The organism is Streptomyces sp. NPDC048338, from assembly GCF_043201055.1.
Lineage (GTDB): Bacteria > Actinomycetota > Actinomycetes > Streptomycetales > Streptomycetaceae > Streptomyces.
The window spans coordinates 57,672-283,492 of the sequence record NZ_JBICYQ010000013.1; the positions used below are offsets into that span (position 1 = coordinate 57,672).

Sequence of the window (225,821 nt, forward strand, 5' to 3'; positions counted from 1 at the left end):
GGGGGCATGGCAGGCGGACCTCGCGAAGGGTAGGGGGGAGCGCGGCACGGCGCTCCGGGGGTGGGCGCCGTGCCGTGAAGCGGCGGTCGGGGTGGTGACAGCGTGATCAGTCCGGCAGGTCAGTCGAGGACCGCGAGCGCGTCGATCTCGATGAGGAGGCCCTGGGGCAGGCCGACGTAGACGGTGGTGCGGGCCGAGGCGGGGGCCTTGAGGCTCTGCTCCTCGAAGTAGGCGTTGTAGATCTCGTTCATCTCGGCGAAGTGGTCGACGTCGGTGAGGTAGACGCGCATCATCATCACGTCGTCCCAGCTCGCGCCGCCTTCCTCGAGGATCGCCTTGACGTTGGCGAAGGTCTGGAGGGTCTGCTCGCGCAGGGTGGGTCCGGCCGGGGTGGGGGCCTGGCCCTCGACGGCGGGCAGGAAGCCGACCTGGCCGGCGACCTGGAGGATGTTGCCCTTCCTGACGCCGTGCGAGAACTTCGCGGGCGGGGCGGTGTGGGTGGCGGGGGTGATCGCGGTCTTCTCGCTCATGAGGTGCTTCCTTGTGAGGGGTGCGGCTGGCCGGAGTACTCCCGGCTGATGGCTTCGGCGGTGCGGCGCACCAGGGGGAGCAGGGTGAGGAGTTCCTCGGCCGTCACGACCACGTTGGGCGCCGAGACCGACATGGCGGCGACGACACGGCCGTCCGCGCCCCGGACGGGGGCGCCGATGCAGTTGATGGACTCCTCGTGGCCACCGAGGTCGGTGGCCCAGCCCTGTTCGCGTACGGTCGCCAGTTCCTTGAGGAAGGCGGCGGCGTTGGGGATCGAACGGGGCGTGTACATGGGGTAGTCGAGCTTGGCGGCGAGGGCGCGGCGCTCGGGCTCGGGGAGGTCGGCGAGGAGGAGTTTGGCGACGGCGGCGACGGTGATGGCGACGGGCTTGCCGATGCGTGAGTACATCCGGACCGGGTAGCGGCTCTCGACCTTGTCGATGTAGAGGACCTCGCCGTCCTCGTGGACCGCGAGGTGGATGGTGTGCCCGATCTGCTCGCCGAGGGCGATGAGGTGGGGGTGGGCGATCTCGCGGATGTCGAGGTTCTCGACGGCCTCCTGGGCGAGGGCGAAGAGGCGGGCGCCGAGGCGGTAGCGCTGGTCCTGCTGGCGGTAGACGAGTCCGTGCTCGTGCAGGGTGCGCAGCAGGCGCAGGGCCGTGGACTTGTGGACGCCGAGCCGGTCGGCGACCTGTCCGAGGTCGGCGGGGCCCTGTGCGAGCAGCGGCAGGATGCTCAGCGCGCGGTCGACGGTCTGGCTCATGGCGTACGTACCTCCTGGTCCTCCCCCGTCCAGCCGGGGCCGAGGTGCAGTCTCCCCCAGGCGTCGTCGTCGAGGGCGACGAGGCGGTCGGCGTGTGCGCGGCGGGGCGGGGCGGCGAGGTCGCCGGGGGCGGTGAGGGCGGCGGCGGCCATGAGGTGGCCGTGCCGGACGCGTTCCCGGGCGCCGAGTCCGCGGAGGGTCGCCGACAGGAATCCGGCCGCGAAGGCGTCGCCGGCGCCGACGGGGGCGACGATGTCGACGGCGGGGGCGGGGACGTCGGTGACGGTGTCGGGGACGACCGGGGCGGGGGCGGCGACGCGTGGGGAGGGGGCGGTCCGCGCCGGGCCGCCGCGTTCGAGGACGACCGCGCCCGCGCCGCCGCGCTTGACCACCAGCACGGCCGGCTCCGGCAGGGCCGCCCGGACGGCGGCCGGGCCGCTCAGGCCCCAGGCGTCCTCCGCCTCGTCCTCGCCGACGAAGACGAGGTCCGCGCGGCGCGCGAGTTCCATGAGGACTCCGGCGCCCGGCCCGTCGCGCCAGAGTCCGGGACGGTGGTTGACGTCGAACGACACGAGCGGCCGGTTGGCGCGGGGCGCGGTGAGGGTGCGCATCAGGGCGAGGCAGTCCGCGGAGAGGGCGGCGGTGATGCCGGAGAGGTGCAGGATCCGGCCGTCGGCGACGGAGTCGTAGGGCACGTTCGCCGGTGACATCGCCGAGGCCGCGGAGCCCGCCCGGTAGTAGACGACCTCGTGGGCGTCGGTGGCGCGGTCCGTCGCGGTGCGGAAGTAGACGCCGGTCGGCCGCGCCGGGTCCCGGCCGACCGCGGAGACGTCGACGCCGTAGCCGGCGATGGCGTCGACGAGGTGGTCGCCGAAGCCGTCGCGGCCGACCCGGCCGACCCATTTCGTACGGTGTCCGGCGGCCGCGAGGGCGCAGGCCACGTTGGACTCGGCGCCGCCGATGGTGCGGGCGAAGGACGGGACGTCGGCGAGGCTGCCCGGCCGGGAGGGCAGGAAGGTGACCATGGACTCGCCGAGGCAGACGACGTCAACGGGAGCGTCCTCGGGCGGGGTTCCGGTCACGCTCGCGCTCCTCGTGGGTCGTGCGGGTCCATTGACCCGCCGTCGGCCCGGATGTTAGACAGCATCAAGCGATATGCGCAATGACTGTTGCGCATGATGCAACACGCAAGGCAAACGCCACTGATGGAGGAGGCCCCGTGCCCGCCGACCAGACCGCCGACCCGGCCGCCGACGACGCAGGCGGGGAGGCCGCGGCAGACACCGCCGGAGCGCCGGCCGCTGATCCGTCCCTCGCCCGGGCCGTCGCCCGGGCCGTCCGCGCCGCCGAGACGCTCGCCGACGAGCGCGTCGACCACCGCTTCAAGGCCCTGCCGCCGGACGCCGAGGGTCTGACCGTCCGCGAGCTGGCCGCCCAGCGCCGCAACCTCTTCAGCGGCGGCTTCACCACGCCCGTCCTCGCGCTGTCGGCCGAGTCCCTGGAGCACAACCTCCGCCTCCTGGAGACCTACGCCGAGCGCCACGGACTCGCGTTCGCCCCGCACGGCAAGACCTCGATGGCCCCTCAGCTCTTCGCCCGCCAGCTGGTCCACGGCGCCTGGGGCATCACCGCCGCCGTCCCCCACCAGGCCCGCGTCTACCGGGCGCACGGCATCGCCCGGATCTTCCTCGCCAACGAACTCGTCGACGCCGCCGCGCTGCGCTGGCTCGCCGCCGAACTCGACGCCGACCCGGACTTCCGCTTCCTCTGCTACGTCGACTCCGTGCGCGGGGTCGAGCTCATGGACGCGGCACTCACCGAGGCCGGGGCCCGCCGCCCCGTCGACGTCGTCGTCGAGCTCGGCGCCGGGGACGGAGCCCGGACCGGGGCCCGTACGGAGGCCGACTGCACCGCCGTCGCCGACGCGGTCGCCGCCACCCGCACCCTGCGCCTGGCGGGCGTCGCCGGCTACGAGGGCGAGGTCCCCGACGCCACCGCCGCCCGCGTCCGCGCGTGGCTGGACCGGCTCGTCGCACTCGCCGCCTCCTTCGACAAGGCCGGCCGCTTCGCCCCCGAGCTCGGCGAGATCGTGATCAGCGCGGGCGGCAGCGCCTGGTTCGACACCGTCGCCGACGTCTTCGCCGGGATCCCCGCCCTCTCGCTCCCCGTCCTCAAGCTGCTGCGCTCCGGCGCGTACGTCTCCCACGACGACGGCCACTACCGCCACCTCACCCCCTTCAACCGCATCCCCGAGGAGGGGGCGCTCCAGCCCGCCTTCCGGCTCTGGGCCCAGGTCGTGTCCCGGCCCACGCCCGAGCAGGCCTTCACCAACGCGGGCAAGCGGGACGCGGCCTACGACCTGGACCTGCCCGAGGCCCAGGTGGTCCGCTCCGGACGCGACGGATCCCGGCGCCCCGCCACCGGCATCACCGTCACCGGACTGTCGGACCAGCACGGCTGGGTACGGACCGGACCGGAGGCCGAGCTGGAGGTCGGCGACTGGCTCGGCATGGGCCTGTCCCACCCGTGCACGTCGTTCGACAAATGGCAGCTGATCCCGCTGGTCGAGGCGGACGGCACCGTCGTCGACTACATCCGCACCTTCTTCTAGGACACAGGAGCCCGTCATGGATCTCGTCTTCCGCGACGCGGAGGTCGTCGACGGCGGCGGAGGCCCGTCCTACCGCGCCGACGTCGCCGTCGAGGGCGGCCGGATCGCCGCGATCGTCAAGGAGGGCGCGGCGGCCGGCTGCCAGCGCCCCACCGCCCGGCGGGTGGTGGACGCCGAGGGCCTCGCCCTGTCCCCCGGCTTCATCGACATGCACGCCCACAGCGACCTCGCGCTGCTGCGCGACCCCGACCACAGCGCCAAGGCCGCGCAGGGCGTGACCCTCGAAGTGCTGGGCCAGGACGGCCTGTCGTACGCGCCGGTGGACGACCGGACGCTCGACGAGGTCCGCCGGACGATCGCGGGCTGGAACGGCGACGGCTCCGACATCGACTTCGACTGGCGCACGGTCGGCGAGTACCTGGACCGGCTCGACCGCTCCCACGGCGGACAGGGCATCGCGGTGAACGCCGCCTACCTCGTCCCGCAGGGCACGGTCCGGATGCACGTGGTCGGCTGGGAGGACCGCCCGGCCACCGACGCCGAGCTGGACCGGATGCGGCGGCTCGTCGCGGAGGGCCTGGAGCAGGGCGCCGTCGGCATGTCGTCCGGCCTCACCTACACCCCGGGCATGTACGCGGCGGACTCCGAACTGACCGAACTGTGCCGGGTGGTGGCCCGGTACGACGGCTACTACTGCCCGCACCACCGGTCGTACGGGGCCGGGGCGCTCCGGGCGTACGAGGAGATGGTCGCCCTCACCCGCGACGCCGGCTGCGCGCTCCACCTGGCCCACGCCACGATGAACTTCGGCGTGAACGAGGGGAGGGCGCCCGACCTGCTGGCGCTCCTCGACGGGGCGCTGGACGGCGGCGCGGACATCAGCCTCGACACCTACCCGTACACCCCCGGCTGCACCACGCTCGCCGCGATGCTGCCGAGCTGGGCGAACGAGGGCGGCCCGGAGGCGGTGCTGGCGCGGCTGCGGGACGACGGGACGGCGGAGCGGATCCGCCACCACCTGGAGGAGACGGGCTCCGACGGCTGCCACGGCGTGCCGATCGAGTGGGACACGATCGAGATCTCCGGCGTGGGCGATCCCGGGTTCGCGTCGTACGTGGGCAGGACGGTCCGGGAGTCCGCGGACGCCCTGGGCGAGGCCCCGTGGACGACGGCACGCCGGCTGCTGCTCGGCGACCGGCTGGCCACGTCGATCCTCCAGCACGTCGGCCACGAGGAGAACGTCCGCGCGATCATGCGGCACCGGGTGCACACGGGCGGCTCGGACGGCATCCTCCAGGGTTCCAAGCCGCACCCGCGGGCGTACGGCACCTTCCCGCAGTACCTGGGCAGGTACGTGCGCGAGCTGGGTGTGCTGTCGCTGGAGGAGTGCGTGGCCCATCTGACCTCGCGCCCGGCGGCCCGGCTGCGGTTGCCGGACCGGGGTCTGGTCCGCGAGGGGCACCGCGCGGACCTGGTGCTCTTCGACCCGTCGACCGTCGCGGCGGGCTCTACCTACGCGGACCCGCGGACCCTCCCGGTGGGGATTCCGCACGTGCTCGTCGACGGCAGGTTCGTCGTCGAGGACGGCCGGCGCACCGACGTGCTCGCCGGGCGCGCGATACGGCGCACGCCGACGGCCTGATCCGTCGGAAGACGGGCACGGGTCCCCGGTCCGCCCGCGGCGGCGGGTCCTCCCCGGACGCGGCGCGCGGCCGGGTCCCGTCCCGGGCGGACACCCCCTACGCGGTCCGCCGCTCCGGGACCCCGGTCGGGACGGGCGTCGCGGGTTCCGGCCCGGGGGCCGCGGGCCAGGGCTCGCGCCGCGTCCACAGCAGGCCGAGGACCAGCACGGCACCCGCGAGGACGAAGCCGTAGGCGGGCGTGTGCCCCGAGGGCTGGGTCTCGTACGTCAGGGCCGCCGACAGCACGGCGAGGAACTGTCCCAGGCGGGTGTGCCAGGCGACGGCGGCCACGACGGCCGTGCCCCACAGCAGGTACCAGGGCTGCACCATCGGGGAGAGCGCGACCAGGGCGAGCAGCGAGATCCCGAGCCCGAGGACCGGGTCGGTCCGCCCCTGCCAGGCCCGGCGGGCCAGGACGGCGATGACGGCCAGGGCGGCGGCCAGACCCAGCTTCTGCACCGCGCCCTTGACCGGTTCCGGGTCGTCCGCGACGAGCAGGCCGAGACCGAGACCCAGGTCGCTGGTCACCGAGAGCGCGGTGTGGATGGTCCCGGCGACGCTCTGGGTGCGCAGCCAGCCGAACCCGGTGCCGGCCGCGAGCGTCGCCGCGGCGGCCACCCCGGCCGCCGTCAGGCCCGGCAGGACGAGGCCCTTGACGAGCCCGCGCGCGCCGTGGCCGCGCGCCATCGTCGCGCCGACGAAGAGCAGGGCCACCGCGGCCGGCGATTTGATCATCATGGCGAGTCCGACGAGCACGCTGCCGAGCACCCAGCGGCCGCGCGTCGCGAGGACGACGCCGCCGAGCATCAGGCCGATCATGAGGCCGTCGTTGTGGAGGCCGCCCACGACATGGATCAGGAGCAGCGGGTTGAGCACGGCCAGCCACAGGGCCCCGGAACCGTGGTCGCCGGCGCTCCCTTCGGCGCGTTCCGCGGGGCGGCCGTCGGCGGCGGCGCGCCCGGCCGCCGTCACGGCCCACGCGATCAGTGCCACCGCGCCGAGCGCGAGCAGTCGCATGCCGAGGACCGCGGGGACGACGGCTCCGTCCGTCAGCCGCACCACGGCCTGGGCGAGGACCAGGAAGACCGGGCCGTACGGGGCGGGCGTGTCGGTCCAGTGGCCGCCGACGCTCGCCGCCGCGTCGGCGCCGAGGTCGCCGGGTCCCAGGACGGAGGGGCCGGCGCCGTAGACGTCGTGGCCTTCGAGGACCATCGCACCCTGGGCGATGTAGCTGTACACGTCGGCGCTGTGGAGCGGTGGTGCGAGGAGGAGCGGCGCGGTCCAGGCGGCCAGGGTGCCCAGGGTCCGCCGGGTGCCGGGCGCCTCGCCCGCGGCGAGGAGGCGGCCGTACCGCCACCAGGCGGCGAGCAGCAGGGTCAGGCCGAGGTACGCGAGGACGGCGCCGGCCACGGTGGGCAGGGACCCGCGCGGTTCCCACAGCCCCGCGCCACCGCGTGCGGGCAGGGTCCCGGCCGTCCATCCTCCGACGGCGACGGCGAGCGACCCGACGGCGCCGAGCCATCGGGTTCCGGTCGCGCTGAAAGCCCACATGACGGGTCAACCTATCCTGGCTCCGGCCCGCGGGCCGGAGCCGAGGGGCCGCGGGACGGCTCCCGGTCCGGCGGGGTGCGTGTCCCGGTCCGGCGGGGTGCGGGGCGCGGGAGCCGCTACTTCGGCCGCTTCGTGGCGCCCGGCGCCACGCCCGACTTGCCGGGCCGCCCGTCGGAGTCGGCCGTCGCCGTGGCCGTCGCGGACCCGCCGGTGGTGCCGGACCCGGCCGGGGCGGAGGCGGTGGCGCTCGGCGTCGTGGAGGCCGGCGCCGAGGAACTCGCCGTGGCCCGCGTCCCGGGGGTGCCCGTGCCCGCCTCGTCCGCGGAGCCGGAGTCCGAGCCGTCGTCGCCGGTACCCGAGACGTCCGGCTGGATCAGTGCCGGCGCTCCGCCGCGGTCCCCGTCCGGGATCGCCGCGCCGTCGGCGGGCGCGGAGCGGAAGGCGCCGGAGACGAAGGCGCCGAGAAGGCCGAGGCCCACGACGGCCCCGCCGCCGAGCACCCACGGCAGGCCCGGCCCCCGTCGCGTGGAGGCGTGACGGCCCCGGGGTCTTCGCGCGCCGTCGACGCCGTTGTCCTGACTCATGAGGGCGGATTCTAGGGAGAGGGGAGCCCGCCGTGCGAGCCGCGTCACATTCCGGACAAAGGGCCGACGCCCGCCCGCACCGCCCGACGTGTCCCAAAACACGAGGCGCCCCGCCCCACCCGGCCGTAAGCTCTCGACATGCAGGTGATCCAGTCCACGAAGCTCGCCAACGTCTGTTACGAGATCCGGGGCCCGGTGCTCGAAGAGGCGATGCGGCTGGAGGCTGCCGGTCATCGCATCCTCAAGCTGAACACGGGCAATCCCGCCGCCTTCGGTTTCGAGTGCCCGCCCGCGATCCTCGAGGACGTCCTGCGCAACCTCGCCGAAGCCCACGGCTACGGGGACGCGAAGGGCCTGCTCTCGGCCCGGCGCGCGGTGATGAGCCACTACGAGACCAAGGGCATCCCGCTCTCCGTCGAGGACATCTACCTCGGCAACGGCGTCTCCGAGCTGATCCAGATGTCGATGCAGGCGCTGCTCGACGACGGCGACGAGGTACTCGTCCCGGCGCCGGACTACCCGCTGTGGACCGCCTCCGTCTCGCTCGCCGGCGGCACGGCCGTGCACTACCGCTGCGACGAGCAGGCGGACTGGATGCCGGACCTGGCCGACATCGAGCGGAAGATCACCGACCGCACCAAGGCGATCGTGATCATCAACCCGAACAACCCCACGGGTGCCGTCTACGACGACGAGATGCTGCGGTCGCTGACCGAGATCGCCAGGCGCCACAACCTGGTGGTCTGCTCCGACGAGATCTACGACAAGATCCTCTACGACGGCACGACGCACACCCCGACCGCCGCCATCGCCCCTGACCTGCTCGTCCTCACCTTCAACGGCATGAGCAAGAACTACCGGGTGGCCGGCTTCCGGTCCGGCTGGCTCGCGGTCTGCGGCCCCAAGGCCCACGCGTCCTCGTACATCGAGGGGCTGACGATCCTCGCCAACATGCGGCTGTGCGCCAACATGCCGGCGCAGCACGCGGTGGCGGCGGCCCTCCAGGGCCGGCAGTCCATCGAGGACCTGGTCCTGCCCGGCGGGCGCCTGCTGGAGCAGCGGGACACGGCGTACGAGCTGCTGACGCAGATTCCGGGCGTGACCTGCGTGAAGCCGAAGGGCGCGCTGTACCTCTTCCCGCGCCTGGACCCGAGCGTCTACAAGATCAAGGACGACCGGCAGATGGTGCTCGACCTGCTGCGGGCCGAGAAGATCATGGTGGTCCACGGCACCGGCTTCAACTGGCCCGAGCCGGACCACTTCCGGATCGTCACACTGCCCAGCGCTCCGGACCTGGCGGACGCGGTGACCCGGATCGGGAGCTTCCTCGACGGGTACGGGCAGCCCTGACCGCCCACCATTCGGACCCGACTCAACTTTAGACAGATTCCAAGCTAGGATGGCTCCAGAGCTACTCAGGAGGCCGTCCCATGTACGAACCGATCCGCACCAAGTCGGTCCACCGGATGGCCGACGACGCCCCCGACGCGTACCCGCACCGCTCCCGCGAGGAGGAGCTGGACATCCAGCTCGCCGGACACCTGGCCGCCCTGCTCGCCGTCACGGACGAGCTGGGGGACGCCGAGGCCGGTGACCTCATCGCCGCGCAGGTGGCCCGGCTGCGCGGGGCACCGCCGGCCCGCCACGCGGGTCTGACCGGCTCCTCCACCGCGGCCCTGCACCGCCGCGCGCACGCGCTGGCGGGCCGCGCCCTGGTCGTCGCCGCCTCCCGGGCGGACACGGCCGCCGCGATCCTCGCCGCCGAGCGCATGGACGCGCACGCCGCGGCGCTGGCCTCCACCCCGCTGGTCGCCGCCCCCTGACGGCCCCGGTCCGCGCGCCCCGGAGGCCCGCGGACCGGGCGCCACCCACCGCTCCGGCGGGCCCGTTCCGGGCCGCGGGGCCGGCCCCGCGCACGCCCGGACCGTCTCGCGGAACCACCCCCGGACACGTCACCGGCCCCCGAAGCCGTGAGGGGGCTTCGGGGGCCGGTATTCGTGACGAGCCGTTCGTGACCCCACTGGTCAGGGCGGTGTTCGGGGCGACCCGCCACGAGTCTGTGCGGGGATCTAGCCCAGGCGCTCGACCAGCGCGCGGTACTCGTCCCACAGTTCCTTCGGCGTGTGGTCACCGAAGGTGTTCAGGTGCTCGGGGACCAGGGCGGCCTCCTCGCGCCAGACGTCGCGGTCGACCTTGAGCAGGAACTCCAGGTCCTCGTCCGCCAGGTCCAGGCCCTCGGTGTCGAGGGACTCCTTGGTCGGCAGGATGCCGATCGGGGTCTCGACGCCCTCGGCCTTGCCCTCCAGGCGCTCCACGATCCACTTCAGGACGCGGCTGTTCTCGCCGAAGCCCGGCCACACGAACTTGCCCGCGTCGTTCTTGCGGAACCAGTTCACGTAGTAGATCTTCGGGAGCTTGGCCGCGTCGGCTTCGGCGCCGACCTTGACCCAGTGGGCCATGTAGTCGCCCATGTTGTAGCCGCAGAACGGCAGCATGGCGAAGGGGTCGCGGCGCAGCTCGCCGACCTTGCCCTCGGCCGCGGCGGTCTTCTCGGAGGCGACGTTCGCACCGAGGAAGACGCCGTGGTTCCAGTCGAAGGACTCGGTCACGAGCGGGACGGCGGAGGCGCGGCGGCCACCGAAGAGGATCGCCGAGATCGGCACGCCCTTCGGGTCCTCCCACTCCGGCGCGGCGATCGGGCACTGCGCGGCGGGGACGGTGAAGCGGGCGTTCGGGTGGGCGGCCGGGGTGTCGGACTCCGGCGTCCAGTCGTTGCCCTTCCAGTCCGTGAGGTGCTTGGGCGCCTCTTCGGTCATGCCCTCCCACCACACGTCGCCGTCGTCGGTGAGCGCGACGTTCGTGAAGACGGCGTTGCCCCAGAGGGTCTTCATGGCGTTGGCGTTGGTGTGCTCGCCGGTGCCGGGCGCGACGCCGAAGAAGCCGGCCTCGGGGTTGATCGCGTAGAGGCGGCCGTCCTCGCCGAAGCGCATCCAGGCGATGTCGTCGCCGATGGTCTCGACGGTCCAGCCGGAGATCGTGGGCTCCAGCATGGCGAGGTTGGTCTTGCCGCAGGCGGACGGGAAGGCGGCCGCGACGTACTTCGCCTCGCCCTGCGGCGGGGTGAGCTTGAGGATCAGCATGTGCTCGGCCAGCCAGCCCTCGTCACGCGCCATGACGGAGGCGATGCGCAGGGCGTAGCACTTCTTGCCGAGCAGGGCGTTGCCGCCGTAGCCGGAGCCGTAGGACCAGATCTCGCGGGTCTCGGGGAAGTGCGAGATGTACTTGGTGCTGTTGCAGGGCCACGGCACGTCGGCCTCGCCCTCGGCGAGCGGCGCGCCGAGGGTGTGGACGGCCTTGACGAAGAAGCCGTCGGTGCCGAGCTCGTCGAGGACGGCCTGTCCCATGCGGGTCATGGTGCGCATGGAGACGGCGACGTAGGCGGAGTCGGTGATCTCGACGCCGATCGCGGAGAGCGGCGAGCCGACCGGGCCCATGCAGAAGGGCACGACGTACATCGTGCGGCCCTTCATGGAGCCGCGGAAGATGCCCTTCTCACCGGCGAAGATGTCCTTCATCTCGGCCGGGGCCTTCCAGTGGTTGGTCGGCCCGGCGTCCTCCTCCTTCTCGGAGCAGATGAAGGTCCGGTCCTCGACGCGCGCGACGTCGGTGGGGTCGGATGCGGCGTAGTACGAGTTCGGGCGCTTGACCGGGTCGAGCTTCTTGAAGGTCCCCTTGGCGACGAGTTCCTCGGACAGACGCTCGTACTCGGCCTCGGATCCGTCGCACCAGACGATGTCGTCCGGCTGCGTGATCGCCGCGATCTCGTTGACCCAGGAGACGAGCTCCTGGTGCTGGGTGGGGACGGTGGTGGGAGCCGCGTTGTCGCGCGCCACGATTGCTCCTTGATGAGGGGTTTTTAGATATATGCCCCTTGGGGGCTGCGACCCGGATGCTTCAGGGGATGACCCTTTTGCCACGCGTCCGCTCATCCGGTGCCGACCGCACTCATTTGATCATCCGATGGAAGTGCCCATATGTCCAGAGGGCCGCACACGTGAGCATCGCCACTCTCATCCGGGACCTACGGGGCCGTAGGTAGCATTCGGTCTCATGACTGCAGCCGCGCCGGAAGCGAACCGGACAGAGCAAGCCGAGCTGACCGCGTCCTTCCCGCTGAAGCCCCGGCTCAGAGGCTGGCTGCACGCGGGGATGTTCCCCGCCGTGGTCGTCTCCGGGCTCGCCCTGGTCGCCCTGTCGGACTCCCCCCGCGCCCGGCTCGCCTGCGGCGTCTACGTCCTCACGGCCTGCCTGCTCTTCGGCATCAGCGCGCTCTACCACCGCGGCACCTGGGGCCCGCGCGGCGAGGCGATCCTCCGCCGGCTCGACCACGCGAACATCTTCCTGATCATCGCGGGCACCTACACCCCGCTCACGCTGCTGCTCCTGCCGGACTCCACCGGGCGGCCCCTGATGTGGGCGGTCTGGGTCGCGGCGACGGCGGGCATCGCCTTCCGGGTCTTCTGGGTGGGCGCGCCCCGCTGGCTGTACACGCCCTGCTACATCGCGATGGGCTGGGCGGCCGTCTTCTTCCTGCCGGACTTCATGCGGGCCGGCGGCATCGCGGTCCTGGTCCTCGTCGTCGTCGGCGGACTGCTCTACAGCGCGGGCGGCGTGATCTACGGGATCAAGCGGCCCAACCCGTCCCCGCGGTGGTTCGGCTTCCACGAGGTCTTCCACTCGCTGACCCTGGCGGCCTTCATCGTGCACTACGTCGGCATCTCGCTGGTGGCCTACCAGCACGCGTAGCGACGTCCGGCGGATCATGGCCCAGAATGACGGCCATGGTCGCCGAACCCGCCCCCGCACCCCGGCTCAACCTGCGCGAACGCAAGAAGCTGCGCACCCGCGCGGAGATCCGGAAGGTCACCTATCGGCTCGCCGCCGAGCAGGGCTGGGACGCCGTGACGATCGAGCGGATCGCCACGGCCGCCGAGGTCTCGCCCTCGACGGTCGTGCGGTACTTCCCGGTCCGGGAGGACATCGTCCTCACCGACGAGAAGGACGCCGTCCTCGCCGCCCGGCTGCTGGCCCGCCCCGCCGCCGAGCCTCCCCTGGAGTCGCTGCGCGCCGTCCTCCTCGACGCGGTCCGCACGGCACTGGCCGAGGAACCGGCGGAGACCCGGCTGCGGGCCCGGCTCATGGTGGAGATCCCGGCCGTACGCGCCCGCCTCACCGAGACCACCGCCGAGACCGCTCAGATGCTCGCCCGCGCCCTCGCCGAGCGCACCGGCCGCGACGCCGACGACCTGGAGGTACGGGTCTTCACGGCGGCGGTCCTGGGCGCGCTGCGCGAGGCGACCGTCTTCTGGGCCGAGCGCGGCCAGGCGGACGACCTGGTCCCGCTCCTCGACCGCACCGTCGACACCCTCCGGGACGGCCTGTCCCTCTGACCGCCCGCCGGACCCCGCGGCCCCGCGCCGGGAACGTCGTCCTCAGAGTCCGGCCCGGACCACCTCGGCCGACGCCGGATTGTCCGGACAGCCCCACACGCCGTGCGGGCAGTAGTCCGTGAACGTCTGGTAGACGGGCCGGTGCCGGGCGAACCAGTCGAGCATGCCCCGGACGTACGCCGGGTTGTCGCCGTTGCGGAAGAGCCCCCACTCCGGATACGACACGGGCTTGCCGTGGGCCGCCGCGAACCGCACGTGGTCCGCGAGCCCGAGGTCCTCCGACACCTGCCCGGCGAAGCTCAGCCCCTCCGGCTGGTCGTAGGCGTCCATCCCGATGATGTCGACGTGGGAGTCGCCCGGGTAGCACCGCGTCCAGTCCACCGCGTCCCGCCCGCGGCTCACCGTGAAGTCGAAACGGAACCGCTGCCCCGGCACGGCCCGCAGCACGTCCACGACCCGCCGCCAGTACGTCCGCCAGGTCTCCGGGTCCGGTCCGCAGCGATGGCTGTACGTGGTGCCGTTCATCTCCCAGCCGAGGACCAGGATCGCGTCGCCCAGCCGGTGCGCGACGAGCCGCTCCCCCAGGGCGCGGAAGTGCCCGTCGTACTCCCCGGCCGCCCCGCGGCCCAGCCCCGCCCGCACCTCCTCGTCCGGCAGGCCCTCCTCGCTGCGGTCGAGCAGCGGGACGTTCAGCACGAACAAGCGCCCCGGCCGCTCCTCCTTCCAGCGCGCCCACGGCTCGAACAGGGCCGGGTGGCCCTCGATGTTGGACCAGCGGTCGCCCGGCAGGTAGGTGTGCCCCACGGTCAGGGATGTACCGCCGAGCCAGGTCTGCAGCTCGTCGAGGCGACGTATCCCGGCCTCGTCGGAGCCGGTGAAGAAGCCGGACGGAACGTTCACCGGCCCCTGAACGGCGGGTCCGTCCGGTGTGTCCGAGCCCCGCCTGTCGTGGACCAGCACCAGGAGCGCCGCCACGAGCGCGAGAACGACCGCGAGCAGCACCATGGCCGGTGCCGCCCGCGGCCGCGTGAAGGGGGTCACGTCAGCTGGTCCAGAAGTCCCACCAGCGGGTCAGGATGAGCATCCCGATCACCCCGGCGTGCAGGACGGGCAGCGCGAAGGTGAAGTCCTCGAAGAACCCCTTCAACGCGGCCGGGGCGGGCAGCACACCGGAGCGGACGTTGTGCGAGGTCACGTACCAGAACATGACGAGAGTGGCCGTCCAGGCCAGGCAGCACCACAGGCACAGCGAGTTGATCTCGTACAGCGACTGGTACATCAGCCAGGTGCAGAACCCGACGCCGAAGAGCATCCCGGCGTTCAGCCCCAGCCAGAACCAGCCCCGGTAGCGGGCACCGGCCAGCAGCCCGGCGCCCACGGCGACGACCACCGCGTACGTGACGAGGCCGAGCATCGGGTTCGGGAAGCCGAACACCGCCGCCTGCTCGCTCTTCATGATGTTGCCGCAGGAGACGACCGGGTTCAGGCTGCAGCCCGGCGTGAAGTTCGGGTCCTCCAGCAGCTTGAACTTGTCGATCGTGATGACCCACCCGGCCAGCACGCCCGCCGCGCCGGTGACCATCAGCAGCCAGGCCATGCCCCGGCCGGCGCCGACGCCTCCGTCGCTCTCCCGGGCCCGTTCCCGCCGCCGGGGCGGTGCCTCCCGTACGTTCGCCGTCGCCATGACGCCGCCCCCTGTCCGCTCAGCCCTGCAGTCGTCGCACCGGGAGCTGGATGTGCGCCGCGGAGGCCACGACCTCGTCGTCCGTGACGAAGGCCCGCAGCCGCTCCGGCGAGACGGGCTCGCCGGGCGTGGCGTCCGGCCAGGGGCGCACGGGAAGGATCAGGTAGACGTACCCGTGGTCGTGGGCGGCCGCCTCCCACTCCGCCGGAACGGGGCACTGCGCCTTCATGAAGGGCAGCGTGAGCACGGCCCGCCGGGCCTCGACGAGCAGGTGCGCGCCGGTCCCCCGCTCCTCCGAGGCGTCGACCACCCGGTCCCCGAGCGGCAGGCCCATGCCCGCCAGGGCCGTCCGCAGCGCCTCCTCGCCGGCCGCGGGTCCGTCACTGCCGTCCCCGAGCGAATACACCATCAGGAAAGGGGTGACGGGCGCGTCGTCGGTGGGCCCGGTGGTCCACGGAACGACGGTGAGCGTTCCGAACGGAGAGGCACTGCGCGCCGGGGAAACGACATTGGGTGTGGTCATGAATCCGGATGCTAATGGCCCACGACCCCTTGTCCGCAGCGGCGTTCACTCGATCGGCCGACACCAGAGCAGGAGAATTTCGGTGCGCCCCCTCCAGAACACGTGTGCACGGAAACGAATCGCCGGCGGAGTCGTTGGGCCCAGGGGGCATTCGCTGCCCTTCGTCGATTCCGTCGATTCTCCGATTCCGCAGACACCAGGGAGTTCACCCGTGATCGCCGACGAGCCGGTCAGGCGCCTCTCGCGCCGTACCGCACTGCGCGCCCTGTTCACCGTGGCCGTCGCCGCCTTCACCGGCGGGGCGCTCGCGCGGATCGCCGGCACGCCCGCGTCACCGCGCGGCGGGCGCGCCCCGGCCGGTGCGGGGGGATCCGGCACCGGGGACGCCGGCACGAGGGGCGGCACCGTCGGGGCCCTCGCCTTCGACGAGATGTACCGGGGCCGCCGCATCCAGGCGCGCCGGATCCCCCGGAGCGGCCCCGTCGAGGTCCTGGTCGACGGCCGGCCGCTCCACCTGATGCGGCGCGCCGACGGCAGCTACCTCAGCGCCGTCGACCACTACGAGTCCTGTCCGACGCCCCTGGCGGCCACCCGGGCGGCCGTGGACCAGCTGGGTTCCGCCCCGCTGTCCCGGTACGCCGCCGGCCACGGCGTCCACCAGGGAGGGAGCCCGCGTGACCTACACGCGTAAGAACCAGCGCGATCTGACCGGCGCCGAGCGGCGGAAGTTCGTCGCCGCCGTCCTGGAACTCAAGCGCCGGGGAACGTACGACGACTTCGTCCGCACGCACATCGACTACTACTCCACCGACGGCGACAACCGGCTCCGCCTGGCGCACATGGCCCCGAGCTTCCTGCCCTGGCACCGCCGGTTCCTGCTGGAGTTCGAGCGGGCGCTGCGCCGGATCGACCCGACGGTGACCGTGCCGTACTGGGACTGGACCCGGGACAACACCCCGGCGGCGTCGCTCTGGGGCGAGGACTTCCTGGGCGGCAACGGCCGCCGCGGCGACCTCCAGGTGACGACCGGACCGTTCGCCTACTCCGGCGGGCGCTGGACCGTGACGCACGGGATGACCGAAGGCAGGTTCCTGACCCGGGACTTCGGGCGTCCGCAGAGCCCGATCGCCCTGCCCACCCGCACCGAACTGGACGCGGTCATGCGGGAGACGGTGTACGACGTGGCGCCGTGGAACTCCACGAGCCGCTCGGGATTCCGCAACGCCCTGGAGGGCTGGGGCCAGGGGCGCGGCAACGACCGCTTCCGCATCCACAACCGGGTGCACCGCTGGGTCGGCGGTCTGATGCTGGGCGGCGCCTCGGTCAACGACCCGGTCTTCTGGCTGCACCACTCGTTCGTCGACCTGCTCTGGTCCCGCTGGCAGGCGCGCAACCCGCGGGCCGGCTACCTGCCGGCGGACCCGCCGCAGCTGGGCGATCCGCAGTACCGGCGCGTCGCCGCCCGCGACGAGGCGATGGGGCCGTGGAACATCACCCCGGCCTCGATGCTCGACCACGGCACGCTGTACCGCTACGCATGACGAGAGCGTCCCCCCGGCCGGTGGCCGGGGGGACGCTCCGAGGGTGCGGGGTGACTCAGCCGCCGTAGCCACCGTCGTGGTGGTCGATGTTCGCGCAGCTGTTGCCGAACGTCGGGTTGAGCAGCCCGATCACGTTCACGGTGTTGCCGCAGAGGTTGATCGGCACGTGGACCGGAACCTGCACGACGTTGCCGGACGCGACACCGGGCGAGTGGGCGGCAGCGGCCTGGGCACCCGAGTCGGCGACGGCCATGCCGGCTCCGCTGAGGGCAACGGCACCCGTGCCGGCGAGGACAGCGGCAGCCTTCGCGATGCGAGACATCAAGAACTCCTTGGACGTGGAAAGCCGACCGCGAGTACCACGGCCGTCATTCCCCTTCAACGCCTCAGTCGCGCCCGAGTCACGGCCGTTACGCCGGATGATGAAGAGGCGCAAGGGAAAGCCCGCAGAATCGTGGTCCGCCCACCGTCGGATACGGCGGAGCGAGCATTCGATTCTGCGGGCCGCGGCCATGCGACAAGCCTTCCGGTGTAACGAGCAACGACCCCTCAAGTGGCGGGGAAGAATCGTGCCTTCACCCGCCGGGTCATTGGTCGTACAAAAGACCACACCGCCGGGGGGCGTTCCGGACGGCTCTCAGGACTGCGCCAGACCCAGCCGGGAGTCCAGCGCTCCGGTCGCCGCGGGGGCCAGAACGCCGATCTCCGGGACCGCGAGGTCCGGCAGCCCGAGGCGGTCGCCGCGGGGCGCGACGACGGGGTTGCCCACGGTGGCACCCGGGGTGGCCGCGGCCATCTCGGAGCGCGGCGTGGTGAACAGCGCCTTCCCCGGCTCACTGCCTTCGAGGACCTCGGGCAGCGGGGCGGCCACGACGGTCTCCGGCAGCGTGCTGCCGACCGGCAGGCGCGGCAGGGTGACGTCCGGCAGACCGGCGCCCTGCTGGAAGCCGGTGGGTGCGCCCGGCACCGGCAGCGGGACACCGGTCGCCACCGTGGGGGCGTCCATCGGGATCACCGGCTCCAGGCCCTGGAGCGGGACGACCACGGGTGCGTCCGCGGCCACGGCCGGGGCGGCCATGGCGGCGGAGGCGAGAGCGGTCATGAGGATTCCCAAGCCGGCATGAGATCGCAGGTTCATTACTGCGTACGCCCTTCAGAGCAGGTGGAGACGGAGCGGTGGAGCTGTGGATCGGTCAACGAGGCCCATGGAGGCGACGTCGCGGGGATTCGCCTGAGTGCAGCAACGTCAAGGGCCCCCGAAGGTGAGAACCGGGGGGCCCTGGTTGACACCGCGTCAGCACGGCTTGCCGTGGCAGGTGTCAGCCGCCGAGGGGGAGGCCGCCGAGGAGCGGCGCGGCCTGGCCGGTCTCGTTCAGCTGGTTCGCGGTGTCCTGCACGGTCTTGACCACGGAGCCGTCGGTGGTGCTGCTCAGCGAGTCGGTCTTCAGCCCGTGGCTGGTGAGCGCCCCGAGACCGCCGTCGAGGCTGGTGGGGGTCGCCATCGTCTCGGCGGCCATGGCGGGGGCGGCGACGCCCAGGGCCATGACCGAACCGGCGACGACCGCGGCAACCTTCGTGGGCTTCATGGGGAGTCCTTCCTGATCTTGCGTCACAGAGCGAACAAGTCACGTGCTGTACAAGCCTCTTGGCCGATTCCTACACGTCGTTCCGCTTTCTGTAACGAGAGGTGTGCTCCCCGGAAACTCCGGGAGGAGGGATTTCTCGACACTGCACCCGAATGACGGGAGCCGGTGTGATGTCCCGATCGGACGTACGGCCGCGCCGCGCCGGCCCGGCGGGACCGGGACCGGCGCGGCGCGGGACCGCGGGCGGGACGACTACCCGACGGGCAGCGGCAGCGGCGGCGTGGCGGGCAGCAGCGGAGGCGTCACCGGGGGCGCGGCCGGCGGCTCAGGAGCCGTGACCGGAGGTCTCGCGGGCAGCTCCGGGGTGGCCACCGGGAGCGTGGGGAGCGCCGGCAGGCCGGGCAGGGCCGGCGCGGGCAGCCCGCCGAGCACCGTGGCCACGACCGAGTCGACCAGCGATGTCAGGGTCGCCGCGACCTGCGGTACGAGGCCGCCGGAGCCGATCGCGGCCAGCAGTGCGGCGTCCGCCGGCGCCACGGCGGCGGGGGTGACCGGCGCGGCGCGACCGGTGACGACGGCCGAGGGGGACGTGTGGTGTGTGTCGGCGAAGGCGGGTCCCGCCGTACCGAGGGTGATCGCGGCGGATATCGCCAGGGCAATGATGTGGCGTGATGCCAGGGGACGCATATGTGTTCCTTTTCCGCATGCGTCGGACAACTTCCCCCTCACCGTGCCTGCGGCGATAGCGCTCCGCAACGGGAGAACTACGGAACGACATCCCTCCGTTCGAGTGAATCCGCCTCCCCGGCCTGCTCCTCCGAGGGGCGTACGCCGTTGCACCGAACGGCGCACGAGGGTGCGTCCGAACGAGCAGAAGGCCGGCGCGCCACACCCGGGGACGGGGTGGCGCGCCGGCCTCGGAAGGACCGCGATCCGGCGTGCGAGATCAGGCGTTGACGCAGGTGTTGCCGAAGGTCGGGTTCAGGGCGCCGATGACGCTGACGGTGTTGCCGCAGAGGTTGACCGGCACGTGGACCGGAACCTGCACGACGTTGCCGGACAGGACGCCCGGGGACTTCACGGCCGCGCCCTCGGCGAGGGAGTCGGCGGAGGCGACACCGGTCGCACCGGCGACGGACGCGGCGACACCGACGGTCAGGACGACAGCCTTCGTGATACGGGACATGGAGAAACACTCCTCGATTGTTTTCAGACCACTTGGAACGGTTGACCCGGACGGTCGGTGCGGACGGATTCGCCCGACTCCCTCAACAACGCGCCCCCAATTCATTGGTTGCTCTCCCGAACGGGTGACGTTCAACCGATCTTTGGGTCGGCACTGGGCCATCGGAGCGAGTGGGCACGGAAAGGCGCAACACGCCCAACGAGGAACCTGCCTCATGGATACGGAAGTTAGCGTTCGCGAGCATCTAATGCTTAGTATCGCCCGGCGTTGGGGTTATAACGTTCCCGAACGTCGCTTCCGGTACGACCGCGCGGACATCGTTTTCGCGAGGCCGAATCCTCACTCTGCCCCGAACTTCACGGGTGTCTTGCTTCTCTCATCAAAGCGGAGAACCTGTATGCGGAATTCAGCGGTTCTTGCTGTACGCCGCGGCCTGATGTGCGCCCTGACGTGCGCGGCCCTGTCCGCCGCGCTGCCGGCCGCATCCGCCGTGGCACCCCGGCCTCGGGAAGCCTCCGAACTCCCCTTCGCCCCGCGGTACCGGGCGGTCCAGCACGGCGGGATCGTCCGCGCCGCGAACTCCTCGGCCGCGGCGGGCAAGGACGCCAAGGGCCCCGCGACCGCCAACGACGGCTTCGACATCGGGTACGTGGACGTCGACGACAACCCGGACACGTACAACTCCAGCCGCGCCGCGGTGCCGCTGCCCGCCGGGGCCGAGGTCACCTACGCGCGCCTCTACTGGGGCGGCAACCTGCGGGTCGGCGAGCAGAAGCCGCCCGCGGACAACGGCCGGGTGCTGGTCGCCGAGCCGGGCGGCTCGTACAAGGCCGTGCTCGCGGACACCACGGTCGGCCATCGCACGGCGGACGGCGCGGACGCCTTCCAGGCGTCCGCGGACGTCACCGACCTGGTCCGCTCGGCCGGGCCGGGACTGTGGACGGTCGCCCAGGTCAACGTGGCCATGGGCCGTTCCCCGGTGGGCGGATGGGGTGGCTGGACGCTGGTCGTCGCGTACGAGAACACCGTCGAGCCGCTGCGCCGGCTGACGATCTGGGACGGCTTCGAAACGCTCGGACCCGGCGACACGGCTCTCCGGGTGCCTCTCGACGACTCGTCATTCGCGAAGGGCTCGGGCGGAAAACTCGGCATGATCGCCTATGACGGTGACCGGGGAACTCCGGGCGATTACCTGGCGGTGGAAACAGGCACGTCGAAGGGTGTTCCGCTCTCCGATCACGCCAATTCCGCGAACGACGTGATGAACTCCAGCATCACCGATTTCGGAACCAGTCGGATCGAACGACTTCCCGCTCATCAGAACACCCTGGGGTACGACTCCGACGTCTTCGATCTGGGGGGTCCGCTGCGCCATGGAGCCGACCGAATCCACGTCCGTTTCGGCACCCGGCGGGACACCGTCTGGCTCGGGGCTCTCTTCCTCCAGGCGGACGCCCGGGGCTGACGTGCGGACTTCACGGGGGCACGGCCCGCTCCCCTCCACCGTGCTGCACGTGGTCCAGCCCGGCGACGGCGGCGTGGCCCGGGTCGTCACCGACCTGGTGCGGGCCCAGCTCGGCGCGGGACTCCGGGTCGCCGTCGCCTGCCCTCCCGGGACGCCGCTCGACGCGGCCGTCCGGGCCGAGGGCGCGCCGGTGCACGCCTGGCGGGCGGGGCGCGACCCCGGCCCGGGGCTGGTCCGGGAGTCCCGCGACCTGGCCCGGCTGATCCGCGCCGCCCGCCCCGCGCTCGTGCACGCGCACAGCGCCAAGGCCGGGCTGTGCGCCCGGCTGGTCCTGCGGGGGCGCGTCCCGACGGTGTACCAGCCGCACGCCTGGTCCTTCGAGGCGGCCGACGGCGCGGTGGGCGCGCTGGCCCGCCGCTGGGAGCGGTGGGCCTCCCGCTGGACGGCGCGGATCGTCTGCGTCAGCGAGGCCGAACGGGATACCGGGGAGCGCGCCGGTGTCCGGGCGCCGTGGTCGATCGTTCACAACGGTGTGGACGTCGCCCGGTTCGCGTCCGGAGATCCCGGCAGGACCGAGGTACCCGCGCCCCGGGAGACCCCCGGGCCGACCGTCGTCTGCGTCGGCCGGCTCTGCCGCCAGAAGGGACAGGACACGCTGCTCGCCGCCTGGCCCGCCGTACTGGCCCAGGCGCCGACGGCACGGCTGGTGCTGGTCGGTGACGGTCCGGACGCCGCACGGCTGCGGGCCGCCGCGCCCCCGTCGGTGCGCTTCACCGGAGCCGTCGAGGACACCGCGCCCTGGTACCGGGCCGCCGACCTGGTCGTCCTGCCCTCCCGCTGGGAGGGCATGGCCCTGGCGCCGCTGGAGGCCATGGCGAGCGGGCGGCCGGTCGTGGTCAGCGACGTGGACGGGGCACGCGAGAGCCTGCCGCCCGGCCACGCCCCCGTGTGCCTGGTCCCGCCCGAGGACCCGGCCGCGCTCGCCGCCGCCGTCGGCCGCCTTCTGGGCCGGCCGGGGCTGCGGGAGTCCCTGGGCCGGGAGGCCCAGGAGCACGTACTCAGCAGATTCGATGTGCGGCGCACCGGCGCGGCCGTCGCGGACGTGTACCGCGAGCTGGCCGGAGTGCGGTGCACCGAGCACAGAGAGCCGATGTCGCAGTGACCACGGAAAGCACCAGCATCCCCTCCTCGCCGGGCCCCTGGCCCTCGGCGGGCCAGGGCTCCGCCCCCTCTCTCGCCTCCCTCGCCCCGCAGCGCGGCGCCCCGGGCCGCACGGCGACGCGCCCGCGCCGCCGGGTCCCCCGGCGGCGGTTCACCGCGCTGCCGCTGGTCGCGGCCGACGTGATGGCCGTCCTGGTCGCCGCCGGGCTGCTGCCCGACCCGCGGAACGGGACCAGGCTGCTCCTGCTGGTCACCGGCTGCGTCGTCGTCCTCCACGGCCACGCGGGGATGTACCGGCCCGGCACCCTGGCCGTCGCGCTCGACGAGCTGCCCGCGCTGGCCGCCCGCGCCGGGTTCGCCTGGTGCCTGGCCGCGGCCGCCGTCGCCGCGTACTCCCCCGCCACGGCGATCGGCCCGGTGCCGCTCGCCGCCGCGTTCGCCGCGCATCTGACCGTCGTGTGCCTGCTCCGCGGCCTGGTGCACGCCCGCAGGCGGCGGACGCACCGGGCGCGTCCACGGTCGGCGCTGGTGATCGGCGGGGCGGCCGCCGCGCGCCGGTTCGCGGCGGCGGTCGGCCAGCATCCGGAGTACGGCATGCGGCCGGTCGGGATCGTCGGCACCCGGCCGGACATCGGGGCGCCGCAGTCGGGCGCGGAGCCCGGGCTGCCGGTCCTGAGCACCACGGAGGAGGTCCACCGGGCCGTCATCCAGAACGCGGTCCGCGACGCGGTGTTCCTCACCGACGACCCCGGTCTCGTCGCGCTCTTCCAGCAGTACGGGTGCACGACCTGGCGGGTGGGCGGGGACCGGCACGGCGGCCCGATGAGCGACCATCTGTGGGGCTACGGCTGCCGGCGGCTGGTCCCGCCCTCCGAGCGGCGCGGACGGGCCGCGAAGCGCGCGCTCGACCTGGCCGTGGCGGTCCCGGCGTCGACGCTGGTGCTGCCCGTGCTGCTGGTGTGCGCGCTGGCCGTGCGGCTCTCCGACGGTCCGGGGGTGCTCTTCCGGCAGGAGCGGGTGGGGCAGAACGGACGGCTGTTCACGCTGCTGAAGTTCCGCACCCTGCGCCCGTCCGACGAGACGGAGTCGGCCACCCGGTGGAGCGTCGCCAACGACCGGCGGATGAGCGCGGTGGGCAACTTCCTGCGGCGTTCCTCGTTGGACGAGCTGCCCCAGCTGTGGAACGTGCTGCGGGGTGACATGAGTCTGGTCGGGCCGAGGCCCGAACGGCCCTACTTCGTCGCCCAGTTCAGTCGTATCCACGCCGGCTACGCGGCCCGGCACCGGATGCCCGTCGGGCTCACCGGTCTGGCGCAGGTGCACGGGCTGCGCGGCGACACCTCGATCGAGGACCGCTGCCGCTTCGACAACCACTACATCGATCACTGGTCGCTCTGGCAGGACGTCCGCATCCTCCTGCGGACCGCGGCCGGGCTCGTCCGACCGGCGGGGAGCTGACATGGCGACGGTGACGACCACCGCGACCGGGCCCACGGGCCCGGTGACGCGGCAGGCGGCGGCCCGGCACGCGGCACCCGCGCCGACGGTGCGCGACTGGGCGCGCCGGACCGGCCGGCTGTCCCCGGTCCTCGCGGTGCTGGCCCTGCTGCTGGTGCCGGGCGGGGGCGGTGCGGAGGGCGGCACGGGCGGTACGGGCACGCTCGCGGACGCGGCCTCGGGGCTGCTCGTCCTGATCTGCCTGGTCCGGGTCATACGCGAGGGCGCGCGGCCGCTGACCCGCGCGGCCGCGGTGGTGCTCGGGCTGCCGGTCCTCGGGATCTGCCTGGCCGCGATCACCTCGAACGACCCGGCCGCCAGCCTGCCCGGCGTCCCCCGCTACGTACAGATCTTCGTCCTCGTCCCGGCGGCCGTGCTCCTGATGATCCGCGACCGGCGGGACTTCGCCGTGGTGGCCTGGTCGCTGGTCGGCCTGGCGCTGCTGCAGGGCGCGGTCGGGGTCGTGCAGTTCCTGACGGGCACGGGCGCCTCCTACATGGGCGAGGACATCCGCGCGGTGGGCACCTTCGGGCCGACCGACGTGATGGGAATGGCGACCGTCGTGTCGTACGGGCTCGTGATCGCCACCGGGATCGCGCTCGGCAGCGCGGGCGGACGGGTACGGACGGCCGCGCTGGTCTGCGCGGGGCTGCTCTTCGTCCCGCTCGTGGTGTCGTTCAGCCGGGGCGCGTGGATCGCGACGGTCCTCACCTGCGCGGTCCAGCTGCTGCTCTCCGGGCTGCGGCGGGCCGGCCGGGTGGCACTGGTGGTGGGCGCCCTGGCCGTGGTCCTGGTGGGCGGCCTCGGGATCGGCTCGGCGATGGTGCAGGAGCGGCTCTCCAGCATCACGCAGGTGACGGCCGCGCCGGACCAGTCGGTGACGGACCGGTACACGATGTGGGCGGCGGCCGGGCAGATGTGGCGGGCGGATCCGGTGACGGGCGTGGGCCTGAAGGGCTTCCCGCAGTACCGCGACGCGAACGCCTCGCTCGCGCTGTCCTCGGGCAGCGACACGGCGGGGGCGGGGGCCGGGTTCCAGCGCCAGCCGCTGCTCTCCCCGCACAACATGTATCTGCTGGTGCTGAGCGAGCAGGGGCTGGTGGGGCTGCTGGCCCTGGCGGGCAGCTGGGTGGCGCTCCTCGTCGGCGCCCTGCGCCGGCGCGGGCGGGGCACGGACTGCGCGCTGGTGGCGGTCGGTCTGCTGGGCTGGCAGCTCGTCGACTTCTTCTACGCGGACATCGGCGGCCCGTCCACGGTCCTGATGTCGGTCGTCCTCGGCCTCGCGGCCTGGTGGTCGCTGGCGGAGGTGAAGCGTGCGTGATCCCTGGGGCGGGGAGCCGGAGTCCACGGACGGCGGGCCGGGCCGGGAGGCCGCCGGCGCGGGGCGCGGCGCGGCGGAGGACCTCGTACGGGTCGACGCGCGCGACCCGTGGACGGCGCAGGAGCAGTCGGGCGGGGCGCCCGGTCCGGTCCGGGACCCGGCGGGGGACGCCGGCCGCGCCGCATGGCGGTGGGCCGGCACGGCGTCGGCCGCGCCGGGCGACGCGCCGCCGCCTCCGGAGACACGCCCGGCGGAGCCGGAACCGTACGGGGGCTGGCGGCCGTCGGGGGGCCCTCCGTCCCCGGCGGGTGCGCGCCCCTCGGCGGCTCCGGTGCCGCCGGCCGCCCCCCTGCCCGGGGCGGGGTCGCGCCGCGCGGACGGACCGCCGTCGTTCGCGACGGGCCGTCGGCAGCCGGGCGCGGCGCCGTACGGGGCCGACGCGCCGTACGGCACGGGCACCCGGTCCGTGCCGCCGTACCCCGGCGCAGCGCCGTACGTCTCCGGGCCGCAGCCGTCCCCCGGACCGCCCTACGCGCCCGGCGCGCCGTCCGGAGCGGGTTCGCCGGACGAGCGGTCGTACGGGGTACCGGCGCACCAGCCCGTCGCCGAGCACCGGTCGGCGGCCGCCTCGACGGGTGGCGGCCGGGCCGTCGCCGTGCCGCCGCACGCGCCGTGCGGGGGCACGGGGGCGGCCGGGGCCGAACCCGCGGGTCCCTGCGGGGACCGGTGCGCCGCCCATGGGGTCCGGCACCGGGCGGTCCCCCTCGACACCGTCGCCGCGCCGGACGCGCCGCGTCCCGGGCCGGTGGCCCCCGGGTCCGAGCGGCGGCACCGGGCCGCCACCCGCACGTGCGGGCTCGGTCGCGGGCGGCCGCACCGGAGGGTGTCCTCCGGGGCGCCCCGGCACCGGGCGGCCCGCCCCGCGCACTCCCGGCAGGCCGGCCCGCGGACGGCCTCGGGACGGTTCCTGGCGCGGGCCGCCGCCGTCACCGCCGCGCTGACCGCCGCCGGTGCCCTGCTCGGTCTGGTGCGCGACCAGATCCTGGCCCGCTTCTTCGGTGCCGGGGCGGAGACCGACGCGTTCCTGGTCGCCTGGACCGTGCCGGAGTTCGCGTCGACGCTGCTCATCGAGGACGCGATGGCGCTGATCCTGGTGCCGGCGTTCAGCCGGGCCCTCGCGCGGCGCGGCGGACTGCTGTCCGAGGACCCGGTCCGCGCCCTCGTCCGCTCCACCCTGCCCCGGCTCGCGCTCACCGTCAGCGCCGTCTCCGTCCTGCTGATCGTCGCCGCGCCGCTGCTCGTCGGCGCGCTGGCACCGGGTCTGCCCGACCCCGGGACGGCGATCGACTGCACCCGGCTGACCGCGACGTGCGTGCTCACCTTCGCGCTCGCGGGCTACTGCTCCGCCGCGCTGCGCGCCCACGGCTCCTTCCTGCCGCCGGCCGCCATCTACGTCGCGTACAACGTGGGGATCATCGGCACGATCCTCGTGCTGCGCGAGCCCTTCGGCGTGCGTTCCGCCGCCGCCGGGGTCGCCGTCGGCGGGGTCCTGATGGTGCTGGTCCAGGCGCCCTCCCTGCTCCGCGAGCTGCGCGCCAGGCCGGTGCCCAAGGAGGTTCCCGCGTCGACGGCCGGCGTCGACGGCCGGCTGCTCGTCCTCGGCCTCATCGCCCCCGTGGTGGCCTTCGCGCTCACCCGCCAGTCGCAGATCCTGATCGAGCGGTTCCTCGCCTCGCCGCTGCCCGCCGGCGCCATCTCGCATCTGAACTACGCGCAGAAGGTGGCGCAGATGCCGATGATCCTCTCCCTGATGCTGTGCACGGTCAGCTTCCCCGTCATCGCGCGGGCGATGGCCGCGGGCGACGTCGAGGAGGCCAGGCGCCGGGTCGAGCGCGATCTGCTGCTCGCCGCCGTCGTCGTCCTCGTCGGCGCGTCGGTGGTCGTCGCCGCGGCACCGCAGATCGTCGAGATCCTCTTCCAGCGCGGCGCCTTCGACGGCGCGGACACCGCCGCGACCGCCGCCGTCATGCGGGTCTACGCCCTCGGGCTGCTCGGCCAGACCATGGTCGGCACGCTGGTCCGCTGCTACTTCTCCGCCGCGCGGCCGCTCTGGTATCCGGCCGCCGCGATGGCCACCGGCCTCCTCGCCACCGCCGTCGCCGGTGTTCCCGGCGCCCGTCTGTGGGGGGCCGTCGGCATCGCCGCCGCCAACGCCCTGGGGATCACGCTGACCGCCGTCCTGCTGCTGTGCGGCGCGCGCCGCCAGTCCATCCCGGTCGGCATCCGCCGGCTCGGCGAGGGGCTGCTGCGACTGGCGGTCGCGGCCACCGTCGCGACCGGGGCGGGCTGGCTCGCCGCGCTCCCCGTCGAACCGGCCGTCGGCTCCCTGGCCGTCACGGGCCTCGTCGCCACCACCGTCTTCCTGCTCCTCCTGGCCTGCGCGCCCCAAGCGCCGGACATCCCACCCCTCACCCGCACCGCTTCCCGAAGGCTCGCCCATGACCGTTGCCACGGCGCCCCGCAACGCCGCGATCCGTCGTCTGCTGCCGAAGCCGCCCCCGTGGGTGGCGATGTACCACTCGATCGCGGACACCCCGGATGATCCGTACCAGGTGACCGTCTCCCCCGTGCGCTTCGCCCGGCAGCTGCACTGGCTGAACGACCGCGGGCTGCGCGGCGTCTCGGTGCGCGAACTGCTCGCCGCGACCGCCGCCGGGCGGGCGAAGGGCCTGGTGGGGCTGACCTTCGACGACGGATACGCCGACTTCGTCGAGTCGGCCGTGCCGCTGCTGCGCCGGCACGGTTTCACCGCGACCGTCTACGTGCTGCCCGGTCGCCTCGGCGGCGAGAACGCCTGGGACGCGGACGGCCCCCGCAAGCCGCTGCTGACCGAGGACGGCGTCCTGCGCGCGGCCGAGGCCGGGATGGAGATCGGCTCGCACGGTCTGCACCACGTCACGCTGACGACCGCCGACGACCGCACCCTCGCCGACGAGACCCGGCGCAGCCGCGCCGTCCTGGAGGAGATCACCGGTACTCCGGTGGAGGGCTTCTGCTATCCGTACGGCCAGATCGACGCCCGCACCGTCCGAGCCGTACGGGAGGCGGGCTACCAGCACGCCTGCGCGATCGACCCGGGCCCGCTCACCAGCAGGTACGCGCTGCCGCGCATCCACATCGGCGAGCAGGACACCTCCTGGCGGCTGACCGCGAAACGCGCCCTGCACCCGCTGCGCCGACGCGGGCCCGTCGATCTCCCGGGGGCGCGGGCGGAGGCGGGTGTCTCGTGAAGGTCCTGCACGTCATCACCGGGCTCGGGATCGGCGGGGCCGAGCAGCAGCTCCGGCTGCTGCTGCGCCACCTGCCGGTGCGCGGCGAGGTCGTCACGCTCACCAACCCGGGCGCGGTGGCGCGCGGCATCGTGTCCGACGGCACTCCGGTCACCCCGCTGGACATGGCCGGCAACCGGGACCTGGGCGCGCTGCCGCGGCTGGCCGGCCTCGTCCGCCGGGGCGGCTACGACCTCGTCCACACCCACCTGTACCGGGCCTGCCTGTACGGCAGGATCGCCGCACGGCTCGCCGGGGTCCGGGCGGTCGTCGCCACCGAGCACTCGCTCGGCGACCACCAGATCGAGGGCCGCCGGCTGTCGGCCGGCACCCGCGCCCTCTATCTCGCGGGCGAGCGCCTGGGCACCACGACCGTCGCCGTGTCGCCCAGCGTCGCGCACCGCCTGGAGCGGTGGGGCGTCGCCCCGTCCCGGATCCGGGTGATCCCGAACGGCATCGAGACGGGACGGTTCACGTTCACCGAGGACGCGCGGCGCATGACGCGGAAGGTGCTCGGCCTGCCCGACGACGCGTTCGTCGTCGGCGGGGTGGGACGGCTCACGCCGGGGAAACGCTTCGACCGGCTCGTCCGGGCGGTGGCGTCCGTGCCCGGCGCCCGGCTGCTGCTCGTCGGCGAGGGCACGGAACGCGCGGCGTTGCTGCGGGCGGCCGAGGAGTGCGGGGCATCCGGCCGCGTCCTGCTCCACGGCGCCTGCGGGGACCCGCCGGCCGCCGAGGACACGGGGCCGGATCTGCCGTCGCTGCTGGCCGCCATGGACGTCTTCGTCTCCACCTCCCCCGACGAGACCTTCGGGCTCGCGGTCGTCGAGGCGCTCGCCGCCGGTCTGCCGGTGCTGTACGTGGCCTGCCCCGCGATCGACGACCTGCCGCCGGAGTCGGCCCCCGGTGCCCGGCGGATCGGCGGGTCGGTGTCCGCACTGGCCGCGGCGCTGCGGGACGTCGAGGCGGCCCGGCCCGGGCGGCTGCCGCAGCCCGACGCCGCCCGGCACTACGACATCTCCCACAGCGCGCGGCAGCTGATGTCCCTCTACGAACAGACCGTCCACGGCACCCCTCTTCGCACGAAGTGAGACCCCATGAGTCAGAAGAGTCAGATGAGTCAGACGAGCCCACGCGCCCTGCCCCCGCAACGCTCCCGCGCGCTGACGGCGCTGCACACACGCCGCCGCTGGTGGGCGCTGCCCGCCTCGGTCCTGCTCGGCGCGGCCCTCGGCGGCGGCTACGGGGCGTTGAAGACCCCGCAGTACGCGGCCACCAGCTACGTCATCGTGGTCCCCGCCGCGAAGTCCGACCCGGCCGCCGCGCTCGGCTTCGCCCAGGCGTACGGCAGGGTCGCCACGGACATCGCGGTGACCGGCGACGCCCAGGTGTGGGCCGGCGTCTCCGCCGCCACCCTGCGCGCCGGGGTGGAGACCGCGACCTCCCCCGACGCGCCGATGATCTCGATCACGGCCCGCTCGGCGAAGCCGGCCAAGGCCGTCTCGATGGCCGACGGGGTCGCCCGGGCGCTGGTCCTCAACAGCTCGCAGGTCTCGGGCAGCACGGGCGTGAAGGTCGTCCAGTTCTCCCGGGCGACCAAGCCCTCCGCCCCCGTCTCGCCCTCCGCCCCGCTCTCCGCGCTGGTCGGCGGCTGCGCGGGCGGTCTGCTCGGTGGGCTGGGACTGCTCGTCCGACCGCGGCGGGCCACCGCCCCGGCGGAGTCGCGTGGCACGCGTCAGCCGTCCGGCGCCGTGCCCGGGCCGTCGGCCGGGGTCGCGCACCAGCCGGAACCGGAGTCGGTGTGACGGCGGGCCGCCCCGAGGTGCTGCGGACCGAGATCTGCCGCGACGGCGCGGAGTTCGGACGTCTCGGCGCCCACTGGGCCTCGCTGTACGCGCGCTGTTCGACGGCGACGCCCTTCCAGTCCCATTCCTGGCTGCACTCCTGGTGGGTGTCGTACGGCAGGCCGGGCGCGCTGCGCGTGGTCCTGGTGCGCCGGGAGGACGGCGAACTGGTGGCGGCGGCGCCGCTGATGCGCGCCCGCGGTCCGCTTCCGGTGCTCACCCCGCTGGGCGGCTCGATCACCGACTTCTCGGACGTCCTGCTCGACGACGCGTGCCCGCAGGCGGCGCCCGCGCTGGCCCGGGCGCTGGCCCGGGCGGCCCGCGGCGCGGTGGTCGACCTGCGCGAGGTACGCCCCGGCGCGGCGGCCGAACGGGTCCACGCCTGCTGGCGCGGGCCGCGGCGGCGGCTCACCGACTCCCTGTGCCTGGAGCTGCCGGCCGTCCCGATGGACGCCCTCCTGGAGCGGATCCCCTCGGGGAAGGCCCAGCGGGTGCGGGCCAAACTGCGCAAGCTGGACGCGCTGGGCATCGACGAACGCGTCGTGTCCGGCGAGGAGGTGCCGGCCGCCCTCGACCGGCTGCTGAAGCTCCATCAGCTCCAGTGGCAGGGGCGGGGGGTGACCGTCGAGCACACCAGCGCGCGGTTCGCCCAGCACCTCGCCCGGGCCGTGCGGCCGATGGTGGAGTGCGGGGACGCTCGGGTCACGGAGTTCCGGCTCGGCGGGGACGTCGTGGCGGCCGACCTGACCCTGATGTCGCCCCGGCTCGCGGGCGGGTACCTGTACGGCGCCGATCCCGTCCTGCGGGCCCGGAAGGTCGACGTGGCGACGATGCTGCTGCGGAACGGGGCGCGCGAGACGAGCGCGAGCGGACGGGCCACGCTGAGCATGCTGCGGGGCACCGAGCCGTACAAGCAGCACTGGCGGCCCGAGACCGTACCCAACCAGCGGCTGATGCTGGCGGGTCCGGCGGCGGCGCCGCTGCTGTGGCTGCGGGCGGGGGCGGCGGACGGACGGCGCTGGGCGGCGCGCCAGGCGCGGGAGCGGGCCTGGGCGGGGCGGTTGATCGAACGGCTGCGGGGACGGACGAACGGCGGCGGAGGCTGATCGCCTCCGCCGCCGTGGTGGGCCGTCGCTCCGGTCAGAACGGCCAGGCGCCGTCCAGGACGTCCTTCCAGTCGTCGTCGCGGTCTTCCTTCCCGATGTCCTTCGGGACGCAGACCGGACCGCCGATCCAGCTCTCCACCCACGAACCGAGGTTCACGGTCCAGCACGCGGGCTTGGGCTCGGGCTTGGGCACGGGAACCGTCGGGACCTCGGGCTTGGGCTCGGGCTTCGGCACCGGAACGGTCGGGACCTCGGGCTTGGGCTCGGGCTTCGGCACCGGAACGGTCGGGACCTCGGGCTTCGGCTCCGGCTTCGGCACCGGAACCGTCGGGTCCTCAGGCTTCGGCTCCGGCTTCGGCACCGGGACCGTCGGGTCCTCAGGCTTCGGCACCGGGACCGTCGGGTCCTCAGGCTTCGGCACCGGGACGGTCGGGTCCTCCGGCTTCGGCACCGGAACCGTCGGGTCCTCCGGCTTCGGCACCGGGACGGTCGGGTCCTCCGGCTTGGGCTCAGGCTTGGGCACCGGAACCGTCGGGTCCTCCGGCTTCGGCACCGGGACCGTCGGGTCCTCCGGCTTGGGCTCAGGCTTGGGCACCGGAACCGTCGGGTCCTCCGGCTTGGGCTCAGGCTTGGGCACCGGAACCGTCGGGTCCTCCGGCTTCGGCTCAGGCTTGGGCACCGGGACGGTCGGGTCCTCGGGCTTGGGCACCGGGACCGTCGGGTCCTCGGGCAGGCCCGGTACCTCCGGCTCCGTCGGCTCCTCCGGCAGCTCCGGCTCCTCCGGCAGCTCCGGTTCGGTCGGGACCTCGGGCAGCTCGGGTGCCGTGCCGTACAGCGTCTGCCGGAACACCAACGACGCGTTCGGGTTGTCGTCGCACTGCCAGACGCCGTGCGGGCAGTAGTCGGTGATCGTGTGGTACAGCGGCTTGTGCCGTTCGATCCATTCGAGCATCCGCCGCATGTACTCGGCATTGTCCCCGTTCCGGAAGAGACCCCATTCCGGGTAGGAGATCTGCTTGCCGTGCTGGGCCGCGAAATCCACCTGCTTCTGCAGCCCGTACGGCTCACTGACATGGCGGTCGAAGGACGCCCCCGACGGCTGGTCGTAGGAATCCATTCCGATGATGTCGACGACGTCGTCACCCGGATAGCATTCCGTCCACGGAATGGCGTCCGTGCCGCGGCTCGGGTTGAAGTCGAAGCGGAAGTTCTGGCCGGGTACCGACCGCATGGCGGCGACGATCCGCTTCCAGTACAGCTTCCACGAGGCCGGATCCGGCGCGCACCGGTGCGTGTAGGTGGTCCCGTTCATCTCCCAGCCGAGGACGACGACGGTGTCGGTCGCCTCCAGATCGACCAGTCGCTCGGCCAGCCGCCGGAAGTGGTGGTCGTAGTTCCCCGCGGCGCCGAGCCGGAGCTGCCGGCGGACCTCGGCGTCGGAGACCCCGGCCTCGTTGCGTTCCAGCATCGGTACGTTCAGGACGAACAGCCTGTCCTCACGCTCGTTGCGCCAGTCCGCCCAGGCGTCCAGGAAGCCCGGAGGGCTCTCGATGTTCGACCAGCGGTCCCCCGGAAGGTACGTGTGGCCGACGCGGAGTTCACGGCCGCCCAGCCACTGCTGCAGCTGGGCGATCCGGCCCACACCGATGGGGCCGGACTCGAGGAAGGCGCCCAGGGCGGCGGCCGCGGCGGGCTTCGTGGTGGGAGTCGGTGCCGCGGCGGGCTGCGTCACCGGAAGCGGCGACGCGGCGGGCTTCGTGGTCGGAGTGGGTGCCCCGGCGGGCTTGGTGGTCGGAGTCGGTGCCGGGTCCCGTGTCGTCACGGAATCGGCGGCGTGAGCAGGAGAGGACAGCACGACGGAACCTGAGGCAAGGAGCCCTGCGGTGAACACCCCCAGCCACGCCCTCGACACCTTTCGCTTTCGATCGGCCATGGCCACTCCTTCTCTGCTCGCGCCACGTGATGGATCGTCAGTCTGATACTCCGAAAGTATTCCTAATGACCCGACCGTGAACTCTCCGCCATCTGATCAGTAGTCCGTTCGTGTAATTCATCGCCCAGTTGGGGCATTCGAGATGAAGGATTTGTCGTGCCGAGCTTTGACACCCGCGTTCCCGCGCTTCTCGTGCGGCTCGACCGAAATCCCTTTCATCACGGCACACTCGGCGCCGCCCGCTCCCTGGGACGGGCCGGAATCCCGGTCCACGCGCTGATCGAGTCGCCGGACAGCCCGGTCGCCCGCTCCCGCTACGTCCGCGACGTACGCGTGAGGCCCGCGGATCCCTCCCCCGGGGCACTGGTCCGGGAGCTCGGCGAGTTCGCCGCGACGTTGTCCGCGCGTGCCGTGCTCGTGCCCCTCGACGACGTCAGCGCCCTCGCCCTCGCCCGGCACCGCACCGAACTGACGGACCGCTACCTCCTGCCCGAGCAGCCCGTCCGGGAACTGGACCGGGTCACCGACAAGGCCGCCCTCGCGGAGACCTGCCGGGCACTGGCGCTTCCCCATCCGCGGACCGCGATCCCCGGCAGCGCCGACGAGGCGGCCACCATGGCCTGGTCGCTGGGGCTGCCGGTGGTCGCCAAGTGGAGCCGCCCCTGGCTCCTGCCGCCCGGCGCCGGTCTGCGCAGCACGTCGATCGTCCGCTCGCTCGCCGAGGTGCGCGCCCTCTTCGCCCGCTCCCCCGAGGCCGGCAGCCTGCTGCTGCTCCAGGAACTCCTGCCCCCGGGGCGGGATCTGGACTGGTTCTTCCACGCCTACGTGGACACCGCCGGCCGTTGCCGTGCCGCGGCGACAGGGCGCAAGGAGCGGTCCTGGCCGGACGGAGCCGGGCTCACGGCGGTCGGCCGCTGGGCGCGGAACGCGGAGGTCGAGCGGACGGCGCACGCGCTCCTCGACGCGCTCGGCTACCGGGGCGTGTGCGATCTCGACTTCCGGCTCGACCGGTCGACCGGGGCGTACCACCTGCTCGACTTCAACCCGCGGCCCGGGGCGCAGTTCCGGCTCTTCGCGGACTCCGACGGTCTCGACGTGGTCCGGGCGCTGCACCTCGACCTGACCGGGCGTCCGGTCCCGGACCACTCCCCCGCGTACGGCCGCCGGTTCGTGGTCGAGAACTACGCGGCGCTCTCCGTGCTCGCCTCCCCGCGCCCGCGGGGCCCGGGTTCCGCCCGCTCCGGGCGGCAGGTGACCGAGACGGCCTGGTTCGCCGCCGACGACCCCGTGCCCGCGCTCGCGATGGGGCGCGCCTGGTTCTCCCACGCCCTGCGCAAGGGGTCGGTGACGCTCCGTCGGATCCTCGGGTCCGGCCGCCCCCGCCGGGTGCCCCCCGCGGCCCCGCCCGCGCCCCGGACCCCCGCGCAGCACATGTCCCGACGATGAAGGCGGAAATGGCGATGTACGACCTGGTGATCGTGGGAGCGGGGCCCTACGGGCTGTCCGTGGCCGCCCACGCGGCGGCGCACGGGCTGCGCGCCCGGACCTTCGGCCGCTCCATGGCGTCCTGGCACGCGATGCCCTCGGGCATGTTCCTGAAGTCGGAGCCCTGGGCCTCCCATCTCTCCGATCCCGCGGGGACGTACGGGCTGGACGCCTACGCCGCCGGCCGGGGCGTCCGCGCCCAGCACGGCGTCCCGCTCCCGGTCGGCCTCTTCGCCTCGTACGGCGACTGGTTCGCCCGCCGGGCGGTCCCCTCGCTCGACGAGCGCCTGGTCGCCTCGGTCGCCCCGGCCGCCGGAGGGTTCGCCGTGGTCACGGAGGACGGCGAGACCCTGCGCGCCCGCACCGTGGCGCTCGCGGTCGGCGTCCTGCCGTTCATGGAGGTCCCCGCCCCGCTGCGGGGTCTCCCCCGCCGGTTCGTCACCCACAGCAGCCACCACGGCGAGCTCGACGGCTTCGCCGGCCGGGACGTCACGGTGGTCGGCGCCGGCCAGGCGGCCCTGGAGACGGCCGCGCTGCTCACCGAGCAGGGGGCGAAGGCCCGGATCGTCGCCCGCGCGGACCGGCTGAACTGGAACACCCTGCCGCCGGCCCTGGACCGCGGCCCGTGGCAGTCCTTCCGCGCCCCGCACACGGGCCTGGGCTGCGGCTGGCAGAACCGCCTGTACGCGGACACCCCCGGGGTCTTCCGGCGGCTGCCCGCGCCCACCCGTGAGCGGCTCTTCGGCTCGGCCCTCGGTCCGGCTGGCGCCTGGTGGCTGCGCGACCGGTTCGCGGCCGTCACCGACGTACGGCTCGGCTCGCGCGTCGTCGCGGCGGCGCCGACCCCGGACGACCGGCTGCGGATCGACGTGGCGGGGCCGGGCGGGACGGAGACGTGGGAGACCGACCACGTGATCGCGGCGACCGGGTTCACGCCGAGCCTGCACCGGACGGAGGTCCTCGCGCCCGGGCTCCGGGAGTCACTGCGCCGGGCCGGGGCCTCGGACGCGCCGGAGGTGGGGGCGCTGTTCGAGTCGTCCCACCCGGGCCTGTTTCTCGCGGGGCTGCTGACGGCGCCCTCGTACGGCCCGTCGATGCGGTTCGTCTTCGGCGCCGGCTACACGGCCGGGCGGCTGGTGCGGGGCGTGCGGCAGCGGCTGCGGGCCTCGGCGCGCGGCAGGATCGGCCCGCCGCGTACGGGGGGCGGGCGGCCGGGCGCGGTCCGGGCGTGACGAAGGCCGGTCCCTGCGGCGTGGGGGCGCCGCAGGGACCGGCCCTGTCAGGGGCGCGCCCGTGCGGGGCGCGCGGCTGCGTCAGTAGTTGGCGCAGTAGTTGCCGATCGCCGGGTTCAGCACACCGATCACGTTGACGCTGTTGCCGCAGACGTTGATCGGGGCGTGGATCGGGATCTGGACCACGTTGCCGGACAGGACGCCCGGGGAGCCGATGGCCGCACCGTAGGCGTCGGCGTCCGCCATCGCGGGAGATGCGGCGCCCAGGGCCATGACCAGTCCGGCGAAGACGACCGCAGCCTTCTTGCACTTCATTTCGTCTGGATCCTTTCTGCGGCGGAAGACTTTTCACGTATTTCGTGATGCGCGGGCGCACTTCATGCCCCGGCCTCCGCTGCACACATCACAACGACCATGCCGCGAAAAGGAAACCGACTGATCGTCCGACCGACGGTAATCACTCCATTGCGCCAGTCGAATTGCGCCGGACGGCCTGCATTCCGACACGAAAGAGGGGCCGTCCGCCCGGACGGCCCCTCTTTCGCGCTCGATGCCGCGGATGGCGGCCGGTCCGCTCAACGCGGCCAGATCGGCGTCTTGGTCAGGCGTTCCCACTCCAGGTCCGGGACGCCCGGCACGGTGCGCCCGGCGCTGGCCCAGCGCTGGGCGAGTGAGGAATAGACGGGGAATGCCCCTCGGTCGGCAGGTGGCGGCGGCGGGTCCGCCACATAACGGCTCTTCGGAATGAAGGCCATCCGCTCCCATTTACCGGGATCGGGCGCCATCGCTTCCCTCCCATCCGCTGCGGTTCCCGCATCATTCCACAGTCGGCGCGGCGGCGGGATTCACTCCGCCCACGTCGCACCCCGTACTGGTGTGCGACGTGGGGGGTTTTCGCGCGGGTCAGCGGGAGAGTTTCCGGGCGAGTTCCGCCGGGTCCGTCGTCGGCGCGTCGCAGGTGAACCGGCGGCACACGTAGGCGGCCGCGCCGCCCTCGACGAGCGGCCGGTCGCGCAGCAGGGGAAACTCCTCGCCGCCCGGCGCGCCGAAGGCGAGGACCGCGCCGGGAGCGGTGCCGAGCAGCGCCGCGCGGCGCAGTCCGCTCGTCGCGGCGTCGTCCGGCTCTCCGACGACGGCGACCTCGCGCGGTCCGTCGAGCAGCGCCTCCGCGGTGGCCAGGCCCCAGCCGATGAAGCGGGGCGCGCGCGGTCCGAGTGCCTTGACCACGCCGAGCGCACCCTCGGCGGCCTCGCGGTGGGCGGTGGAGCCGGTGTGGGCGGCGTACGAGAGCAGGGCTCCCGCCGCGGCCGACCAGCCGGACGGGGTGGCGTTGTCGGTGGGGTCCTGCGGGCGGCGGATCAGTGCCTCGGCGTCGTGGGCGGTGTCGTACAACGCCCTGCCCTCGGCGACGAACTGGTCGAGGACGATGTCGAGCAGGAATCCGGCGAACTCCAGCCAGACGCCCTCGCCCGTGACCCCGGCGAGCGCGAGGAAGCCCTCGGCGACGTCGGCGTAGTCCTCCAGGACGCCGGCGTTGGCTCCGGCCCGGCCGTCCCGCGAGGTGCGGGTGAGCCGGGCACCGGTGTCCATGTGGAGCCGTACGAGCAGGTCGGCGGCCTCCGTCGCGCGCTCGACCAGGTCGGGGCGGTCGAAGTACGCGCCGGTCTCGGCCAGCGCGGCGATCGCGAGCCCGTTCCAGGCGGCGACGACCTTGTCGTCGCGGCCGGGGCGCTCCCGCAGGTCACGGGCGGCGAGCAGACGCGCCTCGATGGAGGCGATCCGCTCCGCGTCCGCCACTCCGGCGTCCTGCGGCAGCTGGAGCACGGAGGCGCCCTCCTCGAAGGTTCCCTCCTCCGTCACCCCGTAGTGGCGCGCCGCGTACCGGGCGTCCTCCTCACCGAGGACCTCCGCGAGCCGGGCCGGGGTCCAGACGTAGTACGCGCCCTCGACGTGGCGGCCGGTGCCGTCGTCGGAGTCGGCGTCCAGCGCGGAGGCGAACCCGCCCTCGGAGGTGCGCAGTTCGCGGACCATGAAGTCCGCGGTCTCCAGCGCGACCCGGCGGGCCAGGTCACTGCCGGTGGTCCGCCACAGATGGGCGTACACCCGGCACAGCAGGGCGTTGTCGTACAGCATCTTCTCGAAGTGCGGCACGACCCAGTCGCGGTCCACCGCGTAGCGGGCGAAGCCGCCGCCGAGCTGGTCGTAGATGCCGCCGCGGGCCATCGCCTCGCAGGTGTCGGCGGCCATCTGGAGGGCGCCCTCGGCACCGGTGCGCGCGTGGTGCCGCAGCAGGAACTCCAGCGCCATCGACGGCGGGAACTTCGGCGCGCCGCCGAAGCCGCCGCGGGCCGCGTCGTACTCGCGGGTCAGACCGAGGAGCGCCTGGGCCAGCTCCTCCTCGCCGGGGACGCCGTCGCCTCCGTACGCCAGGGAGCGGGCCGCCAGGTCCGTCACGATCTTTCCGGCGACCTCGCCGACCTCGTCGCGGCGCTCGGTCCAGGCCCGGGCGACGCCGTCGAGGACGTCACCGAAGGAGGGCATGCCGTGCTTGGCCTCGGGCGGGAAGTACGTGCCGAAGTAGAACGGCTCGGCGTCCGGGGTGAGGAAGACCGTCATGGGCCAGCCGCCCTGGCCGGTCGCCGCCTGGACGGCCTCCATGTAGACGGCGTCGACGTCGGGGCGCTCCTCGCGGTCGACCTTCACGGCGACGAAGTGCTCGTTGACGTACGCGGCGGTGGTGTCGTCCTCGAAGGACTCGTGGGCCATCACATGGCACCAGTGACAGCTGCTGTAGCCGACGCTGAGCAGCACGGGAACGTCGCGCCGGCGCGCCTCGGCGAAGGCCTCGGCCGACCACGGCCACCAGTCGACCGGGTTGTCCGCGTGCTGGAGGAGATAGGGGGACGTCTCATGGGCCAGTCTGTTCGGCATGCTTCCCATCCTCGCCCACTCGGCGGAGCCCCGGCCATGCGCCACGGGTGAGCGGCCGGCGAACGGGGCAGTGATGCGGAAAGCGGCCCCGTTCCTCGCACTGGCTCTGCGAGGAACGGGGCCGCTTCAGTGGAGCGGGTGGCTTCAGCCGCCGACGTTCCCGTTCTGGGAGAGGACCTCGCCCAGGATGTGCGACAGGGCGTCGTCGCCCTTCTGCTGCACGGAGTTCTGGGTGCAGGTCTGGTTCGAGATCGGGTTGCCGAGCACGTCCTGGACGGCGACCGGGACGGCGATGACGCCGATCGGCACCTGGGCCTGGACCTTCTGGATGTCGAAGCAGTGCAGGACGCCACCGTTGATGAGACCGAAGTTCGGGCTCATGTAGCCACCGGTGTGGTTGCTACCGATCGACTGGTGCGACGTGTTGCCGATGATGTTGGCGCTGCCACCGTCGTTGCCGGCCGCCATCGCGGTCGTCGCAGACATACCGGCGACCGAGGCCGCGACTGCCGCCGTAGCAAGAACCTTCTTGATCACGAGTCTTCCTTCTTGAGCTCGAGGGCCCTGTAACGCTCCGTTACCCGAAGCACGCTGATCAACTGCGGCCGGGAGGATTGGTTCCGGGGGGTCACTCGGACGCGGTATTCGGCAGATGAACGCCATCGGACGGGAGGTCTACGGCCGCCCGTTCGGCCCCGTCCGGAGTGCCGTACGGGGCCCGGCAGCTCCCGGCCGATCGCGTCGCTCCCTCGCGCCGACGCGCGTCACGCAGGACACTTGTTCCCGGAAAGCGGAAGCTCTCGGAGGGGGACGCACATGCGGGACAGCCACCGGGCCGATGCCGAACGGCTGCTGGCACGCGCCGTGGAGGAGGAGGTGCGCCGCTCCGGGGGCCGCACCGACTCGGCGGCACTGCTGGCGCGCGGCCGGGCCGCGCTGGACACCATGGCGACGGGTGCGGGCGAGGAGTACGGGGCCTATCTGCGGGCCCTCGAGGAGACGGAGGCGGAGATCCGGCCGCCGGCCGCGCGGCCGGCGGCGGGAACTCCCGCGCTGGTCGCGGCCGTCGCGGCGGTCGCGGCCGTCGGCGCGGACCTGGCCCTGGGCACACCGGCCGGTACGGCGCTGGGCGCCGGGGCGGTGGTGGCGGTGGCGGGCGCGGCGGCGACCGTCCTGAAGGTGACGGCCGCTCAGTGGCCGGCCGCGCGCCGCCGCGCCGGGGCTCTCGGCCGGCCCGGCGGGCCCGAGCAGCTCCGGCTGCAGTGGCTGACCGCCCTGGAGGTGCGGGGCGTCCGGCCGTTCCTGGAGCAGCAGCGGGTGCTGCTCGCGACCGCCGCGCAGCCGCCGCAGAAGGTGGTCGCGCAGCTGCGCGGCGCGGACCGGAGCGCGGCGGCCCGCCGGCGCACGGTGCTGGAGCAGTCGTTCGGCCATCTGCCGGACCCGGGCGGGCCGTTCGCGGGCCGGCGGGCGGAGCTGGCGCAGATCACCCAGTGGGTGCAGGCCGGCCGGGTGGCCACGACGACCCGGCCGACGGTCGTGGTGCTGCACGGCGAGCCGGGTTCGGGCCGCACCACGCTGGCGGTGCGGGCGGCGCACGCGCTGCGGGACCAGTTCCGCGGTGCGTGCGTGGTGGACCTGCGGGGCGGCGGGACGCGCGGCGAGAAGCCGTTGTCGACGCGGGAGGCGCTGCTGCACCTGCTGAACCGGCTGGGCGCCCCGCGCGAGCAGCTGCTGTTCCGCGAGCGGACCTCGGCCGAGCAACAGGTGCGCAGGCTGGCGGAGTTGTACCACCAGCATCTGACGGGTCTGCCCGTGACGGTGATCCTGGACGACGCGGTGGACGCCGAGCAGGTCCGCACGCTGCTGCCGGAGCGTTCGGACAGCCTGGTCCTGGTCACCTGCCGGGAGCCGCTGGACCTCGGCGAGGGGGTGCCCGCCGCCCTGCACCAGCTGCCGGTGGCGGCGCTCGACGCGGCGGGGGCGGAGGAACTTCTGCGGGAGGCGGCCGAGACGCCCGACCCGGGGCCGTACGACTCCGAGGCCTTCGAGCGGATCCGGGACCTCTGCGGCGGGCTGCCGCTGGCGCTGCGGGTGGCGGGCTCCTCGCTGGGACGCCGCTCGATGAGCGACCTGGCGCATCTGCTGGAGCGCCCCGGCTGGGGCGGGCATCCGCTCGACCGGTCGCTGTCGGTGCGGTACTTCACCGACCTCGACGACGACGGGCGGCGGCTGCTGCGCCGGCTCGCGCTGGCCGGGCGGGCCTCGCTGGGCGCGGCCGCGGCGGCCGCGCTGCTCGGGGGGAACGGGCCGGACGGGGCCCGGCTGCTGCGGGAGCTGGCCCGGACCGGGCTCCTCGACCACGTGCGCGGCGAGCGGTACCGGCTGCACGACGCGGTGCGCGGCTTCGCCGCGGCCCGGCTCCTCGACGAGGAGGACGCGACGGAGATCGCGGCGGCCCAGGAGAGGCTGATCCAGAACTACGCGGAGCTGGCCGACGCGGTGATCCGGATGGTCGACGGCAAGATGTCGACCCGCGCCGACCGGTTCGGCGGCCACGGCTTCGGTTCACTGGACGCGGCGCTGCGCTGGCTGGACGACGAGTCCAGCTTCATCACGGCGGCGCTGCGGCACGCCGAGGGCGTCGACCAGCAGACGGTGCTGAACCTGCTGGGCGCCCTCTGCGACTACTGCCTGCTGCGCGGCGACCTCTACCGTCTCGGCGAGATCAACGAGCTGACCGACGCGGTCGGGCAGGGGCTGCTGTCCCGTTCGGTGCAGTGGCGAACCGGCATCGCGGCCCGCCAGCTCGGCGAACTCGACAAGGCCCGCACCACCCTCACGTCGGTGGTCTCCCTCTACCAGGAGGCGCACCAGGACGCGGGGGCGGCGCTCGCCCTCTGCTCGCTCGGCATCACGCTGCACCACCAGGGCAATCTGATCGAGGCCGCGGCGAAGCTGCGCGAGGCGCTCGCGCTGCAGGAGCCGGCCTCGCTCGCGGCGGACCGGGGCTGGACGCTGCACGCGCTGGCCGCCGTCGAACGGGACCGGGCGAACCTGGCGGAGGCGCTCGTGCTGCTCGGCGCCGCGCTGGAGCTGCACCGGGAGAACGAGTCGCTGCACGGCGAGGCCTGGGCCCACTTCCAGCTGGGCCAGGTCTGCCTGCGCATGGGCGACGTGGAGCGTGCCGACTCCGAACTGCGCCAGGCGCTCGAACAGTACGGCCGCACCCACGACGGGCGCGGCGAGGCGTGGGCGCTCACCCAGCTGGCCCGGGCCCGGCTCGTCGAGGGGGACGCCTCGCCCGCGGTCGACGGGCTGCGGCAGGCGCTGTCCCGCCACCGGGAGCAGGAGGACGCCCGGGGCGAGGCATGGACGCTGTACTACCTGGGGCAGGCGCTGGAGGAGCGGGGCGACCGGAACCAGGCGGTCCGGGAGCTGGAGCGGGCGCGCACGATGTTCTCCCGGATGCGGGACGTGTACGGGCTGGCCTGCGCCCGCCACCACTCGGGCCGGGTGACCCGGGACCAGCGGGCGGCCCAGACCGGGAACCTGCGCAACTCCGGGTTCGCCCGCCAGCTCCTGGTGGACGCCCGGGCGGACTTCCACCGCATCGGGGTCGCGCACGGCGAGGCGTGGACGTGCCTGGAGCTGGCGATCGTGGACGCCGGCAACGGCAAGGCCGTGCAGGCCCTGGAACTGTGCGAGGAGGCGAGCCGGCTCTTCCTGTCGTACGAGGACCGGCGGGGCTCCGACTGGGCGCGGTTCCTGCGCTGCACGCTGCTCCCGTACGCGTCGCCGGGGGACGTGGACGCGGCGACGGCGCTGGCCCGGGAGGAACTGGCCCGGCTCGTCGAGGAGCGCCATCCGAGCCGTGACGGGAAGCTGGAGGACTGCGCGGAGGCGTACGCCCTGGTGCTGGAGCGCGGGGTCCACGCGTCGGCCGGCTGGCAGGCGTGGACGCTGGGGATGGTCCCGAACCGTCACGCCCGCGAGGTGATGGGCGTGCCGGTGCCCGGGCGGGAGCCGGAGCCGGACCAGGCGGGCTGACCGGGTGCGCCCGGGCGCGGGCTCCGCCGTCTCCGAGGAGGCGGGAGCCCGCGCCGGGCGGCCGCGGTCACTTCTCCGGGGTGCCCTTGCCCTGCTGCGGGGACGCCGCCGGGCCGCCCGAGGGGCCGGGGGCCTCCTCGAAGGAGACCTTGCCCATGTGGCGGTTCATCGACTTCATCAGCAGCCAGACGGCGACGGCCATCACGGCGAAGACGACGAACCCGAGGACGCCGGGGGTCACCTTGTTCTTGTCCAGCTCTTCGGCGGCGAAGGGGACAAGCTGGGTCAGTGCCAGGTGTGCGCTCATGTCAGGCATTGTCGCGGATGCCCGCGAAGAGGTCGCTCTCGGGGAGGGAGGTGTCGACGAGCGCCTTGCTGAGCTCGTACTCCTCCGTCGGCCAGACCTCCTTCTGGATCTCCATCGGGACGCGGAACCAGCCGCCGTCCGGATCGATCTGGGTGCGGTGGGCGATCAGCGCCTTGTCGCGGGTCTCGAAGAAGTCCGCGCAGGGCACGAAGGTGGTCAGCGTGCGCTCGGCGCGCTGGAACTCCTTCCAGCGCTCCAGCCACTCGCCGTACGGGGACTCCATGCCGCGTTCGAGCAGCGCCTCGTGCAGGGCGAGCGTGCGGGGACGGTTGAAGCCCTGGTTGTAGTAGAGCTTCTTCGGCTGGAAGGCCGGGCCGAACTCGGCCTCCGGGTACTTCTCGGTGTCCGCCGCGGCGTCGAACGCCACCATCGTGATCTTGTGGGTCATGATGTGGTCGGGGTGCGGGTAGCCGCCGTTCTCGTCGTAGGTCGTGACGACCTGCGGACGGAACGCCCGGATCTTGCGGACGAGCTCGCCCGCCGCGACGTCGACGTCCTCCAGGGCGAAACAGCCCTCGGGCAGCGGCGGCAGCGGGTCGCCCTCCGGCAGGCCGGAGTCGACGAAGCCCAGCCACTCCTGCGAGACGCCCAGGATCTCGCGGGCCTCGTCCATCTCCTTGCGGCGCACCTCGTGGATGTTCGCCTCGATGTAGGCGTCGCCCTGGAGCTGGGGATTGAGGACGGAGCCGCGCTCGCCGCCCGTGCAGGTCACCACAAGGACCTCCACCCCCTCGGACACGTACTTGGCCATCGTGGCCGCGCCCTTGCTCGACTCGTCGTCGGGGTGGGCGTGAACGGCCATCAGTCGCAGCTGCTCAGTCAAGACTCGATCCTCAGTGATTGGTCGCGGAGGGAGGTCTCTATAGTGACGGAACCGGGGGGCCGAATATTCCGGGCACCCCCGGCGTCGAGAGGAACGATCATGAGCGCGGTCCAGGGCCGGCTGCCCGACGGGCGCTACGGCCGCTCCGCGGACGAGCGCGCCGACCGCAAGCTCAGGATCGCCGGCGCCGTGCTCGGCGTGGTGTTCCTCGGCCTGATGAGCTGGTTCGGCTGGTACTACGTCGTCGACAGCAGGATCAGCGCCGAGATGATCAAGTTCGACGTCGTCAGCGACACCGAGGTCCAGGTGCACCTCGAGGTGCGCAAGGACACCGACGCCCGCGGAGTCTGCACCCTGCGCACGCGCTCCGAGGACGGGGCCGAGGTCGGCCGCAAGGACGTCCGCGTCGACGACGCCGCCGACCGGGTCGACCGCGTCTGGACGGTCCGCACGACGGCCCGGGCGACCAGCGCCGAGCTCGTGGGGTGTACCGCACGGTAGCGGCGGGTAGTGACCGGGCGGCGCGTCGATCTCCGATTCACGGGCTCACCTGGGACGACGACATCCTGATGGTTTTTGTCCTCCCCCTTTTCGCCACAAATTGTTAGGCTCGTGGTTTCGCCCACCCAGGAAGGACGATCCTTCAGGGTAGGGCGATGCTTTGTATTCCCAGTACCTACGAGGAGCACCTGTGACCCAGACCAGCGACAACGTCACCTGGCTCACCCAGGAGGCGTACAACCAGCTCAAGGCCGAGCTGGAGTACCTGTCTGGTCCCGCGCGAACCGAGATCGCCGCCAAGATCGCCGCGGCGCGCGAGGAGGGCGACCTGCGCGAGAACGGCGGGTACCACGCGGCCAAGGAGGAGCAGGGCAAGCAGGAACTCCGCGTGCGCCAGCTCACCCAGCTCCTGGAGCACGCCAAGGTCGGCGAGTCCCCGGCGGACGACGGTGTCGTCGAGCCCGGCATGGTCGTCACGATCGCCTTCGACGGCGACGAGGACGACACGATGACCTTCCTCCTGGCCTCCCGCGAGTACGCCAGCGGCGACATCGAGACCTACTCGCCGCAGTCCCCGCTCGGCGTCGGCGTCAACGGCAAGAAGGCCGGGGACGACGCCGAGTACGAGCTGCCGAACGGCAAGAAGGCCGCGGTGAAGATCCTCAGCGCCAAGCCGTACACCGGCTGAGCCGCCGTCCGCACGTCCGGGCCGGACCCCTCGGGGTCCGGCCCTTCGTCTTGCATGCACATGCAATGATGCGATGCTGACGACGTGTCACAGGGGGGACGACAGCGTGCTGGGACCGCTGCGCGGGAGCGCGCCACGGCAGATCGGACCGTACGAGGTCCTGGCGCGGCTCGGCGCCGGAGGCATGGGCGAGGTCTTCCTGGCCCGTGACACCCGGGAGGGCGCCGCGGACGGCGTCCACGTCGCCCTGAAGACGGTACGGCGGGACTTCGCCGGCGACCCGGGCTTCCGGGACCGCTTCCGGCGCGAGATCAAGGTCGCGGGCGTGGTGCGGAGCGCGTACGCCGCCGCACCCGTCGGCGGGGACGCCGACGCCGAGGTGCCCTGGCTCGCCACCGCGTACGTGCCCGGCCCCAGCCTCTCCCAGGCCGTGCGGCGGGAGGGCCCGCTGCCGGTGGCGACGGTGCGGGAGCTGGGCGCGGGAGTGGCCCGCGCGCTGGCCGACCTGCACGCGGCCGGGGTCCTGCACCGCGACCTCAAGCCCGGCAACGTGATGCTCGACGTCACCGGGCCGCGCCTGATCGACTTCGGGATCGCCCGCAGCAGCGGGGCCACCACCATGACCGCGACCGGGATGATGGTCGGCACCCCGGCCTTCATGTCGCCCGAGCACGTGGCGGGCGCCCGGAAGGTGACCGCCGCCTCGGACGTCTTCTGCCTCGGCTCCCTGCTCTGCTACGCGGCGACCGGCGAGGATCCCTTCGGCGACGGCCCCCTGGCCGCCGTCCTCTACCGGGTCTCGCAGGCCGAGGCGGACCTGGAGCGGGTCCCGGAGGAGCTGCGCGAGGTGATCGGCGCGTGCCTGGCCCTCGACCCCGCCGCCCGGCCCGCCCCCGAGCGGCTGGTGGAGCTGCTCGGCGGGGAACGGGCGCCGTCCTGGCCGCAGGGCGTACGGGAGCACATCGGGGAGTACGGGGCGGAGCTGGCACGGCTGGTGGCCTCGGGAGGACCGCTGCTGCCGCTGCCGGGCGGGCCCGTGGTGACGTCCGGGCCGCCCGGACTGCACTCCGTACCGACGCGGGCACCGGTGGCTCCGGCACCTGTCGCCGCCCCGCGCCGGGGACGCCGGGCGCTCGTCGCGGCCGTGGGGGCGCTCGCGGTGGCCGCCGGCGGGATCGGTGCCTACCTGCTGTGGCCCGAGGGCGCCGGGCCGAAGCGGACGCCGCCGCCGAAGGCGGCGCCGCCGGCGCCCGGCGGACCGCGGATCCCAGGCGTGGACGACCGCGGTCTGGCGGACGCCTCGGGGGTGGTGCCGCAGAACGCGGCGCAGCGGCCGGCGGGCTGGAAGCCCTGGCGGACGAAGCTGGGCGCCCCGGCGTTCGGATGCTCGGCCGGGGAGCGGGTGCTCGTGTGCCGGAGGACGGACGGACACTTCGAGGCGCTGGATCCGGCGACGGGCAGGAAGCTGTGGGAGGCAGCCGGCACCGAGGGCAACCGGAACGGCTTCAGTTACATCACCGCCCACGGCGAGACGTGGATCGCCGGCGGGGCGACCCGGCCGACGGTTCACGACACGTCCGTCGTCCTCGCCTCCTCGGACGGGCTGGAGGTCCGGGACGCCGTCACCGGCGCCGTCCGCTGGAAGAAGGACGCGTGGGACGCGCAGGGGACCGGCACGCGCCCGATCGTCGCGGACGGCGTGGTCTTCGCGACGACGGCCGAGGGCGAGGACGCCGGGTCGAGCCGGGTGGGCATGACCGCCTTCTCCCTGGCCGACGGCCGGGTGCTGTGGAGGAAGGCGTTGACGAACAACACGCTCGCCGACTCCGAGAAGCGGCCGTACGAGCCGGTGGCCTACGCGAAGGGCCTGGTGTACGCGCTTACCGACGGCGGCCTCACCGCCTTCGACGCGAGGACCGGCGCCGTGCACGGCCAGGTCGACCCGAGCGCCCAGCAGTGCTGGGAGCTGATGGTCCTCGGCCCTTCGGCCTACTGCGCGGACGTCACGCGACCGAAGGGGCGGCTGCACGCCCTCGACTCCGCCACCCTGGCCGAGAAGGGCAGCGTCCCCGCCGCCGTGGCGGAGCCGGCCCCCTCCGTGATCGGCCCGAACGCCGTCGTCGTCCTGGACGGCAGGCTCACGATCCGCGATCCGCGCGACGGCGGCGTCCTCGGGTCGTACGCGACCGGGGCCGCCCCCGCGGGGCTGAAGCAGGGCCTGTCCCGTCCGCTCCTCGCCGGCGACCAGGTGGTGTGGGCCGACTACTCCGCTCTCCACACCGTGCGCCTCGGCGCGGACGGCAGACCCGCGGGCCTGCGGACGACGCCCGTGCCCGGCGCTCCCGGCCCGCGGGCCGAGGAGGACGCCTACGACCCGGACTGGGGACTCCTCTTCCACCGGCAGATCCGGCAGCCCGAGGTGCTCCCGGTCGGCGGGATCGCCTACGTCGTGTTCGACCGGGGCGTCGTGTCCGCGGTGGAACTTCCCCGCTAGATCCTGTCCGTCCCGTCCATCCTGTCCGTCCTGTCCGTCCTGTCCGCCCGGACAGGGCCCAGCCCACGAAAGGACGTGTTCGGTGCTGGAAGCACTGCCCGCCGGCCCTCCCCGGCTGGTCGGCCCCTACCGGCTGCTCGCCCGCCTCGGCGCGGGAGGCATGGGCGAGGTCCACCTGGCCTGCCGGGCGGACGAGCCGACGGCCGATCCGCACCGGATGGTCGCGGTGAAGACGGTCCGCGGGGACCTGGAGGTCGACGGGGACTTCCGGACCCGGTTCCGCCGCGAGATCACGGCGGCTCGGGCGGTGAGCAGCCCGTACGCGGCGCGCCTGGTCGACGCCGACGCGGACGCGCCGGCGCCCTGGCTCGCGACCGAGTACGTGCCCGGGCCGTCGCTCGCCGAGGCCGTCGTGCGATCCGGTGCGCTGCCGGCCGGGGCGGTACGGGCGCTCGGCGCGGCGCTCGCGCGGGCACTGCGGGCGGTCCACGAGGCGAAGGTGCTGCACCGGGACCTGAAGCCGGCGAACGTGCTCCTCGGGCCGGGCGGGCCGAAGCTGATCGACTTCGGCATCGCGCAGGCCTTCGAGGCGACCGCGCTGACCTCGACCGGTCTGGTGGTGGGCTCGCCGGGGTTCATGTCGCCGGAGCACCTGACGGGCAGTCGGGCGGTCGTCCCGGCGTCGGACGTGTTCTGTCTCGGCGCGGTGCTGGCCTTCGCCGCGAGCGGGCGCGGACCGTTCCACGACGACGAGATGGCCGCCGTGATCTTCCGGATCAGCCGGGCGGAGGCCGACCTGTCCGGTGTGCCGGAGGAGCTGCGGCCGGTCGTGGAGCGCTGCCTGCGGCCGGATCCGGCGGACCGGCCGACCGCGGCGGAGCTGGTCGGCCTGCTCGGTGCCGAGGCGCCGGAGGTGTTCCCGTGGCCGGGCGGGGTGCTGTCCCTGCTCGCCGAGCACGGGGAGGCGGCCGGTGGCATCGGGGAGGCGGCCGCCTCGGGCGCGGGCGTGGCGGACCTGCCCACGCTCGCGCCGGTGGTGCCGTACTCCCCCACGGCTCTCGGGCAGCGGCCCGCTGCCGCCGCCGTGCCGGAGCCGCGGCCGCGGCCCTGGGGGCGGTGGGTGGCCGCCGCCGTCGCGGTGGCGGTCGTGGCCACGGTCGGTGCGGTGCTGGTCGACCGGCAGGGCGGGCAGGGGAAGACGGCGGGCGGGACGTCCGCGGGGGCGGGCGGCGCCACGGCCGGGCCGGCCGACGGATCCTCGCCGAGCGCCGGCTCCTCCGCGCCGGGCACGCCGAGAGCACTGAGCCAGGTCGTGCAGCCGTACGGCGGCGAGGGCCGCTCCGGTGACTTCGGCACGGTGGGTACCGACCGCGCGTACCGGCCGGCGGGCTGGTCCCCCTGGACGACGAAGGTCGACACCGACGTCACGGGCTGCGCGCTCTCCCCCGAGGTGCTCCTCTGCCCGGGCACGGCCGGCTCGGCCGTCGCGCTGAGGGCGGCGGACGGCGAGAAGCTGTGGTCGGTGCCCGGGCGGGAGCTGACCGACGCCGAGGGCACCCGGTCGCCGGCCGGCTATCCGGCCGTCGTCGGCGACACGGCGTACGTCACCGGCCCGGACGGTGTGGTCGCCTACGGCCTGAAGGACGGCAGGCAGCGGGGCAGGATCCCGGCACCGGGCGGGCACTGGGCCCTGAAGAGCACCGATCTCGTCGACGGGGTCCTCTACTCCGGCTACCTCGACCTGGGCGACGAGGGGAAGGGCCTGGTCACGGCCGTGAAGCTCGCCGCCGGGGGCAAGGAGCTGTGGAGGGCGCGGCTGGACGGCATTCCGGAGCAGCTGGTCGCGGGCGGGGGCCGGGTGATCGTCCCGCTCGGGGTCAGGCCGGTGGCCCTCGACGCCGCGACGGGCCGGGAGACGGCCCGCGGCGCCGCCGACCTCGTCTGCGGAGAGGTCGTCGTGCACGGGGAGAGCGTGCTGTGCGGTGCGGGACCGGGCGACGGCGTCACGGTCCTCGACGCGGGGACCCTGCGCCCCCGGCGCACCCTGGGAGCGGACCTGACGATCACGGCGGGGCCGGCGGTCAACGCGGACGGCGTGGTGGCGCTGGTCGACGGCGGGAGCCGGGTGGTCACCTACGACCTGGACAGCGGGCGGGAGCGCTGGCGCGTGCGGAAATGGGTGACCCAGGCCGATGCCCCTCTCGGGCGGGTCTGGTTCGCCGGGGACCAGGTGCTGGCGGGAGGGAGGCAGGAGGTCCTGGCCGTCCCGGTGTCCGGGCCGCCCGCGAGGGCGCAGGACATCCCGGTCCTCAGTCCGCCCGTGCCGGACGGTGTCTCCCTGACCGGCGACGCCGAGGCCGTGGCCGCCGGAGGGGCGGTCTTCCTCTCCCTCTCCGACGGCCTGGTCGTCTCGGGTTACCTCCCTCGCGCGGGCGGCGTCACGCCGTCGCCGACCGGTACTTCCTGACCGCCAGCGTCCGGAACACCACGATGATCAGCACCGACCAGAGGATCGAGGCCCACACCGGGTGCTGCATCGGCCAGGCGTCGGACGTCGAGACGCCCGGGTTGCCGAACAGGACGCGGCACGCCTGGACCGTGGCGCTGAAGGGGTTCCACTCGGCGATGGGCTGGAGCCAGGACGCCATCTGGCTGGGGTCGACGAAGGCGATCGAGATGAACGTGACCGGGAAGAGCCAGATCAGTCCGCCCGAGGTGGCCGCCTCCGGGGTGCGCACGGACAGGCCGATGAGGGCGCCGATCCAGGAGAAGGCGTAGCCGAGGAGCAACAGGAGGGCGAAGGCGCCGAGCGCCTTCGGGATGCCCTCGTGGATCCGCCAGCCGACCAGCAGGGCGACGATCGCGAGGACGACGACCGTGAGGGCGGTCTGCACGAGGTCGGCCAGGGTCCTGCCGGTGAGGACCGCGCCACGGGCCATCGGCAGCGAGCGGAAGCGGTCGATCAGGCCCTTGTGCATGTCGTCGGCGATGCCGGCGCCCGCGCCGGCCGTGGCGAAGGTGACGGTCTGGGCGAAGATGCCGGCCATCAGGAACTCGCGGTAGACGGCCGGGGAGTTCGTGCCGCCGATGGTCATCGAGCCGCCGAAGACGTAGCTGAACAGCACCACGAACATGATCGGCTGGATGAGGCCGAAGATGACCATCTCCGGGATGCGGGTCATCCGGATCAGGTTGCGTTTGGCGACGACGAGCGAGTCGCTGACGGACTGCGTGAGGGCGCCGCGCTGCTTCGGGGCGGCGGCCGCGTCGGTCACGATGGTCACCTGACCGTCTCCTTCCGGTGCTGCTTGCGGCCCTCGGCCGCGACGCCGTTCTCCTCTTCCTCCGCGAGCTCGGCCGCGTGGCCGGTCAGCGAGATGAAGACGTCGTCCAGGGTGGGCCGGCGCAGACCGATGTCGTCGATCTCGACGCCGCGGGTGTCCAGTTCGCGGATGACCTCGGCGAGCAGCTTGGCGCCGCCGCTGACCGGCACGGTCAGCCGCCGGATGTGGTGCTCGACGGAGACCTCGGCCTGGCCGCGGCCGGACACGCCGTAGTGGGCGAGGACCTCCCGGGCGTCCGGGATCATCTCCGGCTCGTGCACGACGACCTCGACGCGTTCGCCGCCGGTCTGGGCCTTGAGCTGGTCGGAGGTGCCGCGGGCGATCACCTTGCCGTGGTCGACGACGCAGATGTCGTGGGCCAGGTGGTCGGCCTCCTCCAGGTACTGGGTCGTCAGGAGCAGGGTCGTACCGCCCGCGACGAGTTCCTGGATGACCTCCCAGAGCGACTGGCGGTTGCGCGGGTCGAGGCCGGTCGTGGGCTCGTCCATGAACATCACGGGCGGCGAGACGACCAGGGCCGCGGCGAGGTCGAGCCGGCGGCGCATACCGCCGGAGTACGTCTTGGCGGTGCGGTCCGCGGCGTCGGCGAGGTGGAAGCGTTCGAGCAGCTCGTCGGCGCGGGCCTTCGCCCGCTTGCCGTCCATCTGGTAGAGCCGGCCGACCATCTGGAGGTTCTCCCGGCCGGTCAGGTACTCGTCGACGGCCGCGAACTGACCGGAGAGGCCGATCGCGCGCCGGACCCGGTCGGGATGCTCGACGACGTCGATCCCGGCGACCAGGGCCCTGCCGCTGTCCGGCTTCAGGAGGGTCGTCAGCACGCGCACGGCGGTCGTCTTGCCCGCGCCGTTCGGGCCGAGCAGGCCCAGGACCGTGCCCTCGGGTACGTCGAGATCGACGCCGTCCAGAGCTCGTACGTCGCCGAAGGTCCTCACCAGACCTTCGGCGTAGATCGCGCCTGGCATGTGGGTTCTCCCAGGGGATTCGGGCGTTTTCCACCCAAGTTTAGGTTTGAAGGGCCGGCCGCGCCCAGTGAATGTGTGACTCGGGCCACACCGTAACGCGATACATCGCGACACACAAGACACCGCTCCGGGAAAGCGCGAACGGCGGGCGCCGAAGACCCTCCAGGTCTTCGGCGCCCGCCGTTCGGAGCGGACCGTCGCCCGCCGCTCGGAGCGGGCCGACGTCAGTCCAGCACCACGTACCCCGCGTCCCGCAGCGCGTCCCGCACCTCCACGCAGTGCTCCGGCCCCTTCGTCTCCAGGTGCAGCTCGACCTCCGCCTCCGTCAGACCCAGCCGGGGGTCGGTCCGCACGTGGCCCACGTCCAGCACGTTCGCGTCGACCACCGTCAGCACCGCGAGCAGCGTCGCCAGCGCCCCCGGCCGGTCCGTGACCCGCAGCCGCAGACTCAGGTAGCGGCCCCCGGCCGCCATGCCGTGCCGGAGGATCCGCTGCATCAGCAGCGGGTCCACGTTCCCGCCGGACAGCACCGCCACCACCGGCCCCTGGAACGCCTTCGGATCACTCAGCAGCGCCGCCACCGGACTCGCGCCGGCCGGCTCCACCACCAGCTTCGCCCGCTCCAGGCAGAGCAGCAGCGCCGAGGAGAGGTCGTCCTCGGAGACGGTCCGCACCTCGTCCACGTACTCACGGACGAGCGAGAACGGCACGTCGCCGGGACGCCCCACCCGGATCCCGTCCGCCATCGTCGACGGCGCCTCGATCGCCACCGGATGCCCGGCGGCCAGCGACGGCGGATACGCGGCCGCGCCCTCCGCCTGGACGCCGACCACCCGCACGTCCGGGCGCACCGACTTCACCGCCAGCCCCACACCCGCCGCGAGCCCGCCACCGCCCACGCCGACCAGGATCGTGCGCACCTCCGGGCACTGCTCCAGGATCTCCAGGCCCACCGTGCCCTGCCCGGCGATGATGTCGGGGTGGTCGAAGGGGTGGATGAAGACCGCGCCGGTCTCCGCCGCGTACCGCTCCGCCGCCGCCAGCGTCTCGTCCACGACATGCCCGTGCAGCCGGACGTCCGCCCCGTACTCCCGGGTCGCGGCGACCTTCGGCAGCGGAGCGCCGACCGGCATGAAGACGGTGGAGCGCACCCCGAGCAGCGAGGAGGCCAGCGCGACGCCCTGCGCGTGGTTGCCGGCGGAAGCCGCCACCACCCCGGCCGCGCGCTCCTCGGGCCGCAGCCCGGAGATCCGCACGTACGCGCCGCGCAGCTTGAACGATCCGGTCCGCTGGAGGTTCTCGCACTTGAGGTGCACCGGCGCCCCCACCAGGGAGGACAGGTGACGGCTGCCCTCCATCGCGGTGACCCGGGCCACCCCGGAGAGCATCTTCTGCGCCCCGCGCACGTCGTCGAGCATCAGGGTGTGCAAGGGGCGAGTGACACGGAAGCTCATGACACCAAGTCTCGCAGCTCACCGGCACCGTGGCCGCCCGGAGCCCGGGCCGTCCATCGGGTTTGCGCAGCGCCGGTACGGACCAGCGCCCGTCCGCGTACTCTGTCCCCCACCAACCGACCACCGGACGAGAGAGCCCCACAGCCATGCCCACATCTCAGGACATGACGACTGAGCTTGACCCCGGTCTCCTCGATGCCCTCCAGCACCAGGTGGCCGTCTTCGCCCGCCGGGCCGAACAGACCCGGCTGGGCGGCACCGGCCAGCTCCGCAACTCCATGGACCGCGCCGCCTACCTGCTGCTGAACCGCCTGGACCAGGAGGGTCCGATGGGCGTCAAGGCACTCGCCGCGGGCATGGGCATCGACTCGTCCACCGTCACCCGCCAGGTCGCCCCGCTCGTGGACACCGGCCTGGTCAAGCGCACCTCCCACCCGGAGGACGGACGCGCGGTCGTGCTCCAGCTCTCCCCCCGGGGCCTGACCCGCCTGGAAGAGGTCCGCTCCTCCCGCCGCCAGCTGATGGCCGAGGTCACGGACGGCTGGACCGAGGACGAGCGCGACTCCTTCTGCACGCTGCTCACCCGCTTCAACTCGGCACTGTCCGCGCGCCAGTCGGGTCTCCCGCCCGCCTCCGACACGGAGTCCGCCACCACCTCTTGACCTCGGGCGCGCCCTGTCCTCATATGAGGACGTGGCAGATCGGCAGGAGGGTCACGGGGGCGAACAGCACCGTCGCACCCGGCAGTTCGAGGCATTCGTCGCGGGAGCCGCGGGGCGGCTGCTGCATGCCGCGACCCTGCTCACCGCCGAGACCCGCACCCGCAACCCGCACGCCCAGGCCCTGCTGACCGCGTCCCTGGCGCACACCTACGCCCAGTGGGACCGGATGCGCGGCGAGGACCCCTACGACCGCACCCGCGCCGACCTGGCCGCCCGCTTCGCCCGGGCCGCCTGGCGCCATCACCGGGGCCGGGGCGGTGTCCTGGCCGCGCTCACCCCTCAGGAACGCCTCGTCGTGGTGCTCCGCCTCTACGAGGGCGTGGCCGAGGAACAGGCGGCGGCGCTGCTCGGACTGCCGGAGGAACGGGTCCGGGCCGTCTGCGCCCGCTCCGTCTCCGCGCTGCGCGCCGGGACCGGGAGGATCGCGTCATGACCCGGCACGAACAGAAGGAGGACGAGGTCCGGCGGATGCTGGAGACCCCGCACCCGCAGGTCCCCGGCGACCTGGCGGCGCAGGCCGTCGAGCGCGGGACCCGGCTGCTGCGCCGGGACCGGGCGGTACGCCGGATCCTGTGGGCGCTGCTGGCCGCGGCCGTCGTCGTGTTCGTGGTGTGGGCCTCGGTCGTACGGCCCTGGGAGGTCCCGCCCGCGGGGACGACACCGCCCCTCGAAGGCTGGTGACGCCCACTCCCCGGGCGCGGGCGGTCGCGTCCGAGGACGGACGCGTCCGCGCACGGGCCGTCCGGGGACGGGCGCCCGCGCCGGAAGCGCGCGATGCGCGGCCCGGAACCCCTCGCGGGGGTCCCGCACCGCGCACCGGGCGTCCTGGGGAGCGTCTAGCCGAGCGCCTGGCGCAGGTCGGCCAGCAGGTCGTCGACGTTCTCGATGCCCACGGAGATCCGGACCAGGTCCGCCGGGACCTCCAGGGCGGAGCCCGCCACGCTCGCGTGGGTCATCCGGCCCGGGTGCTCGATCAGCGACTCGACGCCGCCCAGGGACTCGCCCAGGGTGAAGAGCTTGGCGCGGTTGCAGACCTCGACGGCCGCCTCCTCGCCGCCCTCGACGCGGAACGACACCATGCCGCCGAACGCCTTCATCTGCTTGGCGGCGATCTCGTGCCCCGGGTGCTCCGGCAGACCCGGGTAGAGGACCTGGGTGACCTTCGGGTGCTGGACCAGCATCTCGACGATCTTGCCCGCGTTCTCGCTGTGCCGGTCCATGCGGACGGCGAGCGTCTTGATGCCGCGGAGCACGATCCACGAGTCGAAGGGACCGGCGACCGCGCCCATCGCGTTCTGGTGGTAGGCCAGTTCCTCGCCGAGCGCCTCGTCCGCCGTCACCAGCGCGCCGCCGACGACGTCCGAGTGTCCGCCCATGTACTTGGTCAGCGAGTGGACGACCACGTCGGCGCCGAGCGAGAGCGGCTGCTGGAGATACGGGCTCGCGAAGGTGTTGTCGACGACCAGCTTCGCGCCGGCCGTGCGGGCCACGTCCGCGACCGCGGCGATGTCGGTGATGCCGAGCAGCGGGTTGGACGGGGTCTCGACCCAGATCACCTTCGTGCGGTCGTTGACCGCCGACCGCACCGACTCCAGGTCGGAGGTGTCCGCCACGGAGAAGTCCACGCCCCAGCGCTGCACGACCTTGGCGAACAGCCGGAAGGTGCCGCCGTAGGCGTCGTTCGGGATGACCACGTGGTCGCCGGGGGCCAGCAGCGTGCGCAGCAGGCAGTCCTCGGCGGCGAGACCGGAGGCGAAGGCGAGACCACGCCGGCCGCCCTCCAGGGCCGCCAGGTTCTCCTCCAGGGCGGTACGGGTCGGATTGGCGCTGCGGCTGTACTCGTAGCCGCCGCGGAGCCCACCGACGCCGTCCTGCTTGTAGGTGGACACCTGGTAGATGGGCGGCACGACCGCGCCGGTCAGCGGGTCGGCGGTGTTGCCCGCATGGATGGCGCGGGTCTCGAAGCTCTGATGGGAGTGCTGGTCGCTCATGAGGCAGGAGCGTAGTCCTGCGGGCGCCCCCGCGCCGCACGCGTCTCACCCGGTGTCTCACCCTCCGTACCGCGGGGCGCGTCCCGGACGGCGGCGACCTCCCGGGGCACGGGCTCCCGCGGGACGTACGGGACAATGGAACGCATGGAGATTCTCTGGTTCCTGCTCGCGATGGGCCTGCTGTTCGCGGTCGTCGCCCCGTACGTGAGGCGCCGGCGCGGCGCCGGCATCCGGCAGGTGGCCCCCGGCTCACCGGACGCCGCGGACCCGGCGGCGTACGGCTTCGTCCTCCAGGAGGAGCAGGACGTACGGATGCCCGGCCCGGACCACGACCTCCTCGACGTCCTCGACGTGGTGCAGGCGACCCGGGACTGGCGGGCGGCCTCGCAGCTCCTCGCCGGCACGGAGAAGGAGGGCGAGGTCCGCTGGCAGCGGATCCAGGCCTTCGCCGGCGCGGCGTCGCTGGAACTCCAGCAGCAGCCCGGTGTCGGCGGCGCCTGGCTGCGGGCCTGGCGCGCCGAGGCGCCCAAGGACGCGGGCGGCGCGGCCGTGCACGCCGAGTTCCTGGTGCAGCAGGCGTGGCGCTCGTCCTCGGCGGGCAGCGACGAGTTCCGGATCATCCTCGAAGAGGCCCGCAAGGTCTGCGAGGAGGCGGCACTGCTCGCCCCCGGCGACCCGGTGCCGTACATCGTCGAGCTCGCGGTCGCGCGCGGTCTGGGCGACAGCCACGAACAGTTCGACCGGATCTGGGCCAAGATCATCGACCGGGCGCCCCAGCACATGGGCGCGCACCTGGCGGCACTGCACTACTGGTGCGAGAAGTGGCACGGTTCGCGCGCCGACGCCGACCGTTTCGCCACCACCGCCGCCGCACGCGCGCCGCAGGGTTCGCTGCTCGCCGCGCTGCCGCTGTTCGCGGTGTACGAGCACCTGCCCGAGATCGCGCTCGTCCAGGACTTCTACCGGACCGCGGTGGTCTCCAAGGCGATGGACGGCGCCCTGTACGCGGTCCACTCGGCCCGCCCGGACGACCCGATGCTCGCCCACGTCCGCCACCTGCTGGTCCTCTTCCTGATCCGCGCGGAGCGGTGGACGGAGGCGATGCGCCAGCTGGTGCACGTGGACGGCCACGTGGGCGCGCTGCCGTGGACGATGAGCGGGGACCCGGCGGCGGAGTACACGGTGTACCGGAACCTCGCGGTGGCGGCCTTCGAGGCGAACGGCGGCAGCCCGGCGACGCTCGCGCACTGACCGCGCGCCGACCGCCCGCGCCCGGGGGCCGGGAGGGGAATCCCTCCCGGCCCCCGCGCGTTGTGGAGAGGGCCGACCGTCGAGGAGATGCTTCATGTTCCTGTCACGCACCCCCGTCCTTCCCACGCCCGAGCAGGCGCTGAAGGGCCGCCCGACGCCCGAGTTCGCCGTTCCGGAACGCCACACCGTCCTCGGCAACCCGCTGCTCGGCCCGTACCCCGAGGGGTTCGAGGTCGCGGACTTCGGCCTGGGCTGTTTCTGGGGCGCCGAGCGCAAGTTCTGGCAGACCGCGGGCGTCTGGACGACCCTGGTGGGCTACCAGGGCGGCCTGACGCCGAACCCGGTCTACGAGGAGGTCTGCTCGGGCCTCACCGGCCACACCGAGGCCGTCCGCGTCGTCTTCGACCCGGCCGAGGTGTCGTACGAGCGGCTGCTGAAGCTGTTCTGGGAGTCGCACGACCCGACCCAGGGCTTCCGCCAGGGCAACGACGTGGGCACCCAGTACCGCTCGGCGGTCTACACCCACTCCCCCGCGCAGGCGGAGGCGGCCGAGGCCTCCCGGGCCACGTACCAGAAGGTTCTGACCGGCTCGGGCCACGGCACGATCACCACCGAGATCCTCCCGGCGGAAGGGCGCACCTTCTTCCCCGCGGAGGGGTACCACCAGCAGTATTTGGACCGCAATCCCGCCGGCTACTGCGGCATCGGCGGCACGGGCGTCTCCTGCCCGATCGGCGTCGCCGAGGCGCCCGGGGTCGCGTAGCTCCGGGCGAGCGGGGCGGGCATCGCCCCGGGAGGCCGGACCCCCGGCAGCACGTCATCGCGCGAGGACCCGTCCGGCTCGGAAGCCGGGCGGGTCCTCGCCGTCGTCCGTCCCCCAACCGCTCAGCGGTCCCGGGCCTCGCGCAGTACGCGCGCGGTCGCGGCGGCCTCGTAGCCGGGGGCGACCCCGTCGATCAGGAGCACGTCGCCCGGGATGTGCCGGGTGCGCAGCGGGATCAGCTCCCGGTAGGCCGGGGAGTCGTACCAGGCGCGCGCCCGGTCCATGGACGGGAAGCCGATGACGACGACGGCTCCGGGCCACTGCCCCTCGCGCACCTCGCGCTCGGGCGCGCCGTGGACCAGGAAGCGCCCGTCGTAGGGGTCCAGGGTCTCCTGGATCCGCTCCATGTAGGTGAGGACCTCGTCGTCGAGGTCGGGACCGGGGTGCAGGTTGCCTATCGCGTATGCGGTCATGACCCCAGCGTGCCGGGGCACGGCCCGCGGGTCGATTACCCCGCGGGTCATGCCCCGGCGTCCGGCGTCCCGGTTCGGGCGCCCGGTCGGATCGTCCGGGCGTCCGGACGCCGGTTCAGATGGTCGACGCGTCGATGACGAAGCGGTAGCGGACGTCGCTGGCGAGCACCCGCTCGTACGCCTCGTTCACCTGGTCCGCGCGGATCAGCTCGATCTCGGCGCCCAGTCCGTGCTCGGCGCAGAAGTCGAGCATCTCCTGGGTCTCGGCGATACCGCCGATCATCGAGCCGGCCAGCGTCTTGCGGCCGCCGATGAGGGAGAAGAGGTTGAGCGAGACGGGCTCCTCGGGGGCGCCGACGTTGACCAGCGCGCCGTCGGTCTTCACCAGGCTCAGGTAGGCGCCGAAGTCGAGCGGCGCCGAGACCGTCGAGACGATCAGGTCGAAGGAGCCGGCGAGCTCGGTGAAGGTCTCCGGGTCGCTGGTGGCGTGGTAGTGGTCGGCGCCGAGCTTGAGGCCGTCCTCCTGCTTCTTCAGGGACTGGCTGAGCACGGTCACCTCCGCGCCCAGGGCGTGGGCGATCTTGACGCCCATGTGTCCCAGGCCGCCGAGGCCGACGATCGCGACCTTCTTGCCGGGGCCCGCGTTCCAGTGCTTGAGCGGGGAGTACAGCGTGATGCCGGCGCAGAGCAGCGGGGCGGCCTCGTCGAGGGCGAGCCCCTCCGGGATCCGCAGGGTGAAGTGCTCGTCGACGACGATGTGGGTGGAGTAGCCGCCGTAGGTCGGCTCGCCGTTCTTGTCGAGGGCGTTGTACGTGCCGGTGCCGCCCTTGAGGCAGAACTGCTCCTGGCCCCGCAGGCAGGACTCGCACTCCCGGCAGGAGTCGACGAAGCAGCCGACGCCGACGCGGTCGCCGACCTGGTGCCGGGTGACCCCCGGGCCGACCTCGGTGACGATTCCGGCGATCTCGTGACCGGGCACCATCGGGAAGATGCCCTCGCCCCAGCCGTCACGGGCCTGGTGGATGTCGGAGTGGCAGATGCCGACGTACTTGATCTCGATGAGGACGTCGTGCTCGCCGACCGCGCGGCGCGGCACGGTGGTGCGCTCCAGCGGTGCGTGGGCGGCGGGTGCGGCGTAGGCGGAAACGTTCGTGGTCATGGCGTCCAGCCTGCCCGAAGGCCGCCGGGTCACCCAGGTCCCTGTCCTGCCTATGTCCACCGTGCCTACCACTGGCAGGGACAGGAACATCCGTCCGTCCGGTCGTACGACCTGGGATAATCGGTCCGCATGGACCTCAGTGCCGAACTCAGCGAATTCCTGCGCTCGCGCCGGGCCCGGCTGAAGCCCGAGGACGTGGGCCTGCCCTCGTTCGGGCGCCATCGGCGGGTCCCCGGGCTGCGCCGCGAGGAGCTGGCGCAGCTGGCGGGGGTGTCCGTGGCCTACTACACCCGGCTCGAACAGGGCAACGGCCGCAACGTGTCCCTGGAGGTGCTGGACTCGATCGCGCGGGCGCTGCGGCTGAGCGACACGGAGCGGGCGCATCTGACGCACCTGGCGAAGCCGACCACGAAGAAGAAGCAGCGGGCGTCGATCACGCGACCGCAGCAGGTGCGGCCGGGGCTGCTGCACCTGATCGACGCGATGGAGACGGTGCCCGCGTTCGTGCTGGGGCGGCGGGGCGACATCCTGGCGTGGAACCGGATGGCGCGGGCGCTGCTCGGGGACCTCGCGGCGATGGATCCGCAGGAGCGGAACATGGCGCGGATGGTGTTCCTCGACCCCAACGCGCGCGATCTCTATCTCGACTGGGAGTGCAAGGCGACCGAGGTGGTGAGCGTGCTCCGGCTGTACGCGGGCTGCTATCCGGACGACCAGCAGCTGCTCGCCCTGGTCGGCGAACTGTCGGTCAGGAGCGAGGAGTTCCGCTCGCTGTGGGCGGCGCACACGGTGACCGACAAGGGGCACGGGACGAAGCGGCTGCGGCATCCGCTGGTGGGCGAGATGACGCTGGGCTACGAGACGATGAAGGTGTCCGGCGGGGACCCGGACCTGGTCCTCGTGACGTACCAGGCGGAGCCGGGCACGGCTTCGGCGGACGCGCTGCGGCTGCTCGCCAACTGGGGCGTGGAGGAAGTCGTACGGTGACGCACGGCGGCGGCCCCCCTCGGACATCGAGGGGGGCCGCCGTCGTGTGCGGGTGGCGCGCCGTCGGGGCGGGGCCGTGGTCCGGTCAGGCGGCCGAGCCGGCCTTCCAGGCCGACCAGCTCAGGTTCCAGCCGTTGAGTCCGTTGTCGGGCGCGATCGTCTTGTCCTTGGAGTTCTTGACGATGACGACGTCGCCGACGAGGGAGTGGTCGTAGAGCCAGGCGGCCATCTGGTTCGGGTCGCCGGCGCCCTTGACGTCGTTCAGGCCCACGCAGCCGTGGCTGGTGTTGACGTTGCCGAAGACGGAGTCGGAGCCCCAGTAGTTGCCGTGGATGAACGTGCCCGAGGTGGACAGCCGCATGGCGTGCGGGACGTCCTTGATGTCGTACTCGCCCTTGCCGTCGTCGTCGGTGAAGCCGACGGTGGCGCCGTTCATCCGGGTCTCCTTGAACTTCTCGGAGATCACCATCTGACCGTTGTAGGTCGGGTTCTCCGGGGAGCCGGCGGAGATCGGGATCGTCTTGATCGTCTTGCCGTCCTGCTTCACCGTCATGGTCTTGGTGGCGACGTCGACGGTGGAGACCTGGTTGCGGCCGATCTTGAAGGTGACGGTCTTCTGCTGGACGCCGAAGACGCCGTCGGCGCCCTCGACGCCGTCGAGCTCCAGCTTCAGCGTGACGGTCGAGCCCTCGGTCCAGTACGCCTCGGGCCGGAAGTCCAGGCGCTGGGAGTTGAACCAGTGGCCGACGACCTCCTGGCCACTGGTGGAGGTCACCTTGATGCCGCCCTGGACGGCCTGCTTCTTGGTGATCGCCTTGTTGAAGTTGATCGAGACCGGCATGCCCACGCCGACGGTCGAACCGTCCTCGGGGGTGAAGTTGCCGATGAAGCTGTTGGCCGCGGAGACGGTGGTGAAGGAGGAGTTCTCGTGCGCCTCCAGGCCGTCCGCGTCCTTGGCGGTCGCGGCGATCTTGTAGACCGTGGCGCGGTCGAGGCGCTCGGTGGGCGCCCAGCTGAGCTTGTCGGCCGAGATCTCGCCCTGGACGCTCTTGCCGTCCTGGGTGGTCATGGTCACCTCGGTCAGGGTGCCGTCGGTGACGGTGACCTTGGTGTCCTTGTTGATCGACGCGTTGGTGGCGCCGTTCTTGGGCGAGATGGCTATCTGGGCCTTCGACGTCTTCTGCGCCGCGGCCTCGTCGACCTGAGCCTGTGACTGTGGCGTCTTGGCGCCGGCGCCGTCCTTGTCGCCCCCACCGCACGCCGAGAGCACCAACACGCCACCGAGCACCGCGGCCGCGGCCGCCAGGCTCTTGCGGCGGCGCCTGCTGTCCGTCATCACACGCTTCTCCATCGTCGCCGGTTCCCTGCCAACTTCTCAACTCAACAAGAACAACTCTGCCGGGTCCGCGGTTCCGGAACCGACCCCTATGTGGGCAACGCCACTGATCGACACGCACACGCGGAGCGTCCGGTTCCCGCTCCTGCCCCGCTCTGCGGCCGTCATTCCCCCCGTACGCCGCCGGGGCACGGAAGAGCCCCGGGACGCGTCACCTGTGACGACGCGGGCCCGGGGCTCGGGGAGCGGCGTGCCGCCCCCTCCTACTCCGGTTCCTCGTCGTCGGTGTCTGCCTCATCTTCCTCGTCGAGGTCCCACTCCTGTGCATCGGGGTCGAAGTCGACCTCCTCACTGCTCCAGGACGCCTGGACGAGTTCGATCCCCGGGACCTCCTTGACCAGGTCGAAGGGCTCGACGAGGTAGGCCAGGGCCTCGGCGCTGTCGTCGTGGACCGCGGACCGGGCGTGGACGCGCTCGTCCTCGGGCAGGAACTCGTCGGCGTCGATCCGGCCGACCGCTGCGCGGGTCAGCTCCTCGGGGTCGTCGATCTCCAGGACGACTTCCACCCGGAGCCGCACAAAGCGTGATGTCTCGGAAGTGCTCATACGACGGAGCGTAGGCTCCGCGGGGGTCTCGGCTTTCCTGCGACCCGCTGTGTTCATTAGCATCGGCGCACACACCAATTCGCGGTTGCCGCAAGGGGGATCGAAATCTGTGTCCGTCGCACGCCGCCCGCTGCTGACCGCCACTGCTGCCGGAACGCTGTTGTGTGCCCTGTGGTTCGTGCCGTCCGCGAACGCCACCGATGAACAGCGGCCGAACGGCCCGCAGACGTCCCTGACCCAGGAGGGCGGGACGGACGCCGGGACCGGCGGGGACCGCCTGGCGGACACCGGCGCCGGCCTGGACACCACGCCGTACCTGATCGGCGCCACGGGCTTTCTCGGGGTCGGTACGGGGTTCGTGACGCTGGCGATGAGACGCGGCGGCCGGGCCTCCTGACGCGAGGGGGAGCGGCCCGCGGCCACCCCGCAGGACGGCTCCCCCACGACGCGGCGAAGGGCCGCCCCCGTGAGGGGGCGGCCCTTCGTGCCGTCCCGGGCGCGGAGGGCCCGGGACGCGCGGTCAGGCGAGCGGTCCGGTGACCGGCTCGACGGCGGCGACGAGCGCGCCCTCGCGGACGAAGGCGTCGGCGGCCTCCAGGTCGGGGGCCAGGAAGCGGTCCGGGCCCGGGCCCTGGACGCCGGCTTCGCGCAGCGCGGTGATGGCGGCCTGCGAGGCGGGGGCCGGGGTCAGGCCGCGGCGGAGCTCGATGCCGCGGGTGGCGGCGTACAGCTCGACGGCGATGATCCGGTTGAGGTTGCCGATCGCGGTGCGCAGCTTGCGGGCGGCGGACCAGCCCATCGAGACGTGGTCCTCCTGCATGGCGGAGGACGGGATCGAGTCGGCGGAGGCCGGGACGGCGAGCCGCTTCATCTCGCTGACCAGGGCGGCCTGGGTGTACTGGGCGATCATCAGGCCCGAGTCCACGCCGGCGTCGTCGGCGAGGAACGGGGGCAGTCCGTGGGAGCGGTTCTTGTCGAGGAGCCGGTCGGTGCGGCGCTCGGCGATGGAGCCGAGGTCGGCGGCGGCGATCGCCAGGAAGTCCAGGACGTAGGCGACGGGCGCGCCGTGGAAGTTGCCGTTGGAGGCGACCCGGCCGTCGGGGAGCACCACCGGGTTGTCGACGGCGGCGGCCAGCTCGCGCTCGGCGACCAGGCGGGCGTGGGCCATGGTGTCGCGGCCGGCGCCGGCGACCTGGGGGGCGCAGCGGACGGAGTAGGCGTCCTGGACGCGGGGGGCCTCCTCCTCCTGGAAGTGGCCGGTGAGCCCGGAGTCCTTGAGGACGGCGAGCATGTTGGCGGCGGAGGCGCCCTGGCCCGGGTGGGGGCGGATGGCGTGGAGCTCGGGTTCGAGGACCTTCTCGGTGCCGAGGAGGGCTTCGAGGGAGAGTGCCGCGGTGATGTCGGCGGACTTGTACAGGTTGTCGAGGTCGGCGAGGGCCATGACCAGCATGCCGAGCATGCCGTCGGTGCCGTTGAGGAGGGCGAGGCCCTCCTTCTCGCGCAGCTCGACGGGCTCGATGCCGGCGGCGGCCAGCAGCTCGCCGGCGGGCCGGACGGTGCCGTCCGGGCCTTCCGCGTCGCCCTCACCCATCAGCGCGAGCGCGCAGTGGGAGAGCGGGGCGAGGTCGCCGGAGCAGCCGAGGGAGCCGTACTCGTGCACCACCGGGGTGATGCCGGCGTTGAGGAGGTCGGCCATGGTCTGGGCGACCTCGGGGCGGACGCCGGTGTGCCCGGAGGCGAGGGTCTTGAGCCGCAGGAACATCAGCGCGCGGACGACCTCGCGCTCGACGCGCGGGCCCATGCCCGCCGCGTGCGAGCGGACGATGTTGCGCTGGAGCTGGGCGCGCAGCTCGGGGCTGATGTGCCGGGTGGCGAGCGCGCCGAATCCGGTCGAGACCCCGTAGACGGGCTCGGGCTTGGCGGCGAGGGCGTCCACGACGGCCCGCGCGGCGGCCAGGGCCTGCACGGCCTCGGGCGACAGCTCGATGCGGGCGCCGTGCCGGGCGACGTCGATGACGTCCTGCGCGGTGGTGCCGGACGTCCCCAGAACGACGGTGTGCATATTCATATTCAGCAGACTACGGACTGAATCTCAACGTGTCACTAGGGGACGGCCGGACGGGCCGGCAGGGCCACGCAGCGTCACGGCGGCGGGCGCCCGCCGCCGGGGGTCCGCCGGCCCTCAGCGGGGCGGCGCGTCGCGGAAGCGGCGGCGGTCCCGGGCGCCGGGGGGCGCGTCCGCGAGCTGGATGACCGTGCCGTCCCGGCCCGCCACCACCGGTTTCGCCGACCTCGCCGCCTTGGCCTGGTACTGCGCCGCGTCCGCCAGGCGGAAGAGCCGGCGCGCCGACTTCAGCGGCCCGATCGGGTCACCCGTGGACGCGACCCCGCAGGCCACGCCCTCGCCGAGCTCCAGCTCCCCGGCCCGTACGCAGAGCTCGTCGGCGACCGCCACCACCTCGTCGGCCGTCGGCCCGACCGAGAGCAGGCAGAACTCGTCCCCGCCGAGCCGCGCCGAGAGGGCTCCGGGGAGCATCGCGCCGCAGCGCGAGAGCACCGAGCCGAACCGTTCCAGCAGCCGGTCGCCGACGGCGTGACCGTGGGTGTCGTTCACCCGCTTCAGGCCGTTGAGGTCACAGACCACCAGGCTCACCACGGACCCGTCCACGCGGTAGCGCTCGATGGCCTCGTCGAGCCGGGTGTCGACCGCCCGCCGGTTGGCGAGGCCGGTCAGGGGATCCGTGAAGGCCAGCTTGCGCACCTCCTCCAGGCGCTCCGCCTGGGCGATGCCCGCCGCCACCACGGCCGCGAGGACGGCCGCGAAGTCCGCGTCGTCGCGGCCGAAGACAGGTGCCCCGGTCGGCCGGGCCACGTAGAGCTCGCCCCAGGCGCGCCCGTGGAGCACGATCGGCGCGACCACGCAGCAGCCGCGCCCGCGCCGGCGGAGGCCGGCGACGCGGCCGGTGGAGACGGGGTCGGCCGCGGTCTCCACCCAGGCGTCCGGTTCGCCGCCGCCGGCCCAGCGCTCGTGCAGGAACTCCGTGATCTCGGGGAACTGGTGCACGGGGTAGGTCTCGGCGTCGGGGAACTCCTCCTCCCCGGGGGCCCGCTCCCCCGCGTTCACCAGCACCCTGAGGCGTCCGCGGTCGCGCTCCCAGACCGACAGGGCGGCGAAGGCTCCGTCGAGAGCCCGGCAGGCGCCGAGCGCCGCCGCCCGCCAGAACTCGCGTGGTGTGTGGGCCGCCGCCATCGCCTGCGCCAGCGCCACCACGGCCCGAAGCCGCGCATCCTCTCCCATTCCTCCAGCTTAGGGAGGTTTGGTCCATTTTCACTGGTGAGGCATCACGGAAAGTGACATGACCGGACACAGGGACGAATTCCCGAGGCGGCCTCGGTGGCGCGCCCGGGCACCCCGGACGGCGCCCGGCCCTCACGGGATCCCGGGCGCCGTCCGCTCACTCACCGGGCCACGCGGGCTTCCGCTTCTCGTTGAAGGCCGCCACGCCCTCCGCCCGGTCCCCGGAGAAGGCCACCGCACGCCAGGCCGCGTCCTCGACCTCCAGGCCCGCCCGCAGGTCCAGGCCGTGGCCGAGGCGCATGGCCCGCTTGGCGGCGCGCAGGCCGACGGGCGAGTTCGCCGCGATGCGCCCTGCGAGCTCCAGCGCGGCCGTCCGGGCGTCCTCCTCCAGGAGGTCGACCAGCCCGAGGGCGTGCGCCTCGGCGGCTTCGACCCGGCGGGCCGTGAAGACCAGCTCGGCCGCGCGGGCGGCGCCCACCCGGCGCGGCAGCAGCTGCGTGCCGCCGCCGCCCGGGATCACGCCCACGGAGACCTCGGGCAGACCGACCACGGCCGTGGCGTCGGCCACGATCACGTCGCAGGCGAGCGCCAGCTCGAAACCGCCGCCCAGCGCGAAGCCGTGCACCGCGGCGATCGTCGGCATCGGCAGCTCCAGGACGCCGGTGTAGCCGGCGCGCGAGGTGGGGCGCTGGCGGAGCATGTCGGCGTCGGTGAAGGAGTTGCGCTCCTTGAGGTCGGCGCCGACGCAGAACGCCCGGTCGTTGGACGAGGTCAGCACGGTCACCCGGACCGACGCGTCCTCCGCCAGGGCCGCGCAGGCGGCGGTGATGGAGCGGGCCATCTCCAGGGAGACCGCGTTCATCGCCTTGGGCCGGTCGAGGACGAACTCCGCGACGTGCCCCTGCCTGCGTACCGCCACGAACTCGCCAAAGCGCTGCTCGGCCTGCTCGGTCATGATCGCTCCCTCCCGGTTAACGAGTGTTCACCGGGGATCCTAGGCGGTGTCCCGCCGATCGCGCCGGGGTCCGGTCCGGCCCGGCCGGATACCGCGCAAGGCGGCCCGGACGAAGGGCTCAGGACGGCGGGCGGCCCGGACGGGAAGCGCTCATGACGGCCGGCGGCCCGGACGGGGCGTCGGCGCGCCGGCTCAAGGGAGGGGTCGGTGCCGGCGACCGAGTACCGCCGTCGGCGCCGGCTCAGGACGGCCGGCGGCTCAGCTGCCAGGGCTCCACGACCCCGAGGCCACGCACCGGCCGCTGCCACATCGGCTGCAGCGCGAAGCGGTAGGCGGGCGGCTCCTCGCCCTCCTTCTCGGCCCGGGCGGCCTCCTCGGCGGCCCCGGTCTCGGAGACCGGGGCGTCCCCGGTCCGGGTGAGCTCCTCGGCGAGCGCTCCGTCGACCAGCACGGCGTCCTTGGGCGCTATCGACGTGAGCCGGCTGGCCAGGTTCACGGTCGTGCCGAAGACGTCGCCCATCCGCGTCGTCACGGTGCCGAAGGCGATGCCGACGCGCAGCGAGGGCATGGTGTCGTCGTGGCCGAGCGTCTCGATCAGCCGCAGGGCGATCTCGGCGGCCGTGCCCGCGTCGTCGGCGCAGTACAGCACCTCGTCACCGAGCGTCTTGATCAGGCGTCCGCCGTGCGCGGCGACCAGGTCGGCGCAGGTGGTCTCGAAGGCCTCGACCAGCTCGCCGAGCTCCTCCTCCTCCAGGCGGCGGGTCAGCCGGGTGAAGCCGACGAGGTCGGCGAAGCCCACGGCGAGCCGGCGGTCGACCATCTCCTCGTCGTCCGCGGCCTGCACGACCCGGCCGGTGGCGGCGGCGAGCTGCCGGCGCCAGACGTAGATGAGGAACTCCTCCAGCTCCGGCAGGAGCAGCTCGACCAGCGGGTACGTGACCTCGGTCCGGGTCATGCCGGGCTCGGGCGGCTCGGTCAGGCCCTCCAGGAACGAGTCGATCTGCCATTCGGCCAGCCGGGCGGTGGTCTGCCCGGTGGACCGGGCGACCTGCACGGCCATCGGCTCGCTCAGCAGCCCGGCCTCGACGAGACCGGCCAGCCGCCGCAGGGCGAGCACGTCCGCCTCGGTGAGGGCCTTGGCCTGTCCGATGTCGGCGAAGCCCATGGCCCGCCAGAAACGGGAGGCCAGCTCCATGGAGACACCGGCCGTGCGGGCGGCCTGGAAGGGGGTGTAGCGCCGGTCGGCGCCGAGGATGAGCTGTTCGAGGCGGATCGCCAGGGGGTCGTCGCTCGGCTCGGCGGTGTGGTCGACGACATGGTGAGGAGTGGGGTACGTGGGTGGCTCGACCGTGCCGCCGTCGCCCGCGTCGTCGACGGTCACCGGCCGCCTCCTGCCCGTTCCCTGCCCACTGCCCTGCCGATCTGTCGCCTGGATCGCGCTCCACGATACGACAGGTGTGTGCTGGCTCACGCCCGAACCGTCACCGGACGTCGCATCCTGGCGTCGGGGACACGTGTTCCACGGAAGCGGACACCCGTCCCCGACGTCCTGCCGGGAAGGCTACGACTCCGCGCGGACGTGCACGATGTCGCCCGCGGAGACGGCTTCCGTGCCGCCGCCCTCCGTGGCCACCACCAGACGGCCGTCGCCGTCCAGCGTCACCGCCTCCCCTTCCAGCATCCGCTCTCCGGGCAGCTCCGCGCGAACGCGGCGGCCCAGGGTCGCGCAGCCCTCGGTGTACGCGGCCTGGAGTCCGGAGGCCACCGGGTCGCCGCCGGCCCGCACCCACTGGCCGTACCACTGCTCCAGGGACCTGAGGACGGCCCTCAGCAGCGGGTCACGGTCCGTGGAGACCGCGTCCGCCAGCAGCAGCGAGCCGGCGGTGGGGACCGGGAGTTCGGCCTCACCCAGGGTGACGTTGATGCCGAGGCCGACGACGATCCCGTCCTCGCCGGCCCGCTCGGCGAGGATCCCGCCGGCCTTGCGTTCCTCGCCGCCGACGGAAATCAGCAGGTCGTTCGGCCATTTGAGGGAGATGTCCACGCCGGCCGCCTTCGCGAGCCCGGTCGCCGCCGCCACGCCGGTGAGCAGCGGCAGCCAGCCCCAGCGGTGCACCGGCACCGCGGGCTTGAGCAGGACGGAGACGAAGATCCCGGACCGCGCGGGGGCGACCCAGCTGCGGTCGAGCCGGCCGCGCCCGGAGGACTGCTCCTCGGCGACGAGCACCGCGCCTTCGGGGAGGTCACCGGCGCGGGCCGCGAGGTCGGAGTTGGTGGAGCCGGTCGTGGGGACCACGTCGAGCGAGGTCCACAGACCGTCGGGGGTCACGAGCGCGCGGCGCAGGGCTGCGGCGTTGAGCGGGGGCCTGTCCAGGTCGGACCAGGGCCCTCCTGAGCCATGAGAGGACGTCATGCAAGTCAGCCTAGGTGTGGCAAACACCGCAGTGCCGAACCGTATCGGCGTCGATACGCTACGGGTCAGTAGGCAGGCAGTAGCCCATTGGTAGTCAACGAACCCCCCGTGACCAGGCAGGGAGCCGCATCCCGATGTCCGAGTCGGTACAGCCACAAGAAATCGACATTCACACGACCGCGGGCAAGATCGCGGATCTGCAGCGCCGTATTGACGAGGCGACCCATGCCGGTTCCGAGCGCGCCGTGGAGAAGCAGCACGCGAAGGGCAAGCTGACTGCGCGTGAGCGGATCGCCCTGCTGCTCGACGAGGGCTCCTTCGTCGAGCTCGACGAGCTGGCCCGGCACCGCTCGACCAACTTCGGCCTGGAGAAGAACCGTCCGTACGGCGACGGTGTCGTCACCGGCTACGGCACGGTCGACGGCCGCCCCGTCGCCGTCTTCTCGCAGGACTTCACGGTCTTCGGCGGCGCCCTCGGCGAGACCTTCGGCCAGAAGATCATCAAGGTGATGGACTTCGCGCTGAAGACCGGTTGCCCGGTCATCGGCATCAACGACTCCGGCGGCGCGCGCATCCAGGAGGGTGTCAACGCGCTGGGCATGTACGGCGAGATCTTCCGCCGCAACACCCACGCCTCGGGCGTCATCCCGCAGATCTCGCTGGTCGTCGGCCCGTGCGCGGGCGGCGCGGTCTACTCCCCCGCGATCACCGACTTCACGGTGATGGTGGACCAGACCTCGCACATGTTCATCACCGGTCCGGACGTGATCAAGACGGTGACCGGCGAGGACGTCGGCTTCGAGGAGCTGGGCGGCGCGCGGACGCACAACACCACGTCCGGGGTCGCCCACCACATGGCGGGCGACGAGAAGGACGCGATCGAGTACGTCAAGTCCCTGTTGTCGTACCTGCCTTCGAACAACCTGTCCGAGCCGCCCGCGTTCCCCGAGGTCGCCGACACCGAGGTGACGGACGAGGACCGCGAGCTGGACGTCCTGATCCCGGACTCCGCGAACCAGCCGTACGACATGCACACGGTCATCGAGCACGTCGTCGACGACGGCGAGTTCCTGGAGACCCAGGCGCTCTTCGCCCCGAACATCCTCACCGGCTTCGGCCGGGTCGAGGGCTTCCCGGTCGGCGTCGTCGCCAACCAGCCGATGCAGTTCGCCGGCTGCCTGGACATCGACGCGAGCGAGAAGGCCGCGCGTTTCGTCCGCACCTGCGACGCCTTCAACATCCCGGTGCTGACCTTCGTGGACGTGCCCGGCTTCCTGCCGGGTGTCGACCAGGAGTACGGCGGCATCATCCGCCGCGGCGCCAAGCTGATCTACGCCTACGCCGAGGCGACCGTCCCGCTCATCACGGTCATCACGCGCAAGGCCTTCGGCGGCGCCTACGACGTCATGGGCTCCAAGCACCTGGGCGCCGACCTCAACCTGGCGTGGCCCACCGCGCAGATCGCGGTCATGGGCGCGCAGGGCGCGGTCAACATCCTGCACCGCAGGACCATCGCCGCCGCGGACGACCAGGACGCCGAGCGCGCCCGGCTCATCCAGGAGTACGAGGACACCCTGCTCAACCCGTACACGGCGGCCGAGCGCGGCTACATCGACGGCGTGGTCATGCCGTCGGACACCCGCCCGCAGATCGTGAAGGGCCTGCGTCAGCTGCGCTCGAAGCGGGAAAGCCTGCCTCCGAAGAAGCACGGCAACATCCCTCTCTAGGCCTGCAGGAGGGTCGCCATGATCAAGGTCGTACGAGGAAACCCGACCCCGGAGGAGCTGGCCGCCGCCCTGGCGGTGGTCCAGGCCCGGGCCGCGGCGACGGCGGCGGCGTCCGCCGCCGGCAGCGGCCCGGAGGTCCCCGAGGGCTGGTCCGACCCGTCGCGGATCGCCCGCGGGGTGCGCCACCGGCCCGGGCCGCGCTCCTGGGCGCGGTCCTACTGGCCCGCGTAGCCGGACGAGAAGACGAACGAGCGAGAGAAGGCCGGACCCCATGTGCGGGGGGTCCGGCCTTCTCGTCGTCCCGGGTCACGCGCGGCGCAGGAAGAACCCGGCCAGGACCGCGCCGGTGAGCACGATCGCCGCGTTGACCAGGACCGCGAGGCCGATGCCGTCGAGGACCGTGGTCGAGGTGACGACGACGGCGCTCATGATCGGCGTGCCCATGGTGATGCCGATCTGCTGGGTCATGGTGGCCAGGCCGGTCGCCATGCCCTGCTCGGAGTCCGGCAGCCCGGAGGTGGCCGTGACCATGAAGCCGACGATGGCGAGCATGTTGCCGACCCCGCCGAGGAAGGTGGCGGTGAGCAGCAGCCAGAGCCCGCTCCGGTCGTCGCCGAGGGCGTGGAGGGCGACGGTCGCCGCGGCCTGGAGAAGTCCGCCGGCGACGAGGGCCGTACGGGCGCCGTGGCGGCCGATGAAGCGGGGAGCGAGGACCCCGCCGACGACGGTTCCCGCGCCCAGGACGCCGAAGGAGAGCCCGGCGGCGAGCGGCGAGAAGCCGAGGACGTCCTGGAGGTAGAGCGTCATCAGGAAGACCAGCGAGGTCTCGGTGACGAAGGCGACGAGCCCGGCGAGGTTGCCCCAGACGACCGTGCGGCGCCCCAGGATGCGCAGGGGCACGAGCGGGGAGGCGGCGCGCTTCTCGACGGCCCGGAAGGCGGTCAGCAGCACGGCGCCGACGCCGAGGGCGGTCAGGGCGACGGAGTCGGTCCAGCCGCGCTCGCCGGCCGCGGTGAGGCCGTAGACGAGGGCGAGGAGGCCGCCGGTGACGGTGATCGCGCCGGGGATGTCGAGCCGCGGACGGACCTGGGGACGGCTCTCCCGGAGGACGGCGGGGGCGACGAGGAGGACGGCGAGCGCGACCGGCACGTTGATGAAGAAGGCCCAGCGCCAGGAGAGCAGGTCGGTCAGGACGCCGCCGAGGACGGCGCCGGTGGTGAACCCGGCCGACATCAGAGCGCCGTTGAGGCCCAGCGCCTTGTCGCGCAGTGGTCCCTCGGGGAAGGACGAGGTGAGCAGGGACAGGCCGGCCGGGGTGACCGCGGCGGTGGCCAGGCCCTGGGCGACCCGGGCGGCCATGAGCATCTCGGGGCCGGTGGCCAGGCCGCCCACCAGGGAGGAGAGGCCGAGGACGGCCATGCCGCCGAGGAAGATCCGGCGGCGGCCGACGATGTCGGCGACGCGCCCGAACAGCAGGGTGAATCCGGCGGCCGCGAGGGCGAAGGCGGTGGCGATCCACTGCAGGTGGGCGAGGGAGAAGCCGAGTCCTTCGCCGATGACGGGCAAGGCGACGTTCAGGATCGAGAAGTCGACGGCCAGCATGAACTGGGCGACGAGCAGGACGAGGAGGACGAGCCGCATCCGCCCGTCCATGCGGGTGGACGCGGGTGCGGCGGTGACATCGAGGGCAACCATCAGCGGGACCCCTTAATGGGATGCTGGTTCCGTTAGGATGCCCAGGACCGTAGCAGACTGGAGAGCATTAATGGAACAGGAGACCCGTTTGAGCGAGAGCCGACCGGCCGTGCCCGGCACCGTGCGCCCCGGCGGCCGCACCGCGAAGGTGCGGCAGGCCGTACTCGAAGCCACCGAGGACGCCCTGGCCGCCGCGGGCTTCCACGCGCTGAACATGGACCACATCGCCGCCAGCGCCGGCGTCGGCAAGACCACCGTCTACCGACGCTGGGGCTCGCCCGTCGGGCTCGTCGCGGACCTGCTGCGCGACATGGCCGACCGCTCCCTGCCCGCCTCGGACACCGGCAGCCTGGCCGGCGACCTGCGGGCCAACGCCACGCTCGTGCTCAGGACGCTCACCGACAGCCGGATGGGCGCGGTCTTCCGCGCCGTCGTCGCGGCGGCCGCCTGCGACGAGGAATGCGCCGAGGCGCTGAACGGCTTCTACCGGGCCCGCCTGGAGGAATGGGCCCCGGTCGCCGGCCGGGGCGCCGCGCGCGGCGAGATCTCCCCGGACACGGACGGCACGGAGCTGCTGCGCGCGGTCTCGGCCCCGCTCTACTACCGCTTCATGATCACGCGCGAGCCGCTGGGCCCGGCGGACGCGGAACGGGCGGTGGCGGCCGCCCTGGCGGCGGCGGAGGCCGGGGCGTTCGCCGCGCGCTGACCGGCGGCGGGGGGCGGGGCCGCGGCCGGGCAGCGGCGAGCCGGCGGCCCCGCGGGCGCGGAAATGGTCCGTCGGCACCGGCGCGCCTGAGTACGGGTACTCAGGCGCGCCCGCCCTCACGCGCGCAGGATCGACCTCATGCTGTGGTCCGACCCGGAGAACGAGCCGCCTGAGGAGATGCGGGACATGCAGGCGATGCTCCGCCGCGCCTCCATCCTGCTGGCGCTGGCGATGCTGGTCGCCATGCTGGCGGCCGGCCTGCACTGACACACGCGCCGCGCCCCCGCCCGCACGGGCACGCGCCGCGCCCCGGCCTGCCGGACACGCCCCGCACCGGGGGCCCGTACTGGCTACGCTGCCCCCATGACTGCTGATCGCCGCCGTGTCGTGCTCGCCTCCGCCTCCCCCGCCCGTCTCGGACTGCTGCGGCAGGCCGGACTCGCCCCCGAGGTCATCGTGAGCGGCGTCGACGAGGACAAGGTGCACGCCCCCACCCCGGCCGAACTCGCGCTCTCGCTCGCCGAGGCCAAGGCCGCCCACGTGGCCGCCCGCCCGGAGGCCTTCGGCGCCCTCGTCATCGGCTGCGACTCGGTCCTCGAACTGGACAAGCAGGCCCTCGGCAAGCCCGCGGACGCCGAGGAGGCGACGGCCCGCTGGCACGCGATGCGCGGCCGGGTGGGCATCCTGCAGACGGGCCACTGCGTCTACGACACCGCCGCCAAGCGCTACGAGTCGGCGACCGCCTCGACCGTCGTCCGCTTCGGCGATCCGACGGACGCCGAGATCGCGGCCTACGTGGCCAGCGGCGAACCGCTGCACGTGGCGGGCGCGTTCACCCTCGACGGGCGCTCGGCGCCGTTCATCCAGGGGATCGACGGGGACCCGGGCAACGTGATCGGCCTGTCCCTGCCCCTGCTGCGCACCCTGCTCGGGAAGCTGGGCGTCTCCATCACCGACCTCTGGGAGTGACGGGCGGCCCCCGCCGGACGGCCGGGTCCCGCCGGGGCCCGGCCGGTGCTCCGCCGCGCCCGGCAGGACCTACGCGGGCGTCGGCGACGCCCCGGACTCCCGCTCCGGCACCTCGGTGTCCTTCCCGTAGGCCACCAGGGTCAGCACGATCAGCCCGAGCACGAGCACCATGAACGCGAACGCGCCCCAGCCGATCAGACCCACCGTCACGGCACCGAGCACACCGTGCACGACCGCGCAGCCGACGAGCAGGATCCGGCCCGCCCGGCCGGGACGCCGGTCCCGTACACCCGCGAGCAGGGCGACGAGGGCGCACAGGGCGAGCAGGGCGCCCGAGACGATGCCGAGCGCCCATGTGCCGGTGACCATCGCGTCCGGGTCCATCCCGTCCAGGGACATGGACTGGACCTCCAGGAAGCGCGCCATGACCGCGTTGAGGGCGACGATGCCGGGTGCCTCCAGAAGGAGCACCGCCGCCGTCACGAGTGCTATCGGTCTCCGGGCCACCTCGGCCACCCCCTGTTGACGGCTGTTACCTGCAGTACGGACGACAGCGCGAAGGCTACTGACTGGTAAACCCGGGGACAAGGGTTCGTGCGGCGGAACGGAACGGCAAAGAATCACTGGGCCATTCGTAGGGACTCCACAAAGAAACCCGTTCGGCGACTGGCTCCAGGAACAGAGACCTGCGCCACACCTCGGAGCTACTGTGCCGTAAAGGAACCCTGCGTACCGTGGTACGACAAGGGATTTCACGACCCGAGCAGGCCTGGTATCACGCTCCGTGTGGGCAAGCTCACCACTGGGGACGGGTCGAAAGGCCGTGTCGGCAGTCCCTAAACTCAGCTTGTTTCAAGGAGGGAGCCATCGTGCGCAAGGTGCTCATCGCCAACCGTGGCGAAATCGCTGTCCGCGTAGCCCGGGCCTGCCGGGACGCCGGGATCGCCAGCGTAGCCGTCTACGCCGACCCGGACCGGGACGCTCTGCACGTCCGCGCGGCCGACGAGGCGTTCGCTCTGGGCGGTGACACCCCGGCCGCCAGCTATCTGGACATGGCCAAGGTGCTGCAGGCGGCGAAGGACGCGGGGGCGGACGCGATCCACCCCGGTTACGGCTTCCTGTCCGAGAACGCCGAATTCGCCCAGGCCGTTCTCGACGCCGGTCTGACCTGGATCGGCCCGCCGCCGCAGGCCATCCGCGACCTCGGCGACAAGGTGGCGGCCCGTCACATCGCCCAGCGCGCGGGCGCCCCGCTCGTCGCGGGCACGCCCGACCCGGTCTCCGGCGCCGACGAGGTCGTCGAGTTCGCCAAGGAGAACGGCCTGCCGATCGCCATCAAGGCGGCGTTCGGCGGCGGCGGTCGCGGCCTCAAGGTCGCCCGCACGCTCGAAGAGGTCCCCGAGCTCTACGACTCCGCCGTCCGCGAGGCCGTCGCCGCCTTCGGTCGCGGCGAGTGCTTCGTCGAGCGCTACCTCGACAAGCCGCGCCACGTCGAGACCCAGTGCCTCGCCGACTCGCACGGCAACGTCGTCGTCGTCTCCACCCGTGACTGCTCGCTGCAGCGCCGCCACCAGAAGCTCGTCGAGGAGGCGCCCGCGCCGTTCCTGACCGAGGAGCAGAACGCGGAGCTGTACGCCGCCTCGAAGGCGATCCTGAAGGAGGCCGGCTACGTCGGCGCCGGCACGGTCGAGTTCCTGGTCGGCCTCGACGGCACGATCTCCTTCCTGGAGGTCAACACCCGTCTGCAGGTCGAGCACCCGGTCACCGAAGAGGTCACCGGCATCGACCTGGTCCGCGAGATGTTCCGGATCGCCGACGGCGAGGAGCTCGGCTACGACGACCCGGCCATAAGGGGTCACTCGTTCGAGTTCCGGATCAACGGTGAGGACCCGGGCCGCAACTTCCTGCCCGCCCCGGGCACCGTCACCACCTTCGCCGCGCCGTCCGGCCCCGGTGTCCGCCTGGACGCGGGCGTCGAGTCCGGTTCGGTCATCGGCCCGGCCTGGGACTCGCTCCTGGCCAAGCTGATCGTCACCGGCGCCACCCGCGAGCAGGCGCTGCAGCGCGCCGCCCGCGCGCTGGCGGAGTTCCAGGTGGAGGGCATGGCCACGGCCATCCCGTTCCACCGCGCCGTGGTCGTCGACCCGGACTTCACCGCGGACCCGTTCCGGGTCCACACCCGGTGGATCGAGACCGAGTTCGTCAACGAGATCAAGCCGTTCGCGCCGGCCGGCGCCGACGCGGACGAGGACGAGGCCGGTCGCGAGACCATCGTCGTCGAGGTCGGCGGCAAGCGTCTCGAGGTCTCCCTGCCGTCCTCGCTCGGCATGACCCTGGCCCGTACGGGTCTGGCCGCGGGCGCCAAGCCGAAGCGCCGTGCCGCGAAGAAGTCCGGCCCGACGGCCTCCGGTGACACCCTCGCCTCCCCGATGCAGGGCACCATCGTGAAGGTGGCCGTCGAGGAGGGCCAGGAGGTCAAGGAGGGCGACCTCATCGTGGTCCTGGAGGCCATGAAGATGGAGCAGCCGCTCAACGCGCACCGCGCGGGCACCGTCAAGGGCCTGTCCGCCGAGGTCGGCGCGTCGATCACCTCCGGCGCCGCGATCTGCGAGATCAAGGACTGATCCGCACCCGGATCCGGTCCGAAGGGCCCGCAGGCGCATCCGCCTGCGGGCCCTTCGCCGATCCGCCCCGGCCGCCACCCGGCCCGGCCGTCCCGCCCGATTCACGCGCCGACCCGAGGAGTCCCATGCGTGCCGACGCGCGCCGCAACCACGAGCGCCTGCTCGCCGAGGCCCGCGCCTCCTTCGCGGAGCACGGCACCGACGCCTCCCTGGAGGACGTCGCCCGACGCGCGGGCGTCGGGATCGGCACGCTCTACCGGCACTTCCCGAACCGGGACGCGTTGATGAGCGCGGTGTTCCAGGAGGCCCTGGCGGCCCTCCTGCAGCACTCGCACGACCTCGCGGAGGCCGAGGACCCGTGCCGGGCGCTCGTGGAGTGGCTGCGTGCCCTGATCACCCACGCGGGTGAGTACCGGGGGCTCGCGCGCGCCCTGATGTCGGCTTCGCACGACGGGAGTTCGGCGCTCTCCCGGTGCAGCGTGCCGTTGCGCGCGGCCGGCGAGCGGCTGCTCGCCCGTGCCCGGGCGGCGGGCACGGTCCAGGACGACGTGTCCATCGGCGATCTGATGCAGCTCACCAACGCGATCGCGCTGGCGGCCGAACAGACTCCGGAGGACACGGGCCTGGCGGACCGTCTGCTCATGCTGACCCTGCGAGGGCTCAGCAGGTGAGGCGGCGGCCGGACCGCCTCAGCGCCGGCGCATGTCCGCGACCCGTGCCGTGCGCTCCGGTACGAGCGCCTCGGCGGCCAACGCGGCCGTGGGGCCGCGGAACTGACCGCCCGGATGCCTGGCGCGCTGCCCCGGGAGCGGGACGTCACGACGGGGCCGGCCGCCCGGGGGGACCGTGTCACCCGCGGGTCCCGCCCCCGTACCGGCCACCGCGATCTGGACGCCCTGGTCGGCCAGGGCCTGCAGTTCGGTGGCGGCCCGGTCGTCGTGCGCCGGGGGTTCGTCGGTCACCAGCCGCGTGATCACGTCCGTCGGCACCGTCTGGAACATGGTGTCGGTGCCGAGCTTGGTGTGGTCGGCCAGCACCACGACCTCCGCCGCCGCCTGGACCAGCGCCCGGTCCACGCTCGCGGAGAGCATGTTGGAGGTGGACAGGCCGCGCTCGGCGGTCAGGCCGCTGCCGGAGAGGAAGGCACGGGAGACCCGCAGGCCCTGCAGGGACTGTTCGGCCCCGCTGCCCACGAGCGCGTAGTTCGAGCCACGCAGCGTGCCGCCGGTCATGACGACCTCGACACGGTTGGCATGGGCCAGCGCCTGGGCGACGAGCAGCGAATTGGTGACGACGGTCAGGCCCGGCACACGGGCGAGCCGTCGGGCCAGCTCCTGAGTGGTCGTCCCCGCGCCGACGACGATGGCCTCGCCCTCTTCGACGAGGCTCGCGGCGACGTCGGCGATGGCCGTCTTCTCGGCCGTGGCCAGATGGGATTTCTGCGGGAAGCCGGATTCCCGGGTGAAACCGCCCGGCAATACGGCACCGCCGTGCCGGCGGTCGAGGAGTCCTTCTGCCTCCAGCGCCCGCACGTCCCGCCGTACGGTCACTTCTGAGGTCTGGACGACGCGGGCGAGCTCACGGAGCGACACGGCCCCGTTGGCGCGCACCATTTCGAGGATCAACTGACGACGTTCTGCAGCGAACACGAAACTGACAGTAACCTGACCGGCCGATACTTTTCAGCACTATGCGCCGAATTGCAGAAGATGCACACAGACGGGGCCTCCAGGTGGTATGGGAGGCCCCGTCGTCGATCGCCGCGCGCGGCGACTTGCCCGGGGGTGCCGGGGGTTGTCCGGATCGGTGCAGGCCGGGGGCCCGTACTAGCCCTCGCCGCCCGCCTTTCGGGTGTGCAACTGCCGTGCCACTTCCGCGATCGAGCCCGACAGGGAGGGGTACACGGTGAAAGCCTTTGCGATCTGTTCCACCGTCAGATTGTTGTCGACCGCGATCGAGATGGGATGGATCAGCTCGCTCGCGCGGGGGGCGACGACGCAGCCGCCCACCACGATGCCCGTGCCCGGCCGGCAGAAGATCTTGACGAAGCCGTCCCGGATGCCCTGCATCTTCGCGCGCGGGTTGCGCAGCAGCGGCAGCTTGACGACGCGGGCGTCGATCTTGCCCGCGTCCACGTCGGCCTGGGTGTAACCGACGGTGGCGATCTCGGGGTCGGTGAAGACGTTCGAGGAGACCGTCTTCAGGTTCAGCGGGGCCACCGCGTCGCCGAGGAAGTGGTACATCGCGATCCGGCCCTGCATGGCGGCGACCGAGGCGAGCGCGAAGACTCCGGTGACGTCGCCGGCCGCGTAGACGCCGGGGGCGGAGGTGCGCGAGACCTTGTCGGTCCAGATGTGACCCGAGTCCTTGAGCCGGACGCCGGCCTCCTCCAGACCCATTCCGGCCGAGTTCGGGATCGCGCCGACCGCCATCAGGCAGTGGGTGCCGGAGATGACCCGGCCGTCGGCCAGCGTGACCTCGACCCGGTCGCCGACCCGCTTGGCGGACTCGGCGCGCGAGCGTGCCATGACGTTCATGCCGCGGCGGCGGAAGACGTCCTCGAGGACGGCCGCGGCGTCCGGGTCCTCGCCGGGCAGCACGCGGTCGCGGGAGGAGACGAGGGTGACCCGGGAGCCGAGGGCCTGGTAGGCACCGGCGAACTCGGCGCCCGTCACACCGGAACCGACCACGATGAGCTCCTCGGGGAGCTCCTTCAGGTCGTAGACCTGCGTCCAGTTCAGGATCCGCTCGCCGTCGGGCTGCGCGTCGGGCAGCTCGCGCGGGTGGCCGCCGGTCGCGATCAGCACGGCGTCGGCGGTCAGCGACTCCTCGGTGCCGTCGGCGGCGGTCACGATCACCTGTCGCGAGCCGTCCACGGCCTGGCGTCCGGAGAGCCGGCCGCGGCCGCGCAGGACCCGGGCGCCGGCCCGGGTGACGGAGGCGGTGATGTCGTGCGACTGGGCGAGCGCGAGGCGCTTCACCCGTCGGTTGACCTTCCCGAGGTCCACGCCGACGACACGGGCGGCCTGGTCGATGTGCGGGGTGTCGTCGGCGACGATGATGCCCAGTTCCTCGTACGAGGAGTCGAAGGTGGTCATCACCTCGGCCGTCGCGATGAGGGTCTTGGAGGGGACACAGTCGGTCAGGACGGACGCGCCGCCGAGGCCGTCGCAGTCGACGACGGTCACCTCCGCGCCGAGTTGGGCGCCCACCAGGGCCGCCTCGTATCCGCCGGGTCCGCCGCCGATGATCACGATCCGGGTCACGTGGGTTACGCCTCGCGCTCTCGTTCTGCCGGGGGGTCCCCCGCTGGGCTGCAGTGCGTACGCCATTGTCCCGCACGCTTCAAGTGCGTACCCCATTGTCCCGCACGCCGCGGGTGTCCTCGCGCCGGGGCCTCCATACGGCCCCACCACGGACTTCCGCGACCACCCCTCCCCCTCCCGTACCCTCGACCCCATGTCGCTCTACGCCGCGTACGCCGGCAACCTCGACGCGCGGCTCATGACCCGCCGCGCCCCGCACTCCCCGCTGCGCGGCACCGGCTGGCTCAACGGCTGGCGGCTGACCTTCGGCGGCGAGCAGATGGGCTGGGAGGGGGCACTGGCCACGATCGTGGAGGCACCGCGCTCCCAGGTCCTCGTCGCGCTCTACGACATCGCGCCGATGGACGAGGACTCCATGGACCGCTGGGAGGGCGTCGGACTCGACATCTACCGGCGGATGCGGGTGCGGGTGCACACCCTGGACGGCGAGGAGCCGGCCTGGGTCTACGTGCTCAACGCCTACGAGGGCGGACTGCCCTCGGCCCGCTACCTCGGCGAGATCGCGGACGCGGCGGAGTCGGCGGGCGCGCCGCACGACTACGTGATGGAGCTGCGCAAGCGCCCCTGCTGAGGGCTGTCCGGGCGCGGCGCCGCCCGATTGCGCCCGTGACGGGCCTCACGCGCCGGCTCGTGGCGGTATCGGTGTGGCGGAAGGCATCGACCCGCCACCACCTCGACGTTCGTCGGAAACGACAAGACAACGATCGCATGTCCGTCAGCATCGTCATCTACGCGCGTAGGAATTCTCGGGCTACGCTTCTGCGCGTAGGAAAACCGTCCGGGGCTCCCCCCTCGGACCCCCCTCCCCGAGGCGAGAGAGTCAGTGAACGCAACTGCCACCCCGTACGAGGCCGCCGAGGCCGCTGCCACGCGCCTTCGCGAGCTGACCGGCACCGAGACCCACGACGTCGCCCTGGTGATGGGCTCCGGCTGGGCCCCCGCCGTCGACGCGCTCGGCGCCCCGGAGGCCGAGTTCCCGGTCACCGAGCTGCCCGGCTTCCCGCCGCCGGCCGTCGAGGGACACGGCGGCAAGGTCCGCTCGTACAAGATCGGTGAGAAGCGGGTCCTGGTCTTCCTGGGCCGTACGCACTTCTACGAGGGCCGGGGCGTCGCCTCCGTCGCCCACGGTGTGCGCACCGCCGTCGCCGCCGGCTGCAAGACCGTCGTGCTGACCAACGGCTGCGGCGGCCTGCGCGAGGGCATGCGCCCCGGTCAGCCCGTGCTGATCAGCGACCACATCAACCTGACGGCCGCCTCCCCGATCGTCGGCGCCAACTTCGTGGACCTCACCGACCTCTACTCGCCGCGGCTGCGCACGCTGTGCAAGGAGATCGACGAGACCCTCGAAGAGGGCGTCTACGTGCAGTTCCCCGGGCCGCACTACGAGACCCCGGCCGAGATCAACATGGTCCGCGTCATGGGCGGCGACCTGGTCGGCATGTCCACCGTCCTGGAGGCCATCGCGGCCCGCGAGGCCGGCGCCGAGGTCCTGGGCATCTCGCTCGTCACCAACCTGGCCGCGGGCCTGTCGGGCGAGCCGCTGAACCACGAGGAGGTCCTCCAGGCCGGCCGCGACTCCGCGGCCCGGATGGGCGAGCTGCTCACCCGGGTGCTCGACCGCATCTGATCACCGGCGCAGGCCGCCGCGCGGGACTCCTCCCCCGCCCCTTCCCGAACCGGCCCCGACGGCGCCCGAGACGCGGGGGCCGGGACGGAGCACCCGGTTACGGGAGGGGCCGGGGCGGGGAAGAGAAACTCCCGCCCCACCCGTCGCACCGCCCGTACCTCGAAAGGCACCCACCGTGACGCAGGACGACCTCATCGCCCGGGCCCAGGCCTGGCTCGCCGAGGACCCCGACAGCGAGACCCGCGACGAGCTCGCCAGGCTCATCGAGTCCGGTGACCGCGCCGAGCTCGCCGACCGGTTCGCCGGCACCCTCCAGTTCGGCACCGCCGGCCTGCGCGGCGAACTGGGCGCGGGCCCGATGCGGATGAACCGCTCCGTGGTGATCCGCGCCGCGGCCGGCCTCGCCGCGTACCTCAAGGCGAAGGGCCAGGAGGGGGGCCTCGTCGTCGTCGGCTACGACGCCCGCTACAAGTCCGCCGACTTCGCCCGTGACACGGCCGCCGTCATGACCGGCGCCGGGCTGCGCGCGGCCGTGCTGCCGCGCCCGCTGCCGACGCCCGTGCTCGCGTACGCCATAAGGCACCTGGGCGCCGTGGCCGGCGTCGAGGTGACCGCCAGCCACAACCCGCCGCGGGACAACGGCTACAAGGTCTACCTCGGCGACGGCTCGCAGATCGTGCCGCCGGCCGACGCGGAGATCGCCGCCGAGATCGCCGCCGTGCGCGCGCTCGCCGACGTGGCCCGCCCGGAGGAGGGCTGGGAGACCCTGGGCGACGAGGTCCTGGACGCCTACCTGGCCCGTACGGACGCCGTGCTGACCCCGGGCTCGCCCCGCACCGTGCGGACCGTCTACACGGCCATGCACGGCGTCGGCAAGGAAGTTCTGGCGGCCGCCTTCGCCCGGGCCGGATTCCCGCCGCCGGCGCTCGTCGCCGAGCAGGCCGACCCGGACCCGGCGTTCCCGACGGTGGCGTTCCCGAACCCGGAGGAGCCGGGCGCCATGGACCTCGCCTTCGAGGCGGCCCGTGCCGTGGACCCCGACATCGTGATCGCCAACGACCCCGACGCCGACCGGTGCGCGGTGGCCGTGCCGGACTCCTCCGTCGAGGGCGGCTGGCGGATGCTGCGCGGTGACGAGGTGGGCGCGCTGCTCGCCGCGCACCTCGTGCACAAGGGTGCCCGGGGCGTGTTCGCCGAGTCGATCGTGTCGTCCTCGCTGCTCGGCCGGATCGCCGAGGCCGCGGGCGTCGGCTACGAGGAGACCCTGACGGGCTTCAAGTGGATCGCCCGGGTGGAGGGGCTGCGGTACGGCTACGAGGAGGCGCTCGGCTACTGCGTCGACCCCGAGGGCGTCCGCGACAAGGACGGCATCACGGCCGCGCTGCTGGTCGCCGAGCTGGCCTCGGTCCTCAAGGAGCAGGGCCGGAGCCTGACGGGTCTGCTCGACGACCTGGCCGTGGCCCACGGACTGCACGCCACCGACCAGCTGTCGGTGCGGGTCGACGACCTGAGCGTCATCTCCGACGCGATGAGCGCGCTGCGCGAGCGCCCGCCGGTCTCGCTGGCGGGTCTGACCGTGACGACGGCGGAGGACCTGACGAAGGGCACGGAGTCGCTGCCCCCGACCGACGGTCTGCGCTACTACCTGGAGGGCGAGTTCCGCGCCCGGGTCATCGTCCGGCCCAGCGGCACGGAGCCGAAGCTCAAGTGCTACCTGGAGGTCGTGATCCCGGTGGCCGACGCCGGCGAGCTGACGACCGCCCGCGCGAAGGGCGCCGAGGTACTCGCCGCGATCAAGCAGGACCTGGCGGCCGCGGCCGGGCTCTGAGCCCGGGACTCCCCCGAGGGGCCCGTACGGAGACACCTCCGTACGGGCCCCTCGTGGTGTTCCCGTGCGGGTGAATTCGGTACGGCAACGGACCCAAGGGCGTCGCGAGGCCACGGGGTCCGCGCCAGGGTGACCCCGGTATCCCACCGCGCATCCCTGGAGCCGCCGCCGTGCCCCCGGTCCTGACCGCCCGACCGACCGTCCCCGCCTCGCGGCGGCCCCTCCCGTCGCGCGGGCCCCGGGTTCCCCCGCGGGTGCGCGGCAGCCTGCGGCACGCGGCCCCGGCGCTGCTCGGCTACGTCGCCGTGCGGCTGGTGGGCCTGATCGTGCTGGCGCGCTGGTCGCACCTCCAGGGGCACGGCGTCTGGCCCGTGCTCGCCTCCTCCTGGGACTCCCACTGGTACCTGGGCATCGCCGACCACGGCTACACGCACGAGTCCGGCGACCCCGCGGGCACTCCGCCGCGGAGCCTGGCCTTCTTCCCGCTCTACCCGTTCCTGGTGAAGGCCGTCGCGGCCGTCACCCCCGGTTCGCGCGCCTCCGTCGGCCTGGTGATCGCGGTGGTCTGCTCGCTGGCCGCCGCCTGGGGCGTGTTCGCGGTCGGCGACCGGCTGCACGGGCGCCGGGCGGGCGTGGTCCTGGCGGTGCTGTGGGGCGCGCTGCCGGTGGGCGTCGTCCAGTGGATGGGGTACACGGAGTCGCTGTTCACCGCGCTGGCGGCGTGGGCGCTGTACGCGGTCCTGGACGGGCGCTGGGCGTGGGCCGCGGGCCTGTGCGTGGCGGCGGGGCTGACCCGGCCGACCGGTGTGGCGGTCGCGGCGGCGGTGGCCGCCGCCGCCCTGCCGGCCGTACGCCGGGGCGACCGCCGGGCCCTCGCGGCGGCCGCCGCCGCGCCGCTGGGCTGGCTCGGCTACGTGGGCTGGGTGGCGTGGCGGGAGGGCCGCGCGGACGGCTACTTCGCCGTCCAGCGGGTGTGGGGCAACGAGTGGGACGGCGGCGCGGTGACCCGCCGGGAGCTGCGCGACCACCTGGTCTACAACAAGGACCCGCAGTTCTTCCTGGCGGTCGTGTCGGTGGTGCTTCTCGTCTCGGCCGGCCTGTACCTGCTGTGCCTGACCGACCGCCAGCCGGCCGCGCTGCTGGTGTTCACGGGCGTCCTGCTGCTGGTGGTGCTCGGCAGCGGCGGCGTCTACTTCCCGCGCGCCCGGTTCCTGGTCCCGGCGTTCCCGCTGCTGCTCCCGATCGCCGTGGCGGTCTCCCGCGCCCGCCGCCCGGTGGCGGTCCTGACGCTGACCGCGGCGGCGCTGTCGTCGGCATGGCTGGGCGGCCACATGCTGCTGGTGTGGCCGGGACCGCCGTGACGGGTGCGCGCGGTCCGGTGGCCGGGGCCCACGGCCGGGTCCGGGCGGCCGGATCCGGGCGACGGGAGCAACGGCGAAGGGGCCGGTCACACCCGAGGGTGTGGCCGGCCCCTTCGTCCGTGCGGGGCGGCGGTCAGCCCGTGGCCAGCAGGATCACCAGCAGCACCAGGCCCGCCGCGGCCGGGGCGATGACCTCGTAGGCCCAGCGCACCCGGGGCTCGCCCTGGGCACCGGGGCGGCCGGCGCAGCGCTCGGCGAGTTCGCGGAGGTCGGCGATCGTCTGGTCGGCCGGGGCCACCCGCGACTGGGAGTCCCGCACGTCCGCGGTGACGGAGGTGCGGCGGTGCGGGTCGTCCTGCGAGGCGCGGGCCTGGCGGCGGGCCGCCGACTTGCGCTGGCGCAGCGAGACCGGGATCGACCAGAGCTGGTACTTGGCACCGGACTGGGTGAAGACCTCGCTGGAGTAGCCGGCGCGGACGTCGGCGACGGCCGCCCACGGCAGCGTGATGTTGCGGAAGGGGTTGCGGATCCGGAGCCGGTCCTCGTTCGCGTAGACCGCGGGACGGATCGTGAAGGCCACGACGAGCGGCACCACGAGCAGCAGCCCCGCCAGCGCCACCCACGGCGTCCTGCCCTCGCCCCGCACCATCGCGTCGATGCAGAACCAGGCGGCGAGGCCGATCAGCAGGACACCGCCCGCGATCCCGAGGGGCGAACGGAAGACGCGGTCGGCGTAGGCCGGCTCGGCGGGCGGCTGGGGGGTCGTCATAGGGCCGATTCTGCCTCACGCGCGCGCGGGCGCCTCGGCGGTCGCTCCGGCCTCCGGGGACAGCTCGGACGAGCGGGTCGGAATCGACCGGGGCTGTACAGGTCGCTACGCGCGTAGATATGCTCGACTGGTGACCATGCCCACCACTGCATCCGCAGCACCCGCATTCGCCGACGTGACCACGTCCGAGAGTGCGCTGCGCCGCTTCCTCCACGGGCTGCCCGGCGTCGACGCCGTCGGCCTGGAGGCGCGCGCCGCGTCCCTCGGCACCCGCTCGATCAAGACCACGGCCAAGGCGTACGCCATCGACCTGGCCATCTCGATGATCGACCTGACGACGCTCGAAGGCGCGGACACCCCGGGCAAGGTCCGGGCGCTCGCCGCCAAGGCCGTCAACCCCGATCCGACCGACCGTACGACCCCGACGACCGCCGCAGTCTGCGTCTACCCCGACATGGTGGCGACCGCCAAGGCCGCCCTCGCGGGCTCCGGCGTCAAGGTCGCCTCCGTCGCCACCGCCTTCCCGGCCGGCCGCGCCGCGCTCCCCGTGAAGCTCGCGGACACGGCCGACGCCATCGCGGCGGGCGCCGACGAGATCGACATGGTGATCGACCGCGGGGCCTTCCTCGCCGGCCACTACCTGGAGGTCTTCGAGCAGATCTCCGCGATCAAGGCGGCGTGCGGCGACCGTGCCCGCCTCAAGGTGATCTTCGAGACCGGCGAGCTGTCCACGTACGACAACATCCGCCGCGCCTCCTGGCTCGGCATGATGGCGGGCGCCGACTTCATCAAGACCTCGACCGGCAAGGTCGCGGTCAACGCCACCCCGGCCAACACGCTCCTCATGCTGGAGGCGGTCCGCGACTTCCGCGCGCAGACCGGCGTCCAGATCGGCGTGAAGCCGGCCGGCGGCATCCGCAACACCAAGGAAGCCATCAAGTTCCTGGTCCTGGTCAACGAGACCGTCGGCGGGGACTGGCTGGATAACCACTGGTTCCGCTTCGGTGCCTCCAGCCTGCTGAACGACCTGCTCATGCAGCGTCAGAAGCTGGCGACCGGCCGCTACTCCGGCCCCGATTACGTGACGGTGGACTGATCAACATGGCATCTGCATTCGAGTACGCGCCGGCTCCCGAGTCCCGGTCCGTCGTCGACATCGCCCCCTCCTACGGCCTGTTCATCGACGGCGAGTTCGTCGACGCGGCCGACGGCAAGGTCTTCAAGACCGTCTCCCCCTCCTCCGAGGAGGTCCTCGCCGAGGTCGCCCAGGCGGGCGCCGAGGACGTCGACCGCGCGGTGAAGGCGGCCCGCAAGGCCTTCGCGAAGTGGTCCGCGCTGCCGGGCTCCGAGCGCGCGAAGTACCTCTTCCGGATCGCCCGGATCATCCAGGAGCGCAGCCGTGAGCTGGCCGTCCTGGAGACCCTGGACAACGGCAAGCCGATCAAGGAGACCCGCGACGCGGACCTCCCGCTCGTCGCCGCGCACTTCTTCTACTACGCGGGCTGGGCCGACAAGCTCGACCACGCGGGCTACGGCGCGGACCCGCGCCCGCTGGGCGTGGCCGGTCAGGTCATCCCGTGGAACTTCCCCCTGCTCATGCTGGCGTGGAAGATCGCCCCGGCCCTCGCGACCGGCAACACGGTCGTCCTGAAGCCGGCCGAGACGACCCCGCTGTCCGCGCTGTTCTTCGCGGACGTCTGCCGCCAGGCCGGCCTGCCCCGGGGTGTCGTCAACATCCTGCCCGGCTACGGGGAGACCGGCGCCGCGCTGGTCGAGCACCCGGACGTGAACAAGGTCGCCTTCACCGGCTCCACCGCCGTCGGCAAGGCCATCGCGCGCTCGATCGCCGGCACGGACAAGAAGGTGACCCTGGAGCTGGGCGGCAAGGGCGCCAACATCGTCTTCGACGACGCCCCGATCGACCAGGCCGTCGAGGGCATCGTCAACGGCATCTTCTTCAACCAGGGCCAGGTCTGCTGCGCGGGCTCCCGCCTGCTGGTTCAGGAGTCGGTCCAGGACGAGCTGCTCGACTCGCTCAAGCGCCGGCTGTCGACGCTGCGGCTGGGCGACCCGCTGGACAAGAACACCGACATCGGCGCCATCAACTCGGCCGAGCAGCTCTCCCGGATCACCGCGCTGGTGGAGCGGGGCGAGGCCGAGGGCGGCGAGCGCTGGTCCCCGGCCTGCGAGATCCCGTCCGCCGGCTACTGGTTCGCCCCGACGCTCTTCACGAACGTCACCCAGGCGCACACCATCGCCCGCGACGAGATCTTCGGCCCGGTCCTGTCCGTGCTGACGTTCCGCACGCCGGACGAGGCGGTCGCCAAGGCGAACAACAGCCAGTACGGCCTGTCGGCCGGCATCTGGACGGAGAAGGGCTCGCGCATCCTCGCGGTCGCGTCCAAGCTCCGGGCGGGCGTCGTCTGGGCCAACACGTTCAACAAGTTCGACCCGACCTCGCCCTTCGGCGGCTACAAGGAGTCGGGCTTCGGCCGCGAAGGCGGCCGTCACGGTCTGGAGGCCTACCTCGATGTCTGACGCGACCCGTCTGAGCGTCTTCAAGACCTACAAGCTGTACGTCGGGGGCAAGTTCCCCCGCTCCGAGAGCGGCCGGGTGTACGAGGTGACCGACTCCAAGGGCAAGTGGCTGGCCAACGCTCCGCTCTCCTCCCGCAAGGACGCCCGTGACGCGGTCGTCGCGGCCCGCAAGGCGTTCGGCGGCTGGTCGGGCGCGACGGCGTACAACCGCGGCCAGATCCTCTACCGCATCGCCGAGATGCTGGAGGGCCGACGGGACCAGTTCGTCGCCGAGGTGGCGGACGCCGAGGGCCTGTCGAAGTCCAAGGCGGGCGCCGTCGTGGACGCGGCGATCGACCGCTGGGTCTGGTACGCGGGCTGGACGGACAAGATCGGCCAGATCGTGGGCGGGGCGAACCCGGTCGCGGGGCCGTACTTCAACCTGTCGACGCCCGAGCCCACGGGTGTGGTGACGGTCCTCGCCCCGCAGGACTCGTCCTTCCTCGGACTCGTCTCGGTGATCGCCCCGGTCATCGCGACCGGCAACACCGCGGTCGTGATCGCCAGCGAGAAGGCGCCGCTTCCGGCGCTGTCCCTGGGCGAGGTGCTCGCCACCTCCGACCTGCCGGGCGGTGTGGTCAACATCCTGTCCGGCAAGGCCGCGGAGATGGGCCCGCACCTGGCGAGCCACCAGGACGTCAACGCGATCGACCTGACGGGCGCGGACGCCGGTCTCGCCCGGGATCTGGAGATCGCCGCGGCGGACAACCTCAAGCGCGTGCTGCGCCCGCGTCCGGTGGACTTCACCCAGGACCCCGGCACGGACCGCATGACGGCCTTCCTGGAGACGAAGACGGTCTGGCACCCGACGGGTTCGCTGGGCGCCGGCGGCTCGACGTACTAGTACTCGCCCGGCGGGTACTGGCCCGCCCGGCGACGGAGCCCCCATGAGTGACGGCCCCCGGGTGACCCCGGGGGCCGTCGCTCATTCCCTCCCGCGTTCCACGAGGCCCGCCACCCCGTCCAGCACGCAGTCGAGCCCCGTCTCGAACTGCCAGCCGGCGTCGTCCTTGCGGGCGGCGCCCTGCGCGTAGCGGCGGTAGGTGGGGTACCGCCCCGTCTCCATCAGGTACGACATCTGCGGGGCGAGCGCCCGGCGGGTCGCGTCGCCGCTCTCCCAGCCCTGTTCCGCCATGTACTGGCGCAGCGCCGCCTCCGCCTGCGTGGCGCCGTGCACGTACGCGCCGACCGTGCGGAAGGCCGCCATCATCGTGTCCACGTCGAGGCCGAGGCCGTCCAGGGACGCCAGCTGACGCTCGGCGGCCGCCATCCGGTTCGGGGTGAGCGCGAAGAGCGGTGTCGGCATCTGTGCGAGCCAGGGGTGGCGCAGCATCATGGTGCGGGTCCGTACGGCGTAGGCTCGCAGGGTCTCCCGCCAGCCCGCCGCCCCGTCCGGCGGCTCCAGCTCCGTGGAGACCTGGTCGACCATCAGGGCCCACAGGTCGTCCTTGCCCGAGACATGGCGGTACGCGGCCATCGGCGCGACCCCCAGCTCGGTGGCGATGCGCCGCATGGTGACCGCGGCGAAGCCCTCGCGGTCGGCGACCTCGACGGCGACCGCGGCGATCCGCGCCGGGGTCAGGGACGCCCGGGGCGTGGCCGCGGGCCGCTCCAGACGCTCCCACAGGGACACCTCGCGCGCCTCGTGCTCTTTCGCCATGCCGGACTCCTCTCGTTGCGTACAGCGTATGCCGAGTAGACGACGTACACATTCGGGTGTACGTTGTACACGTCTTGAGTACGTTGTACACATCGATTTCAGGGGGACCCATGCACCCGCTCCGCCTCGCCGTCGTCCAGGGCTCGACCCGCGACGGCCGCCTCGGCCCCGTCGTCGCCCGCTGGCTGCACGCCCGCGCCGCCGCCCGCCCCGACATGACCGTCGACCTGATCGACCTCGCCGAGACCCCGCTGCCGACCGTCTTCCCGCAGCTCGGCCAGGGCCCCGCCGCCGAGGAGGACCGCGAACTGCTGGCCGCGGTCTCCCCGCGCCTCGCCGCCGCCGACGCGTTCGTCGTGGTCACACCCGAGTACAACCACAGCTATCCGGCGTCCCTGAAGAACGCCATCGACTGGCACAACAAGGAGTGGCACGCCAAGCCGGTCGGCTTCGTCGCGTACGGCGGCTTCTCGGCGGGCCTGCGGGCGGTGGAACACCTGCGCGCGGTCTTCGCCGAACTCCACGCCGTCACCATCCGGGAGGCGGTCGGACTCCAGGGCGTCTGGGGGCAGTTCGACGGCGAGGGCAAGGCCGTCGACCCCGCGGCCGACGCCGCCGCCACGTCGATGCTCGACCAACTCGCCTGGTGGGGCGAGGCCCTGCGGGACGCCCGCGCCAAGAAGCCCTACGCGGCCTGAGCCATGACGACACCTCGGGAAGACCCGCGCCTCCCCGGTCCGGGGATCACCGGCCTGATGCTCGGCATCGTCCTCGCCACCCTGGACGGCACCATCGTCGGCACCGCGCTCCCCACCATCGTCGGCGAGCTCGGCGGCCTCGACCACCTGTCCTGGGTCGTCACGGCCTACCTCCTGACCACCGCCGTCTCCACCCCGCTCTGGGGCAAGGTCGGCGACCTCTACGGACGCAAGGGCAGCTTCCTCGCCTCCATCGGCGTCTTCCTCCTCGGCTCGGTCCTCTCCGGCGCCGCCCAGACCATGGGCCAGCTGATCGCCTTCCGGGCGCTCCAGGGACTGGGCGCGGGCGGCCTGATGGTCGGCGCCTTCGCCCTCGTCGGCGTCCTCGTCAGCCCCCGCGACAGCGCCAAGGTGCAGTCGATCAGCGGCACCATGCTGCCGGTCGCCTTCGTCGGCGGCCCGCTCGCCGGCGGCTTCCTCACCGACCACCTCAGCTGGCGGTGGGCCTTCTACGTCAACGTCCCGGTGGGCCTCGTCGCCGTACTGCTCGTCTGCTTCGGGATCCGGCTCCGCACCGAACGGATCCGCGCCCGCGTCGACTGGCAGGGCGCCGCGCTCCTCACGCTGGGCATCCTCGGCCTCACCCTGCTCGCCACCCTGGCCGGCACGGAGTCCGCGTGGACCTCGCCGCGGATCCTGCTGCCCGCCGCCGTCGCGGCCGTCGCGCTCGCCCTGTTCGTACGGACCGAACGACGGGCCGAGGAACCGGTGATCCCGCCCCGGCTCTTCCACAGCCGCAACTTCACCGTCGCCCAGATCCTCAGCCTGCTCGTCGGCGCCGGCATGTTCGCCGCGACCAACTTCCTTCCGCAGTACCTGCAGTTCGCCCGCGACCGCTCCTCCACCGCCAGCGGGCTGCTGCTGCTCCCCCTGATGCTCGGCATGATCGTCGTCCAGCTGGTGACCGGCCGGATCATCGCGCGGACCGGCCGCTACCGGATCTATCCCGTCCTGGGCGGTGCGGTCATGACCGCCGGCGCGCTGCTGCTGCTCACGCTCGACGCCGACACCCCGGTGGCCGCCGCCTCCGCGCTCACCCTCGTCCTCGGCGCCGGCCTCGGCTTCCTGATGCAGTCCACCCTGCTCATCACCATGAGCAGCGCCGACCCGCGGGACATGGGCGCCGCGAGCGGCACGGTCAACCTCGTCCGCACCATCGGCGGCTCACTGGGGGTCGCGACGCTCGGCGCGGTCTTCGCCTCCCACCTCTCGGGTACCGACCCCGACCTGACGCCGGCGCAGGTGGGAGCCCTGCCGGCGGCCGCACGGGAGCACTTCCGGGCGGCCGTGACGAGCGGGCTGCACGGGGTGCTCCTGGGTACGGCCCTGCTGGCCGCGCTCGCCTTCGCCGTCGCCTGGTTCGTACGGGAGATCCCGCTGCGGTCGGCGCCCGGGGCCGTCAGCCCGGCAGAAGACCCTGCGACAGCGGGCCGGCCACCGGCAGATCGGCGAGCGCCCCACCCTTCGTGACGTGGTCCGTGACGAGGTTCGTGCCCACCGGCTTGAAGTCGGCGACCTGGGTGCCCAGGCCGTTGTCCAGGGGGTCGACTCCGGTGTTGGCCAGCGGGTCGAGCTGCAGCCGCGTCAGCGGACCCACGCCGTGGCCGACGGCACCGACCAGGGACGACCCCGCCGCGGCGGGGTCCGTGCGGCTGAGCCCGTCCAGCGGCAGCTGCGGTACCGCGGCCTGAGCCGCCGCCGCTCCCGCGCCGAGCACGGCGCCCGCCGCGGTGAGGGTCAGGCCGGCCTTCAGCAGCGCGCTGCGGCGGGGGGTCCGGGATTCTGCGTGACGCGCCATGACGGTCCTTGTCGCTCGTACTTCGGGTGATCGGATGGGCACCGACAGTAGTGGAGGTGTGATGCTCGATACCAACGCCCTCCCTCGGGGGTCCCCTGCGCGGGGGAATGCTTCACACTGGTGTCCCGTGAGTTCCCAAGCGATCCCGACCCGTGTCGTCCTGCTCGCGGGCCCCTCCGGCTCCGGCAAGTCGTCCCTCGCCGCCGTCACCGGCCTCCCGGTGCTGCGCCTCGACGACTTCTACAAGGAGGCCGACGACCCGACACTCCCGCTCGTCCCGGACAGTGCCGACATCGACTGGGACTCCCCCGGCTCCTGGGACGCGGACGCCGCCGTCGCGGCGATCGTCGAACTGTGCCGCACGGGCCGGACCGCCGTCCCGGTGTACGACCTCGCCACCAGCTCCCGCGTGGACCGCGAGACGCTGGACATCGAGCGCACCCCGCTCTTCGTGGCCGAGGGGATCTTCGCGGCGGAGATCGTCGCGCGCTGCCAGGATCTGGACGTCCTGGCCGACGCGCTGTGCCTGCGGGGCCGCCCCTCGACGACCTTCCGACGCAGGCTCCTGCGGGACCTCAGGGAGGGCCGCAAGTCGGTCCCCTTCCTGCTGCGCCGCGGCTGGCGCCTGATGCGAGCCGAGCGCGCCATCGTCGCCCGCCAGACCGCCCTCGGCGCCCACCCGTGCGCCAGGCAGGAGGCACTCGGCCGCCTCGCCTCCGCGGCGGCCGGCCGCCACCGCGCCCCCGCGGGCCTCTGACCGCGGCGGACGGTCGCGCACACGAGAAACGCGGGTCGGACAAGCCCCCCCGGCTTGTGCGACCCGCGCCTTTTCCCCGTACCCCCGTACGTTCCCCCGTGGCACTTCCCCCGTGTTCCCCCTGCCTTCAGGCCACCAGCTCGCCGAAGGACTCCTCCTCGTCACGGCCGAAGCTCAGGACCTCGTCCTCGCGCAGCCGGCGCAGGGAGCGCCAGATGCTCGACTTCACCGTGCCGACACTGATGTCCAGGATCTCCGCGATCTCCGGATCCGTGCGGCCCTCGTAGTAGCGCAGCACCAGCATCGTGCGCTGGAGCTCGGGCAGACGGGCCAGCGCCTGCCACAGCACCGCGCGCAGCTCGGTCCCCCGCATGGCGTCCGTGTCGCCCGCCGTCTCCGGCAGTTCCTCGGTCGGGTACTCGTTGAGCTTCCGCCGGCGCCACGCGCTGATGTGCAGGTTGGTCATGGTGCGACGCAGATAGCCGCCCACGGCCGCCTTGTCGCTGATCCGGTCCCAGGCGCGGTACGTCGAGAACAGCGCGCTCTGGAGCAGGTCCTCCGCCTCGAAGCGGTCACCGGTCAGGTGGTAGGCGGTGGCGTACAGGGAGGCACGACGCTCCTGCACGTAGGCGGTGAACGCCGCTTCGGCGTCCCCCGTCTCCGGCGTCGTCCGTCGCTCCCCCGAGACCTCCCCGTACGCCGCTCCCCCGTCAGCCACGGCCACCATGTAAGGCGCCTTGTGCTGACGCCCGACGCTGCGAACGCACCCCCGCCCGTTCACCGCGCCGGACTTCTCCGTGCTCCGTACGACGTCGTGGAGACGCGTGACAACTGCGCTTGAAGTGGTGCTGTGCAGTGCGTTCATCTCGCGCCCCCCGTCGGTTGGAGTCTGCTTCGTTCGGTATGACGAGAAGCTTGCCCGGCCCACTTCATCGCGGTGTCCGCCGACTGTCACAGCCGTGTCACAGGGGGAGGTGTCACCGCACAGTCGAACTCCGACGGCCGCATGCGACAGAATGACGTCCGTGCCTTTCCTGTTGCTGATCGAGGACGACGACGCCATCCGCACGGCCCTCGAACTCTCCCTGTCACGCCAGGGCCACCGTGTGGCCACCGCGGCGACGGGCGAGGACGGCCTGAAGCTGCTGCGCGAGCAGCGACCCGACCTGGTCGTGCTGGACGTGATGCTGCCCGGGATCGACGGTTTCGAGGTGTGCCGGCGCATCCGGCGCACCGACCAGCTGCCGATCATCCTGCTGACCGCGCGCAGCGACGACATCGACGTGGTCGTCGGCCTGGAGTCCGGGGCCGACGACTACGTCGTGAAACCCGTCCAGGGCCGGGTGCTCGACGCCCGCATCCGGGCCGTGCTGCGGCGCGGCGAGCGGGAGTCGACGGACTCGGCGACCTTCGGCTCGCTCGTCATCGACCGTTCGGCGATGACGGTGACGAAGAACGGGGAGGACCTGCAGCTCACGCCGACGGAGCTGCGGCTCCTCCTGGAGCTGAGCCGGCGGCCCGGACAGGCCCTGTCGCGCCAGCAGTTGCTGCGCCTGGTGTGGGAGCACGACTACCTCGGCGACTCGCGCCTGGTCGACGCCTGCGTCCAGCGGCTGCGCGCCAAGGTGGAGGACGTGCCGTCCTCGCCGACCCTGATCCGTACCGTGCGGGGCGTCGGCTACCGGCTGGACGTCCCTGCGTGAGAAAGGGGATATTCGCGGGGCTGCGCTTCACCAGCCTGCGGTTGCGTCTGGTCGTCGTGTTCGCCCTGGTGGCGCTCACCGCCGCCGTGTCCGCCTCCGGCATCGCCTACTGGCTGAACCGCGAGGCGGTCCTGACCCGTACCCAGGACGGTGCGCTGAACGACTTCCGGCAGGAGATGCAGAACCGGGCGGCGACGCTGCCGCTGCATCCCACCCAGGACGACCTGCGGCGGACCGCCGAGCAGATGGCGGGCGGCAGCGCCGGGTACAGCGTGCTGCTGCTCGGCGAGCGGGAGGCGGGCAAGCCGATCGTCGGGGCCTCCGACCCGGACACCTTCACGCTGGCGGACGTGCCGCGCGAGCTCCAGGTGGCCGTGGAGACCAGGCGGCCGGTGACGGACGGCAACGCGCACCCGTACCACCTGTTCTGGCAGCGGACGCAGCGCGGCCAGACGCCGTTCCTGGTCGGCGGGACGAACATCGACGGCGGCGGCCCGACCGGCTACATGTTCAAGTCGCTGGACGCCGAGCGGCAGGACCTGAACTCGCTCGCCTGGTCGCTGGGGATCGCCACGGCGCTCGCGCTGATCGGCTCGGCGCTGCTCGCGCAGGCCGCCGCCACCACCGTCCTGCGGCCGGTGCACCGGCTCGGCGAGGCGGCGCGGCAGCTGGGCGAGGGCAAGCTCGACACCCGGCTGCGGGTCTCCGGCACCGACGAACTGGCCGATCTGTCACGGACGTTCAACAGCGCGGCCGAGTCCCTGCAGAAGAAGGTCGCGGACATGAGCTCCCGGGAGGAGTCCAGCCGGCGCTTCGTCGCCGACATGTCGCACGAGCTGCGGACCCCGCTGACCGCGCTGACGGCCGTCACCGAGGTGCTGGAGGACGAGCAGGACTCGCTCGACCCGATGATCGCGCCCGCGGTGGCACTGGTGGTGAGCGAGACACGCCGCCTGAACGACCTGGTGGAGAACCTGATGGAGGTGACCCGCTTCGACGCGGGCACCGCCCGGCTGGTCCTGGACGACGTCGACGTCGCCGACCAGGTCACCGCGTGCATCGACGCGCGGGCCTGGCTGGACGCGGTCGACCTGGACGCCGAGCGCGGGACCATGGCGCGCCTCGATCCGCGCCGGCTGGACGTGATCCTGGCGAACCTCATCGGCAACGCCCTCAAGCACGGCGGTTCACCGGTGCGGGTGTCGATCCGCGACGAGGGGGACGAGCTCGTCATCGCCGTGCGGGACCACGGCCCCGGCATCCCCGAGGAGGTCCTGCCGCACGTCTTCGACCGCTTCTACAAGGCGAGCGCGTCCCGGCCGCGGTCGGAGGGCTCCGGTCTGGGTCTGTCGATCGCCATGGAGAACGCGCTGATCCACGGCGGTTCGATCACCGCGGCGAACTCGCCGGACGGTGACGGCGCGGTGTTCGTGCTGCGGCTGCCGCACCAGAGCGAGCCGGGAGAGGGGTCGGAGAAGTGAGCCGGTTTCGCCGGACGGACCGCGCGGGCGGCCGGGAGTACACGGGACGCATGCGTCGTGCCGGGCGTACGGGTGTGACGGCGGCGGCCCTCGTGGGGATCGCGTTCGCCTCGGGCTGCGGGATCCGGACGACCTCGGTGCCCGTCGACGCGGGGGCGGCCCCGACGCGGGTGGCGTGCAGCGTCGACGGCGAGGACGTCGCCGCGCAGGCCGCGGGGGTGCCGGTCCGGGTCTTCCTGGTCTGCGGTTCGCAGCTGGAGGCCGTGGAGCGCAGCGCGCCGCTGCCGGACGAGAAGACCGGCGGGGATCCGGTGCGGACCGCGTCGGCGCTGCTCGCCCAGTTGCAGGGCGAGCCGTCGGAGAGCGAGCAGCAGGCCGGCTTCTCCACCGCCGTGAAGGGACCGCTGGTGGTCACCGGCGGGCACCGGGGCGACCCGGTGGGCACCCTGCGGCTCAGCCGGCAGCCGGAGGACCTGACGACGACCGCGCTGTCGCAGATCGTCTGCACCTTCGCCGAGAGCTCGGCCGGAGCGGGCGGCGACACGGTCGTCCTCGGCGGTCCCGGTGCCTACCCGCCGCGGCGCTACCACTGCACGGCGGAGTTGCGGGAGCGCCCGGACTCGGCGCCGCCGACGGTGTCCCCGTCGGCCGCCGCGGCGTCCCCGTCGGGCACCTGACGGGGACGTCCGGGAAAGCGGCGGAACCGATTCCCTCCGATGACGCGTCTTGGGGGGCGTGCAGCGTCAAGGTTCGGGCGGCAGCGCCGCCGTGGTCGTACGCGTGGCGGGGTTCGCCCTCCTCCTCGCGCATCTGCTGCTCGTCGCCTGGGTGGCGCTCCGCCCACTCGACGTGGCCTGGGTGACGGCGCCGAACCTGACACCCCTGGCCGGCATCAAGGCGGATCTGGCCCTGGGCCCGGCCGAGGCGGCCCGGCGGATCGGCGAGGGACTGCTGCTCCTGGCCCCGCTCGGCGTGCTCCTGCCGATGGCCGACGGACGGCTCCACGTGTCGCCGTGGGCCTCGCTGGCCCGGACCGCGGCGGCGGGGGCGCTGGTGTCCCTGGCGGTCGAACTGCTGCAGACCGCCGTACCGGGACAGGTCGTCGACATCGACTCGCTGCTGCTGAACACGGCCGGGGTGGCGCTGGCCCATCTGTTCGTGGTGCCCGCGGGACGGGCCCGGCTGCGCCGCCGGCGGGACGCGGGCGTCGGCCGCTCCTCCTCGGGGACCAGGCGGGGCAGGGGTTCCGCCCTGCTGCGGGACGAGCACGCTCAGGGACCTACCCCGACGATTCCCAGGGTCGGGATCGCCCCGTAGACCGACGCTTTGTCCCCCGGTGCGCGGCGAGTATGGAGTCATCGGGAGCCCGACGGAGCGGCTCCCGGAGACACCTTCCGAAGGAGCCCACCATGGCCGCACTTGCCCGCCCCCGTGACGGACGCATGATCGGCGGAGTGTGCGCAGCGCTGGCACGGCGCTTCGGCACCTCGGCCACCACCATGCGGGTCATCTTCCTCGTCTCGTGCCTGCTGCCCGGGCCGCAGTTCCTGCTGTACCTGGCGCTGTGGCTGCTGCTGCCGGCGGAGAAGCCGGCGAGCGCGGCCTGGTAGCCGGCCCGGACGGCGGACGAAACGCGAGGGGGCGCCCACCCGGTGCGGGTGGGCGCCCCCTCGGGCATGCCGCGGGGCCGTGGTCAGCCGCCGAGCGGAAGGCCGTTCAGCGGCAGGCCACCGAGCAGGCCGCCGACCGGGGTGCTGGCGAGGGGGCCGGAGGCGGCGTCGAGCGGGAGGCTCTGGGTGGCCTGGCCGGCGGCGGCCGGGAGGGTCTTGACGCCCTGGTCGACGCTGGTGCCGACGGCGCCCTGGCCGGCGAGGACGGACTCGGCCGCACCGTCGGGGAGCTCGGTGAGGCCGTCGCCCAGCGGCACGGCCTGGGTGACCAGGCCGAGCGCGTCGGGGGCGGCGGGCAGGGCCGGGGCCGCGGAGGCCGTGCCGGCGGCGGCAGCGGCGAAAGCGGCACCGAGAGCGGCGACACCGAGCTTCTTGGCGGCAGTCTGCTTCATCAGAAAATCATCCTTGGGATCTCGGGAATCGAGCAGGGCGGGGACGCGGGGAATGCAGAGGGGCTCTGCAGACCGGCCGGCGAATGACACTTCCGCAAACACTGCAAAGCGGCCGGGGGTTACGCTCCCCGGCCGCTCCGTTTTCCGCGAAGATCCCTCGGATCAGTCCGCCCGGCGGGAGGAATCGCTGGTCGTGGCGGTCTGCTGGAACAGCCATTCGGACTTCAACTCGGCATATCCGGGCTTGATCACGTCGTTGATCATGGCCAGCCGTTCATCGAAAGGAATGAACGCCGACTTCATCGCGTTGACGGTGAACCACGCCATGTCGTCGAGCGTGTAGTCGAACGCCTCGACCAGCAGCTCGAATTCGCGGCTCATGCTGGTCCCGCTCATCAGCCGGTTGTCGGTGTTGACGGTGGCCCGGAAGTGCAGCTTGCGCAGCAGGCCGATGGGGTGCTCGACGTAGGAGGCGGCGGCACCGGTCTGGAGGTTGGAGGTCGGGCACATCTCCAGCGGGATGCGCTTGTCCCGGACGTACGCGGCGAGCCGGCCCAGCTGCACCGACCCGTCGTCCGCCACCTCGATGTCGTCGATGATGCGGACACCGTGGCCGAGCCGGTCGGCGCCGCACCACTGGAGCGCCTGCCAGATCGACGGAAGCCCGAAGGCCTCGCCGGCGTGGATCGTGAAGTGGTTGTTCTCCCGCTTGAGGTACTCGAAGGCGTCGAGGTGGCGGGTGGGCGGGTAGCCGGCCTCGGCGCCCGCGATGTCGAAGCCGACGACTCCGGAGTCACGGTAGGAGTTGGCGAGTTCGGCGATCTCCAGCGCCCGGGCCGCGTGCCGCATCGCGGTCAGGAGGGCGCCGACGCGGATGCGGTGGCCGTTGGCCCTGGCCCGGCGCTCGCCCTCCCGGAAGCCCTCGTTGACGGCCTCGACGACCTCTTCGAGGGTGAGCCCGGCCTCCAGGTGCTGCTCGGGGGCGTAGCGCACCTCCGCGTAGACGACACCGTCCTCGGCGAGGTCGACCGCGCACTCGGCGGCGACGCGGACGAGGGCCTCGCGCGTCTGCATGACGGCGCACGTGTGCGCGAAGGTCTCCAGGTAGCGCTCCAGCGAGCCGGAGTCCGCGGCCTCGCGGAACCAGATGCCGAGCTTGTCGGGCTCGGTCTCGGGGAGTTGGTCGTAGCCCCGGGCGGCCGCGAGTTCGACGATCGTGCCGGGGCGCAGTCCGCCGTCGAGGTGGTCGTGCAGGAGCACCTTCGGGGCACGGCGGATCTGGTCCGCGGTGGGGGCGTTCGGGATCTGGCTCGTCATTTCGGCACTCTAGCGCCTACGCGCGTAGATCGCCCCCTCTCCCTCCACTTGTCGGCAGGAGACGTCGATACGTAACAGTGACCGCGCGTACGGATGGCGTACACCTCGGCTTCTGAGACTGTTCCGTCATGGCGTACTACGCACTCGTGGGGACGGCCGGCATCCGGAGATCCCGGACACCCCGGCTCGGACGGCCCGTCGGAATCTCTCCTTCGGTCACGGCGGTGGGCGGGGTGGTGCTGCTCCTGCCGGACGGCGAGGCGGTGTCGGGGCGGGGTCCCTCGGTCCGCGCCCACGCCGCGGCACTGCCCCTGGGACGGCGGCTGGCCAGGGCCGGGCACGCGGAGGGGCTGGTCGCCCACGTGGTGCACTACCGCGGGCGGGGCTGGAACGGTTCGGACGCCCAGCCGGCCGCGGACGCCTCCTGGGCGGTGACGGAGGCGGTACGGCGCTACGGCGACGTGCCGATCTGCCTGGCGGGCCACGGGATGGGCGCCCGCGCGGCCCTGCGGGCGGCGGAGGACCCCGCGGTCGACGCCGTCCTCGCCCTGGCTCCCTGGCTGCCGGAGGAGGACGTGGCGGCCGAGCCGGAGCCGGTGCGGCACCTGCTGGGGCGCCGGGTGCTGATCGTGCACGGCACCAACGACGCCCGGACGGATCCGGAGCTGTCGTACCGCCTGGCGGAGCGGGCCAAGAAGTCCAACCGCGACGTCTGCCGCTTCGAGGTCCACTCGGACGGCCACGCGCTGCGCCAGTACCGCGACGAAGTCCACGCGCTGGCCGCCGACTTCGTCCTCGGCTCGCTCTTCGCCCGCCCCTACGCCCGCCCCGTCGCCGACGCCCTGGCGGCCCCACCGCCCCTCGGGCTGCGGATGCCCCTGGCGGCGGGCTTCGGCAGCGCGCCGGGCCGCTGACGGGGCCGCGCCGGGCGCCCCGACCGGGGACGTCCGGCGGGGCGGGCCCGGGCCCCGCACGGGGAGCCCGGCGGGTCAGTCCGGCGGGTCAGTCCGGCGGGTCAGTCCGGCAGCAGGCTGCCCCGCTTGCTCAGCAGGAACTTCTTGAAGGCCGCCACCGGCGCCGTGTCCGGGTGCCCGTCCAGCCAGGCGACACCGATCTCGCGGACGGCGCGCGGGGCCGTGACGCCGAGTTCCACGACGCCCGGACGCGGGACGGCCGGCGGGGGCAGCAGGGCGACCCCGAGGCCGGCCGCCACCAGGCCGCGCAGGGTCTCGGCCTCCTCGCCCTCGAAGGCGACGCGCGGGGTGAAGCCGGCCTCGGCGCACAGGTCGTCGGTGATGCGGCGCAGGCCGTAGCCGGGCTCCAGGGTCACGAAGGTCTCGTCGGCCGCCTCCGCCAGCCGGACGCGCTTGCGCCCGGCGAGCCGGTGGTCGTCCGGGACGACCAGGCGCAGCCGCTGCTCGTCGATGCGGCGCGCCACCAGGTCGGGGGCGTCGGGGACCGGGGAGGTCAGGCAGAGGTCGAGGTCTCCGGCCCGCAGGCGCTCGATCATCGCCTCGCCGTAGTTCTGCACGAGGGTGAACCTGACCCGCGGGTGGTCGACCCGGAAGGCGCGGATGAGCCCGGGGACGGTCTCCGAGCCCATGGTGTGCAGGAAGCCGAAGGCGACCCGCCCGGCCGCCGGGTCCGCGTCGGCCCGGACGGAGTCGGCGGCCCGCTCCACCTCCGCGAGCGCCCGCTCCGCCGAACGCAGGAAGGTCCGTCCGGCGGGAGTCAGCGAGACGGTGCGCCCCCGGCGGGCGAAGAGGGAGACGCCCAGGTCCTGTTCGAGCCGGACCATCGCCCGGGAGAGCGTCGACTGCGGCACCCCCATCTCGGCGGCGGCCCTGGTCACGTGTTCGTGGCGGGCCACCGCCGCGAAGTACGCGAGCCGCGGCGCGAGCAGCAGTCCCATGTCTTCTTCGTTACTGTTCGGTGACAGGCGAGCCTGTGACCTGTACTCATGCACCATGGGAACGATTACAGCAGTTCCGTGCATTGGACGCATGAAAGCCGGCGGCCTACGTTCGAGGCATGCCTTCCGCCAGTACCAAGGCGGCCGCCACGCACCCGGCCGCCGACACCCGCCTCGCCCCCGGCGCCCCCGGCCACCGCCGCATGAGCTTCGCGCTCTTCGCCGCCGGACTGGCCGCCTTCGCCCTCCTCTACTCCACCCAGGCCCTGCTCCCCGCCATCTCGGCGGAGTTCGGCGCCACCGCCTCCGCCGCCTCCTGGACGGTCTCCGCCGCCACCGGCGCACTGGCGCTGTGCGTGCTGCCGCTGAGCGCGTTCTCGGAGCGTTTCGGCCGGCGCACGATGATGACCGCCTCTCTCGCGGTCGCCGTCGCCGTCGGACTGCTCGTTCCGTTCGCGCCGAACCTGGAGTGGCTGGTCGCGCTGCGCGCGGTGCAGGGCGCGGCCCTCGCCGGCCTGCCGGCCTCGGCGATGGCGTTCCTGGCCGAGGAGGTCCGGCCGAAGGCGCTGATCGCCGCGATCGGGCTGTTCGTCGCGGGCAACTCCATCGGCGGCATGAGCGGCCGGATCGTGACCGGCTGGGCGGCGCAGGCGTGGGGCTGGCGCGCGGGGCTGCTCGCGGTCGGTCTGATGGCGGCCGTCAGCGCGGTGGCCTTCCGCCTGCTGATCCCCAAGGCCCGGCACTTCACGCCCGGTTCGCTCAACCCCAAGGCGCTGGCCTCGGCCGTCGTCGCCCATCTCGCCGACCCGCTGCTGCTGCGCCTGTACGTGATCGGCGCGCTGTTCATGACGGTCTTCGGCGCGGTCTACACCGTGATCGGCTACCGCCTCGCCGAGGCGCCGTTCTCCCTCCCGCAGGGCGTGATCGGCTCGGTCTTCCTGGTCTACCTCGTCGGCACGGTCTCCTCCGCCGCCGCGGGCCGGCTGGTCGGCCGGCTCGGCCGCCGCGGGGCGCTCTACCTGGCCGTCGGGACGACGGCGGCCGGGCTGTGCCTCTCCCTGGCCGACGTCCTGGCCGCCGTCCTGCTCGGCCTGGTCCTGATCACGGCCGGCTTCTTCGCCGGACACGCGGTCGCCTCCTCCTCGGTGAGCCGCACCGCCAAGACCGGCCGCGCGCAGGCCTCGGCGCTCTACCAGTCCGCGTACTACCTGGGCAGCAGCGCGGGCGGCACGCTCGGTGCGATCGCCTTCCACGCGGGCGGCTGGGCCGGCACGGTCCTGCTGGGTCTGGTGGCGGTCCTCGGCGTCGTGTCGGTCACCCTCTACGGCAGCCACAGCGCGCGGACGGCGGCCCGCGCCGAGGCGGGCCGGCTCCGGGTCCGCGCCTCCTGCTGATTTCCTCCGGGACCCGTACAACCGCACCGCTCCCCCGCTCGTCCTAAGCGATAGGAATCGACGGGGAGTTGGTGATCATGAGAGCCATACGCAAGCGGGCCGGGATCGTCCTCGGCATCACCTCGATGGTGGTGCCGCTGACGGTCGCCCTGGGCGCCGCACCGGCACAGGCGGCCTCCTGCAACGTGACGACCGGGCCGTACCAGAAGCAGGTCGAGAAGTTCCTCGGCCGCCCGGTGGACGGCCGGCAGTCACGGGCGGACTGTCTGGCCATCCAGACCTTCCAGCGCAAGCACGGCATCACCCCCACCCAGGGGTTCGCCGGGCCGCTGACCTGGCGGACGATGAACACGATGCTGGCGCAGAAGGCGGCCGGCACGAACCCCAACCGGGCGGGCAAGTGCCCGACCAACCGGGGGCGGATCGCCTGTGTGGACCTGACGCGGCAGCTGAGCTGGATCCAGGACGGCTCGCGCCTCAAGTACGGGCCGGTACCGGTGCGTACGGGCAAGAACGGCACCGAGACGCGCACGGGGTCGAAGAAGATCTACTGGCGCAGCATCAACCACTGGTCGACGCTCTACCACGTGAGCATGCCCTACTCGCAGTTCTTCGACGGCGGGCAGGCCTTCCACTCCACGACCAAGTCCATGTGGAACCCGCCGGGTTCGGGCGGCTGCGTCAACATGCGGCAGGCCGACGCCAAGGCGTACTGGAACCTGCTGCGCAACGGTGACGACGTGTACATCTACGGGCGCAAGCCGGGAACCTGACCCGGACTGTCGGTCCCCTGCGATAGCTTCCCCTCACCGGCACCGGACGGGCGCCGGTGAGGGGCGAGTGGGGTGGACGGATGAGTGACGTCGTGGCGACCAACGACACCGAGGCGCTGGACTCCCGGCTGGAGAAGTACCGCACGGAGCTGACCGGTTACTGCTACCGGATGCTCGGCTCCGCCTTCGAGGCGGAGGACGCCGTCCAGGACACGATGGTGCGGGCCTGGCGGTCCATCGACTCCTTCGAGGGACGCTCGTCCCTGCGCTCCTGGCTCTACCGCATCGCGACCAACGTCTGCCTGGACTCGCTCAACGCGGGCAACCGCCGGGCTCGCCCGATGGACCTGACGGCCGCCACCCCGGTCGCCCAGGCCCAGCTGAACGCACGGCCGGAGATCACCTGGCTGGAGCCGGTGCCGGACGGGCGGGTCCTGCCGTCCGTCGCCGACCCGGCGGAGACGGCGGTGTCCCGCGAGACCGTGCGGCTGGCGTTCGTGGCGGCGCTGCAGCACCTCCCGCCCAAGCAGCGGGCGGTACTGATCCTGCGCGAGGTGCTGGCCTGGAAGGCGAGCGAGGTGGCCGAACTGCTCGGCTCCACCGTCGCCTCGGTCAACAGCGCGCTCCAGCGCGCGCGGGCGACGCTCGCCGAGAACGAACCGACGGCCTCGGACACCGTGGACCCGCTGGACGAGGACCAGAAGGAGCTCCTGGAGCGCTACGTCGCCGCCTTCGAGGGCTATGACATGAAGGCGCTGACCGCCCTCCTCCACGAGGACGCGACGATGTCCATGCCGCCGTACGACCTGTGGCTGCGCGGCCACGACGACATCGTCGGATGGATGCTCGGCGTCGGCGAGGTCTGCTCGGGCTCGAAGCTGGTGCCGACCGTGGCGAACGGCTCGCCGGCCTTCGCGCAGTACCACCCGGACCCGGCCGGCGGGTACTCCCCGTGGGCACTGATCGTCCTGGAGCTGTCGGACGGGAAGATCGGCGAGATGACGTTCTTCCTGGACACCAAGCGCTGGTTCCCGCTGTTCGGCCTGCCGGAGCGGCTGGAGGCCTGATCAGAGCAGTTCCTCCGCCAGCCCGACCAGGTCCAGGAGGAGCGTCAGCTCCGGTCCGGCGCCCTGGTACCGGAGCCGGTGGCCGAGGCGTCCGGCGGCCAGTCTCAGACGGGCCAGGGCGTCGACGGCGGCGAGGTCGGCGGACGTGAGGGCGCCGACCTCGCACACGACGTCCCGCCCGGGCGGGACGTCCGCCAGCTCGGCGCAGAGCCGGGGCACGTCGGCCGGGGTGACGCGTCCGGCGAGGGTGAGAACGATCGGTCGAGTGGTGTCCACGTCAGGAAGACCCCCACCGCGGCCGGAACTCATCGCGCCCCGCCCTCGGCACCGTGCGGGCCGGTGGGATCCACCGCCCCCGCACGGCCGCGGGACCGTCCTTACGCGATGCGGTCGAGGACGATCGGGTTCGAGGTGAACGCCGTGCCCGCGGGGGACACGTCCCACGCGCCCTCCAGGGACTTCAGCGCGTAGTCGAACTTCTCCGGGGTGTCCGTGTGCAGGGTCAGCAGCGGCTGGCCCGCGGTGACCGTGTCGCCGGGCTTGGCGTGCAGCTCGACGCCCGCGCCCGCCTGGACCGGGTCCTCCTTGCGGGCGCGGCCGGCGCCGAGGCGCCAGGCGGCGACGCCGACACCGTAGGCGTCCAGACGGGTGAGGACGCCCGAGGACGGGGCCGTCACGACGTGCTGCTCGCGGGCGACCGGGAGGGTCGCGTCCGGGTCGCCGCCCTGGGCCGCGATCATGCGGCGCCAGACGTCCATCGCCGAGCCGTCGGCCAGCGCCTTCGCCGGGTCCGCGTCCTTGACGCCGGCCGCGTCGAGCATCTCGCGCGCGAGCGCGACGGTCAGCTCGACGACGTCCGCCGGGCCGCCGCCCGCCAGCACCTCGACGGACTCCCGCACCTCGAGCGCGTTGCCCGCCGTGAGGCCGAGCGGGGTCGACATGTCGGTGAGCAGGGCCACGGTCCGCACGCCGCTGTCGGTGCCGAGGCCGACCATGGTGGAGGCGAGCTCGCGCGCGTCCTCGATGGTCTTCATGAACGCACCGGTGCCGACCTTCACGTCCAGGACGAGCGAGCCGGTGCCCTCGGCGATCTTCTTCGACATGATCGAGGAGGCGATCAGCGGGATCGCCTCGACCGTGCCGGTGACGTCGCGCAGCGCGTAGAGCTTCTTGTCCGCCGGGGCGAGGCCGTCGCCCGCCGCGCAGATCACCGCGCCGGTGGTGTCCAGCACGTGCAGCATCTCCTCGTTGGAGAGCAGCGCCCGCCAGCCGGGGATCGACTCCAGCTTGTCCAGCGTGCCGCCGGTGTGGCCGAGGCCCCGGCCGGACAGCTGCGGCACGGCCGCGCCGCAGGCGGCGACGAGCGGGGCCAGCGGGAGGGTGATCTTGTCGCCGACGCCACCGGTGGAGTGCTTGTCCGCGGTGGGACGGGACAGCGAGGAGAAGTCCATCCGCTCGCCCGACGCGATCATCGCGGCGGTCCAGCGGGCGATCTCGCCGCGGTTCATGCCGTTCAGCAGGATCGCCATGGCCAGGGCCGACATCTGCTCGTCGGCGACCTCGCCGCGGGTGTAGGCGTCGATGACCCAGTCGATCTGCTCCGGGCTCAGCTCACCCTTGTCCCGCTTGGTACGGATGACGGAGATGACGTCCATGTGGTGCCTCTTTCTACGCGCATAGAAGGGGAAAGGAGGAGCGGCCCTCCCATCGTGCCGGAAGGGCCGCTCTCGGGTCTTACCTGGCGAGGTGCTCGGGGCCGAACGCCTGCGGGAGCATCTCGGCCAGCGTCAGCCGCCCGGCCGGGGTCTCCAGGACGAGCGCGGGGCCGCCGAACTCGTACAGCAGCTGCCGGCAGCGCCCGCAGGGCACCAGGGCCTCGCCCTTGCCGTCCACGCACACGAAGTGCGTCAGCCGGCCGCCACCGGTCGCCTGCAGCTGCGAGACCAGCCCGCACTCGGCGCACAGGCCGAGGCCGTACGAGGCGTTCTCGACGTTGCAGCCGGTGACGGTGCGCCCGTCGTCGACCCGCGCGGCCACGCCGACCGGGTAGCCCGAGTACGGGGCGTACGCCCGGGACATCGCGTCCCGGGCCGCCTCGCGCAGGGCGTCCCAGTCCGCCTCGGTCACGGGCGTGGTCACTTGCCCTCGCCCTTGCGGTAGCGCATGCCGTCCGCCTTGGGCATCCGCAGACGCTGCGCGGAGAGCGACAGCACCAGCAGGGTCACCACGTACGGCGTGGCGCTGACGAACTCGACCGGGACCGTCTCGGTGCCGAGGTACCAGATGAACACGCCGACACCGATGACGGTGGCGATCGAGGAGGTGATCCAGCGCTTCTTGTACGCCTTCCAGGCCGCGATCGCGACGAGCACCGCGAAGAGCAGCAGGAGCAGCGCGTGCACGGACTCGCCGCCGCTGCGCAGCTGGAGGGCGTCGGCGAAGCCGAACAGGCCGGCGCCCATGGCGAGACCGCCCGGCCGCCAGTTGCCGAAGATCATCGCGGCGAGGCCGATGTAGCCACGGCCACCGGTCTGGCCCTCGTTGTAGATGTGCGAGGTGACCAGCGACAGGAAGGCGCCGCCGAGACCGGCCATACCGCCGGAGACGATCACGGCGATGTACTTGTACTTGTAGACGTTGACGCCGAGGGACTCGGCGGCGATCGGGTTCTCGCCGCAGGAGCGCAGGCGCAGACCGAACGCGGTCTTCCACAGCACGAAGAACGTACCGATCACCAGCAGGACGGCGATGATCGTGACCACCGAGACGTTGGTGACCAGGCCGCCGAGGATGCCGGCGATGTCCGAGACCAGGAACCAGTGGTGCTTCTCGATGTCGGCCAGCCAGTCGGACAGGCCCGGGACCGTGACCGAGGTGATCTCCTCGGCCGGCGGGGACTGCTTGGGGCTGCCGCCCTTCGCCGCCGCCTCACCGGCGTTGAACCACAGCTTGGCGAAGTAGGTGGTGAAGCCGACCGCCAGGATGTTGATCGCGATACCGGAGATGATGTGGTCGACACCGAAGGTGACGGTGGCGACCGCGTGCAGCAGACCGCCGAGCATGCCGCCCAGGATGCCGGCGAGGATGCCGAGCCACGGGCTGGTCTGCCAGCCGGCCCAGGCACCGAAGAAGGTGCCGAGGATCATCATGCCTTCGAGGCCGATGTTGACCACGCCCGCGCGCTCGGCCCACAGACCGCCGAGACCGGCGAGACCGATCGGCACGGCGAGGGAGAGGGCGGCGCCGATCTGGCCGGCCGAGGTGAGGTCCTGCGCGCCGGTGATGGCCCGGACGGCGGAGAGGGCGATGAGCCCGCCCGCGACGATCAGCAGGATCCAGGGCAGGGAGAGGCGGGTGCGGCCGCCCTTGCCACCGGCCGCCTTCGCGGCGGGCGGCGGGGTGGAAGTCGCCGTGGCGCTCACGCCGACACCTCCGTCGAGTTGTTGGAACGGGCCTGGGCCGCGAGCTTCTCGCCGACCTGACGCTGCTGGCGCTTGATGCCGTAGCGGCGGACGAGTTCGTAGGCGATGACGACGCAGAGGACGATGACGCCCTGCATGACGCCGACGATCTCCCGGTCGTAGTCCTCGAACTCCAGCTGCTGGCCGCCGCGCTCCAGGAAGCCCCAGAGGATCGCGGCGAGCGCGATGCCGATCGGGTGGTTGCGGCCCAGCAGGGCGATGGCGATGCCGGTGAAGCCGATGCCGACGGGGAAGTCGCCGCCGAACTCGTACGAGTCGTTGAGCAGGGTCGGCATGCCGATCAGACCGGCCATGGCGCCGGAGATCAGCATGGAGGTGACGACCATCCGCTTGACGTTGACGCCGGAGGCCGCGGCCGCCGTGTCGGACTGGCCGACGGTGCGCAGGTCGAAGCCGAAGCGGGTGCGGGAGAGCGTGAACCAGTACCCGACGCCCGCGATGACCGCGACGACGACGAAGCCGTAGATCGGGGTCGGCGTGGTCGGGAACTCGAAGAAGTGCGAGGACTCCGGCAGCGGGGTCGTCGCGACCTTCGTACCGGCCGCGTCCAGGTGGCCGAGGCGGCCGGGCTGGAGCAGGTAGCCGATGATCGCGGTCGCGATGAAGTTCAGCATGATCGTGGAGACGACCTCGCTGACACCCCGGGTGGTCTTGAGGACACCGGCGATGCCCGCCCACATGGCGCCGACGATCATCGCGGTGATGATGATCAGCGGGATCTGCACGATGCCCGGCAGGGTCAGCGCCCCGCCGACGGCGGCGGCGAAGAACGCCGCGAGACGGTACTGGCCGTCGACACCGATGTTGAACAGGTTCATGCGGAAGCCGATGGCCACCGCGATGCCCGCCAGGTAGTACGTCGTCGCCTTGTTGATGATGTAGACCTGGCTGTCCGACTTGACGCCGTAGTCGAACATGATCCCGAAGGCGCTGAACGGCTCCTTGCCGGTGGCCGCGAGCACCAGGGCGGTGATCAGGAAGGCGGCGACGATCGCGAGCAGCGGGGCCGCGATGCCGAGGAGCAGCCGCTCCTTGTCGAACTTCTTCATCGGGCCTCGTCCTCCGGGCCGTCGGTGCCCTCAGGGCTCTCAGGGTGCTCAAGGTGGCCGGCGGCGGCGCCGGTCATGGCCGAGCCCAACTCCTCCGGGGTGATGGTCGCCGGATCGGCGTCGGCGACCAGACGCCCGCGGTACATCACGCGCAGGGTGTCGGAGAGGCCGATCAGCTCGTCCAGGTCGGCGGAGATCAGCAGGACCGCGAGGCCCTCCCGGCGGGCCGCCCGGATCTGGTCCCAGATCTGCGCCTGCGCGCCGACGTCCACGCCCCGGGTGGGGTGGGCGGCGATCAGCAGCTTGGGGTCGTGGCTCATCTCGCGGCCGACGATCAGCTTCTGCTGGTTGCCGCCGGAGAGGGACGCCGCAGTGACCTCGATGCCGGGGGTACGGACGTCGTACTCGCGGACGATCCGCTCGGTGTCCTTGCGGGCGGCCTTGAGGTCGAGGATGGCGCCCTTGGAGTTGGGCTTCTCGGTGACGTGGCCGAGGATGCGGTTCTCCCAGAGGGGGGCCTCCAGGAGCAGACCGTGCCGGTGGCGGTCCTCGGGGATGCAGCCGATGCCGTCCTCGCGCCGCTTGCGCGTCGGGGCGGACGAGATGTCGGCGCCGTCGAGGGTCACGACACCCCGGTCGGCGTTGCGCATGCCCATGATCGTGTCGACGAGCTCGGACTGGCCGTTGCCCTCGACACCGGCGATACCGAGCACCTCGCCCTTGTGGATGGTGAAGGTGATGCCGCCGAGGACCGCGCGGACCACGCCGTCGGGGTCGACGGCGCTGAGCGACAGGTCCTGGACCGTCAGCATCGGGACGTCCGTGACCGTCGACTCGCGGGTCTCCGGCGAGGGCAGCTCGGCGCCGACCATGAGCTCGGCGAGCTGCTTGGTCGTGGTGGCCTTCGGGTCGGCGGTGCCGACCGTGGTGCCGCGGCGGATGACGGTGATCTCGTCGGCGACCGACAGGACCTCGCCCAGCTTGTGCGAGATGAAGATGACCGTCAGGCCCTCCGCCTTGAGCTCGCGCAGGTTGTCGAAGAGCGCGTCGACCTCCTGCGGGACGAGCACGGCGGTCGGCTCGTCGAGGATCAGGGTGCGGGCGCCGCGGTAGAGGACCTTGAGGATCTCCACGCGCTGGCGGTCGGCCACACCGAGGTCCTCGACGAGCACGTCGGGGCGGACGCCGAGGCCGTACGCGCCGGAGATCTCCTTGATCTTGGCGCGGGCCTTGTCGCCGATCCCGTACAGCTTCTCGGAGCCGAGGACGACGTTCTCGAGGACCGTGAGGTTGTCCGCCAGCATGAAGTGCTGGTGCACCATGCCGACACCGCGGGTGATGGCATCGCCGGGGCTGTTGAACGTCACCAGCTCGCCGTCGACCGTGATGGTGCCCTCGTCCGGCTTCTGCATGCCGTACAGGATCTTCATCAGGGTCGACTTGCCCGCGCCGTTCTCGCCCACGAGGGCGTGCACGGTGCCGCGGCGCACGGTGATGTCGATGTCGTGGTTGGCCACGACTCCGGGGAAACGCTTGGTGATGCCGCGGAGTTCTACGGCGTTGGGACTGCTGGGGCTGGAGGCTTTGATGACGCACTCTCCTAGGCAGGGAGCGTGAGGAGGGGATGAGGCGGTGCGCAGGCGCTGTCGGTGGCGAAAAATACCCTGTACGGCGCACGCTACGCGCGTAGCGTTTGGAAAATCGTTCAACTGCCCGCGGGCAGACGTGTGAAGGGGGCCCGGAGTGTCGGCCGAAGCCGCTCTCCGGGCCCCTGTCCGACGGAGGTCAGAGGGTCGTGTTGACCTTGATCTGGCCGTCGATGATCTTCTTCTTGGCCTCGTCCAGCTTGGCCTGGATGTCGTCGAGGTGGCCACCCGTGGTGGTCAGGGAGACACCGTTCTCGGCCAGCGAGTAGACGTGCGTGCCGGTCGTCGGCTTGCCGTCCTTGACGGACTTGATCAGCTCGAAGACGCCCGTGTCGACGTTCTTGACCATCGAGGTCATGATCGAGGGAGCGTACTTGGACAGGGCCGGGTCCTTGGCCTGGTCCGAGTCGACGCCGATCGCCCAGGTGCCCGGCTTGGCGGCGACGGCCTCGATGGCACCGGCACCCGAGCCGCCCGCGGCGGCGTAGATGACGTCGATGCCCTTGTCGAGCATGCCCTTGGCGGCGGCCTTGCCCTTGTCCGGGGCGCCGAAGCCGGAGAAGTCCGTACCGGTGGACAGGTACTGGATGGTGACCGAGGCGTCCGGCTTGGTGTCCTTGACACCCTGCTGGAAGCCGGCGGCGAACTTCTTGATCAGCGGGGTGTCGACACCGCCGATGAAGCCGATCTTGCCGTCCTTGGACTTCAGCGCGGCGGCGACACCGGCGAGGTACGAGCCCTGCTCCTCGGTGAAGACGATCGAGTCGACGTTCTTCACGTCGGAGACCGAGTCGACGAGGCCGAAGGTGGTCTTCGGGAACTTCGCGGCGACCTTGTCGATGGCGTCCTTGTAGGCGAAGCCGACACCGATGACCGGGTTGAAGCCGCCCTCGGCGAGGGAGGTGAGGCGCTGCTCGCGGTCGGCCGGGGTCTCACCGGTCTTGGCGGTGAGCTCCTTGGTCTCGACACCGAGGTCGGCCTTGGCCTTGTCGAGGCCACGGGCGGCGGAGTCGTTGAACGAGTTGTCACCACGGCCGCCGACGTCGTACGCCATGCCGACCTTGATGCTGTCCGAGTCGGATCCGGACTCGGTGGACGACTCACCACAAGCGGTGGCGGTGAGAGCGAGGGCCGCGGTCGCGATGGACGCGGAAACGATCTTGGATACCCGGCGCAAGAGGAGGGTCCCTTCGAGACTGACCGAAAGCGCCTCTTCCGGCGCTGGTTTCGCGTGGATCGTAACGCGCGTAGATGTCAGTTAAAGACCCGTTCATGAGTCGTTATCGGATCGTCGCGAACCAGCCAGAGCGACGATCCGCGGCGTCCGCCCCCGCAGAGCCGGTTATACACCCGCGTACGGGCGTTCGAGGGCGGTACGGGCGGGGACACGCGGGGCCGCTGGCCCGGACGGGTGACCCGCGCCGCGGCGGCCACGGGACGGCCCCGGAGGCCGGAACGGGCCCGTCACGGACCCGGCTCCGGCTTCCGGGGCCGTCCTGCTCAGCGTGTCGGCGCGGCGTCCAGCAGGGCCGCGGCGGTGAAGAGCTCCACTCCGACCTCGATGGCGTGCTCGTCGACGTCGAAGTCCCCGCAGTGCAGGTCCCGGCGCGTCGTGTCGCCCGGGACCCGGACGCCCAGGCGGGCCATGGCGCCCGGGACGTGCTCGAGGTACCAGGAGAAGTCCTCGCCGCCCAGGCTCTGCTCGGTGTCCTCGATCGCATACGGTCCGCGCCGGGCCGTCATCGCGTCGCGGAGCAGTTCGGTGATCACCGGGTCGTTGACGACCGGCGGCACCCCGCGGACGTAGTTCACCGTCGACTTGGCGTGATGCAGGGCCGCGACCTCGTCGATCGCGGCGTGCACCAGGTCGGGGGCGTCCCGCCAGCCGGGCAGGTCGAGGCAGCGGACCGTGCCGGACAGCTCGGCGTGCTGGGGGATGACGTTGCAGGCGTGGCCCGCCTCGATCCGGCCCCAGGTGACGGCGAGGCCGGAGCGGGCGTCCACCCGGCGGGCGAGGAGGGCGGGGACGTCGACGGCCACCCGGGCGGCGGCCGTGACCAGGTCCGTGGTCAGGTGCGGGCGGGCCGTGTGGCCGCCGGGCCCGTCGAGGGTGACCTCCAGCCGGTCGCAGGCGGAGGTGATGGGGCCGGGGCGCAGCCCGATCCGCCCGGCGTCCACCTTCGGGTCGCAGTGCACGGCGATGATCCGGCCGACGCCGTCCAGCACGCCGGACTCGATGGCGTCGGTGGCGCCCCCGGGCAGCACCTCCTCGGCGGGCTGGAAGATCAGCCGCACCGCGTGGGGGAGCAGGCCCTGACGGTCGAGCGCGGCGAGCACCAGGCCGGCGCCGAGGACGGTCGTGGTGTGGACGTCGTGGCCGCAGGCGTGCGCGCGGTTGGGCACGGTGGAGCGGTACGCGACCGTCTTGACGTCGGGAATGGGCAGGGCGTCGATGTCGGCCCGGATCGCCAGCATGGGCCGCAGGCCGTCCCAGGTGCCGATGTCACAGAGAAGTCCGGTGCCCGTCGCGAGTACCTTGGGCGCGAGTCCGGCCGCCTCCAGGCGGGCCTTGAGCGCTGCGGTGGTACGGAACTCCTGGTTGCCGAGCTCGGGGTGCATGTGCAAGTCCCTGCGGAACGCAATCAGTTCGGCACGCAGGGTCGTGGACAGCTTTCCGGGCAGGACGACGGAGTCGGGCTCACGGGACTTCAACTGGTTCACCTTTTGAAGGGTAGGCCCCCAGAGAGATCAACTGCCCGTTGATCACGAAAAGTTCAGCCCGTTAGGGGAAAGAAAGTCGGTTCACGAGGCATGACGACCATCCCTTGTGGGTAAGCTCACCCGAATTCGAGCCGTTCGACCGAGGGCCCGGCGCACGCCGTGAGCCGGTCGACCTCGTGGGCCGCCGTCCCCGCGACGCCCGACAGGAAGCCCTGCGCGCGGGCCGAGACGTTCTCCCGCAGCCACTCCGGCGCGATCGCGCACACGGCCACCTTCACGCCCGTGTCCGCGAGGGCGAGCGGGAGGGTGTGCACGACGGTGGAGGGGAAGCTCACGACGGTACGGCCGATCGGGCCGCGCCGGGCGATCAGCTCCAGCGGCAGGTCCGGGCGCACGATCTCCAGGCCCGTCTCGACGGCGATCCGGTGCAGCTTGTCGGTGCTCTCCCGGCGGTGGGCGAAATAGCGGGTGGCGCCGTGGGCGCGGGCCAGGTCGGCGACCGCCCGGACGTACCGGTCGGGGTCGACGACACCCGTCTCGACCAGCGAGGTCCCCACCAGGTCGGCGCCGCGCGTCAGGCGGGGCGGACCGAAGCGGGCCCGGGTCCAGGCGAAGGTGTGCGGGGTGACGGTGGTGCCCTCGGGCGGGTCGACCGGCAGCGAGGTGAAGATCTCGACCGTGCGGCGGCGGCCGGGGGCGAGCCTGCGCCGGGCGAGGGCGGAGACCGGGGCGAGCACGAGCTCGCGCGGGCCGAGGCCGCCGCGCCGGTGCCAGCGCACCAGGCGCTCGCCCCGCGCCAGCTGGGCGGCGAACTCCATGGTGGCGGTGCCGTCGTCCACGACCGTCAGGTGCTGCGGGCCGAACAGGGTCAGCAGCAGCTGCACGTAGCGGGAGAACGGGTCCCCCACGATGATCCGCTCCGCCGCCCGCAGCAGCGGCGCGAGGTCACGCAGGGTCCGCGGCAGCGAGCCGCGTCCGCCCCGCGCCTCCTGCCAGCGCACGGTGAAGCCCTCGTCCCGGGCCAGCTGCGCCATCCGGCGCAGCTGGCCGCGCGACATGGGGTCGGTCGGCGAGAGCACGACGACGGTGAGGTCCCCGTCGGCCGGGGAGCCGCCGGCCGTACGGCCCGGGGTGCGCGGCCCCGGGACCGCGGCGAGCCCGCGCGGGGCCGCGCCGGACGGTCCCGGGGCGACGGGGGTGCCGGGGGCACCCGTGACCTGGGCATGGGCCCATTCCAGGACGTTCAGGAGCTGGACCGGGCTCTCGACGAACGCCAGCCGGCCGGTCATGCGGCGACGAGGCCCTGGACCCGGCGGAGCTTCTTCATCGGGCCGAGCTCGGAGTCGTAGACCTTCTTGACCCCGTCGCCGAGCGCGGCCTCGATCGTGCGGATGTCGCGGACCAGACGCTGCAGGCCCTGCGGCTCGACGGAGGCGGCCTGGTCGGAGCCCCACATGGCCCGGTCGAGGGTGATGTGCCGCTCGACGAAGGTGGCGCCCAGGGCGACCGCGGCCAGCGTGGTCTGGAGGCCGGTCTCGTGGCCGGAGTAGCCGATCGGGACGTTCGGGTACTCCTCCTTGAGCGTGTCGATCACCCGGAGGTTGAGCTCCTCGGCCTTGGCGGGGTACGTCGACGTGGCGTGGCACAGCAGGATGTTGTCGCTGCCCAGGACCTCGACGGCGTGCCGGATCTGCCTCGGGGTCGACATCCCCGTCGACAGGATCACCGTCCGGCCGGTGGCGCGCAGCGCGCGGAGCAGCTCGTCGTCGGTCAGCGAGGCCGAGGCGACCTTGTGGGCCGGCACGTCGAACTTCTCCAGGAAGGCGACGGCCTCGGTGTCCCACGGGGAGGCGAACCAGTCGATGCCGCGCTCGCGGCAGTGCTCGTCGATGGCGCGGTACTCGTCCTCGCCGAACTCGACGCGGTGGCGGTAGTCGATGTACGTCATGCGGCCCCACGGGGTGTCCCGCTCGACGTCCCACTGGTCGCGCGGGGTGCAGATCTCCGGCGTGCGCTTCTGGAACTTCACCGCGTCGCAGCCGGCGTCGGCGGCGACGTCGACGAGCGCGAGGGCGTTCTCCAGGTCGCCGTTGTGGTTGATCCCGATCTCGCCGGTGACGTAGACGGAGTGGCCTGGGCCGGCGGTCTTGTTGCCGAGGGTGCGGATTCGGGTGTTCATGGGGGTGCCGTTCCTTAGGAGTCGGTGGTGTGGAGCTCGGGGCCGAGGAGCCAGGCGGCGATCTCGCGGATGGCTCCGGAGCCGCCGGGGGTGACGGTGACCGCACGGGCGGCGGCCCGTACGGAGTCGTGGGCGCTGCCCACCGCGACGGGCCAGCCGACGAGGTGGAAGCAGGGCAGGTCGTTGACGTCGTTGCCGGCGTAGAGCACGCGCTGGGGGTCGATCCGCTGCTCCTCGCACCACTGCTTGAGGGCGAGGTCCTTGCGGTCGACGCCGTGCAGGACGGGGATCCGGAGCTTGCGCGCGCGGGCGGCGACGACCGGGTTCTGCTCGCTGGACAGGATCAGGAGCGGGACACCGGCGCGGCGCAGGGCGGCGATGCCGAGGCCGTCGCCGCGGTGGACGGAGACGAACTCGCGTCCGTCGGCGTCGATGTGGACCCGGTCGTCGGTCTGGGTGCCGTCGAAGTCCAGGACGATCGCGTCGACGTCGTCGAGGCGGGGGGTGGCCGGGGTGTCGAGCAGGGGCGCGAGCGCCCGGGCGCGGGCGAGGTCGTGTGGGTCGTCGATCTCCAGGACCCGGGCGGGGTCCGTGACGACGAGCGCGGTGTGCCCGAAGAAGCGGTGCCGGTGGGTGCGGAAGCCCCCGGCGTCCATCGCGTAGACGGCGCCGGTCTCCAGGTACTCGGGCTCCCGGTCCTGACGGCGGGGGCGGTGCGCCTTGTCGTGGTTGACGCCGGTGGCGCCGCCCTCGGACTCCCGCCAGAGGAAGCCGTGGCTCGGGGCGACGGTGAGGGCCGTGGCGGCCTCGCCCGAGAGGATCCGCTCGACGGCTCCGCTCACCTCGTCCGGGGTGAGGAAGGGGCTGGTGCACTGGACCAGGAGGACCACGTCGACCGTGCGGCCGTGGGTGGCCTCGAAGGCGTCCATCGCGTGCAGCACCGCGGACTCGCTGGTGGCGGTGTCGCCGGCGAGGGCGGCCGGCCGGCGCACGGCCTCGGCGCCGGCCGCGCGGGCGGCCGTCGCGATCTCCGCGTCGTCCGTGGAGACGACGACGTCGGTGACCAGCCGGGCGCCGCGGCAGGCGCGCACGGTGCGGGCGACGAGCGGGAGCCCGGCCACCGGGGCCAGGTTCTTGGCGGGCACGCCCTTGGAGCCTCCCCTGGCGGGGATCACGGCGAGCACGGTGGGGGCGGCGGTCATCAGAGTTCTCCCAGGCGGCGGATGACGGGGGCGACGCGCTGCACGCCGTGGCGGTAGGCGCCCCGGGCCGCCTCGCGGACGATCCGCCGCAGTCCGCCGGGGCGGGCTTCCGGCGTGTCGACGTCGAGGCGGTGGCGGGCGAGGATCCCGGGCAGATATCCGGGGGCCGTGTCCGCGGTGTAGTAGGGCGCGACCGGGGGCAGCGCCGGGCGGGCGAGCAGCTCGGCGACCCGCTCCCGGGCAGCGTCGAAGGCGGAGGCGTACGCGTCTCCCCCCGCGGCGACGCCCTGGCGGTCGAGCCACTCCTCGTCCGGCTTCGGGCGCACGTCGGCGTCGAGCCGCTCGAAGGAGGTCAGCAGCCCCGAGCCGACGAAGTGGTGGTTGCCGAGCGCCTCGCGTACACCGAGGTCGGTGAGGACGGCGGTGGGGACGCGCCGGTGCAGCGCTTCGAGCGCGGCCGTCGAGGAGACGGTGACCAGCAGGTCCGTACGGTCCAGGACCTCGCCCATGTGCCCGTACACGAGGCGGAAGTTGGGCGGGGCGGCGAGATCGCGCACCAGCCGCTGGTACGGCAGCTCCTCCAGGTGCGTGGTGTGCTCGCCGGGCTTGGAGCGGAGCTTGAGGAGCACCTCGCGCCCCGGGTGCTGCCGGGCGTGGCCGATGAGGCGGCGCAGCAGGTAGACGCGCTCGGCGCGGGTCGCCGGGACCGAGGGCTGGGCGGCGAAGACGAGGGTGTCCCGGCCCTCCTCGGGGGCGTAGGGGGCACCGCCGAGGAAGGGCAGCGCGGCCTCGACGACGGCGGAGGCGTCGGCGCCCACGCCCTCGTACACCGCGCGGAACCGCTCCGCGTCGTGCCGGGAGTTGGCGAGGACGACGTCCGCGCCGTGGCGCAGCAGGAGTCCGTCGGCGAGCTTCTCGTAGACGACGCCGACGTAACCGGTGACGATCACCGGCCGCCGTTCCAGGGCGAGTTCGGACAGGCCCTGCAGGACGGCGCGGACGGTGCCGCCGACCAGGGCGAGGACGACGACGTCGTATCCCTCCCCGCGGGCCGCCGCGTCGCGCACCTCGCGGAGGAACTCCGCCCCGGTCACCTCGCGCGGGGGCGTCGTGGACACCCCGGTCTCGGCGAGCTGGCGTGCGGTGGGGGTGGCGCGGCCCCGCAGGACGAATCCCGTGGGCTCGGCGGCCGCGATGCGGCGGGCGGTGAGCGCGCCCCATTTCCACCGGGTGTCGGAATCGGCGAGTACGGCGACGCGCACCGCCTGTTCGGTACTTGCTGGCACGTCGAGGACGCTAGAGAGGCATTCCGGTTCTCGGCCCAACTGCTCCACAACAAAGGGTGAACAGGACTGTGACGACTTCTGAAAAAGGCCGGGATCGGGGGTGCTTAAGCACTCCGCCGCCTCGTGTTCACCGGACATCCCTCTGCCGGCCAGAACGAATGCCGGGGCGGCGCCTAGCGTCGGCCGCGTGGTCAAGCTCTCCGTCGTCGTGCCGTTCTTCAACGTGCAGACATACGCCCCGGACACCCTCACCAGCCTGCGCGCCAACGCCCGCGAGGACTTCGAGTTCCTGCTCGTCGACGACTGCTCGACGGACGGCACCCCGGCGCTCCTCGAACGGGCGGCCCGCGAGATCCCGGGGGCCGTCCTGATCGGACACGCCCGCAACGAGGGCCTGGCGACCGCCCGCAACACGGGGCTGGACGCGGCACGCGGCCGCTACCTCGCCTTCCTGGACGGCGACGACTGGCTGGCCCCCGGCTTCTACGACCGGCTGGTCGCCGCCATGGAGGCGCTGGACTGCGACTTCCTGCGCACCGACCACGTCCGCTGCACCGGCCGGACCCGCACCGTCCGCCGCGCGCCGATCGGGCGGCGCGGCGAGGTCCTGCGCCCGCGGGACGCGATCCTGCCGGCCGACCGGACCACGTCGGTGGACTATCCGTACGCCTGGGCCGGGATCTACCACCGGCGACTGCTGGACCGCGGGCTGCTGCACTTCACGCCGGGGCTGAGGACGGCCGAGGACCGGCCGTGGATCTGGCGGCTGCACCGGGAGGCGGAGTCCTTCGCGGCGGTGAGCACACTGGGTCTCTTCTACCGGCGCGGAGTGTCCACGTCACTGACGCAGATCGGCGACGTGCGGCAGCTGGATTTCATTCGCGCATTCGACCAGGTGATCGACGAAACCGCGAACGACCGAGATGCCGGACGACTGCTTCCGAAAGCCGTCCGCACCTATTGCGCGCTCATTTCCCATCACGTCGGCAATATCTCGCGATTCGAACCGGCGGTGGCGAGGGAATTGCGGGCGATGAGTACCGCGGCGCTGCGGCGGATGCCGCAGGACGTGCTCGGTGAGGCGCTGTCCTCGATGGACGAGGAGCGCGCCGCCGTCCTGCGCAGGCTGCGCCGCCGCCGGGGCACCGGGGTCCTCGTCCCGGCGCGCGCCGTCCGCACGGCGGGAGCGGGGGCCGCCGCGTGAGGACCACCCAGATCTTCTACGCGTCCACCCTGTACGGCGCGACGACACTGGCCGCCGCGCTGGACAGCGGCTGCTTCGGACCGGCCGACCGCCGGCTGCTGCTGGTGGCCAACAACGCGGCCGTGCCGGAGACCACGCCGTCCCTGGACCGGATGCCGGGCTTCGAGGCGCTGCGCGGGCGTTTCGACTCCGTGCTGTCCTGGAACGAGGCCGTCTCCCCCCTCCATCCCTCCGGCTGGACGCCGCGACCGGACGACCTGCCCCTGCTGGAGCGGCATCTGCGGCGGCTGTGGGGGCTCGGCGACGACCGGATCGAACTGGCCGTGGAATCGGTGCAGGTGACGCCCGCCCTGACGGTCGCCCGGCTGTTCCCGGACGCGGCCCTGGACGTGTACGCGGACGGGCTGATGAGCTACGGCCCCACCCGCGACAAGCTCGATCCGCTGGTGGGCGAGCGGGTCCGGCGCCTGCTCCATCTCGACCTGGTGCCGGGGCTCACGCCGCTGCTGCTCGCGGAGTTCGGGGCGGAGCCGGTGGTGGTGCCGACGGAGGCGTTCACCAAGGTGCTCGCCGAGTCGGCGGCCGGCGCGCGGGGCGGGGCGCGGGACGACGGCATGGGGCGGGAGGCGCCGGCGCTGCTGCTCGGCCAGTACCTGGCGGCCCTGTCCCTGCTCACGCCCGCCGAGGAGGAGGAGCTGCATCTGCGGATGGTGCGCGGCGCGGTGGCCCGCGGGCACCGGCGGCTCGTCTTCAAGCCGCATCCGACGGCGCCCGACGCCTGGACCCGGGCCCTGGCCCGGGAGGCCGAGCGGCTCGGCGCCACGCTGACCGTGGACGACCGGCCCGTGCTCGCCGAGGTGCTCTACCGGGAACCGCGGCCGGCGCTGGTCGTCGGCTGCTTCTCCACGGCCCTGATGACCGCCCGCGCCTTCTACGGGATCCCGGTGGCCCGGGTGGGCACGCGGACCCTGCTGGACCGGCTGACCCCGTTCCAGAACAGCAACCGCGTGCCGCTCGTCCTCGTCGACGCGCTGGTGCCGGACCTGGAGGCGGCCGACGGGAACGGCGTCCCCGCCCCGCCGTCCACCGCCCCGCCGGCCGGCCTGATCGCGGCGGTCGGTTTCGCGATGCAGCCGAGGATCAGGCCGGACCTGCGGGAGGCGGCGGTGCGTCAGCTGTCGGGTCCGCTCGGCGAACGGACCCGCGCCTACGTCACGCGCCGCCGCCTCACCGTCCTGGGCCTGCCGGGCGGCCTCCCGGTCCCCCGGCACCCCCGGGTCCGCCGGCTGGCCCGGCGCGCGCTCCGGCTGAAGCGCGCACTGAGTCGTGCCTGGGGTGTCTTGTGACTTCCCGGCCGACAGGTCAGGCGCGGGCGACCGGCTCCTGGAGTTCCGTCACCCAGCCGGCGCGGTCCTCGGGGCACTCCAGGTACAGCTCGCGGGCGTAGCCCGTCGAGCGGTAGCCGTTGGCGTCGATCCAGGTGGCCAGGGTCTGGACGGTCGGCAGGAGGGCGTCCATCGGGCCCCGGTGCACCACGGTCGCCGCCTCCTCCAGGCCGGGCAGGACGACGAAGTCGACCCCGTCCGCCGTCGCGCCGGCCGGGACGGTCATCCCGGCGTGCACGACGATCGAGCCGTCGCCCGCGCCCGCGTCCTCGTAGTACGCGATCCCCGGGCCGAACCCGGTGACGCCGGCGCGCTCCAGCAGGCCGCACAGCTCCTCGTACAGGGGCTGGATGACCGGGCCGATGTCCTCGGGGCCGAACCCCGCGGCCGGCGCGCTCAGCTCGGCCAGGCGGACCGGCGGAACCTTCTTGATGACGACGTCCTGCGTGGACATGTGTCCCTCGCTCTCGATGGCTCGGAGCCGCGCGCCGACCTGGGCCAGCCGTCCCGCCGCCTCCGCCAGGGCCGTCTCCAGCTCGGCCTGGCGCAGCCTCAGCATCCCGCGCAGCTCGTCCGCGCCGAGCTGCTCGTCGAGGATCGACCCCACCTGTTCGAGGGTGAAGCCGAGTTCCTTGAGCGCGATGACGCGGTTGAGCCGGGCGAGCTGGTCCGCCTCGTAGTGGCGGTAGCCGCTGTGCGGGTCGACATGGGCCGGGCGCAGCAGTCCGATGGCGTCGTAGTGGCGCAGCATGCGGACCGACACCCGCCCGTGCCGGGCGAAGTCTCCGATGGTGAACATGACGACTCCTACGGAACGGCCTCACACGGTGTCAGGGTCAAGCCGTGACAGGGGGCGGGGACCGGGCACGTCCACGGCGCCGGGACGGTCAGGCGCTGCTGAGCGAGAGCTTCGCCGCGAAGCCGAGGAACAGCGCGCCGGCCGCGGAGGTCGCCCCCGCGGACAGCCTGCGGCGCCGGCGGAAGGCGGCGGCGAGACGCGTGCCGCCGAATATCAGCGTCGTCAGGTAGAGGAAGCTGCCGATCTGGAGCAGGCCGCCGAGCACCAGGAAGGACAGCGCCGGGTAGGCGTATCCGGGATCGACGAACTGCACGAAGAAGGAGATCAGGAAGAGGATGGCCTTCGGGTTGAAGAGGCTGATGATCAGCGCCCGCCGGTACGGGTTCTCCCCCGCGACCGGTTCCCGGTCCGGCTCGTCGGTCCGCGCCTCGCCGCGGGAGCGCCACATGGCCCAGGCCGCCCGCAGCATGCCGATCGCCATCCAGGTCAGGTAGCCGGCGCCCGCGTACTTCACGATCATGAAGAGGAGCGGCGTGGTCTGGAGCAGCGAGGCGGCGCCGAGCGCGGCCAGGGTCATCAGGACCGCGTCGCCGGTGAAGACGCCGGCCGCGGCCCGGTAGCCGGTCCGGGTGCCCTTGCGGGCGGCGACGGACAGCACGTAGAGCGAGTTCGGCCCCGGCAGAAGGATGATGAGGACGAGGCCCGCGAGATAGGTCGGCAGATCGATGACACCCAGCATGAGGCGGAGTGTCGCACACCGGTGCGACACTCCGCTTTCGGGTTTCGCAGGGCGGACGGCGGCGTTCCGTATCGGCGCCGCCGGGGCGCCCGGCCGGGCCGAACGGCCCTGACGCGCCCTAAGGAGGTGTCTTGTCGATCAGGCCGGATCGAGCCCGGCAAGATCGGCAAGACGGCCCCTAGAAGGCGTCGGTGGGGACGTAGGTGCCCCAGACCTCGCGCAGCGCGTTGCAGACCTCGCCGACCGTCGCCCGCGCCCGCAGTGCGTCCTTCATCGGATAGAGCACGTTGTCCGTGCCCTCCGCGGCCTTCTTCAGCTCGGTCAGCGCCGCGTCCACGGCCGCCTGGTCGCGCTCGGCGCGCAGCTTGGCGAGCCGGTCGGCCTGCTGCGCCTCGATCGCCGGGTCGACGCGCAGCGGCTCGTAGGGCTCCTCGACGTCGACCGTGTAGCGGTTGACGCCCACGACGACCCGCTCGCCGCTGTCGGTCTCCTGCGCGATGCGGTAGGCGGAGCGCTCGATCTCGCTCTTCTGGAAGCCGCGCTCGATCGCGGCCACCGCGCCGCCCATGTCCTCGACCTTGGCCATCAGTTCCAGGGCGGCGGCCTCGACGTCGTCCGTCATCTTCTCGACGACGTAGGAGCCGGCGAAGGGGTCGACGGTCGCGGTGACGTCCGTCTCGTACGCGAGGACCTGCTGGGTCCGCAGCGCGAGGCGGGCGCTCTTGTCCGTCGGGAGGGCGATGGCCTCGTCGAAGGAGTTGGTGTGCAGCGACTGCGTGCCGCCGAGGACCGCGGCCAGACCCTGGACGGCGACGCGCACCAGGTTGACCTCGGGCTGCTGTGCGGTGAGCTGGACACCGGCGGTCTGGGTGTGGAAGCGGAGCATCAGCGACTTGGGGTTCTTCGCGCCGAACTCCTCCTTCATCACCTTCGCCCAGATCCGGCGGGCGGCACGGAACTTGGCGACCTCCTCGAGGATCGTGGTGCGGGCCACGAAGAAGAAGGAGAGACGGGGCGCGAAGTCGTCCACGTCCATGCCCGCGGCGACGGCGGTACGGACGTACTCGATGCCGTCGGCCAGGGTGAACGCGATCTCCTGCGCGGGCGAGGCACCGGCCTCCGCCATGTGGTAGCCGGAGATCGAGATGGTGTTCCACTTCGGGATCTCGGCCCGGCAGTACTTGAAGATGTCCGCGATCAGCCGCAGCGACGGCTTGGGCGGGAAGATGTACGTCCCGCGCGCGATGTACTCCTTGAGCACGTCGTTCTGGATCGTGCCGGTCAGCTTGTCCGCCGCGACGCCCTGCTCCTCGCCCACGAGCTGGTACAGCAGGAGCAGCAGCGCGCCGGGGGCGTTGATGGTCATCGACGTCGAGACCTTGTCCAGCGGGATCCCGTCGAAGAGCACGCGCATGTCGTCGAGGGAGTCGATGGCCACGCCGACCTTGCCGACCTCGCCGTGCGCGATCGGGGCGTCGGAGTCGTGGCCCATCTGGGTCGGCAGGTCGAAGGCGACCGACAGGCCCATCGTGCCGTTGTCGATCAGCTGCTTGTAGCGGGCGTTGGACTCGACGGCGGTGCCGAAGCCGGCGTACTGCCGCATGGTCCAGGGCCGGCCGGTGTACATCGAGGGGTACACACCGCGGGTGAAGGGGTACGCACCCGGCTCGCCCAGCTTCCCGGCCGGATCCCACCCGTCGAGCGCGTCCGGTCCGTAGACCGGCTCAATGGGCAGCCCGGATTCCGACTCGCGCGCCATCTGCTGTGCCTCCCGATAGACCTACTGGTGGGTACCGACCCTCGCGACGGACTGTAGCCGTGGCCGTGCGGCGGGTGGAGAGCCGCTCGTTGGGACCTTCCTCACAGCATGCTCCGGACTTTGCAGGGGTGCGCAACCAAGCGGCCCCGGTAAGCATCCAATAAGTACACACACACGTCTCGGGGGGCATGTCCGATGCAACGTTCGTCCGTCATTCGCAGAGCACTCGTGGCCGCGGTCGCCGTGGCCGTCGTCACCGGCTGCAAGGCACAGGCAGCCGGTCCGGAGGAGACGGCGAGTCCGTCGGCGCCCTCCTCCTCGGCCTCGGCCCCCGCCTCGCCGTCCGGCGAGGCGTCGACCCCGTCGGACGACAAGCCGTCCGACGCACCCACGACCGCCTCCCCCAGCTCCTCGGCGCCCGCCGCCAAGGTGCTGATGAAGGACGGCGACGAGAACAAGCAGGTACGCGAACTCCAGGCGCGACTGCGCCAGATCGGGTACTTCGACCGTGCCCCCACCGGCTTCTACGGCACGATGACCGGCGGCGCGGTGAAGGGCTTCCAGAAGAAGCGGGAGCTGCCGGAGACCGGCTCGGTGGACGAGACGACCTGGCAGAAGCTGGTCGCCATGACCCACGAGCCGACGGCGGACGAGCTGAAGCCGTCCACCACCAACAAGCTGGACAAGCCGGACGCCCGTTGCATGACGGGCCGGGTGCTGTGCATCAGCAAGGAGAGCAGGACGCTCGCCTGGATGATCGACGGCAAGGTCGTCTCGTCGATGGACGTCCGCTTCGGTTCGGAGAACACCCCCACCCGTGAGGGCACCTTCCAGGTGAACTCCAAGAGCCGCAACCACGTCTCGACGATCTACCACACGCCGATGCCGTTCGCGATGTTCTTCAGCGGCGGCCAGGCCGTGCACTACTCGTCCGACTTCGCGGCCCGGGGCTACAACGGCGCCTCGCACGGCTGCGTCAACGTCCGGGACCGGGGCAAGGTCTCCTCGCTCTTCGACCAGGTGAAGGTCGGCGACAAGGTCGTCGTCCACTGGTAGGACGCGACCCGCGACAGCGGGGAAGAGAGGGCGCGGGTGGGACCGGGGGAACGTGTCCCACCCGCGCCGTGCGCGGAGCCGAAGGTACGGGGGGAACCCCGGCTCACTCGCGCGGCCGATGACCAGTCGGCTCACTCAGTACTGCGCCGCGCGGCCGAAAAGTGTCACACCCCGCGTCTCACACGGGCGCGGAGGCGAGCGTGAGGACCGGCGCGGGAGCCGTCCGGAGGGTCTCCGCCGAGAGGGAACCGCCGTCCGGGGCGTCGGCCGCGGTGCGGCTCACCCCGCCGACGCGCCCGGTGGTTCCGCCCGACTCCCGGGAGTCGCCCCGGTCGCCGCTCCCCGTGGAGCCGTCGCCGCCCGAGTCGCCCGTACCGCCGGACGCGCGTCCCGAGCTTCCCTCGGCGGTGCCCGAGGATCCGCCGGCCAGGATCCGGTCGCAGTAGCGGCGCACGGTCTCGCCGGTCTCCGCGGAGTCCGTGAGCCGGCGCCGGTCGCTGTCGGAGATGCTTCCGTCCTTGAGGTCCTGACACGCCTTGAGGATCCGGGTGCGCAGGGCGCCGGCGTCCCACTCCGTGTCCTTGCTGCTCTTCCCCGGCTCCGGGGTGTCCCGGCTCGGCGTGCCGCTCACGCCGGGGGTCTCGGTCACGCCGGGCGCGGACGGCGAGGAGGAGGGGCCGGGCCGCAGGTCGTCGGTCGAGGGCGGCGCGGACGGGGTGACCGTGCCGAAGCCGTCGTCCGGGCCGCCGGAGACCAGCGGCTCGGGGCTGTCCGCGACCGTGACCGAGCCGGCGGGCGCGGGGGGCTCGTCGAAGGGCGTCGGGATGAGGCCCGTACCGGACGCGACGGCGACGCCGCCGACCGCGACGGCCGCCACCGCGGCGGCCAGCCCGTAGCGGACCGAGCGTCCCCACCGCCGGGCGGCGGGGAGCCGCCCGATCCGCACCCCGTGCAGTTCGGCGGCGCCGGACGCGGGCAGCGGCCCCGCGAGGTCCGCGGCGGCGGGCAGGGAGATGGCGGCGCGTGCCGCCGTCGCCCGGCGGAAGGCGGCCAGGGCCGCCGCCTCGCCGGGGAGCTCCTCCCGCGCCGCGGGGTCGACGGCCGGCTGCCGGGCCGCGTCGAGGGCGTGGGCGAGTCGTTCGGCCTGGTCGCGGGCGTCACCGTCGAGAGGGTCGACCGGCAGGCCGCGGAGCAGCCGCTCCGCGGCCTCCTGGTCGAGCCACTGGTACCGCTCGTCGGCCATCACATGTCCTTCTGCGTCCGCGCGCGCGATTGCGTCACACCGCCGGAGGCCTGGGCCTCCGGCCCGCGACCGCGCTGCGGAGGTACGCCACCCAGCTGACCTGCGGCCGGATCGTCGGCGCCCAGGAGTTCGGCGAGTCTCTTCAGACCGCGGTGCGCCGCGGTCCGTACGGCTCCGGGGCGCTTCCCCAGCGTGTCGGCGGCGCTCTTGGCGTCCAGGCCGACGACGACCCGCAGCACCACGGCCTCGGCCTGGTCCTGCGGCAGCTGTGCGATCAGGTTCATGGTGTGGCCGGTGGCCAGCGCTTCCATGGCCTCGTCCGCGGTGTCGGACAGGGCCGGCTTGTCGGTGAGTTCGGTCTCGTCGCCCCCCACGGCGGGCCGCCTGCCCCTCATCCGGAGGTGGTCGAGCGCCCGGTTGCGGGCGATGCGCGCCGCCCAGCCGCGGAAGCGGTCCGCGTCGCCGCTGAAGCGGTCCAGGTCACGGGCGATCTGCAGCCAGGACTCGGAGGCGACGTCCTCGACGTCGGTGTCACCGACGAGCGTCCGTATGTAGCCGAGCAACCGGGGATGCACGGCGCGGTACACAGTACGGAACGCGTCCTCGTCCCCGTTCTGCGCAGCGAGCACAGCGGCCGTCAGCTCCGCGTCGTCCCCCAGCACTCCCCACAACCTGTTCGTCATCGCGGCTGGTCACCACCGCCACGCCGCCCGGCGCGCAGCAGCACGCTACGTCCTACCCCGGCATCCCGTCCATGTGCGTCCGGTCCATGTTCGTCCGCTCTTCGTACAACCTGCAACCTTCTGCGGTCGCCGTGCGGTGTGACAGAAAACGCATGCGCGGCGCTGATAGGAGTACGGGGCCGTGCTGCGGCCCCGGCGGACGGCGACCGGGGCCTCTCCTGTGGGGGGTGGCGGCCCCGGTCGTCCTCCTTCACGACCCGGGGCGCGTGTCCCTGACCTCGCCGTACCAGCGCCAGGACGTGAGCCGCTCCCGGCCCGGCAGCTCGCCGCGCCCCGTCGCCCACAGCAGGGTGGCCCAACGGTCGGTGTCCGCGGGAGCGTCGGGGAAGAGCCGGGTCAGGACCCGGCCGCACAGCCCGGCGGGCGGCGTCCAGGCGACGTCGAGTCCGGTCGCGATGTCGTGGGTGTGCACGAGGGTCTCCACGATGCCCATGGCGGCGAACCCCTCCGCGTCCGAGATCCCGAACCCGTGGTACGAGCGCCGGTCGGCCGGCGTCGTGCGGACCAGGGCGGTCAGCATCGCCCCGCACGCCTCGAGGACCTGGAGCAGACCCGGGAGCCCGGCGGCGGGGTCGGCGAACGTGACGTTGGCGGGTCCGCCCTCGCGCCGGCGCTCCCAGCGGAAGGGCACCTCCCCGTCGAGCGGCGGACTCTCGGGGCCGAGCTGCGCGGCGTAGGCGAAGAGGTCGTCGGCGAGGTGCTCGACGGTCTCCCAGCAGCTCCAGGTCAGCGGTCCGGCGGGCCGGTCCCAGCCGGCGGTGGTGCCGGCGGCGGCAGCGGCCCGGAGGGTGGTGAGGGAGAGACGGACGGCGTGCTGGAGGTCGTCGGCGGTGATGCCCGGCGCGGTGGCGCCCTCTGCGTACTCGGCGTTCTCGGTCGTCGTCATGACGATCATCATGGCGGGCGATCCACTGTCAACCGAAGGTTGACACCCCTCTACTGTCAACCTAGGGTTGCACCATGACGAAACCAGTCGGCATGAGCCACCCCGTCCGCCTCGACGACCTCATCGAGGCGATCAAGAAGGTCCACACGGACGCGCTGGACCAGCTCTCGGACGCCGTCATCGCGGCGGACCACCTCGGAGACGTGGCCGACCATCTGATCGGCCACTTCGTGGACCAGGCCCGGCGCTCGGGCGCCTCCTGGACCGACATCGGCAGGAGCATGGGCGTCACCCGGCAGGCGGCCCAGAAGCGGTTCGTCCCGAAGGACACGGACGCCGCCAGGATGGACCCCGACGCGGGGTTCAGCCGGTTCACCCCGCGGGCCAGGAACGTCGTCGTGGCCGCGCACAACGAGGCCCGGGCCGCTGGGGGCACCGAGACGCTCACCGGCCACCTCGCCCTCGGTCTGCTCGCCGAACCCCAGGGTCTCGCCGCGCGCTGGATCGACGGCCGCGGCGTCACCCCGGAGCGGCTGCGCGAGGCCGTCGAGGCCACGCTGCCGGCGGCCGCCGAGGAGGTGCCCGAGCTCATCCCGTACGACGCGGGCGCGAAGAAGGTCCTGGAGCTGACGTTCCGCGAGGCACTGCGCCTGGGCCACAACTACGTCGGCACCGAGCACATCCTGCTGGCGCTCCTGGAGTTCGAGGACGGCAAGGGGGTCCTCTCCGGTCTGGGCCTCGACAAGGGTCAGGCGGAGCGGGACGTCGCGGAGACGATCGCCTCGATCGAGGCGCAGGGTCCGGAGGCGTAGGAGCCGGAGGCGCGGGAGTCCGGAGGCGCAGGGTCCGGAGGCCGGCGGCCCTCCGCGGACATCGTCCGCGGAGGGCCGCCGCCTCGGGTGTTCAGGCCGTTCGGGCCGGGCTCCGTGCCGGAGGGCGTGCGCCCGGGAGCTCCGTCAGGAGGTGCGTGCCCGGCGCGAGACCACCGCGCGGAGCACGCGGCCGCCCTCGGTGGAGAGTTCGCGGGCCCGGCGCAGACCGGTCGGGCCGTGGGCGACGGATTCGAGGACGGTGTGCTGGCGGCGCAGTTCGCCGGCGAGCAGCGGGCCCGCCCCGTCCGCGTCGCCGGCCCGGCAGCGGTCGACCAGTTCGGTCGCGCCGCCCGCGCCGTCGTACCGCCCGTGCAGCGCGAGCGCCGCGTGGGAGCAGGAGGAGGCCCATTCGCGCAGCGGCTCGGCCGCCCACTCGGCGGGGGCCTCGGCCAGCATCTCCCGGACCCCCTGGGCCGCCTCGTCGCCCGCGGGGACCTCGTCCAGATCGCCCCGGGCCTTGGCGAGCGACTCGCACCAGGCGCCGCCGTCGCCGCGGGCCACCGCCGCCCAGACGGGCCGCAGCACCTCCGCCCCCTCGGGGGCGAGCAGGGGCAGACACCGGTCCAGGCAGGCGAGACCGGCCGCGGCCAGACTCCGTTCATCGGCCCGGTCGATCAGTTCCAGCACGCTTCGGCTCGTGGCCGAGGTTGCCGACGCCATGGACGCCTCCCGTTGCGGACGCAGTACTGACTCTTACTGCGCCACCTGGCGCGATTACGTCACTGCGAGGCCGGAATCATGCCAGTCGTCCCGGCGTGCTGCATAGGGGTCGGACGCCGCCCGGATCAGGTCGGTCCGGGCGGATCCGGGCGGCTCGGATCGGGTCAGCGCACCTGCGCGGCGAGCGTCCGGAACTGCTCCCAGGTCAGCGTCGGCTTCCGCGCGTCCCAGAGCTTCTGCGCGGTCGCCGTCAGCGGCATCCGGATCCCGGTCGCCACCTGGGCCGGGGTCTGCGCCCCCGCCAGGTCGCACCAGACGGCGAACCGGCCGCCCAGGATCTGCGCGTCGTAGCGCGCGGGCACCGCCGTCGTGCCGCGCAGGACGCGCGGGGTCCACTGCTCGTAGATGCGCCGGCCGGTCGGGTACACGAAGTCGTTCGGCTGGCCGAGGACGTAGTAGAGGTACTCGTCGTTCAGGTTCACGACCTTGCGGCCCTCGCTCAGGTACTCGGCGGGCGGCCGCGCCCCGATCTCCTTGCCGGTCCAGTACTCGACCTCGATGTCCTTGTCGGCGGTGACGATCCCGCCCCGGAAGAAGCCGTCGTTCCATGCCTTCGCGGTCTTGCCCGCGTCGCGGACCACGGCCGCCCGGTCGTCGAGCCAGCCCTCCGCGAGGTCCTGGACCCTGGCCTGCGGGCCGTACTTCTGCCGTGCGGCGGTCGCCAGCTGCGGATAGGAGGTCTCCGGGGAGCGGACCGTCAGCGCCTGGTACTCGTCGGCGCCGACGTGGAACCAGCCGCCGGGGAAGAGGCCGGCGTACTCGCGCAGCAGCTCGTCGACGAGCCGCGCGGAGCCGGGCTTGGAGATGTCGATGGCTCCTTGGCGCGGGACCCCCTGCACGTTGAGGAGCCGCAGGTCCGGGTGGGCGCGCAGGACGGCGCCGAGGTGCCCGGGCGAGTCGATCTCGGGCACGACCGTGATGTGCAGGGTCTTCGCGAGGGCGAGGATCCGGCGCACCTCGGCCTTGCTGAGGTGCTGCGCCGAGACGATCTCGGGGTGGGTGTCGGACTCGATCCGGAAGCCCTGGTCGTCGGAGAAGTGGAGCCCGAACTGGTTGAGCTTGAGGTCGGCCATCTCACGGAGCCGGCCCTCGATCCAGCTCGCGGTGAAGAACTTGCGGGCGATGTCGACGTTCAGCCCCCGCTGCGGCTTGGCGGGCGCGTCGTCGACGACGCCCTCGGGCATCGCGCCGGTGCCGCGCACGGACTGCTTGAGGGTGCGGGTGCCGTAGAACACCCCGGCCTCGTCGGGGCCGGTGATCCGCACCCGGTTGTCCCGGGTGGTCAGCCGGTACGACTCGGCGGCACCCGCGCCGCCGAGGGCGAGCTCGACGTCGCCGGGGCGGGCGGCGACCGCGCCGCGGTAGCGGATCTTCAGCTCGCCGGCGAGCAGGCGGCCCTCGTCGGCGAGGGCCTCGCTGCCCCGGGCGACGACGACGCCGGCGGCGGGCACGGGACGCCAGCCGGGACCGCGGGCCGGCTCGTGGGCGCGGACGGCGGGCACCGTGCGCGGGGCCGTGGACAGGGGATACGTCCGGGTGGGCGTGGGCGTGGGGGTAGGGGTGGGGGTCGGGCTCGGCGGCGCCGACGTGGCCGGAGCCGCGTCGGCCGAGGGTTCGCCGCTCGTACCGGAGCCGGACGGGGAGGAACAGGCGGTCACGACGACCAGGGTCGCCGCCGCCGCCAGCAGGGTCGGGCCCCGGTGGGGCCCACGTATGGAGTACCGCATCACCCGAAATACTCCCTCATACGAACGAACAGGTCCATTCGGTGCACGGTCAACGACGTCCATCAGATGTTCCGAAACTCTCCCTTCCGGGTGAAATTCGCGCATCCTTCGGACACTTCTTTCCTCTCGTCGATAGCGTGGTGACACAACCACCCCACCCTTCACGGAGCCCACGCTGACCCGCGAGACCCCTGTCCCGTCCCGTCCCCCGGGCTCCCCTGCCATACCCGCCCAGAACACGGGCCCCACCCCTCTCACCGCACCGACCGGGCTGGCCCGCTTCAACACGGCGACGCCCGGCGCGGCCGTGGCACTCCTGCTGACCTGCTGCGGCAGCCGTCGCTGGGCCGAACGAGTGGCCGCCCATCGCCCGTACCCGACACTCGACGCGCTACTCGCCGCGGCCGACGAGGCCGGCTACGACCTGTCCGTCGCCGACGTCGACGAGGCCCTGGCGGGCGAGTCCTCGGCGGCTCCCCACCCCGACGCGCCGCAGGCCGCGCACACCGCGCTGCGGGCCGCCCACGCGGCGTACGAGAGCAGGTTCGGGCACGCGTTCGTGATCAGCCTCGACGGCGTGCGGCCGACGGAACGGCTCGACCGGGTCCTGGCCGGCATCCGGTCACGGCTCGGCAACGAACCGGACGAGGAGCGCGCGACGGCCGCCGACGAACTGCGCCGGCTGACCCGCTCCCGGCTCGCCCACCGGGTCGGCGCGCCCCCGACCCCCGTAAAGGCGTCCGGAATGCGGTGATCCGGGCGCACGCGATAGCCCGTCCGTGCCTCTTTGATCACACCTATGGACCCCGCGCGAGCGAACCGACGAGTCGTCGCTACGATGACCAGGGCCGGTGGACCGTACCCGGCCGGGTCAGACCGACACTGAAGCCGGCCGACCCTGATCCCCGCTCCCGGAGGGTTTTTCCGTGCCGGCTGGAACGCTGTACCGCGGCCGGGAAGGAATGTGGTCCTGGGTGGCTCATCGAGTCACCGGCGTCCTCATCTTCTTCTTCCTGTTCGTACACGTGCTGGACACCGCTCTCGTCCGCGTCTCCCCCGAGGCGTACGACGATGTCGTCGCCACGTACAAGACGCCGATCGTCGCACTCCTCGAGTACGGCCTCGTCGCCGCCATCCTCTTCCACGCGCTGAACGGCCTCCGGGTCATCGCCGTGGACTTCTGGTCCAAGGGCCCGCGCTACCAGAAGCAGATGCTCTGGACCGTCGTGGGCATCTGGGTCGTGCTGATGGCGGGCTCGCTGTACCCCGTCCTCGGCCACGCCGCACGTGAACTGTTCGGGAGCTGAGGCCGCACATGTCCGCTGACACCCAGTCCGCGATCGGTCCCGTCGAGGGCGCGCCCCACTACGACGTGGACAACCCGGCCCCGTTCATCGAGGCCCCCCGCAAGCGCACCGGCAGGACGCCGCGGGCGACCCGGGGCAACTTCGAGATGATCGCATGGCTCTTCATGCGCCTCTCGGGCGTCGTCCTGGTCGTCCTGGTCCTCGGCCACCTGCTGATCCAGCTCTTCCTGGACGGCGGCGTCTCCAAGATCGGCTTCGCCTTCGTGGCCGGCCGTTGGGCGTCCCCGTTCTGGCAGGTCTGGGACCTGCTGATGCTCTGGCTGGCCATGCTGCACGGCGCCAACGGCCTCCGCACGGTCGTCAACGACTACGCGGAGCGCGCGAACACGCGCCTGTGGCTCAAGGGCCTGCTGTACACCGCCACGGTGTTCACCATCCTTCTGGGCACGCTGGTGATCTTCACCTTCGACCCGAACATCCGCTAGGCACGGGGCTGAGGTAACCACGTCATGAAGATCCACAAGTACGACACCGTCATCGTCGGCGCCGGTGGCGCGGGCATGCGCGCCGCCATCGAGGCGACGAAGCGCAGCCGCACCGCCGTGCTGACGAAGCTCTACCCCACCCGCTCCCACACGGGCGCCGCGCAGGGCGGCATGGCCGCCGCGCTGGCCAACGTGGAGGAGGACAACTGGGAGTGGCACACCTTCGACACGGTCAAGGGCGGTGACTACCTGGTCGACCAGGACGCCGCCGAGATCCTGGCGAAGGAGGCCATCGACGCCGTCCTCGACCTGGAGAAGATGGGCCTGCCGTTCAACCGGACCCCGGACGGCACCATCGACCAGCGCCGCTTCGGCGGTCACTCCCGCAACCACGGCGAGGCCCCGGTCCGCCGGTCCTGCTACGCCGCGGACCGCACCGGCCACATGATCCTCCAGACGCTGTACCAGAACTGCGTCAAGGAGGGCGTGGAGTTCTTCAACGAGTTCTACGTCCTGGACCAGCTGATCACCGAGGTCGACGGCGTCAAGAAGTCCGCCGGTGTGGTGGCCTACGAGCTGGCCACCGGCGAGATCCACATCTTCCAGGCCAAGGCCGTGATCTACGCGTCCGGCGGCACCGGCAAGTTCTTCAAGGTGACCTCCAACGCGCACACCCTGACCGGTGACGGCCAGGCGGCCTGCTACCGCCGCGGCCTGCCGCTGGAGGACATGGAGTTCTTCCAGTTCCACCCGACGGGCATCTGGCGCATGGGCATCCTGCTGACGGAGGGCGCCCGCGGTGAGGGCGGCATCCTCCGCAACAAGGACGGCGAGCGCTTCATGGAGAAGTACGCGCCGGTCATGAAGGACCTCGCGTCCCGTGACGTCGTCTCGCGCTCCATCTACACGGAGATCCGCGAGGGCCGCGGCTGCGGCCCCGAGGGCGACCACGTCTACCTGGACCTGACGCACCTCCCGCCGGAGCAGCTCGACGCCAAGCTCCCGGACATCACCGAGTTCGCCCGCACGTACCTCGGTATCGAGCCCTACACGGACCCGATCCCGATCCAGCCCACCGCGCACTACGCCATGGGCGGCATCCCGACCAACGTCGAGGGTGAGGTCCTCAGCGACAACACCACCGTCGTGCCGGGTCTGTACGCGGCCGGCGAGGTCGCCTGTGTCTCCGTGCACGGCGCCAACCGCCTGGGCACGAACTCGCTGCTCGACATCAACGTCTTCGGGCGCCGTTCGGGCATCGCCGCCGCCGAGTACTCCGCCAAGGCCGACTTCGTCGAGCTGCCGGAGAACCCGGAGGCCCTCGTCGTCTCCATGATCGAGAAGCTCCGCACCTCCACGGGCAGCGAGCGGGTCGCCGACCTGCGCCGCGAGCTCCAGGAGACGATGGACGCCAACGTGATGGTGTTCCGCACCGAGCAGACGATCAAGACGGCCGTCGAGAAGATCGCCGAGCTCCGCGAGCGCTACGAGAACGTGTCCATCCAGGACAAGGGCAAGCGCTTCAACACGGACCTCCTGGAGGCCATCGAGCTGGGCAACCTGCTCGAACTGGCCGAGGTCATGGCCGTCTCGGCCCTGGCGCGCAAGGAGTCCCGCGGCGGTCACTACCGCGAGGACTACCCGAACCGCGACGACGTCAACTTCATGCGTCACACCATGGCGTACCGCGAGGTCGGCGAGGACGGCTCCGAGACCGTCCGTCTCGACTACAAGCCGGTCGTCCAGACCCGCTACCAGCCGATGGAGCGTAAGTACTGATGGCTACCCCCGTACTGGACAAGGTCGAGGCGGAGTCCGCCGCCTCCCCGTACATCACGGTCACGATGCGCATCCGCCGCTTCAACCCCGAGGTGTCGGACGCGTCGGTCTGGGAGGACTTCCAGATCGAGATCGACCCGAAGGAGCGTGTGCTCGACGCCCTTCACAAGATCAAGTGGGACGTCGACGGCACGCTGACCTTCCGCCGCTCGTGCGCGCACGGCATCTGCGGCTCGGACGCGATGCGGATCAACGGCAAGAACAGGCTCGCCTGCAAGACGCTGATCAAGGACATCAACCCCGAGAAGCCGATCACGGTCGAGGCCATCAAGGGCCTGACGGTGCTCAAGGACCTCGTGGTCGACATGGAGCCCTTCTTCCAGGCGTACCGGGACGTCATGCCGTTCCTGGTCACCAAGGGCAACGAGCCGACGCGCGAGCGCCTGCAGACCGCCGAGGACCGCGAGCGCTTCGACGACACCACCAAGTGCATCCTGTGCGCCGCGTGCACGTCGTCCTGCCCGGTCTTCTGGAACGACGGCCAGTACTTCGGTCCGGCCGCGATCGTCAACGCGCACCGCTTCATCTTCGACTCGCGTGACGAGGCGGGCGAGCAGCGCCTGGAGATCCTGAACGACAAGGACGGCGTGTGGCGCTGCCGCACGACGTTCAACTGCACGGACGCCTGCCCGCGTGGCATCGAGGTCACGAAGGCGATCCAGGAGGTCAAGCGCGCGCTGATCACGCGTCGCTTCTGACCCGCTGACGCGGCCGCGCGCCGCGTCCGCTCGCACGCGGAAGGCCCCGACTCCCCCGAGGAGTCGGGGCCTTCCGCGTGCGCGGTGCTCATGTGCCAGGATCTGAGGCAGCGTTGGCGGCCCAGGAGAGCGGGGATTGATGAGCAAGCCGAACCCTTATGCGGACGGGGAGTACCAGTGGGGTCCCGACGGGCGGTCGGGGACGCCTCCCTACGGCTATCCGCAGGCGGGAACGCCCGGTTACGGGTACCCGCAGCCGGCCTCGGGCGCGGGCTACCAGCCGACCCTGCCGGGTGGTGTCCCCGTGCCGCCGCAGCACGCGCCGATGGGGCAGGGGGGCGGTGCGCAGCTGAGCCTCGGCGACATCACCGTCGTCGGGGACCAGATCATCACTCCGGCCGGGTCGATGCCGCTCAAGGGCGCGGTGTGGAACGCGATGGACATGTCGCGGACCGAGGAGAAGATCCCGACGGTCGCGATCGTGCTGGCCATCATCTTCGCGCTGCTGTGCCTGGTGGGTCTGCTCTTCCTCCTGATGAAGGAGAAGAAGACGACCGGCTTCATCCAGGTCACGGTGACCAGCGGCGGCCGGCACCACGCCACGATGATCCCGGCGACCGGACCGGACACCATCCACTGGGTGATGGGCCAGCTCAACTTCGCCCGCTCGCTGAGCGTCTGACGGTCCGCCCGTCGCCGGCGGCGGCAGGCCGTACGGGTCGCCTTCCTCAGCCCCCGGCCAGGGGGACGAGCCTGAGGAAGGTGACCTCCGTGTCCCGGTCCAGCTCCACCGTCTCGTCCAGCTCCTCGATCTGACGGTCCCCCACCAGCACCAGGAAGCCGTTGCGCCCGAAGGCCGCGACGGCTCGCGCGTACGCACTCTCCGCCTCGCCCGGCGCGACCTCGCACGCGACCCGACGGCGGATCAGTTCGCGCAGGGTGAGCCGCTCTTCGGCGGCGTCGAGGCCGCCGGCCTCGCGCCGCTCCCCCGAGGTCGCCTCGTCGACGAAGGTCACCTTTCCCATGCCCGCAGGGTAGGGGCCGCCACCGACATCCGCCGGGGGCCGGCGGCGTACCTCCGGGCCGGCGGCGTCCGGGGGTCAGCCGTGCCAGGGCTTCGGGCCGCCCGGCTCCTCCGCGACGAGCATGATCCTGCGGAGCATGTCGTTGAGCCGGGCCCGCTCGCCCTCGTCGAGGACGCCGAGCAGCCGGTACTCCTCGTGACCCAGGACGTCCATCGCCCCCCGCCACGTCTGGCGGCCGGTGTCCGTGAGCTCGACGACCACCCGGCGCCGGTCGGTCGTGGACTGCGTGCGGCGCACCAGACCGCGCCGTTCCAGCGCGTCGAGGCGGCCGGTGACCGAGGCGGGCGCCAGGTCGAGGTCCTGGGCGAGTTCCGAGGGGGCGGCGCTGCCGCCGCGCCCGGCGAGCTTGTGGAGCGTGTCGAACTCATGGCGCTCCAGGTCGAAGTCGACGAGGGACTGCTCGCGCACGCGGCGCAGATGGACCGAGAGCTTCTTCATGCGCGTGACCGCACCCTCGACGACCGGGTCGAGGTCCGGCAGGACGGGCTGCCAGCGGTCCACGTGCTCGTCGGTCCAGTCCCGCTGCGTCGGCCCGGTGGGCTCGGTCGGCTCCATGGGTCGATCGTACGTCCCCGTCCTTGAACTTTCGGTTCCGAATATTTCGTTGACGAATTATTCGGAACCGAAATACTCTCCCCTTCATGTCTGCCGCCCCGTCCGACACCGCTCCCGCGTCCCCGCCCGTTCCCGTCCCGCACCCCCTGCGCACCCGCCCCTTCCGGCTGCTGTTCACCGGCCGCACACTCTCCCTGCTCGGCGACTCCGTCATCCCGGCGGCGCTCGCCATCGCCGTCTGGGAGGCGACCGGTTCGGCCTCCGCGCTCGCCCTCGTGCTGGCCTGCGCGATGGTCCCCAAGCTGCTCCTGCTGCCCTTGGGCGGCGTCGTGGGGGACCGCTTCGACGCCCGGACGATCGCCCTCACCACGGACCTCGTCCGCTGCGCCACCCAACTCCTCGTCGGCATCCAGCTCCTCGGCGGCGAACCCACCCTGTGGCTCATCGCCGCCGCCGAGGTCGTCGGCGGCGCGGCCGGCGCCTTCGCCATGCCGACCGGCGCGCCCCTGGTGACGGGCACCGTCGCGCCCGGGGCCCTCCAGCGGGCCAACGCCGCGATGGGCATCACCCGCAGCGCCACCCGCCTCGGCGGCCCCGCCCTCGCCGGCACGCTGATCCTGACCGTCGGACCCGGCTGGGCCTTCGTCCTGGACGCGGCCACCTTCGCCGCGAGCGCCGCCCTGCTGTCGGCCGTACGCGTCCGGCGCGTCCCGATCCCCCGCCGCTCGCTGCGCGCCGACCTCAAGGAGGGATGGCGGGAGGTCCGCACCCGCGACTGGTACTGGACCAGCCTCGTCGGGCACAGCGCCTGGAACGGCGCCGCGGCCGTCCTGATGACCCTCGGCCCGGCCCTCGCCCTCTCCCAGCCCGGCGGCCGGGGCACCTGGGTGGCCTTCCTCCAGGTCGGCGCGATCGGGCTGCTGGCCGGCTCGCTGCTGGCCCACCGCGCCCGCCCCCGCCGGCCCGTCCTCACCGCCAACCTCGGCCTCGCCGTCTACGCGCTGCCGCTGGTGCTGCTCGCCGTCTCCGCGCCCGCCCCGCTGACGATCGCCTCCTACGGGGTCGCCCAGGCCGGCCTCGGCTTCCTCTCCCCCGTCTGGGAGACCGCCGTCCAACAGGCCGTGCCCGCCCACGCCCTGGCCCGGGTGACGTCCTACGACTGGCTCCTCTCGCTCGCCGCCATGCCGCTCGGCTACGTCCTGGCACCGGTCGCCGCCTCCGTCTGGGGGCCGGAGGTCCCGCTCGTCGTCGCCGCGGTGGCCGTGAGCGGCTGCTGCCTGGGCACGGCGCTCGTCCCCGGCGTCCGGCGGTTCGGCACCGAACGCTGAACCCTCGCGCGGACGTTGTCGGCGCCGTCGCCTACCTTCGTACCCATGGTGGGGACGACGGGCCTGGCGAACAGGCTGGACGAGGCCGTGCGCGACGGGCGGGCCGGGGAGCTGGTGGACTCCCTGGACGCGGCGGGACGGCGGGAGTGCGCGCTGCTGCTGCAGGCGAGGATCTGCCGGCGGGGCGACCGGGGCGCCGCGGCGGTCCTGACGGAACTGGCCGGGCAGCGGCTGGGCTGGTCCACGGCCGAGTCGGATGTGCTGCTGGCCCGGCTGGTGGGCCCGGACGCCGCCGTCGCCCCGCACGAGCTGCGCGAGGGCTTCCTCGCCCTGGTGCCGATCGCCCTGTCGGCGGCGGAGGAGTCCGAGGAACCCGACCGGGCACGGCTGCGCGCGCTGCACCGGTGCGCGACGGACCTCGTCACGTACGAGGGCGACTCCCACCGGCCGGTCCGCGACCGGCTGGCCGCCCTGCTGGCCCGCGAGGTGCCGCCCGTCGACGGCCGGCTGCCGCGCCATCTGCTGGACTCCCTCGACGCGTTCGGCCCGGCGATGCGGTCCGCCCACGCGGACCTGCTCGACGGCGAAGGTGTGGCCGCCTTCCTCGGGCACTGCGTGCTCATGGACCGGCCCCGGGCCACCCGGGCCTGGCGGAGGACCGCCGCCGTCCTCCTGGCGCGGACCGAGTCCGGCCAGGAGCTGGTGCGGCGGCTGCTGGAGGGGATCGCCGTCCAGCCCGAGCACCGGGTGTCCGACCTGAACCCCTGGGGGATGAGCCTCACGGGCATCGCGGGCGACACCAACACCTGCCTGGTCCGCGGACTGCTGTGGGCGGCCCTGGACGCGGACGCCGACCGGGCCGTCCCGCTGGCCGGCGCGATCGCGCTGCACGCGGGGACGGGCATCGGCGGCTCCGGAGGCATGTGCCGCAACCAGCCGCTGGCCACCACGGCCGTCGCCGTCCTCGGCACCTGCGAGGGGCGGGCCGGCGAGCAGGCCGTCCAGTGGCTCGGCCGGCTGCCGAATCAGGTCCGCAACCGGACGGTGCTCAAGGGGATCGCCACGGCCCTGGAGACCGTCGCGGCGCGCTCCGGCCTCACCCCGTCGATGCTGCGGGAGCGGGGCGTGCCGACGCACGGCCTGGACGGGCGCGGGATGCGCGAGGAGCAGCTCGGCGCCTACACCGCGGTGCTGTCGGTACGGGAGCCGGGCACGGCCGTGCTGTCGTTCCTGGGCCCCGGCGGCCGGGTCCTGAAGTCCCCGCCCAGGACGGTCCGGGACGAGCACGGCGAGCGGCTGGCGCCGCTCCGGGCGGCCCTGAAGGGGCTGCGGGCCGAGCTGACCGCCGAGCGCACCCGGCTGGAGGAGCACCTGGCGGCCGGCACCACGTGGTCCGCGGAGGACTGGGAACGGTACTGCGTCGACCACCCGGTCACCGGCGCCGTCGCCCGCGCCCTGCTCTGGGAGGTCGCCGGGGACGGCGAGCCCTGGAGCGCGGGGCTCGTGGAACGCACCGGCGGCGGCTGGGCGCTGGCCGGGGCGGGCGGCACGGCCACCCCGGTGGGGCCCGGCTCGCGGCTGCGGCTGTGGCATCCGGTCCGGGCCTCGGGCGAGGACGTGTCCGAGTGGCGGGACGAACTGACCGGGCGCGAACTGCGTCAGCCGTTCAAGCAGGTGTTCCGGGAGGTCTATCCGCTCACCCCGGCCGAGGTGGCGACGGGCGCCTACTCCAACCGGTTCGCCGGGCACGTCCTGCGCTACGGCCAGGCGCGGGCGCTGATGACGGAGCGGGGCTGGCGGGGGAACCACCTGGGGTACTTCGGGGAGGGGTACTCCTCCGAGATGGTCCGGGAACTGCCCCGGCCCGGCGGGCTCCCGGCGGGCGAAGGCGCCCACTGGCGGGCCCGGTTCTTCGTCGAGCTGGTCGACGAGGGCGCGCGGGGCGACGGCGTCGCCCGGCTGTGCTCCACCGACCAGGTCCGCTTCGAGCGCCGTGCCGCGGCGGGCCGGGGCGCCTGGGAGCGGGCCGCGCTGCCCGACGTGCCCCGGCTCGTGCTGTCGGAGGCGCTGCGGGACGTCGACCTGTTCACCGCGGTGGCGTCGATCGGCGCCGATCCGCAGTGGCGGGACCGCGGAGAGGAGCGGGCGTACGACGGGTACTGGGAGAGCTGGTCGTTCGGCGAGCTCACGGAGTCGGCACGGATCCGGCGGGAGACCCTGGCGCGGCTGCTGCCCCGCACCCGGATCGCGGACCGGGTGGAGCTGACCGACCGCTTCCTGCGGGTGCGGGGCGAACTGCGCGCGTACCGGATCCATCTGGGCTCGGGCAACGTCCTGATGGAGCCGGAGGACGCCTATCTGTGCATCGTGGCCGACCGGGGCGCGGCGGGCGGCCACGACAAGGTCTTCCTGCCGTTCGAGGAGGACGGCGGACTGCTGTCGGTGATCCTGTCGAAGGCGTTCCTGCTCGCCGCGGACACGGGGATCACCGACCGGACGATCACCGACCAGATACGCCGGGGGCTGTGACCTCCTCCGTCACGTAGGGCGGCCGCGTCCCCGCCGGAGCGGCCAGGAAGGAGGCGAGCAGCGCGGCCGTCTCCTCCGGGCGCTCCAGGGCCGGGAGATGGCCGGCCCAGTCCAGCTCGACGTGCCGGGCGCGCGGCAGCAGGCCGGCGAGCCGGACGGCGATCTGCCGGAAGTCGGCCACGTCGTGGGCGCCGGAGACGACCAGGCACGGCACGTCGACGCGGGCCAGGGCGGCGGCGTCGGCCTCCGGGCCGTCCGGGAAGTACGCGTCGGGCGCGGCGAGCTGGAGGTCGAAGGCACGCCGCTGCATCTCCCGCACCCGCTCGCGGGTCTCGGTCCCGGCCTCGGGGCCCAGCCAGGTGTCGACGTTGAGCGCGACGGCGCCGTCGATGTCGCCGTTCTCCAGGAGCGCGTCCTCCCGTCCGCCCCAGGCACGCAGGTCCGCGCTCGGCTCGTGCCCGGGCATGCCGGCGCACAGGAGCGCGAGCGCGGAGACGCGCCGGGGGTGGCGGGCGGCGAGGTCCAGGGCGACCCGGCCTCCGAAGGACGAGCCGACGAACGCCGCGCGCTCGATGCCGAGCGCGTCGAGGAGTGCCAGGACGTCCTCGCCGTGGTGGTGGGGCGCGTCGACCGGGGACGCGCCGAACCCGCGGAGGTCGCAGCGCACCACCCGGTGGCCGGCTTCCGCCAGGTGCGCGAACTGCCCGTCCCACATGCGCCGGTCGCAGACACCGGAGTGGAGCAGGACGACTGCGGAGGGACCGTCGCCGGCCACGTCGTGAAGGAGCGTCATCCGGCCGACTGTAGGCGGCGGGCCCGGCGGTCGCCCGGGGTTTTCCGGACCTCCGACGCAGGACTTGAACATGTTCAGTCGAAGCCCTACAGTCATGACCGTCAGCTTTTGAACATGTTCAAGGGAGGGTGGGGCATGGACCTCACTGTCGTCGCCTACATCGTCTACCTGCTGATCAGCGTGGCCCTGACCGTCTGGGTCGCCCGCACGCTCAGCCGCAACGGAAAGATCTTCCTGGCAGACGTCCTGCACGGGAACGAGAAGCTCGCCGACGCCGTCAACCACCTCCTGGTGGTCGGCTTCTACCTGGTCAACTTCGGTTTCGTGGCCCTCTACCTGAGCCAGGACGACGCCGTCCTCGACGCCCGGGCCCTCTTCGAGGCCCTGTCGGTCAAGCTCGGAGTGGTCCTCCTGGTCCTCGGCGTGATGCACCTCGGCAACGTCTACGTCCTCAACAAGATCCGCCGCCGGGGCGTCATGGAGCGCGAGCAGATCCCGCCGGTGCCGCCGCAGGGCTGGACCGCGCCGGCCAAGGGTCCCTGGGCCCCGCCCGCACCGGGCGCCGGGGCGTGAGCCGGCCGTGACGACGACGGCCGTGCAGCCGACCACCCCCGTACACCGCCTCACGGTGCTGTACGACGCCCAGTGCTCGCTCTGCGTCCACCTGCGGCACTGGCTGATGCGCCAGCGGCAGCTCGTCCCGCTCGACCTGGTGCCGGCCTCCTCCCAGGAGGCCCGGCGCCGCTTCCCGGACCTCGACCACGCCTCCACCCTGCGGGAGATCACCGTGGTCGGGGACCGGGGACAGGTCTACCGCGGCGCCTCCGCCTGGATCGTCTGCCTCTGGGCCCTGGCCGAACACCGACCCCGCGCCCACTGGCTGGCCACCCCGGCCGGGCAGCCCTTCGCCCGCGCCACGGTCCTCGCCGCCGCCCGCTGGCGCGAGGCGGTCCGGGCCCACGGACCGGCCTGCGAGGACGGACGGTGCGAGACACCGGGCACACCCGGCTAGGCTCGGGCACTGTGAAGGACGTGAAGGAAGAGCAGCCCGCCGAGCCCGCCGCGAACGGTCCGGCCAAGGCCCCGGCCAAGCAGCCCAAGAGCGAGCAGACCCGCACCCTCATCCTCGAGACCGCCCTCCGGCTCTTCAAGGACCGCGGCTACGACAAGACGACGATGCGGGCGATCGCCCAGGAGGCCGGGGTCTCGGTCGGGAACGCGTACTACTACTTCTCGTCCAAGGAACACCTCGTCCAGGGCTTCTACGACCGGATCGCCGAGGAGCACCAGGCGGCCGTCGCGGACATCCTCGACAGCGACGAGAAGGACCTCACGGCCCGTATCCGCGGGGTCCTCCTCGGCTGGCTCGACATCGCCGAGCCGTACCACGAGTTCGCGTCCCAGTTCTTCAAGAACGCCGCCGACCCGGACAGCCCGCTCAGCCCCTTCTCCCCCGAGTCCGAGGGCCCGCGCGAGGCCGCCATCGAGGTCCACCGCCGCGTGATCTCCGGCGCCTCGGTGAAGATCGATCCCGAACTCGCGGAGCCGCTGCCGCAGTTGCTCTGGCTCCAGCAGATGGGGCTGGTGCTGTTCTGGGTGTACGACCGCTCCGAGGGCTGCGCCAACAGCCGGCGGCTGGTGGACCGGCTGGCCCCGGTCACCGCGCGGGCGATCCAGCTCTCCCGCTTCCGGCTGCTGCGGCCGCTGGTACGGGAGACCCACGACCTGCTCGCCGACTTCATGCCGACGGCGGCGGGAATGGCGGCCTCGGGCATGCCCAAGCCCACGTCGGAGAAGGCGCCCAGGAGGTCGAAGAAGGCGCGGCAGCCGGAGGAGTAGACCCGCGGGGCGTCCCCGGCGGGCATCGGGACGGCACGCCCCCGCGAACGGCGAGGGGCCCGGTCCGTGCGATGCACGGGCCGGGCCCCTCGGAGCGTCCGGAGCGCCTTCCCCGGCGCGGTGGCCGGGAAGGCGGGCGGCTCAGATCCAGCCGAGCTCCCACAGGCGCCAGATGCCGGTGCCGTCGGTGAGGTACTGCGAACCGGCCACGTCGTCCGTCGCCAGCACGTAGTCCTTCTTCTGCCACAGCGGCACCAGCGGGACGTCCGTGGCGACCTCCGACTGGATGGCCTCGAAGTCACTCGCGGCGGCGGCACGGTCGCTGTACTGCTGCGTGGCGAAGATCAGCGAGTCGATCTTCCGGCTCGCGAACCCGTTGTGCATGGCGTTGTCCGTGCCGACGAGCGGAGCGGTGAAGCTGTCGGAGTCGGGGAAGTCGGGAAGCCAGCCGACCGGGTACGCGTCGTAGTCGCCCTTCGCGTACGCCTTCTGGAAGTCCTTCCACTCCGCCGCCACGAGCTTGACCTTGAAGAGCCCGGTCTTCTCCAGCTGCCGCTTCAGCTCGGCCGCCTCGGCGCCGTAGGTGGCGTCCTTGCGGTAGCCCAGCGTGAAGGACACCGGCGTCTCGACGTCGGCCTTCGCGAGCAGGCTCACGGCCTTCGCCCGGGACGGCTCGGGGTAGATGTCGTAGAACGACGTGCTGTGCCCGTTGAAGCCCTGCGGAATGAGCGAGTACAGCGGCTCGACCGTGCCGTGGTAGGCACCGGTGACGATCGCCGGGCGGTCGATGACGGCGGCGACGGCCTGCCGGACCGCCTTCTTCGCCATCGGAGAGCCGGACTTCACGTTGAAGTAGAGGTTGCGGATCTCGGCGGTCTGCGCCTCGGTGATCCGTGCCGTCTCCTTGCCGCTGCCCAGCTGGGACAGGAACTCCGGCGGCATCTGCCGGTGCGTGACGTCGACCTGCTTGGTGTTCCACGCGGCGGCGAGCTGCTCGGACTCGGTGAAGTACTTGACGACGACCGCGGAGCCCTTCCTGGCGATCGCGCCGCGGTAGTTCGGGTTGGGCTCCAGCCGGGCGCTCTCGCCGGGCTTGAACTCCTTGAGCACGTACGGCCCCGAGCCGTCGACCGTGTTGCCCTGGCGCAGCTTCTTCGCCGGGTACTGGTTGCGGTCGACGATCGAGCCGGCGCCCGTGGCGAGCTTCAGCGGGAAGGTCGCGTCCCGGCCGCCGAGGTTGAACGTGACGGTCTGGCCGTCGGCCACGACGTTCTTCAGGGTCGGGAAGAGCGGGGCCGGACCGACGTCCGCCTTGATGGCGAGCATCCGCTCGAAGGAGTACTTGACGTCCTCGGCCGTGACCTTGCGCCCGTTGGAGAACGTGAGGTCGTCCCGCAGCTTGCACTGGTACGTGGTCAGCTTCGCGCCCACGAACTTGCAGTTGTCGGCGGCGTCCGGGACCGGCGTGGTGAAGCCCGGCTTGAAGGTCAGCAGCGACTGGTAGACGTTGCTGTACATCGCCCATGAGCCGGCGTCGTACGCGCCGGCCGGGTCGAGGGAGGTCACTTCGTCGGTCGTGCCGACGCTGATCGGGTCGGTCCGGACGTCGTCGGACGGCAGCAGCTGCCATCCTCCCACCCCGGCGGCCACGAGAACTCCACAAGTGATGAGGATCCGCAGACGGACCTTCGACCGCATTGCCGTGCTTCCTTTTTTAGAGCCCACCCCTGCCGCGGCGGCACCCTGGCCATGCCGCGATGGCGTCACCCAATCACACGCAATTCACAAGTGGAAGAGTAAACCTTCACACCGCAGGTATATGTCCGGGATATGGGACTTCAGGGGACTGAGCAGCATGTATCGGCCTCTGTGCTTTGAGTGACACCTTCCGCTACGTCTGCGTGGATGCGAGCTGGACGAGGGTGATGTCGGAGGGCGCCCCCACGCGGACCGGGGGTCCCCAGGCGCCGGCGCCCCGGGAGACGTAGAGCTGGGTGTCCCCGTACCGCTCCAGACCGGCCACGGTCGGATTGGCCAGCTCGGCGAGGTAGTTCCCGGGCCAGAGCTGCCCGCCGTGCGTGTGGCCGGAGAGCTGGAGGTCGACGCCGTGGCGGACGGCGTCGTGGATCACGATCGGCTGGTGCGCGAGCAGGACCGCCGCCCGCGCGCGGTCCCGGTCGCCGAGGGCGCGCCCGAAGTCGGGCCCCTGGCCCTCGCTCTCGCCGGCGACGTCGTCGACACCGGCGAGGTCGAAGCCGGCCGCGATCTCGACGCGCTCGTTGCGCAGGGGGTGCAGCCCGAGTTCCCGCACGTGGTCGACCCAGGCGTCCGCACCGGAGAAGTACTCGTGGTTGCCGGTGACGAAGAAGGAGCCGTGGCGGGCGGTGAGCCGGGCGAGCGGCTCGGCGGCCGGCCCGAGGTTCTCCACGGTGCCGTCGACGAGGTCGCCGACGATGGCGACGAGGTCGGGCTGGGCGGCGTGGATGGAGTCGACGATGCGCTGGGTGTGGGCGCGCCCGAGGATCGGCCCGAGGTGGATGTCGGAGACGACGGCGATCCGGTAGCCGTGGGCGGCGCGCGGCAGCTTGGCCAGCGGCACGACCACCCGCTTCACCCGCGGCCCGCGGAGCACGCCGTACGTCCCGAGGCCCACGGTCCCGACGGCGGCCGCGGCCGCCGCGCCGCCGACGACCCGCGACACGAAGAGCCGCCGCGACACGGCCGTGGCGCCGGCCGGGGGCTCCGCGGCGCCGCCGGCCGGGACGTCGGGCGTGCCGGGGCCGCCGGGCGCGTCGGCGGCAGCGGGGGAACGGCCGTCCGGGTCGGCCCCGGCAGGCGCGGACGACGGGCCGCCGGACGCGTCACGGGCGGAGGCTTCGCCGCCCGCCGACGGGGCGTCGGGGCGGTCCGTGAGGAGGTTGCCGTCGGCGGCCACGGCACCCGTGCCCGGCACGGCACCGCGCCGGCCGGCGGGAGCCGGGGAGACGGGCTTCCCGCCGCTCCCGGAGGGCGCGGCCGGGCCGGCCCCGGTCGCGCCGGGCGCCTCGGCCGCGGGGCCCGCCGAGGCCGTGCGCACGGCCTCGGCGGACGCCGCGCGACGGTCCAGCACGCGGCGCAGCAGCGGGCGGACGGCCTCACCGACCACGAGGGCCAGCGTCAGGTACAGCAGCAGGGCCAGCCACAGGAAGCCGGGCCAGGCCACCGCCTGCTGGAGCACGAAGGGAGCCCCGGCCCGCGCGGAGACCAGGGCGGCGAGCGAGAGCAGCGGCAGCACGAAGGCCGCGACCGTACCCAGGCGGCGCGCCACGCTCCCGCGCATCGTCACATCGCGCACCAGGCGCCGCCATACGTACCAGTGGACGCCGCCCAGCAGGGCGAGCACCGCGATGAGCACCAGCAGGAAGACCAGCACGCGCCGTGACTCCTATCCGTGTGCGCGACGCAATGCGCGCACCCCACGCAACCCGATCACGCCGACCACCGTCCCCAGGACAAAGGACGTGATGGCGAGCAGCAGATGAACCCAGAAGTAGGCCGTCGGGTCGCCCGCGTCGTCGAAGGCGAGACCGCTCCCGTCGTTCCAGAGGTTCTTAGCGAAAGTGATCCAGATGAACCAAGACCACACCCCGAACGCGAGCAGGAACCAGGAGACCGGCCGGCTGAGCTTCATGTCCCCAGTATCACCAGGCGCCCCGCAGACCCCGCGTCCGGGTGGACGACCCCGGACGAACAGCCTGGCGGGGTTCGGTTCGCTGATCGGTACCTGTACGTTCTCGACCGTGTCTGCTTCAAAGAAGACCGCTTGGGCGGTCACCACTGCCGCACTGCTCCCCGTCCTCGTCGCCTCCCCGGCGCACGCGGACGACAAAGAGGAGCAGCAGCCCAAGCCGCCCGCCGTCATGTCCACCGTCGGCGGCTCCCTGCTCGGGCGGCCCGGTACCCAGGTCCAGCTCGGCCCGGGCGCCCCGGTCCTGCCCAAGGAGCTGAGCGGCCGGTCCTGGGTCGTCGCGGACGCGGAGACCGGCGACATCCTGGCGGCGCACAACTCCCACTGGCGCCTGCCGCCCGCCTCCACCCTCAAGATGCTCTTCGCGGACACGGTCCTGCCGAAGTTCCCGAAGACGACGAACCACACCGTCACCCCCGAGGACCTCAAGGACCTCGGCGCCGGCTCCAGCCTCGTCGGCGTCAAGGAGAAGCAGACCTACACGGCGCACGACCTCTGGCTCGGCGTCTTCCTTCGCTCGGGCAACGACGCCGTGCGGGTGCTGTCCGCCATGAACGGCGGCATCCCGAAGACCGTGGCGGACATGAACGACCACGCCGCCGAACTCCAGGCGCTCGACACGTACGCCGTCTCCCCGGACGGCTACGACGCGCCCCGCCAGGTCTCCTCCGCGTACGACCTCACCCTGATCGCCCGCAGCGGCATGCAGAAGGCGGACTTCCGGGAGTACTGCTCCACGGCCCGCGCCGCCTTCCCCGGTGAGCAGAAGCCGGGGAAGAAGCGCGAGACCTTCGAGATCCAGAACACCAACCGGCTGCTCACCGGCGACTTCGGCGTCGCGCCCTACCAGGGCATCGCCGGCGTCAAGAACGGCAACACCACGCACGCCGGCGCCACGTTCACAGGTGTCGCGGAACGCAACGGCAAAGTGCTGCTCGTGACGGTGATGAACCCGTCGTCCAAGGAGCAGCACGCGGTCTACAAGGAGACCGCCCGGCTCCTCGACTGGGGCTTCGCGGCCTCCGGCAAGGTGACCCCGGTCGGCGAGCTGGTGCCGCCGAAGTCGGCCGGCACCGGGACGGGCGGGGACTCCGGCGCCGGCTCGGACGGGACCGCGCCCGCTCCCGGCAAGAACGCGCCGGACACGGGCACCGCCCGGACCGTCGCCCAGGAGAAGTCGGGCGGGGTCGGGATCGCGCTCGGCGTGGCCGGCGGGGTCCTGGTGCTGCTCGCGGGCGCGGCCTTCCTCGTCAATCGCCGCTGGCCGCTGCCGGAGCTGGTGCGTCGTCGTCAGTCGCGGGACGAGAGCGTGAACCCGTAGCGGTCCAGGAGGCGCAGAACAGCAGCAGCTTCGCGGTGAAGTTGATCCACAGGAGCAGGGCGACCGGAACGCCGAACGCGCCGTACATCGACTTCGCCGCGACGCCGCGCATGTAGCCGCCGAGGAGCAGTTTCAGCAGCTCGAACCCGATGGCGCCGATCACCGCCGCCACCACCAGGCGGCGGCGCGGGGGCTGGACGCCCGGCAGCAGCGTCAGCAGGTACAGCAGCATGAGGAAGTCGGCGAGCGCGGCCACGGCGACGGCCGCGGCCTGGAGCAGGATCCCGCCGGCCCCGCCGTGCGAGATGCCCAGCCGGTCGGCGCTCCAGTCGACGGCGGTGGAGCCGAGCCAGGACGCGGCGAGCGAGCAGAGCCCGACGGCTCCGAGCCCGAGGAGCACGATCGCGTCCTTGCTCTTGCGCACGACGGGGTTGCCCTCCAGGTCGTCGAGCCCCCAGACCGCGCGCAGGCACTCCCGCATCGAGCCGATCCAGCCGATGCCGGTGAGCAGCAGCAGGGCGCCGGCCACCAGACCGATGGTGCCCGCGTTGGCCACCAGACCGTCGATGTTCAGCTGGTCGGAGATGCCCGGGACCTGCTCGGAGACCTTGTCCTGGATCTTGTCGAGCTGCTCGGTGCTGAGCAGGGCGGCGCCGACGGCCGCGGCCACCGTGATCAGCGGGAAGAGCGCGACGAAGCTGATGAAGGTGATGGCGGCGGCGAGCCGGGTCCAGTGGGCCTCGTCGAGCGTCTCGTAGGAACGCCAGGCATGCGTCCGCATGAGCCTGGTGAACCAGGGGCCGATGACGGGGAGCTTGGTCAGCCAGTCCATGTCGTACGCGTACCCCTTGAACCGTCGTTTGAGCGGAGGACGAGGGTCCGGGTTCCCCGGAACCTCGGACGGGTGGCGAGTGCCCTGCCGACGCCGCGTCCTGACAGGGTGTCGGAGCCCGCGGAGGTGAACCCGGGGGCCGGCCGGAGTCCTGCGGCGGGCGGGCGGCTCACAGGTCGGTGACCGCCATCCCGTACATCGCCGCCCACACCAGGCCGATGACCGCGAGCGGCCGGTCGCGCAGGACGACGTCCTCCGGGGCGCCGGCGGCACCGCGGTCGGCGAAGACGGCGTAGCGCAGCACGGCGAGGATGAAGGCGACCATCGACAGCTGGCGCCAGGGCAGCAGTGCGCCGTCGGCGACGCCGCCGCTCTCCAGCGCCCACAGGCAGTAGCCGAGGACCGCGACGCCCGCGGCCAGCTGCCACACGAAGCGCAGGTAGCCGGTCGTGTACTGGGTGAGCAGGGCCCGGGTCGCGCCTCGCGCGCCCTCCGGCTGGACGGCCTCGGAATACCGCTTGGCGGCGACCATGAAGAGCGCGCCGAAGCCGGTGGTGATCAGGAACCAGCGCGACAGCGGGATGCCGAGCGCGACTCCGCCGATCATGGCCCGCATCAGGAATCCGGTGGTGACGACCGCGAGGTCGACCACCAGGACGTGCTTGAGGCGCACGCAGTACGCGACCTGCATGGCGAGGTAGGCGATGAGGAGGACGGCCGTCATGGGGTTGCACAGGACCGCGCTCGCGACGGCGGCGCCGAGGCCGAGGAGCGTGCCCGCCGCGTAGGCGAGCGGCACGGGCACGAGTCCGGCGGCGACCGGCCGGCGGCGCTTCACGGGGTGGGCGCGGTCCGCGGCGGCGTCGCGGGCGTCGTTGACGAGGTAGACGGCGGAGGCGGAGGCCGTGAACAGGGCGAAGACCAGGGCGAGCCGGGTGGCCGAGTGCCAGGACACGAGCTGTCCCGCGGCCGCGGGCGCGGCGACGACGAGGACGTTCTTCACCCACTGGCGGGGGCGTGCGGTCCGCACGAGTCCCCCCACGAGCGCCCACCCGGTCCGTCTCGGGGGCCGTTGCCACTGCCGCGCGACACCGGGCTTGTCCAGCAGTGCGGTCCCCGCGCGCTCAGCCACGGACGCCGCCCCCACCGGTGCGGGCGGGCTCGGCGCGCAGCCAGCGGCGGCCGAGGCCGGCGGTGGCCGCGCCCAGGGCGGCGCCCGCCGCGACGTCCGTCGGGTAGTGGACCCCGACGACAAGGCGGGAGAGGCACATCGCCGTCGCCGCCGGGGCGGCGAGCCGGTGGGCCACCGGGTGCAGGGCGCCGAAGACGACGGCCGCGGCGACGGCGGAGCTCGCGTGGGAGCTGGGGAAGGAGTGCCGGCCGGCCGTACGGACCAGGGGCGCGAACCGGTCGGCACCGGGCCGCGGCCGGCGCACCACCCGCTTGACGCCCATGCTGGCCAGATGGGCCGCGCCGACGAGGGCCGTGCCGCGCAGCCATCCGGTCCGCCGCGCCGGGTCCACGGCCGCGCCGGCCAGTCCCGCCGCGAGCCACACGGCGCCGTGCTCGCCGCCGAAGGACAGGGCGCGGGCGACCGTGGCCACCGACCGCCGTCGCCCGCAGCCGCGCAGCAGACCCAGCAGCCGCTGATCGGCGCCGGACCAGTCCCCGTATCGCATGGGCTCGCCTCCCCGGTTCTCGGTCGACCCGGGGCGACTCTGGCCCGGCGGACCGCCGACCGCACGGCAATCTTTCCTGACACTCCTTTAATCACCCATTTCGACGAGCCGAACGGCAATCCCGGCAAAGCAGACAGGTAGGGCGATACGGTCGCCTCCATGGCCGCCGAGACCGACGTCGAGCCCCGTATCGCCGCCGTCGCACCCCCCACCGCCGTCGCGCCCGTCACCACCCCCGACGAGCCCGACGAACCCCTCACGGGCTGGGGCCGCACCGCGCCCACCCTCGCGCGCGTGCACCGTCCCCGCACGCCCGAGCAGGCCGCCGAGGCGGTCCGCTCCTGCGGTGCCCGCGGCTCCATCGCCCGGGGCCTCGGCCGGGCCTACGGCGACGCCGCGCAGAACGCCGGCGGCGCCGTCCTCGACATGACCGGCCTGGACCGCATCCACGCCGTGGACGCCGACGCCGGAGTCGTCGTCTGCGACGCCGGGGTGAGCCTGCACCGCCTGATGGAGGTGCTGCTGCCGCTCGGCTGGTTCGTGCCCGTGACGCCGGGCACCCGGTACGTCACCGTCGGCGGCGCCATCGGCGCCGACATCCACGGCAAGAACCACCACGTCTCGGGCTCCTTCGCCCGCCACGTGGCCTCGCTCGACCTCCTCACGGCCGACGGACGGATCCGCACCGTCCTCCCCGGCACCGACCTCTTCGACGCCACCGCGGGCGGCATGGGACTGACCGGGGTGATCCTCTCCGCCACCCTGCGCCTGCTCCCCGTCGAGACCTCGCTCGTCCTGGTCGACACCGAACGCGCCCACGACCTCGACGACCTGCTGGCCCGGCTCACCACCGGCGACCACCGCCACCGCTACTCCGTCGCCTGGATCGACCTGCTCGCCCGCGGCGCCGCGACCGGCCGCTCCGTGCTGACCCGCGGGGACCACGCCCCGTACGACGCGCTCCCCCGCCGGGCCCGCCGCGCGCCGCTCGCCTTCCGCCCGGGGCGGCTGCCCGCCGCGCCCGCGTTCCTGCCCGAGGGGCTCCTCGGGCGCACCACCGTGGGCCTCTTCAACGACTTCTGGTACCGCCGGGCCCCGAGCCGGCGCACCGGCGAGCTCCAGCGGATCCCCGCCTTCTTCCACCCGCTGGACGGCGTCCCGCACTGGAACCGCGTCTACGGCCGGGGCGGCTTCGTCCAGTACCAGTTCGTGGTCGGCCACGGCCACGAGGAGACCCTGCGCCGGATCGTGCGGCGGATCGCGCGCCGCGGCTGCCCCTCGTTCCTCGCCGTCCTCAAGCGCTTCGGCGAGGGCGACCCCGGCTGGCTGTCCTTCCCCATGCCCGGCTGGACGCTCGCGCTCGACATCCCGGCCGGCATCTCGGGGCTCGGCGCGTTCCTCGACGAACTGGACGAGGAGGTGGCGCAGGCCGGCGGCCGGGTCTACCTCGCGAAGGACTCCCGGCTGCGGCCGGACGTGCTGCAGGCGATGTACCCGCGGCTCGCCGACTTCCGGGCGCTGCGGGCCGCCCTCGACCCGCGTTCCGTCTTCACCTCGGACCTCGCGCGCCGTCTGGCGCTGTGATCCCGCACCAAGGAGACCCTCCATGAAGGACGCCTTCGGCATCCCGCAGTCCCTGCTCCTCCTCGGCGGCACCTCCGAGATCGGTCTCGCCACCGCCCGCCGGCTGATCACCCGCCGGGTCCGTACGGTCTGGCTGGCCGGACGCCCCTCCCCCGCGCTCACGGCCGCGGCCGACTCGCTGCGCCGGCTCGGCGCGGACGTGCACACCGTGCCCTTCGACGCGCTGGACACCGCCTCGCACGCCGAGCGGCTCGGGAAGATCTTCGCGGAGGGCGACATCGACCTGGTGCTGCTCGCCTTCGGGATCCTGGGCGACCAGGCCCACGACGAGGCCGATCCGACGGCCGCCGTCCGGGTCGCCCAGACGAACTACACGGGCGCGGTCTCCGCCGGCCTGGTCTGCGCGCAGGCCCTGCAGGCCCAGGGTCACGGCTCGCTCGTGGTGCTCTCGTCGGTGGCCGGCGAACGGGCCCGGCGCGCGAACTTCATCTACGGCTCGTCCAAGGCCGGGCTCGACGCCTTCGCGCAGGGACTCGGGGACGCGATGCACGGGACCGGGGTGCACGTGATGGTCGTACGGCCCGGCTTCGTCCGGTCGAGGATGACCGAGGGACTCGACGAGGCGCCGCTCGCGACCACCCCGGAGGCGGTCGCGACGGCGATCGAGCTCGGCCTGCGGCGCAGGACGGAGACCGTGTGGGTGCCGGGCACGCTGCGGGTGGTGATGTCCGCGCTGCGGCACGTGCCGAGGGCGGTGTTCCGGCGGCTGCCGGTGTGACCCGCGGCCGGGCCCGGCCGCGGGCAGCGGCGGTCAGCCCGCCGCGGGGGTCGGGGTGTCGACCGGGGAGCCCTGGACCGGGACGCCGGCGACCGGGCGGCCCCGGCCGAACTCGTACGCGTGCAGCTTGCGCCAGACCGCGTCCGCGCCCTGCTCGTAGAGCGCGAAGGAGCGGCAGGTCCAGGCGGCCTCGTAACCGGACAGCTCCTGGAACGCCCGGTCCATCGCCTCCTCGGAGATGCCGTGGGCGACGGTCACGTGCGGGTGGTACGGGAACTGGAGCTCGCGCACCAGCGGCCCGGCCTCGTCCCGGATCCGCTGCTGCAGCGCGTTGCAGCCGGAGACGCCCTGCGTGAGCTTGACGAAGACCACCGGGGACAGCGGGCGGAACGTTCCGGTGCCGCGCAGCCGCATGGCGAAGGGGGTGCAGTCGGCGGCGACGGCGGCGAGGTGCGCCTCGATCAGCGGGAGGCGCTCCGCGTCCACCGCGGTCGGCGGGACCAGGGTCACGTGCGTGGGGATGCCGTGCGCGGCCGGATCCCCGAAGCCGGCGCGCCGCTCCTGGAGCAGGCTGCCGTAGGGCTCCGGGACCGCGATCGAAACGCCGAGCGTTACGGTCCCCACGTCGTTCTCCTCCGTCGTCGAGCTGCGGGTGTCGGATGGTGGTGCAGCCGCCAGTGTGCGGCCTGCACCACCCCTGTGGCCAGGGTCCTTGGACTCGGCCTTCGACCGGTCCTCGGTCAGTGCTTCGCGGGCAGGAACCCCACCCGCTCGTACGTCTGCGCCAGGGTCTCCGCGGCGACCGCGCGGGCCTTCTCGGCTCCCTTGGCCAGGAGAGAGTCCAGCGTCTCCGGGTCGTCCAGGTATTCCTGCGTCCGGGTCCGGAACGGCGTGACGAAGTCCACCATGACCTCGGCCAGGTCCGTCTTCAGCGCGCCGTACATCTTGCCCTCGTACGACTGTTCCAGCGCGGCGACGGACGTCCCCGTGAGGGTGGACAGGATGGTGAGCAGGTTGGAGACGCCCGGCTTGTTCTCGAGGTCGAAGCGGATGACCGTGTCGGTGTCGGTGACCGCGCTCTTGACCTTCTTGGCCGTGGTCTTCGGGTCGTCGAGCAGGTTGATCAGACCCCTGGGCGTCGACGCCGACTTGCTCATCTTGATCGTCGGGTCCTGCAGGTCGTAGATCTTCGCCGTCTCCTTGAGGATGTACGGCGACGGGATCGTGAACGTCTCGCCGAAGCGGCCGTTGAACCGCTCCGCGAGGTCGCGGGTCAGCTCGATGTGCTGCCGCTGGTCCTCGCCGACCGGCACCTCGTTGGCCTGGTACAGCAGGATGTCGGCGACCTGCAGGATCGGGTACGTGAAGAGGCCGACGGTGGCCCGGTCGGCACCCTGCTTGGCCGACTTGTCCTTGAACTGCGTCATGCGGGACGCCTCACCGAAGCCGGTGAGACAGTTCATGACCCAGCCGAGCTGCGCGTGCTCGGGGACGTGGCTCTGGACGAACAGCGTGCAGCGCTCGGGGTCGAGCCCGGCGGCGAGCAGCTGGGCGGCGGCGAGCCGGGTGTTCGCCCGCAGCTCGGCGGGGTCCTGCGGAACCGTGATCGCGTGCAGGTCGACGACCATGTAGAAGGCGTCGTGGGTCTCCTGCAGGGCGACCCACTGGCGGACGGCGCCGAGGTAGTTGCCGAGGTGGAACGAGCCTGCGGTGGGCTGGATTCCGGAGAGCACACGGGGACTGTCAGAGGCCATGCTCAACATTCTCTCAGGTGTGGGACCCGATCCCGGACTGCCGGTGCACCGGAGGGGCGAGGACCCCGGAGACGTGGTGCGGCCGGCGTTCTCCGGGGTCCGCGGCCCGCCCTGCCGGTCCCGTCCGGGGCCGGCCTCCCTGCCGTGACGGCCGGGAGGCGCGGCCGATGAGACGAGGAACACAGTGCGCCCCGCCGGGACCCGGCCGGGACCCGGCCGGGGTGCGCCGGGGTGCGCCGGGGTGCGCCCTAGACCGGCAGGCCCGGCGCGGGGAAGGCCGCCATCAGTTCGGCGACCTCGGCCCGGACCGCGAGGAGGGTGTCCTCGTCCCCGGCGCCCGCCGCCTTCACGGCCCGGTCGATCCAGTCGGCGACCTGGGCCATGTGCGCGGTGCCCAGGCCGCGCGAGGTGAGCGACGGCGTACCGATCCGGATGCCGGAGGGGTCGAAGGGCTTCCGGGTGTCGTAGGGGACGGTGTTGTGGTTGACGACGATCCCGGCCCGGTCCAGGGCCTTGGCGGCGATCTTGCCCGGGACGTCCTTCGGCGTGAGGTCGATGAGGATCAGGTGGTTGTCGGTGCCGCCGGAGACCAGGTCGAAGCCGCGGGCGAGGAGCGCCTCGGCCAGGGCCCGGGCGTTGGCGACGACCGCGTGGGCGTAGTCGCGGAAGGAGGGCCGGCCCGCCTCGCGCAGGGCGACGGCGATCGCGGCGGTGGTCTGGTTGTGCGGGCCGCCCTGGAGACCGGGGAAGACGGCCTTGTCGAGGACCTTGGCGTGCTCGTCGCGGGACATCAGCATGGCTCCGCGCGGGCCGCGCAGGGTCTTGTGGGTGGTCGTGGAGATCACGTCCACGTGCGGCACCGGGGAGGGGTGGGCGCCGCCGGCGACCAGGCCGGCGATGTGGGCGATGTCGGCGACGAGGACGGCCCCGGCCTCCCTGGCGATCTCGCCGAAGGCGGCGAAGTCGATCGTGCGGGGCAGCGCCGTACCCCCGCAGAAGATCACCTTCGGGCGTTCCTTCAGGGCGAGTTCGCGGACCTGGTCGAGGTCGACGAGCCCGGTGTCCGGACGGACGCCGTACTGCACGCCGCGGAACCACCGGCCGGTCGCCGAGACGCCCCAGCCGTGCGTGAGGTGGCCGCCCATCGGCAGGGCCATGCCCATCACGGTGTCTCCGGGCTCGGCGAAGGCCAGATGGACGGCGAGGTTGGCCGGGGAGCCCGAGTAGGGCTGGACGTTGGCGTGCTCCACGCCGAAGACGGCCTTGGCGCGCTCGACGGCGAGGGTCTCGACGAGGTCGATGTTCTGCTGGCCCTCGTAGTAGCGGCGGCCGGGGTAGCCCTCGCTGTACTTGTTCTGCAGGACGGTGCCCGAGGCTTCGAGCACCGCCGTCGAGACGTAGTTCTCACTGGGGATCAGACGCAGGGTCTCGGCCTGCAGCCGCTCCTCGGCGCCGACGAGCGCGGCGAGTTCGGGGTCGGCGGCGGCCAGGGCCGGGTGGCGGACGGGAAGCTGCTCGGCGTTCGGGTTCGTCACGGCGGTTCCTCCGGGCGTTCGGCGGGTCCCGGGCGCGGCCCCCGACGGGGCGCACGACACGGGACGGATCGGGTCCCGTGCTGCGGACGAGGGCTCACCGCGCCGAAGGCGGGAGGCGGGCGGCATCCACACGGGGACTTGTCGGTCCCGTGATGCCCAGGCGGGCGGCATCGCGTGTTCTGCCGCGCGCGGCTCCCCCGGGGTCGCTTCCCCGTACGCCAGTCGCCGCGCGTGTTCTCAGACTAGGTCCTGTCCGGGCGATCTTCGAGGACCGGCCCGCGGCGTCGGATGTGGTGTATCGCACGGCGGAGCATCGCCCTCGTACCGGGCGTACCCGGGCGACTCCGACAACGCCGCGAGACGCCGCAGCCGTCGTCGCGGGCCCGAGAAGATCGCCCGGACAGGACCTGGCTGGCGCGTCGTCATCGAGGTTTCCTCGTCCGGCATCCGAGCGACGATAAGAAAGGGGCGCCACACCCGCCCCAGGCCGCAGGACGAACGGAGACCCCGTGTCGAGGACGCAAGACGCGATCGCTTCCGCGGAGGCGCACAGCGCTCACAACTACCACCCCCTGCCCATCGTCGTCGCCTCGGCGGACGGCGCCTGGATGACGGATGTCGAGGGCCGCCGCTACCTCGACATGCTCGCCGGGTACTCGGCCCTCAACTTCGGGCACGGCAACCGGCGGCTGATCGACGCCGCGCGGGCGCAACTGGAGCGGGTGACGCTCACGTCGCGGGCGTTCCACCACGACCGCTTCGCGGAGTTCTGCGCGCGCCTCGCGGAGCTGTGCGGCAAGGAGGCCGTGCTGCCGATGAACACGGGCGCGGAGGCGGTCGAGACCGCGGTGAAGACCGCCCGGAAGTGGGGGTACGAGGTCAAGGGCGTGCCGGACGGGCACGCGAAGATCGTGGTGGCGGCGAACAACTTCCACGGCCGTACGACGACGATCGTCAGCTTCTCCACGGACCACGAGGCACGGGACCACTTCGGCCCGTACACCCCGGGGTTCGAGATCGTCCCGTACGGCGACGCGACCGCGCTGGAGGCGGCGGTCACGGAGAACACGGTGGCGGTGCTCCTGGAGCCGATCCAGGGCGAGGCCGGGGTGCTGGTGCCGCCCGCCGGGTATCTGCGCGAGGTGCGGGAGCTGACCCGCGCGCGGAACGTGCTGTTCATGGCGGACGAGATCCAGTCGGGCCTCGGCCGGACCGGGAGGACCTTCGCGTGCGAGCACGAGGGCGTGGTGCCGGACGTGTACATCCTGGGCAAGGCGCTGGGAGGTGGTGTCGTCCCCGTCTCGGCGGTGGTGGCGGACCGCGACGTGCTCGGGGTGTTCCGGCCCGGTGAGCACGGTTCGACCTTCGGCGGGAACCCGCTCGCGTGCGCGGTGGCCCTGGAGGTGATCGCGATGCTGCGGTCCGGCGAGTACCAGCAGCGCGCGACCGAGCTGGGCGAGCACCTGCACGCCGAGCTGGGGCTGCTGGTGGGCGGCGGCGCCGTGGAGGCGGTCCGCGGGCGCGGGCTGTGGGCGGGCGTGGACATCGCGCCGTCCCGGGGCACGGGCCGGGAGATCTCGGAGAAGCTGATGGAGCGCGGTGTCCTGGTGAAGGACACGCACGGGTCGACGATCCGGATCGCTCCCCCGCTGGTGATCAGCAAGGAGGACCTGGACTGGGGCCTGGAGCAGCTGCGGGCGGTGCTCTCGGCCTGACCCCGTACGGCGTCGGCGCCGGCCCGCCACGGGGCCGGCGCCGTCACCGGAGCCCTCAGAGGATGACGTGGGGCAGGAAGCGGGCGTACTCGTCGGTGATCAGGCCGGCCGACTCGCGGATGCCGAGCCCCGCCGCCTCGTCCTCGACGACCCACGCGCCGAGCACCACCCGGTTGCCGTCGAAGTCGGGCAGCGGGGCCAGCTCCTGGTAGCAGCACGGCTCCTCACGCACCGGGGCGGGGGCGCCCGGCTCGTGGACGGTGACACCGGCGCCCTCGCGGCCGAGCAGCGGCTTGGCCACGTAGCCGGCCCCCGAGGCCAGCTCGCGCGGGCCGTCGAGGTAGGCGGGCAGCAGGTTCGGGTGACCCGGGTAGAGCTCCCACAGGACGGCGAGCAGCGCCTTGTTGGACAGCAGCATCTTCCAGGCGGGTTCGATCCAGCAGGTCGTGCCGGTGCCACCGCCGTTGTCGAGCGTGTCCAGCACGTGCGGGCCGAAGCGGTCGGTGGTCAGCCACTCCCACGGGTAGAGCTTGAAGCAGCTCCGGATGAAGCGCAGCCGGTCGTCCACGAACCGGCCCGACAGCCGGTCCCAGCCGATCCGTTCGACGGACAGCGCCTCGGTGTCGAGCCCGGCCTGCTCGGCGGTCTCGCGCAGGTACGCGACCGTCATCAGGTCCTCGCCGAGCTCGTCCCCGTCCGAGTGGACGAAGTGGACCGGGCTGCCCGGCGGCAGCAGCCGCGCCTGCCGGCGCCAGGCCTCGACCAGCCGCTCGTGGAGCGAGTTCCACTGGTCGGCGCCGGGGAAGCGGTCCTCCATCCAGAACCACTGCGGACTCGCGGCCTCGACGAGGGAGGTGGGCGTGTCGGCGTTGTACTCCAGCATCTTCGCCGGTCCCGTGCCGTCGTAGCGAAGGTCGAAGCGGCCGTAGAGGGTGGGGAGTTCGTCCCGGCGCCGCCAGGACTCGGCGACGAGGGAGGCGAGCCGGGGGTCGGTGAGGCCGAGATCGGCGAAACGATCCTTCGCCACGATGTGGGCGGCGGCCTCCAGACACATGGCGTGCAGCTCCTCGACCACCTCCTCCAGGGCCTCGACCTCGGGCAGCGTGAAGGAGTAGTACGCGCTCTCGTCCCAGTACGGGCGCAGCGAACCGTCGGGGTGGCGGGTCAGGGGGTAGACGAGCCCCTGCTCCTCGACGGTCCGCTGCCAGTCGGGCCGGGGGTCGATGGTGTGCCGTCGCATGGCGTGATCAGCCGCCGCCCGAGCCCGAGCAGCCGAAGCCGCCGGTGTCCACGGCGGACTTGTCGAAACTGCCGCCGCTGAGCCGGCCGTCGCGCACCGTGCCGCCGTAGTAGTACGAGCCGCGGGCGGTGGTGCTGCTGCCGCCCGAGCCGCTGTCGCACTCGTAGCTCGGCAGCTTCTCGCGGGTCAGCGGGTCCACGCACCGCTTGTCCGGCTCGGAGCCGCACGCCGTGATCGTCGCCGCGAGCACGCCCATCCCGCCGAGTATCACCGTGCTCGACCTCAGTCTGCGCATCTGCGCCGCCCTCCCCGATCTCTCTGGCCTGGTGCGACCGCACAGTGTAGGCCGCGCCTTTTCGGCCGTCGCACGAGGTCCTGTCCCGGGAGCTCCGGGGATCGGGCCACGGCGCCGGACGCGGTGCGCCGCCACGAGCTTCCGGAGGCACCCCGAGGGGTGTCCCGTCGATCGGGCCGGGTCGGCGAACGCGGGGAGCCCGGCATGATCGGCAAGACACCCCTAGAGTCGTTTCGTGCTCTTCGGGATGCTTTGCGCGCTCGGTTCGGCCCTCTGCTACGGCACGGCCTCGGTCCTGCAGGCGCTCGCCGCGCGGGCGACGGAGCCCGGCTCGGGCAGCGGGGTCGATGTCGCCCTGCTGTGGCGGGCGGTGCGGCAGTGGCGCTACGTGGCGGGGCTCACCCTGGACGGCCTCGGCTTCGTCCTGCAGGTGGTCGCGCTGCGCACGCTGCCGATCTACACGGTGGGCGCGGCGCTCGCGTCGAGTCTGGCGGTCACCGCGGTGGTCGCCTCACGGCTCCTCAAGGTCCGGCTGAGCCGGGTGGAGTGGACGGCGGTGGCGGTGGTCTGCGGGGGACTGGCGACGCTGGCACTCGCCTCGGGCCGGGAGGGCGACGAGGGCGGCCCGCCGGCGCTCGGCTGGGCGATGCTCGGCACCGCGTGCGCGGTGCTCGCGCTGGGTGCGGCCGTCGGCCGGCTGCCCGACCGGCCGCGGGCCCTGGCGCTGGGTCTGGGCTCGGGGTTCGGCTTCGGCGTGGTGGAGGTGTCGGTCCGGCTGGTCGACGGCGTGGACTTCGCGGACCCCGCCCTCTACGCGCTGCTCGTCGGGGGCGGGGCGGGCTTCCTGCTGCTGACCTCGGCGCTGCAACGCGGCTCGGTCACGACCGCGACCGCGGGCATGGTCGTCGGGGAGACCGTCGGTCCCGCCCTGGTGGGGGTGGTCTGGCTGGGCGACCGCACCCGCGAGGGGCTGGGCTGGCTCGCGGTGCTCGGCTTCACGGTGGCCGTCGCCGGTGCGCTGGCGCTGGCCCGGTTCGGCGAGGCACCCGCTCCCGCGGAGGCCGGGGCGGAGGCGGCGAGGCCGGCGCCGCCACCGGGTCCCGCGGCCTGACCTCCGTCCGGCCGTGGCGGCACGCCGGGGCGCGGCCCCCGGGCCCCGACCCGAACGACGCCCCGGCCCCCGGCAAGAGCGGCAAGCTCGGCAAGACGCCCCTAGGGCAGCACCCGGCACAGGGCCTGCAGCGCTCCGTTCCATCCGCTGTCCGGCGGAGTCGCGTAGCCGACGACCAGACCGTCGAGCGCCGGGGGCACCTCGGGGTGGCGGAAGCGGTTCAGGCCGAGCAGGGCGAGTCCCTGCCAGGCCGCCGAGCGCAGCACCTCGGGTTCCGTGCCCGGCGGGAGCTCCAGCACCGCGTGGAGGCCGGCCGCGATCCCGCTCACCCGGGTCTGCGGCGAGTGCGCGGCGACGGCCTCCACCAACTGGTCGCGCCGCCTCCGGTAGCGCAGCCGCATGGCCCGGACGTGGCGGTCGTACGCCCCCGAGGCCAGGAACTCCGCGAAGGTCAGCTGGTCGAGCGCGCTGGACACCCAGTCCACTGTTCCCTTGGCCGCCGTCACCTCGTCCACCAGGTCCTCCGGCAGCACCATCCACGCCAGCCGCAGCCCGGGCGCCAGCGACTTGCTCGACGTGCCCAGGTACACCACCCGTTCGGGGTCGAGTCCCTGGAGCGCGCCCACGGGCTGGCGGTCGTAGCGGAACTCGCCGTCGTAGTCGTCCTCCAGGACCAGACCGCCCGACGCCCGCGCCCAGTCGACGACGGCAGCACGCCGGTCGGGCGGCAGCGCGCCGCCGAGCGGGAACTGGTGGGCGGCGGTCAGCAGCACGGCGCCCACACCGCCCCGCATGTCCTCCAGGGCCTCGGTCCGGGTGCCCCGGGCGTCCAGCGGCAGCGCCGGCAGCCGCAGTCCCGCGCGCGTCAGCAGGTCCCAGTGGACGTCGAGCCCGTACGACTCGACCGCCACCTCCCGCGCCCGGCGTGCCCGCAGCACCTGTCCCATCAGCATCAGCCCGTGCACGAACCCGGAACAGATCACGATCCGCTCCGGACGCGCGTACACGCCCCGTGCCCGGGCCAGGTACTCCGCGAGCGCTGTGCGCAGCTCGATCCGGCCGCGCGGGTCGCCGTAGCCGAAGGCCTCGTGCGGCGCGGCCGTCAGCGCCCGCCGCGACGCCTTGAGCCACTCGGCGCGCGGGAAGGACGCGAGGTCGGGCACGCCCGCCTTCAGGCTGTACGTCGGCCGGCCGGACACCGGACGGGCAGGGGCGGCGCCCCTCGCCGCGTGCCCGCGGCGAGGGGCGGCCCGGCGGGCGACCCGGGTGCCCGACCCCTGGCGCGCCGTCAGCCAGCCCTCGGCGACCAGTTCGGCGTAGGCGTCGGCGACGGTGTTGCGGGCCACCCCCAGGTCCGCGGCGAGCGAGCGCGAGGACGGCAGCCGGGTGCCCGCCTCCAGGCGCCCGCTGCGCACCGCCTCGCGCAGGGCGTCCATCAGGCCCGTACGCAGCTTCGCGCCACGCAGTTCGAGGTGCAGGTCGGCGCCGAAAGTGGCCCAGTCGTTCGCCATGGGAATGGACCATACTCCCCGGCCACCCGGACCGTACGGTGAAACCATGACGACGACGAACGCCCTGGCCGCCACGGCCGCGGCCCCCCATCCGACCGGCGACGACGCGACGACCGGGTACGCGCACGAGCACGCACCCCGGCTCCCCTTCGCGGAGCGGCTCCCCGAGTTCTACCGGGCCATGCTCCGGCTGGAGACGGCCGCCGCCCAGGGCGTCGACCCGACCCTCTACCACCTGATCAAGATCCGCGCCTCGCAGGTCAACCACTGCGCCTTCTGCATCGACATGCACACCAAGGACGCGCTCGCGGAGGGCGAGTCGGTCGAGCGGATCGTCCAGCTCTCCGCCTGGGAGGAGTCCCGGCACTTCTACACCGAGCGGGAGCTCGCCGCCCTCGCGCTGACCGAGGCGGTCACCGTCCTCACCGACGGCTTCGTCCCCGACGCGGTGTACGCCCGGGCCGCCGCCGTCTTCGACGAGACCGAACTGGCCCGCGTCATCGCCGCGATCACCGTCATCAACGCCTGGAACCGGATCGCCGTCTCCACCCGTATGACGCCCGGTCACTACACCCCGGGGATGTACAAGAAGTGACCGCCCGGGCGCTCCGCGCGCTGCACCGCGACCGGGCCGCGGACGATCCGCTGGTGGTGCCCGGCCCCTGGGACGCGGCCTCGGCGCGGGTGTTCGAGGAGGCGGGCTTCGCCACGCTCGCGACGCCGAGCGCGGGAATCGCCGCCGCTCTCGGGTACGCGGACGGGCAGACCCCGCCGGAGGAGATGTTCGCCGCCGTGGCCAGGATCGCGCGGGCCGTGTCCGTACCGGTCACCGCGGACCTGGAGGACGGCTACGGCCTGTCGCCGCGTGAACTGGTGGCACGGGTCCTGGAGGCCGGCGCGGTGGGCGTCAACCTGGAGGACTCCGACCGGTCCGGCGGGCTCGGGGACCCGCGGGCGCACGCCGACCGGCTCGCGCAGGTGCGGGAGGCCGCGGGCGGGGAGCTCTTCGTCAACGCGCGCACGGACACCTACCTCGCCGCGTCCGCGCCCGGGGATCCGGCCGCCGACGCGATCGAGCGCGGCCGGCTCTACGTGGCGGCCGGGGCGGAATGCGTCTATCCGATCGCCGCACCCGCGTCGGACCTGCCCCGGCTGAGCGCCGGGATCGGCGCACCGCTCAACTTCCTGTCCCGGCCGGGCGGTCCGTCCGCCGCCGAGGCCGGACGGCTCGGCGCGACCCGGATCACCTTCGGCCACGGACTCCTGCTGCGCACCCTGCACGGCGTCGCCGACCTGGCCCGGGAGCTGAGGACGGCCTGAGGACGGCCCGCCGGCAGCCCGGGGCCGGGGTCCCGGGCGTCCGGGGGCTCTCGCGTCCGGGGCCGGCCGCCCCGGACGCGCGGAGGGGCCCCGCCGGAGTCAGGGCGGCCCGGGCCGGAAGAAGTCCAGCGCGATGCGCAGGGTCTCCTTCTGCTGGGGCCAGTCGGCCACCGGGCCGGCGACCAGGATCGCGTACTGGCGGCCGTCCGTGGCCGTGAAGGCCCGGTCGACGACCTGCCGGCGTCCGCCCTCCCGGTCGTAGGCGTACACCAGCTCCGCGGCGTCGGCCGGAGCGCCGGCCTCGCCGGAGACCCGGCCGAGGCTGATCTCGCGATAGCCCGGGTTCTTCCCGGCCAGGTCCCGGGACGCCTGCTGCAGTGCCGTGTACGGCGTGACGTCGGCCCCTTCGAGCAGGAAGATCTGCACCAGGCCCGTGTCGTCGGGCGAGTGGTAGAAGATCCCGCCGGCGCCCTCGTCGGTACGGGTCCAGTTCACCGGGACGGCGAGGGTGAAGCCCCGCGCGTCCTCGACCGCGTGGTAGCCCGGCGGAGGCAGGTCGTCCATCGGGGCGCCGCCCGCCGAGGGTGAGCCCGACGACGGGCCGGGGTCCGTCGGGGATCCGGGCTCCGTCGGGGCGCCGGAGGCCGACGCCGGGTCCGTCGCGGTCACCGTGGCGCCCGGGGCACCGCCCTGGGCCCCGCGCCCCTCGTCGTCGCCGCCCCAGGCAAGCCAGCCGCCGACGGAGCCGGCCGCCAGTACGGCCACGACGACGCCCGCCACCAGCGCGTTGCGCGAGCGGGGGGCGGCGGGCCCGGGTTCGTACGGAGGCGGTCCGGGGGCGTACCCCGGGGGAGGCGGGACGAGCGGGCCGCCGTTCGGCAGGCCGGTTCCGCCGCCGGGCCCCGGCGCGGCGGGGCCGGGCACACCGGTTCCGCCGCCGAGGCCCGCCGTGCCGCCCGGACCCGTCTCCCAGCTCTGCGTCTCGTCGTTCCAGCGGGCTCTGTCCCCGATACCGGCCACCTCACCCTCCGAGGAGCGCGGCGACGGCCTGGCCGACGGCGACGCCCGAGGCCAGGATCCCGGTCACGGCGCCCGCGTCGCCGAGGGCCTGGCGCAGTCGCGCCAGACGCCCCCGGCCCGCCTCGCCGGTGCCCTCGATCTCGTCCTCGGCTTCGGCCAGTTCGGCGTCGAGCGCGGCCGTCTGCTCCGAGGCGACCACGTTCCCCAGGTCCGCGCGGAGCCGGCGGACGGCCTGGAGCAGTTCCTCCTGCGCGGGGTCGCGCACCGGCTCGCCGCCCGCACCGCCCTCGTGCTGCGTCACGGTGTTGTTGTCGCCGATGGCGAACGCGCCGTGCACGCTGCCGATGTGGATGCCGCCGGCACGGTCGTCGTTCGGGTCAGCCACGGTCGCCTCCGGCCTTGGACGTGAAGGTCTTCTGGGTGATGGTGTTGTGGTTGCCGACGCCGACGGCGCCCTTGGCGGTCTCGATGAAGACGCCGCCCTCGGCCACGTTGACGATCTTCTGCTCGAACTCGCCGGTCTCGTAGCCGGCTTCGCGCAGCGCGACGGTCACGCCGCCCGCCACCCGGTCCTGGATGCTCTTCAGGTAGCGGCTGACGTCCATCTCCTGGAAGAGCGAGGCCTCGTCGTCCGAGCCGAGTTCGCGCACGGAGCGCAGCGGCCCCTCCGGCAGCGCGCCGGCGTGTCCGCCGGTGGCCAGTCGCCACAGGTGGCCGGCGGCCCGCCAGAGCGTGGCCAGGGCGTGTCCCGCGGAGCCCGGCACGTGGGCCAGTGCCCAGACGGCTTTGCCGAAGTGGTGGTTGTGGCGGTAGCGGTGGGCGATCCGGTCGGCATGCCGGAAGAGCGGCTTCACCGGTCGCAGGACGTGCGGGGCGACCTCCAGCATCAGCATGCCGCCCTGCGTGTGCACCCGGACGAAGACGGTGGTGACGATCTCCTCGCCCCAGCCTCCGACCCGGATGCGCAGGAAGTGCCGGCGGGCCTCGCCGCCCTCCTCGATGGCGCCCGAGCGGTGCTGCTCGAACTCCTCGGCGGTGTAGGGCGCGTGGGTTCGGCTCGGCAGTCCGTCGACCGGCAGGAAGACGGTCTCGTCGAGTTCCAGATCGCGCAGCCGGTCGCGTACCGCCGCCTGGAGCTGCGGAGATCCGTGGGCGGAGGGGACCCGCAGCGCCTCGACGAGCGGGACGATGTGCCGCATGATCGCGCTGTTGTCCAGCGGCTCGGGGGTGCGGTCCTTGCGCGGGCGCAGTTCGACCGAGAGCGACCACGGCTCGTACGGACTGCCGGCACCGCAGAAGGGGTTGTCGGAGCGGTACAGGACGAGCCGGGAGTGCTGCTCGGTCCTGATCCGTTCGCGCAGCCGGCGGAAGCGGACGCCTTCGGCCCGCTCGGCCGGGTCGGACGAGGTGTCGGCGAAGCGTCCCTTGGACAGCTCGCCGGTGAGCGCGCGGGCGAACTGGCCGCGCTGCACCGCCACCGCCCAGGCGAGGAGGAACGGGATCGCGATCGTGATCCAGACCTCCAGCGCGCCGATGCCCCAGATCTCGGACGACACCAGGTCGAGCGCGAAGCCCAGCAGATCGCCCACGTCGCCGAGTTCTCCGAGGAGATCCCACCGGGTCTCCTCGTCGCCGAAGGCGAGGACGAGCAGGACGACGGCGGACTGGAGGAGGCTGAGGCGGCCGTACCAGCGGAGCAGGAAGGCGGCGACGAGCCGGTGGACGGGCGGGTGGGCGGATCGTCCGCGGACCCAGCGGGCGATGCCGAGGATCAGGAAGGGCGTGATCAGCAGGGCGGCCAGGCCCTTGGTGAGCGGTACGGCGACGATCCAGAGGCCGAGGATCGCGGCGGACCAGCCGATCTCGACACGGCGGGCACGCAGGGCGTGCGCGAGGACGCGGGTGGCGTCCACACCGAGCGAGGGAGCGGCGACGCGCTCCTCGTGGACGTAGAGCTCGTCGATGACGGCGTCCCGGAAGGCGTCGTCGAGGTAGGTACCGGCACAGAGCAGTCGGGTCGCCTCACTGGCGGAGGGTAATCCGCGTGGATCGACGACCGGCGGACCGCCGGTGGGCCCCGGCTGGCGGGGCACGAACGACTGAGTCAAAACTCCCCCGAAATACTCAACTGTCCGTATTCTCGACCGACTTGCGCGTCGAGACGAAATGGACAGCATAAGGGAGCGGAGCCGGTGCCGTCGGCCCCACGAAGACGGCGCCCCCGGCCGTGCAGGCCGGGGGCGCCGTCGCGTCGGTGCGGGGGCGGGTGCCGGACGGGATGCGTCCGGTCACCGGCCCGGGGGCACGCGGTGGGCTCAGATGAGGCCCAGCTCGCGGACCGCGTCGCGCTCCTCGGCCAGCTCCTGGACCGAGGCGTCGATGCGGGTGCGGGAGAACTCGTTGACGTCCAGGCCCTGGACGATCTCGTACGCGCCGTCCTTGCAGGTGACGGGGAAGGAGGAGATCAGGCCCTCCGGGACGCCGTAGGAGCCGTCCGACGGGATGCCCATGGAGGTCCAGTCGCCCGCGGCGGTGCCGTTGACCCACGTGTGGACGTGGTCGATGGCGGCGTTGGCGGCGGAGGCGGCGGAGGACGCGCCACGGGCCTCGATGATCGCGGCGCCGCGCTTGGCGACGGTCGGGATGAAGGTGTCGGCCAGCCACGCCTCGTCGTCGACGACCTCGGCGGCGTTCTTGCCGGCGATCTCCGCGTGGAAGATGTCGGGGTACTGGGTCGCCGAGTGGTTGCCCCAGATGGTGAGGCGCTTGATGTCCTCGACGGAGGCGCCGGTCTTGGCGGCCAGCTGTGAGAGCGCGCGGTTGTGGTCCAGACGCGTCATCGCGGTGAAGCGCTCGGCCGGGACGTCCGGGGCGGCGGCCTGGGCGATCAGGGCGTTGGTGTTGGCCGGGTTGCCGACGACGAGGACCTTGATGTCGTCCGCGGCGTGGTCGTTGATGGCCTTGCCCTGCGGCTTGAAGATGCCGCCGTTGGCGGCGAGCAGGTCGCCGCGCTCCATGCCCTTGGTGCGGGGGCGGGCGCCGACGAGCAGCGCGACGTTCGCACCCTCGAAGCCCTGGTTCGGGTCGTCGAAGATGTCGATGCCCTTGAGCAGCGGGAACGCGCAGTCGTCGAGCTCCATGGCGGTGCCCTCGGCGGCCTTCACGCCCTGCGGGATCTCGAGGAGGCGCAGTTTGACCGGCACGTCCGCGCCGAGCAGGTGGCCGGAGGCGATGCGGAAGAGCAGCGCGTAGCCGATCTGGCCGGCCGCGCCGGTCACGGTGACATTCACGGGAGTGCGGGTCATGGCGATCTCCGTAAGACAGCTGGCGGTGGGGGTCCCTGCCCCTGGTGCGGGATACCCCTCTTGATCGATCGGTGTCTCGACATGAAGAGATATCCAGCGGTCAGGCTATCCGACCCGGGACCCCTCCAATCTCCACCCCCTTGTGGTGCGGCTCACTGCCACCCGGTCGCACCCGGCCCGCGACCGCCCGCCGCCGGGGCGAACCGCGGCCGCCTCCCCGCGCCGCGCGCACCTCGGCGGGCAGCCGTACGGAGGTGCCGGAATGGTCACTTCCGTGCCACAAGCAGCGGGCGGCCCTTGAACCTCATTGGCGCGTACATGACGCTGACACGCAGGCGGCGCCCGTCCTCCCACGGGGGAGAGGACGGGCGCCGTCGCCCCGCCGGCGGGGCGGGAAGCCCTGAGGGAACACGCCCTAGGGCCTGTCTTCAAAGTCCCGCCTGGCTCGCGGCGCCCGGTACCGCGCCTCGCTGCGTTGTCGAAGCGTCCGAGTACGTCCAGTACGCGGACGCTCCTCCGCCTTGCGATGCACGGCACCGGACACCGCGAGCCCGACCGGCGCTACTTTGAAGACAGGCCCTAGGTCACCGTGAGATGGAGGATGTCCTCCAGGAACGGGATCCGCAGCCAGGGGTCCGGCTGCACCATCAGCGCGAGCAGCACGATCAACGCGCCCATCAGGCCGTACGTGACGAGGTCGGTGAAGCGCGACCGCACGGCGAGCATCCCCACGGACGGCAGCGCCCGCCGCAGCGCGGCACCGGTCAGCAGGGCGACCCCGACGAGGATCGTGCCGACCCGGAACGACTGCGGGAAGAGGTCCGCCCCCACCACGAGCAGCCCCAGCCCGGCCAGGCCGAGCACGGTGAGCAGGGGCCACTGGCGCGCCGGAGCGGGCGCGTCCCCGGGGGCCGCCCGGCCGCCGCCCTCGGGACGGACGGTCCCGGTGGTCATCGCCGGGGGGCGCCGCGACCTGCCGCGGGCACCGTCCTCGTCCTCCGTGCCGTCGGCACCGTCCGCCGGAGCGTCGGGGGCGGTGGAGTCGCTGGAGGCGTCGGAGCCGTCGGGGGCGGTGGAGGCATCGGGGGCGGCCGGGGCCGTCCCGCCCGCTCCGGCGTCCACGTCCGACGCCGCGCCGCGCCCGGAGGCGCCCGACGGTGCCGCGGCCCGCTCGCCGGCCGGAAGGCGCGGAGCGTCCGACGGCCCGCCGGCGCCCGCGCCCGGGGCCCGGTCCGCCGTCGGGTTCTCGGCGCCGCCGGAGGCGCCCGCCGTGGTCACGGTCAGAGCGCCGCGGCCGCGCGCTCCGCGGCCTCGACGACGTTGACCAGAAGCTGCGCCCGCGTCATCGGGCCCACGCCACCGGGGTTCGGCGAGATCCAGCCGGCCACCTCGGCGACGTCGGGGTCGACGTCGCCCAGGATCTTGCCCTCGCCGTTGCGCGAGACGCCGACGTCCAGCACCGCGGCGCCCGGCTTCACGTCCTCCGCCTTGATCAGGTGGGGCACACCGGCCGCGGCCACGATGATGTCGGCGCGGCGCAGGTGGGCGGAGAGGTCGCGGGTGCCGGTGTGGCACTGCGTGACCGTCGCGTTCTCCGAGCGGCGGGTGAGCAGCAGCGGCATCGGACGGCCGATGGTGACGCCGCGGCCGACGACCACGACCTCCGCGCCGTTGATCTCCACGCCGTGCTCGCGCAGCAGCTGGATGATGCCGTAGGGGGTGCAGGGCAGCGGCGCCGGCTCGTTCAGGACGAGGCGCCCGAGGTTCATCGGGTGCAGGCCGTCCGCGTCCTTGGCCGGGTCCATCAGCTCCAGGATGCGGTTCTCGTCGATGCCCTTGGGAAGCGGCAGCTGCACGATGTACCCCGTGCAGGCGGGGTCCTCGTTGAGCTCCCGTACGACCGCCTCGATCTCCTCCTGCGTGGCGGTGGCGGGCAGCTCGCGCTGGATGGAGGCGAGCCCGACCTGCGCGCAGTCGCGGTGCTTGCCCGCCACGTACTTCTGGCTGCCCGGGTCGTCGCCGACCAGGATCGTGCCGAGACCGGGGGTCAGCCCCTTCTCCTTCAGGGCCGCCACACGGACGGTCAGATCGGACTTGATCGCGGCTGCGGTGGCCTTGCCATCGAGAATCTGGGCGCTCATGGCTCCATCCTCCCGGATGACCCCTCCGTTGTTCCAATTCGTCGGCACGGGGACGTCCACCGACCGGAACAAGGCATTGCATGTGCACAACTCCCCCGCATACCGACTGGACAAGGAGTCGACGCTCCGACGACGATGGCCGCGCAGAACCGCGGGCAGTGCCGGGGGGCAAAACCGCACATAAGCTGTGAAAATCCTCCGCTCGGGCCGCGTCGTCCCCGCACAACCCCACGGAGGAATCCCGCGATGAGCTTCGGCGAACCGAACAACCCCTACGGACAGCAGCCCCAGGGCGGCCAGCAGCCCGGCTACGGCTACCCGCAGCAGGCTCCGCAGGGTGTCCCGTCGCAGTACGGCTACCCGCAGGCCCCGCCGGTCCAGCAGCCCTACGGCGGCGGCTACCCGGGCGCCGCCATGGAGATGCCGGGCGGCGTCAAGGCGGCCCGCGTGATGCTGTGGATCATCGGCGGCCTCAACCTGCTCGGCGCGCTCGCGATCATCGTGATGGCGCTCGTCGCCTTCGACGAGCTCGACACCTCCGGCGCCTCCAGCGCCGACGCGCAGGCGTTCCAGGACTTCGGCCAGGGCGTGCTCGTCGGCATCGGCGTCTTCGCGCTGATCTTCGCCGTCCTCGGCATGGTGCTGGCCGCCAAGTTCAAGTCCGGTGGCAACGGCGTGCGCATCTGCTCCATCGTGTACGCCGCCTTCATCGTGCTCTTCGCCCTCTTCTCGCTGCCCCTGGGCATCATCAGCCTCGCCCTCGGCGTCCTGATCATCGTCTTCTGCGCGAAGGCGGACGGCTCGGCCTGGTTCAACCGGTACAAGCAGCAGTACTGATCCGGTCACGCCGAAGGGGCCCGGTTCCGTCTCGGAACCGGGCCCCTTCGGCGTGCCGGGGGCTCCGGACGGGAACCGGGCCCCTCGCGTTCGCGGACGTCAGGCCCGTCGCATCACCACGAACTGCCCGGCCCGCGCCGAGACCTCGTAGCGCGCCTCCGGATGGAGCTGGGACGCCAGCTGCACCGGGTCGGTGATCGGCTGGGACCAGCCCGAGTCGAGGTCGAGCGCGAGGTAGTCGGGGCTGACGCCCTTGGCGCCGCCCACCCAGTACACCGTGTGGTCGGCGGTGAGGTGGGCCATGAGCGTCACGTTGGTCTCGACGCTCGCCCCCTCCGGGACCGCGTCGACCGCCCGCCGGGCGTCGAGCGTGCGGACGTCCGTGCGGTACGTCTCCGAGCGCAGCAGCTCGCGCAGCGGCAGGTCCAGGGCCAGCACGATCGCGACCGCCGTGACGACGGGGACGACGACCTTCCCGTACGACACCAGCCAGGCCTGCGGGGAGGTGCGCACGGAGCGGACGCCGTCCACCAGGGCGAGGAAGACGACGGGCATCAGGATCGCGCTGTAGTGCCAGAGCATCCCCCAGTGGTTGGGGTCCTGGGACAGGAAGCGCCAGCCGAGCGTCGGCAGGACCAGCAGCAGCAGCGGGGAGCGCAGCGCCAGGAATCCGGTGATGCCGACGAGGAAGAGGACCATCTCCCACTTCACGTCGGAGCCGAGCGAGTTCAGCAGGACGTCCGTGAACGAGACCTGCGTGCCGGCGCTCGACTTCTCGATCTTGGCCCAGTAGTCGTACTGGCCGACCCGGCTCGCGGTCGGGATCAGCACCAGGACCGTCAGGGCGAAGGCGCCGACGCCGAAGCCGGCCAGGGCGCCGCCGAGGCGCTTGCGCCCCCGCAGGAAGAGGACGGCGCCGACCATGGCGACCGTGAGCCCCATGTCCTCCTTGACCAGGACGAGGGGGGCGGCCCAGGCGGCCGCGGCGGCCCAGCGCGAGAGCAGCAGGGCCCGGCAGGTCAGGGCGAGCAGGGGGACGGCGAAGGCGATCTCGTGGAAGTCGGACTTGACCGCCTCCTGCAGACCCCAGGACAGCCCGTAGGCGACCGTGATCCCGAGTCCCGCGGCACGGCTGCCGAGGACCTGCTGGGCGGTGTGGCCGACGACGACGGCGGAGGCGGCGAACAGCGCGGCCTGGGCGAAGAGGAGGGCGAGGGGGGAGGACCAGATCCAGTACAGCGGCGCGAGCAGGGCGGTGACCGGACTGAAGTGGTCCCCGAGTATCAGGAATCCGGGGCCCTTGATGTCGACGATCGGCGCACGGAGCTCGGAGTAGGCCCGGACGGACTGCTCGAAGATCCCCAGGTCCCAGGACGGCGTACGGAAGCGCTGGTACTGGACGTAGGAGTAGAGGAAGTAGAGCCCGCAGAGCACGGCCGCCACGACGACGTACGGGCGCAGCGGTGTCCCGGGGCCGGCCTCCGGGCGGCCTTTCTCCGTGTCGACGACGGCGTCGGCGGCGACGGTGGTCTCCGCCGCCCCGCTCTGTACATCCAACACCGCGCCCCCAGTACCAGCCGCCGACGAAAGAGCAACCCATTAGACCAGAGACCACCCGAACGGCGGGATGGCCGGCGTGGGGCGGTCTCCCCGTGCCGGCCGCGCGCCGCCCGCCCCCGGGAGGGGGTACGGCGAAGGCCCGCCGGTCGGGTGACCGGCGGGCCTTCGCCCCGTGCCCGTCAGTGGAAGAAGTGGCGCGTACCCGTGAAGTACATGGTCACGCCCGCCTTCTTCGCGGCCTCGACGACCAGCTCGTCGCGGACCGAGCCGCCCGGCTGCACGACCGCCTTGACTCCGGCCTCCAGCAGGATCTCCAGGCCGTCGGGGAAGGGGAAGAAGGCGTCGGAGGCGGCGAAGGAGCCGCGCGCCCGCTCCTCGCCCGCCCGCTCGACGGCGAGCTTCGCGGAGTCGACGCGGTTGACCTGGCCCATGCCGACGCCGACCGAGGCGCCGCCCTTGGCGAGCAGGATGGCGTTGGACTTGACCGCGCGGCAGGCCTTCCAGGCGAAGCCGAGCTCGGCCAGCTCCTCGGCGGACAGCGCCTCGCCGGTCGCGAGGGTCCAGTTCCCCGGCTCGTCGCCGTCGGCCTGGAGGCGGTCGGTGACCTGGAGGAGCGCGCCGCCGTCGATGGGCTTGACCTCGACCGGGTTGGCCGGGGCGCCCTCGGCGCGCAGCACGCGGATGTTCTTCTTCCTGGCGAGGACCTCGACGGCGCCGTCCTCGTAGCCGGGGGCGACGATGACCTCGGTGAAGATCTCGGCGACCTGCTCGGCCATCGCGACGGACACCGGGCGGTTGACCGCGATCACGCCGCCGAACGCGGACAGCGGGTCGCACGCGTGCGCCTTGCGGTGGGCCTCGGCCACGTCCGCGCCGACGGCGATGCCGCACGGGTTGGCGTGCTTGATGATCGCGACACACGGCTCGGCGTGGTCGTAGGCGGCGCGGCGGGCGGCGTCGGTGTCCGTGTAGTTGTTGTAGGACATCTCCTTGCCGTGCAGCTGCTCCGCCTCGGCCAGGCCGCCGGTGCCGTCGACGTACAGCGCGGCACCCTGGTGCGGGTTCTCGCCGTAGCGCAGCACGTTCGAGCGCTCGTAGGTGTGGCCCAGGAAGTCGGGGAAGCCGGAGTCGTCGGCGGCGGCGTAGTCGTCGGCGAACCAGGAGGCGACGGCGACGTCGTACGCGGCGGTGTGCTGGAAGGCCTCGGCGGCCAGCCGCTTGCGGGCGGCGAGCTCGAAGCCGCCCTCACGCGCCGCGGTGAGCACGTCGGCGTAGCGCGCCGGGCTGGTGACGACCGCGACGGAGGGGTGGTTCTTGGCGGCGGCGCGGACCATGGAGGGGCCGCCGATGTCGATCTGCTCGACGCACTCGTCGGGGGTGGCGCCGGAGGCGACGGTCTCCCGGAACGGGTAGAGGTTCACGATCACCAGGTCGAAGGGCTCGACGCCCAGCTCGGCGAGCTGCCGCCGGTGGTCCTCCAGGCGCAGGTCGGCGAGGATGCCGGCGTGCACGCGCGGGTGGAGGGTCTTGACCCGGCCGTCCAGGCACTCGGGGAAGCCGGTGAGCTCCTCGACCTTGGTCACCGGTACACCGGCCGCGGCGATCTTCGAGGCGGTGGAGCCGGTGGAGACGAGGGAGACACCCGCCTCGTGCAGGCCGCGGGCCAGCTCCTCCAGGCCGGTCTTGTCGTAGACGCTGACGAGTGCGCGGCGGATGGGGCGCTTCGTACCTTCGGCGGTCACGGGATTGTTACCTTTCGTCCCTCAATGCGGTAGCCGTGCCGGGCCAGACGCCCCACGACCTCGACGAGCAGCGAGCGCTCGACTTCCTTGATGCGCTCATGGAGAGCGGCTTCGTCGTCCTCGTCCCGGATCGCGACCACGCCCTGGGCGATGATCGGGCCGGTGTCGACGCCGTCGTCGACGAAGTGGACGGTGCATCCGGTGACCTTCGCGCCGTACGCGAGTGCGTCCCGCACGCCGTGGGCACCGGGAAAACTGGGCAGCAGCGCCGGGTGGGTGTTGACGAACCGGCCGCCGAAGCGGGCGAGGAACTCCTTGCCGACGATCTTCATGAAGCCGGCCGAGACGACCAGGTCCGGCTCGTGCGCGGCGGTGGCCTCGGTCAGCGCGCGGTCCCACTCCTCGCGGGTGGCGAAGTCCTTCACCCGGCACACGAAGGTGGGAAGCCCGGCGCGCTCGGCGCGCTCCAGCCCGGCGATGTCCCCGCGGTCGGCGCCGACGGCGACGATCTCGGCGCCGTACCCGTCAGGGTCGGAGGCGATGGCGTCGAGCAGGGCCTGGAGGTTGGTGCCGGACCCTGAGACCAGGACGACGAGGCGGGCGGCGGCCACGGGGGGACTCTTTTCGCGTTGCGGCGGAGGCGGCTTGTCGACGGGCTGCGTCTTTGTGCGGTCGTACGAATGAATCGTGTCCCCGGATACGGGGAACCCTACGAAGGGCTCGACCGTCAGCAACGATACCGGCACACCGGACGGCCCCCACGGGACGGGGGCGGGACCGGGGGGTAGCGTCGGGGTTCGACGGCCGCCTCCAGCGTGGTCGGTACAACGGTCGACACCGCAGTCGCGACGACAGAGGGAAGACGTTCAGCAGATGCCGGAACGCCAGTCCACGGACGACAACAACCCGTTCGCGCCGCCGCCCGAGGGGCAGCCGGACCAGCCGTGGCAGCCACGGCGGCCGGAGGGCTCGGACGACGACGCGTCGTCCGGCTCACCCTCGGACTCCGGGTCCTCGGGCGGCTCCGAGGGGCGCTGGAGCAGCCGCCAGCCGGGCCGCTCCTCCGACGGCTTCGGCCGCCGCCCCGAGCGCCCCTCCGGCCAGGGCGGCCCCGACGGCGGCCAGGGCCCCGGCCTGAAGTGGGACCCGACGGACCCGGCCCAGCGGCGGGCGCGGTACGCGCTCCTCTCCGGCATGTGGGCGTTCTTCTTCGCGATCTTCGAGATCCAGGAGCTCGCCCTGCTCCTGGGCGCGCTCGCCCTGTACTGGGCCGTCAGCGCCCTGCGTGCCAAGCCGAAGCCCGCGAACGCGGACCTGACCGCGCCGCCCGCGCCCGTCCCCGCGGCGGGACCCCCCGGCGCGCGGCCCGGAGCGGCCCGCTCGCAGCGCACGGCGGCCGTCAGCGGGCTGATCGCCGGGGCCCTGGCCCTACTGATCGTCGCGGGCAGCTTCACCATGCAGCTCGTCTACCGCGACTTCTACACCTGCGTCGACGACTCCCTGACCAAGTCCGGCCAGATGGCCTGCAACGACCTGCTGCCCAAGCAGCTGCGGGACGTCTTCGGGGTACGCGAGTAGCGCAGCGCGGCTCGCGGCTCCCCCTGCTCCCGGCCTAGGCCGCGTCCGGGCCGGAGGAAGGCGGCTCGGGCATGGTCCCGTCCTGGGGCCCGACGGGATCCGGTGCCGGATCCGCTGCCGGGTCCGGTTTCGGCGTCGAGGGCTGCGCGGACGTGGCGGGCTGTGCGGATCCGAGGGAGCCCGGCGGCGGCGTCGGCTCCCAGGCCGCCGGCAGGAAGTCGTACGCCTCGAACCCGAGCTCGTCCCCGTCCCCGTCCCCGTCCTCGCCGCGAACCGGCTCGGGCCCCGGCGTACGGGCCGCCTCCGGCATCCCGGTGCGGTCCGGCACCGCCACCGCGGCCGGTTCCGGCGCACCGGCCGCCGCGGGCGTCCGGTCACGCCGGGCCCAGGCCCGTACCCCCAGCGCCGTGGGAACCCCCACCACCGCGCACCACAGCACCGCCGCCGCCCCCGTCTGCCACCACACCGGACCGAACGCGGACAGCCTGCCCGAGCCGAGCGGACCGCCCGCGAGCGCCGCGAGCACCGCCAGCGCCGCCCCGCACGCCCACGACGCCACCAGGGCCGTCAGCACCGTCTCCTTGGCCGTCCACCGCCGTGCCGACCGGCCCGCACACCACCCCAGCAGCAGCGCCGCCACGGCCGGGACCACCGCCGCGGTCCAGTGCGGCCAGGAGCCCCGGCCCGCCGCCGGCAGCGCGGCCAGCAGCGGGAAGGACGGCACGGCCGCCGCCCCGGGGAGCCCCAGCGGGGTCGCCCACGCGCCGCTGCCGAGCGCGAAGCCGGGGCCGAGCCCGTACGACGCGGCCCACACCGCCGCGTTCGGCACCATCGTCAGGGCCAGCAGCAGCACCGCCACCCGGCCGGACCAGTCGTCGGCCAGCCCGTCGAAGGACGCCTGCGCCGCGCCCGCGTGCCAGGCCAGCGAGACCGCGACCAGCAGGGCCCCGCCGGCGAGCAGGGCCACCACGGCGAGCACGGCCGCACGCAGTCCCACCACCGCCTGCTCCTGCCGGGGCAGCGGCCGTCCGGCCGCCGTCCAGACCCCCAGACCGGCCGAGGCGACCACCGTCACCGGCAGCCACAGGGCCGCCGCGAGCGGGTCGGCAGGCAGCGGACCGTTCGCCGCGGAGGCCACCACACCCACCGCGACCAGCAGGTATCCCCCGGAGACCGCGCCCACCGCACCGGCCGCCGTGAGCTTGGGCCGGCCCTCCTCCGCATCGGAGGTGTCCCGTGCGGCCCGGTGCGCCAGCCAGCCCGGCAGGGCCATGAGCAGCATCGGAGCCACTCCGAGCGGGGCGGCCACGCCGGACAGGGTGTCCGTACGGACCAGGTCCACCCCGTGGGCGAGCAGCCACAGGCCGGCGGCCAGGTGCAGCGCCCCGCCGGGCCCGCCGTCGGGGTACGGGGAGGTGATCCACGCGGCGGTCACCAGGACCGCCAGTCCGCCGAGGCCGAGGCCCGCGGCGGCCCCTCCGCGCACGCACGCGTCGACCAGCGTGGCGGAACGCCCGCCTCTGACCAGCGGATCGGGCGACAACGGCGGGGTGTGCTCGGTCACTTGGCTCACACGCCCATGCTCCCCCCGACACGCGCTTTTCTCGCGTAACAGGCAAACCGCCGTTGTGTCGCTCAAGATACGTTTATGTACTTTTCCGCCCGGAGTAGCTCTGCGGGAGGTCGTCGCCGATGAGTCCGATGAGCCGGAGTGCCGCCGATTCCGCGTCCGCAGCCCCGCTGCCCTCCCCCAAGGAGCGCCGCAGACTGCGCGAGGCCAGGGCCCTCAGCGAGGCCCAGGTCGCGGAGGCCGTGGGCGTCACGCGGGCCACCGTCCGGTCCTGGGAGGCCGGTCGCACCGATCCGCGGGGACGCAAGCTGGAGGCGTACGTGAAGCTGCTCCGTGCGCCCGACGAGGAGCCGGGCGACGAGCAGCAGCCCGGCACGGAAGGACCGTGTCACCCGTCCGGCGGTACGGCCCCGTCCGGTACCGCGACGACCCCGGACGCTCCGGCACAAGGCCGGCCGGCCGGACCCCCGCCCGCGACGACCCCCACCGCGGGCACCCGGCCCAGGACGGCGACCAAGCGCGCGGCCAAGCCGCCCCGGACTCCGGCGTCCGCCCCCGTCGGCCGCAGGAGCCTCCCGCAGGAGCGGCTGAAACCGGTCGACGCGGCCGGGCAGGCCCGCACGACGCCCGTCGCGGACGCGCCGCCCCGGCCCGCGGGCCTGCCCGGCGCCCAGGACACGGAGCCCGCCCTCACCCCCGAGGAGGCCTTCGACGCGCTGTACGCCCACGCCGCCCCCGGCCTCGTCCACCAGGCCTACCTGCTCACCGGACGCCGTCGGCTCTCCCGGGAGTCCGTGGAGCACGCCTTCCTGCTCGCCTGGCAGCGCTGGCCCGAGGTCGCGGTCGACCGCGACCCGGTGGGCTGGGTCCGGGCGGCGGCGTACGAGTACGCGCTCTCCCCCTGGCACCGGCTGCGCCGGGCCCACCGTCATCCGGACGGCCCGCCCGCCGAGCCCGACCGAAGGGCCCTGCTGGGCGCCCTGCTGGAGCTGCCGCCCCCGCACCGGCGCACGGTGCTGCTCTACGACGGACTCGGTCTCGACCTGCCGGAGACCGCCGCCGAGACCGAGGCGAGCACCCCCGCAGCCGCCAACCGGCTGCTGCACGCCCGTACGGTCATCGGGACGCACGTCCCCGAGCTCGCCCATCCCGACGACCTGCACCACCGGCTGGGCCGGCTGGTCGCGGACGCGCCGGCGGCCACGCTCGCGGAGCCCGCGGCGGTCCGCACGCTGGGCGAGCGGCGCGGCCGGATGTGGACCCGTGCGGCCTTCGGCGTGACGGCGGCGCTCATCGCCATGACCGCCTTCACGGTCGCCACGGCGCCGACGGAGTACATCCCGGTGAACGCTCCCGGCCAGACCGTCGAGGGCGTCCCGGTCCGCGGCGGCTCGCCGCAGCTCACCCCGGGGGACAAGCAGCTGCAGGAGCTGCTGCGCAAGCAGCCGCACCACGGGCCGGAGCGGCTCGTCCCCGACTCGCACTGACCCGCTCGTCCCCGACTCTCACTGACCCGCCGGACGGACCCCGAGCGGTACGCACGAGGGCCCGGGCGTGTGAAGAGCCGGCGTGAGAGGGCCCGGGCCTGTGAAGGGCCCGGGCACGTGAGAGGGCCCCGCCCCCGGTCTCCCGGGTGCGGGGCCCTCTCAGTCGCGGAGATCCGCTGGTCAGCCCGCGAGGATGGCGCGCGCCAGCTTGGCCGTCTCGGTCGGCGTCTTGCCGACCTTGACGCCGGCGGCCTCGAGGGCCTCCTTCTTCGCCTGGGCGGTGCCGGAGGAGCCGGAGACGATGGCGCCGGCGTGGCCCATGGTCTTGCCCTCGGGCGCGGTGAAGCCCGCGACGTAGCCGACGACCGGCTTGGTGACGTTGGCCTTGATGAAGTCGGCCGCACGCTCCTCGGCGTCGCCGCCGATCTCGCCGATCATGACGATCAGGTCGGTGTCGGGGTCGGCCTCGAACGCCGCGAGGGCGTCGATGTGCGTCGTGCCGATGACCGGGTCGCCACCGATGCCGACGGCGGACGAGAAGCCGATGTCACGGAGCTCGTACATCATCTGGTACGTCAGCGTGCCGGACTTCGAGACCAGGCCGATGCGGCCCGGCTTCGTGATGTCGCCCGGGATGATGCCGGCGTTGGACTGGCCGGGGGTGATCAGACCCGGGCAGTTCGGGCCGATGATCCGGGTCTTGTTGCCCTTCGACTGCGCGTACGCCCAGAAGGCGGCGGAGTCGTGGACGGCGATGCCCTCGGTGATGACGACGGCAAGGGGGATCTCGGCGTCGATCGCCTCGATCACGGCGGCCTTGGCGAAGGCCGGCGGGACGAAGAGGACCGAGACGTTGGCGCCGGTCTCCTTCATCGCCTCGGCGACGGAGCCGAAGACCGGGACCTCGGTGCCGTCGAAGTCGACGGACGTGCCGGCCTTGCGGGGGTTCACGCCACCGACGATGTTGGTGCCGTCACCCAGCATGAGCTTGGTGTGCTTCATGCCCGTGGCACCGGTCATGCCCTGGACGATGACCTTGCTGTCCTTGGTGAGGAAGATAGCCATGGTGTGCTTGACCTCGTCCCTTACTTCGCAGCCGCGAGCTCGGCGGCCTTGTCGGCCGCGCCGTCCATGGTGTCCACGCGCTGCACGAGCGGGTGGTTCGCGTCCGACAGGATCTTGCGACCCAGCTCCGCGTTGTTGCCGTCGAGGCGCACGACCAGCGGCTTGGTGACCTCTTCGCCCTTCGAGGCGAGGAGCTCCAGCGCCTGGACGATGCCGTTGGCGACCTCGTCACAGGCGGTGATGCCACCGAAGACGTTGACGAACACGGACTTGACGTCCGGGTCGCCCAGGATGATCTCCAGGCCGTTCGCCATGACCTCGGCGGAGGCGCCGCCACCGATGTCGAGGAAGTTGGCGGGCTTCACGCCACCGTGGTTCTCACCGGCGTACGCGACGACGTCCAGGGTCGACATGACCAGGCCGGCGCCGTTGCCGATGATGCCGACCTCGCCGTCGAGCTTGACGTAGTTGAGGTTCTTGGCCTTGGCGGCAGCCTCGAGCGGGTTGGCTGCGGCCTTGTCCTCGAGCGCCTCGTGGTCGGGCTGACGGAAGTCGGCGTTCTCGTCGAGAGAAACCTTGCCGTCCAGGGCCAGGATGTCGCCGGAGGCGACCTTGGCCAGCGGGTTGACCTCGACGAGGAGCGCGTCCTCGGCGACGAAGGTGTCCCACAGGGTCACGAGGACCTCGGCGACCTTCTCGGCCACCTCGGCCGGGAACTTCGCCAGGGCGACGATCTCGCGCGCCTTCTCGATGTCGACGCCCTCGACGGCGTTGACGGGCACCTTCGCGAGCTTCTCGGGGGTCGTCGCGGCGACCTCCTCGATGTCCATGCCACCGGCCACGGAGGCCATGGCGAGGAAGGTGCGGTTGGTGCGGTCGAGGAGGTACGAGACGTAGTACTCCTCGAGGATCTCCGGAGCGGTCTCCGCGATCATCACCTTGTGGACCGTGTGGCCCTTGATGTCCATCCCGAGGATGTCCGTCGCGCGGGCGACGGCCTCGTCCGGGGTCGCGGCCAGCTTCACGCCGCCGGCCTTGCCGCGGCCGCCGACCTTCACCTGCGCCTTGACGACCGACTTGCCGCCAAGACGCTCGGTGGCCTCGCGCGCCGCCTCAGGCGTGTCGATGACTTCACCGGCCAGCACCGGTACACCGTGCTTGGCGAAGAGGTCCCTCGCCTGGTACTCGAACAGGTCCACGCGCGTCCGTCCCTTTTCTGATGATCGCGGTTCGTTGTCTGCGTGGGCGTGCCGCGAAGGGCAACGTGACTGCGCTGTCACAAGGGAGGCGTACACGGTGTCCGTGGACGCGGCATGTCCGTCTCGCAGGTTATCCCCGAGGGGCGTGGGTCCCTAAATCGCAGGTCACAACCGAGCGGTGATACGGGTCACAGATCGTAGGGGACAGGGGGCGTTCCGTAGGGGTGGGGGCGGGATGCCCCGTGGCCCGGGAGGCAGGCGGGAGCAGGGCTCCGCACCCCTCACGACGCGCCAGGACGCGAGGTGAGGGGCGCGTGGGCGGGTGTGTGATATGGACCTCAGTCTCCCCCGAGGCACCCGGCCGGGTGGCGGCCGGGCGACGGAATCCGCAGAAGAGCGGGCGAGGAGGGTGGACCGGCGGGCGCGGGGAGGCGCGGCGCGAGCGGGCCGGGGAAGGGGGGCGGCCGGGGTGGGTGCGCGAGGTGGGTTGCAGGGGAAAGGGGGGCGCCCCCGGGCCGAGGCCGGACCGGGGGCGCCTGGTGGGTCGGGTGCGGTCAGCCCGCGTAGTTCGGGACGTAGTCCGGGGTGACCGTGCCGGCCGCGCCCTGGAGGCCGGTCACGGCGTTGCCCGCGAGCGGGTGAACGCCGTCGGTGACGGATCCGGCCAGGCCCGCGGCGCTGCCGCCGACGCCCTGGACGACCGGCTGGACCTGGTCGACGACCGCGCCGACGAGCGGCTCCACGGAGTCGGTGACACCGTGGGCGAACTGCGGCACCTCGGTGACGACCCCGCCACCCAGCACTCCGGCGTCGCCGACGACCTGGCCGACGACCGGCAGCACCGCCTCGACCGCGGTGGCGGCGAGGGGCGGCAGCACGTCCTGGGAAGCGGCGGTCACGACCGGGGTGACCTGAGCCTCGGCCCCGGCGACGTACCCGGGCGTCCGCTCCAGCTCCGGCGCGAACGCCGAGAGCGGACCGAAGAGGTAGTCCACCTCCGTGTCCGGCGCCTGCACCTCGGGGGCCTGGAAGGCGGGAGCCCGGAGGTCGAGCGCGTGGAGGTCGGAGGCCTGCGGGGCGGCCGGCACCGTGAGGTCCGGGGCCTGGAGGCCGGGAGCCTGGAACTCGGGAGCCTGCGGGGCGGCGGGCGCCGTGAGGTCCGGGGCGTGGAGGTCGAGGGCCTGCGGAACCGTCGGGGCCTCCAGGTCCGGGGTCTGCGGCGCCGACGGGGCCTGGAGCTCGCCCTGGACGGCGTCCCTGACGGTCTCCTCGGCGCCCGTGGCCCCGCCCTGGACGTCGTCCACGGCGTCGACGACCTGGTCCGGCGTGGACAGCGGGACGGGAACGGGCTGCTCGTCCGCGCTCGCGACGGCGGTGCCCAGGGCCCACACACCGGTGGCGGTGGCGGCGACGGCGAGGGAACGGCGGAGGTTCTTGTTCATGGGTGGATCGATTCCTTCGAATGCTTCGGCGTGAGAGGACAGGCGGGGACGACCGCCTGACCTAGCCGGGGAATTCGAGGACTTCGAGAGCTCTGTCGAGCGGTACGGCGACGGTCGCGGGCAGCGTCGCGCCCCGCACGGAACCGCGGTGGGGCGCGGCCGGGTACACCGCCGCCTGGTGCTGGTCGGCACCACCGGGCGCCTGGACCTGTCCCGTGCCGGATCCCCCGCAGGGCAGCGAGGGGGCGTGCGCCGGTACCGGGAGGCCGGCGGCCCGTCCGGGTCCGGCCGAGTCGTGCCGCTGCGCCGCCACGCGGCCGGAGCCGCGGAGCGGAGCGTCGGCGGGTGCCGCCTCGGCAGCGGCGCGCGTCGGCGCGCCGGGGTCCTGGGCCGCCGGCTCGGCGGGGGGTACGGGCTGCGGTGCCGGTTCCTGCGGCGCCGGGACCGGATCCGGGACGGGCAGGGGCAGCGGGAGCGGGAGCGGGACGGAGCCGACGACGGGCCGGACGAGTTCGCCCACGAGGGGGGTCTCCACGGCCCTGCGCACGACTTCCCGGACCGTGTCCCGCACGGTCCCGGCCACCTGCTCGACCGGACGCTCGGCGACGCGCCCGGCCTGACGCGCGTCCGCCGCGGCGGACGCGCCTCCCGCCACCGCCCGTTCGACCGGGCGCTCGGCGGCCGGCGCGGGCACGCGCTCGCCCACCCGTCCGGCCGGGCCGGTCGACGATCCGGTCACGCCCAACGTCAGCCGGTCGCCCGGTCCCTCGGCCACGCCCGGCTCGGGCGCCTCAGGCGCCTCGGCCACGTCAGGCACCGCGGGCACCAGGTTCGCCTCGGGGACGTCCGGCAGCTCGGGCACCGCCATCGGCTCGGGCTGCCCGACCCCATCGGTGCCCGGGGTCGCCGGAGACGTCGTCCCGGGCAGTGGCAGGCTCTCCGCCGCCTGTGCCCGGTCGCCGAGGATCACCCCGAGGGCCAGCAGGCCGCCGAGGAACACCAGCACGCCCAGCGCGCGCCGGACCGCCGTGCCGCGCGAGGGGCGCGGGACGGCGACGGGCTGCACGAGGGCGGCTGCGGTCACGTGGGTGGAGCCTCCGGTGGGGGGGCGGGCGGAACTATGGCTTCCGCGTACGTCGCCCCGATGCTTGCACGATCCTCCCCCCGTGACGCAAGTCCCCTGTTACTGATGAGTCGCCATGTCCGGTATGGGCAGTGGCCGTTTCTCGATGGCGGCCGCCATCACGTCGGGGAAGAGGTCGGGCGTGCAGGCGAACGCCGGTGCCCCCAGCGCCGCGAGTGCCGCCGCGTGCTCCCGGTCGTACGCGGGGGTTCCCTCGTCGGAGAGTGCCAGCAGGGCCACGAACTGCACACCGGAGGCCTTCATCGCGGCGACCCGCTTCAGCATCTCGTCCCGGATGCCCCCTTCGTAGAGGTCGCTGATGAGGACCACGACGGTCTCGGTGGGCCGGGTGATCTGCGACTGGCAGTAGGCCAGCGCGCGGTTGATGTCGGTGCCGCCGCCGAGCTGCGTGCCGAAGAGGACGTCGACGGGATCGTCGAGCTGGTCGGTCAGGTCCGCCACCGCGGTGTCGAAGACGACGAGCCGGGTCGCGATCGACCGCATCGAGGCGAGGACCGCCCCGAACACCGAGGCGTACACCACCGAGGCGGCCATGGAGCCGGACTGGTCGATGCACAGGACGACGTCCTTCCTGACCGACTGCGCCGCGCGGCCGTGGCCGACGAGCCGCTCGGGCACGACCGTGCGGTACTCCGGCAGGTAGTTCTTGAGGTTCGCCCGGATCGTGCGGTCCCAGTCGATGTCCCGGTGCCGGGGGCGGCTGACCCGGGCCGAGCGGTCGAGCGCGCCGGTGAGGGTGGCCCGGGTACGGGTCGCCAGACGCTTCTCCAGATCCTCCACGACCTTGCGCACGACGGCGCGGGCCGTCTCCTTGGTGGTGTCGGGCATCGCCTTGCCGAGCGAGAGCAGCGTCCCGACGAGGTGGACGTCCGCCTCCACCGCCTCCAGCATCTCGGGCTCCAGGAGCAGCGTGGACAGCCCGAGCCGGTCGATGGCGTCGCGCTGCATGACCTGGACGACGGAACTCGGGAAGTACGTACGGATGTCGCCGAGCCAGCGGGCCACGGAGGGGGCCGAGGCGCCCAGGCCCGCGGCGCGCTCGCGGCCGGCCGGCCGGCCCGGTCCGCGGTCGTAGAGCGCGGTCAGGGCGCCGTCCATCGCCGCGTCCGTGCCCGCGAGGGAGCAGCCCGTGCCGTCCGCCTCGCCGCCGCCGAGGACCATGCGCCAGCGGCGCAGCCGCTCGTCGTGTCCGGTGTCGTTCATCGGCCCGCCTTCTCCGGCTCGTCGTGTCCCAGGAGCAGCCGCAGGAGCGGCAGCACCCCGTCCGCCCGCGCCTCGTCGAGGTCGGGGGCGAAGCCCGGCGTGCCCGCCCCCGGCCGGGCCCCTCCCCCGGCCGACGGGCCGCGTGCGACCAGTTCGCCGAGCGTGCGGCGCACGCCGGGTTCGTACGCCGAGAACGTGCGGCGCAGCAGCGGCAGGACGTCGGTGAACGCACCCGCGGGCACCGACGTCAGCCAGTCGTCGACCAGGGCGAGGAGGCGTTCGTCGTGGACGAGGAGCATGCCTCCGCCCGAGGCGCCGCCGACGAACCCCTCGATCCAGGCGGCCGCGTCTGCGGGTGGGGTGCCGGGCGAGAGGGCGAGGCCCATGAGCCGGGCGGCCTCGTCCTCGCCGAGCCGCCCCTCGTCGAGGAGGAGCCGGGCCGCCCGGCCCCGGATCACACCCGGAACGCCGTCGCGGTCGGCGAGTCGGCGCAGGACCCCGCTCCAGCGGTCGGTGAGCCCTTCGGTGTCGGGCAGCAGGCCGAGCGCGGTGTGCACGCCGTCGAGATGGCCGCGCATCTCCGCGGCGGCGTCCGCGTCCAGCCCGGTGCAGGCGGGTGGCAGCCCGACGCAGATCCGTTCGGCGATCCCGGCGGCGACCTCGCCGAGGGCGGCCGTGTCGGTGGCCCGCACGTCCCCGTAGCGCAGGGACCGGGCGAGTGCGGGCAGCGCCTGGGCGAGGTGGCCGACGTCCGCGTCGAGGGCCGCCCGGTCGGCGAGCGCCGTCATGACGGCGGGCAGGGCCTCGGCGAGGCCGGCGAGCAGGCACTGCTCGGCGAGCGCGGTGACCTCCGCGAGGGCGTTCGCCTCCAGGGCCCGGCTCTCGGCCTTGGCCGTGGCGGCGGAGGCCACGGTGGTGCCCCAGACTCCGGCTTCGGCGATCCTGACGTGCAGTTCGGGCGCCCAGCGCAGCCGCCAGGTCTCGCGGAAGGTGCCGGTGCTGCCGCGTCCGGCGACCACCTCCCCCCAGCCGACGGAGAGCAGCCGCAGCCGGTGCAGCAGCCGGCTGCGGGCCGCGTCGTTCTCCTTGCGCAGGTCGAGCTCCAGCTCCCGCTCCCGCGCCTCCGGCTTGAGGCGCAGGCTGCGCTGGAGCCGGGTCAGGTCGCGCTGGAGCGGGACGGCGGGGGCCCCGGCCGGCACCTCGCCGAGGACGTCGCCGATGACCAGCCGGTCGCGCACGAGGTCGAGCGGGACGTCCGAGCCGTCGCACATCACGGCACGCACCGCGTCGGTGGTCTCGCCGAGTCCGGCGAGCGGGCGGCCCCGCATCGCCGCGAGGGTCTCCGCGAGCCGCACGGCCTCGATGACGTGGGCGGAGGACACCAACCGGTCCTCCGCCCGGAGAAGACCGGCGACCTTCGTCATCCAGCGCTCGACGGGCCGGTCGGGGGCGGCGAAGAGGTGCCCGTACCAGCCCGGGGCGTCGATGCCGGCGCCGTAGCCCGAGCGGCGGGCGAGCCGGCGATGGGTCCAGGGGACCCAGGTCGCCTCGGTCTTCACCTTGGGCAGGCCCTTGAGCAGGGCCCGGTCGGCGGCGACCGTGGTCTTCAGGGACAGCGCGGGCACGTGCCAGGCACCGCAGACGACGGCCACGTCGTCCGCGAACTCCTTCCGGGCCGACCGCAGTTGCAGTCTCATGTACGCCTCGCGGACGAGGTCGCGCGGGTGGCCGCCGTGCCCGTGGGCCTCGCGCAGCACGCCCATGGCCTCGGCGAGCGCCTCGAAGGGGGCGTGCGGATCCGCGGCCCCGCGCAGTTCGACGACGTCCTCCCACCAGCGCTCGGGGTCGTCGTGGCCGGCGACCCGCGCGAGCTCGGCGATCGGGTCGACGCGCGTGTCCCGGTCCGCTCCGTCCACCTCCTCCCCGTCGTCCCAGGTGGGGTCGGTGGCGGCGAGGGTGTGGGCGGCGGGCAGGTCGATGAACCGCACGGCGGCGCCCGCGGCCAGCGCCCACCGGATCGCCACCCACTCGGGAGAGAAGGCCGCGAAGGGCCAGAAGGCGGCCCGGCCGGGATCGTCCACGGCGTGCGCGAGGAGCGCGACCGGCGGGCACATGTCCTCGTCGCCGGCCAGCGACAGGAGCTGGTCCGCCTCGGGCGGTCCCTCGATCAGCACCGCCGCCGGCCGAGCCGCCTCCAGGGCCGCCCGCACGGCCCGGGCCGAGCCGGGTCCGTGGTGGCGCACGCCGAGGACGAGCGGCCGGGGGCCCGGCGCACGGGCCTCCGCGGCCGGGACCTCGTCCGGGCCGGCGGCGGGGGCCGCTCGCAGCGCCGTCACGCGCTCGCCTCGCGGCAGGCGCGGTAGAAGTCCTTCCAGCCGTCGCGCTCGCGGACGACCGTCTCCAGGTACTCCTGCCAGATGACACGGTCCGCGGCCGGGTCGCGGACGACCGCGCCGAGGATGCCCGCCGCGACGTCGGCGGGGCGCAGCACGCCGTCTCCGAAGTGGGCGGCGAGGGCCAGGCCCCCGGTGACGACGGAGATGGCCTCCGCCGTCGACAGCGTGCCCGAAGGGGTCTTGAGCTTGGTCCGGCCGTCCGCCGTGACGCCGTCGCGCAGCTCGCGGAAGACGGTGACGACCCGGCGGATCTGCTCGACACCCTCCGGGACGGCGGGCAGGTCGAGGGAGCGGCCGATCTGGTCGACCCGGCGCGAGACGATGTCGACCTCGGCCTCCGGGGTGGCGGGCAGCGGCAGCACCACGGTGTTGAACCGGCGGCGCAGCGCGCTGGAGAGGTCGTTGACCCCGCGGTCCCGGTCGTTGGCGGTGGCGATCAGGTTGAAGCCGCGTACGGCCTGCACCTCCTGCCCCAGCTCGGGAATCGGCAGCGTCTTCTCGGACAGGATCGTGATGAGCGTGTCCTGCACGTCGGCGGGGATGCGGGTGAGCTCCTCGACGCGGGCCGTCATGCCCTGGGACATCGCCCGCATGACGGGGCCGGCCACGAGCGCTTCCCGGCTGGGGCCGTGGGCGAGCAGCCGCGCGTAGTTCCAGCCGTAGCGGATGGCCTCCTCGGGCGTTCCCGCGGTGCCCTGGACGAGCAGGGTCGAGTCCCCGCTGACGGCGGCGGCGAGGTGTTCGGACACCCAGGTCTTGGCGGTGCCGGGCACTCCGAGCAGCAGCAGCGCCCGGTCGGTGGCGAGCGTGGTGACGGCGACCTCGACGATGCGGCGCGGTCCGACGTACTTGGGTGTGATCACCGTCCCGTCGGGGAGTGTGCCGCCGAGCAGATAGGTGGCGACGGCCCACGGCGAGAGTTGCCAGCGGGCGGGTCGCGGCCGGTCGTCCGCGGCCGCGAGCGCCTTGAGTTCGTCGGCGAAGGCGTGCTCGGCGTGCGGCCTCAGCGCCTCGGGCGCGGAGCCGGCTCCGACGCCGGGAACGGTGCCCCCGGCGGCCTCGGACACGGCACTCGTCGTGCTTTCGGGCACGGTCATGGATCCCCCTCCAGATCGTTCGACCTGATGTGTGATCCACCGTGCACCACGCCACTGACAATCCCCCGACTCCCCTGCTCGGCACGGTTCCAGAGGCGTTGTCAGTGGCTCCGCCTACCTTCGGTGCATGGACACACAGGGGGTGCGCTGGACGGCGGACCAGGTGCTGGCACTGGCTCCTGACGACGCCTCGCGCAGAGCGGGGAGCAAGCTCGGCACGGCCGGTCCGTGGTCCGGCGCGGGCGGCAGCGGCGACGGGGCCGTCTGGGGCCTGTGCCGCGGCAGCGGCAGCAAGCCGTACCGGACGGTGGTCGACGTCACGGGCCCGGCGTACACGTGCAGTTGCCCCAGCCGGAAGTTCCCGTGCAAGCACGCGCTGGGGCTGCTGCTGCTCTGGTCGGCGGACCAGGAGGCCGTCGGGGCTGCCGAGGTCCCCGACTGGGCGGCGGAGTGGCTGGAGGGGAGACGGGAACGCGCCGCGGCGGCCGCCGCCCGCGGCGGCGACGGCGGCGGGCCGGACGCCCCGGCCGACCCGGAGGCGGCGCGCCGCCGGGCCGAGCGCCGGGCGGCCCGGATCACCGCGGGCACACAGGAGTTGGAGCAGCGTCTCGCCGACCTGCTGCGTGGCGGCCTGGCCGCGGCGGAGCAGTCCGGCTACGCCCTCTGGGAGGAGACCGCGGCCCGGATGGTCGACGCCCAGGCGCCCGGACTCGCGGGCCGGGTACGGGAGCTGGGGGCGATACCCGGCTCGGGCCCCGGCTGGCCGGTACGGCTCCTGGAGGAGTGCGCGCTGACCCATCTGCTCGACCGGGCCTGGCTGTCGGTCGACCGGCTGCCGGACCCGCTCGCGGCGACCGTCCGCACCCGGGTCGGGCTGCCCGCGGCGGTGGACGGGCCTTCGATCCGGGACCACTGGCTGGTCCTCGCCCAGTACGACTCCTCCGACGGCAGACTGACGACGCGGCGGATCTGGCTGCACGGCCGGCGGACCGGGCGCACGGCCCTCCTGCTCTCCTTCGGAGCGGCGGGCCGGGCGCCGCTCCTGGCGCTGCCCGTGGGCGTCGTCCTCGACGCCGCGCTCACGCCGCACGCCGGCGCGGGTGCGCTGCGGGCCGAGCTGGACACGCAGTTCTCCGCCCCGGTCCCGCTCGACACCCCGCCTCCGGGCGGCACGGTCGGCGAGGCGCTCGCGGCCTACGGCCGGGCCCTGCGGGACGATCCGTGGCTGGACGCGTGGCCCGTGACCCTGACCGAGGTCGTGCCGATACCGACGGAGTACGGCTGGCAGCTGGCGGACGCCGGAGCCGGGCACGGTCCGGACGGGCCCGGCGAGGCACTGCCGCTCAGCGCCCCGGCGCTCGCGCGGCCCGGCCTGTGGCGGCTCGCCGCGCTCTCCGGGGGCCGGCCCGTGACGGTGTTCGGCGAGTGCGGGCACCGGGGCTTCACCCCGCTCGCCGCCTGGTCCCCGGACGCGCCGGGCGAGACCGTCCCGCTCCACTGACGCCCCCATGAACCGACACGTGACGAGAACGGCCCGACGAGAGCCTGGAGGACTGTGATGGATGCCTGGGAAGAGCTCGTCACCACCGCGCTGCTCGGCACCGACCGGCGACCGCCCGCACCACGCGGCGCCGACTCCGGATCCCCGGCCGGAACCGGGCCCGCCGGGGATCCGCCGGTAGCGCTGCTGGACGCGGCCGCGCTGCACACCGTGCGGCGCAGGGCGGGGCTGCGGCCGGGGCCCGCCGCGCCGGTGCCCGACCCCGCACCGGAGGACGGCCGCCGCCCGCTTCCCGAAGCCGCCCGCCACCGGCTCGGCCTGCTGCTCGCGGGCCGTGCCGCCCCCGCGCCGTCCGGGGGGCGGCGCGGGGCGACCCCCGATCTCGCCGAACTCCTCCCGCAGTGGCTCGCCCTCGCCGACGAGCACGGCTACCGGGCGCCGGCCTCCGCGCTTCCCGCTCTTCTCGACGCCGCCCGCGCCCGCACGGACCTGCGCCCGCAGGCACTGGCCCTGGCCGGGCCGCGCGGTCTCTGGCTCGCCGGGCTCAACCCGGAGTGGCGGTTCGCGCTGCGCGGCACCGGCGGCGCTGGGGTCGCGCTGCCGGACGCCGGGGACGACGAGGGCGTGCGGACGCTCTGGGACGAGGGCCTCTTCGCCGAACGGGTGGCGCTGCTGGCCTCCGTACGGGCGAAGGATCCCGCGAGGGGCTTGGAACTGCTGCGTTCGACCTGGGCGGCGGAGCGGGCCGAGGACCGGCTGATGTTCCTGGACTCGCTGCGGGCCGGGCTGTCCGACGCGGACGAGGAGTTCCTGGAGGCGGCGCTGGCCGACCGCAGCCGTAACGTCCGCTCCACGGCCGCCGAACTGCTCTCCGCCCTGCCTGCGTCGGCCCTGGCCCGCCGGATGGCCGAGCGGGCGGTGTCCTGCGTGAGTCTCGACCGGACGGTGGGAGCCGCGGCCGTGGTCGTGGAGGCACCGCACGAATGCGATGCGGGGATGCTGCGGGACGGGGTGGTCCCGAACCCGCCCGCGGGCCGCGGGCAGCGGTCCTGGTGGCTGGGCCAGCTCGTCGAGGCGGCGCCGCTGTCCTGCTGGGCGGCGCGGCTCGGCGGCCGGTCGGCCGAGGAGATCGTGGCACTGCCGGTGGCCGACGACTGGCGCGGCGAACTGCACGCGGCCTGGTGCCGGGCGGCGGTGCGTCAGCGGGACGCCGCCTGGTCCCGGGCCCTGCTGGGATCTCCGGCCGCCCCGCCCGCGACCGGCCCGGGCACCTCGTCCCTGGCGGAACGGGCGAAGCTGCTCTCGACGCTCACCGAGGCGGAGCGGGCCGACTGGGTGGCCGCGTTCGTCGCGGCCCACGGCCTGTCCGAGGCGTTCCAGCTGCTCGGTGTCTGCGCGGTGCCGTGGGCGGAGCCGCTGGGGGCGGCGGTGATCGACGCCCTGGACATCGCGCGGGACGCCGGCAGTTATCCGTGGAGCTTCAGCGGAGTGATGGGGCTGGCGGAGCGCTGCCTCGCGCCGGAGGCCACGCCGCAGCTGGAGTCCCTGACCACCCAGGCCGCCGAACCCGAGGACGCGTCCCCGGGGGCCGGCGGCTACTGGTCGGAGGCGTTCCAGCGGCTGGTGTCGACGCTGCGGCTGCGGGCGCGGATGCACGCGGAGCTCGCCGGGCTCGCCCCGTAGGGCGTGTCCCGTCGATCGGGCCGGGCTCGCCCCGTAGCCCGTCCGGGGTACGGCGGGTCGCTCGCGCCGCCGGGCGGCGCGGAGACGGACGGGACACGGCGGACGGGGGAACGGACGGCCGTGTCCCTCCCCGCCGCTCTCGCCGGACGGGCCTCAGGCGGCCACGCGGACGTTCGCGTTCACCCACTGCACGATCGACGCGGTCGTCGCGCCGGGCGTGAAGATCTCCGCGACACCCTTCTCCTTCAGCGGCGGGATGTCCGCGTCCGGGATGATCCCGCCGCCGAACACCTTGATGTCCTCGGCGTCGCGCTCCCGCAGCAGGTCCAGGACCTTGACGAACAGCGTGTTGTGGGCGCCGGAGAGGATCGACAGGCCGATCGCGTCCGCGTCCTCCTGGATCGCGGTGTCCACGATCTGCTCGGGCGTCTGGTGAAGCCCGGTGTAGATGACCTCCATGCCGGCGTCACGCAGTGCACGCGCGATCACCTTGGCCCCGCGATCGTGTCCGTCGAGACCCGGCTTGGCCACCACCACGCGGATCGGACCGGTCACACCCATCACTGCCTCCACATGCGACCCCCGCGCGTAGATGCCGGGGAGGTGAACGAACGTTATCGCCAGCATCCCGCAAGCGGCCGTTTCGCGGTGGACGGCGAGGGGGAAATCACACGGTGGGACATTGTTCGCTCTGCGCCGCACCCTCCCCGGGCCCTCTCCAGGGGCTCACCAGCCGCCAGACCGGGTCGTGCGCAAGGGAGCCGCCACGGGGCCGCCGGACGCCCCGGCCGTGAGCCGCACGGCTGTGGACATCCGGCCGTCGCCCCTGCCGTACGGCGCCCGCGTGCCGTGACGGGAGGCCGCGATGGAGCTCACCGGGCTGACGAGGCTCGCCAAGGTCACCACCTCACTGAAGGCCACCGCCCTGGAGCTGGCCATCCTCACCGGCCACCTCCTCCTCTACCCCTCGGGCATCGTGGCCGAGCGTGTCGGCGAACCCGCGACCGAGCCGGAGGCCGGGGCCGCACCGGGCTCCGGGCGTCCCGTCGTCCTGCTGCACGGCTTCGTGGACAACCGCTCCGTCTTCGTCCTGCTGCGCCGCTCCCTCGCCCGGCACGGCCGTCACCGCCTCGAGTCGCTCAACTACTCGCCGCTCATGTGCGACCTGCGCAACGCCGCCGATCTGCTCGGCCGGCGCGTGGAGGAGATCTGCGCCCGCACCGGCCACCAGGAGGTCGACCTCGTCGGGCACAGCCTGGGGGGCCTGATCGCCCGTTATTACGTACAGCGCCTCGGTGGTGACGCACGGGTGCGGACGCTGGTCACGCTCGGGACACCGCACGCCGGCACCACCGTCGCCCCGCTGGCCAGCGCCCACCCCCTGGTGCGCCAGATGCGGCCCGGTTCCGAGGTGCTGCGGGAGCTGGCCGAACCCGCGCCGGGCTGCCGGACCCGCTTCGTCAGCTTCTGGAGCGATCTCGACCAGGTGATGGTGCCCGTCGAGACGGCCCGTCTCGACCACCCCGACCTCGTCGTGCACAACGTCCGGGTGAGCGGGATCGGCCACCTCGCCCTGCCCGTGCACCCGACCGTGGTCGCCGGGATCCGGCAGGCCCTCGACGCGGAGCAGCCCGGGGGCGCCGCGTCGGACGCCGCGCCCGGGGCCGCGTCCGTCGCCTGACGCCCGGCCCGGGCACGGCGACGGACGCGGGCGGGGCGCCCACGGGGCGACAGAGGGGCGACGGAAGGGCTCGGACGCCACCGGAACGGTCGCCCGAGAGGACGCTGTCACGGGCCTGTTCTTCGAACGTTCCTCGAACACAGAGCCAAAGCTCTCCCCCGGGACCGCCGAAACACGGCCGATTGCCCGTTTCCTGCGGACCGGAAACCCTCCGAAGATTGTCGCCCGCGCATACCGCCGGGTACAGTCGCGCCACTGCTTCACCCCGGGACACCCCTGTGCGGGCCCGCCCGGACTGGTCCTGCCGCCGAGGCGAGAGAGAAGTTGGTGAACGACCAGCACCCCCACGCCGGGTACGTCGGAAACGACGCCCACGCAACCGGCGGCTTCGCCACGGACCCGTTGTTCGGCTCCCTGCCGGGCGGTTACGACGCAGGTCACAGCGGCCAGTACGACACCTCGCAGTGGAACGGCAGCCAGCAGTGGGACGCCGGCGCGTACGACACCTACGCCGCGCCGCAGCCGATGACGCAGCACTACGACGCCACCGGTCAGTACGAGGCCACGGGCCACTACGACGCCACCGGCCAGTACGACACCACCGGGCACTACGACACCACCGGTCAGTGGGACGCCACCGCCTGGACCGAGGCGCAGCAGACCGGTCAGTACCAGGCCGCGCAGTTCGCCTCGTACGACACCACCGGCCAGTGGACGACGCCCACGTACGAGACCGGCGTGTACGACGCCACCGCCTGGAACTACACCGGGCAGGAGCAGGGGCACGAGGCCGCCGAATCCCAGACGTACTCGGTGCCGCAGCAGTACACCCCCGACTACGAGTACGCCCCCGAGACCGCCGAATACGCCGCGGCCGCCGAGTACGTCGAGCACTCCTCGCCCGCCGAGGAGCAGCTCGCGGAGGTCGTCGACGAGGTCCTCGCCGAGCACACCGCGCAGTTCGAGTCCCTCGACGCGGACGCCTACCCGTACGAGTACGCCTACGACCACGAGGACGCGGCGGAGTACGAGGAGTCGGCGCCCGCCGAGGAGCCGGCCGTCGAGATCCGTACGGACGCCCCGGTCGCGGCCCGCCCCGTGCGCCGTTCCTCCGGCGGCAGCCGCGGCCGACGCCGTACGCCCGCCAAGCGCTCCGCCCTGCTGACCGTCGCCGTGCCCTCCGCCTGCGTCATGGGGGTCGCCGGCATCGCCGCGGCGTCCGTCGGCGGGCTCGCCGACGCGGGAGCCGACAAGGGCGACACGACGTCGCTCGCCGCCGCCGACCCCTCCTCGGTCAAGCCGGTGGCCGCCAACAACGAGCTGGACACCCAGCTCGCCGCGCTCAGCGCCGACGCCCGTGACTTCGGCGACCGCGCCAGCCGCACCCAGGAGCGCATCGACCTGAAGCTGCGCCAGGAGGCGGAGAAGAAGAAGCGCGATGAGGAGGCGGCCCGCAAGGAGGCGCTGCGTCCCAAGTTCGCGCTGCCGGTGAAGCTGCACCAGCTGAGCGCCCGTTACGGGCAGTCGGGCGTCAACTGGATGTCCCTGCACACCGGTATCGACTTCCCGGTCCAGACCGGCACCCCGGTGATGGCCGCGACCGACGGGACCGTCCGCACCCAGCTGAACAGCGCCTACGGCAACATGGTCATCGTGACCGCCCCCGACGGCACCGAGACCTGGTACTGCCACCTCAGCAGCGCCAAGATCCGCTCCGGCAAGGTCAAGGCCGGCGACGTCATCGCGTACTCGGGCGACTCCGGCAACTCCACCGGTCCGCACCTCCACTTCGAGGTCCGGCCGAACGGCAGCTCGCCGATCGACCCGCTGCCGTGGCTCCGCAGCCACGGTCTGGACCCGACCGGCTGAGCCGGACTCCGCACGCGTTCACGAGGAAGGGCCCCGGCCGAAGCCGGGGCCCTTCCTCGTGTGCCTGGACAGGTGCGGCGCCGCTCCGGCCGTCAGAGCTTCTCGACGGGCGCGTACCGCAGGAGCAGCCGCTTGGGCTTCTCGTCGCCGAAGTCGATCGTCGCCTGCGCGTCCGAACCCACGCCCGTCACCTGCACCACCGTGCCGAGGCCGAACTGGTCGTGCGTGACCCGGTCCCCCGGCTGGAGCGCGACGACGGGCTTGTCGCCCGCACGACGGGTGGCGAAGCCGGAGGGACCCGAGCGCGAACGCGAGGAGGACAGCGAGGAGGTGATCCCTGAGGTCGGCCCGGCGGGCTTGGCCATGGGCCCGGTCCGCTTCCACTCCAGGTACGTCGGCGGGATCTCCTCCAGGAAGCGCGAGGCGGGGTTGTACGAGGGCTGGCCCCAGGCACTGCGCATCGAGCTGCGGGTCAGGTAGAGCCGCTCGCGGGCACGGGTGATGCCCACGTACGCCAGGCGTCGCTCCTCCTCCAGCTCCTTGGTCTGGCCGAGTGCCCGCATGTGCGGGAAGACGCCGTCCTCCATGCCGGTCAGGAACACCACCGGGAACTCCAGCCCCTTGGCGGTGTGCAGGGTCATCAGCGTGATGACGCCGGAACCCTCCTCGTCCTCGTCGGGGATCTGGTCGGAGTCGGCGACGAGCGCGACCTTCTCCAGGAACTCCGCGAGGGTCGCGGGCTCTTCGCCTCGCTCCTGCTCGAACTCCAGAGCCACGGCGGCGAGTTCCTGGAGGTTCTCGATCCGGGTCTCGTCCTGCGGATCCGTGGAGGCCTGGAGTTCGGCGAGGTAGCCCGTCCGCTCCAGGACGGCCTCCAGCACGACGGCGGGGCCGGCGCCGGAGTCCGCGATGGTGCGGAGCTCCTCCATCAGCACGTTGAAGCGCTTGACGGCGTTGGCCGAGCGCGCCGCCATGCCGTACGCCTCGTCGACCCGCTTCAGCGCCTGCGGGAAGGTGATCTTCTCGCGCAGGGAGAGGGCGTCGATCATGGCCTCGGCACGCTCGCCGATCCCGCGCTTGGGGACGTTCAGGATGCGGCGCAGCGGGACGTTGTCCTCGGGGTTGGCGAGGACGCGCAGGTAGGCCAGGACGTCCCGGACCTCCTTGCGCTCGTAGAAGCGCACACCGCCGACGACCTTGTAGGGCAGGCCGACGCGGATGAAGATCTCCTCGAACACCCGGGACTGCGCGTTCGTCCGGTAGAAGACGGCGACGTCGCCGGCCTTCGCGTCCCCGGCGTCCGTGAGCCGGTCGATCTCGTCGGCGACGAACTGGGCCTCGTCGTGCTCGGTGTCGGCGACGTAGCCGGTGATCCGGGCGCCCGCGCCGGCGTTCGTCCACAGGTTCTTGGGACGGCGGCTCTCGTTGCGCTCGATGACGGCGTTGGCGGCCGAGAGGATCGTCTGCGTGGAGCGGTAGTTCTGCTCCAGCAGGATCGTGGTCGCGTCCGGGTAGTCCTCCTCGAACTGGAGGATGTTGCGGATCGTCGCGCCGCGGAAGGCGTAGATCGACTGGTCCGCGTCACCGACGACGCACAGCTCGGCCGGTCCGAGGTCCTCGTAGCCGGTGCCGACCAGCTCCCGTACCAGCGTGTACTGGGCGTGGTTGGTGTCCTGGTACTCGTCGACCAGGACGTGCCGGAAGCGGCGCCGGTAGTGCTCGGCGACGTCGGGGAACGCCTGGAGCAGGTGGACCGTCGTCATGATGATGTCGTCGAAGTCCAGGGCGTTGGCCTCGCGCAGGCGTCCCTGGTACATCCGGTACGCCTCGGCGAGCGTCTTCTCGAAACCGTCGGCGGCCTGGTCGGCGAAGGTCTCCTCGTCGATCAGCTCGTTCTTCAGGTTCGAGATCTTGGCGCTGAACGCCTTCGGCGGGAACTTCTTGGGATCGAGGTCCAGGTCGCGGCAGACCAGTGCCATCAGGCGCTTGGAGTCGGCCGCGTCGTAGATCGAGAAGGACGAGGTGAAGCCGAGCCGCTTCGACTCGCGGCGCAGGATGCGGACGCACGCGCTGTGGAAGGTCATGACCCACATGGCGTTGGCGCGCGGGCCGACGAGCTGCTCGACGCGCTCCTTCATCTCGCCGGCGGCCTTGTTGGTGAAGGTGATCGCCAGTATCTGGCCGGGATGGACGTGCCGGGTCCCCAGGAGGTGGGCGATCCGGTGGGTCAGCACCCGGGTCTTGCCGGAACCGGCGCCCGCGACGATGAGCAGCGGGGTGTCGGTGTGGACGACGGCGGCGCGCTGCTGCTCGTTGAGCCCGTCCAGGAGCGCGGCGGGGTCCACGACGGGACGCGGGGCGCCGTCGCGGTAGTACGCGTCACGGGACGAGGGCTCGCCGAAGCCGCCCTCGGGCGCTGCCGCCCGGGGCAGGCCCCACTCCCCGAAGAGGTCGTGCGGCACCTCCTCCGCGGCCGGGGCGCCGTGGTCGTGGTCCTCGGGCGGCGGCGGGTGCTCCTCCGAGGAGTGGTTCTGGAGGTTCGCCAGGAAGCTGTCGTCGAAAAGGCTGCTCATCGCCTCACGAGTCTAGGCCGCCGCACCGACAACCCGCCCCCACCTTCCGAAGTCACCGCACAATCACGGAGGGTGGCCATCCGGATCAGGTCACGAAAATGTATCGGACAAATCGAGCATCGGACTTCCCAGCCGCCCCGGCGGTTGGCTAGCGTGCTCGCCCAAGCAGCCCGTCCCCTCCGACGGCGAATCGCGCCGAGCGGGCCGCTCACGCCGAACCCGGTTTCGCCACAAGGCGGTTGTATCCGGGCGTCCCTCTCGGCGGTCACGGAAGGAGATGCCGGTCTTGGCGTCCCATCGCAAGCCGCGCAGCACTCGCACGCACTCCCCCGCCGTCGGGGTCACGACGGCCGCGGCCCTCGCCTCGGTCACCCTGCTGTCCACGCAGAGTGCCGAGGCCGCGCCCGTCACGCCGTCGGCACCGTCGGCGCCGACGGTGGAGGAGATCCAGAAGAAGGTCGACGATCTCTACCGGCAGGCCGGCACGGCGACGCAGGAGTACAACCGGGCCAAGGAGGCCACCGACCAGCAGCGCACCAAGGTCGACGGGATCCTGGACGACGTGGCCCGGCGCACGGACGCGGTCAACGAGTCGCGTCGCGCCCTCGGCTCGTACGCGGCGGCGCAGTACCGCGGCGGAGCCGTCGGGCCCACCGCGGCGCTGATCTTCGCGGACAGTCCGCAGGCGTACTTCGACCAGACCCACCTGATGGACCGGCTCACCGAGCGGCAGCGGGGTGCGGTCGCGGACTACGAGAGCAAGCGGGCCGCGGCGGCGAAGCAGCGCGCGGAGGCCACGAAGAGCCTGGAGAGCCTCACCGACTCGCAGGCGGCACTGCAGACGAAGAAGCGGACCGTCCAGAGCAAGCTGGCCGAGGCCCGCACGCTGCTGGCCAGGCTGACCGCCGAGGAGAAGGCCCGGCTCGCCGAGCTGGAGCGCAAGCGGGAGGCCGAGGCCCGGCGCCAGGCCGAGGAGAAGGCCAAGGCCGAGGCGGCGGAGGCCGAGCGGCGCCGGCAGGCCGAGACTCCGGCGACGACCGCACCGACGACGCCGTCGACCGGCGGCTCGGGCTCGACCTACGCGGCCAAGGCGGAGAAGGCCCTGGATTTCGCCCGGAGCCAGATCGGCAAGCCGTACGTGTGGGGGGCGACGGGCCCGAGCTCGTACGACTGCTCGGGACTCACCCAGGCCGCCTGGAGGGCGGCGGGCGTCGACCTGCCGCGCACCACCTGGGACCAGGTGGAGGTGGGCACCCGGGTCGCGACGGCGGACCTGCTCCCCGGCGACCTGGTCTTCTTCTACGACGACATCAGCCACGTCGGCCTGTACATCGGCGACGGGATGATGATCCACGCGCCGAAGCCGGGAGCGAACGTGCGCGAGGAGTCGATCTACTACATGCCCATCTACGGGAGCGTGCGCCCGGCCTGAGCCTCGGGCTTCGGGCTTCGGGCTTCGGGCTTCGGGCTTCGGGCTTCGGGCTTCGGGGCCCTGATACCGCCTGGCCCTGCCGCACCGTGCTGCCCGCGGCGGGGCCGGCGCGACCCGCGCCGGCCCGGATCCGGCCCCGCAGACGCCTACCCGGCGCCCTGCCGCCCGGCCCGTCGGAGGGGCCGCCCGGCCCGTCGGACGCGCCGGGCGGTTCCCGTCACGTCCAGAGCGTCGCGATGAAGATGTTCGCCACGGTCAGACCACCGACCGCCGCGAAGACGCCCTTGTCGACCTTCTCCTCGTCCCGCTTGACGTAGACGAGGGCCAGGATCACGACGAGGACCGCGAGCTTGACGCCGATCTTCACGTTGTCGACCGGCTGGTCGTCGGCCTGGTTGAGGCCGACCAGCACGATGCCGGTGACCAGCATGGTCAGCGCGCCGTGCAGCATCGCGGGCACGAAGCGGGCCGTACCGGCGCCCATCGCCTTCATCTGGGTCAGGAAGCCGCCGAGCAGGGAGGCGATTCCGATGATGTGCAGGGCGACGAAGACATTGATGAGTACGTCCATGGGGCGGAGCCTAGCCGGGCCATACCACCGCCCCTCCGGTCGGGTCCACCTTGTCCGGTGCTTCGGTCACGCCCGCTCCGCAATGCGGCACTCCTGGGGCGCCGGGGCCGGATGGGAACGGTCCGGGAGCGCCAACTGACGCCAATAACGGTCATCTCGACACCACCCCGTGACGTCCAGGTTTAGCGTCCTCCTCCAGGTGGCCGGCACCCCACCACCGTCGGTCCTTCCGGCGGCAGCCGGTCACCCCCGCCGGGGAATCCGGCGGTGGGCCGTCTCCCCTGTGCGGTCCGCCGCCGGGCCCGGTCGGGCAACGACCCCCACAGGGAGAGGATGTGACCCGCCCTCGTGGCAGCACACCGAAAGCCCCGGCAGTTCCCCCTCGGCGGCCAGGCGGTCAGGACCGCCGCCACGCTCGCCCTCGCCTCCGCTGCGACGGCGACGCTCTTCGAGGGCTCCGGGCACGCCGAGCCGGCGCTCACTCCGGCTCAGGTGAAGGCCAAGGTCGACCAGCTGTACCAGGAGGCCGAGGCGGCCACCGAGAAGTACAACGGCGCGAAGGAGAAGGCGGATCAGGCACGCGGCTCGCTCGACCGGCTGCGCGACGAGGCCGCCCGCCGCACCGACCGCCTCAACGAGGCGCGCGACGGGCTCGGCTCGATCGCCACGGCGCAATACCGCGCGGGCGGTCTGGACCCCGCCGTGCAGCTCGCCCTGACCTCCGACCCCGAGCAGTACCTGGCCCGGGCCGCGCTGGCCGAGAAGGCCGGCGAGCGGCAGGCGGCGGCCGTCGCCTCCGTGCACCGCGAACTCACCGGCCTCCGGCAGCTGCACAGCGAGTCGGCGGAGAGGCTGACCGAGCTCCAGGGGCACGAGGCCGACCTGCGACGGCAGAAGGCCGCGGTCCAGGGCAAGCTCACCGAGGCCCGTACGCTGCTGGCCCGGCTGACCGCCGAGGAGCGGGCGCGCTACGAGGCCGCCACGGCGGGGCCCGGCCGGACGGGCAGCGGGAGTTCGGGGGACACCGCCGCCGTCCGGGCGGACCGGGGATCGCTGCCGCGCGGTCCGGTGTCGGCGCCCAACTCCCGCGCCGCGCAGGCCATCGCCTTCGCCCAGGCACAGATCGGCAAGCCGTACGTCTGGGGCGCGACCGGGCCGTCGGCGTACGACTGCTCGGGCCTGACGCAGGCGTCCTGGCGGGCGGCGGGCGTCTCGCTCCCGCGCACCACGTACACGCAGATCAACGCGGGGCAGCGGGTGTCGCGCTCCGAACTGGCGCCGGGTGACCTGGTGTTCTTCTACTCGGGCATCACCCACGTCGGCCTGTACATCGGCGGCGGCCAGATGATCCACGCGCCGCGGCCGGGCGCTCCGGTGCGGATCGCGCCGATCGACGAGATGCCGTTCGCGGGGGCCACCCGCGTGACCTGAACGGCGGGAACTCCCTTGACGCTTGGATAGTGGCGCTATCTACTATGGGTAGTGCCACTATCCGAATGTGGAGAGGACCGCGCGATGCCCACGCTCCCCTGGACCGTCCCGAACCAGGCCCGCCCCGGAACGCGGGCACAGGTGATGGCTTCCCGATTCGAGGTGCGCTCCCTCAAGGACGTGCCCCGCTTCTTCCTCAAGTCCCTCGCCGCCTGGCGCCAGGTGAGGTCCGCGCCCGGCGCACTGGGCGCCTCGCTGATCGCCCAGCCGCTGAAGCGGACCTTCTACACCCTCTCCGCCTGGGAGGATCGCGACGCGCTCTACGCCTACGCGCGCGCCGAGCCGCACCGTTCGATCATGCGCGGCCTGCGCTCGACCATGCGGGACTCGACCTTCACCTTCTGGGAGGTGCCGGTCGAGCAGCTCCCGCTCGACTGGGACGAGGCCCGGCGCAGGCTCGCGGCGGAGGAGGCGAAGCCGGCGAGCTGACGACGGGCGCCGCGGGCCGGCCGCCGCGCCCGGGCGGCCGCGCCCACGGGTCAGACCAGCCGGCGGGCGGTCGCCCAGCGGGTCAGCTCGTGCCGGTTGGACAGCTGGAGCTTGCGCAGCACCGCCGAGACGTGCGACTCGACCGTCTTCACCGAGATGTAGAGCTGCTTGGCGATCTCCTTGTACGCGTATCCGCGGGCGATGAGCCGCAGCACCTCCCGCTCCCGCTGGGTGAGGCGGTCCAGGTCCTCGTCCACCGGCGGGGCGTCGGTGGAGGCGAAGGCGTCCAGGACGAAGCCCGCCAGCCGCGGCGAGAACACGGCGTCGCCCTCCTGCACCCGGAAGATCGAGTCGACGAGGTCGGTGCCGGTGATCGTCTTGGTCACGTATCCGCGGGCACCGCCGCGGATCACCCCGATGACGTCCTCGGCCGCGTCCGAGACCGACAGCGCGAGGAAGCGGACCGGCTGCTCGGCGGCCGCCATCAGGCTCGCGCAGCGACGCAGCACCTCGACGCCGCCTCCTCCCGGCAGGTGGACGTCCAGCAAGACGACCTCGGGCCGCGTCGCGGTGATGACCGCGACCGCCTGCTCGACGTCGGCGGCCTCGCCGACCACCTCGACGCCGGTGACGTCGGTCCGGCCGATCTCGGCCTGCACACCCGTGCGGAACATCCGGTGGTCGTCGACGAGCACGACCCGTACACGGCGCTCCGGGGTCTCCTCCGCGGTCGTCCCGGTCCCGGTCTCGTCGCTCATGCGTCCGCCCTCTCCATCTCAAGCTCCACTTCGGTGCCTCCACCCGGTACGGACCGCAGCCGGGCGGAACCGCCGTTGCGCTGCATCCGGCCGATGATCGATTCTCGTACGCCCATCCGGTCGCCGGGTACCGAATCCAGATCGAAGCCCGGCCCCCGGTCCCGGACGGAGACGAAGACCGTACGGCCCTCCACCTCGGCGTAGACCTGCACCGCCCCTCCCTGGCCACCGTACTTCGCGGCGTTGACCATCGCCTCACGCGCGGCCTGCATCTGTGCGGCCAGTTTCTCGTCGAGGGGGCAGTCGCCGACGACCACGACCTCCAGCGGCACGCCGTGCTTGTCCTCGACCTCGGCCGCGGCCTTCTTCACGGCCTCGGCGAGGGTGTCGGGCTCCTCGCCCTCGTCCTTGCCGGTGCCCTCCGGCTTGTACAGCCAGTTCCGCAGCTCCCGCTCCTGGGCGCGGGCGAGGCGTCGCACCTCGCCCGGGTCCTCGGCGTTGCGCTGGATCAGGGTCAGGGTGTGCAGCACCGAGTCGTGGACGTGGGCGGCGACCTCGGCCCGCTCCTGGGCACGGATGCGCATGGTCCGCTCCTCGGAGAGGTCCTGCGACATCCGCACCAGCCAGGGCCCGGCGAGCAGCGCGATGCCGGTGAGCACGGCTATCGCGGCGGTGAACGCCGTGCCGAGCTGGGCGGCCGAGCCGCGGACGACCATGAAGGCGGTCAGCCCGAGTCCGACCAGGGCGACGCCCGCGAGCCCGCGGACGAGCTGGAGGGTGCGACGGCGGCGGCCCGCGTCGGTCCAGCTGGCCCGGCGGGCGTTGTCCGCCTGGCGCCAGACGAGCACGACGCCGACGCCGATCAGCAGGGTCGGCCAGACGTAACGGTCGGCCTGGTTGCCGAAGTCGATGTTGCCGACGAAGACGGCGGCGCCGATGGCCAGGGCGATGAGTGCGAAGACCTGGCCGCGGTCCGGCTTGCGCAGCCGGCGCCGGCCGTCGGCGGTGGTCTCGAAGACGGGGCGTGGCGCGCTGCGACCGCCGACGCCGAGCGGGACGACGATCCAGAACACGGCGTACAGCAGGGCGCCGAGGCCGTCCGCGAGGAGCAGCGCCGCGAACAGGGCGCGAACCCAGACGACGGGCAGCCCGAGATGTCCCGCGAGGCCGCGCGCGACACCGCCGAGCCACCGTCCGTCGGCGCTCCGGTAGAGCTTGCGCACGGGCGGTTCGTCGGTCTCGGCGACGCGGGCGGTGGTGGGCATGCACCGATCGTCACACGGACGCCCGTGCGGGAACATCAGGGTCGGCCCTGAGATCGCCCCTGACTCGGTCTCGGGGTGGCGCGCCGCGCGAAGATCAGGGTCGGGCCAGGGTCGGTCCCGGTGCCGCAGAAGGTCACGGGCCGTCACCATGGAGCCATGACGAGTTCGACGCCTTCCTCGCACGAGGCACCGCCGCCGGCGGAGGCCCCGTCCCTCACGTCGCTGCGGCGTTCGCAGCGGCACAAGGTGGTGGCCGGAGTATGCGGTGGCCTCGGGCGCCACTTCGACCTGGACCCGGTGATCTTCCGGATCTCGGTCGGCGTGCTGTCGGTCACCGGAGGCATCGGGCTGATCTTCTACGGCTTCGCGTGGCTGCTGATACCGCTCGCGGGCGAGGAGGAGAACGAAGGGCGCAGGCTGCTGGGCGGCCGGGTCGACGGGGCCTCGCTGGCGGCCGTGCTGATGGCGCTGGCCGGCTGCGGCGTGTTCCTGTCGATGCTGGGGAACGGCGGGACGCTCGCGTTCGGGATGATGCTGTCGATAGCGGTGTGCGGCGCGGCCGCCTGGTCGAGGCAGCGACGCCAGGCCGTCGCCGGCGAACCGGAGAGCCGGCTGGACGCGGCCACCGCCGCCGCGGTCGCCGAGGCGCCGCCGGAGACGAAGGCCCCGCCGCTGGTGGAGTTCCCGTCCTGGTGGAAGGACCCGATCGTCAAGGACGGGTCGACCGGCAGGATCGCCGTCGGCTACCTCTGGGGGCCGCACGGTGTCATGGAGGACGGCGAGTTCCCCGGCGGCGAGGTGCCGGTGCCCGGCAGCCAGTGGGGTCGCAGCACGCCCGAGGCGGGGGGCCGGCCGGCCGCGTCCACGGTCCGGCGCGGGCCGCGCTCGATCGGCGGCCTGGTCTTCCTGCTGGCGCTGCTGGCGGGTGGCCTCGGCACCGGCCTGTCGTGGGAGGCGCATCCGCTGGGCACGAGCCTGCAGATCGGTCTGGTCGCCGCCCTGGCGGTGTTCGGCCTGGGCCTGGTGCTCTCCAGCTTCCTCGGCCGGACCGGCTTCGGCACGATCTTCCTGACGATCGTCACGGCCGGACTGCTCGCGGTGGCGGTCGCCCTCCCGAAGGAGATCTCCACCGACTGGGCCCGGACGACCTGGAAGCCGGCGACGGTCGCCGCCGTGCAGTCCCGGTACGAACTGGGCACGGGTGCCGGCACCCTCGACCTGTCCGGACTCGTCGTGCCCGCGGGCACGACGGTCACGACCGAGGCGGAGGTCGGCGCCGGAAAGCTGGAGGTGATCGTCCCGAAGAACGTCACGGTGACACTGCGGGCCCAGGTCGGCCTGGGCGATCTCCAGCTCCCCCAGCAGCACCCCGGGGACATCGACATCGCCCCGGACCGGAACGTGACCCGGACGCTCACCCCGCCGGCGGGCACCACCCCGGCCGGCACGCTGGACCTCTCCCTGGAGGTCGGTCTCGGACAGGTGGAGGTCACCCGTGCTGCTTCATGAGTTCCGTCCCGGGCGGCTGATCGCCGGCGGGACCGCCCTCGCCCTCGCCGCCCTCTACGCGGGGGACGCGGCCGACGCCTGGGTCACCCCCTGGTACGCAGTCGTGCCCGTGCTCTGCGGCGGCCTGGGCACGGCCGCCCTGGTCACCTGGGTGGCCTACCGGATACGCCGGCGTTCGGCGAGGAGCGCGTCGAGCGAGAACACCGAGGCCCCGGCCAGCACCAGCGGCAGCCAGGACATCAGGTAGGCCAGGTCGTTCCCGTAGTAGTACGGGTCGGTCTGCCAGCTGACGGTCAGCCACAGGCTCAGCGAGATCAGCGCACCGCCGAGAGCGGCCAGCCGGCCGAAGAGCCCCACCAGGGTCCCGATGCCGACGGCCAGTTCTCCGAGGGCGATGGCGTACGCGAAGCCGACGGGGTTGTGGAGCGCGAGGTCGACGAGGGCCGGGATGGCCGAGCTGTCCCGGACGCCCCGCATCATCTCGCCGATCGAGCCCGTGCCGGTGTCGGACAGGAAGGCGGAGTCGGTGAGTTTGTCGATCCCCGCGTAGATGAAGGTGACGCCGAGGAAGAGCCGTAGCGGTACCAGTGCGTACCGCGACGCGGTCGCCTTCCACCCGGTGGCGGCGCCGCCGCCAGACATGCCGTGCGCCCCGCTCGTCCGCTGCCTTCGTGCCATCGTCGGCCTGCCTCTCCGCGCCACTGTCCGCAGAACCGATTGTCCCCGGACCCCCTGTATCTGGATACGCGAGGAGCGCGTCGGGAGTTCAGACCGCCCGGCCCGGGCTCAGTCGACGACGTCGATCGTGACCCGATCGGTCTCCACCCCGGCCGCCGTCACGACCCACACCTCGACCCGGCCGGGCTCCACGTCCGCCGGGAGCGGGACGGTGAGTGCGGTGTCCGTAGGGTTGGCGAATCCGCCGGCCACGGGGACCAGCGGCACATGGGCGTGCACGGATCCGATCCGTACGACCAGTCGGGTCAACGCGTCCGGGCCGGAGGCCCCCGGCGGGACGAACCCCAGGCCGCGGATCTCGATGTCGTCGCCGGTGCGGATCGGGGCGTCCAGGTCGCCCGCCTCGCGGGACCGGACCACGGAGAGAATCGTCGGACGGCCGCCCTCGGCGCCCTTCGCGGCGAGGTACCAGGCCGCCGAGACCGCGACCAGGAGCACCAGGGTCCAGGGCGGCCCGGGCAGCCGGTCGGGTTCCCGCCCGAGCCGGACCCCGCACAGCACCACGGCGGCGGCGGACACCACGACGTACTGGACGTCGGCGAGCGAGGCCCGGCCGTCGTCGTCGCAGAGCAGGTCGGCGGCGCGTGGCCGGTCGGCCCGGATCTTCTGCAGGCGCTGACCCACGATCCGGACCCGGACGAGCGCGTGCACGGCTACGGAGACGGCGGCCGTCAGCGCGGACACGGCCGGCAGCCCGGCGCCGTGGGCGAGTCCGAGGCCGATTCCGTCGGCGCCCGTGACCAGGCGCAGGGCGAGGAAGAGCACGGTGTACGCGACGAGGAGCAGCCAGCCGGCGGCGACCGCGCGGGAGGTGGAGAGCCGGTTGTCCGGTCCGACCAGCGGCGCGAGGAGCCCGCCGCGCGCCCGGTGCGCCTGTGCCGCGGCGGTCAGCGGCACCGCCAGGAGGAGCGCCGCGGCCAGCGCGGCGGTGCGCGGTCCGGTCCATCCCGTGCCGGTCGCGGTGAGCGCCTGCCCGAGGAGCAGGGCGAGGACCGCGCCCCAGACGACGCCGAAGGTCACACCGCGCACCCGCCGGAACCAGGCGTCGCCCGCGGCGGTCCCGCCTGCGGCGACGGTCCGGGCGGACTGGGCCAGTGCGTCGGAGACCCACTGCCGGGAGGCGACGGGCGAGTGGGCGACCGCTGCGGGCACGCCCCTGCCCTGGGCCAGCTCGTCCCGTCGGGCGAGGAACGCGGCGACCGCGCGCCGGTGCCCCGCCGGGCCTCTCTCGGCGCACCGTGCGTGGTCCCCGCACTGTCCGGCTTCCTGTACCGCCACGACAGCCCCACTCCCGATGCTTCAACTTGCCTTCGAATACAGGGAATTGTGCCGCATCCCGCAGCTCTCCGGAGTGCTTCGAGCGCCCTGCGCAAGAGTGATTGAAACGTCATCACATTGACGGAAGGGCATGTCCTAGGACAGGAGTTCGGGCTCCGTGCGGCTGATCCCCCGCCACAGCGGCTGGTAGTTGATCCAGGCGGCCAGGTCGGAGCCGAGCTGTTCCCGGGTGGCCATCGCCTCGCGGTGACCGATCGGCACGGTCCTGCCCGCGGCCCGCGCCTTCAGCTGCACCTCGGCGCAGCGCTCCATGGCGATGAACCACCAGGCCGCGGCGTCCACCGAGCCCCCGACGGTCAGCAGTCCGTGGTTGCGCAGGACGATCGCCTTGTAGGGACCGAGCGCGGTGGCGATCCGCTTCCCCTCCTCCGGGTCCACGGCGACGCCGGTGTACGCGTCGTAGAGCGCGTGGTCGCGGTAGAAGGCGCACGCCTCCTGGGTGATCGGCTCGATCAGTTCCCCGAGGGCGGCGAGCGCGCGCCCGTGGACGGAGTGGCTGTGCGCGACGGCGACGACCTCCGGCCTCGCCCGGTGGACCTGAGCGTGCACGGCGAACGCGGCCTGGTTGACGGGGTGGCCGCCCTGCAGCACCTGCCCGTCGCCGTCGACCAGGACCAGCCCGCTCGCGCTCAGTTCGGCGAACGGCACACCGAAGGGGTTGACCCAGAAGCAGTCCGGGAGTTCGGGGTCGCGCACGGTCACGTGGCCCGACACGCCTTCCTCGTATCCGAGCCGGCCGAAGAGCCGGAGCGCGCCCGCGAGTCTCCCCTTGCGATGGGCGCGCTCCTCCTCGGCGGTCTCGTGCACGGGAGGCAGGGCGAAGTGGAGCCGCTCGACGGGCACGGGGGCCGGTATCTCGCTCATGCGCGGGAAGGTAACGCCGGTCATCACAACTGGCCAGAGAGATCACACGACGAAGCCGCCGCCCCGTCCTGCGGGGCGGCGGCTTCACCGGCGTACGGGAGGGACTACTCCCACTCGATGGTGCCCGGCGGCTTGCTCGTCACGTCGAGCACCACACGGTTCACATCGGCGACCTCGTTGGTGATGCGGGTCGAGATCCGGGCCAGCACGTCGTAGGGCATGCGGGTCCAGTCCGCCGTCATCGCGTCCTCGGAGGAGACGGGGCGCAGCACGATCGGGTGGCCGTACGTGCGGCCGTCGCCCTGCACGCCCACGGAGCGCACGTCGGCGAGCAGGACCACAGGGCACTGCCAGATCTCGCGGTCGAGACCGGCGGCCGTCAGCTCCTCGCGGGCGATGGCGTCCGCGTCGCGCAGCAGGTCGAGACGGTCCTTGGTGACCTCGCCGACGATGCGGATGCCGAGACCCGGGCCCGGGAAGGGCTGGCGCTGCACGATCTCCTCGGGCAGGCCGAGCTCCTGGCCGACCATGCGGACCTCGTCCTTGAACAGCTGGCGCAGCGGCTCGACGAGCTCGAACTCCAGGTCCTCGGGGAGGCCGCCCACGTTGTGGTGCGACTTGATGTTCGCGGTGCCGGTGCCGCCGCCGGACTCGACGATGTCCGGGTAGAGGGTGCCCTGGACGAGGAACGCGACGTCCTCGCCGGCGCCCGCCGACTCCTCGATGATCTCGATCTGCGCCTGCTCGAAGACGCGGATGAACTCACGGCCGATGATCTTCCGCTTCTGCTCGGGGTCGGAGACCCCGGCGAGCGCGGTGAGGAAGCGCTCCTGCGCGTCGACGACCTTCAGCTGGACGCCGGTGGCGGCCACGAAGTCCTTCTCGACCTGCTCGGTCTCGCCCTTGCGCATCAGGCCGTGGTCGACGTACACGCAGGTCAGCTGCGAGCCGATGGCCTTCTGGACGAGCGCCGCGGCCACGGCCGAGTCGACGCCGCCGGACAGGCCGCAGATGGCGCGCTTGCTGCCGACCTGCTCGCGGATGGCCGCGACCTGCTCCTCGATGACGTTGCCGGTGGTCCAGGTCGGCTCGATGCCGGCGCCCCGGTAGAGGAAGTGCTCCAGGATCTGCTGGCCGTGCGTGGAGTGCAGCACCTCAGGGTGGTACTGGACGCCGTACAGCTTCTTCTCGTCGTTCTCGAAGGCCGCGACCGGCACGACGTCCGTGGACGCGGTGACGGAGAAGCCCTCGGGGGCGGCGGAGCAGGCGTCGCCGTGCGACATCCACACGGACTGCTCGGTCGGGGTGCCCTCGAAGAGGGTCGAACCGGCCTTGGACACGTGCAGCGGCGTGCGGCCGTACTCGCGGGCACCGGTGTTGTCGACGGTGCCGCCGAGGGTGGTCGCCATCAGCTGGAAGCCGTAGCACATGCCGAAGACGGGGACACCCGCCTCGAAGAGGGCACGGTCGAGACGCGGGGCGCCCTCCGCGTAGACGGAAGACGGGCCGCCGGAGAGGATGATCGCCTTGGGGTTCTTGGCCAGCATCTCGGCCACCGGCATGGTGGACGGGACGATCTCGCTGTAGACCCGGGCCTCACGGACACGGCGGGCGATGAGCTGGGCGTACTGGGCCCCGAAGTCGACAACGAGGACTACGTCCGGGTTGGAGACGTCGGGCGCGGCAGCGGGAGTCGCTGATGACACTACGGCGGCCTTCCGGCGGTAGGAGAGGTTCCCCCGAGAGGGGGGCTATTTGTCGATTCTACCGGCGCGCCGGTGGTCGCTTTTCGTCTCACCATCCGAACCCGGTTTGGCCGGGTGCACCGGCCGGGGTCCATACTGTCCGCATGCGCAAGCTCACGACGTACGTCTTTACCTATGGCAACCGGCCCACCGGCTGCCATGGTCGTGCTGCTTGAGCAACTGACAAGCGACTTCCCAGGCGCCCCGGGCCGACAAGGCCCGGGGCGTCTGTCGTGTCCGGGCCGTTGCCGCCCCGGGGCTCCCCCACCGGACACCACGAGGAGCCCCACCATGACCGCCATGCCCACCACCGAGAAGACCGGCGCCCGCACCGACGAGGCCGCGGCCCTGATCGGCGACGCCCGCGACCGGATCGACGCGCTCGACGACCGGATCATCGGCCTGATCCAGGAACGCATGGCCGTCTCGGCCGTCATCCAGGAGGCCCGGATCGGCTCGGGCGGGCGGCGGGTGAACCTGGCGCGCGAGATGGAGGTGCTCGGCCACTACCGGGACGCGCTGGGCAAGCCGGGCACGGCGCTCGCGATGACCATGCTGGAGCTGTGCCGGGGCCGCATCTGAGTGGGCCTCCGCATCCGCGTTCGAGTCCGCTCTCACCCGTACGGCGCGTGACCGGCTCGCGTGCCCCTTCGTTGGTCCCGTTGTCCGTGCCACCCAGGGGCGGGCCCGAGAAAACCACGCGTGGCTTCGCTGGAGCGTGTGACGTACCCCAGGTACGTCGTGGGACCTCGCTCCAGCGCGTGTGACCGGACGGCAGGGGACAGCAGCCCGGTCACCCAGAAAAGGCGGTCGGCCCCGGGGACGCCCGGGGCCGACCGCAATCGGTCCAGACGGATGCGCCGGCCGCACCCGTCGAGCACGAGGCGAGACACCCCCGGTCCCTCACCCACAGCTCCCACCCACCGCGGCGCAACCCCCCGGCGCCGCGTTCCCTCGGCGCCGCGACTGCCCTGACTCCGGTGCCGACCCCCAGGGCCCCGCGCCCGCGACCGGAATCGCGGCGCGGGGCCCTGTCGCGCATTCCGGCCCGGCGCCCCTCCCCGTGCACGGCGCCCCGGCCCGTTTCGATGAGTGACGCGTGTCACACGAGGATTCCGTCCTCCGCATACAACCAACCCCCCTGGTCACAGGTCATCTATGCAGCACCACCCAGAAACTGGAGAGGCGCTGCACTCGGAGGGGGGTGCAGCGCCTCTTCCACATTCCGGGGGCCGGCCCCTACGGCTTCGGCTCCTTCGCCGCCTTCTTCGGCGGCACGACCGGAATCCCCAGGAACGGCAGCTTCAGCGCCCCGAACGCGTCCGCGGGGACCACCGGGGACTTCGGGGCGACCGCCGCGAGACGGACGTACTCCTCCCCCTGACGCGGCCGGAGGTCCTCCTCGCCCTTGTTCGGCCAGAACGACATCGCCCGCTCCGCCTGCGCCGTGATCGTCAGCGAGGGGTTGACCCCGAGATTGGCCGAGACCGCCGCTCCGTCGACGACGGAGATGCCCGGGTGGCCGTAGAGCCGGTGGTACGGATCGATGACACCGGACTCGGCGTCGGCCCCGATCGGGCAGCCGCCCAGGAAGTGGGCGGTCAGCGGGGTGCCCATGAGCTCGCCGATGTTGGATCCGGCGAAGCCGTTGATCTCCTCGGCGAGCAGGGCGGCGGCGCGGGTGGCCTCGGGGATCTGGTTGGGGTTGGGCGCGCCGTGGCCCTGGCGCGCGGTGAGCAGGCCCTTCCCGATGCCGCCGGGCTTGCGGTAGGTGGTCAGCGAGTTGTCCAGGGACTGCATGACCAGACCGATGATGGTCCGCTCCGACCAGCGGCGGTTGGAGAGCGAGCGGAGGGCGAGCGCGGGGTGCTTGACGATCTCCAGGAGCCAGTTCCGCACCCGGTGCGCGCCGTAGGGCACCTGGAGGATCGTCATGCCGCCCATGGCGTTCGAGCCCTTGCCGTACCGCACCGGCTCGATGTGGGTGTTCTCGTCCGGGTGGATCGAGGACGTGATCGCGACGCCGCGCGTGAAGTCGACCTTCGGCTTCCCGTGGCGCTTCCGGTAGCGCCGGTCGGTGGTCTGCGAGCCGACCAGGGCCTCGGAGTTGGTCCGGGTCAGCTCCCCGAGCCGGGCCGGGATGCGGGGCAGCAGGCCGGTGTCCTTCATCCGGTGCAGCAGGGTCTGCGTGCCGTACGTGCCGGCCGCGACGACGACGTGGCGGGCCGTGAACGTCCGGCCCTTCCCCTTCTTCCGGTCGTCGGTGGGGAGGGTCTTCACGGCGAAGCCGCCCCGGGCGTCCTCGGTGAGTGCCACGACCGAGGTCATGGGATGGACGACGGCGCCGGCCTTCTCGGCGAGGTAGAGGTAGTTCTCGTTGAGGGTGTTCTTGGCGCCGTGCCGGCAGCCGGTCATGCACTCGCCGCACTCGGTGCACGCCTTGCGGGACGGCCCGGCCCCGCCGAAGTACGGGTCGGCCACCTCGCCGCCCGGCTTCGCCCGCGTCGCGGCGCCCCCCTCGCCGCCGCCCGCGTCCTCGCCGTCCCCGAAGAAGACGCCGACCGGCGCCATGTGGAAGGTGTCGCCGATGCCCATGGCCTGCGCCGTCGCCTTCAGGTGGACGTCGGAGGGGGTCATCGTCGGGTTGATCCGGACACCCAGCATCCGCTTGGCCTGGTCGTAGTAGGGCGTCAGCTCCTCCTGCCAGTCCGTGATGTCCTTCCACTGCGGGTCGTCGAAGAACGGCGCCGGCGGCACGTACAGCGTGTTCGCGTAGTTGAGGGAGCCGCCGCCCACGCCCGCGCCGGCCAGCACCATGACGTTGCCCAGCAGGTGGATCCGCTGGATGCCGTAGAGGCCGAGGGCGGGCGCCCAGAGGAAGTTCTTCACGTCCCAGGAGTTCTTCGGCAGGGTCGCCCGGGTGAAGCGGCGGCCGGCCTCCAGGACGCCGACCCGGTAGCCCTTCTCGGTCAGGCGCAGGGCCGTGACCGAGCCCCCGAAGCCGGAGCCGACCACGATGACGTCGTAGTCGTACGCCGAGTCCAGGTCGTCGTCCTGATTCCGGGCAGGGGGTACCGCGGTCATGGCTCTCCTCGTGCGGGAAAGGGGGCGGGGAAGGAACGTCGGGACGGGGGGGGTCAGCGCAGGCGCAGGGCCTTCATGACCTTCAGGGAGGTGCTCATGAACGCGGCGTACTTCTCGTCGTCCATCCCGAAGGACGGCGCGAGGGGCATCAGCCGCTGCTGGGCGACGGTCTGGGCCTCGGTGAACTTCAGGATGCCCTCGGAGCCGTGGCGGCGGCCGAGCCCGGAGTCCTTCATGCCGCCCATCGGCGCCTGGACACTGCCGTACGCGGGGGCGTAGCCCTCGTTGATGTTGACGGTGCCGGTGCGCAGCCGGGCGGCGACGGCGTGGCCGCGCTTCGCGTCCTTGGTCCAGACGGAGGAGTTGAGGCCGTACGGGGTGCCGTTGGCCTGCTCGACGACCGCGTCCTCGTCGGCGAACCGGTAGATCGAGACGACCGGGCCGAAGGTCTCCTCCGAGCACACGGCCATCGGGGCCTCGACGCCGTCGAGGATGGTGGGCTCGTAGAACAGCGGGCCGATGTCGGGACGGGCCACGCCGCCCGCGACGAGCCGGGCGCCCTTCTCGACGGCCTCCTCGACGTGCCGGGTGACCGTCTCCAGCTGCCGGTCGCTGACCAGGGAGCCCATGTCGGCGCCGTACGCGAGCGCGTTGCCGAGGCGCATCGCCTTCGTCCGGGCCGCGAAGCGCTCCAGGAAGGCGTCGGCGACGGACTCGTGCACGTACAGCCGCTCGATGGAGATGCAGAGCTGGCCCGCGGAGGAGAAGCAGGCGCGGACGGCACCGGCGGCGGCCTTCTCGATGTCGGCGTCCTTGAGGACGATCATCGCGTTCTTGCCGCCGAGTTCGAGGGTGACGCCGACGAGGCGGGCGGCGGCGCCCTGCGCGACCTCGCGGCCGGTGCGGGTGGAGCCGGTGAAGGAGACGTAGTCGGCGTGCTTGACGACCTCGGGGCCCACCACCGGCCCGTCGCCGAGGACGACCTGGAAGACGCCGGCCGGCAGACCGGCCTCGACGAGCAGGTCGCGTGCCCACAGCGCCGTCAGCGCGGTCTCGGTGTCCGGCTTCATGACGACGGCGTTGCCCGCGACGAAGGCCGGCAGGGCGTCGCCGACCGACAGCTCCAGCGGGTAGTTCCAGGGCGCGATCTGCCCGACGACCCCGCGCGGCTGGCGCAGCTCGGTGACCTTGGTCAGGGTCGGGACGACGCCGGTGTGGTGCTTCGGGCGCAGGTACGCGGGAGCCTTGCGGCCGTAGTGGCGGGCGGCGACGGCGACCGCCTGCACCTCCTCGTGGGCGTGCAGCCGCGCCTTGCCCGTCTCCAGCTGGATGAGGTCGAGGACCTCGGCCTGGCGTGCGAGGACCAGGTCGTGGAAGCGCAGCAGGACGGCCGCGCGCGCCTTGACCGGGGTGGCGGCCCAGGCGGTCTGGGCCGCACGCGCGCGGGCGAACGCCTCGGCGACGTCCTCGGGGGTGGACTCGGGCAGCTCCGCCAGCCGCTCACCGGTGAACGGGGTGTGGTTCGCGGTCCGGCCGGAGCCTACGACTCCGCGGGTGAGCTGGGCGACCACCTCGGGCGTGACCACGTCGGCGGCGGTCCGGGCGCCGGCGGGCGAGGGCGCGAGGGGGTTCGTGCCAGGGGCGGCGATGGCCGTGGCGGTGAGTGCCTGCGAGTCCGTCATGAGGGCGAGAGTAGGCCGCATTCAGGTCTTTGGGTACCCGTCGGTAACGCGTTTTCACCGGGTGCGCACATCACGCCAGCGATCGCTGGCACATAAGCCCTGATCAGCGGCTTACGGTCGGCCGGGAGGGCGATCTCACGTTCCGGCGGCCGTCCCTCCGGCCCGTCCCCTCGGCCGGTCCGCCGAACCGGACCCCTCGGCCGGTCCCGTCAGTCCGTCCCCTCGCCGGGCGCCCGCCAGTGCCGGAGAACGATGTCGAACTGCTCCCGGGTGGTCTCCCAGCTCGACTCCGGTGACGCCATGAACACGGCGTACTCGGTGCCGTCGTCCGAGAAGTACAACTGGTCGATGGCGTGCCTCGGGCCCGGGAAGTTCTGCTTCTCCTGCCAGGTGAACTCCCACCGGGCGGAACGGACCTGGTCGCGGTAGGTGTTCTGGTTCAGCCAGACGCGCCGGTACTCGGAACGCTTCTTCAGCGTCTTCTCCAGGTCCAGCACGTGCACGTACGGGTTCTCGAAGTCGGGCGAGGGGTCGACGCTGATCCGGAGCCGGTGACGTCCGTTGTCCGGCGTGTAGTCGATGTTGTCGCCGTCCGTCTGCCGCTTCCACCCCTCGGGCACCACCAGGCTGAACCCCTCGGGGTCCTCGACGCGGCGCCAGCCGGCCGGAACGGCGTCCTGCTCGTTCTGCGTCACGGTGGGCTGCGTGCCCTTGCCGCCCTGCGTGCCCTTGTCGCCGTCGGAGTACTGCATCGCCGTGAAGACGGCTCCACCGGCGACCAGGCCGGCGAGGACGGCCGCCAGAACCGCGGTACGCCAGCGGCCGCGGCCCTTCCCGGAGACGGGCGGGGCCGGCGGGGCGGTCGGGGTCGGCACCGTGGCGGACGTGGCCGAGGGCCGCTCCGGCGCGGGCAGTTCGGCGGTGGCGGAGGTCAGCTGCTCCTGCTGCACCCGCTGCGTGGGTACGTACGCCTGCGCCGAGGCCGGGCTCCGGCCTTCCATGGCGTCGAGCAGCATCCGGCCCGCCTCGTCCGCGCGCGGGCGCTGCTCCGGGTCCTTGCGCAGCAGCGCGACGATGACCGGGGCGAGCGCCCCCGCCTTCTCCGGGTGGGGCGGCTCCTCCGTCACCACCGCCTGCATCGTGCTGATCGGGGAGCCCCGGCGGAACGGGGAGGTCCCCTCCACCGCGGTGTACAGCGTCGCGCCGAGGGACCAGAGGTCGGAGGCCGGGCCGGGGTCGCCGCCCCGTACCCGTTCGGGCGCCAGGTAGTCGATGGAGCCGACCAGTTCACCGGTCCGCGTGATGGTCGAGTCGCCCTCGATGGCGGCGATCCCGAAGTCGGTGAGCAGGACCCGCCCGTCGCGGGCCAGCAGCACGTTGCCGGGCTTGACGTCCCGGTGCAGCACTCCGGCCGCGTGCGCGGCGCGCAGCGCGCCGAGGACGTGCAGCCCGATCCGGGCGGCCTCCCGCGGCTCGATCGTGCCGGCCTCCTTGGCCGCGTCGGCGAGCGAGGGGCCGTCGACGTACTGCATGACGATCCAGGGCCGGTCGTCGTGCTCCAGCACGTCGTGCACGGTGACCACGCCCGGGTGGGTGATCCGCGCCGCGGCGCGGGCCTCCTTCTGGGTGCGGGCGTGCAGGACCAGCCGGTCGGCCTCGGCGACGAAGCGACCCGCCGTCAACTCCTTGACCGCCACGATCCGGTGCAGGACCTCGTCATGGGCTCGCCACACCTTGCCCATGCCGCCGCGACCGATGGTCTCGCCCAGCCGGTAGCGTCCGGCGAGCACCAATCCGGCCGCCGTGTCCGCTCCGGCTCCGGACTCCGCGCCTGCGCTCTGAGAATGTTCCACTTGCCCCCGCCCGTTCCTTCGGATGACAGGTTACGGAGAGAGATACGGACCGGGGAACCTCAGGGCGCGCAAAGGAACAGCACTGTGACCGGGCCAACTCCAGCCGCCCCTTTTCGGCCACTCTCAGGGGCCGTTCGACGGATTTCGCGCCCGGAACGGTTCGCCTTTCAACGAGAGTCGGCGGAGCGAGCCGTGGTCCGGAGCGGGTGACCGTGCGGTGGGCGAACGTGCGGTGGGCGAACGGGCGGTGCGCGAACGGGCGGTGCGCGTCACCGGGTCGCGCGGTAGGCCTTCACCGCCTGGTCGTAGATCTCGGACACCTTGTCCCGTGCGTTCTCCGGTCCGATCACCTGGACGACGTGATACCGGCCGCGCTCGATCAGAGCGAGGTTGCGGACGAACACCTCGCGTCCCGTGCTGTCCTGCCACGTGAACTGCCCGACGGCCATGGCCTGGCGGCCGACGTCGATACGACGCAGCCCGGAGGCGCTGGACCAGGACGAATCCCGCCAGGGCTGCAGCTCGCGCTCCCTGGTCCGCTGATAGGCCATCGGATCGGAGCCACCGGCCTGCACCGTGTCCCGCCCCGGCACCACGATCAGAGTGAACTCACCGCCGGTGTAGCGGACTTGCCCGGCGTCGTTGATCGGGCTCCGCCGCCAGCCGGAGGCCACCCCGACCTGGAAGCCCTCGGGGTCCGTGCGCAGTGTGTAACCGGCGGCGAGGTCGGCGGCCGGCGTCCCGGACGTGGGCGTCGCCTTGGTCGGGGCGGTCTTCCCCGGGGAGGGCTTCACCGAGGTGCCGGCCGAAGGGGGCGCGGACCGCCCGGTGGAGCCGCCGCCGGGCGCCTGGGAGCCCTGACCGGCGGGCCGGTCGCCCTCCGCGCCCTGCCGGGGCATGAACAGGACGGCGTACGCGAAGGCGCCCACGAGCAGCAGGAGGATCAGCAGCAGGAGATTGCGGCCGAGGGAGCGCGGGGCCCGGGTGTCCCGGCCCGTCCGCGGGGCGCGCGAGGCGCGCTGCGGCAGCTCCTCGTGGAACTCCTCCTGCCGGAACGAATGACGCTCGTCATGGCGTACGGCCCCGCCGCGCGCGCTCTCGTGACGTGCGCTCCCGCGGCCGGTGTTCTCGTGCGCCCGGCGGGGCTCCTTGCCCTTCCGGTGGCGATGGCGCCCGCCGGCCGCGGCCCCGCGCCGTCGGCGGACCAGTTCGCCGCGGCGGCGCACGACGGGAAGCCGCGCGGCGTCCTCGGACGGGAGCGGCACCATGCCGGTGCCCGCCTCCGGCTCCGGGGCCGACCGGACGAGGGAGCGCAGCCAGCCGCGCAGCTCCTCGAAGTCGGGGCGCTCCGTGGGGTCCTGCCGCAGCAGGGACTCGACGACCGGGCGCAGCGCTCCGCACTCCTCGGCGAAGGCCGGTGGCTCGGCGCAGACCAGCTGGACCAGCTCGGCGGCGCTGTCCTCGGGGTACGGGGCGTGGCCCTGGACGGCCCGGTACAGCAGCGCGCCGAGCGCCCACAGGTCGGTGGCGGGGCCGATGGGCGGGGCGAGCCGCCAGTTCTCATGGACCGGCCCGGCCTGTTCGGGTGCCCAGCGCTCGGTCACGGCGCCGACGACGGCGATCCGGGCCTGGCGGGCGCGCTCGGCGGCGAGCCGGGTGGTGGGACCGCGGTATTCCGGGGCTGGGCCGACGCCCTCGCCGGACCCGTCCCAGCCTCCGCCGGCCGGTACGGGCACCGGCTCCGGCTCGCGGGGGGCCGGCGGACGGGACGCGGCGGTGTAGCCCGCCGGCAGGGCGGGGCGGCCGGAACCGGGCAGGACCGGTCCGCCGCCCGCGGAGACCGGGCCGGCGCCGTCGCGCGAGGCGTGCGGACCGTCGCTCCAGCTGCCGGTGAGCAGCGCGCGCGGCGGACCGTCGCCGTCGGTGCCGCGCCGGGGCGGGTAGTCGTCGTCCGCGTCGTCGCCGTCGTCCTCGTCCTCCAGTGCCTGGGACCACCACTGCGGCTCGGGCCCGAGCCGCTGGGCGGGCGCCGGAGGCGGTGGGGAGACCGGCGGAGGCGAGGGCGCGGGCGGGGCCGGGGGGAGTTCGGCGGGCGGAGCCGGGGGTTCGCCGGGCAGCTGGCGCTGCACGGGCAGCTGACCGGTCTCCCCGATGCGCGCCGCGGCGCGGGCGCCGGCCCGGTAGGCGGCGATGGCGCCCGCACGGGCCGCCCGGACGTCCACGGCCGGACTGAGGCCTGCGGCTCCGGTAGCCCCGGCGACGCCCGGCGATCCCGGTGACGCCGGGGCCTGGGAGGTCTCCGAGGGCGCTCCGGGCAGCGCGGGCCGGGCAGACGTGACCGGGTCGATCCCCTCCGGCGCGCGTGCGCCGGGGACCGCGACCTCGGGGACGGCTGCTCCGGGTGCGGTGCCGTGCCGCGATCCGGGATCGCCGGCGTCCGTGGGCCGGTAGGCGGCTTCGCCGCCGTACGCCTGCTCTTCCTCCTCGGGCACCGGCACCGGGGCGTATCCGCACAGCGCCTCCTCGGCCGCGCCCGCCGCGAGCCCGGTGAGCACCACCCGTCCGTCGTCGCAGACGAGCACCGTGCGGGTGGTGATGTTGCGGTGGGTCCAGCCGTGGGCGTGCAGGGCGCGCAGGGCCGTGAGCACATCGGAACCGATCTCCGCGGCCCGGTAGGGGCTCAGCGGACGCTCGGCGAGCAGTGCGGCGAGCGGCCGGGCCGCCACGAGTTCACTGACTATCCACAGCGAACCCCCTTCGGCGAAGACGTCGAAGACCTGGTCGAGGCGCGGATGGTCGGGGATCCGGGCGGCGGCCTGCGCGGCCTCGACGGCCCGCCGGACGGCGGGGTCGGCCGGACGCCGGGTCGCCCGGCCCTGGGACCGCTGCGGGGTGAAGCCGCGGCCGTCGTCGTCGAGGAACTCCGCGTCGACGACCTCGGGCAACGGCACCTGGCGGACCAGTACCTCCTGGCCGCTGTAGGTGTCGAAGGCGCGCGTCTGGACGAGTTCGTGCGCGTCCGAGGGTGGCAGCGGCAGGCGATAGCGGTCGGCGAGCACCCTTCCCGCGTAGTCCTCCACGACGCCTCCCACCGAGCGCGCTGTCCCCCGTACCTCACGCGTCCCCGGGATCGCAGGGATCCCGACGACCGCGCAAAGCCGTCAATTCCGGTCCGGACCGTTGCAGTTGACGGCTCTGTTCGACTGCGTACGGTCCAAGACCTCTCACGATACGTGGCGTCGGTCAGTCCTTGGGGCTGAACGTGGCGAACGCCGTCTCCCGCAGCGTCCTGCACTCCGCCGCGTCCCACTGGTCGGCCTTGCAGCTGATCATGATCGAGTAGCCGTGCTTCGCGTCGACCTTGAAACCGCGGTTCAGGACCCGGACGCGCATGTCGCTCTGGTTCCGCTCGAACTCCCAGTCGGCGACCGTCGGATAGCCCTTGTACGAGACGGGCTTGATGCCGATGTGCCGGTAGCCGCTGCTGGTCGCGGCGACTCCGAGCTGGGCGGCCCGCCAGGCGCTCGCCGCGTCGTCCTTGGGGCTGGCGTTGAAATCCACCTGGACGCGTGGGAAGCCGCCGTTCGCGCTGAATATCCCGCCGGAGTCCTGGCCCGCTATGCCCGTCATCCGGAAGGAGGCGGGCATCGCCATGGTGAAGTGGAAGCGGTCGTTCGTCACCATGGTGTACCCGGCGGGCAGCTGCGTGCCGCCCGCCCCCGGCCCGCCGGTGCTGGGCTTACCGGACGGCGTGCCGCTCTGCCCGGCGCTGCCGCCCGGCTGCTCGCCGCCCTGCCGGCCGGGGTCGTTCGCACCCTGCCCCTTGTCCTGGCCGTCACCGCCGCCGCCGTCGGTGTTCCCGGCCGTCGTGCCGGCGGAGGTCACCTTGTCCCCGGTGCCCTTGCCGCCGCCCTGGTTCGCCTTGTCGTCGCCGTTCAGCGAGACGGCCAGGATGGTGCCGAGCAGGGCGAGGACCACGACCGCGGCGATGATGATCAGCGTGCGGCGGGGTACGACGTCGGTGATCGACGCCTTCGCGGGCGTGGGCCTGTTCCCGCCCTGCGCGGACGCGGTGCGGGGCCCCTGTTCGGACCTGGCCGTCGCGGCGGCCGCCGCGTTGCGCACGGACTTCAGGGCGCCGCGCATCCGCTCGGCCGCCGCGTCCGCGGTCTCCTTCGCCTTCGGCTTCGAGGTGGACCTCGCGGGGCGGACCGGCGGTGTCGGGGGCAGCGGCGGCAACGGTACGACGCGGGTGGCCTCGGGCGACGGCTCCGGCTCGACGGCCGTCACGGGCGCGTCGAGCACCGCCCGCAGCAGCACCCGCGCGCCCGCGTCGTCGAGACGCTGGTCGGGGTCCTTCGCGAGCAGGCCGTAGATGACCTGCTCCAGCAGGGGGCCGGCGTTCTTCGGCGGCTCGACCGGCTCGGTCATCACCGCGGTGAGGGTCGCGATCGCGGAACCCTTGTCGTACGGCGGGCTTCCCTCGACGCTCGCGTACAGCAGTCCGCCCAGCGACCACATGTCGGCGGCCGGCCCGGGCTTGTGGCCACGGGCCCGCTCGGGCGAGATGTACGAGGGGGCGCCGACGAGCATGCCGGTGGACGTGATCGAGGGGTCGCCCTCCACCTGGGCGATGCCGAAGTCGGTGAGCACCACCCGGCCGTCCTCGGCGATGAGCACGTTCGACGGCTTCACGTCGCGGTGCAGGATGCCCTCACGGTGCGCGGAACGCAGCACGTCGAGGATCGCCAGGCCCACCTCGGCCGCGCGGTGCGGAGTCAGGGTGCCGTCCTCGCGCACGGCGTCGGCGAGGGACTTGCCCTCGATGAGCTCCATGACGATCCACGGCCGGTCGTCCTCGTCGACGACGTCGTAGACCGTCACCGCGCCGTTGTTGCGGATCCTGGCGATGGCCTTCGCCTCGCGCAGGGTCCGGGTGATGAGGCGTCGCTTCTCGTCCTCGTCGATGCTGTTGGGGAAGCGGAGCTCCTTGACGGCGACGGTACGCCCGAGCGTCTCGTCGACGGCGCGCCACACGGTGCCCATGCCGCCGCGGCCGAGCACGGGTCCGATCCGGTACCGCCCGGCGAGGAGGCTTCCCTCGGCGGTGACGGCCGCACCGGAACGCGCCGGCTTCGTGGCACGGCCGCCGGCCGCGGGCTTCCGGAGCACCGGGGCCCCGGCTCCGGCCGCGTCGCCATCCGGCGCCGCGGAGGAACCGTCCTGGCCCGCCCTGCTCGCGGCGGACCCGGAGACCGCCTTGCCTTCGGTACCGTCGGCGGCCTTCGCCCCGACCGAACCGGACCCGGCCGGAGCCTTGTCCGCGGGCGCCTCGCCCGCGGGCATCGTGCCGACAGGCGCCTCGTCCGCGGGCATCGTGCCGGCCGGATCGACTCCCGCCGCTCCGGCGGCCGTGCCCGACACGGCGTCAGCCGACGTCCCGTCCTTCGGCGTCGGCGCGTCGCCGGCCGTCGGCCCTGGCACCTCGGCCTGCCCGGCGCCTGTCCGCCGACCTCCTTCCGACGCACCGTCCGTACCGGCCCCGGTCTTCGCCCGTGCCTCGGACTCCCCATCCTCCCGCGCGTCACGCGCGGCCGGAATCACACCCCGGTCGCCGTCGGTTCCGGCACCCACACCGGCGTCCCGCCGAGGGTCCCGCGCCGTGTCCCGCGACTGCTCCGCCTCCGACATGCGTCCCCTCTGCGATCCCTGATCTTCGCCCGCGTCTGCCGCTTCCCGCGCGATGCGGTAACCCGCCCTGGAAGAGAGCCCATTGTCTCTCACCCCGGGACCCATGCTGCTCCCGGGTCCGCACTCCGAGAGGACGGCCTCGGCGGAAAAGCACTCCCACCATGCCACCCGACGCCAGACCACCCCCTTCAGGTTCCCCACCCGCCTCCACGGGATCGCACGACTGTCCGCCCACAGGTCGCCTCAGCGACCGATTTCCCCTGCTTCTACCCGAAGAATCCTCGGAGCAACGTCCCCGAAGCCCTCGGACAGCCGTCCCGCCCCCTCACCCGTACAACCGCCGGCAACCCTTCCCCCGACCCACGTCGGGTGGCCGAAAACGATCGCCTCCGACGCGATGACCGATCGACCTGACGGAATCCCCTGCCGTGCCGGCCGGAAGCCGTCGGAGCGGCACCCCCGAGACCGCCGGAGACCGGGCCGGGGTCGTCCGGAGCGTGCCCGAGGCGCCTCCGGAGCCGGCCGGAGGTACGCCAGGGGCCGCCAAGGACGGCCGCCGGCACGCCCCCGGACGTACGGTCAGATCGGCACGATGTCCGGCGCGCCCAGCCGCGCCGCGTCGGCCGTCAGGTCGTCGGGCTGCCGCTGCGACTCGCGCTCCGCCTCCACCCGCTTCTCGTAGTGCTCGACCTCCTTCTCGATCTGGTGCGCGTCCCAGCCCAGGACGGGTGCCATCAGTTCCGCGCAGTCCCGTGCGCTGCGCGTGCCCCGGTCGAAGGTCTCGATCGAGATCCGGGTCCGCCGGGTCAGGACGTCGTCCAGATGCCTGGCCCCTTCGTGGGAGGCGGCGTAGACGATCTCGGCCCGCAGGTAGTCGTCGGCGGCCGCCAGCGGTTCGCCGAGTCCCGGATCGGCGGCGATCAGTTCGAGGACCTCCTCGGCCATCGATCCGTACCGGTTGAGCAGGTGCTCGACGCGCACGACGTGGAGTCCGGTGCGCGCGGCGGTCCTCGCCCGTGCGTTCCACAGGGCCCGGTAACCCTCGGCGCCGAGGAGCGGGACGTCCTCGGTGACGCAGGGCGCGACCCGCTGGTCGAGCCCGTGCACGGCCTCGTCCACGGCGTCCTTGGCCATCACGCGATAGGTGGTGTACTTGCCGCCGGCCACGACGACCAGGCCGGGTGCCGGGTGGGCGACGGTGTGCTCCCGCGAGAGCTTGCTGGTGGCGTCGGACTCGCCGGCCAGCAGCGGCCGCAGTCCCGCGTAGACCCCCTGGACGTCGTCCCGGCCGAGCGGGACGGCCAGCACGCTGTTCACATGCTCCAGCAGGTAGTCGATGTCGGCGCTGGACGCGGCCGGATGGGCCTTGTCCAGGTCCCAGTCGGTGTCCGTGGTGCCCACGATCCAGTGCCTGCCCCACGGGATCACGAACAGGACGGACTTCTCGGTCCGCAGGATCAGTCCGGTGGTGGAGTGGATCCGGTCCTTCGGCACCACCAGGTGGATGCCCTTCGACGCCCTGACGTGGAACTGCCCCCTCTCCCCGATGAGCGCCTGGGTGTCGTCCGTCCACACCCCGGTCGCGTTCACGATCTGCTTGGCACGGATCTCGTACTCGCCGCCGGTCTCCACGTCCTGGACCCGGGCCCCCACCACCCGCTCCCCCTCACGCAGGAAGCCGACGACCCGCGCCCGGCTGGCGACCTTCGCCCCGTAGGCCGCAGCGGTGCGCACCAGCGTGGCGACGAACCGGGCGTCGTCCATCTGGGCGTCGTAGTACTGCATCGCCCCGACCAGGGCGTCCTTCCGGAGGCAGGGCGCCACGCGCAGGGCGCCCTTGCGGGAGAGGTGCCGGTGCACGGGGAGGCCGCGGCCGTGGCCCGACGACACCGACATCGCGTCGTAGAGCGCGACTCCCGCACCGGCGTAGAAACGCTCCCAGCCCTTGTGCTGCAGGGGATAGAGGAAGGGCACCGGCTTCACCAGATGGGGTGCGAGCCGCTCCAGCAGCAGCCCGCGCTCCTTCAGCGCCTCCCGGACCAGCGCGAAGTCCAGCATCTCCAGATAGCGCAGCCCGCCGTGGATGAGCTTGCTCGACCGGCTGGACGTGCCCGACGCCCAGTCCCGGGCCTCGACCAGGCCGGTCGACAGTCCTCTCGTGACCGCGTCGAGGGCCGTGCCGGCGCCGACCACGCCGGCT

Annotated in this window: 204 protein-coding genes, 1 pseudogene and 1 riboswitch (2 of these 206 cut by a window edge); of the genes and pseudogenes, 92 read left to right on the forward strand and 113 right to left on the reverse strand. The window is 73.1% G+C overall.

What is annotated here, in order from left to right; translation table 11 throughout:
• The 4 genes from ACGFZF_RS27825 to ACGFZF_RS27840 all read right to left on the reverse strand — a co-directional run.
• Positions 1-8, reverse strand: partial view of a GntP family permease gene (locus ACGFZF_RS27825; protein ID WP_393558479.1) — the beginning only. The gene continues 1,438 nt to the left of window position 1, outside the view; 8 of the gene's 1,446 nt are visible here — the first part of the coding sequence; its start codon is at positions 6-8; its stop codon lies beyond the left edge, outside the window.
• Positions 9-119: 111 nt separating this feature from the next.
• Positions 120-530, reverse strand: coding sequence for a RidA family protein (locus ACGFZF_RS27830; RefSeq protein WP_393558481.1), 411 nt, complete (start codon positions 528-530; stop codon positions 120-122).
• On the reverse strand, positions 527-1,294 hold the full coding sequence (locus ACGFZF_RS27835; protein ID WP_393558483.1) for an IclR family transcriptional regulator: 768 nt from the start codon (positions 1,292-1,294) through the stop codon (positions 527-529). The genes ACGFZF_RS27830 and ACGFZF_RS27835 overlap by 4 nt, the downstream gene beginning before the upstream one ends.
• Positions 1,291-2,376, reverse strand: a complete 1,086-nt coding sequence (locus tag ACGFZF_RS27840) for a sugar kinase (RefSeq protein ID WP_393558485.1) — start codon at positions 2,374-2,376, stop codon at positions 1,291-1,293. Before ACGFZF_RS27840 ends, ACGFZF_RS27835 begins: the two co-directional genes overlap by 4 nt.
• Before the next feature lie 137 nt (positions 2,377-2,513).
• Here ACGFZF_RS27840 and ACGFZF_RS27845 point away from each other — a divergent pair, with 137 nt between their 5' ends.
• Together ACGFZF_RS27845 and ACGFZF_RS27850 are read left to right on the forward strand one after the other, a co-directional pair.
• Positions 2,514-3,905 carry an amino acid deaminase gene (locus tag ACGFZF_RS27845; RefSeq protein ID WP_393558487.1) on the forward strand — a complete coding sequence of 464 codons (1,392 nt, stop codon included), beginning with the start codon at positions 2,514-2,516 and terminating at the stop codon, positions 3,903-3,905.
• 16 nt (positions 3,906-3,921) lie between these two features.
• Positions 3,922-5,547 (forward strand): amidohydrolase family protein, encoded by a 1,626-nt coding sequence (locus tag ACGFZF_RS27850; protein WP_393558489.1) that lies wholly within the window; start codon positions 3,922-3,924, stop codon positions 5,545-5,547.
• A gap of 97 nt (positions 5,548-5,644) precedes the next feature.
• Here the strand turns inward: ACGFZF_RS27850 and mptB are convergent, their stop codons facing one another.
• Both mptB and ACGFZF_RS27860 read right to left on the reverse strand, forming a co-directional pair.
• Positions 5,645-7,138 carry a polyprenol phosphomannose-dependent alpha 1,6 mannosyltransferase MptB gene (gene mptB / locus ACGFZF_RS27855; RefSeq protein WP_393558491.1) on the reverse strand — a complete coding sequence of 498 codons (1,494 nt, stop codon included), beginning with the start codon at positions 7,136-7,138 and terminating at the stop codon, positions 5,645-5,647.
• Positions 7,139-7,254: 116 nt separating this feature from the next.
• Complete coding sequence (locus ACGFZF_RS27860; RefSeq protein WP_393558493.1) at positions 7,255-7,722, reverse strand: hypothetical protein; 468 nt, start codon at positions 7,720-7,722, stop codon at positions 7,255-7,257.
• Between the two features lie 138 nt (positions 7,723-7,860).
• Here ACGFZF_RS27860 and ACGFZF_RS27865 point away from each other — a divergent pair, with 138 nt between their 5' ends.
• Positions 7,861-9,072 carry a pyridoxal phosphate-dependent aminotransferase gene (locus tag ACGFZF_RS27865; protein WP_393558495.1) on the forward strand — a complete coding sequence of 404 codons (1,212 nt, stop codon included), beginning with the start codon at positions 7,861-7,863 and terminating at the stop codon, positions 9,070-9,072.
• Positions 9,073-9,152: 80 nt separating this feature from the next.
• Positions 9,153-9,545: a hypothetical protein gene (locus ACGFZF_RS27870; RefSeq protein ID WP_393558497.1), complete on the forward strand. Its 393-nt coding sequence runs from the start codon at positions 9,153-9,155 to the stop codon at positions 9,543-9,545.
• A gap of 246 nt (positions 9,546-9,791) precedes the next feature.
• Here ACGFZF_RS27870 and ACGFZF_RS27875 read toward each other — a convergent pair whose 3' ends face one another.
• Entirely contained in the window at positions 9,792-11,615 is a 1,824-nt protein-coding gene (locus ACGFZF_RS27875; protein ID WP_393558499.1) for a phosphoenolpyruvate carboxykinase (GTP), read from the reverse strand.
• 217 nt (positions 11,616-11,832) lie between these two features.
• On the opposite strand from ACGFZF_RS27875, the gene ACGFZF_RS27880 reads away from it, so the two are divergent.
• Together ACGFZF_RS27880 and ACGFZF_RS27885 are read left to right on the forward strand one after the other, a co-directional pair.
• Positions 11,833-12,528: a hemolysin III family protein gene (locus ACGFZF_RS27880; RefSeq protein WP_393558501.1), complete on the forward strand. Its 696-nt coding sequence runs from the start codon at positions 11,833-11,835 to the stop codon at positions 12,526-12,528.
• A 35-nt stretch (positions 12,529-12,563) separates the two neighbouring features.
• Positions 12,564-13,172: a TetR family transcriptional regulator gene (locus ACGFZF_RS27885; RefSeq protein WP_393558503.1), complete on the forward strand. Its 609-nt coding sequence runs from the start codon at positions 12,564-12,566 to the stop codon at positions 13,170-13,172.
• A 42-nt stretch (positions 13,173-13,214) separates the two neighbouring features.
• On the opposite strand, the gene ACGFZF_RS27890 is transcribed toward ACGFZF_RS27885, so the two are convergent.
• The 3 genes from ACGFZF_RS27890 to ACGFZF_RS27900 form a co-directional block, all read right to left on the reverse strand.
• The gene (locus ACGFZF_RS27890; RefSeq protein WP_393558505.1) at positions 13,215-14,213 is read right to left on the reverse strand and encodes a glycoside hydrolase family 26 protein; all 999 of its coding nucleotides are present in this window, start codon (positions 14,211-14,213) and stop codon (positions 13,215-13,217) included.
• A 1-nt stretch (position 14,214) separates the two neighbouring features.
• Positions 14,215-14,769, reverse strand: a complete 555-nt coding sequence (locus ACGFZF_RS27895; protein ID WP_356599951.1) for a vitamin K epoxide reductase family protein — start codon at positions 14,767-14,769, stop codon at positions 14,215-14,217.
• Positions 14,770-14,875: 106 nt separating this feature from the next.
• Positions 14,876-15,379 carry a DUF5949 family protein gene (locus ACGFZF_RS27900; protein WP_393558507.1) on the reverse strand — a complete coding sequence of 168 codons (504 nt, stop codon included), beginning with the start codon at positions 15,377-15,379 and terminating at the stop codon, positions 14,876-14,878.
• A 211-nt stretch (positions 15,380-15,590) separates the two neighbouring features.
• Between ACGFZF_RS27900 and ACGFZF_RS27905 the strand changes: the two genes are divergently transcribed.
• Both ACGFZF_RS27905 and ACGFZF_RS27910 read left to right on the forward strand, forming a co-directional pair.
• Complete coding sequence (locus ACGFZF_RS27905; RefSeq protein WP_393558509.1) at positions 15,591-16,070, forward strand: tyrosinase family oxidase copper chaperone; 480 nt, start codon at positions 15,591-15,593, stop codon at positions 16,068-16,070.
• Positions 16,054-16,920 (forward strand): tyrosinase family protein, encoded by an 867-nt coding sequence (locus ACGFZF_RS27910; protein WP_393558511.1) that lies wholly within the window; start codon positions 16,054-16,056, stop codon positions 16,918-16,920. Before ACGFZF_RS27905 ends, ACGFZF_RS27910 begins: the two co-directional genes overlap by 17 nt.
• Before the next feature lie 55 nt (positions 16,921-16,975).
• On the opposite strand, the gene ACGFZF_RS27915 is transcribed toward ACGFZF_RS27910, so the two are convergent.
• From ACGFZF_RS27915 to ACGFZF_RS27935, 5 genes are all read right to left on the reverse strand, one after another.
• On the reverse strand, positions 16,976-17,242 hold the full coding sequence (locus ACGFZF_RS27915; protein WP_393558513.1) for a chaplin: 267 nt from the start codon (positions 17,240-17,242) through the stop codon (positions 16,976-16,978).
• A gap of 315 nt (positions 17,243-17,557) precedes the next feature.
• Positions 17,558-18,022: a hypothetical protein gene (locus ACGFZF_RS27920; protein WP_356599236.1), complete on the reverse strand. Its 465-nt coding sequence runs from the start codon at positions 18,020-18,022 to the stop codon at positions 17,558-17,560.
• A gap of 217 nt (positions 18,023-18,239) precedes the next feature.
• Positions 18,240-18,506, reverse strand: a complete 267-nt coding sequence (locus ACGFZF_RS27925) for a hypothetical protein (protein WP_393558515.1) — start codon at positions 18,504-18,506, stop codon at positions 18,240-18,242.
• 252 nt (positions 18,507-18,758) lie between these two features.
• Positions 18,759-19,193, reverse strand: coding sequence for a hypothetical protein (locus tag ACGFZF_RS27930; RefSeq protein ID WP_393558517.1), 435 nt, complete (start codon positions 19,191-19,193; stop codon positions 18,759-18,761).
• A 259-nt stretch (positions 19,194-19,452) separates the two neighbouring features.
• Positions 19,453-19,692, reverse strand: a complete 240-nt coding sequence (locus ACGFZF_RS27935) for a chaplin (RefSeq protein WP_356599242.1) — start codon at positions 19,690-19,692, stop codon at positions 19,453-19,455.
• 397 nt (positions 19,693-20,089) lie between these two features.
• On the opposite strand from ACGFZF_RS27935, the gene ACGFZF_RS27940 reads away from it, so the two are divergent.
• From ACGFZF_RS27940 to ACGFZF_RS27980, 9 genes are read left to right on the forward strand one after another with little or no spacing between them, the layout of a single operon-like run.
• Entirely contained in the window at positions 20,090-21,157 is a 1,068-nt protein-coding gene (locus ACGFZF_RS27940; RefSeq protein WP_393558519.1) for a DUF3344 domain-containing protein, read from the forward strand.
• A gap of 49 nt (positions 21,158-21,206) precedes the next feature.
• Positions 21,207-22,319, forward strand: a complete 1,113-nt coding sequence (locus ACGFZF_RS27945) for a glycosyltransferase (protein ID WP_393558522.1) — start codon at positions 21,207-21,209, stop codon at positions 22,317-22,319.
• Positions 22,316-23,776 (forward strand): sugar transferase, encoded by a 1,461-nt coding sequence (locus ACGFZF_RS27950; protein ID WP_393558524.1) that lies wholly within the window; start codon positions 22,316-22,318, stop codon positions 23,774-23,776. Before ACGFZF_RS27945 ends, ACGFZF_RS27950 begins: the two co-directional genes overlap by 4 nt.
• Before the next feature lies 1 nt (position 23,777).
• Positions 23,778-25,136, forward strand: coding sequence for an O-antigen ligase family protein (locus tag ACGFZF_RS27955; protein ID WP_393558526.1), 1,359 nt, complete (start codon positions 23,778-23,780; stop codon positions 25,134-25,136).
• Complete coding sequence (locus tag ACGFZF_RS27960) at positions 25,129-27,738, forward strand: lipid II flippase MurJ (RefSeq protein ID WP_393558528.1); 2,610 nt, start codon at positions 25,129-25,131, stop codon at positions 27,736-27,738. Before ACGFZF_RS27955 ends, ACGFZF_RS27960 begins: the two co-directional genes overlap by 8 nt.
• Positions 27,635-28,426, forward strand: coding sequence for a polysaccharide deacetylase family protein (locus ACGFZF_RS27965; protein WP_393558530.1), 792 nt, complete (start codon positions 27,635-27,637; stop codon positions 28,424-28,426). Before ACGFZF_RS27960 ends, ACGFZF_RS27965 begins: the two co-directional genes overlap by 104 nt.
• Positions 28,423-29,556, forward strand: a complete 1,134-nt coding sequence (locus ACGFZF_RS27970) for a glycosyltransferase (RefSeq protein ID WP_393558532.1) — start codon at positions 28,423-28,425, stop codon at positions 29,554-29,556. Before ACGFZF_RS27965 ends, ACGFZF_RS27970 begins: the two co-directional genes overlap by 4 nt.
• 24 nt (positions 29,557-29,580) lie before the next feature.
• Positions 29,581-30,270, forward strand: a complete 690-nt coding sequence (locus ACGFZF_RS27975) for a lipopolysaccharide biosynthesis protein (protein ID WP_393558534.1) — start codon at positions 29,581-29,583, stop codon at positions 30,268-30,270.
• Positions 30,267-31,415: a GNAT family N-acetyltransferase gene (locus tag ACGFZF_RS27980; protein WP_393558536.1), complete on the forward strand. Its 1,149-nt coding sequence runs from the start codon at positions 30,267-30,269 to the stop codon at positions 31,413-31,415. The genes ACGFZF_RS27975 and ACGFZF_RS27980 overlap by 4 nt, the downstream gene beginning before the upstream one ends.
• Positions 31,416-32,004: 589 nt before the next feature.
• On the opposite strand, the pseudogene ACGFZF_RS27985 reads toward ACGFZF_RS27980, so the two are convergent.
• Positions 32,005-33,348 (reverse strand): annotated as a pseudogene (locus tag ACGFZF_RS27985) (glycosyl hydrolase); the annotation flags it as partial.
• A 156-nt stretch (positions 33,349-33,504) separates the two neighbouring features.
• Here ACGFZF_RS27985 and ACGFZF_RS27990 point away from each other — a divergent pair.
• Both ACGFZF_RS27990 and ACGFZF_RS27995 read left to right on the forward strand, forming a co-directional pair.
• The gene (locus ACGFZF_RS27990; protein ID WP_393558538.1) at positions 33,505-34,794 is read left to right on the forward strand and encodes an ATP-grasp domain-containing protein; all 1,290 of its coding nucleotides are present in this window, start codon (positions 33,505-33,507) and stop codon (positions 34,792-34,794) included.
• Positions 34,795-34,808: 14 nt separating this feature from the next.
• Positions 34,809-36,065, forward strand: coding sequence for an FAD-dependent oxidoreductase (locus tag ACGFZF_RS27995; RefSeq protein ID WP_393558888.1), 1,257 nt, complete (start codon positions 34,809-34,811; stop codon positions 36,063-36,065).
• Positions 36,066-36,146: 81 nt separating this feature from the next.
• Here the strand turns inward: ACGFZF_RS27995 and ACGFZF_RS28000 are convergent, their stop codons facing one another.
• The 4 genes from ACGFZF_RS28000 to ACGFZF_RS28015 form a co-directional block, all read right to left on the reverse strand.
• Positions 36,147-36,380 carry a chaplin gene (locus ACGFZF_RS28000; protein ID WP_393558540.1) on the reverse strand — a complete coding sequence of 78 codons (234 nt, stop codon included), beginning with the start codon at positions 36,378-36,380 and terminating at the stop codon, positions 36,147-36,149.
• Between the two features lie 260 nt (positions 36,381-36,640).
• Positions 36,641-36,850 carry a hypothetical protein gene (locus ACGFZF_RS28005; protein WP_356599260.1) on the reverse strand — a complete coding sequence of 70 codons (210 nt, stop codon included), beginning with the start codon at positions 36,848-36,850 and terminating at the stop codon, positions 36,641-36,643.
• Positions 36,851-36,968: 118 nt separating this feature from the next.
• Entirely contained in the window at positions 36,969-38,996 is a 2,028-nt protein-coding gene (locus ACGFZF_RS28010; RefSeq protein ID WP_393558542.1) for a thioredoxin domain-containing protein, read from the reverse strand.
• 144 nt (positions 38,997-39,140) lie between these two features.
• Positions 39,141-39,533 carry a rodlin gene (locus ACGFZF_RS28015; RefSeq protein ID WP_356599264.1) on the reverse strand — a complete coding sequence of 131 codons (393 nt, stop codon included), beginning with the start codon at positions 39,531-39,533 and terminating at the stop codon, positions 39,141-39,143.
• Between the two features lie 279 nt (positions 39,534-39,812).
• On the opposite strand from ACGFZF_RS28015, the gene ACGFZF_RS28020 reads away from it, so the two are divergent.
• On the forward strand, positions 39,813-43,043 hold the full coding sequence (locus ACGFZF_RS28020) for a tetratricopeptide repeat protein (RefSeq protein ID WP_393558545.1): 3,231 nt from the start codon (positions 39,813-39,815) through the stop codon (positions 43,041-43,043).
• Positions 43,044-43,110: 67 nt separating this feature from the next.
• Here the strand turns inward: ACGFZF_RS28020 and ACGFZF_RS28025 are convergent, their stop codons facing one another.
• Positions 43,111-43,359, reverse strand: a complete 249-nt coding sequence (locus tag ACGFZF_RS28025) for a hypothetical protein (RefSeq protein ID WP_393558547.1) — start codon at positions 43,357-43,359, stop codon at positions 43,111-43,113.
• A complete protein-coding gene (gene mca / locus ACGFZF_RS28030; RefSeq protein WP_393558549.1) occupies positions 43,352-44,233 on the reverse strand; it encodes a mycothiol conjugate amidase Mca in 882 nt (293 codons plus the stop codon). The genes ACGFZF_RS28025 and mca overlap by 8 nt, the downstream gene beginning before the upstream one ends.
• A 99-nt stretch (positions 44,234-44,332) precedes the next feature.
• Between mca and ACGFZF_RS28035 the strand changes: the two genes are divergently transcribed.
• The 4 genes from ACGFZF_RS28035 to ACGFZF_RS28050 all read left to right on the forward strand — a co-directional run bounded on the left by ACGFZF_RS28035 (position 44,333) and on the right by ACGFZF_RS28050 (position 50,383).
• On the forward strand, positions 44,333-44,734 hold the full coding sequence (locus ACGFZF_RS28035) for a DUF4307 domain-containing protein (RefSeq protein ID WP_393558551.1): 402 nt from the start codon (positions 44,333-44,335) through the stop codon (positions 44,732-44,734).
• A 190-nt stretch (positions 44,735-44,924) separates the two neighbouring features.
• Positions 44,925-45,422, forward strand: coding sequence for a transcription elongation factor GreA (greA, locus tag ACGFZF_RS28040; RefSeq protein WP_147980950.1), 498 nt, complete (start codon positions 44,925-44,927; stop codon positions 45,420-45,422).
• Between the two features lie 73 nt (positions 45,423-45,495).
• Positions 45,496-47,916, forward strand: a complete 2,421-nt coding sequence (locus ACGFZF_RS28045) for a protein kinase (protein WP_393558553.1) — start codon at positions 45,496-45,498, stop codon at positions 47,914-47,916.
• A gap of 82 nt (positions 47,917-47,998) precedes the next feature.
• A complete protein-coding gene (locus ACGFZF_RS28050) occupies positions 47,999-50,383 on the forward strand; it encodes a protein kinase (protein WP_393558555.1) in 2,385 nt (794 codons plus the stop codon).
• Here ACGFZF_RS28050 and ACGFZF_RS28055 read toward each other — a convergent pair.
• From ACGFZF_RS28055 to ilvA, 3 genes are all read right to left on the reverse strand, one after another.
• Positions 50,355-51,200 (reverse strand): ABC transporter permease, encoded by an 846-nt coding sequence (locus ACGFZF_RS28055; RefSeq protein WP_393558557.1) that lies wholly within the window; start codon positions 51,198-51,200, stop codon positions 50,355-50,357. The two genes, ACGFZF_RS28050 and ACGFZF_RS28055, sit on opposite strands and share 29 nt — an antisense overlap.
• Entirely contained in the window at positions 51,197-52,222 is a 1,026-nt protein-coding gene (locus ACGFZF_RS28060) for an ATP-binding cassette domain-containing protein (protein ID WP_393558559.1), read from the reverse strand. The genes ACGFZF_RS28055 and ACGFZF_RS28060 overlap by 4 nt, the downstream gene beginning before the upstream one ends.
• Positions 52,223-52,446: 224 nt before the next feature.
• Complete coding sequence (gene ilvA / locus ACGFZF_RS28065; protein ID WP_393558561.1) at positions 52,447-53,676, reverse strand: threonine ammonia-lyase; 1,230 nt, start codon at positions 53,674-53,676, stop codon at positions 52,447-52,449.
• Positions 53,677-53,822: 146 nt separating this feature from the next.
• On the opposite strand from ilvA, the gene ACGFZF_RS28070 reads away from it, so the two are divergent.
• From ACGFZF_RS28070 to ACGFZF_RS28080, 3 genes are read left to right on the forward strand one after another with little or no spacing between them, the layout of a single operon-like run.
• Positions 53,823-54,338, forward strand: coding sequence for a MarR family winged helix-turn-helix transcriptional regulator (locus tag ACGFZF_RS28070; RefSeq protein WP_147980945.1), 516 nt, complete (start codon positions 53,823-53,825; stop codon positions 54,336-54,338).
• Positions 54,339-54,369: 31 nt separating this feature from the next.
• Positions 54,370-54,831 (forward strand): sigma factor-like helix-turn-helix DNA-binding protein, encoded by a 462-nt coding sequence (locus ACGFZF_RS28075; RefSeq protein WP_393558564.1) that lies wholly within the window; start codon positions 54,370-54,372, stop codon positions 54,829-54,831.
• Positions 54,828-55,079, forward strand: coding sequence for a hypothetical protein (locus ACGFZF_RS28080; protein ID WP_393558566.1), 252 nt, complete (start codon positions 54,828-54,830; stop codon positions 55,077-55,079). The genes ACGFZF_RS28075 and ACGFZF_RS28080 overlap by 4 nt, the downstream gene beginning before the upstream one ends.
• A 155-nt stretch (positions 55,080-55,234) precedes the next feature.
• Here the strand turns inward: ACGFZF_RS28080 and ACGFZF_RS28085 are convergent, their stop codons facing one another.
• Positions 55,235-56,389 carry a cystathionine gamma-synthase gene (locus tag ACGFZF_RS28085; protein ID WP_393558568.1) on the reverse strand — a complete coding sequence of 385 codons (1,155 nt, stop codon included), beginning with the start codon at positions 56,387-56,389 and terminating at the stop codon, positions 55,235-55,237.
• 144 nt (positions 56,390-56,533) lie between these two features.
• On the opposite strand from ACGFZF_RS28085, the gene ACGFZF_RS28090 reads away from it, so the two are divergent.
• Together ACGFZF_RS28090 and msrA are read left to right on the forward strand one after the other, a co-directional pair.
• Positions 56,534-57,640: a hypothetical protein gene (locus ACGFZF_RS28090; RefSeq protein ID WP_393558570.1), complete on the forward strand. Its 1,107-nt coding sequence runs from the start codon at positions 56,534-56,536 to the stop codon at positions 57,638-57,640.
• Positions 57,641-57,734: 94 nt separating this feature from the next.
• A complete protein-coding gene (gene msrA, locus ACGFZF_RS28095; protein ID WP_393558572.1) occupies positions 57,735-58,403 on the forward strand; it encodes a peptide-methionine (S)-S-oxide reductase MsrA in 669 nt (222 codons plus the stop codon).
• Positions 58,404-58,525: 122 nt separating this feature from the next.
• Here msrA and ACGFZF_RS28100 read toward each other — a convergent pair whose 3' ends face one another.
• Complete coding sequence (locus tag ACGFZF_RS28100) at positions 58,526-58,876, reverse strand: DUF1330 domain-containing protein (RefSeq protein WP_393558574.1); 351 nt, start codon at positions 58,874-58,876, stop codon at positions 58,526-58,528.
• 115 nt (positions 58,877-58,991) lie between these two features.
• Complete coding sequence (locus tag ACGFZF_RS28105) at positions 58,992-60,035, reverse strand: NAD(P)-dependent alcohol dehydrogenase (RefSeq protein ID WP_393558576.1); 1,044 nt, start codon at positions 60,033-60,035, stop codon at positions 58,992-58,994.
• Positions 60,036-60,164: 129 nt separating this feature from the next.
• On the opposite strand from ACGFZF_RS28105, the gene ACGFZF_RS28110 reads away from it, so the two are divergent.
• Positions 60,165-61,022, forward strand: coding sequence for a helix-turn-helix domain-containing protein (locus tag ACGFZF_RS28110; protein ID WP_393558578.1), 858 nt, complete (start codon positions 60,165-60,167; stop codon positions 61,020-61,022).
• Between the two features lie 85 nt (positions 61,023-61,107).
• On the opposite strand, the gene ACGFZF_RS28115 is transcribed toward ACGFZF_RS28110, so the two are convergent.
• Together ACGFZF_RS28115 and ACGFZF_RS28120 are read right to left on the reverse strand one after the other, a co-directional pair.
• A complete protein-coding gene (locus tag ACGFZF_RS28115) occupies positions 61,108-62,373 on the reverse strand; it encodes an Ig-like domain-containing protein (protein WP_393558580.1) in 1,266 nt (421 codons plus the stop codon).
• Positions 62,374-62,621: 248 nt separating this feature from the next.
• Positions 62,622-62,963: a hypothetical protein gene (locus ACGFZF_RS28120; RefSeq protein ID WP_393558582.1), complete on the reverse strand. Its 342-nt coding sequence runs from the start codon at positions 62,961-62,963 to the stop codon at positions 62,622-62,624.
• A gap of 109 nt (positions 62,964-63,072) precedes the next feature.
• Between ACGFZF_RS28120 and ACGFZF_RS28125 the strand changes: the two genes are divergently transcribed.
• On the forward strand, positions 63,073-63,360 hold the full coding sequence (locus ACGFZF_RS28125; protein WP_393558584.1) for a hypothetical protein: 288 nt from the start codon (positions 63,073-63,075) through the stop codon (positions 63,358-63,360).
• A 123-nt stretch (positions 63,361-63,483) separates the two neighbouring features.
• Here the strand turns inward: ACGFZF_RS28125 and hutH are convergent, their stop codons facing one another.
• The 5 genes from hutH to ACGFZF_RS28150 all read right to left on the reverse strand — a co-directional run bounded on the left by hutH (position 63,484) and on the right by ACGFZF_RS28150 (position 69,629).
• Complete coding sequence (hutH, locus tag ACGFZF_RS28130; RefSeq protein ID WP_393558586.1) at positions 63,484-65,025, reverse strand: histidine ammonia-lyase; 1,542 nt, start codon at positions 65,023-65,025, stop codon at positions 63,484-63,486.
• Positions 65,026-65,145: 120 nt separating this feature from the next.
• The gene (locus ACGFZF_RS28135) at positions 65,146-66,261 is read right to left on the reverse strand and encodes a diguanylate cyclase domain-containing protein (RefSeq protein ID WP_393558589.1); all 1,116 of its coding nucleotides are present in this window, start codon (positions 66,259-66,261) and stop codon (positions 65,146-65,148) included.
• A 157-nt stretch (positions 66,262-66,418) separates the two neighbouring features.
• On the reverse strand, positions 66,419-67,216 hold the full coding sequence (locus ACGFZF_RS28140; RefSeq protein ID WP_393558591.1) for an enoyl-CoA hydratase/isomerase family protein: 798 nt from the start codon (positions 67,214-67,216) through the stop codon (positions 66,419-66,421).
• A 241-nt stretch (positions 67,217-67,457) separates the two neighbouring features.
• Positions 67,458-68,597, reverse strand: a complete 1,140-nt coding sequence (locus ACGFZF_RS28145) for an adenylate/guanylate cyclase domain-containing protein (protein WP_393558593.1) — start codon at positions 68,595-68,597, stop codon at positions 67,458-67,460.
• A gap of 180 nt (positions 68,598-68,777) precedes the next feature.
• Positions 68,778-69,629: a biotin--[acetyl-CoA-carboxylase] ligase gene (locus ACGFZF_RS28150; RefSeq protein ID WP_393558595.1), complete on the reverse strand. Its 852-nt coding sequence runs from the start codon at positions 69,627-69,629 to the stop codon at positions 68,778-68,780.
• A gap of 134 nt (positions 69,630-69,763) precedes the next feature.
• On the opposite strand from ACGFZF_RS28150, the gene ACGFZF_RS28155 reads away from it, so the two are divergent.
• Positions 69,764-71,356 carry an acyl-CoA carboxylase subunit beta gene (locus ACGFZF_RS28155; RefSeq protein WP_147980929.1) on the forward strand — a complete coding sequence of 531 codons (1,593 nt, stop codon included), beginning with the start codon at positions 69,764-69,766 and terminating at the stop codon, positions 71,354-71,356.
• Positions 71,357-71,374: 18 nt separating this feature from the next.
• Positions 71,375-71,587 (forward strand): acyl-CoA carboxylase subunit epsilon, encoded by a 213-nt coding sequence (locus tag ACGFZF_RS28160; RefSeq protein ID WP_147980928.1) that lies wholly within the window; start codon positions 71,375-71,377, stop codon positions 71,585-71,587.
• Between the two features lie 75 nt (positions 71,588-71,662).
• On the opposite strand, the gene ACGFZF_RS28165 is transcribed toward ACGFZF_RS28160, so the two are convergent.
• Entirely contained in the window at positions 71,663-73,051 is a 1,389-nt protein-coding gene (locus ACGFZF_RS28165; RefSeq protein ID WP_393558598.1) for an MFS transporter, read from the reverse strand.
• Between the two features lie 37 nt (positions 73,052-73,088).
• Between ACGFZF_RS28165 and ACGFZF_RS28170 the strand changes: the two genes are divergently transcribed.
• The 3 genes from ACGFZF_RS28170 (at position 73,089) to ACGFZF_RS28180 (ending at position 74,726) form a co-directional block, all read left to right on the forward strand.
• Positions 73,089-73,757, forward strand: a complete 669-nt coding sequence (locus tag ACGFZF_RS28170; protein ID WP_393558600.1) for a TetR/AcrR family transcriptional regulator — start codon at positions 73,089-73,091, stop codon at positions 73,755-73,757.
• Positions 73,758-73,895: 138 nt separating this feature from the next.
• Entirely contained in the window at positions 73,896-74,024 is a 129-nt protein-coding gene (mmpB, locus tag ACGFZF_RS28175; RefSeq protein WP_393558602.1) for a morphogenic membrane protein MmpB, read from the forward strand.
• 96 nt (positions 74,025-74,120) lie between these two features.
• Complete coding sequence (locus ACGFZF_RS28180) at positions 74,121-74,726, forward strand: nucleoside triphosphate pyrophosphatase (RefSeq protein WP_356599324.1); 606 nt, start codon at positions 74,121-74,123, stop codon at positions 74,724-74,726.
• A 69-nt stretch (positions 74,727-74,795) separates the two neighbouring features.
• On the opposite strand, the gene ACGFZF_RS28185 is transcribed toward ACGFZF_RS28180, so the two are convergent.
• On the reverse strand, positions 74,796-75,233 hold the full coding sequence (locus ACGFZF_RS28185; protein ID WP_393558605.1) for a hypothetical protein: 438 nt from the start codon (positions 75,231-75,233) through the stop codon (positions 74,796-74,798).
• Between the two features lie 362 nt (positions 75,234-75,595).
• On the opposite strand from ACGFZF_RS28185, the gene ACGFZF_RS28190 reads away from it, so the two are divergent.
• The gene (locus ACGFZF_RS28190) at positions 75,596-77,350 is read left to right on the forward strand and encodes an acetyl/propionyl/methylcrotonyl-CoA carboxylase subunit alpha (RefSeq protein ID WP_393558607.1); all 1,755 of its coding nucleotides are present in this window, start codon (positions 75,596-75,598) and stop codon (positions 77,348-77,350) included.
• A 125-nt stretch (positions 77,351-77,475) separates the two neighbouring features.
• On the forward strand, positions 77,476-78,021 hold the full coding sequence (locus ACGFZF_RS28195) for a TetR/AcrR family transcriptional regulator (RefSeq protein WP_393558609.1): 546 nt from the start codon (positions 77,476-77,478) through the stop codon (positions 78,019-78,021).
• Between the two features lie 18 nt (positions 78,022-78,039).
• On the opposite strand, the gene ACGFZF_RS28200 is transcribed toward ACGFZF_RS28195, so the two are convergent.
• A complete protein-coding gene (locus ACGFZF_RS28200) occupies positions 78,040-78,963 on the reverse strand; it encodes a DeoR/GlpR family DNA-binding transcription regulator (protein WP_393558890.1) in 924 nt (307 codons plus the stop codon).
• Positions 78,964-79,176: 213 nt separating this feature from the next.
• Complete coding sequence (locus ACGFZF_RS28205) at positions 79,177-80,616, reverse strand: NAD(P)H-quinone dehydrogenase (RefSeq protein WP_356599332.1); 1,440 nt, start codon at positions 80,614-80,616, stop codon at positions 79,177-79,179.
• 193 nt (positions 80,617-80,809) lie between these two features.
• Here ACGFZF_RS28205 and ACGFZF_RS28210 point away from each other — a divergent pair, with 193 nt between their 5' ends.
• The 4 genes from ACGFZF_RS28210 (at position 80,810) to ACGFZF_RS28225 (ending at position 85,492) form a co-directional block, all read left to right on the forward strand.
• Positions 80,810-81,247: a gamma-glutamylcyclotransferase gene (locus ACGFZF_RS28210; RefSeq protein WP_147980919.1), complete on the forward strand. Its 438-nt coding sequence runs from the start codon at positions 80,810-80,812 to the stop codon at positions 81,245-81,247.
• Positions 81,248-81,499: 252 nt separating this feature from the next.
• Complete coding sequence (locus ACGFZF_RS28215) at positions 81,500-82,303, forward strand: purine-nucleoside phosphorylase (RefSeq protein WP_147980918.1); 804 nt, start codon at positions 81,500-81,502, stop codon at positions 82,301-82,303.
• 175 nt (positions 82,304-82,478) lie between these two features.
• The gene (locus ACGFZF_RS28220) at positions 82,479-84,131 is read left to right on the forward strand and encodes a phospho-sugar mutase (protein ID WP_393558612.1); all 1,653 of its coding nucleotides are present in this window, start codon (positions 82,479-82,481) and stop codon (positions 84,129-84,131) included.
• Between the two features lie 170 nt (positions 84,132-84,301).
• Entirely contained in the window at positions 84,302-85,492 is a 1,191-nt protein-coding gene (locus tag ACGFZF_RS28225) for a hypothetical protein (RefSeq protein ID WP_393558614.1), read from the forward strand.
• A gap of 133 nt (positions 85,493-85,625) precedes the next feature.
• On the opposite strand, the gene ACGFZF_RS28230 is transcribed toward ACGFZF_RS28225, so the two are convergent.
• The gene (locus ACGFZF_RS28230) at positions 85,626-86,261 is read right to left on the reverse strand and encodes a PH domain-containing protein (RefSeq protein ID WP_147980915.1); all 636 of its coding nucleotides are present in this window, start codon (positions 86,259-86,261) and stop codon (positions 85,626-85,628) included.
• A gap of 136 nt (positions 86,262-86,397) precedes the next feature.
• Between ACGFZF_RS28230 and deoC the strand changes: the two genes are divergently transcribed.
• From deoC to ACGFZF_RS28245, 3 genes are read left to right on the forward strand one after another with little or no spacing between them, the layout of a single operon-like run.
• Entirely contained in the window at positions 86,398-87,357 is a 960-nt protein-coding gene (gene deoC, locus ACGFZF_RS28235) for a deoxyribose-phosphate aldolase (protein ID WP_393558617.1), read from the forward strand.
• Positions 87,358-87,362: 5 nt separating this feature from the next.
• A complete protein-coding gene (locus ACGFZF_RS28240) occupies positions 87,363-88,799 on the forward strand; it encodes an aldehyde dehydrogenase family protein (protein ID WP_393558619.1) in 1,437 nt (478 codons plus the stop codon).
• Positions 88,792-89,682 carry an aldehyde dehydrogenase family protein gene (locus tag ACGFZF_RS28245; protein ID WP_393558621.1) on the forward strand — a complete coding sequence of 297 codons (891 nt, stop codon included), beginning with the start codon at positions 88,792-88,794 and terminating at the stop codon, positions 89,680-89,682. Before ACGFZF_RS28240 ends, ACGFZF_RS28245 begins: the two co-directional genes overlap by 8 nt.
• A gap of 81 nt (positions 89,683-89,763) precedes the next feature.
• Here the strand turns inward: ACGFZF_RS28245 and ACGFZF_RS28250 are convergent, their stop codons facing one another.
• The gene (locus ACGFZF_RS28250) at positions 89,764-90,498 is read right to left on the reverse strand and encodes a TetR/AcrR family transcriptional regulator (RefSeq protein ID WP_393558623.1); all 735 of its coding nucleotides are present in this window, start codon (positions 90,496-90,498) and stop codon (positions 89,764-89,766) included.
• 110 nt (positions 90,499-90,608) lie between these two features.
• On the opposite strand from ACGFZF_RS28250, the gene ACGFZF_RS28255 reads away from it, so the two are divergent.
• Together ACGFZF_RS28255 and ACGFZF_RS28260 are read left to right on the forward strand one after the other, a co-directional pair.
• Positions 90,609-91,196, forward strand: coding sequence for an NADPH-dependent FMN reductase (locus ACGFZF_RS28255; RefSeq protein WP_393558625.1), 588 nt, complete (start codon positions 90,609-90,611; stop codon positions 91,194-91,196).
• Between the two features lie 3 nt (positions 91,197-91,199).
• Positions 91,200-92,726: an MDR family MFS transporter gene (locus ACGFZF_RS28260; RefSeq protein WP_393558627.1), complete on the forward strand. Its 1,527-nt coding sequence runs from the start codon at positions 91,200-91,202 to the stop codon at positions 92,724-92,726.
• Here ACGFZF_RS28260 and ACGFZF_RS28265 read toward each other — a convergent pair.
• Entirely contained in the window at positions 92,656-93,054 is a 399-nt protein-coding gene (locus tag ACGFZF_RS28265; RefSeq protein WP_393558629.1) for a hypothetical protein, read from the reverse strand. The two genes, ACGFZF_RS28260 and ACGFZF_RS28265, sit on opposite strands and share 71 nt — an antisense overlap.
• 61 nt (positions 93,055-93,115) lie before the next feature.
• Here ACGFZF_RS28265 and ACGFZF_RS28270 point away from each other — a divergent pair, with 61 nt between their 5' ends.
• Positions 93,116-93,811, forward strand: a complete 696-nt coding sequence (locus ACGFZF_RS28270; protein WP_393558631.1) for a hypothetical protein — start codon at positions 93,116-93,118, stop codon at positions 93,809-93,811.
• Between the two features lie 127 nt (positions 93,812-93,938).
• On the opposite strand, the gene ACGFZF_RS28275 is transcribed toward ACGFZF_RS28270, so the two are convergent.
• On the reverse strand, positions 93,939-94,676 hold the full coding sequence (locus ACGFZF_RS28275; RefSeq protein WP_356599352.1) for a SigE family RNA polymerase sigma factor: 738 nt from the start codon (positions 94,674-94,676) through the stop codon (positions 93,939-93,941).
• A gap of 160 nt (positions 94,677-94,836) precedes the next feature.
• Between ACGFZF_RS28275 and afsQ1 the strand changes: the two genes are divergently transcribed.
• The 5 genes from afsQ1 to ACGFZF_RS28300 all read left to right on the forward strand — a co-directional run bounded on the left by afsQ1 (position 94,837) and on the right by ACGFZF_RS28300 (position 98,605).
• Entirely contained in the window at positions 94,837-95,514 is a 678-nt protein-coding gene (gene afsQ1, locus ACGFZF_RS28280) for a two-component system response regulator AfsQ1 (RefSeq protein WP_175439295.1), read from the forward strand.
• Complete coding sequence (locus ACGFZF_RS28285) at positions 95,511-96,995, forward strand: ATP-binding protein (RefSeq protein WP_393558634.1); 1,485 nt, start codon at positions 95,511-95,513, stop codon at positions 96,993-96,995. The genes afsQ1 and ACGFZF_RS28285 overlap by 4 nt, the downstream gene beginning before the upstream one ends.
• 50 nt (positions 96,996-97,045) lie before the next feature.
• A complete protein-coding gene (locus tag ACGFZF_RS28290; protein ID WP_393558636.1) occupies positions 97,046-97,672 on the forward strand; it encodes a hypothetical protein in 627 nt (208 codons plus the stop codon).
• A 58-nt stretch (positions 97,673-97,730) separates the two neighbouring features.
• Positions 97,731-98,312: a VanZ family protein gene (locus ACGFZF_RS28295; protein WP_393558638.1), complete on the forward strand. Its 582-nt coding sequence runs from the start codon at positions 97,731-97,733 to the stop codon at positions 98,310-98,312.
• Between the two features lie 92 nt (positions 98,313-98,404).
• Positions 98,405-98,605, forward strand: coding sequence for a PspC domain-containing protein (locus ACGFZF_RS28300; protein WP_393558640.1), 201 nt, complete (start codon positions 98,405-98,407; stop codon positions 98,603-98,605).
• Between the two features lie 83 nt (positions 98,606-98,688).
• On the opposite strand, the gene ACGFZF_RS28305 is transcribed toward ACGFZF_RS28300, so the two are convergent.
• Positions 98,689-99,057 carry a hypothetical protein gene (locus ACGFZF_RS28305; protein ID WP_393558642.1) on the reverse strand — a complete coding sequence of 123 codons (369 nt, stop codon included), beginning with the start codon at positions 99,055-99,057 and terminating at the stop codon, positions 98,689-98,691.
• A gap of 162 nt (positions 99,058-99,219) precedes the next feature.
• On the reverse strand, positions 99,220-100,374 hold the full coding sequence (locus ACGFZF_RS28310) for an adenosine deaminase (protein ID WP_393558644.1): 1,155 nt from the start codon (positions 100,372-100,374) through the stop codon (positions 99,220-99,222).
• A gap of 128 nt (positions 100,375-100,502) precedes the next feature.
• Between ACGFZF_RS28310 and ACGFZF_RS28315 the strand changes: the two genes are divergently transcribed.
• Positions 100,503-101,288 carry a dienelactone hydrolase family protein gene (locus tag ACGFZF_RS28315; protein ID WP_393558646.1) on the forward strand — a complete coding sequence of 262 codons (786 nt, stop codon included), beginning with the start codon at positions 100,503-100,505 and terminating at the stop codon, positions 101,286-101,288.
• A 101-nt stretch (positions 101,289-101,389) separates the two neighbouring features.
• On the opposite strand, the gene ACGFZF_RS28320 is transcribed toward ACGFZF_RS28315, so the two are convergent.
• Positions 101,390-102,343 carry a LysR family transcriptional regulator gene (locus tag ACGFZF_RS28320; protein WP_393558648.1) on the reverse strand — a complete coding sequence of 318 codons (954 nt, stop codon included), beginning with the start codon at positions 102,341-102,343 and terminating at the stop codon, positions 101,390-101,392.
• Positions 102,344-102,405: 62 nt separating this feature from the next.
• Between ACGFZF_RS28320 and ACGFZF_RS28325 the strand changes: the two genes are divergently transcribed.
• The 3 genes from ACGFZF_RS28325 (at position 102,406) to ACGFZF_RS28335 (ending at position 105,520) form a co-directional block, all read left to right on the forward strand.
• Positions 102,406-103,680 carry an MFS transporter gene (locus ACGFZF_RS28325; RefSeq protein ID WP_393558650.1) on the forward strand — a complete coding sequence of 425 codons (1,275 nt, stop codon included), beginning with the start codon at positions 102,406-102,408 and terminating at the stop codon, positions 103,678-103,680.
• Positions 103,681-103,757: 77 nt separating this feature from the next.
• Entirely contained in the window at positions 103,758-104,453 is a 696-nt protein-coding gene (locus ACGFZF_RS28330) for a L,D-transpeptidase family protein (RefSeq protein ID WP_393558652.1), read from the forward strand.
• Positions 104,454-104,533: 80 nt separating this feature from the next.
• Entirely contained in the window at positions 104,534-105,520 is a 987-nt protein-coding gene (locus ACGFZF_RS28335) for a sigma-70 family RNA polymerase sigma factor (RefSeq protein ID WP_393558654.1), read from the forward strand.
• Here ACGFZF_RS28335 and ACGFZF_RS28340 read toward each other — a convergent pair whose 3' ends face one another.
• The 12 genes from ACGFZF_RS28340 to ACGFZF_RS28395 form a co-directional block, all read right to left on the reverse strand.
• Complete coding sequence (locus tag ACGFZF_RS28340; RefSeq protein ID WP_393558656.1) at positions 105,521-105,796, reverse strand: STAS domain-containing protein; 276 nt, start codon at positions 105,794-105,796, stop codon at positions 105,521-105,523.
• A 101-nt stretch (positions 105,797-105,897) separates the two neighbouring features.
• Positions 105,898-107,175: a thymidine phosphorylase gene (locus tag ACGFZF_RS28345; RefSeq protein WP_393558658.1), complete on the reverse strand. Its 1,278-nt coding sequence runs from the start codon at positions 107,173-107,175 to the stop codon at positions 105,898-105,900.
• Positions 107,176-107,254: 79 nt separating this feature from the next.
• Entirely contained in the window at positions 107,255-107,659 is a 405-nt protein-coding gene (locus ACGFZF_RS28350) for a cytidine deaminase (protein ID WP_393558660.1), read from the reverse strand.
• Positions 107,656-108,942 (reverse strand): ABC transporter permease, encoded by a 1,287-nt coding sequence (locus ACGFZF_RS28355; protein ID WP_393558662.1) that lies wholly within the window; start codon positions 108,940-108,942, stop codon positions 107,656-107,658. Before ACGFZF_RS28355 ends, ACGFZF_RS28350 begins: the two co-directional genes overlap by 4 nt.
• Positions 108,939-110,051, reverse strand: a complete 1,113-nt coding sequence (locus ACGFZF_RS28360) for an ABC transporter permease (RefSeq protein WP_393558664.1) — start codon at positions 110,049-110,051, stop codon at positions 108,939-108,941. The genes ACGFZF_RS28355 and ACGFZF_RS28360 overlap by 4 nt, the downstream gene beginning before the upstream one ends.
• Positions 110,048-111,691 (reverse strand): ABC transporter ATP-binding protein, encoded by a 1,644-nt coding sequence (locus tag ACGFZF_RS28365; protein WP_393558892.1) that lies wholly within the window; start codon positions 111,689-111,691, stop codon positions 110,048-110,050. The genes ACGFZF_RS28360 and ACGFZF_RS28365 overlap by 4 nt, the downstream gene beginning before the upstream one ends.
• Positions 111,692-111,836: 145 nt before the next feature.
• Positions 111,837-112,874, reverse strand: a complete 1,038-nt coding sequence (locus tag ACGFZF_RS28370; protein ID WP_393558666.1) for a BMP family protein — start codon at positions 112,872-112,874, stop codon at positions 111,837-111,839.
• Positions 112,875-113,197: 323 nt separating this feature from the next.
• Positions 113,198-114,418 (reverse strand): amidohydrolase, encoded by a 1,221-nt coding sequence (locus ACGFZF_RS28375; RefSeq protein ID WP_393558668.1) that lies wholly within the window; start codon positions 114,416-114,418, stop codon positions 113,198-113,200.
• 116 nt (positions 114,419-114,534) lie between these two features.
• Complete coding sequence (locus tag ACGFZF_RS28380) at positions 114,535-115,707, reverse strand: hypothetical protein (RefSeq protein WP_393558670.1); 1,173 nt, start codon at positions 115,705-115,707, stop codon at positions 114,535-114,537.
• Entirely contained in the window at positions 115,704-116,597 is an 894-nt protein-coding gene (locus tag ACGFZF_RS28385; RefSeq protein ID WP_393558672.1) for an N-acetylneuraminate synthase family protein, read from the reverse strand. Before ACGFZF_RS28385 ends, ACGFZF_RS28380 begins: the two co-directional genes overlap by 4 nt.
• A gap of 14 nt (positions 116,598-116,611) precedes the next feature.
• Positions 116,612-117,799, reverse strand: coding sequence for a cytidylyltransferase domain-containing protein (locus ACGFZF_RS28390; RefSeq protein WP_393558674.1), 1,188 nt, complete (start codon positions 117,797-117,799; stop codon positions 116,612-116,614).
• Positions 117,799-119,085 (reverse strand): DUF6716 putative glycosyltransferase, encoded by a 1,287-nt coding sequence (locus ACGFZF_RS28395; RefSeq protein WP_393558676.1) that lies wholly within the window; start codon positions 119,083-119,085, stop codon positions 117,799-117,801. Before ACGFZF_RS28395 ends, ACGFZF_RS28390 begins: the two co-directional genes overlap by 1 nt.
• Positions 119,086-119,272: 187 nt before the next feature.
• Between ACGFZF_RS28395 and ACGFZF_RS28400 the strand changes: the two genes are divergently transcribed.
• Together ACGFZF_RS28400 and ACGFZF_RS28405 are read left to right on the forward strand one after the other, a co-directional pair.
• Positions 119,273-120,289: a glycosyltransferase family 2 protein gene (locus ACGFZF_RS28400; protein ID WP_393558678.1), complete on the forward strand. Its 1,017-nt coding sequence runs from the start codon at positions 119,273-119,275 to the stop codon at positions 120,287-120,289.
• Entirely contained in the window at positions 120,286-121,635 is a 1,350-nt protein-coding gene (locus tag ACGFZF_RS28405; protein ID WP_393558680.1) for an alpha-2,8-polysialyltransferase family protein, read from the forward strand. Before ACGFZF_RS28400 ends, ACGFZF_RS28405 begins: the two co-directional genes overlap by 4 nt.
• Positions 121,636-121,651: 16 nt before the next feature.
• On the opposite strand, the gene ACGFZF_RS28410 is transcribed toward ACGFZF_RS28405, so the two are convergent.
• The 3 genes from ACGFZF_RS28410 to ACGFZF_RS28420 all read right to left on the reverse strand — a co-directional run bounded on the left by ACGFZF_RS28410 (position 121,652) and on the right by ACGFZF_RS28420 (position 124,971).
• Positions 121,652-122,473 carry a MerR family transcriptional regulator gene (locus ACGFZF_RS28410; protein ID WP_393558682.1) on the reverse strand — a complete coding sequence of 274 codons (822 nt, stop codon included), beginning with the start codon at positions 122,471-122,473 and terminating at the stop codon, positions 121,652-121,654.
• Between the two features lie 88 nt (positions 122,474-122,561).
• Positions 122,562-123,212 (reverse strand): leucine efflux protein LeuE, encoded by a 651-nt coding sequence (gene leuE / locus ACGFZF_RS28415; RefSeq protein ID WP_393558684.1) that lies wholly within the window; start codon positions 123,210-123,212, stop codon positions 122,562-122,564.
• A gap of 178 nt (positions 123,213-123,390) precedes the next feature.
• On the reverse strand, positions 123,391-124,971 hold the full coding sequence (locus tag ACGFZF_RS28420) for a methylmalonyl-CoA mutase (protein WP_393558686.1): 1,581 nt from the start codon (positions 124,969-124,971) through the stop codon (positions 123,391-123,393).
• Positions 124,972-125,166: 195 nt separating this feature from the next.
• Between ACGFZF_RS28420 and ACGFZF_RS28425 the strand changes: the two genes are divergently transcribed.
• On the forward strand, positions 125,167-126,027 hold the full coding sequence (locus ACGFZF_RS28425; RefSeq protein ID WP_393558688.1) for a L,D-transpeptidase family protein: 861 nt from the start codon (positions 125,167-125,169) through the stop codon (positions 126,025-126,027).
• 178 nt (positions 126,028-126,205) lie between these two features.
• Here ACGFZF_RS28425 and ACGFZF_RS28430 read toward each other — a convergent pair whose 3' ends face one another.
• The 3 genes from ACGFZF_RS28430 to ACGFZF_RS28440 form a co-directional block, all read right to left on the reverse strand.
• A complete protein-coding gene (locus ACGFZF_RS28430) occupies positions 126,206-127,270 on the reverse strand; it encodes a hypothetical protein (RefSeq protein ID WP_393558690.1) in 1,065 nt (354 codons plus the stop codon).
• On the reverse strand, positions 127,270-127,932 hold the full coding sequence (locus ACGFZF_RS28435) for an RNA polymerase sigma factor (protein WP_393558894.1): 663 nt from the start codon (positions 127,930-127,932) through the stop codon (positions 127,270-127,272). The genes ACGFZF_RS28430 and ACGFZF_RS28435 overlap by 1 nt, the downstream gene beginning before the upstream one ends.
• A gap of 271 nt (positions 127,933-128,203) precedes the next feature.
• Entirely contained in the window at positions 128,204-128,899 is a 696-nt protein-coding gene (locus tag ACGFZF_RS28440) for a DinB family protein (RefSeq protein WP_393558692.1), read from the reverse strand.
• 74 nt (positions 128,900-128,973) lie between these two features.
• Here ACGFZF_RS28440 and ACGFZF_RS28445 point away from each other — a divergent pair, with 74 nt between their 5' ends.
• Positions 128,974-129,711, forward strand: a complete 738-nt coding sequence (locus ACGFZF_RS28445) for a Clp protease N-terminal domain-containing protein (RefSeq protein ID WP_356599411.1) — start codon at positions 128,974-128,976, stop codon at positions 129,709-129,711.
• A 144-nt stretch (positions 129,712-129,855) separates the two neighbouring features.
• On the opposite strand, the gene ACGFZF_RS28450 is transcribed toward ACGFZF_RS28445, so the two are convergent.
• Complete coding sequence (locus ACGFZF_RS28450) at positions 129,856-130,431, reverse strand: hypothetical protein (protein ID WP_393558695.1); 576 nt, start codon at positions 130,429-130,431, stop codon at positions 129,856-129,858.
• Positions 130,432-130,595: 164 nt separating this feature from the next.
• Positions 130,596-132,218, reverse strand: a complete 1,623-nt coding sequence (locus ACGFZF_RS28455) for a glycoside hydrolase family 20 protein (protein WP_393558697.1) — start codon at positions 132,216-132,218, stop codon at positions 130,596-130,598.
• A gap of 175 nt (positions 132,219-132,393) precedes the next feature.
• Here ACGFZF_RS28455 and ACGFZF_RS28460 point away from each other — a divergent pair, with 175 nt between their 5' ends.
• The 6 genes from ACGFZF_RS28460 to ACGFZF_RS28485 all read left to right on the forward strand — a co-directional run bounded on the left by ACGFZF_RS28460 (position 132,394) and on the right by ACGFZF_RS28485 (position 137,229).
• Positions 132,394-132,972 (forward strand): 2-oxo-4-hydroxy-4-carboxy-5-ureidoimidazoline decarboxylase, encoded by a 579-nt coding sequence (locus ACGFZF_RS28460; RefSeq protein WP_393558896.1) that lies wholly within the window; start codon positions 132,394-132,396, stop codon positions 132,970-132,972.
• Between the two features lie 172 nt (positions 132,973-133,144).
• Positions 133,145-133,525 carry a succinate dehydrogenase, cytochrome b556 subunit gene (gene sdhC / locus ACGFZF_RS28465; protein ID WP_123954581.1) on the forward strand — a complete coding sequence of 127 codons (381 nt, stop codon included), beginning with the start codon at positions 133,145-133,147 and terminating at the stop codon, positions 133,523-133,525.
• An 8-nt stretch (positions 133,526-133,533) separates the two neighbouring features.
• Positions 133,534-134,010 carry a succinate dehydrogenase hydrophobic membrane anchor subunit gene (locus tag ACGFZF_RS28470; protein WP_393558699.1) on the forward strand — a complete coding sequence of 159 codons (477 nt, stop codon included), beginning with the start codon at positions 133,534-133,536 and terminating at the stop codon, positions 134,008-134,010.
• Positions 134,011-134,034: 24 nt separating this feature from the next.
• Positions 134,035-135,789 carry a succinate dehydrogenase flavoprotein subunit gene (sdhA, locus tag ACGFZF_RS28475; protein WP_393558701.1) on the forward strand — a complete coding sequence of 585 codons (1,755 nt, stop codon included), beginning with the start codon at positions 134,035-134,037 and terminating at the stop codon, positions 135,787-135,789.
• On the forward strand, positions 135,789-136,547 hold the full coding sequence (locus tag ACGFZF_RS28480) for a succinate dehydrogenase iron-sulfur subunit (RefSeq protein ID WP_147980872.1): 759 nt from the start codon (positions 135,789-135,791) through the stop codon (positions 136,545-136,547). Before sdhA ends, ACGFZF_RS28480 begins: the two co-directional genes overlap by 1 nt.
• A 139-nt stretch (positions 136,548-136,686) precedes the next feature.
• Positions 136,687-137,229: a hypothetical protein gene (locus ACGFZF_RS28485; RefSeq protein ID WP_393558703.1), complete on the forward strand. Its 543-nt coding sequence runs from the start codon at positions 136,687-136,689 to the stop codon at positions 137,227-137,229.
• A 46-nt stretch (positions 137,230-137,275) separates the two neighbouring features.
• Here the strand turns inward: ACGFZF_RS28485 and ACGFZF_RS28490 are convergent, their stop codons facing one another.
• Together ACGFZF_RS28490 and ACGFZF_RS28495 are read right to left on the reverse strand one after the other, a co-directional pair.
• Entirely contained in the window at positions 137,276-137,572 is a 297-nt protein-coding gene (locus tag ACGFZF_RS28490; RefSeq protein ID WP_393558705.1) for a hypothetical protein, read from the reverse strand.
• 75 nt (positions 137,573-137,647) lie between these two features.
• The gene (locus tag ACGFZF_RS28495; RefSeq protein WP_393558707.1) at positions 137,648-138,187 is read right to left on the reverse strand and encodes a MarR family winged helix-turn-helix transcriptional regulator; all 540 of its coding nucleotides are present in this window, start codon (positions 138,185-138,187) and stop codon (positions 137,648-137,650) included.
• Between the two features lie 86 nt (positions 138,188-138,273).
• Here ACGFZF_RS28495 and ACGFZF_RS28500 point away from each other — a divergent pair, with 86 nt between their 5' ends.
• Both ACGFZF_RS28500 and ACGFZF_RS28505 read left to right on the forward strand, forming a co-directional pair.
• Positions 138,274-139,515 (forward strand): MFS transporter, encoded by a 1,242-nt coding sequence (locus tag ACGFZF_RS28500; RefSeq protein WP_393558709.1) that lies wholly within the window; start codon positions 138,274-138,276, stop codon positions 139,513-139,515.
• A gap of 45 nt (positions 139,516-139,560) precedes the next feature.
• Positions 139,561-142,044 (forward strand): DUF4132 domain-containing protein, encoded by a 2,484-nt coding sequence (locus ACGFZF_RS28505; RefSeq protein WP_393558711.1) that lies wholly within the window; start codon positions 139,561-139,563, stop codon positions 142,042-142,044.
• Here the strand turns inward: ACGFZF_RS28505 and ACGFZF_RS28510 are convergent.
• Complete coding sequence (locus tag ACGFZF_RS28510) at positions 142,016-142,837, reverse strand: alpha/beta fold hydrolase (protein WP_393558713.1); 822 nt, start codon at positions 142,835-142,837, stop codon at positions 142,016-142,018. The two genes, ACGFZF_RS28505 and ACGFZF_RS28510, sit on opposite strands and share 29 nt — an antisense overlap.
• Positions 142,838-142,972: 135 nt before the next feature.
• On the opposite strand from ACGFZF_RS28510, the gene ACGFZF_RS28515 reads away from it, so the two are divergent.
• Genes ACGFZF_RS28515 through ACGFZF_RS28525 form a run of 3 tightly spaced genes read left to right on the forward strand, consistent with a single transcriptional unit; the run spans position 142,973 to position 144,676 of the window.
• The gene (locus ACGFZF_RS28515) at positions 142,973-143,410 is read left to right on the forward strand and encodes a hypothetical protein (protein ID WP_147980858.1); all 438 of its coding nucleotides are present in this window, start codon (positions 142,973-142,975) and stop codon (positions 143,408-143,410) included.
• A gap of 7 nt (positions 143,411-143,417) precedes the next feature.
• Positions 143,418-143,849, forward strand: coding sequence for a thiol-disulfide oxidoreductase DCC family protein (locus ACGFZF_RS28520; RefSeq protein ID WP_393558715.1), 432 nt, complete (start codon positions 143,418-143,420; stop codon positions 143,847-143,849).
• 11 nt (positions 143,850-143,860) lie between these two features.
• Positions 143,861-144,676, forward strand: coding sequence for a TetR/AcrR family transcriptional regulator (locus ACGFZF_RS28525; protein WP_393558717.1), 816 nt, complete (start codon positions 143,861-143,863; stop codon positions 144,674-144,676).
• A 141-nt stretch (positions 144,677-144,817) separates the two neighbouring features.
• On the opposite strand, the gene ACGFZF_RS28530 is transcribed toward ACGFZF_RS28525, so the two are convergent.
• The 3 genes from ACGFZF_RS28530 to ACGFZF_RS28540 all read right to left on the reverse strand — a co-directional run bounded on the left by ACGFZF_RS28530 (position 144,818) and on the right by ACGFZF_RS28540 (position 148,346).
• On the reverse strand, positions 144,818-146,374 hold the full coding sequence (locus tag ACGFZF_RS28530; RefSeq protein ID WP_393558719.1) for an ABC transporter substrate-binding protein: 1,557 nt from the start codon (positions 146,372-146,374) through the stop codon (positions 144,818-144,820).
• A gap of 193 nt (positions 146,375-146,567) precedes the next feature.
• Positions 146,568-148,088, reverse strand: coding sequence for a metallophosphoesterase (locus ACGFZF_RS28535; protein ID WP_393558721.1), 1,521 nt, complete (start codon positions 148,086-148,088; stop codon positions 146,568-146,570).
• A 12-nt stretch (positions 148,089-148,100) separates the two neighbouring features.
• Positions 148,101-148,346, reverse strand: a complete 246-nt coding sequence (locus ACGFZF_RS28540) for an SCO4848 family membrane protein (RefSeq protein WP_356599440.1) — start codon at positions 148,344-148,346, stop codon at positions 148,101-148,103.
• A gap of 109 nt (positions 148,347-148,455) precedes the next feature.
• Here ACGFZF_RS28540 and ACGFZF_RS28545 point away from each other — a divergent pair, with 109 nt between their 5' ends.
• Positions 148,456-149,724, forward strand: coding sequence for a D-alanyl-D-alanine carboxypeptidase family protein (locus ACGFZF_RS28545; RefSeq protein WP_393558724.1), 1,269 nt, complete (start codon positions 148,456-148,458; stop codon positions 149,722-149,724).
• On the opposite strand, the gene ACGFZF_RS28550 is transcribed toward ACGFZF_RS28545, so the two are convergent.
• The 3 genes from ACGFZF_RS28550 to ACGFZF_RS28560 form a co-directional block, all read right to left on the reverse strand.
• Positions 149,654-150,556, reverse strand: coding sequence for a YihY/virulence factor BrkB family protein (locus ACGFZF_RS28550; RefSeq protein WP_393558726.1), 903 nt, complete (start codon positions 150,554-150,556; stop codon positions 149,654-149,656). The genes ACGFZF_RS28545 and ACGFZF_RS28550 overlap by 71 nt on opposite strands.
• A 169-nt stretch (positions 150,557-150,725) precedes the next feature.
• The gene (locus ACGFZF_RS28555; RefSeq protein ID WP_393558898.1) at positions 150,726-151,661 is read right to left on the reverse strand and encodes a decaprenyl-phosphate phosphoribosyltransferase; all 936 of its coding nucleotides are present in this window, start codon (positions 151,659-151,661) and stop codon (positions 150,726-150,728) included.
• A 19-nt stretch (positions 151,662-151,680) separates the two neighbouring features.
• Positions 151,681-152,235 (reverse strand): phosphatase PAP2 family protein, encoded by a 555-nt coding sequence (locus ACGFZF_RS28560; protein ID WP_393558728.1) that lies wholly within the window; start codon positions 152,233-152,235, stop codon positions 151,681-151,683.
• 159 nt (positions 152,236-152,394) lie between these two features.
• On the opposite strand from ACGFZF_RS28560, the gene ACGFZF_RS28565 reads away from it, so the two are divergent.
• Together ACGFZF_RS28565 and ACGFZF_RS28570 are read left to right on the forward strand one after the other, a co-directional pair.
• Complete coding sequence (locus ACGFZF_RS28565; protein WP_393558730.1) at positions 152,395-153,819, forward strand: FAD-binding protein; 1,425 nt, start codon at positions 152,395-152,397, stop codon at positions 153,817-153,819.
• A 22-nt stretch (positions 153,820-153,841) separates the two neighbouring features.
• Positions 153,842-154,597, forward strand: coding sequence for a decaprenylphospho-beta-D-erythro-pentofuranosid-2-ulose 2-reductase (locus tag ACGFZF_RS28570; RefSeq protein WP_386543167.1), 756 nt, complete (start codon positions 153,842-153,844; stop codon positions 154,595-154,597).
• 33 nt (positions 154,598-154,630) lie between these two features.
• Here the strand turns inward: ACGFZF_RS28570 and ACGFZF_RS28575 are convergent, their stop codons facing one another.
• The 3 genes from ACGFZF_RS28575 to glyA form a co-directional block, all read right to left on the reverse strand.
• Positions 154,631-155,221 carry a 2'-5' RNA ligase family protein gene (locus ACGFZF_RS28575; RefSeq protein ID WP_356780591.1) on the reverse strand — a complete coding sequence of 197 codons (591 nt, stop codon included), beginning with the start codon at positions 155,219-155,221 and terminating at the stop codon, positions 154,631-154,633.
• A 116-nt stretch (positions 155,222-155,337) separates the two neighbouring features.
• Positions 155,338-156,351: a tryptophan--tRNA ligase gene (trpS, locus tag ACGFZF_RS28580; RefSeq protein WP_393558733.1), complete on the reverse strand. Its 1,014-nt coding sequence runs from the start codon at positions 156,349-156,351 to the stop codon at positions 155,338-155,340.
• Positions 156,352-156,599: 248 nt separating this feature from the next.
• A complete protein-coding gene (gene glyA, locus ACGFZF_RS28585) occupies positions 156,600-157,886 on the reverse strand; it encodes a serine hydroxymethyltransferase (RefSeq protein WP_393558735.1) in 1,287 nt (428 codons plus the stop codon).
• A gap of 147 nt (positions 157,887-158,033) precedes the next feature.
• Positions 158,034-158,122: riboswitch (ZMP/ZTP riboswitch) on the reverse strand.
• Between the two features lie 273 nt (positions 158,123-158,395).
• Here glyA and rocD point away from each other — a divergent pair.
• On the forward strand, positions 158,396-159,601 hold the full coding sequence (rocD, locus tag ACGFZF_RS28590) for an ornithine--oxo-acid transaminase (RefSeq protein WP_393558737.1): 1,206 nt from the start codon (positions 158,396-158,398) through the stop codon (positions 159,599-159,601).
• Between the two features lie 55 nt (positions 159,602-159,656).
• Here the strand turns inward: rocD and ACGFZF_RS28595 are convergent, their stop codons facing one another.
• Together ACGFZF_RS28595 and ACGFZF_RS28600 are read right to left on the reverse strand one after the other, a co-directional pair.
• Positions 159,657-160,841, reverse strand: coding sequence for a glutathionylspermidine synthase family protein (locus ACGFZF_RS28595; RefSeq protein ID WP_393558739.1), 1,185 nt, complete (start codon positions 160,839-160,841; stop codon positions 159,657-159,659).
• Positions 160,842-160,848: 7 nt separating this feature from the next.
• Entirely contained in the window at positions 160,849-161,136 is a 288-nt protein-coding gene (locus ACGFZF_RS28600) for a hypothetical protein (RefSeq protein WP_393558741.1), read from the reverse strand.
• 247 nt (positions 161,137-161,383) lie between these two features.
• On the opposite strand from ACGFZF_RS28600, the gene ACGFZF_RS28605 reads away from it, so the two are divergent.
• Entirely contained in the window at positions 161,384-162,247 is an 864-nt protein-coding gene (locus ACGFZF_RS28605; RefSeq protein WP_393558900.1) for a hypothetical protein, read from the forward strand.
• 101 nt (positions 162,248-162,348) lie between these two features.
• Here ACGFZF_RS28605 and ACGFZF_RS28610 read toward each other — a convergent pair whose 3' ends face one another.
• On the reverse strand, positions 162,349-163,758 hold the full coding sequence (locus ACGFZF_RS28610) for a PLP-dependent aminotransferase family protein (protein ID WP_393558743.1): 1,410 nt from the start codon (positions 163,756-163,758) through the stop codon (positions 162,349-162,351).
• Positions 163,759-163,804: 46 nt separating this feature from the next.
• Here ACGFZF_RS28610 and ACGFZF_RS28615 point away from each other — a divergent pair, with 46 nt between their 5' ends.
• Entirely contained in the window at positions 163,805-164,353 is a 549-nt protein-coding gene (locus ACGFZF_RS28615) for a carboxymuconolactone decarboxylase family protein (RefSeq protein WP_393558745.1), read from the forward strand.
• Positions 164,350-165,078, forward strand: a complete 729-nt coding sequence (locus tag ACGFZF_RS28620; RefSeq protein WP_393558747.1) for an isocitrate lyase/phosphoenolpyruvate mutase family protein — start codon at positions 164,350-164,352, stop codon at positions 165,076-165,078. The genes ACGFZF_RS28615 and ACGFZF_RS28620 overlap by 4 nt, the downstream gene beginning before the upstream one ends.
• Positions 165,079-165,177: 99 nt before the next feature.
• Here ACGFZF_RS28620 and ACGFZF_RS28625 read toward each other — a convergent pair whose 3' ends face one another.
• The 6 genes from ACGFZF_RS28625 to ACGFZF_RS28650 all read right to left on the reverse strand — a co-directional run bounded on the left by ACGFZF_RS28625 (position 165,178) and on the right by ACGFZF_RS28650 (position 171,544).
• The gene (locus tag ACGFZF_RS28625) at positions 165,178-166,098 is read right to left on the reverse strand and encodes a serine/arginine repetitive matrix protein 2 (protein ID WP_393558749.1); all 921 of its coding nucleotides are present in this window, start codon (positions 166,096-166,098) and stop codon (positions 165,178-165,180) included.
• A 1-nt stretch (position 166,099) separates the two neighbouring features.
• Positions 166,100-166,483, reverse strand: a complete 384-nt coding sequence (locus tag ACGFZF_RS28630) for a hypothetical protein (protein WP_393558751.1) — start codon at positions 166,481-166,483, stop codon at positions 166,100-166,102.
• Positions 166,476-168,206: a hypothetical protein gene (locus ACGFZF_RS28635; RefSeq protein WP_393558753.1), complete on the reverse strand. Its 1,731-nt coding sequence runs from the start codon at positions 168,204-168,206 to the stop codon at positions 166,476-166,478. Before ACGFZF_RS28635 ends, ACGFZF_RS28630 begins: the two co-directional genes overlap by 8 nt.
• A 207-nt stretch (positions 168,207-168,413) precedes the next feature.
• Positions 168,414-169,403, reverse strand: a complete 990-nt coding sequence (locus ACGFZF_RS28640; RefSeq protein ID WP_393558755.1) for a malate dehydrogenase — start codon at positions 169,401-169,403, stop codon at positions 168,414-168,416.
• A 579-nt stretch (positions 169,404-169,982) separates the two neighbouring features.
• Positions 169,983-170,681, reverse strand: coding sequence for a DUF3017 domain-containing protein (locus ACGFZF_RS28645; protein WP_393558757.1), 699 nt, complete (start codon positions 170,679-170,681; stop codon positions 169,983-169,985).
• A 2-nt stretch (positions 170,682-170,683) separates the two neighbouring features.
• Entirely contained in the window at positions 170,684-171,544 is an 861-nt protein-coding gene (locus ACGFZF_RS28650; protein WP_356599481.1) for a bifunctional methylenetetrahydrofolate dehydrogenase/methenyltetrahydrofolate cyclohydrolase, read from the reverse strand.
• A gap of 246 nt (positions 171,545-171,790) precedes the next feature.
• Here ACGFZF_RS28650 and ACGFZF_RS28655 point away from each other — a divergent pair, with 246 nt between their 5' ends.
• On the forward strand, positions 171,791-172,381 hold the full coding sequence (locus ACGFZF_RS28655; protein WP_147980831.1) for a DUF4064 domain-containing protein: 591 nt from the start codon (positions 171,791-171,793) through the stop codon (positions 172,379-172,381).
• A gap of 99 nt (positions 172,382-172,480) precedes the next feature.
• On the opposite strand, the gene ACGFZF_RS28660 is transcribed toward ACGFZF_RS28655, so the two are convergent.
• The 3 genes from ACGFZF_RS28660 to purN all read right to left on the reverse strand — a co-directional run bounded on the left by ACGFZF_RS28660 (position 172,481) and on the right by purN (position 176,294).
• Complete coding sequence (locus tag ACGFZF_RS28660) at positions 172,481-173,941, reverse strand: DUF2079 domain-containing protein (protein WP_393558760.1); 1,461 nt, start codon at positions 173,939-173,941, stop codon at positions 172,481-172,483.
• A 179-nt stretch (positions 173,942-174,120) separates the two neighbouring features.
• Positions 174,121-175,683, reverse strand: coding sequence for a bifunctional phosphoribosylaminoimidazolecarboxamide formyltransferase/IMP cyclohydrolase (gene purH / locus ACGFZF_RS28665; protein ID WP_393558762.1), 1,563 nt, complete (start codon positions 175,681-175,683; stop codon positions 174,121-174,123).
• Positions 175,680-176,294, reverse strand: a complete 615-nt coding sequence (gene purN, locus ACGFZF_RS28670; RefSeq protein WP_393558764.1) for a phosphoribosylglycinamide formyltransferase — start codon at positions 176,292-176,294, stop codon at positions 175,680-175,682. Before purN ends, purH begins: the two co-directional genes overlap by 4 nt.
• 262 nt (positions 176,295-176,556) lie before the next feature.
• Between purN and ACGFZF_RS28675 the strand changes: the two genes are divergently transcribed.
• Positions 176,557-177,261, forward strand: coding sequence for a hypothetical protein (locus ACGFZF_RS28675; protein ID WP_393558766.1), 705 nt, complete (start codon positions 176,557-176,559; stop codon positions 177,259-177,261).
• Between the two features lie 34 nt (positions 177,262-177,295).
• Here ACGFZF_RS28675 and ACGFZF_RS28680 read toward each other — a convergent pair whose 3' ends face one another.
• Positions 177,296-178,834, reverse strand: a complete 1,539-nt coding sequence (locus tag ACGFZF_RS28680) for a DUF6350 family protein (protein WP_393558768.1) — start codon at positions 178,832-178,834, stop codon at positions 177,296-177,298.
• 128 nt (positions 178,835-178,962) lie between these two features.
• Between ACGFZF_RS28680 and ACGFZF_RS28685 the strand changes: the two genes are divergently transcribed.
• Positions 178,963-180,318 carry a helix-turn-helix domain-containing protein gene (locus tag ACGFZF_RS28685; protein ID WP_393558770.1) on the forward strand — a complete coding sequence of 452 codons (1,356 nt, stop codon included), beginning with the start codon at positions 178,963-178,965 and terminating at the stop codon, positions 180,316-180,318.
• 180 nt (positions 180,319-180,498) lie between these two features.
• Here ACGFZF_RS28685 and sucD read toward each other — a convergent pair whose 3' ends face one another.
• The 7 genes from sucD to ACGFZF_RS28720 all read right to left on the reverse strand — a co-directional run bounded on the left by sucD (position 180,499) and on the right by ACGFZF_RS28720 (position 189,864).
• A complete protein-coding gene (sucD, locus tag ACGFZF_RS28690) occupies positions 180,499-181,383 on the reverse strand; it encodes a succinate--CoA ligase subunit alpha (RefSeq protein ID WP_147980828.1) in 885 nt (294 codons plus the stop codon).
• Between the two features lie 20 nt (positions 181,384-181,403).
• Positions 181,404-182,582: an ADP-forming succinate--CoA ligase subunit beta gene (gene sucC, locus ACGFZF_RS28695; protein ID WP_147980827.1), complete on the reverse strand. Its 1,179-nt coding sequence runs from the start codon at positions 182,580-182,582 to the stop codon at positions 181,404-181,406.
• Positions 182,583-183,136: 554 nt separating this feature from the next.
• The gene (locus ACGFZF_RS28700) at positions 183,137-184,024 is read right to left on the reverse strand and encodes a hypothetical protein (RefSeq protein WP_393558772.1); all 888 of its coding nucleotides are present in this window, start codon (positions 184,022-184,024) and stop codon (positions 183,137-183,139) included.
• A gap of 61 nt (positions 184,025-184,085) precedes the next feature.
• Positions 184,086-185,108, reverse strand: coding sequence for a hypothetical protein (locus ACGFZF_RS28705; protein ID WP_393558774.1), 1,023 nt, complete (start codon positions 185,106-185,108; stop codon positions 184,086-184,088).
• 99 nt (positions 185,109-185,207) lie between these two features.
• Entirely contained in the window at positions 185,208-186,371 is a 1,164-nt protein-coding gene (locus ACGFZF_RS28710) for a VWA domain-containing protein (protein WP_393558776.1), read from the reverse strand.
• Positions 186,368-188,698, reverse strand: a complete 2,331-nt coding sequence (locus ACGFZF_RS28715) for a DUF5682 family protein (RefSeq protein ID WP_393558902.1) — start codon at positions 188,696-188,698, stop codon at positions 186,368-186,370. Before ACGFZF_RS28715 ends, ACGFZF_RS28710 begins: the two co-directional genes overlap by 4 nt.
• 5 nt (positions 188,699-188,703) lie before the next feature.
• A complete protein-coding gene (locus tag ACGFZF_RS28720; protein ID WP_393558778.1) occupies positions 188,704-189,864 on the reverse strand; it encodes an AAA family ATPase in 1,161 nt (386 codons plus the stop codon).
• Positions 189,865-189,991: 127 nt separating this feature from the next.
• On the opposite strand from ACGFZF_RS28720, the gene ACGFZF_RS28725 reads away from it, so the two are divergent.
• Both ACGFZF_RS28725 and ACGFZF_RS28730 read left to right on the forward strand, forming a co-directional pair.
• Complete coding sequence (locus ACGFZF_RS28725; RefSeq protein ID WP_393558780.1) at positions 189,992-191,365, forward strand: SWIM zinc finger family protein; 1,374 nt, start codon at positions 189,992-189,994, stop codon at positions 191,363-191,365.
• A gap of 57 nt (positions 191,366-191,422) precedes the next feature.
• Positions 191,423-193,048, forward strand: a complete 1,626-nt coding sequence (locus ACGFZF_RS28730) for a DUF5691 domain-containing protein (protein WP_393558782.1) — start codon at positions 191,423-191,425, stop codon at positions 193,046-193,048.
• Positions 193,049-193,201: 153 nt separating this feature from the next.
• Here ACGFZF_RS28730 and ACGFZF_RS28735 read toward each other — a convergent pair whose 3' ends face one another.
• Positions 193,202-193,609: a cobalamin B12-binding domain-containing protein gene (locus ACGFZF_RS28735; protein WP_147980822.1), complete on the reverse strand. Its 408-nt coding sequence runs from the start codon at positions 193,607-193,609 to the stop codon at positions 193,202-193,204.
• 304 nt (positions 193,610-193,913) lie between these two features.
• On the opposite strand from ACGFZF_RS28735, the gene ACGFZF_RS28740 reads away from it, so the two are divergent.
• Both ACGFZF_RS28740 and ACGFZF_RS28745 read left to right on the forward strand, forming a co-directional pair.
• Positions 193,914-194,729, forward strand: a complete 816-nt coding sequence (locus tag ACGFZF_RS28740) for a lipase family alpha/beta hydrolase (protein WP_393558785.1) — start codon at positions 193,914-193,916, stop codon at positions 194,727-194,729.
• 327 nt (positions 194,730-195,056) lie between these two features.
• A complete protein-coding gene (locus ACGFZF_RS28745; RefSeq protein ID WP_393558787.1) occupies positions 195,057-196,598 on the forward strand; it encodes a peptidoglycan DD-metalloendopeptidase family protein in 1,542 nt (513 codons plus the stop codon).
• 92 nt (positions 196,599-196,690) lie between these two features.
• Here ACGFZF_RS28745 and pcrA read toward each other — a convergent pair whose 3' ends face one another.
• Positions 196,691-199,171: a DNA helicase PcrA gene (gene pcrA, locus ACGFZF_RS28750; RefSeq protein WP_393558789.1), complete on the reverse strand. Its 2,481-nt coding sequence runs from the start codon at positions 199,169-199,171 to the stop codon at positions 196,691-196,693.
• Between the two features lie 277 nt (positions 199,172-199,448).
• Here pcrA and ACGFZF_RS28755 point away from each other — a divergent pair, with 277 nt between their 5' ends.
• Complete coding sequence (locus ACGFZF_RS28755) at positions 199,449-200,603, forward strand: NlpC/P60 family protein (RefSeq protein ID WP_393558791.1); 1,155 nt, start codon at positions 199,449-199,451, stop codon at positions 200,601-200,603.
• Positions 200,604-200,820: 217 nt separating this feature from the next.
• On the opposite strand, the gene ACGFZF_RS28760 is transcribed toward ACGFZF_RS28755, so the two are convergent.
• Positions 200,821-201,174: a hypothetical protein gene (locus ACGFZF_RS28760; protein WP_393558793.1), complete on the reverse strand. Its 354-nt coding sequence runs from the start codon at positions 201,172-201,174 to the stop codon at positions 200,821-200,823.
• Positions 201,175-201,522: 348 nt separating this feature from the next.
• Here ACGFZF_RS28760 and ACGFZF_RS28765 point away from each other — a divergent pair, with 348 nt between their 5' ends.
• Positions 201,523-202,605 carry an NlpC/P60 family protein gene (locus ACGFZF_RS28765; protein WP_393558795.1) on the forward strand — a complete coding sequence of 361 codons (1,083 nt, stop codon included), beginning with the start codon at positions 201,523-201,525 and terminating at the stop codon, positions 202,603-202,605.
• An 84-nt stretch (positions 202,606-202,689) separates the two neighbouring features.
• Positions 202,690-203,094, forward strand: coding sequence for a DUF3291 domain-containing protein (locus ACGFZF_RS28770; RefSeq protein WP_393558797.1), 405 nt, complete (start codon positions 202,690-202,692; stop codon positions 203,092-203,094).
• 50 nt (positions 203,095-203,144) lie between these two features.
• Here ACGFZF_RS28770 and ACGFZF_RS28775 read toward each other — a convergent pair whose 3' ends face one another.
• Together ACGFZF_RS28775 and ACGFZF_RS28780 are read right to left on the reverse strand one after the other, a co-directional pair.
• Positions 203,145-203,852 carry a response regulator transcription factor gene (locus ACGFZF_RS28775; protein ID WP_147980814.1) on the reverse strand — a complete coding sequence of 236 codons (708 nt, stop codon included), beginning with the start codon at positions 203,850-203,852 and terminating at the stop codon, positions 203,145-203,147.
• Positions 203,849-205,117 carry a PspC domain-containing protein gene (locus tag ACGFZF_RS28780; RefSeq protein WP_384868204.1) on the reverse strand — a complete coding sequence of 423 codons (1,269 nt, stop codon included), beginning with the start codon at positions 205,115-205,117 and terminating at the stop codon, positions 203,849-203,851. Before ACGFZF_RS28780 ends, ACGFZF_RS28775 begins: the two co-directional genes overlap by 4 nt.
• A gap of 156 nt (positions 205,118-205,273) precedes the next feature.
• Here ACGFZF_RS28780 and ACGFZF_RS28785 point away from each other — a divergent pair, with 156 nt between their 5' ends.
• The gene (locus tag ACGFZF_RS28785; RefSeq protein ID WP_393558800.1) at positions 205,274-206,626 is read left to right on the forward strand and encodes a PspC domain-containing protein; all 1,353 of its coding nucleotides are present in this window, start codon (positions 205,274-205,276) and stop codon (positions 206,624-206,626) included.
• Positions 206,613-206,873: a hypothetical protein gene (locus ACGFZF_RS28790; protein ID WP_393558802.1), complete on the forward strand. Its 261-nt coding sequence runs from the start codon at positions 206,613-206,615 to the stop codon at positions 206,871-206,873. Before ACGFZF_RS28785 ends, ACGFZF_RS28790 begins: the two co-directional genes overlap by 14 nt.
• Here the strand turns inward: ACGFZF_RS28790 and ACGFZF_RS28795 are convergent.
• From ACGFZF_RS28795 to guaA, 4 genes are all read right to left on the reverse strand, one after another.
• Positions 206,783-207,268: a DoxX family protein gene (locus ACGFZF_RS28795; RefSeq protein WP_393558904.1), complete on the reverse strand. Its 486-nt coding sequence runs from the start codon at positions 207,266-207,268 to the stop codon at positions 206,783-206,785. The genes ACGFZF_RS28790 and ACGFZF_RS28795 overlap by 91 nt on opposite strands.
• Positions 207,269-207,412: 144 nt before the next feature.
• The gene (locus ACGFZF_RS28800) at positions 207,413-208,642 is read right to left on the reverse strand and encodes a hypothetical protein (RefSeq protein WP_393558804.1); all 1,230 of its coding nucleotides are present in this window, start codon (positions 208,640-208,642) and stop codon (positions 207,413-207,415) included.
• 135 nt (positions 208,643-208,777) lie between these two features.
• Entirely contained in the window at positions 208,778-209,566 is a 789-nt protein-coding gene (locus ACGFZF_RS28805; RefSeq protein WP_393558806.1) for a class II aldolase/adducin family protein, read from the reverse strand.
• A 104-nt stretch (positions 209,567-209,670) separates the two neighbouring features.
• Positions 209,671-211,272 (reverse strand): glutamine-hydrolyzing GMP synthase, encoded by a 1,602-nt coding sequence (guaA, locus tag ACGFZF_RS28810; protein WP_393558808.1) that lies wholly within the window; start codon positions 211,270-211,272, stop codon positions 209,671-209,673.
• A 330-nt stretch (positions 211,273-211,602) separates the two neighbouring features.
• On the opposite strand from guaA, the gene ACGFZF_RS28815 reads away from it, so the two are divergent.
• Positions 211,603-211,893 carry a chorismate mutase gene (locus ACGFZF_RS28815; RefSeq protein WP_147980806.1) on the forward strand — a complete coding sequence of 97 codons (291 nt, stop codon included), beginning with the start codon at positions 211,603-211,605 and terminating at the stop codon, positions 211,891-211,893.
• Positions 211,894-212,550: 657 nt separating this feature from the next.
• Here ACGFZF_RS28815 and ACGFZF_RS28820 read toward each other — a convergent pair.
• From ACGFZF_RS28820 to ACGFZF_RS28845, 6 genes are all read right to left on the reverse strand, one after another.
• A complete protein-coding gene (locus ACGFZF_RS28820; RefSeq protein WP_393558811.1) occupies positions 212,551-214,395 on the reverse strand; it encodes a GMC oxidoreductase in 1,845 nt (614 codons plus the stop codon).
• Positions 214,396-214,448: 53 nt separating this feature from the next.
• On the reverse strand, positions 214,449-216,077 hold the full coding sequence (locus ACGFZF_RS28825; protein ID WP_393558813.1) for a succinic semialdehyde dehydrogenase: 1,629 nt from the start codon (positions 216,075-216,077) through the stop codon (positions 214,449-214,451).
• 209 nt (positions 216,078-216,286) lie between these two features.
• Positions 216,287-217,930: a serine/threonine-protein kinase gene (locus ACGFZF_RS28830; protein WP_393558815.1), complete on the reverse strand. Its 1,644-nt coding sequence runs from the start codon at positions 217,928-217,930 to the stop codon at positions 216,287-216,289.
• 269 nt (positions 217,931-218,199) lie between these two features.
• The gene (locus tag ACGFZF_RS28835; protein ID WP_393558817.1) at positions 218,200-221,010 is read right to left on the reverse strand and encodes a protein kinase; all 2,811 of its coding nucleotides are present in this window, start codon (positions 221,008-221,010) and stop codon (positions 218,200-218,202) included.
• 163 nt (positions 221,011-221,173) lie between these two features.
• Entirely contained in the window at positions 221,174-223,354 is a 2,181-nt protein-coding gene (locus ACGFZF_RS28840) for a serine/threonine-protein kinase (RefSeq protein ID WP_393558820.1), read from the reverse strand.
• A gap of 846 nt (positions 223,355-224,200) precedes the next feature.
• Positions 224,201-225,821, reverse strand: partial view of a glycerol-3-phosphate dehydrogenase/oxidase gene (locus tag ACGFZF_RS28845; protein WP_393558822.1) — the 3' portion only. It continues 86 nt past the right edge of the window; 1,621 of the gene's 1,707 nt are visible here — the last part of the coding sequence; its start codon lies beyond the right edge, outside the window; the stop codon is at positions 224,201-224,203.

Excerpts from the sequence above, each read along its gene's own strand:
- ACGFZF_RS27830 (WP_393558481.1), bottom strand. The coding sequence starts at position 530 with ATGAGCGAGAAGACCGCGATCACCCCCGCCACCCACACCGCCCCGCCC.
- ACGFZF_RS27835 (WP_393558483.1), bottom strand. The coding sequence starts at position 1,294 with ATGAGCCAGACCGTCGACCGCGCGCTGAGCATCCTGCCGCTGCTCGCA.
- ACGFZF_RS27850 (WP_393558489.1), top strand. The coding sequence starts at position 3,922 with ATGGATCTCGTCTTCCGCGACGCGGAGGTCGTCGACGGCGGCGGAGGC.
- mptB (WP_393558491.1), bottom strand. The coding sequence starts at position 7,138 with ATGTGGGCTTTCAGCGCGACCGGAACCCGATGGCTCGGCGCCGTCGGG.
- ACGFZF_RS27860 (WP_393558493.1), bottom strand. The coding sequence starts at position 7,722 with ATGAGTCAGGACAACGGCGTCGACGGCGCGCGAAGACCCCGGGGCCGT.
- ACGFZF_RS27865 (WP_393558495.1), top strand. The coding sequence starts at position 7,861 with ATGCAGGTGATCCAGTCCACGAAGCTCGCCAACGTCTGTTACGAGATC.
- ACGFZF_RS27870 (WP_393558497.1), top strand. The coding sequence starts at position 9,153 with ATGTACGAACCGATCCGCACCAAGTCGGTCCACCGGATGGCCGACGAC.
- ACGFZF_RS27880 (WP_393558501.1), top strand. The coding sequence starts at position 11,833 with ATGACTGCAGCCGCGCCGGAAGCGAACCGGACAGAGCAAGCCGAGCTG.
- ACGFZF_RS27885 (WP_393558503.1), top strand. The coding sequence starts at position 12,564 with ATGGTCGCCGAACCCGCCCCCGCACCCCGGCTCAACCTGCGCGAACGC.
- ACGFZF_RS27895 (WP_356599951.1), bottom strand. The coding sequence starts at position 14,769 with ATGGCCTGGCTGCTGATGGTCACCGGCGCGGCGGGCGTGCTGGCCGGG.
- ACGFZF_RS27900 (WP_393558507.1), bottom strand. The coding sequence starts at position 15,379 with ATGACCACACCCAATGTCGTTTCCCCGGCGCGCAGTGCCTCTCCGTTC.
- ACGFZF_RS27915 (WP_393558513.1), bottom strand. The coding sequence starts at position 17,242 with ATGTCTCGCATCGCGAAGGCTGCCGCTGTCCTCGCCGGCACGGGTGCC.
- ACGFZF_RS27920 (WP_356599236.1), bottom strand. The coding sequence starts at position 18,022 with ATGACCGCTCTCGCCTCCGCCGCCATGGCCGCCCCGGCCGTGGCCGCG.
- ACGFZF_RS27925 (WP_393558515.1), bottom strand. The coding sequence starts at position 18,506 with ATGAAGCCCACGAAGGTTGCCGCGGTCGTCGCCGGTTCGGTCATGGCC.
- ACGFZF_RS27930 (WP_393558517.1), bottom strand. The coding sequence starts at position 19,193 with ATGCGTCCCCTGGCATCACGCCACATCATTGCCCTGGCGATATCCGCC.
- ACGFZF_RS27935 (WP_356599242.1), bottom strand. The coding sequence starts at position 19,692 with ATGTCCCGTATCACGAAGGCTGTCGTCCTGACCGTCGGTGTCGCCGCG.
- ACGFZF_RS27940 (WP_393558519.1), top strand. The coding sequence starts at position 20,090 with ATGCGGAATTCAGCGGTTCTTGCTGTACGCCGCGGCCTGATGTGCGCC.
- ACGFZF_RS27955 (WP_393558526.1), top strand. The coding sequence starts at position 23,778 with ATGGCGACGGTGACGACCACCGCGACCGGGCCCACGGGCCCGGTGACG.
- ACGFZF_RS27965 (WP_393558530.1), top strand. The coding sequence starts at position 27,635 with ATGACCGTTGCCACGGCGCCCCGCAACGCCGCGATCCGTCGTCTGCTG.
- ACGFZF_RS27975 (WP_393558534.1), top strand. The coding sequence starts at position 29,581 with ATGAGTCAGACGAGCCCACGCGCCCTGCCCCCGCAACGCTCCCGCGCG.
- ACGFZF_RS27995 (WP_393558888.1), top strand. The coding sequence starts at position 34,809 with ATGTACGACCTGGTGATCGTGGGAGCGGGGCCCTACGGGCTGTCCGTG.
- ACGFZF_RS28000 (WP_393558540.1), bottom strand. The coding sequence starts at position 36,380 with ATGAAGTGCAAGAAGGCTGCGGTCGTCTTCGCCGGACTGGTCATGGCC.
- ACGFZF_RS28005 (WP_356599260.1), bottom strand. The coding sequence starts at position 36,850 with ATGGCGCCCGATCCCGGTAAATGGGAGCGGATGGCCTTCATTCCGAAG.
- ACGFZF_RS28010 (WP_393558542.1), bottom strand. The coding sequence starts at position 38,996 with ATGCCGAACAGACTGGCCCATGAGACGTCCCCCTATCTCCTCCAGCAC.
- ACGFZF_RS28020 (WP_393558545.1), top strand. The coding sequence starts at position 39,813 with ATGCGGGACAGCCACCGGGCCGATGCCGAACGGCTGCTGGCACGCGCC.
- ACGFZF_RS28025 (WP_393558547.1), bottom strand. The coding sequence starts at position 43,359 with ATGCCTGACATGAGCGCACACCTGGCACTGACCCAGCTTGTCCCCTTC.
- ACGFZF_RS28035 (WP_393558551.1), top strand. The coding sequence starts at position 44,333 with ATGAGCGCGGTCCAGGGCCGGCTGCCCGACGGGCGCTACGGCCGCTCC.
- ACGFZF_RS28045 (WP_393558553.1), top strand. The coding sequence starts at position 45,496 with ATGCTGACGACGTGTCACAGGGGGGACGACAGCGTGCTGGGACCGCTG.
- ACGFZF_RS28060 (WP_393558559.1), bottom strand. The coding sequence starts at position 52,222 with ATGCCAGGCGCGATCTACGCCGAAGGTCTGGTGAGGACCTTCGGCGAC.
- ilvA (WP_393558561.1), bottom strand. The coding sequence starts at position 53,676 with ATGAGCTTCCGTGTCACTCGCCCCTTGCACACCCTGATGCTCGACGAC.
- ACGFZF_RS28070 (WP_147980945.1), top strand. The coding sequence starts at position 53,823 with ATGCCCACATCTCAGGACATGACGACTGAGCTTGACCCCGGTCTCCTC.
- ACGFZF_RS28080 (WP_393558566.1), top strand. The coding sequence starts at position 54,828 with ATGACCCGGCACGAACAGAAGGAGGACGAGGTCCGGCGGATGCTGGAG.
- ACGFZF_RS28085 (WP_393558568.1), bottom strand. The coding sequence starts at position 56,389 with ATGAGCGACCAGCACTCCCATCAGAGCTTCGAGACCCGCGCCATCCAT.
- ACGFZF_RS28090 (WP_393558570.1), top strand. The coding sequence starts at position 56,534 with ATGGAGATTCTCTGGTTCCTGCTCGCGATGGGCCTGCTGTTCGCGGTC.
- msrA (WP_393558572.1), top strand. The coding sequence starts at position 57,735 with ATGTTCCTGTCACGCACCCCCGTCCTTCCCACGCCCGAGCAGGCGCTG.
- ACGFZF_RS28100 (WP_393558574.1), bottom strand. The coding sequence starts at position 58,876 with ATGACCGCATACGCGATAGGCAACCTGCACCCCGGTCCCGACCTCGAC.
- ACGFZF_RS28105 (WP_393558576.1), bottom strand. The coding sequence starts at position 60,035 with ATGACCACGAACGTTTCCGCCTACGCCGCACCCGCCGCCCACGCACCG.
- ACGFZF_RS28110 (WP_393558578.1), top strand. The coding sequence starts at position 60,165 with ATGGACCTCAGTGCCGAACTCAGCGAATTCCTGCGCTCGCGCCGGGCC.
- ACGFZF_RS28115 (WP_393558580.1), bottom strand. The coding sequence starts at position 62,373 with ATGGAGAAGCGTGTGATGACGGACAGCAGGCGCCGCCGCAAGAGCCTG.
- ACGFZF_RS28120 (WP_393558582.1), bottom strand. The coding sequence starts at position 62,963 with ATGAGCACTTCCGAGACATCACGCTTTGTGCGGCTCCGGGTGGAAGTC.
- hutH (WP_393558586.1), bottom strand. The coding sequence starts at position 65,025 with ATGCACACCGTCGTTCTGGGGACGTCCGGCACCACCGCGCAGGACGTC.
- ACGFZF_RS28135 (WP_393558589.1), bottom strand. The coding sequence starts at position 66,261 with ATGGGAGAGGATGCGCGGCTTCGGGCCGTGGTGGCGCTGGCGCAGGCG.
- ACGFZF_RS28140 (WP_393558591.1), bottom strand. The coding sequence starts at position 67,216 with ATGACCGAGCAGGCCGAGCAGCGCTTTGGCGAGTTCGTGGCGGTACGC.
- ACGFZF_RS28150 (WP_393558595.1), bottom strand. The coding sequence starts at position 69,629 with ATGACGTCCTCTCATGGCTCAGGAGGGCCCTGGTCCGACCTGGACAGG.
- ACGFZF_RS28155 (WP_147980929.1), top strand. The coding sequence starts at position 69,764 with ATGTCCGAGTCGGTACAGCCACAAGAAATCGACATTCACACGACCGCG.
- ACGFZF_RS28160 (WP_147980928.1), top strand. The coding sequence starts at position 71,375 with ATGATCAAGGTCGTACGAGGAAACCCGACCCCGGAGGAGCTGGCCGCC.
- ACGFZF_RS28165 (WP_393558598.1), bottom strand. The coding sequence starts at position 73,051 with ATGGTTGCCCTCGATGTCACCGCCGCACCCGCGTCCACCCGCATGGAC.
- ACGFZF_RS28170 (WP_393558600.1), top strand. The coding sequence starts at position 73,089 with ATGCCCAGGACCGTAGCAGACTGGAGAGCATTAATGGAACAGGAGACC.
- mmpB (WP_393558602.1), top strand. The coding sequence starts at position 73,896 with ATGCTGTGGTCCGACCCGGAGAACGAGCCGCCTGAGGAGATGCGGGAC.
- ACGFZF_RS28180 (WP_356599324.1), top strand. The coding sequence starts at position 74,121 with ATGACTGCTGATCGCCGCCGTGTCGTGCTCGCCTCCGCCTCCCCCGCC.
- ACGFZF_RS28195 (WP_393558609.1), top strand. The coding sequence starts at position 77,476 with ATGCGTGCCGACGCGCGCCGCAACCACGAGCGCCTGCTCGCCGAGGCC.
- ACGFZF_RS28200 (WP_393558890.1), bottom strand. The coding sequence starts at position 78,963 with ATGGTGCGCGCCAACGGGGCCGTGTCGCTCCGTGAGCTCGCCCGCGTC.
- ACGFZF_RS28210 (WP_147980919.1), top strand. The coding sequence starts at position 80,810 with ATGTCGCTCTACGCCGCGTACGCCGGCAACCTCGACGCGCGGCTCATG.
- ACGFZF_RS28230 (WP_147980915.1), bottom strand. The coding sequence starts at position 86,261 with ATGACGACCCCCCAGCCGCCCGCCGAGCCGGCCTACGCCGACCGCGTC.
- deoC (WP_393558617.1), top strand. The coding sequence starts at position 86,398 with ATGCCCACCACTGCATCCGCAGCACCCGCATTCGCCGACGTGACCACG.
- ACGFZF_RS28240 (WP_393558619.1), top strand. The coding sequence starts at position 87,363 with ATGGCATCTGCATTCGAGTACGCGCCGGCTCCCGAGTCCCGGTCCGTC.
- ACGFZF_RS28245 (WP_393558621.1), top strand. The coding sequence starts at position 88,792 with ATGTCTGACGCGACCCGTCTGAGCGTCTTCAAGACCTACAAGCTGTAC.
- ACGFZF_RS28250 (WP_393558623.1), bottom strand. The coding sequence starts at position 90,498 with ATGGCGAAAGAGCACGAGGCGCGCGAGGTGTCCCTGTGGGAGCGTCTG.
- ACGFZF_RS28255 (WP_393558625.1), top strand. The coding sequence starts at position 90,609 with ATGCACCCGCTCCGCCTCGCCGTCGTCCAGGGCTCGACCCGCGACGGC.
- ACGFZF_RS28260 (WP_393558627.1), top strand. The coding sequence starts at position 91,200 with ATGACGACACCTCGGGAAGACCCGCGCCTCCCCGGTCCGGGGATCACC.
- ACGFZF_RS28265 (WP_393558629.1), bottom strand. The coding sequence starts at position 93,054 with ATGGCGCGTCACGCAGAATCCCGGACCCCCCGCCGCAGCGCGCTGCTG.
- ACGFZF_RS28270 (WP_393558631.1), top strand. The coding sequence starts at position 93,116 with ATGCTCGATACCAACGCCCTCCCTCGGGGGTCCCCTGCGCGGGGGAAT.
- ACGFZF_RS28275 (WP_356599352.1), bottom strand. The coding sequence starts at position 94,676 with ATGAACGCACTGCACAGCACCACTTCAAGCGCAGTTGTCACGCGTCTC.
- ACGFZF_RS28290 (WP_393558636.1), top strand. The coding sequence starts at position 97,046 with ATGCGTCGTGCCGGGCGTACGGGTGTGACGGCGGCGGCCCTCGTGGGG.
- ACGFZF_RS28300 (WP_393558640.1), top strand. The coding sequence starts at position 98,405 with ATGGCCGCACTTGCCCGCCCCCGTGACGGACGCATGATCGGCGGAGTG.
- ACGFZF_RS28305 (WP_393558642.1), bottom strand. The coding sequence starts at position 99,057 with ATGAAGCAGACTGCCGCCAAGAAGCTCGGTGTCGCCGCTCTCGGTGCC.
- ACGFZF_RS28310 (WP_393558644.1), bottom strand. The coding sequence starts at position 100,374 with ATGACGAGCCAGATCCCGAACGCCCCCACCGCGGACCAGATCCGCCGT.
- ACGFZF_RS28315 (WP_393558646.1), top strand. The coding sequence starts at position 100,503 with ATGGCGTACTACGCACTCGTGGGGACGGCCGGCATCCGGAGATCCCGG.
- ACGFZF_RS28320 (WP_393558648.1), bottom strand. The coding sequence starts at position 102,343 with ATGGTGCATGAGTACAGGTCACAGGCTCGCCTGTCACCGAACAGTAAC.
- ACGFZF_RS28325 (WP_393558650.1), top strand. The coding sequence starts at position 102,406 with ATGCCTTCCGCCAGTACCAAGGCGGCCGCCACGCACCCGGCCGCCGAC.
- ACGFZF_RS28330 (WP_393558652.1), top strand. The coding sequence starts at position 103,758 with ATGAGAGCCATACGCAAGCGGGCCGGGATCGTCCTCGGCATCACCTCG.
- ACGFZF_RS28335 (WP_393558654.1), top strand. The coding sequence starts at position 104,534 with ATGAGTGACGTCGTGGCGACCAACGACACCGAGGCGCTGGACTCCCGG.
- ACGFZF_RS28345 (WP_393558658.1), bottom strand. The coding sequence starts at position 107,175 with ATGGACGTCATCTCCGTCATCCGTACCAAGCGGGACAAGGGTGAGCTG.
- ACGFZF_RS28360 (WP_393558664.1), bottom strand. The coding sequence starts at position 110,051 with ATGAAGAAGTTCGACAAGGAGCGGCTGCTCCTCGGCATCGCGGCCCCG.
- ACGFZF_RS28380 (WP_393558670.1), bottom strand. The coding sequence starts at position 115,707 with ATGACCGGCCGGCTGGCGTTCGTCGAGAGCCCGGTCCAGCTCCTGAAC.
- ACGFZF_RS28385 (WP_393558672.1), bottom strand. The coding sequence starts at position 116,597 with ATGAACACCCGAATCCGCACCCTCGGCAACAAGACCGCCGGCCCAGGC.
- ACGFZF_RS28390 (WP_393558674.1), bottom strand. The coding sequence starts at position 117,799 with ATGACCGCCGCCCCCACCGTGCTCGCCGTGATCCCCGCCAGGGGAGGC.
- ACGFZF_RS28410 (WP_393558682.1), bottom strand. The coding sequence starts at position 122,473 with ATGTTCACCATCGGAGACTTCGCCCGGCACGGGCGGGTGTCGGTCCGC.
- leuE (WP_393558684.1), bottom strand. The coding sequence starts at position 123,212 with ATGCTGGGTGTCATCGATCTGCCGACCTATCTCGCGGGCCTCGTCCTC.
- ACGFZF_RS28420 (WP_393558686.1), bottom strand. The coding sequence starts at position 124,971 with ATGGCGCGCGAGTCGGAATCCGGGCTGCCCATTGAGCCGGTCTACGGA.
- ACGFZF_RS28425 (WP_393558688.1), top strand. The coding sequence starts at position 125,167 with ATGCAACGTTCGTCCGTCATTCGCAGAGCACTCGTGGCCGCGGTCGCC.
- ACGFZF_RS28430 (WP_393558690.1), bottom strand. The coding sequence starts at position 127,270 with ATGGCCGACGAGCGGTACCAGTGGCTCGACCAGGAGGCCGCGGAGCGG.
- ACGFZF_RS28440 (WP_393558692.1), bottom strand. The coding sequence starts at position 128,899 with ATGACGACGACCGAGAACGCCGAGTACGCAGAGGGCGCCACCGCGCCG.
- ACGFZF_RS28445 (WP_356599411.1), top strand. The coding sequence starts at position 128,974 with ATGACGAAACCAGTCGGCATGAGCCACCCCGTCCGCCTCGACGACCTC.
- ACGFZF_RS28450 (WP_393558695.1), bottom strand. The coding sequence starts at position 130,431 with ATGGCGTCGGCAACCTCGGCCACGAGCCGAAGCGTGCTGGAACTGATC.
- ACGFZF_RS28455 (WP_393558697.1), bottom strand. The coding sequence starts at position 132,218 with ATGCGGTACTCCATACGTGGGCCCCACCGGGGCCCGACCCTGCTGGCG.
- ACGFZF_RS28470 (WP_393558699.1), top strand. The coding sequence starts at position 133,534 with ATGTCCGCTGACACCCAGTCCGCGATCGGTCCCGTCGAGGGCGCGCCC.
- sdhA (WP_393558701.1), top strand. The coding sequence starts at position 134,035 with ATGAAGATCCACAAGTACGACACCGTCATCGTCGGCGCCGGTGGCGCG.
- ACGFZF_RS28480 (WP_147980872.1), top strand. The coding sequence starts at position 135,789 with ATGGCTACCCCCGTACTGGACAAGGTCGAGGCGGAGTCCGCCGCCTCC.
- ACGFZF_RS28485 (WP_393558703.1), top strand. The coding sequence starts at position 136,687 with ATGAGCAAGCCGAACCCTTATGCGGACGGGGAGTACCAGTGGGGTCCC.
- ACGFZF_RS28490 (WP_393558705.1), bottom strand. The coding sequence starts at position 137,572 with ATGGGAAAGGTGACCTTCGTCGACGAGGCGACCTCGGGGGAGCGGCGC.
- ACGFZF_RS28495 (WP_393558707.1), bottom strand. The coding sequence starts at position 138,187 with ATGGAGCCGACCGAGCCCACCGGGCCGACGCAGCGGGACTGGACCGAC.
- ACGFZF_RS28500 (WP_393558709.1), top strand. The coding sequence starts at position 138,274 with ATGTCTGCCGCCCCGTCCGACACCGCTCCCGCGTCCCCGCCCGTTCCC.
- ACGFZF_RS28505 (WP_393558711.1), top strand. The coding sequence starts at position 139,561 with ATGGTGGGGACGACGGGCCTGGCGAACAGGCTGGACGAGGCCGTGCGC.
- ACGFZF_RS28510 (WP_393558713.1), bottom strand. The coding sequence starts at position 142,837 with ATGACGCTCCTTCACGACGTGGCCGGCGACGGTCCCTCCGCAGTCGTC.
- ACGFZF_RS28515 (WP_147980858.1), top strand. The coding sequence starts at position 142,973 with ATGGACCTCACTGTCGTCGCCTACATCGTCTACCTGCTGATCAGCGTG.
- ACGFZF_RS28530 (WP_393558719.1), bottom strand. The coding sequence starts at position 146,374 with ATGCGGTCGAAGGTCCGTCTGCGGATCCTCATCACTTGTGGAGTTCTC.
- ACGFZF_RS28540 (WP_356599440.1), bottom strand. The coding sequence starts at position 148,346 with ATGAAGCTCAGCCGGCCGGTCTCCTGGTTCCTGCTCGCGTTCGGGGTG.
- ACGFZF_RS28550 (WP_393558726.1), bottom strand. The coding sequence starts at position 150,556 with ATGGACTGGCTGACCAAGCTCCCCGTCATCGGCCCCTGGTTCACCAGG.
- ACGFZF_RS28560 (WP_393558728.1), bottom strand. The coding sequence starts at position 152,235 with ATGCGATACGGGGACTGGTCCGGCGCCGATCAGCGGCTGCTGGGTCTG.
- ACGFZF_RS28565 (WP_393558730.1), top strand. The coding sequence starts at position 152,395 with ATGGCCGCCGAGACCGACGTCGAGCCCCGTATCGCCGCCGTCGCACCC.
- ACGFZF_RS28570 (WP_386543167.1), top strand. The coding sequence starts at position 153,842 with ATGAAGGACGCCTTCGGCATCCCGCAGTCCCTGCTCCTCCTCGGCGGC.
- trpS (WP_393558733.1), bottom strand. The coding sequence starts at position 156,351 with ATGGCCTCTGACAGTCCCCGTGTGCTCTCCGGAATCCAGCCCACCGCA.
- ACGFZF_RS28595 (WP_393558739.1), bottom strand. The coding sequence starts at position 160,841 with ATGCGACGGCACACCATCGACCCCCGGCCCGACTGGCAGCGGACCGTC.
- ACGFZF_RS28600 (WP_393558741.1), bottom strand. The coding sequence starts at position 161,136 with ATGCGCAGACTGAGGTCGAGCACGGTGATACTCGGCGGGATGGGCGTG.
- ACGFZF_RS28605 (WP_393558900.1), top strand. The coding sequence starts at position 161,384 with ATGCTTTGCGCGCTCGGTTCGGCCCTCTGCTACGGCACGGCCTCGGTC.
- ACGFZF_RS28610 (WP_393558743.1), bottom strand. The coding sequence starts at position 163,758 with ATGGCGAACGACTGGGCCACTTTCGGCGCCGACCTGCACCTCGAACTG.
- ACGFZF_RS28615 (WP_393558745.1), top strand. The coding sequence starts at position 163,805 with ATGACGACGACGAACGCCCTGGCCGCCACGGCCGCGGCCCCCCATCCG.
- ACGFZF_RS28640 (WP_393558755.1), bottom strand. The coding sequence starts at position 169,403 with ATGACCCGCACTCCCGTGAATGTCACCGTGACCGGCGCGGCCGGCCAG.
- ACGFZF_RS28650 (WP_356599481.1), bottom strand. The coding sequence starts at position 171,544 with ATGAGCGCCCAGATTCTCGATGGCAAGGCCACCGCAGCCGCGATCAAG.
- ACGFZF_RS28655 (WP_147980831.1), top strand. The coding sequence starts at position 171,791 with ATGAGCTTCGGCGAACCGAACAACCCCTACGGACAGCAGCCCCAGGGC.
- ACGFZF_RS28675 (WP_393558766.1), top strand. The coding sequence starts at position 176,557 with ATGCCGGAACGCCAGTCCACGGACGACAACAACCCGTTCGCGCCGCCG.
- ACGFZF_RS28685 (WP_393558770.1), top strand. The coding sequence starts at position 178,963 with ATGAGCCGGAGTGCCGCCGATTCCGCGTCCGCAGCCCCGCTGCCCTCC.
- sucD (WP_147980828.1), bottom strand. The coding sequence starts at position 181,383 with ATGGCTATCTTCCTCACCAAGGACAGCAAGGTCATCGTCCAGGGCATG.
- ACGFZF_RS28700 (WP_393558772.1), bottom strand. The coding sequence starts at position 184,024 with ATGAACAAGAACCTCCGCCGTTCCCTCGCCGTCGCCGCCACCGCCACC.
- ACGFZF_RS28710 (WP_393558776.1), bottom strand. The coding sequence starts at position 186,371 with ATGAACGACACCGGACACGACGAGCGGCTGCGCCGCTGGCGCATGGTC.
- ACGFZF_RS28720 (WP_393558778.1), bottom strand. The coding sequence starts at position 189,864 with ATGACCGTGCCCGAAAGCACGACGAGTGCCGTGTCCGAGGCCGCCGGG.
- ACGFZF_RS28725 (WP_393558780.1), top strand. The coding sequence starts at position 189,992 with ATGGACACACAGGGGGTGCGCTGGACGGCGGACCAGGTGCTGGCACTG.
- ACGFZF_RS28730 (WP_393558782.1), top strand. The coding sequence starts at position 191,423 with ATGGATGCCTGGGAAGAGCTCGTCACCACCGCGCTGCTCGGCACCGAC.
- ACGFZF_RS28735 (WP_147980822.1), bottom strand. The coding sequence starts at position 193,609 with ATGGGTGTGACCGGTCCGATCCGCGTGGTGGTGGCCAAGCCGGGTCTC.
- ACGFZF_RS28740 (WP_393558785.1), top strand. The coding sequence starts at position 193,914 with ATGGAGCTCACCGGGCTGACGAGGCTCGCCAAGGTCACCACCTCACTG.
- pcrA (WP_393558789.1), bottom strand. The coding sequence starts at position 199,171 with ATGAGCAGCCTTTTCGACGACAGCTTCCTGGCGAACCTCCAGAACCAC.
- ACGFZF_RS28755 (WP_393558791.1), top strand. The coding sequence starts at position 199,449 with ATGCCGGTCTTGGCGTCCCATCGCAAGCCGCGCAGCACTCGCACGCAC.
- ACGFZF_RS28760 (WP_393558793.1), bottom strand. The coding sequence starts at position 201,174 with ATGGACGTACTCATCAATGTCTTCGTCGCCCTGCACATCATCGGAATC.
- ACGFZF_RS28770 (WP_393558797.1), top strand. The coding sequence starts at position 202,690 with ATGCCCACGCTCCCCTGGACCGTCCCGAACCAGGCCCGCCCCGGAACG.
- ACGFZF_RS28775 (WP_147980814.1), bottom strand. The coding sequence starts at position 203,852 with ATGAGCGACGAGACCGGGACCGGGACGACCGCGGAGGAGACCCCGGAG.
- ACGFZF_RS28780 (WP_384868204.1), bottom strand. The coding sequence starts at position 205,117 with ATGCCCACCACCGCCCGCGTCGCCGAGACCGACGAACCGCCCGTGCGC.
- ACGFZF_RS28785 (WP_393558800.1), top strand. The coding sequence starts at position 205,274 with ATGACGAGTTCGACGCCTTCCTCGCACGAGGCACCGCCGCCGGCGGAG.
- ACGFZF_RS28795 (WP_393558904.1), bottom strand. The coding sequence starts at position 207,268 with ATGTCTGGCGGCGGCGCCGCCACCGGGTGGAAGGCGACCGCGTCGCGG.
- ACGFZF_RS28805 (WP_393558806.1), bottom strand. The coding sequence starts at position 209,566 with ATGAGCGAGATACCGGCCCCCGTGCCCGTCGAGCGGCTCCACTTCGCC.
- ACGFZF_RS28815 (WP_147980806.1), top strand. The coding sequence starts at position 211,603 with ATGACCGCCATGCCCACCACCGAGAAGACCGGCGCCCGCACCGACGAG.
- ACGFZF_RS28820 (WP_393558811.1), bottom strand. The coding sequence starts at position 214,395 with ATGACCGCGGTACCCCCTGCCCGGAATCAGGACGACGACCTGGACTCG.
- ACGFZF_RS28825 (WP_393558813.1), bottom strand. The coding sequence starts at position 216,077 with ATGACGGACTCGCAGGCACTCACCGCCACGGCCATCGCCGCCCCTGGC.